Below are 229,806 nucleotides of genomic sequence, written 5' to 3'. Positions count from 1 at the left end.
CACGCCACTCGGCCGCTGTACCGGGAGCCACGGTCGATTGGCCCGCGGGAACGAACGGCGGGGCGCTGTTGGCGGTGCTGGCGTTGGTGCTGCTGATCGTGTTGCGTAGCCGACGCCTTCGCGGGGCGCTTGCCGTGCTGGTCGTGCTCACCGTCGTCGTCCTCGTGCCGGTTCGCCGGGTCGTACCCGGGTGGCCCGAGCAGGGCTGGAGCATGGTTGCCTGCGACGTCGGCCAAGGCGATGGGCTGGTGCTCGCGACCGGGAATCCGAAAGAAGCGGTGGTGGTGGACACCGGACCGGACCCGTCCCGGATGACGGATTGTCTGGCGCGACTGGGAATCAAGAGGGTTCCGCTGCTGGTGCTCTCGCATCTGCACGCCGACCACGTGAGCGGTCTTTCCGGCGTGTTGGCCGACCAGCACGTGATGATGATCGGTACCGGGAAGTTGCGCGAACCAGCTTGGGCCTGGACGGAGCTGCGTCAGACGGCTACCGCAGACGAGGTGCCGGTGGTCGAGCTCGAAGCCGGGCAACGGGTCGCATGGCCGAGCCTTGAGCTGGAAGTGCTGGGGCCGACAGGTGCGCTGGCCCGAACCAGCCAAGCCGACGATGCCAACGACGCGTCCCTCGTACTGAAGGCTTCGACCCCGGCGGGACGGATCCTGCTCACCGGCGACGTGGAACTCTCCGGGCAGTCACAGCTGTTGGCCGGCGGAACCGACCTGAGTGCCGAAGTGATCAAGGTTCCGCACCACGGCTCCCGCTACACGGCTCCCCGCTTCATCGACGCGACGCAGGCCGAACTGGCGCTGATCAGCGTGGGCGACGGCAATTCCTACGGCCATCCGAGCCCGCTCGTGCTCGGCGCGCTCGCCCGTGCGGGTGCGAACGTCGCGCGGACCGACCGGGGTGGCGATCTGGCGGTCCACCCCGGCCCGCACGGTGCGAGAGTGGAGAAGCGAGGTGATCCGATTCGGGCCGACGACTGAACTCCGGCCCGGCGGAGACGGACGCTCTGCGCCCTCGGCGGAATGCCCGGGCCACGTCAGCGCAGGCCCGGGCGAATCCACCGATCAGTACCCGAGGACCTCGTTCACTGCCGCGGTCGTGGGAGCGACGGTGGCCTTCGGGCCGACGTGCTCCTGCACGGCGTCGAGGGTCTTGAGGCCATCACCGGTGATCATCAGCACCGTCTCGGCGTCCGGGTCGAGCTTGCCCTGCTCGATGAGCTTCTTGGTCGTGGCCACGGTGACACCGCCGGCCGTCTCGGCGAAGATGCCCTCGGTGCGGGCGAGCAGCTGGATGCCCTCGATGACTTCCTGGTCGGTGACGTCCTCGATCGCACCGTTCGTGCGGCGCACGACGTCGAGAACGTACGGGCCGTCCGCGGGCGCACCGATGGCCAGCGAGCGGGCGATGGTGTCCGGACGCACCGGCTGGACCACGTCCTGCTCGTCCTTGTAGGCCGAAGCCACCGGCGAGCACCCGCTCGCCTGCGCACCGAACACCCGGTACGGGCTGTCCTCGACGAGGCCGCAGCGGGCGAGTTCCTTGAAGCCCTTGTCGACCTTGGTCAGCTGCGAGCCCGAAGCAATCGGAACCACGACCTGCTCGGGGATCCGCCACCCCAGCTGCTCGGCGACCTCGAAGGCCAGCGTCTTGGAGCCCTCGGAGTAGTACGGGCGAACGTTGACGTTCACGAACGCCCAGTCCTCGTGCTCGGAGGCGAGCTCGGTCGCCAGCCGGTTCACGTCGTCGTAGTTGCCGTCCACCGCCAGGAGCGAACCGTCGTAGACAGCGCTCATCTGAATCTTGGCGCGCTCCAGCGTGGCCGGGACCAGGACGACCGAGTCCCAACCGGCGCGAGCTGCGGCCGCGGCGACGGCATTCGCGAGGTTGCCCGTCGACGGGCAAGCGAGCGTGGTGAAACCGAATTCGCGGGCGGCCGCCAAGGCAACGGCGACCACGCGGTCCTTGAACGAGTGGGTGGGATTGCCGGTGTCGTCCTTGATCCAGATCTGCTTGACGCCGAGCGCCTTGGCGAGTCGATCGGCACGCACCAGCCTCGTACAGCCGGGTTCGGTGTTCTGGTGCTGCTCGACGGTGGTCGGCACGGGCAGCAGCTGCTTGTAGCGCCAGATCGAACGTGGGCCGGCCTCGATGTCCTCGCGGCGGACGCGACCGAAGTCGTATGCGACTTCCAGCGGCGAGAAATCTTCCAGCGAGACGAACTCGGGGGCCAACGGCTGGCGGTGGCCTTCTTCCTTGGACACCAGTTCGGTGGCAGGTCCGAGGTCGTAGGTCCGGGTAGTGGTGGGCTGGGCAGCAGCAGTCATCGCGAGGTCCTTTCCCTCATCTGTCCCGCGCACGGGTCGGAATTGGCACCTTTTTTCGGCGGCCTCGCGGGAAAGAATGGTGCGAATCGCCGATATCGGTTGCCGGGGCTTCTACGGGCCGTTCCCTCTGCCCCTCTGGATGAGCTATTCGGTTGTGGCGGCAACGCTACGGGACGGTGTCGCTTTCTGGCCAGCACGGTGTCCATACTCCGGGACCTAAGAGGGTTGCCCAGGTCACGTGGGAGCATGGGCCCATGAGTGCACCAGGGGTGCTGGCCGGTCCGCTTCATTTGATCCTCGGCGAAGAAGAATTGCTGGTGGATCGGGCAGTTCGCGAAGTGGTGAACGCCGCGCGGGCGGCGGATTCCGAGACCGAGCTGCGCCGAATGAAGGTGAGTGACCTCACCCCTCCGGGGTTGGACGAAATGCTCAGCCCTTCGCTGTTCGCCGAAGGGCGGGTCATCGTCCTGGAGGGGGCTCAGGAAGGCGGCAAAGAGATCGTCGAGGCCGTGCTCACCCACGCGCGCCAACCCGCCGACGGGGTGATTCTCGTTGTCGTCCACAGCGGTGGCGGCCGTGGGAAGAACGCCAAGGAATTGCCGAACGCCTTGCGCAAGATCGATGCGCGTGCGGTCGAATGCAACAAGATCACCAAACCCGCGGAGCGCGAGGCGTTCGTCCGCGAAGAGGTTCGCCGAGCCGGTGGCCGCATCGAGGCCTCCGGCGTCAGCGCGCTCATCGAGTCGGTCGGCCACGACCTTCGGGAGCTGTCCTCGGCGGCTTCGCAGCTCGTTGCCGACACCGGCGGCAAGATCGACGAGACGGCCGTTCGCCAATACCACCGGGGACGCGCGGAGGTCACCGGTTTCGTGGTGGCGGAGAAGGCAGTCACCGGTGATCGCGCAGGTGCCCTCGAAGCGCTGCGTTGGGCTCTGCAACTGGGCGTCCCGCACGTGCTGATCGCCGACGCGCTCGCGGATTCGGTGCGCACCATCGGCAGGGTCGCCGCGGCGGGTGGCAACGACCAGTACCGCCTGGCCAGCGAACTGGGCATGCCGCCGTGGAAAGTGAAGAAGGCGCTCGCGCAGGCCCGCGGGTGGAACGGCGCGGCGGTGGGCGAGGCATTGGCGGCGGTCGCCGAGGTCAACGCCGACGTAAAGGGCGTGGCTGCGGACGCCTCGTACGCGCTGGAGCGGACCGTGCTGCGATTGACCGACCTGCGCGTCGGGCGGAACAACTAGGGAATGCTTCGGAGGCGGGTCTCGCGCGCCGCCCCGGACAGCAGAAGGCCCTCTCCACCACCAGGAGGAGAGGGCCTGCCAACTTGCTGCGAATCAGAGCGCGTTGGTGCGCTTGGACATCGCCGACTTCTTGTTGGCGGCCTGGTTGGCGTGGATGACGCCCTTGCTGGCGGCCTTGTCGAGCGAACGACCCGCGGCACGCTCCAGCTCGACGGCCTTGGTCTTGTCGCCGGAGTCAGCGGCCTCGCGGAACTTGCGGAGGGCGGTCTTGACCGCCGACTTGTAGGCCCGGTTGCGCTGGCGGTTCGCCTCGTTGGTCTTCATCCGCTTCATCTGAGACTTGATGTTGGCCACTGTTGCGCCTCTTCCTCGTCGCTGGTCTGGTGTGCCGCGCATTCGTGGCGCTGCGCGAGCGCAGCCTTCCTCCATTGCGGAATGCCGCACGACACGGCCGTCGATACTATCAATGCGGGCCTGCGACGTTGCTGCCGGGCAACCCCTCCGCGGCGGCTTCCGAAGCTGCGCAAGCCGCCTCCGCAAGCTGCGCAAGCCCCCTCGTCGAGTCGCGAACGCCTCTCGCAAAACCACGTGAGCCCTCGACAAGCCGCGCACACCTCCTCGGCAGGCGGGGTGGACACGGAATCTTCTCGCTCTCGACAGGCGGAGGTGGGCGGGGCCTGCCGGGCCGCGCCGGATAGTCTGCGCGTCCGTGCTCACCGCGTTGAATTGGCCCGGATTCGCCGAAATCTCACTGGCGGGGCTGATGTTCCTGTGTGGTGCCGCGTTCCTCGCGGGGGCGGTCGATGCGATCGTCGGTGGTGGTGGTCTCATCCAGCTGCCCGCGATGCTCCTGATCATGCCCGGGGGTGAGGCGATTCACTCGTTGGCGAGCAACAAGGTCGCGTCCGTGGCGGGGACCGCCGCAGCCGCTCGCACCTACGCCAAGCGAACGCGGATCGACTGGCACAGCGCCCTGCCGATGGCGGTGATCGCGTTTTTCGGCTCGTTGTGCGGAGCGGTGTTCGCCGATGCCCTCCCGTCCGATGTGCTCAACGTGGTGGTACTGGTGGCCCTGGTGGGGGTGGGCATTTATACGTGGCGCACGCCCGCGCTCGGCGCGGCCGATGCGGTGCCGGCGGGGCGGCGCAGGCAACTGCTGCTGATGCTCGCCGGTGGCGCCGTCATCGGCTTCTGGGACGGCATCGCCGGTCCCGGCACAGGGTCGTTCCTGGTTTTCCTGCTGGTCGGGCTGATCGGGTACGCCTTCGTCAGCGCTTCCGCCACCGCGAAGGTCGTCAACGTGGCCACCAACCTCGGTGCTCTCGTGTTCTTCGTCCCAGCGGGCAAGGTGTTGTGGGGACTCGCGCTGGCGATGGCGACGGCAAACATGTCGGGGAGCGTGTTCGGGGCCGCGCTGGCATCCCGGCGTGGCTCGGGCTTCGTCCGCCGGGTCTTTCTCACCGTGCTGTTCGGCCTGGTCGCCAGCCTCGGCTGGAAGCTCGCCCTGGGGGCATGAGGTGATCACGTTTTGCGTGTTCGGCGGTCTTGTTGGAGGCTTGTTCCCGGTCCCCCCACGGCGGGCGGGCAAGTTCGGCGAGGGCGAAGGAATGATCCTGGCGTGAGTGTGGTTGTATTGGTCGGCTGTTCTTTGTGGTCGTGTTCGACACGCTCGCGAAAGATTGTTGCGGGCGCGAAGCTGTTCTCCTCGCAAGCTGGAGAGTTCGCCGTCTGGAATAGGCCCCGGTTGCCGTAAAGTGCGGTACCGGTACCAGCCCCTGTTAGGAGACAGATATGACGCAGGGCACCGTGAAGTGGTTCAACTCCGAAAAGGGCTTCGGCTTCATCGCCCCGGACGGTGGCGGGCCGGACGTCTTCGTGCACTACTCGGAGATCGACGGCACCGGCTTCCGCACCCTGGAAGAGAACCAGGCCGTGAGCTTTGAGATCACCCAGGGCCAGAAGGGCCCGCAGGCCAGCGGCGTTCGCGCGCTCTGAGTCCCGGGTGACACCGTGACACAACGGTGAGTAGACGGGCCCCGCCTCCACGTGAGGCGGGGCCCGTTTTCATGTACCAGGTGTCGAGTCCGTGCCGTTCTGATGCGCGCGTGTTCAGCGGTGCGTGAGAAGACCGCTGGTGCTGCTGGGGAGCAGGAGTGCCATGGGGCCGATTGCCAGGTTCTGCTGACTCGGATCGCCGAGATGTGGTCGGGGCACCGTCGCCCGGTCGTGGCGGTGGCGGTGTTGTCCCCACTGGCCTACGTCCTGGTCCCGTTCGCCATGCGACTCGCGCCGGCGAGCCTCGTGGCTCCCGCGCGAGAGCTGAGCATCGTGCTGGCGGCGTGGTTGGCCTGGGTCCTGCTGAACGAGGCCCAGCCGGTACGGCGGTTGTTGGGCGCGGGTGTGGTTCTGGCCGGCGTCACCTGAGTTCGGGGCGGGTAGAACAGAGGTATGGAGATCCTGAACAGCCGCATGATCCTGCGGCCGCACGACCGTGAACGTTCGCTCCGCTTCTACCGGGACGTGCTGGAGTTGGCCATCTTCCGGGAGTTTCCGGTGGGGACGGTCTTCTTCCTCGGTCAGGGGTTCCTGGAGGTGTCCGGAGAAGGGGAGCACGGGCCGAGCCCCGACCAGGTGTTGTGGCTGCAGGTACGGGGCGTGAAGGCGGAGTTCGCCCGGCTGGTCGAGCGCGGGGTGACGGTGCTGGCCGAACCCGAACGTCAGCCGTGGGGTCTGGACGAGGCGTGGATCGCCGACCCGGACGGCATGCGGATCGTGCTGGTGGAGATCCCGTCCGATCATCCGCTGCGCGCGGACGTCCGACAGCCCTGAGCCGCGGGCCGAGACGGGTCGTCGGAAAGATCAGCCCGAACGTCCGTCCGGCCAGCGCAGCCCGCTCGGCCGGAAGCCGCTCGTCGAATGCACCGGAGTTGGGCACAGAGCACACCGCGTGTCGTGGGACGATATGGGTGAATCCGTGCACCAGCCATGACCGAACGAGCCGACATCCCGCGAGGAACACTGAGTGAGCAGCTTCGCCGACACCACGTTCACACCTCCGGAGCGCATCCGGAACTTCTGCATCATCGCGCACATCGACCACGGCAAGTCGACGCTGGCCGACCGGATGCTGCAGCTCACCGGGGTGCTCGAAGAACGCGCTTACCGGGCGCAGTACCTCGACCGGATGGATATCGAACGCGAACGCGGGATCACGATCAAGGCGCAGAACGTGCGCCTGCCGTGGGTCGTGGACGATACCGAGCACGTCCTGCACATGATCGACACACCTGGCCACGTGGACTTCACCTACGAGGTGAGCCGCTCGTTGGCCGCCTGCGAGGGCGCCATTCTGCTGGTCGACGCCGCGCAGGGCATCGAGGCCCAGACGCTGGCGAACCTGTATCTGGCGATGGAGCACGAACTCGAGATCATTCCCGTGCTCAACAAGATCGACCTGCCGTCGGCCGAGCCCGACAAGTACGCGGCCGAACTCGCGCACATCATCGGCTGCGAGGTCTCCGACGTGCTCCGGGTGTCGGCCAAGACGGGTGACGGGGTCGGGGAGGTCCTCGACGCGGTCGTCAACAACGTGCCCGCTCCGGTGGGCCAGGACGACTCCGCTCCGCGCGCGATGATCTTCGACTCCGTCTACGACACCTACCGCGGTGTGGTGACCTACATCCGGGTCGTCGACGGCCGGATCACGCCCCGCCAGAAGATCAAGATGATGTCCACGGGGGCGACCCACGAGCTGATGGAGGTCGGCATCATCTCGCCGGACCAGAAGCCCTCCGAAGGGCTCGGCGTCGGCGAGGTCGGCTATCTCATCACCGGTGTGAAGGACGTCCGGCAGTCCAAGGTCGGCGACACCGTCACCTCGGACAAGCGCGGCGCGGAAGAGCCCCTTCCCGGGTACCGCGAGCCGCTTCCGATGGTGTATTCGGGACTCTACCCGGTGGACGGTTCGGACTATCCGATCCTGCGGGACGCGTTGGACAAGCTGCTGCTCAACGACGCGGCGCTGACCTACGAGCCCGAGACGTCCGGGGCGCTCGGGTTCGGTTTCCGGTGCGGTTTCCTCGGGCTGCTGCACTTGGAGATCACCCGCGCCCGGTTGGAGCGCGAGTTCGGGCTGAACCTCATCTCCACGGCGCCCAACGTCGTCTACCAGGTCAAGTTGGAGGACGGCAGCGATCTGGAGGTCACCAACCCTTCGGACTGGCCGGAGAACAAGGTCGGCGAGGTGCACGAGCCGATCGCCAAGTGCACGGTCATCGCTCCGTCGGAATTCGTCGGGACGATCATGGAGCTGTGCCAGAGCAGGCGGGGTCAGCTCAACGGGATGGACTACCTCTCCGAGAGCAGGGTCGAGCTGCGCTACACGATGCCGCTCGCCGAGATCGTGTTCGACTTCTTCGATCACCTCAAGTCCCGCACCAAGGGCTACGCCTCGATGGACTATGAGGAAGCGGGCACCCAGGCGTCCAACCTGGCGAAGGTCGACATCCTGCTGCAGGGCGAGGCGGTGGACGCTTTCAGCGCCATCGTGCACCGCGACGCCGCCTACGCCTACGGCACCAAGATGGCCACGAAGCTGCGAGACCTGATCCCCAGGCAGCAGTTCGAGGTGCCGATCCAGGCCGCGATCGGTTCGCGGATCATCGCGCGGGAGACGATCCGCGCCATCCGCAAGGACGTGCTTTCCAAGTGCTACGGCGGTGACATCAGCCGGAAGCGCAAGCTGCTGGAGAAGCAGAAGGAAGGCAAGAAGCGGATGAAGACCATCGGTCGGGTCGAGGTTCCGCAGGAGGCCTTCGTCGCTGCCCTGTCCACCGACGAGGGCGCGGGTACCAAGGAGGAAAAGCCCAAGGGCAAGAAGTAGGAACACCGAGCACGCGCGGCATCGGCTGCGGTGCGGACGGCAACGAGCCGGACGCACCGCAGCCGATTTTTTTGTTTCGGAGAGTGTTCGCGGAGCCACTCCGCGCAGGTCTCCCGTCTCCTGCCGCGGCGAGTGCGAGCACGGCCATAGTCAGCTTCTATGGAAAGTATTCGGAACCGGTCTTCGGGACTGTTGGTGCCCTCGCGAACAGGGCGAAAGTCGTCCGAGTGTGGGCCACGACTCACGCTTGGTGAATGGAAGCCTTGCACTGAAGTAACACCGAACTAGCATTCCTCGCGACTTGAATGCCTCCGTGAGAGCCGCGGCCGTCGACGTGGTCGGCGATGGACAGCGTGGTCTTGATCGCTCTCCGGAGTTCTTTCCATGTGATGCAGGAGGTCGAGCATGAGCGGATCCGGCGTGTCTCGTGAACAGTTGCCGATTCCGGACGCCGTCAGTCAGTCCGGTACGGCCCTGGACGCGCGTGATCAGAGCCCGGCCTTCGAGCCGGTGCGCCCCGTCGACGCCCCGGCAAGTGCTCCCAACGTCGTGGTCGTGTTGCTCGACGACATGGGTTTCGGTGCTCCGAGCGCGTTCGGCGGACCGTGTGAGATGCCGACAGCGGACCGGTTGGCGGACGAGGGACTGCGCTACACGAGGTTCCACGTCACGGCGATCTGCTCGCCGACCCGGCAGTCGCTGCTGACCGGCCGCAACCACCACTCGGTCGGCATGGGCGTGACCACCGAGATGGCCAGCGCAGCCCCCGGCTACAACGGCATCCGTCCGCGCAGCGCAGCCACGATGGGCCAGGTGCTCAGGGACAACGGCTACAACACCGGGGCGTTCGGCAAGTGGCACCAGACGCCCGCCCGCGATGTGAGCGCGGCGGGCCCGTTCGACCGATGGCCCACGGGCGAGGGGTTCGAGAAGTTCTACGGATTCGTCTGCGCGGAGATGAACCACTGGTATCCGGTGCTGTTCGACGGCACGACCCCGGTCGAGCCGTCCGAGCGCCCCGAGGACGGGTACCACCTGTCGGAGGACCTGGTGGACCAGGCGATCGACTGGGTTCGCACGCAGAACACCCTCAAGCCGGAGGCACCGTTCTTCGCCTACCTGCCGTTCGGTGCGACGCACGCGCCTTACCACGTGCCGAAGGAGTACCGGGACAAGTACAAGGGCCGGTTCGACCACGGTTGGGACGAGCAGCGCGAGATCACCTTGCGGCGGCAGAAGGAACTCGGCGTCGTGCCGGAGGATGCCGAGCTCGCACCGTGGGCGGAAGGCGTGCCGCACTGGGACGAGCTGTCCGAGGCCGAACGTGAAGTCGCGGCCGGACTGATGGAGACCTACGCCGGTTTCGCCGAGCACACCGATGTGCAGGTGGGCCGGTTGGTGGACGCCTTGGACGAGCTGGGAGAGCTCGACAACACCATGATCGTCTACATCCTGGGAGACAACGGTGCCTCCGCCGAGGGCGGACTGGGCGGCACGCTCAACGAGCACCGGCAGGCCAGTGGTCTCGAGGACTCCGCCGAGTTCATGGCCGAGCACCTCGACGCGTTGGGTGACGCCACTACGCATGCCCACTACCCCGTGGGCTGGGCGCTGGCGATGAACACGCCGTATCAGTGGACGAAGCAGGTCGCCTCACACCTCGGCGGCACGCGTGACGGCATGATCGTCCACTGGCCGCAGGGCATCGAGGAACGAGGCGGCATCCGCAACCAGTGGCATCACGTCATCGACGTGCTCCCGACGGTTCTGGAAGCCGCTGGGCTTCCGCACCCCTCGTCGTTCCAGGGGGTCTCGCAGCAGCCCATCGAGGGCACCAGCATGCTCTACAGCTTCAACGAGGAGTCGGCCGCCGAGCGTCATCGCCTGCAGTACTTCGAGATGGTCGGCAACCGCGGGATCTACCACGACGGGTGGATGGCGGTGACTCGGCACGGAACCCCGTGGGAAATGGTCCAGGAGGGTGGTCGCCGCTACTTCGACGACGATCGTTGGGAGCTCTACGACACCAATGTGGACTGGACGCAGGCGCACGACATCGCCGACGAACATCCCGGCAAGTTGCGGGAACTTCAGCAGCTGTTCCTCGTTGAAGCGGCCAAGCACCAGGTCTTTCCGCTCGACGACCGGATGACCGAGCGGGAGAACCCCAAGGAGGCCGGACGGCTCGACCTGATGGGTGACCGTTCGAGCATCACCTTCCACGCAGGGGCGAAGCGGCTGACGGAGGAGACGGCGCCCAACGTCAAGAACCGCTCGCACTCGGTGACCGCGCTCGTCGAGGTGCCGGAGAACGGTGCCGATGGCGTGATCGTGGCGCAGGGCGGTCGTTTCGGTGGCTGGTCGCTGTACCTGTCGGACGGACGTCCTTGCTACGCCTACAACTACTTCGGCTTGGAGATCCACAAAACCGCGGGAAGCGAAGCGCTCGACGCCGGGGAGCACGAGATCCGGCTGGAGTTCGACTACGACGGCGGCGGTGTTGGCAAGGGTGGTGATGCCCGGCTGCTCGTCGACGGAACGAAGGCCGGCGCTACCAGGGTCGACGGCACCATCCCGTACTACTTCGCTTTCGACGAGACCTTCGATATCGGAGTGGATCGCGCGTCCCCGGTGACCGACGACTACGCCCCGGTCGACAACGCCTTCACCGGTCACCTGCGGTGGGTCCGCCTCGATCTGGGCGACGATCTGTGCAGCGACGTGGCGGATCCGTCTTCTTCCCAACGATTCAGGATGGCGCATGACTGAGCAGGCCGGATCTTGTTGCGCTCCCTCGTCGGGGCGTGGAACGGAACCCGGGCCCGCAGCGGAGGGTCGTTCGGGCAGCACCGACTCGATGGTGCTGCTCGGCGGAACCGAATTCCTGATGGGCAGCGAAGCTCCGGAGGCTTACCGGGACGACGGTGAGGGGCCGGTGCGCGCGGTCGAGCTCTCCCCGTTCTGGATCAGCCGGACGGTCGTGTCCAATGCGGAGTTCGCCGAGTTCGTCGAGGACACCGGTTATCGAACAGAGTCCGAGCGCTACGGCTGGTCGTTCGTGTTCGGCGGTCTGCTCCCGGACGAGTTTCCGCCCACCCGCGGCGTCGCGAACGCGCCGTGGTGGCGCCAGGTCGAAGGTGCCGACTGGCGGCATCCGGAAGGACCGCAGTCCGGTGTGGATGAAAGGACGCAGCATCCGGTCGTGCACGTTTCGTGGTCGGACGCGCAGGCCTACTGCCGGTGGGCAGGTCTACGGCTGCCGACCGAAGCGGAGTGGGAGTACGCGGCGCGCGGTGGTCTTTCCGGTGCCACCTACCCCTGGGGCGACGAGCTCGAACCGGGTGGCGAACACCGCATGAACGTATGGCAGGGCACGTTCCCGCAACACAACACCCGGGATGACGGCTGGCACGGCACGTGCCCGGTGGAAGAGTTCGAACCCAACGGCTTCGGCCTGCACAACACCACGGGAAACGTGTGGGAGTGGTGCGCGGACTGGTTTCACGCCACGTTCCGGGATTCGCGCACGGATCCGGTGGGACCGCCGGGTGGTGACTACCGGATCGCCCGCGGCGGGTCTTACCTGTGCCACGACTCGTACTGCCGCCGCTACCGGGTCTCCGCACGCCAGGGGCTCGCACCGGACACCGGAACCGGGAATGTGGGATTCCGCTGTGCTCGGGACGCGTGACCACCAGTACGACCGCCTCTCCGAGCGTCCGGGCTCCGGGACTCGGAGCAGTTCCCGCGCGGGAGTCGATTCGGTGGAACGCTCTGCCGCGCGTGGTGTGGAGCGCGGTTCCGCCCGTGTGCGGGAGAGTTGACGCATGGAGCGGCGCGAGTTGGAGTACTTCCTGGCCATCGCCGAACATGGCAGCTTCACGGCTGCCGCCCAAGCCATGCGGGTTGCCCAGCCGTCGCTCTCGCACGCGATCGGTTCGATGGAGAGCAGGCTCGGCGGCAAGCTGTTCCACCGGCTGCCGCAGGGTGTGGTGCTGACCAGCGCCGGGCAGGCGCTGTTGGAACCGGCGAGGCTGGTGATGCGTGACCTGAGCACGGCTGCTGATTCGGTGCGGGAGGTTCTCGGGCTGGCCGGTGGGCGACTCGACATCGTCGCTCAGACCACGCTGGCGGTGGATCCGCTGGCCGAGCTGGTCGGCACTTACTTGCGAGAGCATCCGAAGGTCGGGGTGCGGATCTCCGATCCGGAACTCGGCTCCGACGTCACCGCGGCGGTGCGGGCGGGTGAGTGCGAACTCGGGATGGTCGAATCGGCTGATCTGGTGGTCGGTGATCTGGACGGCATCGTCCTGCGTGCCCGGGAGATCTTCGCCGTGTTGCCGCCGGAAACCCCCACCGACCGGGCCCGGTTGCGGATGGCCGAGTTGGCGGCGCTGGACTGGGTCACCACACCGAAGGGCACCGCGACTCGCGAGGTCATCGAGGACACCGTGGGGCGCCGGGGCCAGGCCGGTGGTCAGGGGCCGGTCAGCACCCATGAAATCGAGCCCACTGTTGCGGTGGAGACGGCGCACCAGGCGATGATCGTGCCGCTGGTGCTTGCCGGCGCGGGGGCCACGCTGCTGCCGAGGTCGATGGCCGAGGACGCGGCCGAACGAGGGGCCGTGGTGCTGGCGCTACGGCCGAAGGTCGTCCGGCGCGGTGTTCTCTTCTGGCGCCCGGGGCCGCTTTCCCCGGCCGCGGCGGAGTTCGTCCGGTTGACCAGATCAGTGTCCGAACAATGGCAGTAACCGGTGTCTCAGTGACAAATGAAAAGACGCGTGATCTGCTAGAATAGATCGAATCTATAGCGCCTATCGATAACCGGTATTCAGAAACATCCGGCGCCGTGCGTGATTTCTGGTTCGGGCGGGATAGTGTCATGTTCCGGTGTTATCGGTAATTTGCGCTATCTGAATTTTGGCCAATGTGGAGATATAACACCTGGTCAAACGCGTTACGGTTGCCGATCTGAGTAGTTCGGCCCGAATGCGGGACCGTGGATGGAGAGGAGGTGGAGCGCGGGGAGAACGGATCGTCCGATCTCGATTCGCGGCGTGGGGCGACGTGTCGAGATCATTTTCTGTGATCCTGTCCGCCGGGTTCTCCCACTCGGTGGGCATCAACAACCGGAGGAATACCAATGGAACTCGACGCCGTCGAGAACGCGCGAATGCGCCCATTCCACAGGAAACTCCTCGTCGCCTGCTGCGGAGGACCGCTGCTCGACGGGTACTTGCTCAGCATCATCGGGGTCGCGCTGGTCGGCATCACCGAGGAGCTGAGCCTGAGCACTACGTCCTCGGCACTGGTCGGTGTCGTCGCGCTGGTGGGCATGTTCCTGGGTGGCCTGCTGATCGGTCCGCTCACCGACCGGGTCGGCCGCCGTGCGATGTACACGATCGATCTCGCGGTACTGATGGTGGCCTCGGTGCTGTGCGTGTTCGTCACCGAGGCGTGGCAGTTGATCGTGTTGCGGTTCGTGATCGGGTTCGCCGTCGGTGCGGACTACCCGATCGCCACCGCATTGCTGGCCGAGTGGTTCCCCCGCAAGCAGCGTGCGCGGGCCATGGGAGGTGTCATCGCCGCTTGGTACGTCGGCGCGATGCTCTCCTACGCCGTGGGGTGGGCGATCACCGAGATCACCGGGCCTCAGGGCTGGCGCTGGATCCTCGGCAGCGCGGCTGTGCTGAGCGCGCTCGTGCTGGCCATGCGTCACGGCACGCCCGAATCACCGCGATGGCTGGTGGATCGAGGCCGTGTGGACGAGGCCGCCGAACTCGTGCGTCGAATCCTCGGAACCACCGTCTCTCGCGAAGATCTGCTCGGCGCCCGCGAGGCCGAAGTGCAGAGCGGCAGCATGCGGGAACTGCTCAGCGGGCTCTACCTGCGGCGGGTCATGTTCATCTCGATCTTCTACACCTGCCAGGTCATTCCCATGTGGGCCATGTACTTGTTCGGACCCAAGATGCTGGCCGCGTTCGGGCTGGATTCGGCGAACCTGAGCAACCTGGGATCCGGGTTGATCAGCGCGCTGTTCCTGCTCGGGTGCCTGCCCGCGATGCGGCTGCTGGACACCGCCGGTCGGCGAAAGACGATCATCTGGTCCTTCGCGCTCATGATCATTCCGCTGGCGGTGCTGGGTTGGTGGCCGACCGCACCGGTCTTCATCGTGATCGGATGCTTCTGCCTGTACGCGTTCTTCGCCGGCGGGCCGGGAATCCTCGAGTGGCTCTATCCGAACGAGCTGTTCCCCACGTCGATTCGGGCATCGGCGATCGGTTTGGCCGTGGCGTTCAGCAGGGTGGGAGCGGCCGTCGGTACTTACCTGGTGCCGTTGTCCCTGGAGCAGTTCGGCACTGCCACGACGATGTACATCGGCGCGGGAATCACCGTGATCGGGTTGTTGGTCTCCGTGGCGTGGGCCGAGGAGACGAAGGGCAAGTCGTTGGCCGACGCCAGCGGGACCGGTGCCCCGCGCGCCACCGAGAAGTCCGGCGTGTCCTGACGCGCGTCGCGCAGGTCGACGTGACGTTCTGACCACTCGTGACGCCAGCCCGTACTCGGCCGAGGTGTTCTTGATCCTGCCGGGGCGGGCTGGCGCCGCGGGTGCCGGACGCCGACGCGAAGGGAGCGGCCAGGGCATTCGCGGCCCACCGTGTTCTCCTGCTCGTTCCAGGCCTCCGTCGGCTCTAGTGAGTCTCGAGGAACGCGTACACGTCAGCCTCGTCGACCCCGGGGAAGGTGTCCGAGGGCAGCGCCGAGAGAACGTGCGAGTGCGCGCGGGCCGACGGCCACACCATGCCCTGCCACCGGTTCGCCAGTTCGGCGGGCGGCCGCTGGCAGCACTCCCCGTTGGGGCAGCGGGACTTGGAGTGGTTGGTCGTGTCCCGCCCGCGGAACCAGCGCGACTCGGTGTACGGGACGCCGAGAGTGATCGCGAAGTCCCGGCCACGGTTGGGATCCACGTGCGCGACACACCAGTGCGTGGCACCGGGCTTGTCCGTGTACTGGTAGAAGGTCGAATACCGGTCGGCGGACGCGAACACCATGCGGCCGGCCCAGTGCCTGCACATCCGTTGGCCCTCGATCGCGCCGGAGGGGTCGGTGGGGAACACGAGCCCGTCGTTCTCGTAAGCCTTGTAGATGATCCCGGTCTCGTCGTTGCGCACGAAGTGGCAGACCAGGTCGAGGTACTGGGTGGCGAGGTTGGTGAACCGGTGGGCGGCCATCTCGTAGGAGACCGAGAACACGTCGCGCAGGTCTTCAACCGCGAGGTCGCGGTCCTTCTTGGCCTGTTGCAGGAAGCTCACCGCCGTGCGCTCCGGGATGAGGACGGCCGCGGCGAAGTAGTTGGCCTCCACGCGCTGGCGCAGGAAGTCCGCGAAGTCGCGCGGCTGCCGGTGTCCGAGGGTGAGGTGCCCGAGGGTTTGCAACAGGATCGTGCGCGGGCTGTGCATGCCGAGCGATTCCCGCCGCAGGAAGATCCGGTGGTGCCGCATGTCGGTGACCGACCGCACCGAGCGCGGTAGGTCGGTGACGAAGCGGAGCCCATAGCCCAGGTGCGCGGCGATCGACTGGATGATCCCTTCCGAGAGCGCACCGCCCGTGTAGCCGACCTTGTCGAGGATCTGGGAGGCGGCCTTCTCGATCTCGGGGAAGTAGTTGTTGTGCTCGCGCATCATGCGGCGCAACTCGGCGTTCGCCTTCCGGGCTTCCTCCGGAGTGGCCACCTGCTTGGTCTCGCGCCGCTTGAGCTCTTCGTAGAGGGCGAGCACGTGTTCGAGGGCTTCGGTGGGCACTCGTTTGCCGACCTTCAGCGGGGCGACGTCGAGGCGTTGGTACATCGGGTCGAGCTGGGCCTGCTCGACGGCGATCTCGAGTTCGGCGCGACGATTCGGCGGTTTTTTCGACAGCAGGTCGTCCACGGAGCTACCGAGCGCGGACGCGAGTGACCTAAGTAACGAAAGCTTGGGTTCCCGGTGCCCGTTCTCCAGCAACGACAGTTGCGAGGGGGCTCGTCCGACGCGTTCTCCCAGCTCAACAAGGGTGAGGCCGGCTGCTCGACGGAGGTGTCGCAACCGTTGACCGAACACCAGGAGATCCTGCTCGGTGGAGAAATTACGGTCCTCTTCGGTGGCGGAAGACGTTAAGTCCGGCATGTCCTTCACCGTAGCAGAAAAAAGCCGAAAATTTGCAGGGGTTACTTCTCGAATTTTCTTGTTTGAGGGCCAAGACTGGGTGCATCAGGCCGCAAGCGATCCACCCGAAAGGTGAAGACCATGAGCCTCCAGCCTGGAGTCCGCGAGCAGGCGGCGAAGGCCGCTGAAGAACTGCAGCGCGAATGGGACACCAACCCGCGCTGGAAGGGCATCGAGCGGACCCACTCCGCAAGCGATGTCGTCCGCCTTCGTGGTTCCGTGCAGGAAGAGCAGACACTCGCCCGCAACGGTGCCGAGAAGCTGTGGGACCTGCTGCACCAGAACGACTACATCAACTCGCTCGGCGCGATGACCGGTAACCAGGCGGTCCAGCAGGTCCGTGCGGGCCTCAAGGCCATCTACCTGTCCGGATGGCAGGTCGCGGCCGACGCCAACCTCGCAGGCGAGACCTACCCGGACCAGAGCCTCTACCCCGCCAACTCGGTCCCGCAGGTCGTCAGCCGCATCAACAACGCCCTCAAGCGCGCCGACCAGATCACCTGGTCCGAGGCCCTGGACCCGGAGGCCGAGGAGACCAGCAGCGAGCCGATCGACTGGATGGCGCCGATCGTCGCCGACGCCGAGGCCGGTTTCGGTGGCGTGCTCAACGCCTACGAGCTGATGAAGGGCATGATCAACGCGGGTGCCGCCGGTGTGCACTGGGAGGACCAGCTTGCTTCGGAGAAGAAGTGCGGTCACCTCGGTGGCAAGGTGCTCATCCCCACCAGCCAGCACGTCAAGACGCTGAACGCCGCGCGGCTCGCCGCCGACGTCGCGAACGTGCCGTCCCTGGTCATCGCCCGTACCGACGCGCAGGCAGCCACGCTGATGACCAGCGACGTGGACGAGCGCGACGAGAAGTTCCTCACCGGTGAGCGCACGCCGGAGGGCTTCTTCAAGGTCTCGAACGGCATCGAGCCCTGCATCAGCCGTGGTCTGGCCTACGCGCCGCACGCCGACCTGATCTGGATGGAGACCTCCAAGCCGGACCTGCAGGCCGCCAAGGAGTTCGCCGAGGCCATCAAGGCGAAGTACCCGGACCAGATGCTGGCCTACAACTGCTCGCCGTCGTTCAACTGGCGGAAGAACCTGGACGACAGCACCATCGCCAAGTTCCAGCGCGAACTCGGCCACATGGGCTACAAGTTCCAGTTCATCACGCTGGCCGGCTTCCACGCGCTGAACTACAGCATGTTCGACCTGGCCAAGGGCTACGCCGCCGACGGCATGACCTCCTACGTCGACCTGCAGGAGCGCGAGTTCGCCGCCGAGGAGCGTGGCTACACCGCGACTCGCCACCAGCGCGAGGCCGGTACCGGTTACTTCGACCTGATCAGCACCGCGGTGAGCCCGGACTCGTCCACCACCGCGCTGGCCGGCTCGACGGAGACCGCACAGTTCTGAGTCGTCTTCCGGCGTGTCTCTCCACATTGAGCGGGCACGTCCGGTAGGCACTCACCAAGACGCACCAGCGGCCCTGTGGCGGGGTGTGATTGATCGCGATGGTGCGAGTGGGGCGGGAATCCTTTCGGATTCCCGCCCCACTTTCGTTCGTACCGCGATGCTCGCCGCGCCGAGGGGTTCGAAGTGCTTTGCCTCAGGCCTGCAGGCCGACGCGTCGAGCGCGGCGCCCACGCTGGAGAGCAGGTTCGCCGGCGTGTTGCCGACGGCTCGGCGATCGGTTGCCGGGAGGTGCGCGGTGCGGGGCCGTTCCGCCTGCGGCAAGATTCGGTGCATTTGCCCGCCCGGTGTGCGGCGCGGCCGTTTCAGCAGCGATAGCGTCCGGGGCGTGATCGAACGACGAGAAATCCCGGTTGTCGCTGCACCAATGGCGGGCGGTGCGTCCACCCCCGAGCTCGTCGCCGCGGTGAGCTCCGCAGGCGGCTTCGGCTTCCTGGCTGCCGGCTACCTCTCCGAGGAAGCGCTGTCCGACCAGATCGCGCGGACGCGCGATCGCACCGATGAGCCGTTCGGGGTGAACCTGTTCGTGCCCGGTGATCGCCGCGGCCCGGACCTCGACCCGTACTGGGCGAGCATGCGAGTCGAAGCCGAGCGCTACGGCGTGGAACCCGGTTCGCCGTACTGGGACGACGACCTCTACCAAGCCAAGATCGAACTCGTGCTCAGTGAGCGGATCCCGGTCGTCTCCTTCACCTTCGGCGCCCCCTCGTCTTCCACGGTGGACCGATTGCACGCGGTCGGGTCCGAGGTCGTGGTCACCGTAACGACCCCGGAGGAAGCCCGCCTGGCGGCGGAAGTCGGCGCGGACGTGCTGTGCGTCCAGGGCGCGGAAGCAGGCGGCCATCGGGCGGTGTTCACCGACGACCCGACGGCTCCCGGTGGTGGGCAGCTCTACGGGCTGCTGGCCGCGCTTCGGCTGGTCCACGCCGAAGTCGACCTCCCACTGATCGCGACGGGCGGCCTGGTGTGCGGCGCGGACATCGCCGCCGTGCTGGCGGCCGGCGCGGTCGCCGCGCAGCTCGGGACGGCCTTCCTCGTCTGCGACGAGGCCGGAACGAAGCAGACCCAGCGGGACGAGATCGTCGCCGGTCGTCGCGAAACCGCGCTGACGCGGGCTTTCAGCGGTCGGCCCGCTCGAGGACTGGTGAACCGGTTCATGACCGACCACAGCGCAACGGCACCTGCCGCTTACCCGCAGCTGCACCACATGACCCAACCCATCCGTGCGGCCGCGGCGAAGGCGGCGGATCCGGAAGCGATGTCGCTCTGGGCCGGGCAGACCTACTCGCAGGCCACGGCGATGCCCGCGGCCGAGCTGGTCCGGCAGCTCGGCGACGGCGCCCGCGCCGCCTTCGAAACCGGCCGTTCCCGGCTGGGCTGACCTCCGCCCTCGGTCGGGTAGGTGGTGCGAGCAAGGGAACTTTTCTTTCACATGTGACAGAGATGTTCCCTTGCTCGCACCGTGATCGAAATCAAGTGCGGCGGCCGTCGGCGGCACCGTAGGTTGTTGTTCGTGGGTCACGTCGAATCAGTCAACATCGCGGTGCCGCGTACCGGGGCATGGACCGGGAGTGTCGGGAAAACCGGAATCGACAAGCGGCCGGTCGCCGGACCGGTCCTCGTCGAACGGGCCGGGGTCCGGGATGACAGCGTGTGCGACACGAAGCACCACGGGTCCTGGTACCAGGCGGTCTACGCGTTCGACACCGAAGACCTGCGCTACTGGTCGCACGAGCTCGCCACCGAACTCGTGGCGGGCAACGCGGGCGAGAACCTGACCCTCGCCGATTGCGACTGCGCCGAAGCGGTCGTCGGGGAGCGGTGGCGCGTGGGTGACGCGGTCCTGCGCGTGACGGGTCCGCGCATCCCGTGCCGGGTGTTCGCCGCGTTCTGGGAAGCCGATGGACTGGTCAAGCGATTCACGGCCCGCGGGCGCCCGGGCGCATACCTCGCGGTGGAGGCCCCGGGTGAGGTTCGCGCGGGCGATTCCCGGGAACTGCTGTCCCGCCCGGAGCACGGGGTGACGGTGGCCGAGGTGATGGCCTTTCGGATGCGGGCGCGCACCGACATCGCTGAGCACGTCGCTACCGGGATGGCGGATCTGCCGGAGGAATGGCGGGCCGAGGTGGAGAAGGTGCTGCGGGTCAACGGTCGGGTAGGCATTCGGTGATGCAGTAGCCGTTGTCCAGCTGGGTGACGTTGGCGACGAACAGGCCCGCCGCCGAGGCGATTTCCCGGGTCCGGGTCAGATCGCGCATCCGGCCGCCGACGTAGACCATCATCCGGAGATCCATCTCGGTGAAGGCGCGTTGGTCGTCGGGGTCGGCGCTGAGTTCGATGATGAGCACGCTGCCGTCATCGCCCGCGGCTTCGGCGCAGCGGCTCAGGATCCGCACCGCGTCCTGGTCGTCCCAGTCACCGAGCACGTCGAGGAGTATGAACGCGTCGCCGCTGATGGGCAGTGGGTCGAAGAGGTTCCCGTTGGCGGTTTCTGCGCGCGGACCGACGCCTCGGGCTTCCAGGTGTTCGGTTGCCTTGCTCGCCGGACCGGGCAGGTCGACCAGGCCCCCGTGCAGTGACGGGTAGGTGCGCAGCAATTCCGCGAGCAGGATTCCCTTGCCGCCGCCGACATCGACCACGCGGGTGAAGCGGTCCCAGTCGTAGGAGTCGACCACGTCCGGAACGACATCCTCCGACTTGGAGTCCATCAGGTCGTCGAAGGATTCGGACAGCTCCGGCCGGCTTTCGAGGTCCTCGGTCAGCGTGCGCCCGTACGCGGCGGGGTAGGCGATGTGCTTGCCGCGCACTTGGCCGAGGAGTTCGACGAAGGCCAGGTCGGACCGACCGATGGCGCCGTCGAGGTCCAGCCATGCGCGCAGTTCGTGCGGGGCCTCGCTCTCGAGCGCGTGCGATGCCTCGTTGGGGCCGAAGGTGTCCGGTTCGGGTTCGGTGAACACGCCCCGGTGGACGAGGAACCGCAGCACCCGGCCGAGCGGGTCGGGGTTGGCGCCGCAGTGCTGCGCCAGTTCGCCGAGCGGGATGGGGCCGTCCTTGACCGCGTCGGCCACGTGCAGGGTGGCCACCGTCCGGATCGCGAACGGCGTAGCGAGGTCGGCCATGGCCCACACGTCTACCGGATCGCCGGACATACCCGCAGCGTAAGGCAGTGGTGCCGAAGTGGCAGTCGGTCGGCGTCGACGGTTCGGGTCAGGGCGTGCGGAGCTCGCGACCGAGCACGAGGATCCGCAGCGGGAGACCGAGCCACTGGAATGGACCAGTCAGGGTGCGGAATCCTCTTCGCCGGTAGAACTCCCGGGCACGCCGGTTTTCGATCGCGTTCGTGCTGAGCACCATCCTGGGATTGTCGATGCGCCGCACGGCTTCGTCGATCAGCCCGGTGCCGACCCCACAGGCCTGCGCCTCGGGATGAACGTGCAGCTCGGCCACTTCGAACGCGTCCTCGAGCCAGTGCTCGTTCTCGGTCGCGGCCAGTGCGGGCCCCACTCGGTGCGGCCACCATTCGCGGCTCGCGGTCGGCCAGCCCACGAGCATCCCCGCGAGCTCGCCCTGCTGGAACGCGCCGAGCGCCAGCAGTCCGTCCAGCTCGGTCACCTCGTCGAGGTACTTCGCGATCAGGATGCCACCGGGCTGGTCGGCCGCGGTCATGGCGGTGCGGGCGAGGGCGCGCGTGTCCTGGAGGCGCTCGCCGAGGTCGAAAGGTGCGATGTCGACGTCCACACGTGGCAGTTGAACACGCCAGGTTCTCGTCGTGGGGTCCACCCGGATTTTCCGTGCGGTCGTGCGGCTCCGTCGCGCGCTGGACGAACGGTCCCGGCTCACCCGGTTCGGTGGTGTTCCTGCGACACCCGAGGCCGGGCGCACCGAAGTGGTGGTTCCTCGATCGCAGCGCAGGATGTCGCTTGGCGTTCGTGCCCGCGACGAGGACCATATGGGTGTGAGGTAGCGCACCCTGTTGCGTGCGCGGCCGAACGAGCAATGATTGGAGGACCAAAGGTTTGATGTCCTAGGTTCTCTCGCGGGAGACGGATCACCGGAAAGGTGCGTTGCGACAATGACCGACGAGCTGGAGCACTTCATCGGTGGCAAGCGCGTGGCGGGAACGTCCGGCACGTTCGGTGACGTGTTCGATCCCAACTCCGGAACGGTCCAGTCGAGGGTGCCGCTGGCATCGGCCGACGAGGTGCGGGCCGCGATCGACAACGCCGCCGAAGCGCAGCCGGGATGGGCCGCGCAGAACCCGCAGAAGCGGGCTCGAGTGCTGATGAAGTTCCTGCAGCTGGTCAACGAAGAGATGGACGACCTGGCGAAGCTGCTCGCCTCCGAGCACGGCAAGACCATCCCGGACGCCAAGGGCGACATCCAGCGCGGCCTCGAGGTGGTCGAATTCGCCGTCGGTGCGCCCCACCTGCTCAAGGGCGAGTACAGCGACAACGTCGGAACCGGGATCGACGTGTACTCGATGCGCCAGCCGCTCGGCGTGGTCGCCGGGATCACGCCGTTCAACTTCCCGGCGATGATTCCGCTGTGGAAGGCCGCGCCCGCCATCGCGTGCGGGAACTCGTTCGTCCTCAAGCCCTCCGAACGCGACCCTTCGGTGCCGCTGCGCCTGGCCGAGTTGTTCATCGAGGCCGGTCTGCCGCCGGGCGTCCTCAACGTCGTCAACGGAGACAAGGTCGCCGTGGACACGGTCCTGACCGACCCGCGTATCGAGGCGGTCGGCTTCGTCGGCTCGTCCGACATCGCCGAGTACATCTATTCCACTGCCGCTGCCCACGGCAAGCGGGCGCAGTGTTTCGGCGGCGCGAAGAATCACATGATCATCCTGCCGGACGCCGACCTGGACAGCGCGGTGGAAGCACTCGTCGGCGCGGGCTACGGCTCCGCGGGCGAGCGCTGCATGGCCATCTCGGTCGCCGTTCCCGTCGGCGAGGCAACCGCCGACGCACTCGTCGAGAAGCTCACCGCCCGGGTCAAGGAACTCAGGATCGGCACCAGCTACGACGAGTCCGCCGACTTCGGACCGCTGATCACCCGGCAAGCCTGGCAGCGGGTCGACGAGTTGGTTGGCGTCGGTGTGGAAGAAGGCGCCGAACTGCTGGTCGACGGCCGGGACTTCCGGATGCGGGGTTACGAGGACGGATTCTTCGCCGGGGCATCGCTGTTCGACCGGGTCACCTCGGACATGCGGATCTACCGCGAAGAGATCTTCGGCCCGGTGCTCTCGGTGGTGCGCGCCGCCGACTACGAAGAGGCACTGCGCCTGCCGAACGAGAACGAGTTCGGTAACGGCGTGGCCATCTTCACGCGGGACGGCGACACCGCGCGAGAGTTCGTCGAACGGGTCAACACCGGCATGGTCGGCGTCAACGTGCCGATCCCGGTCCCGATCGCTTACCACACCTTCGGCGGCTGGAAGCGCTCCGGATACGGCGACCTCAACCAGCACGGCCCCGATTCGATCCGCTTCTACACCAAGACCAAGACGGTCACCTCGCGCTGGCCGTCCGGTCGCAAGGAAGCGGCGAGCTTCACCATCCCGACGATGAACTGAGTCCGGACGGGCGGGGCGGCGGTTTCGCCGCCCCGCCCTGCGGGTGCCGGTTACCGCGTGGAACCGGCCACGACGTCGGGCAGCGGAGGAGTCGACATGTCCGTAGCAGTAGCAGCAGAACCCGGAAACCCGGCAGGATCACCGTTCGCCCTCAGCGAGGACCAGCTGGCGATCCAGGAAACGGCCAGGGAATTCGCCGCCGAGCAGCTGGCGCCCAAGGCGATCGAGTGGGACCAGGAGAAGCACTTCCCGGTCGACGTGCTGCGGCAGGCGGCGCGGATCGGAATCGGCGGGATCTACGTCGGCGAGGACGTCGGAGGCACCGGGCTGACCCGGTTCGACTCCGTGCTGATCTTCGAGGCGCTCGCCACCGGATGCCCTTCGATCGCCGCCTACATCTCCATCCACAACATGGTCGCGGGCATGATCGACCGGTTCGGCAGCGATGAGCAACGTGCTCGCTGGTTGCCCTCGCTGTGCTCGATGGACCAGCTCGGCAGTTACTGCCTCACCGAACCCGGGGCCGGTTCCGACGCGGCGGCGCTGCAGACCAGCGCAGTGCGCGACGGCGACCACTACGTGCTCAACGGGGTCAAGCAGTTCATCTCCGGTGGCGGCAGCTCCGACGTGTACGTCGTGATGGCCCGTACCGGGGAAGCCGGGGCGGGCGGTATCTCGACGTTCGTCGTCGAGGCGGGAACTCCGGGGCTGTCCTTCGGCCCCAACGAGACGAAGATGGGGTGGAACGCGCAGCCCACCCGGCAGGTGATCTTCGACGACCTCCGCATCCCGGCCGACCAGCGGCTCGGTCCCGAGGGCATCGGATTCAAGATCGCCATGGCCGGACTGGACGGCGGCAGGCTGAGTATCGCGGCGTGCTCGCTCGGCGGCGCGCAGACCGCGCTCGACAAGAGCCTGTCCTACGTTACCGAGCGCACCGCCTTCGGCTCACCGCTCGGCCAGTTCCAGGCCCTGCAGTTCAAGCTCGCCGACATGGCCACCGACCTGGAGGCCGCGCGGACGCTGCTTTGGCGCGCCGCCTGCGCGCTGGATTCGAAGGATCCGACGGCCACCCGGCTGTGCGCGATGGGCAAACGGCTGGCCACCGACGTGGGCTTCGCCGTCGCCAACGAGGCACTTCAGATCCACGGTGGTTACGGATACCTTGCCGAGTACGGCCTCGAGAAGATCGTCCGCGACCTGCGGGTGCATCAGATCCTCGAGGGAACCAACGAGATCATGCGATTGATCATTTCCCGTGGACTGCTGGAGTCGGCATCATGACATCGGAAATCCTGCTCGAAGAGCGGGGTGCACTCGGACGAATCACCCTCAACCGCCCCAAGGCGATCAATTCCCTCACCCTCGGCATGGTCCGGGAGATGTCGGCCGCGCTGGAGCAGTGGCGCGCCGACGACCGGATCCAGGTCGTGCTGATCGACGGTGCCGGGGAACGCGGCCTTTGTGCCGGCGGCGACGTCCGGGCCATCTACGACGCGGCCAAGGCCGGTGACGAGACGGTGCCGGAGACGTTCTGGTCCGAGGAGTATCGGCTCAACGCCGTCCTGCCGCACTACCCGAAGCCGATCGTGAGCATCATGGACGGCATCTGCATGGGTGGCGGAGTCGGCATCGCCGCCCACGATTCGCACCGGGTGGTCACCGAGCGTTCCAAGATCGGCATGCCCGAGGTGGGCATCGGCTTCGTGCCCGACGTCGGCGGAACCTTCCTGCTCTCCCGCACCCCGGGCGAACTCGGCACCCACGCGGCGCTCACGGGCGCCCCGATCAGCGGAGCCGATGCGATCGAATGCGGGCTCGCCGACCACTACGTGCCCAGCGACAAGCTCGAAGCGATGGTCGACCGGCTCGCCACCGCCGACGTCGACGCGGTGCTGCGCGAGTTCTCCGAGCGGCCCCCCGCGGCGAACCTGGCCGGTCACCGGGAGTGGATCGATGCCGCGTACTCGGCGAACACCGTCGAGGACATCCTCGAACGACTGCGGGCACGCCCCGAGCAGGAGGCGCGCGACGCCGCCGAGATGATCAGCACCAAGTCGCCGCTGTCCCTGAAGCTGACGCTGTGCTCGTTGCGGTCCCGACCGGAGACGTTGGAGGCGGCGTTGGACCAGGAGTACCGCGTATCGCTCGCGTGCGTGCGGATCGGTGACTTCGTGGAGGGCGTGCGGGCGACGCTGGTCGACAAGGACCGCGACCCCAAGTGGCAGGCCGAACGGCTCGAAGACGTCGAGCCCGAACTGATCGACAAGTTCTTCGCACCATTGGGTGCCGGGGAGCTCGGACTCTCCCGCTGATCTCGGTACGGAATCTCGGTTGCGCGCGGAAGGGAATTGACAATGGCTGTCATCGGATTCATCGGGCTCGGGCACATGGGAGGTCCGATGTCCGCGAACCTGGTCAAGGCCGGCCACACGGTGAACGGGTTCGATCTGCTCCCCGAGGCGCGCGAGGCCGCCGCCGGGCATGGTGTCACCGTGGTCGATTCGGTTACCGAGGCCGCTTCGGGGGCCGACGCGGTGATCACCATGCTGCCGGGCGGGAAGCCGCTGCTCGACTGCTACGAGGACGTCCTCGCCGCGGCGGCACCGGAAACCTTGCTGATCGACTCGTCGACCGTGGACGTGGCTGATGCCCGCAAGGCGCACGAGCTGGCGAGCGAGGCCGGGTTCGGGGCGATCGACGCCCCCGTGTCCGGCGGAACGGCCGGAGCCGAAGCGGGCACGCTGACGTTCATGGTCGGCGGGTCCGAAGAAAACTACCACCGGGCAGAACCGTTCCTCGAGCCCATGGCGCGCAAGACGATCCACTGCGGTGGTGCGGGCAACGGTCAGGTCACCAAGATGTGCAACAACCTGATCCTAGGCGCTTCCATGCTCGCCGTGAGCGAGGCCTTCGTCCTGGGTGAGCGGCTCGGCTTGTCCAACGAGGCGCTCTACGACGTGGCGTCGGTCTCGACCGGTCAGTGCTGGGCGTTGACGACGAACTGCCCGGTGCCCGATCTGGTGGAAACCAGCCGGGCCAACCACGACTACGAGCCGGGATTCGCGGCCGCGCTCATGCTCAAGGACCTCAAGCTGGCCACTTCGGCCGCGGAACAGAGCGGCACCGACACGGCGGTCGGCCGATTGGCGACCGAGCTGTATCAGCGCTTCAACGATGAGGGCGGCGGCGGGTACGACTTCGGCGCCGTCATCAAGTCGGTTCGGGAGCATTCCGGCGAATGACGCCCCCAAAGTCAGGGGCGGAGCGTTGAGCGGGTGCGGCGGGGGCCGGGGCTCGCCGGTCCTCGCCGCACCGCCGGTGGTCGCCGTGTCCTCGCCGAGCGGTCGGTCGGCCGCTCGGACCGTGTCGGTCCGTGACCGGGGCGGCAGCATAGATGTCGCCGGTTTCGCGCGGATCCAGGGGTGACTTACGCGCGGTGGAATCCGGGCGTACGCTAGCGCTCCGTGATTGAGTGGCTGGTCGAGTGGTGGGACGGCGTCGAGCTCTGGCTCGTGCGGCTGCCCTACCCGCTGCTGGTAACGCTGGTACTCGCGGTCCTGGTGCCCCTGTGCTGGGGGCTGGCCTGGATCCTCGACCGCGGTATTGACTGGATCGGCGCGAAACTGACCCGTGTAGGTGACGCGGAACCCCCGGTGAGCAAGCGCGACGCTGTCGACAACCCGGGGAGAACGACGTGACCTCGCGCAAACGGATCAGCATCGCGTTGATCGGCTTGATCGCGCTCGTGGTGATCGGCTGGTTCGTGCGCGACGCGGCGGTGGAGCAACCACCGCACGGTCCTGCTCCCGGTGCGGCCGCATCCGGCCTGCCCACCAGGGAACTGTCGGTCCTGCCGTCCGAGGTGGCGACCACCTGGAGCCGGATTGCCACGGATGGGCCTTTTCCACACCCGTCGAAGGACGGCACGGTGTTCGAAAACCGGGAAGAAATTCTCCCGGAGAACACCACGGGCTATTACCACGAATACACGGTGCCCACTCCGGGCTCAGCGGATCGAGGCGCGCGTCGCCTGGTCACCGGTGGGTCTGCGGAGGTGTACTACACCGAGAATCATTACGACTCGTTCGTAGTTGTCGACGTCAACGGTTGAGTGCGATGTTTGCGACCAAATGGGCTACAAAACTGCGGAAGGAGCCGGCGGTGAGCGAAGCGGACCGGCCGGTACCCGACATCACCGTCCAGCAGGCGGCCGCGGAAGCGCAGCAGCGCGGGGCGATCGTGCATCTCCTCGAAGGAGATGAGCTGACCAGCAAGAGGACCACACTCGACGGGATCGCGGCCGCGCTTTCCTTCCCGGAGTGGGCGGGTCGCAACCTTGATGCGCTCTACGACTGCTTGACCGACCTGTCGTGGCTGGACAAGCGCGAGCACGTGCTCATCTGGTCCGGTCATCAGGGGTTGGCCGAGCACGATCCGAAGGCGTTCCGGGGCATCAACGCGGTCTTGCGGGACGCCGCGCAGAACTCCGCCTGCGGACGTGCGTTCTCCGCGGTGCTCACAACGGACTGAACCCGGTCTTCGCGCTCCTTCTCGGCGCGGAGCCATGCCTCCGGCGAGGGCGTTGCGCGGTTCGTGAACGCGCGGAACCGCGCGTTCACGGTCCGCGCGAAACGGCTTCAGCTCTCCGGCACCCAGCTGGGAGTGCGCTTCTCGGCGAAGGCGCTGATGCCCTCCTGGCCTTCGGGGCCGGCGAAGTGCTCGGCGGACAGCGCCAGCATCGCCTCGAAATCATCGCTCATCTTCGGCGACCGCGGTCGCCGAAGCATCTCCTTGGTGGCGGCCAGCGCGTTGGGGGCGCCGAGCGCCAGCATGCCGGTATATCGGGCGGCTTCATCGTCGAGCTCATCGGCGGGCACCGCGGAATTCAGCAGTCCGACGGCCACAGCGCGCGTCGCGTCGAAGGTTTCGCCGGTGAGGAAGAGTTCGTGCGCCTGGCGCTGGAGCAGGCGCGGCAACACCGTCACCGAGATGACGGCGGGCACGACGCCGATGCGCACCTCGGAGAAGGCGAACGTCGCGGTGTCGGCGGCGACGGCGATGTCGCAGGCGGCGACGATGCCGACCCCGCCCGCGCGGGCGGGCCCGGCGAGCTTGGCGACCACCGGTTTGGGGCTGGTCCAGAGCTGTTCGAGGATCGCGGGGAACTCGTTGACCCCTTGGTCCTGCGACCCCGCCGCACGCGATTCCTTGAGGTCCATGCCCGCGCAGAACACCGTTCCGGTGTGGTCGAGCACGATCACCCGCACCGCGTAGTCCTGAATGGCTGCGGTGATCGCGTCGGCCAATTCCCGGCGGAGCTGGGCGGAGAGGGCGTTGCGGTTGTGCGGTGAATCCAGCGTGATCGTGGCGATGCCGCCGGCCACCGAGCGGTGCACGAGTTCATTGGTCATGGTGCGAAACTAGTGCTCGTCGGTGCGATCGGGCCAGCATCGTCGAGCCCTGTCGTGGACGCGTCCGTGGCAGGAACCGGGGAAGGGCGCGGGCGCACTTACATCGCATTCTCGGGCAATTTCGCAGTTCAGAGGCGTCCAAAGGTGCGCCACGCTGGTTCTGGGTGCTCCACCAGGCCCCGCCAGCCCGTCAGGTGGGCGGGTAGCGGTCGGACCAGTCGGGCGGGGTGGGGCCGAATTCGAGCGCCGCGTCGTGGGTGAGGCGCTCGATCGCCCCACCCAGCTCCAGATCTGCCACCCACCGTTCGGGGATCTTCCCCGCGCCCAGCAGCGCGCCGAGCAGGCTGCCGCAGACGGCGCCCGTTGTCGCGCTGTTGCCCGAATGGTTCACCGCCAGTCGCAGCGCCAGTTCGAAGTCACCATCGGCGGCCAGCGCGGCGTAAACGCCGATACCCAGTGCGTCGTGGGCGGTCCAGCCCGTCCCGAGGGTACTCTCGACGTTGCTCGGTGGTATCGGCCCGGACTCGGCGAGTCGAATCGCCGCCGAAAGCCGCTTACTCACCTCCTCGTGCCCGGTGTGCCCGGTCAGCTCGTCGAGCACCTTCGACGTGGCGGTCCGCAATCCTTCACCGGCAGTCAAGCGGTAGATCAGTCCCGCGAAGGTGCCCGCGCTCAGGTATGCGGCGGGTGAGCCGTGCGTCAGTGCGGCCATCCCCGTACCTGTTCGAAACGCTTCCGCCGGGTCGGTGCTCCACAGCGCGGCAGGCGCCGAGCGCATCACGGCGCTGCTGCCCTTCGAATCGCTGACCGGATTGTCCGGGCTGCCCATCGCCTGTTGCCCCTTGGCGAACGCGATGAGCGTTCGCATCATGGTCCGGCCCGGATTCCGCGTCTGGAACAAGGCGCGCTGCTCGACCAGCCAGCCATCGGGCTCCGGCGTGTCCTGGAGGAACTCCCCGGCCGCACGCGCCCAGCTCAGGTGCTGGGTGTGCAACCAGCGCTGGTAGGCGTGCTGGACATGCCGGTACGGATCGCTCGGCACGCCGTCCTGCCTGCGCGCGACATTGGCCCGGATGGTGCCTTCGAGGGAAAAGAGCAGCAGCTGGGTGTCGCTGCCGAGCCGTCCGGCGGGATGGCCCGCGGGAACGTAGTACCGCACGCCCTGTTCCCCGTGCCGGTCCTGGATCTCGCTCCAGCTGTCGCCGGTGATCGGACCGCCCAGGGCTTCTCCGATCGCGCCACCGAGAACGGCTCCCAGAAAACGATCCCGGGTGGCGGCCAATCGGGGAACGGCGGCGAGCCCGGTCCGGTACCGGGCCGGAGCCGACGATCCGGAATCACCCGGATACCGTTCGAACCAGTCCTCCGTCTCGTCCGGGTAAGGCCCGAACTCCGTGGTCGCGTCCGCGGCGAGCCGCTCGACCGTGGCCCGCATCGGAAGGGTGTCGAGCCACTCGTCCGGAATCACGGACGGGCCGTGCACAGCACCGAGCAGCTGCCCGCACAGCATGGCCGTGGTGCCGGTGTCCCCACCGTGCTCGGCCGCGATCCGCACCGCGCCGGCGAAATCGTCGGAACACGCGATCGCCACCCGAATGGCGATGCCCAGTGCGTCGGCCCCGCTGCGCCCGGCACCCATCGCATCGAGCTGCACGCGCCCCGGCCGCGTGCTCGGCGGTCGATTCGCACCGAGGCGGAGGGCGCGGAGAAGCGCCTCGTGCGGGATCTCCGGCGAATCCCGGCGAGCGAGACACCCGCCGAAGCCCTCGACGAGCGTCGAACCACGCAACAACGACCGCACCGTTCCCCCCACGAGCCCCGCGGGCAGGTGCGCGTGCGGCAGACCGTGGGTCAGCGCGGTGAGCTCGCTTCCGAGGTCGAAAACCACGTCCTCGTCGGCTGACCACAACGCGGCGAGAGCGCCCAGCGGGAGCGTGGTCCCGGCGTCGGACCGGTTGATCGCGCGGTGCGGGGTGCCGTGCGCACGCCCCGACGACATCAGCGCGATCGCGGCGACCATGGAGGAATCGCAGGTCGTCGTGCCCCGTGGAACCTCGGTGAGCAGCCAACCATCCGGGGCGGGAGGATCGCCAGGACCGGCACAGTCCGCCCACGGCACCCCGCGGGTGTGCAGCCAGCGCCGAAACCCGCGCAGCACGGCCTCCACCGGATCTCCGCTACCCGTCGTGCGCATTCCCGTGTGCGCCCGGATCAGGCTCTCCAACGCGAACATCGTCGCGCTGGTGCGTTCACCGCGACCGCTGCCGGATGGCTGCGCCACGGACTCTCCGACCGCGCCACCGAGCAGCATGCCGAGGAACCGGCTCGGCGCTTCGGCGAGGAACCCGTCAGGTCCGGCCAGACCACTCGTCGGCACCGGCGGTGCCGGGTCGTCGCTGAGCTGATGCTGCAGCGCGGCCGCCCACGGCGGTCGAGTGGTCGGTGCTCGACGCCACAGTCGCCACGTTTCGAGCATGCGCCACTCGACGGAATCGAGCCGCGAAGCGGACTTGCCCGCGCGCCTGAACTCACGCCATGTCGCCAGCAGTGCCCGCTCCGCCTCATCGAGCCGGATCACGCGGCTCGGCTCCTCGTCCACTGTGGCCTACTCCAAATAGCGTTTTGCCCAGTCCGGTGCGGGCTGGTCGGCGCGAACGTCGGCGGCGATGCGGCTCTCGTCGGACAGCAAGCGGTCGAATACCTCCCGCAGCTCGAGATCGTGCACCCATTCGGTCGGAATGGCCTGCACACCGCGTGCCGTACCCAGCAGACTCCCGCAGATCGCGGCGGTAGCCGTGCTGTTGCCCGAATGGGTCGCGGCGAGTGCGACCGCGTCGGCGAATTCGTTCGGGTGCGACAACGCGGCGGCCACTCCCAGCGCCAACGCCTCGGGAGCTTCCCAGCCGAGCCCGAGCGCACCCAGGTCACCCGGTGAGACGGGTCCGTGGTCGGCGAGTTCCAGCGCGGCGCGCAGGCACCGCGCCGTCCGCTCACCGCCTTCCAACAGGTCCAGTTCGCCGAGCACGGTGGCCACGCTCTCGGCGAGGGTCTGGCCCAGCTGCAGTGCGCTGGCGATCCCCGCGAGTGCGCCTGCGGGCAGGTAGCCGTCCGGGTGGCCGTGGGTCAGCACGGCGATCTCGGCACCGAGGGAAACGGCCGAGGCGGGGGTGTCGGTGTAGAGACCGACGGCCGCTCCACGCACGGTCGCCGCGGGCGTGCGTGCCGCGTTCGGTGGGTTGGCCGCGGTGGGAACCTCCTGGCGGGAACCCCACTGGGCGAGGGCCGTCAAGGTGGTTTCATCCGGGAGCCGCTGGTGTCGGAGAACAGAGGACTCGCCGAGCTCCCCCAGCGGAGTGGCCGGTTCGAAGCACGGTCCTTGAGTGCACATCCAGTGCTGCAGCGTGTGCTGGACCGCCATCGCCGGATTGGTCGCGGAACCGCTCATCCGAGCCTTGATCGCGGCTCGGATGAGGCCGTCGAGGACGAACACGGCCTGCTGGGACAGCGCGGTTGCCGCGCCGCGCGCGCCGAAGCATTCGGTGTACTCGCGCACGCCATCCGGATTGTTCCGAAGGATCGGCTGCAGTCCGGCGAAAATCCACGGGGCCGCCAACGCATCCCCGACGGCGGTTCCCAGTACACACCCCGCGAACCGCTCGGCGCGGTTGACCCGCGTAGGGCTCTCCGCCACCAGTTGCCCGTTCACTTCCGGGGGTTCACTCTCACGGCTTTCGCCGACGAGCTGGGCGGCACGTTCCTCCCCGAAAGCCTCGACCAGCAGCTTGTGCAAGCCCTGCGAGAGATCCGATGGTGCGTCGTCGTCACCGTCGCGGAACTTGCGCCACGCGGCGAGCAACCGGAGTTCCTCGTCGGAGAGATCGTCGTCGGATTCGCCCGCTTCGCCGACAGCTCCGTTCGATGCCGCCGGTGCCTCGGTCGCGACGCCGGTTTCGGCTGCCGCAGTGGTGGTTTCGGTTGCGGTGGTTGTTTCGGCCACCACGGCGGGCACGGCCGTCGCCGGAGTCCCGCTCGCGGCTGCCTCCGCACCGGATTCGGGGAACTCCCCGGTGGCTTCGGGCCGACTCGACGCCACTGCGGCAGTGTGCGCGTGAACGGCTTCAACGCCGGTCTCGTCGCTTTGCCGGACGCCCTCGTCGGTGCTGTCGCCGTCCGAGGACGACGATTCGACTTCGGTCATTTCGTGAGCAGCCGCCTCCGCCGACATCGAATCGAGCGGGTAGCGCAGCCACCACTCGTCCCCGTCCGGCGGGTTCGGGCCGAACTCCAGGGCGGTGTCGCGGGCGAGAGCCGAGAGGGTCTCGCCGAGCTCGACCCCGTCCCGCCACGCGGGCGGCATCGCGTGCGGAGTGAGGGCAGCGCCCATGATCGTGCCGCAGATCGCGGCGGTGGCGTCGCTGGCGCCCGAGTGGTTGGCCGCCAGGATCACCGCATCGCTGAACGATTTCGGACGGGACAGCGCTGCGCACAGTGCGATGGCGAGTGCTTCCGCGCCGGTCCAGCCCTGCCCGAGGTGCTCGTTGATCCGCTCCGGTTCGGTGTCGTCCTCGGCCGCGAGCTCGATGGCCCGCCGGACCGCGGTGGCGGTTTCCTCGTGACCGTCCCAGTCGGCGAGCACGATCAGCGCGCGTTCCACCGCTTCCGGCAGCGTCCGCCCGCTGACCAGCTGTTGGATGATCACCGCAAGCACGCCGGCGGGCAGGAAGCCGCTCGCCTGCCCGTGGGTGAGCAGCGCCGTTCCGCAGCCCACGCGGAAGACCTCGGACGGGTCATCGGACCACAAACCGACCGGGGCGGCGCGCGTGATGCCACCGCTTCCCTTGGACGCGTTGGGCCGATTGTCCAACGAACCGGCCGGTTTCCCGGCGGCATAGCCGTGCAGCGCCTGAACGCAGGTCGCACCGGGTGCGCGCCGGGCGAACAGTTCCGGTTGCCGGATCAGCCAACCGTCCGGGGGATTCCCCGCGATCGGACCGCCCGCGTCCTTCCACTCGAATCCCTGGGTGTGCAGCCAGCGCTGGTACGCGTGCTGGACCTCGCGGAGCGGATCGGTCTCCGAATACCGCCGTCTCCGCCCGGACGCGCGGATGAGCCCGTCCGTGGTGAACATCATCATCTGCGTGCCGTCGCTGATCGCCCCGGCCGCTCTGCGCCCGTCGACGAGCCCGGTCACCCCGGCCTTGCCGTACTTCTCGCGAATCGTGTCCATCGACGCGTCCTCGATCGGGTAGCCGAGTGCGTCCCCGATGGCGCCGCCGAGAAGGAAGCCCGCGATCCTCGTCGCCCGACCGCTCGTGGGCGGGGAGTCGTTCGTGGCGGTCGTCGTGGTGGCTGAGGTTGCCGGGCGCAGGTCGGATTCCGCTGCACCACTGCGCGCGAAGGCGGAGTCCTGCCCAGCGGCTTCGCGGCCTCCGGCGGCAGTTGCCGCGACGACCTCCGCCGCAGGTGCGGCAGTGCCCGAGTCCGGCTCGGACGTGCGATCGTCCTCGCTGTCGGCGGGGGCGTCGGCAGACGCCTCTTCCTCGGTCCGGGAGAAATCCCCGGCCTCGGCCTGCCCGTCCACCTCGGCCTGCCCGTCCATCTCGGACTGCGCGTCCGTCCCGGATGCCGTCGGTGCTTCGGAAACGGCTTCCGAGCCGCTGTCGGATCCGGTGGTCGGATCCGACTCCGAGTCGTTCGCCGCGTTGCGTTCCTCGTCCGTGCCGTCGTCCGGTGCGGCGGCTGCTTCTGCCGGGGTCGGGTCGGAACCAGCACTTCCGTGGTCGCCGCCCGTCGGGGCCTGCTCCGACGCGCTCGATGGTGCGGATGCCGATGCGGCCGGGGGTTCCCGAGAAGCCTCGGCGGACGTGCCGGATGCGTTGTCGGATCGCTCACCCAGCCGCGGGATCGCCCGTATGACCGTGTCGTTTTCCGGATCGCTCCTGGCCGGCCCTTCGGCGGGAGCGTCCCCGGAGGGCGCCGAGTCGGCACTCACCGGCGGTTCCGCGCCGACCGGAGGGATGGTCGAGGTGAACACGAGATCGACCGACTCGGCGCTCACCGGATAGCGCGCGGCCCACGTGCCATTGGTCGGCGGCGGTGCGCCGAACTCGGCGAGACCGTCCTTGGCCACCGTCTCGACGAGCTCACGCAGCTTCAGGTCGCGCAGCCACACTCCCGGTAGGGAACCGGAGCCGTACTGCGCACCCACGATGTTCCCGCAGAGGGCACCGGTCGAGTCGCTGTCACCGGAGTGGTTCACGGCCATCATCACGGCACTGGCGATTCCCGCGGAACTCAGTGCGGCGCATACAGCGATTGCCAGCGCTTCCGGGCCCTTCCAACCGCTTCCCAGGCTGTCCTTGATCTCCTCCGGACTGGGCTTGCCCTTGTCCGCGAGGTCTTGGGCCACCTGGAGCAGGTGATCGGTCTGCTCGTGCCCGGCGTACTCGACCAGCAGTGCTCGGGCCACGCCGAGCGAATCGGGCAGTGTCTCGCCACGGATCAACTGGTGGACGATCGTGCTGAGCACACCGGCGGGCAGGTAACCGCCGGGATCGGCATAGGTGAGGGCGGCCGTCGCCGCCGCGAGTTCGAAGACGACCCTGGGGTCCTCGGACCACAACGCGACCGGTGCGGCGCGGACAACGCCACCGCAGTCCTGCGAGGAGTTGATCGCCTGCTCGAAGGTGCCCGGCACCCCGGCGGAAGCGAACTCGCGCAATGCCGTGATGCAATCGCTGTTCGGCGAGCGCACGGTGAACAGGTCGCGTTGTTCGACGAGCCAGCCGTCGGGGTAAGGGGAGCGCTCGCCGAACGGGCCCACCGCCCGAGACCAGGCGTAGCCCTGGGTGTGCAGCCAGCGTTGGTAGGCCAGCTGGACCGATGCGAGCGGGCTGTCGGCCTGGTTCGTCCGGCAAGCGATGTGCCCTCGGATGAGGCCTTCCAGCGTGAACAGCGTCATCTGGGTGTCATCGGTGAATTCGCCGGGGCGGTCGCTGCTGCGGTCGTAGTCGGTGACCCCTTGCGCGCCGTAGCGGCTGCGGATCTGGTCCACGGGGTAGAACTCGATCGCCGCACCGAGCGCGTCACCGATCGCACCGGCCAGCATGGAACCGATGAATCGCTTGCCGAGGTCGCTGTCGGCCGGACTGGACGGGCCACCGCCGCCCTCCGTGCCGGTGGTGGCCACGGCATCCTGCGGGACGGGATCACGCCCGGGCTGTGCAGGCGCCGTGGAGTTCGGGCCGGACTGCCCGGCCGACGGCGCGGGACCGGACTGCGGGGTCGGCGCTACGGGAGTGGGACCGGACTGCGGCAACGAGTTGGGGCCGGACTGCGGAACCGGGTTCCCGTTGGTTGGCGGTGTGGGGTGCGGACCGGTCGGAACCTTGGGCGGAATGGACCCGGCGGCTTTGATCAGGTCCTCACCGGGAATGCGGGCCTTGACCGGGCTGGTCGGGTTGATCTGGAGGTCGAGACCGGCCGGGCTCTGCGCCGCGAGCTGCCTGCCGGTCATCCGCTGCCAGCTCGTCCAGTTCGGCGGCAGGTAGGTGTCGGAGGTGAACAGCTGCAGCTGCCGTCGGCCCGACTCGTGTTCCAGCGTGAACAGGCCGGTCCCCTGCGGCTGCGCGAACAGGATGAGTTCGGCGTCCAGCAGGGCGGTCAACAGCATCTGCCCCTGGGCATAACCGGTCGTGGTCAGCTGCAGCGCGCGCTCGACATCGTTGTTCGGCGCGGGCAACCGCAGTGCGACCGGGGAGGGGCGGTAGTTCGGATTGGGTGAGAAGTCGTCGGTGAGTTCACCCTGCTCGTCGACCCGGTATCCACCGATGAAGCCCCACGGCGGGATCTCCGCGTTGGGGTCGGTAAAGATCGGATCCACCACGTACAGCCAGGAATTAGGCTGCTTGGTGGCTTGCTCGCGCATGGTCGGCGTGATGACCGGCCGGCTCGGCTGTGGCGTACTCATCTCCAGCTGTGGCCCCCGACTTCCTTCATTGCAGCCTTGATCCTTCGGTACGCCCCGACGGTTGCGCACCTGTCCGAAATGCGCGGATCCGCCTGTGTGCTCCGAAGATGAAACGTGCGGGGATGGTGAGGGGTTCCCCGTGCACGCGTCGCCCGAACTCTCTCATGGTCTCATGGCCTCAAGTTCGCTGTTCCCCAAATCGAATCAGAATCGGCCGCGCCTCACCGTAGTGGAACGACTTTCCTGTTCAGGAGTCGTACGGTGAGCGGTCGCCGGGGTTCCGGACCTGCCGGCGGGGCGATCGTGCCCGTGAGAAAGATCGCGTTCGACTTGCCGGAAGAACCAGGCCGGAAGAACCAGGCCGGAAGAAAGCTTCCGCTTCGAAAGCGTGTCCGCTCGGCCCTGATCGTCCCCGTGTCGCGTTGTCGGGCCGCGTGGTCGGGAGTTCGAGGGCATTTCCCGGTTGTGTGCGGCGAAAGCACCAACCCGTCGGTCCGTCCGGGCGTCCCGTTGGGTCGAAATGCGGTGGAGTTTACAGGTCGTCGGTACGCGCACATCGGCGTGCTGTCCGTTTCGCGGCGGTACGCCGGATGTCGTGACCGGAACGCGCACATCCGCACCGTGGCGGGAAGGGCGCCCGTCGTCGTTCAACGCGCCTGCGCGTAGTTGCTCCGGTCGATGGCGATGCTGCGAGCTTCGGTGTAGCGCCGGACGACGAGCTCGGCGAGATCGGGGTCGTCGGCCATGGGGGCGGCGAGCACGGGATCGTTCGCGCACTCGCGGGCATGCCGCATGATGCGGTCGGGGAGGAGTCCGGGAGCGAGGAACCACGAGCCGATCGCGAACCTGCGGGCGCCCGCAGCGCGCAGCTCGGCGACCGCCCCGGGAACGTCCGGGTCGGCCGCGGCTGCGAACGCGGCGACCGCTCCGGCCCAGGTGTGCCGACTCGTCCAACGGTGCGCGACGTCGGCGACGAGTCGATTCGCCGGAGCGTGGCTGGAACCTGCACCGGCGAGGACGACGCCGAGATCGGGGTCGTTCGGATCCGCACCGGCTTCGGCGAGGCGGCGCAGCGCCGCTCGCTCCAGCGCCGGGTCGGGGCCGAGCACGTCCGAGACGTGCACCGCGAACGTCGGGTGCCGCCGCTGTACGTCGGCAACCGCGGCCGGCACATCGACCCGCGCGTGGAAGGCCTTGCCGAGTAGCAGCGGCACCACCACGGCCGAGTGGTGGCCGTCCCCGCGCACCGCGTCGAGCACATCGCCCAGACGCGGTGCGGACAGGTCGAGGAATGCCGTGCGGACATCCAGTTCCGGGCGCAGCTCGCGCACCACGTCCATCAGTCCGTGGATGGCGCGAGCCGAGCGCGGATCCCGGCTTCCGTGGGCGACGGCCACCAGCGGTGCGGTCACCACGAACTCACTTCGCCGCCGCGGCCAGCGGAGCCAGGGGCAGACCGATGAGACCGGCGGCCAGCGTGGTGCCGTCGGACGGGTCGATGATCAGCAGCGACCCCGTTCGGCGGCTGTCCGCGTAGTCGTCCACCGGAAGCGGTTCCGAGGTCTTCAGCTGCACCCGACCGATTTCGTTGAGCTGCAACGCATCCGGAGTGTCCACACTGGACAGTTCCTGCTCGTCGAACCGTGCCGAGATCTCGGTGGCGATCGCCTGCACGTTCCGCGTTCCGTGCTTGATCTGCAGCCGGGCTCCCGGCTGCAGCGCCTTCTCGGCAAGCCAGCAGACCGTGACGTCGAGCTCGTCTGTCACACGGGACGGCGAATCGGCCGCGGCGATCAGATCACCGCGTGCGATGTCCAGGTCGTCCTCGAGGCACAGCGTGATCGAGCGCCCGGCGGCCGCACTGATGGCCTCGCCATCCGGAGTGTCCACCTTGGACACCCGAGTGCGCGTGCCGCCCGGGAGCACCACCACCTCGTCTCCCTCCGAGACGACACCGGCGGCGATCTGGCCCGCGTAGCCGCGGTAATCCGGGTACTCGGCGGTGCGGGGGCGGATCACGTACTGCACCGGCAGCCGGAACGGGGCGTCGTGCGGGTCCGGAGCCACCGGCACGTTCTCCAGGTGCTCCAGCAGCGAGGGGCCGGAGTACCACGGGGTGTTCTCGGAACGCTCGACGACGTTGTCACCGAGCAGCGCGGACACCGGAATCGTGGTCACCGCGTCGTCGTCGTAGCCGAGCGCGCGGGCGTGCGTCGCGAACTCCTCGGCGATACCGGTGTAGATGGACGCGTCGAAGTCCACCATGTCGATCTTGTTCACCGCCAGCACCAGCCGGGGAACCCCCAGCAGCGCAAGTACGGCGGCGTGCCGCTTGGTCTGCTCGATCACGCCCTTGCGGGCGTCGACCAGCAGCACCGCCAGCTGCGCCGTCGAAGCACCGGTCACGGTGTTCCGGGTGTACTGGACGTGTCCGGGAGTGTCGGCCAGCACGAACGACCGGCTCGGCGTGGCGAAGTAGCGGTAGGCCACGTCGATCGTGATGCCCTGCTCGCGCTCGGCCCGCAGACCGTCCACCAGCAACGACAGATCCGGGGTCTCCAGACCGCGGTCCGCACTGGCGCGGTGGACGGCGTCGAGCTGATCGGCGAGCACGGACTTCGTGTCGTGCAACAGTCGCCCGACCAGCGTGCTCTTGCCGTCGTCGACACTTCCCGCGGTCGCCAGGCGCAACAGATCGGTGTGCACCGGCAAGGTCACCTCGGTCCCGCTGTCGGGAGCCGTGCGGGTGGTGGTTTCGGTCATTTCCAGGGTCCTCTCAAGCCTTTCGCAACGGGGTTCGCGCGGGCGGTCGGGTCTACGACCGTGGGATCAGAAGTAGCCTTCGCGCTTGCGGTCCTCCATCGCTGCCTCCGACATCCGGTCGTCGGCCCTGGTCGCGCCGCGCTCGGTCAACCGGCTGGCGGCGACCTCGGCGATCACGTCGTCGACCGTGTAAGCCTCGGACTCCACCGCGCCCGTGCAAGAACCGTCACCGACCGTGCGATAGCGGACGGTCTTCTCCTCGACGTCCTCGTCCTCGCGTGGCCCGCCCCAGGGGCCGGAGGTCAACCACATGCCGTCGCGCAGGTACACCTCGCGACGGTGCGAGTAGTAGAGCTGCGGGAGCTCGATCTTCTCGCGCTGGATGTAGCGCCACACATCCAGCTCGGTCCAGTTCGACAACGGGAACACGCGCACGTGCTCGCCGGGCCGGTGCTTGCCGTTGTAGAGGTTCCACAGCTCCGGGCGCTGCCTGCGCGGATCCCACTGCCCGAAAGCGTTGCGCAGGCTGAAGATCCGCTCCTTGGCGCGAGCCCGCTCCTCGTCCCGGCGGCCACCGCCGAAGACCGCGTCGAACTTGTTGTCGGTGATCCCGTCGAGCAGCGGCGTGGTCTGCAGCGGGTTGCGCGTGCCGTCCGGGCGCTCCGACAACCGGCCGTCGTCGATGTAGTCCTGCACCGAGGCCACCACCAGCCGCAAGCCGTGCTGCGCCACCAGCTGGTCCCGGAAGTCGATGACCTCCTCGAAGTTGTGACCGGTATCGACGTGCATCAAGGGGAACGGCACGGGAGCGGGCGCGAACGCCTTCAACGCCAGGTGCACCAGCACCGTGGAGTCCTTGCCCCCGGAGAACAGGATCACCGGGCGATCGAATTCGCCGGCGACCTCGCGAAAGATGTGGATCGCCTCGGACTCCAGCGCGTCCAGGTTGTCCACCTGCGGTGGCGCCTCCTGTGATGCCGTGTCCGCGGCCAGTTCGATCTCGTGATCGGTGGTGGTCATGCTTCCCCTCCGAAGTGCTCCAGGCACTGGTTCGTCCAAGCGTCCGAGGGCTCACGCCCTCCAACCACTTCTATCCGTGCAAGCCGCATTCCGTCTTGGTGCTGCCGGCCCAACGTCCGCTGCGGGGGTCGGCGCCCGGAGCTGGTTTCGCCGTGCACGGCTGGCAACCGATCGACGGGAAACCAGCAGGCACGAGCGGGTTCACCAACACGTTGTGCTCGGCGATGTAGTTGTCCATGTCCTCGTCGGTCCACGCCGCCAACGGGTTGATCTTGACCAGGCCGTTCCGCTCGTCCCACGTCACGATCGGCGTCTCCGCCCTGGTCGGCGCCTCGACCCGGCGAACCCCCGTGACCCACGCCTCGTAGCGGGCGAGCGTGTTGCGCAGCGGCACGACCTTGCGGAGGAAGCAGCAGCGGGTCGGATCCCGGTCGTGGAGCTTCGGTCCCTCCGCTTCGTCCTGCTCGGCGACGGACTGTTCCGCCTGGGCGTTGACGATCCGCACGTCGTAGGTCTGGGCAACGGCGTCGCGGGTTCCGAGCGTCTCCGCGAAGTGGTAGCCCGTCTCCAGGAACAGGATGTCCACCCCGGGCCGTGCCTTGGCCGCGAGGTCGACCAGCGACGCGTCCTGCATGTTCGACGCGACGATCAGGTTGGAACCGAAGGTTTCGGCAGCCCAGCGCAGCGCCTCGTCGGCGCTTGCCTCGGCCAGCCGCGGTGCGGCCTCCTCGACGATGGCACGCAGTTCGTCGTCGCCCCGCCGCACGCCGATGTTCGTGGTGGTCTCGGCAGTCATGTTTCCTCCGCTACAGTCCCAGGCCTACGAGCTTGACGGTGAATACGCGCCGACAGGCTTGGCACTGCCACGCGCCGGCAGGCTCCGGCTCGGGTGTCAGCTCCTCGTCGCCGCAGTAGGGGCAGTAAAAGGGGGCCGCCCGCTCGGAGCCCGATCCCGCCGAACTCATTTCAGGTCGTCCTCCTCGGCACGAGAAACCCACTGGGCGAACCGTTCGCCCCGGGACCGCTGGTCCAGGTACGTGCGGACCAGCCGCTCGACGTAGTCGCCCAGCCCGGCGGAGGTCACCTTGTGCCCGCGCAGTTTACGGCCGAAACCGGCGTCGGCTCCGAGCCCACCACCCAGGTGGACCTGGAAGCCCTCGACCTGGTTGCCGTCCTCGTCGGGGACCAGCTGTCCCTTCAGCCCGATGTCGGCCACCTGGGTCCGGGCGCAGGCGTTGGGGCAACCGTTGAGGTTGATGGTGACCGGGTCCTCGACCTGGCCCTGGATGTCGTCCAGCCGCTTCTCCAGGTCGGAGATCAGGTCGATGGCGCGTTCCTTGGTCTCCACGATCGCGAGCTTGCAGAACTCGATGCCCGTGCAGGCCATGATGTTGCGCCGCCACGGCGAAGGCTCGGCGTGGAGACCGAGCTCACCCAGACCCGAGATCAGCCCGTCGACCTCGCGCTGGGCGACGTCCAGGATCAGCAGGTTCTGCTCGACGGTCGTGCGTACCCGGTTCGACCCGGCCCGCTCGGCGGTCTTGGCCGCCTCGACCAGCGTCGACCCGCTGACCCGCCCGGCGGCGGACTTCACACCGACGTAGAAGTTGCCGTCCTTCTGCGGATGGACACCGAGGTGGTCGCGGTGTCCGTACGGCACCTCGGGAGCGGGACCGTCAGCCAGCTTGCGCCCCAGGTACTCCTCCTCGAGGACCTGCCGGAACTTCTCCGCGCCCCAGTCGGCGACCAGGAACTTCAGCCGGGCCCGGTGACGCAGCCTGCGGTAGCCGTAATCGCGGAAGATGCACGTCACCGCGTGCCAGACCTCGGCGGCCTCGTCGATCGGTACCCACGCGCCGAGCCGGACCGCGAGCTTCGGGTTGGTGGACAAGCCGCCGCCCACCCAAAGGTCGAAACCGGGGCCGTGCTCGGGGTGTTCCACCCCGACCAGCGAGATGTCGTTGGTCTCCGGAACCGTGTCCCAGCGCGGCGAACCGCTGATCGCCGTCTTGAACTTCCTCGGGAGGTTCGACAGCGAGGGATCGCCGATGTAGCGCTCGGTGATCTCCTCGACCGCCGGGGTGGCGTCGATGATCTCGTCCGCCGCGACTCCCGCGACCGGGGACCCCAGCAGGACGCGGGGGCAGTCGCCGCAGGCTTCGGTGGTGTAGAGGCCGACGGCCTCCAGCTTTTCCCAGATCGTGGGCATGTCCTCGACCCGGATCCAGTGCAGCTGCACGTTCTGCCGATCGGTGATGTCGGCGGTGTCCCGCGCGTAGGTCTGCGAGATCTCGCCGATCACGCGCAGCTGCTCGGTGGTCAGTGCGCCGCCGTCGATCCGGATGCGGAGCATGAAGTACGAGTCGTCGAGGTCTTCCGGCTCGATCGTGCCGGTGCGCGCTCCCGGGATTCCGGGTGCCCGCTGGGTGTAGAGCCCCCACCAGCGGAAACGTCCGCGCAGGTCACCGGGGTCGATCGAGTCGAAACCCCGGTGCGCGTAGACGTTCTCGATGCGTTCGCGGACGTTGAGCGGGTTGTCGTCCTTCTTCGAGCGTTCGTTGGGGTTCAGCGGCTCGCGGTACCCGAGAGCCCACTGGCCTTCGCCGCGGGTCTTGCGCTTGCGCGCGGGTGTGCGAGTCGGAGCATCCGTCGAGGGGGACATTCCCGACCTCCGGGAGGGGACGTGGCGCGCGAAGACAACGCCGAGTTCACCCCGCCGTGGTGACGGTGTTCACAGCCGACGTGCCCGGCGCCGACTGGACAGTTCGGAAAAGCGGCGGCGGGATCAACCCGTCCGGAGGCAGAGCGCGCTGGAAACCCGCCGCAGGTCAACGTAGCGGCGAGTCACCAGCAGGAGTTTCGGAGGGGTCGTGCCCATGTGGTCGAGCCTGCCATCCGAGTACGGATGGGCAAAACCGATCCGCATTGTGAGACGCGACGCCCTTCGGTTCGACGGGGTGACGTCGTTCCTTCCGGGAAGGCGTCGGCAACGTCCTCGTCCCCGGCTTGGTCGTGGCCTTCGTGCTGCCTTCGCGGTGGGGCTCGCCACGGCCTCTGACGCGAGCCGCCGTGCCGCTGGGACACTGGAAGCGTGCCAGCTCAACCGCCTTCCGGTGAACCCGCTCCGCTCGACGGCGCACTGCCGACCAGTGCCCTCGCCGGAGTGGGGAACCGCCCGTTCGGCGTCTACATCCACGTACCGTTCTGCGCGACCCGCTGCGGCTACTGCGACTTCAACACCTACACCGCCGACGAGCTGGGCTCCGAGTCCGGGTTCGGGGACTGGCTGGACGGGCTGCGCGCCGAGCTCGATCTGGGCGCGAAGGTGCTGGCGGCGGGCGGTGGACCGGTTCCCCCTGCCGAAACGGTGTTCGTGGGGGGCGGGACGCCGTCGCTGCTCGGGGCGGAACGCCTCGGGGACGTGCTCGCGGCGGTCCGCTCGTCCTTCGGGCTGACCGAGGACGCGGAGATCACGACCGAATCCAACCCGGAATCGACCTCGCCGCGCTTCTTCGACGGCCTCCTCGACGCGGGGTTCAACCGCATTTCGCTGGGCATGCAGTCGGCGGCCGAGCACGTGCTGCGCGTGCTCGACCGGCGGCACACGCCCGGACGCCCCATCGAGGCGGCGAAGGAAGCACGCGCGGCGGGATTCGAGCACGTCAACCTGGACCTGATCTACGGAACACCGGGTGAGCGCGCGGAGGACCTGCGGGTATCGCTGGACGCGGTCCTGGAAGCAGGGGTGGACCACGTCTCGGCCTACTCGCTGATTGTCGAGGACGGGACCGCCATGGCCCGCCAGGTTCGTCGCGGCGACCTGCCGATGCCGGATGAGGACGTCCTCGCCGACCGGTACGAGATGCTCGACGAGGTGCTCGGCCGAGCCGGTCTGCGCTGGTACGAGGTGTCCAACTGGGCCACCGACGAGGGAGCTCGCTGCAGGCACAACCTCGGGTATTGGCAGGGCGGTGACTGGTGGGGTGCGGGCCCGGGCGCGCACAGCCACGTGGGCGGCGTCCGCTGGTGGAACGTCCGTCATCCGGCGCGCTACTCGGCGCTGCTGGCCGAGGGGTCCTCGCCCGCCCAGGCTCGCGAGCTTCTCGATGCCGAGGACCAGCGGATCGAGCAGGTGATGCTCCAGCTGCGGGTCGCGGGCGGCATCTCCGTGGACGTGCTCGACGGCCCCGGGCGAGCGGCGGCCGAGCAGGCAGCCGGCGACGGGCTGCTCCGGGCCGAAGAGCTCCGGAACGGGCGGTGCGTGCTCACCGACCGGGGGCGGCTGCTCGCGGACGGTGTGGTGCAGCGCCTGCTGGGCTAGACGCTCTGGGCCGGGCGACCTTCGGCTGGGTGACCTGGAGCGGGCGTCCTGGACCGGGCGGCTCGGCGTGGGCGACCTTCGTCACACGCGCATGCGTTCGCCGCGGCTCTCGGTTCCCGTGTGAGAACGCCGTAAACTCGGAAGAGGGAGCCGTCGGGCGGCGCCCGGCAGTGCTGCGTAGGAGGTGACAGGGGTGAACGCGGAGGAACGCCGGTTCGACGTTCTGCGTGCGATCGTGGCCGACTACGTATCGTCGAACGAGCCGGTCGGCTCGAAGGCGCTGGTCGATCGGCACCACCTCGGTGTGTCGAGCGCCACCGTGCGCAACGACATGGCGGCCCTCGAAGAGGAGGGGATGATCGTCCAGCCCCACACCAGCGCCGGGCGCGTACCCACCGACAAGGGGTACCGGACGTTCGTGGACCGCATACACGAGATCAAACCGCTGACTTCCGCGGAGCGACGGGCCATCCAGGCGTTCCTGGAGGGCGCGCTCGACCTCGACGACGTGATGCGCCGCAGCGTGCGGCTGCTCGCGCAGCTCACCCAGCAGGTCGCCGTGGTCCAGTATCCGACGCTGACCCGTTCCACCGTTCGGCACGTCGAAGTGGTGCCCATCACCTCGGCCCGGCTGATGCTGGTCCTGATCACCGATACCGGCCGGGTGGATCAGCGTACGGTCGACCTGGGCGATGTCATCACGGATGACGACGTCGCCCGAGTGCGAACGGTGCTGAATTCGGCGATGGCCGAGAAGCAGCTGCCGGTCGCCTCAGCCGCCGTGGCCGAACTGCCCGAACAGGCTCCTCCCGAGCTGCGGGACCCGATGACGCGAGTGTGCAGCGTGCTCATCGAAACGCTGGTCGAGGACCCCGAAGAACGCATGATGCTCGGCGGCACGCCCAACCTCACCAACAACGTCACGGACTTCCCCAACTCCTTGCGCCAGGTGCTCGAAGCTCTGGAAGAGCAGGTCGTGGTGCTGAAACTGTTGGCGGCAGCCCAAGACTCGCGCACCGTCACCGTTCGCATCGGCATGGAGAACGAAGCCGAGGAAATGCAAACGACCTCGGTGGTGTCCACCGGCTACGGCTCGCATGGGATGGTGCTGGGAGGCATGGGCGTCGTCGGGCCCACCCGGATGGATTATCCGGGCACGATGGCGGCGGTACGTGCCGTCGCCGCGTACGTCGGTGAGATCCTGGCCGGTAAGTGAGACGCGCCGGTCAGCGCGACGGATTTGACGCACGTGTACTCGTCGATAGAGCGAAGGAAGATCGCACAAGGTGGCCAGGGACTACTACGGAATCCTCGGGGTGGCCAAAGACGCTACGCCGGAGCAGATCAAACGGGCTTACCGCAAGCTCGCCAGGGAGTTGCACCCCGATGTCAATTCGGCGGACGACGCCCAAGAGCGCTTTGCTGACGTGACGACCGCCTACGAGGTTCTTTCCGACCCGAAGAAGCGCCAGGTCGTCGACTTGGGCGGTGACCCGCTCGGCAACGGCGGCGGTGGTGGCGGCGGCACGGGCGGAGACCCGTTCGCCGGCTTCGGCGGCCTCGGCGACATCATGGACGCGTTCTTCGGCGGTGGCGGTGGTGCCGGCGGCGGTGGCGGCCGCGGACCCCGCAGCCGCGTGCAGCCGGGCTCCGATGCGCTGCTGCGCATGGAACTCACGCTGGAGGACTGCGCCAGCGGTGTCGACCGGGACATCACCGTGGACACCGCTGTGCTCTGCGACTCCTGCGACGGCGGCGGGTCGAGGGCGGGAAGTGCCCCTTCGACCTGCGACACCTGCAGTGGTCGGGGCGAGGTCCAGTCCGTGCAGCGGTCCTTCCTCGGGCAGGTCATGACCTCCCGCCCCTGCCCGGTGTGCCGCGGTTTCGGTGAGGTCATCACCGACCCGTGCCAGCAGTGCAGCGGCGATGGCCGGGTGCGTGCCAGGCGCACGATCACGGTCAAGATCCCCGCCGGTGTCGGCGACGGGATGCGGGTGCGTCTGGCGGGCGAAGGCGAGGTCGGCCCCGGTGGGGGGCCTGCCGGTGACCTGTTCGTCGAGGTCGACGAGCTCCCGCACGAGCGCTTCACCCGCGATGGTGCCGATCTGCACTGCAACGTCGAGGTTCCGATGACCGCTGCCGCGCTCGGCACGGTGATCACGTTGGACACCCTCGACGGCAAGGAGCAGATCACCGTCGAGCCAGGCACTCAGCCGGGCAGCGAACACCAGCTCACCGGGCAGGGCCTGCCGAAGCTCCGGTCCAATGGCCGGGTCAGCGGTCACGGTGATCTGCACGTGCATCTGGACGTCGTCGTGCCCACGAAGCTCGACGACGAGCAGAACGAGCTGCTGCGGCAACTGGCGAGCATCCGTGGTGAGGAACAGCCGGAGGCGACCGTGACGGCCAATGGCCAGCGGCAGGGACTGTTCTCCCGGTTCCGTTCCTTCGGCAACCGCTGACGTGGGCGAATCGTCGCTGCCGGTCTTCGCCGTCGAGGAGCTGCCCACAACGGGTGAGACCGTCCTCGGCGGTACGGAGGGCAAGCACGCCGCGACGGTTCGCCGACTCCGCTCGGGTGAGCAACTCGTCCTCACGGACGGCCAGGGCGGATGGAGCCGGTGCGAGGTCGTCGAGGCCGGGCGCGACGAACTGCGGTTGACCGTCCTCGGTACTCGGCGGATTCCGGAACCGCGGCTGCGCGTCCGGCTCGCCCAGGCGCTGGTGAAGGGCGATCGAGGCGAGTTGGCCGTGGAGCTGGCGACCGAGGCCGGTGTCGATGCGGTGGTGCCGTGGCGAGCGAGTCGGTGCATCGCCAAGTGGGACGACGGGCCTCGCGGAGCGAAGGCGCTCGCGCGGTGGCGCAACACGGCGTTCCAGGCGGCGAAGCAGGCCCGCCGCCCGTGGTTTCCTCCCGTGGAGGAACCGGTGGGGACGGCAGCGCTCGCCGAGCTCGTCGGACGGTCGGACAGCGCCGTGGTGTTGCACGAGTCGGCGCCCGATCAGCTGACCGAAGTCGACCTCCCGGCACAGGGTGAACTCGTCGTCGTGGTCGGCCCGGAGGGCGGGGTCAGCGAGTCGGAGTTGTCGGCGTTGATCGATGCCGGGGCCCGGGCGGTGCGTCTCGGTCCGTCGGTCCTGCGGGCGTCGACTGCCGGTGCGGTGGCGCTGGGAGCACTCGGTGCGTTGACCGATCGTTGGCGCGACCAGTAGTCACACCGCCCGAATGATTCGGTTCCCGCTGCCCGCTGTGACCGCTCGAGGGAGAGAAGATCAAATTCTCCTCCGCAGGCGTGGCGCAAAAGGGTGATGCGACGATACGGTGAGTCATGACGGCGGCAAGTGCGAGCCGTCCGTCTGCTCGGAGTACCGAGTGCTCGCCGGACACCTCCCCCCCCTCGGTCCGGCGAGGGTGGCGTCGTAGCAGGGTGACCCCCAGATCCTGCTACGGCGCCCCGTTTACGTCCGCGGTCTTCACGTCCGCTGCCGGTCCGTTCGATCATCCCGCCGCACAACCGATAATCTGCGGGCATGACCGAAAGCGATGCCGACTCACTGTTCCTGCGGATCATCGCTCGCGAGGTGCCCGCCGACGTGGTGCACGAGACCGAGCGCACGATCGCCATCCGGGACATCAACCCGCAGGCCCCCACGCACGTGCTCGTGGTGCCCAAGACCCGCTACCGCAACGCGGCCGAACTCGCCGCCGCCGACCCGCAGCTGCTGGCCGAGCTGGTCGAGGTCGCCGACGAGATCGCCGTGCGGGAAGGTATCGCCGAATCGGGATACCGCGTGCTGTTCAACACCAACGTCGACGCCGGGCAGACCATCTTCCACGTGCACCTGCACCTGCTCGGTGGCGAACCGCTGGGTGGCCTCACGGGAGGCGCGCTCAAGGGCTGAGCGAGAGCCCCGACCAACTCCGGTGGCGACAGGGCAGTGGCCCGTCTCCGGTGCCGGAGCCGGGCGTGCGCGCCCGAGGTCGTGGACGTTTCCGCGTTGCGGATTGCTCTACCATCGGAACCAGCGGAAGTACCGAGTCGACTCGCGCACAGGCGCAGAAAGCGGGCCCGAATACACGTGGCCGGAATCGCAGCGGGTGGCGCCGCCGCCCAGCCCGGAGAACAGCCGACGCAGACCTCGAACGCGGAGTCGAAGGTCACCATCCCGGCAAGCTCGGTCCTCGCACTGGTCGGTTCACGGGACGAGAACCTCCGCGTGGTCGAAGACCTGCTCAACACAGATGTCCACGTCCGAGGCAACGAGGTGACGCTGTCGGGCGAGCCCGCGGAGGTCGCATTCGGTGAGCGGGTGTTCGCCGAACTGATCGCTTTGGTGTCCAAGGGCAACCAGCTGAGCCCGGACGCCGTCCGTCGAAGTGTGGCAATGCTCTCGGCGGACCACGGCGAATCACCGGCCGACGTGCTGAGCATGGACATCCTGTCCCGCCGGGGGCGGACCATCCGGCCCAAGACCGTGAATCAGAAGCGCTACGTCGATGCCATCGACGAGCACACGGTGGTCTTCGGCATCGGCCCGGCCGGTACCGGCAAGACCTACCTGGCGATGGCCAAGGCGGTTCAGGCGCTCCAGGCCAAGGAGGTCAACCGGATCATTCTGACTCGTCCGGCCGTCGAGGCCGGGGAGCGGTTGGGCTACCTCCCCGGGACGCTCTACGAGAAGATCGATCCCTACCTGCGGCCGCTGTACGACGCGCTGCACGACATGATCGACCCAGAATCGGTCCCCAAGCTCACCCAGGCGGGCACGATCGAGGTCGCTCCGCTGGCTTACATGCGGGGACGTACCCTCAACGACGCGTTCATCGTTCTCGACGAGGCGCAGAACACCACGCCGGAACAGATGAAGATGTTCCTGACCCGGCTCGGGTTCGGCTCCAAGATCGTCGTGACCGGTGACGTCACCCAGATCGACCTGCCGGGTGGTCAGCGCAGCGGGCTGAAGATCGTGCGCGAGATCCTCGAAGGTGTCGACGACGTGCACTTCTCGAATCTGGACAGCCAGGACGTCGTGCGGCACCGGCTGGTCACGGACATCGTCAACGCCTACGACCGCTGGCACGCCAAGGAAGAGGACGGGCGCTCCCAGCAGGCTTCGGGGCACAACGGACAGCAGCGACGAGGACACGGATGAGTATCGAGATCGCCAATGAATCCAGCATCGAGGTGCCGGAGTCCTCGATCGTCTCGGTGGCGCGGTTCGCGCTCGACAAGATGAGCGTCAGCCAGCTGGCGGAACTCTCGATCGTGCTGGTCGAACTCGACGTGATGGCCGATCTGCACGAGCGCTGGATGGATCTTCCGGGGCCGACCGACGTGATGGCCTTCCCGATGGACGAGTACGACTCCGCCCGCCGGCCCGATTCGGCGGGTGCCGGCCCGGAGCTGCTCGGCGACATCGTGCTCTGCCCCGCTTTCGCGAAGGACCAGGCGAGCAAGGCCGGACACGACCTCATCGACGAGCTGTACCTGCTGACCGTGCACGGCTCGCTTCACCTGCTCGGTTACGACCACGCCGAGCCGGAGGAAGAGCGGGAGATGTTCGGTTTGCAGAACCAGATCCTCGCCGACTACCGCGTCGCGAAGGAACAGGCGGAACGGGAATCCGCCCAGCACGCCGCGGATTCGCGGGTGCTGGGTGCCGTCGGATTGGAGTCCGAGGAACCCGCCGACGGCACGAGCTGAGCCCTCGGGCGGACCGCGGTGACGTGGTTCCGCCGGTGGCGGTGTGCCGCCGAGCCGCGAAACGGCCGGACCGAGCGGATGTCCACCGGCGCGGAAGGAATCGGGCAGGGCGTCCCGGAGAACGGGCTATGAGGCGGGGATCGTGTTTTCCAGTTCCATCCTGATGATGGTGTGGTCGGTGTTGCTGGTGTTGGCGGCGGGCGTGTTCGCCGCCGCCGATGCCGCGATCGGCGCGGCCTCCCGCGCACGGGTGGACGAGTTCGTCCGCGAGGGACGTGCTGGGGCGCGCCAGCTGGCTTCGGTTCTGGATGACCGGCCACGGCACGTGAACCTGCTGCTGTTGCTGCGTCTGGCCTGCGAGATGGCGGCGACCGTGCTGGTCACGCTGGTGGCCGTGCGGCTCGTGGAGTCCGACGCCGGTGCGGTGGCACTCGCGTTCCTGATCATGCTGCTCGCGTCCTACGTGCTCGTCGGCGTCGGCCCGCGCACGATCGGCCGCCAGCACCCCTACGGCGTCGGGCTGCGGCTGGCCGCCCCGGTGCGCGGGCTCGCCCGCGTGCTCAACCCGCTGACCAGGCTGTTGATCCTGATCGGGAACATGATCACGCCGGGCGTCGGTTTCCGGGAAGGGCCGTTCTCCTCCGAGGTCGAGTTGCGCGAGCTGGTGGACATGGCCGGGGAGCGCGGCGTGGTCGCCGCGGGCGAACGCGAGATGATCCATTCGGTCTTCGAACTCGGCGACACCATCGCTCGTGAACTCATGGTGCCGCGCACCGAGATGATCTGGATCGAGGCGACCAAGTCCGTGCGCCAGGGGCTGGCATTGTGCCTGCGCTCGGGGTTTTCCCGCGTTCCGGTGATCGGCGAGAGCGTGGACGACATCGTGGGCGTGGTCAACGTGAAGGACCTGGCCGCGGCCGTGGTCGAGGGCGGCAGCCTGCAGCAGGCCGGGCCGGACGTCGCCGAGCTGATGCGCCCCGCGAGTTTCGTCCCGGACATCAAGCGCGTCGACGAGCTGCTCAAGGAGATGCAGCTGTCCCGCGACCACATGGCCATAGCGGTCGACGAGTACGGCGGCACGGCCGGTTTGCTGACGATCGAGGACATCATCGAGGAGATCGTCGGCGAGATCACCGACGAGTCCGACCTGGAGGAACACCGGCCCGTGGAGCGGCTCGAGGACGGCACGGTCCGGGTCAGCTCACGGCTGCCGGTGGAGGACCTGGCTTCGGAGTTCGGCGTCGAACTCGACGACTCGGATGTCGAAACGGTCGGCGGCCTGTTGGCGCAACGACTCGGCCGGGTTCCGCTGCCGGGAGCCGAGGCCGAGATATCCGGCCTGCGGCTGCGCGCGGAAGGTGGGAAGGACCACCGGGGGCGGATTCGCATCAACGCTCTGCTGGTCCGGCGCTCGGAAGCAGAAGACGCACCGCAGCACGGTGCCGAGCAGGAAGGAAACAACACTCGTGGCTGACCAGGTAGAGGCAGCGGCTCCGGAGGAACTCGACTCCGAGGACAGCAAGATCGTGACCTTGGCGCGTTCGGCGCGGGCACGGACCGGTACGGCCGAAGGTGCGGCGGTGCGGGACACCGACGGCCGCACGTACGCCGCCTGCACCGTCGGATTGGCCGCACTGCGGTTGACGGCACTGCAGGCGGCGGTGGCGACCGCCGTCGCCAGCGGTGCCGAGGGGTTGGAAGCCGCCGCCGTGTTGACCGACGGCGCTGAGGTGGACGCCGAATCGATCGCGGCCGTGCGCGAGCTCGGTCCGAACGCGCTGATTCTGCGCGCCGACGGGCGGGGCGAGGTCGTGGGGTTGCTGCGGCCCTGATGCCGGTGCCGGGTGCGGGGCCGCTGTCACGGTCCCGCACCCGGCGGAGACAATGGTGGGGTGACCAGCACTCCTGACGCCCACCGCTCCGGGTTCGCCTGCTTCGTCGGACGCCCGAACGCGGGCAAGTCGACACTGACCAACAGCCTCGTCGGCTCGAAGGTGGCGATCACCTCCAGCAAGCCGCAGACCACGCGGCACGCCATCCGGGGCATCGTGCATCGTCCGGACGCACAGCTGATCATCGTCGACACACCCGGCCTGCACCGCCCGCGAACGCTGCTGGGGCAGCGGCTCAACGACCTCGTGTACGAGACCTGGTCCGAGGTGGACGTGGTCGGTTTCTGCGTTCCCGCCGACGAGAAGATCGGGCCGGGTGACCGGTACATCGCGGAGCAGCTGGCCAAGGTGGCACGGCGCACCCCGGTGGTCGGGATCGTCACCAAGACGGACCGCGCGACCAAGCAGCAGGTCGCCGAGCAACTGGTGGCGTTGCAGGAACTCATGGAGTTCGCCGACCTGGTGCCCGTCTCCGCGGTCGACGATTTCCAGATGGACACGCTTTCGAATCTGCTCGTACCCCACCTCCCAGAAGGCCCCCAGCTCTACCCGGACGGTGATCTGACCGACGAACCGGAGTCGACGCTGATCGCCGAGTTGATCAGGGAGGCCGCGCTGGAAGGCGTGCGCGACGAGCTGCCGCACTCCCTCGCCGTCGGCATCGAGGAGATGAACCTGCGCGAGGAGCGCGAAGACCTGATCGACGTGCACGCCCTGATCTACGTCGAGCGGCAGAGCCAGAAGTCGATCGTCATCGGCAAGGGCGGGGAGCGGTTGCGCGAGGTCGGTTCCCAGGCGCGCAAGCACATCCAGGCGCTGCTGGGCAGCAAAATCTACCTCGATCTGCACGTGAAGGTCGCCAAGGACTGGCAACGCGATCCGAAGCAGTTGCGCCGACTGGGGTTCTGATCACGTTTCGGGCCGGAATGTGAGCAAAGCACGGATGCTCGCAGCCGATCTCGGGTACGTTCCCGTGGCTGGGCGCAGTGCAGCCGAGCCCGACGGCGTATTTCAAGTAGTCAAAGGAACATCCCGTGAGCAGTCCCTACGGCGGTCCTCCGCCCGGCTTCGACCCGAACCAGTCCTACGGCCCACCTTCGGGCCCGCAACCGCAGCAGGGGTACGGCCCGCCCTCCGGGCCGCAGCCGCAGCAGCCCTACGGTCCGCCGTCCGGGCCGATGCAGCAGGCACCCTACGGCGCACCACCCGGACACGGGGGTCCTCCCGGATTTCACCCGGCGGGCCGGTTGGCGGGGTGGGGCACCCGGTTCCTCGGTTATCTCATCGACGCTGCCATCGCAACCGGCCTGCTCTTGGCGGTCGTGGCCCTGATCGTCCTGCTCGTCCTCATCGGCGTCTGGTCGGAAGACGACACGGTGATTGGCGTCATGGGCATCGTGGGGACCTTGCTCTACGTGGTGGGCCTGCTCGGCGTGACCGCGTTCTCGATCTGGAACCTCTGCTACCGGCGCGGCATCACCGGGCAGACCATCGGCCAGAAGAAGGTCAAGATCAAGCTCGTCAGCGAGTTCACGGCCCAGCCCATCGGGTTCGGGAACGCGTTCCTGCGGCAGCTTTGCCACATCCTCGACGGAATGGCCTGCAGCATCGGCTACTTCTGGCCGTTGTGGGACGAGAAGAACCAGACCTTCGCCGACAAGATCATGACCACCGTGGTCATCCACGGTGAGGCGGACGGCCAGGGAGTGCCGCCCACCGGCCCGCCCGCCCAGCCGGGCGCGTACCCGCCACCGGGCACCCCCGGCGGGGAATTCCAGTCGCCGGGCCAGCCACAGCAGTGGTGACCAGGCCAGTCAGATAGGGACGGACGCCCCGGTGTGAACCGGGGCGTCCGATCCGACGATGTGCGGGCGGTGTCCGCAAACGCCTCGAAGGGATCCGGCGGTGCAGGTGCGCGAGTACATCACGTTCCCGGTACGGCGGATGCCCCGGACGACCCGTCTGATCGCCGGAACCGGCGCGTTCGGCGTGGTGATCGGCACGGGATTGCTGCCGGTTCCGTGCCTGTTCTTGCTGCTGACCGGGTTGGACTGCCCGTTCTGCGGCGGAAGCCGGGCATCCGGTGCGCTGCTGCACCTGGATGTGGCGACGGCACTCGACCACAACGCCATCGCGGTGCTGGTCGTGCTCCCGCTGGTGATTGCCGTTCTGGTCGGTATGACGCGGGAGGAACTCGGGTACACGGCCGGCTTCTGGCCCGCCGGAAAGACCGGGACAGTGCTCGGGTACGCCCTGCTCGTCACGCTCGTTTCCTGGGGAGTCGTGCGAAACCTGCCGTTCCCGCCGTTCGAGGTCCTGCGCGCCTGAACCAGCCGCACCGGTACGAGTCGGGCCTGAACTCGGACGCGGCGGCACTCGGCTACCCGTCGCCTCGCGAGCGTGTCCCGGTCCGGTGTCGGTCCCGACCCCCGCGGGACGCTCGGTCTCAGCCCTGGCTGGCACCCATGTAGATCATGAAAGCGATGAATCCGAAGTAGGCCAGTGTGCCCAGGGTGAAGAAGCCGACGAGCACCCAGCCGATGATCACACCGGCCTTGGCCATTCCCTCGCCCTCGAACGCGCCCGGATTCGCGCGGATCTTTCGCAGGGCGCCGTGGCCGAGGAAGGCACCGATCAAGGACGTGACCCCGCAGGTGGTGATGCCTATGATCGACATGATCAGCGACGCGAGCGCCAGCGGCTCGGTTGGCCGCACGGGCGGTATCGGGTAGTGGCCGTACTGCCCGTACCCGGGCGGTGGCATCTGGTTTCCCATCGGTGCGGGCGGTGCGGGCGGTGCGGGCGGTGCGGGCGGTGCGGGCGGTGCGGGCGGTGCGGGCGGTGCGGGCGGTGCGGACAACGGATTCGCCGGGTTCGACGTCTCGCCGTTCCCGGACTGCGGTGTGGTCATCTCGTTCTCCAGTGGGCGGTCGATTCCGGCGCCGATCGGCGGGGTCAGTCGGCGCCGGGCTGCGGGCGATTCGTCACCGCCCGTTCGCGGGAGTGGGAGGTCAGGCGTTCTGCCATTCCGGGCCGAGGGCGCCGCTTCCCGCCAGGATCGCGAACACGATGAATCCGAGGTACAGCGCGACCGCCAGCCAGCCCGCCACGACACCGGTCATGGCCATGCCGTGTCCGGTCGCGTTCGGGTTCTTCTTGAGCTGGCCGAGCGAGACGTGGCCCAGGATCGCGCCGACGAGGCCGAGCAGAGGACCGCACCCGCACGGCGTCAAACCGACCAGCGCGGCGATCATCGCGGCAACGGCGGTGCCGTTCCGCCCCGGCTGGGCGGGATAGCCCGGATACGGCGCGGACCCCGCCGGAGGTGGTCCCTGCGGGTACTGCATGGAGCCGCCCGGATACGGCGGTGCCCCCGGCGGTTGCTGCTGGCCGGAATGGGGCTGTTGCCAACCGTACGGATCGGTCACGGGAGGGCTCCTGGATCGCTCGTGCACGTGTCACGGGTCGGACGTTGAACGGTCGTGGCGGGTTCCCCACGGTCTCGCGCCCTGGCTGGTATCGCCCCCGGATTCGGGAGGATGCGACCATGGACGGGTGAGCCTCTACCGGGATTCCGCGGTCGTTCTGCGGGTGCAGAAGCTGGGTGAGGCAGACCGGATCATCACCTTACTTACTCGTCGGTACGGCAAGGTACGGGCGGTCGCGAAGGGGGTGCGCCGGACTACTTCCCGGTTCGGCGCCCGCCTCGAACCGTTCTGCCACGTGGATGTGCAGCTCTACACCGGGCGAACCCTGGACGTGATCACGCAGGTGCAGACGCTGGACGCGTTCGGCGTGCACATCGTGGACGACTACCAGCGCTACACCACCGGTTGCGCCGTGCTCGAAACCGTCGACCGGCTCGCCGCCGAAGAGGAGGAGCCGGTCCTGCGGCTCCACCTGCTGGCCGTGGGTGCGCTGCGCGCCCTCGCCGGCCGTGAGCGCGACCCGTCGCTGGTGCTCGACGCGTTCCTCCTGCGGGCCATGTCCTACGCGGGGTGGGCGCCTGCCCTGGGCGAGTGCGCCCGCTGCGGGGTCGAAGGCCCGCACACCGCCTTCAGCGTTCCCGGTGGGGGTGCGATGTGCGTCGAGTGCCGACCCGCGGGGTCGGCTCGTCCCGCATCGGTCACGTTCGAGTTGATGCAGGCGCTGCTGCACGGGAACTGGCCGGTGGCCGAGGTCGCGGCAGATACTGCCCGGCGCGAAGCCAGCGGCCTGATCGCCGCCCACCTGCAGTGGCACATGGAGCGACAGCTGCGCTCGCTGCCGTTGGTGGAGCGGAAGGTGCCGGAACTCATCCGCGAGCGGGCCGCCGAGGTGGACGCGGACGGTGCGGCGGTGATCGCCGCTCCTCCTCGGGAGAACGGTTGATCGTTCGCAGTTGGCGTCCGCACGATGCCGAAGCGGTTCATCGGATCTGCGTGGCCACCGGCGACGGCGGAGACCCGGTCGGCACCATCCTGCGCGATCCCGACCTGGTCGCCTACGTATTCGCGGACCCCTACCTGCTGTTGCAACCGGAGATGGCGTTCGTCGCCGAGCACGACGGCGTGGTCATCGGCTACGTGGTCGCAGCCCTCGAAACCCGGGAGTTCTACGCACGCTGGCAGCTGGAGTGGGCACCGCGGTTCACGTCGAGTCATCCGGACGATCCCTGGTCCGACTCCCGCTACGCCGACAGCCAGCTCAGCGCGTTCCTGCACCGGCCACGGCTGATGTTGCCTGGGCAGCTCGACCGCTACCCCTCGCACCTGCACATCAACCTGCTGCCGCCGGCACGCAGGCGCGGAGTGGGACGGGTTCTGCTGCACACGGTCTTCGACGCGCTCGCCCGTGCGGGGTCGCCTGGCGTGCAGCTCGGGGTGCGTTCGAGCAACATCGGGGCACACGCCTTTTACCGTGCGACGGGGATGCATCGGTTGGCCGCCGACGAGCGGGTCGAACTGCGATTCGGCCGACCGTTGAATTCCGCCCCGGGTGACCACTGAACAGGTGAGTGCCGCCCTTCCGGAACAATGGCCCCATCGGGTGGCCCGTGTTGCCGGGTCATCACCTGTCCGAGCAGATGATCGAAGGGGTAGCCACACATGCTGCGACGCCGTGGGCGGGGTAACGACGAACCGAGCGCACGTGCCCCGGAGCCGCACAGCTCGGGTGCCCGGCCGCCGGAGCTACCACCGGAACTCGTGCCCCAGCACATCGCGGTCGTCATGGACGGTAACGGGCGTTGGGCCAACGAGCGTGGACTTCCCCGGGTCGAGGGACACAAGCGCGGTGAACAGGTGGTTCTCGAACTTGCGAGGGGAGCCATCGAGATCGGCGTGAAATGGCTGTCGCTGTATGCCTTCTCGACCGAGAACTGGAAGCGCAGCCCGGAAGAGGTCCGGTTCCTCCTGGGCTTCAACCGGGATGTCATCCGTCGCCGGGTCGATGAGCTCGACGACCTCGGGGTGCGGGTCCGATGGTCCGGCAGGCGCCCGAAGCTGTGGCGCAGCGTGATCAAGGAGTTGCAGTCGGCCGAGGTCCGGACACAACAGAACGAAGTCATGAACCTGACCATGTGCGTCAACTACGGTGGTCGGGCCGAGGTTGGTGATTCCGCGCGTGAGATCGCCAGGCTGGCCGCCGCCGGCAAGATCAACCCGGAGAAGGTGGACGAACGAACCGTGGCCCGGCACCTGTACCGACCGGAGATGCCGGACGTCGACCTGTTCATCCGTCCCTCGGGAGAGAAGCGGACTTCGAACTTCCTGCTTTGGCAGTCCGCCTACGCCGAGATGGTGTTCCAGGACACCCTGTTTCCGGATGTGGACCGTCGCCATCTGTGGCAGGCGTGCGAGCAGTACGCGGGTCGGGATCGACGGTTCGGTGGAGCCGTCGACAAGGCCGGGCAGGACGGGACAACCAGCGAAACCGTCCAGGAGGACATCTGATGACACAGGAGGCAGCCACTACCGCCGAGCTGCTGACAGCGGCGAAAGAGGCTTTGGAGACCTATCACGAAGTAAGCGTCGACGACGACGGAGCGTTGACCCTGCGGCACGCGGACGTGCCGTGCGCGGTTCAGGCGATGCAACTCGCGGAGGGGCTCACCGTGCTGAGCCTGACCTGCGTGGTCGCCTGGGATCTGCCGCAGAGCGATCGGCTGGCGCAGTCGACCGCCGAGCGTGCGGGGCAGGGGCTGTTCGGCACGCTGGGCGTGGTGCGCACCGAGCGCGGCATGGATGTGACGCTGCGCTACGCGTTCCCCGCTCAGGGAATGGATCCCACCCCGCTCGGCACGCTGCTGATGCTCGTGGTGTCCACGGCGTCCCAGCTGCGCGGTGAACTGCTGGCCGAGGTGGAAGGCCCGGCGGCGAGCGAGTGAACGTGATCGGCCGAGTGACCGGGCTATGTGATGCCCGGCCGGTGAACCTGTGCCGGTGAACCTGTGCCGGTGAACCTGTGCCGGTGAATCAGTCGGTGAATCCGGTCGGCGAGGGCCGAGGTTGCGGGGGCGGTTTCCACCGGAATCGATGTTCGGTTCCGGTGGAAATGGTCCTTCGCTTCCCCCTTCGAGCGACGCGCCGGCGTGTTCGCGGGCGGTGCCCGCGCCTGTCGGGTCCACCCCGAAGCTGGTTTTGATCAGGCATTCTCTCCGGAGCGGTCGCCGGTCGGTTGTGCGTCCGCGCGGTTCACCCGCGAGGATGCCAACGATTATCAATTCGGACTGGCACGATGGTCCGGTGACCACGACCGCTCGACCATCGAGTGAACGGCCCGTTCGCCCCCGCCGCAGGATCACCTCGCTCGAAGTCCTCTGCGGGGTGCTGCTCGCGGCAGTGGTTCTGCGGGGTTCGCTCGCCTCGATCCTCGACGTGCCCTCATTGCGAACCGGTGCGACGGTGTTCGTCGCGGTGTGTGTGCAGGCAATGCCGTTCCTCGTGCTCGGCGTGCTGATCAGCGGCCTGATCGCGGCTTTCGTGCCGCCCGCCGTCCTGCGCCGGATGCTTCCCGGACACACCGCCGCTGCCGTTCCGGTCGCCGGTGTGGCGGGGGTGGCGCTGCCGGGGTGTGAATGCGCCTCGGTTCCGGTTGCTCGGCGGTTGATGCAGCAGGGCGTCAAGCCCGCCGTCGCCCTCGCATTTCTGCTGGCCGCTCCGGCGGTGAATCCGATCGTGCTGGTCTCCACCGCGGTCGCCTTCCCGGCCGAACCGCTGATGGTGCTCGCGCGGTTCCTCGGATCACTGTTGACCGCCTGCGCGATGGGCTGGTTGTGGATGCGCGTCGGAAAGGCCGGCTGGATCGCCGAACGAGCGCTGCGGCGGTTCGAAGGTGGTCGCACCACCGGAAGTCGATGGGTGATGTTCGCCGAGAGCGCCCGGCACGATCTCGTGGAGGCCGGTGGATTCCTCGTTCTGGGCGGGCTGACCTCGGCGGTGTTCAACGTCGTCGTTCCCACGGCGTGGATGCACACGCTCGGCGGCCAATTCGTCCTCGCGGTCCTGATCATGGCGGTGCTCGCGGTGGTGCTCGCGCTGTGCAGCGAGGCGGACGCCTTCGTGGCCGCGTCCATGGCCGGGCTGCCGCTGATCCCGAAACTGGTGTTCCTGGTCGTCGGACCGGCGGTGGACGTCAAGCTGATCGCGATGCAGTCCGGAACGTTCGGGCGGGCGTTCGCGGCGCGATTCGCACCCGCCACCTTCGTGGTCGCCAACGCCAGCGCCCTCCTGGTCGGAGCGATCGTCCTCGGAGGTGCCTGATGCGGCGTGAAACTCAGAACGTATTGCTCGTCCTGCTGGGCGGGGCTCTGTTGAAACTGGCGTTGACCGGCGCGTACCTGCGCTACGTGAAGCCGTCTCTGCTGCCTTGGCTGGTGGTGGCGGGAGTCGTGATGGTACTGCTCGCGGCGTTCGCGATAGCCCACGACATCCGCCGTGCCGGACGCGATGCGAACGCGATCGGTGATGCCGCGGGGGAACCGGAATGCGCTGGACACGAGCACGGTTCCCGAAGCCCGTGGATGCTGCTGCTGCCGGTGTTCGCGGTCTTCCTCGTCGCCCCGCCCGCACTGGGTTCCGACTCCGTCCGACGAGCGGGTGACGTGGTAAGCACCCCGGAGCGTTCCGGCAGCGGTGCGATGTTCGAGGAACTGCCGCAGGACGGGATCCCGCTGCTGTCCGTTTCCGAGTTCGTCACCCGCGCGGTGTGGGGCGACGACGGAGTGATCGAGGAGCGACCGGTCCGGCTGCAGGGCTTCGTCGTGCCGCCCGAGACTCCTGGGGCTCCCGTGCGGCTTGCCCGGATGCGGATCAGCTGCTGCGCCGCCGATGCCTCACCTGTCCGAGTGGATCTCGCCGGGCGGGCAGCCGCCCGCATCGCCGAACTGCCCGCCGACACCTGGATCGAAGCGGTCGGCACCCTGCGGGCGGGCACGGCCACCGAAGCCAACGGCCAGGTTCCGACGTTCGAGCTGGTGCGCGCCCGGACCATCCCGGTGCCGTCGAAGCAGTACGAGTACTGAGACGTCCCGGTGAGCCGGGTCGCGAACCCGGCTCGCCACCGCGGTCAGCCGGAAGAGGCGCTTGCGCACTCCGGGCAGGTACCGAGGATTTCCACGGTGTGACTCACGTCCGAGAAGCCGTACTCGCGGGCGATCCGCTCGGCCCAATCCTCCACCGGAGGATCGGCCACCTCGACCGTTCGGCCACAGCGCCTGCACAGCAGGTGGTGGTGATGATGGCTGGAGCAGAGACGGTAGACGGCCTCGCCCGAATCGGTGCGCAGCACGTCGATCTCGCCCGCGTCCGCCAACGTCTGCAAGGTGCGGTAAACGGTTGTCAGGCCGATGCCCTCGCCCTTGCGGCGCAGCTGGTCGTGCAGCTCCTGGGCGGACCTGAACTCGTTGACCTCGCCGAGAAGCTTCGACACGGCGGCTCGTTGCTTGGTTGCCCGAAGCCCCGGAACGGCGGCTGAGGGGCGCTCGCCGGTGGTCACGCTGTTTCTGTCTCCTGTCGGCTTTGCTGGGTCGATTCAACCGACCGCGCTTGCGGACGCGTACCGGAGATCTCCTCCGCGTGCGTCGCGGCATCCACCACGATGTGCGCCAGGTGCTCGTCGACGAGGCGGTAGACGACTTCGCGCCCGTGCCGCTCGCCGTAGACGACCCCGGCGGCCTTCAACACGCGCAGGTGCTGGCTGATCAACGGCTGGGTGACGCCGAGGGTGTCGACGAGCTCGTGCACGCAACGTTCCGCGACCCGCAGTTGCAGGACGATCGCGATCCGGACGGGCGCCGCGAGCGCGCGCAGCAGTTCACCCGCTTCGACGAGAACCTGCTGGTCGCGAAGCGGCGCAGGTTGGACCGGTCCTCGATCGTGCGAGTGGACGTGTTCGTCCGAGGGAGGAAGGTGCCCATTGCTGGCCGCACTCGACCGGGCCGGTTCGGGAGCGGAGTCCGGACTGGCGGCGGGCATGGTTTCCTTTCCGGCGGTCCGGCAGGGCATCGCGCACGAGAATCGGGGCGATGGTCTCCGGGCGTGGAACGTGGAGTCGGTCTCCCGCACCATCCTACGGGTATCGCTACCGATGACCGGAACCTCGATGCCCCGGTACGGTGGCCGGGTGCTCGTCATCTGCCGGTTCGACGTCGCCGATCCCGAGGTTCCGGAGTTCCTGAACCAGGTCGAGCGTGCCCTGGAACTGCTGACCTCCTGCCAGGGGTGCGTCGGTGCCGAGCTGGCCAGGGCGACCGAAGACGTCGCCTCCTACGTCCTGTCGATGCGCTTCGAATCGCTGCGGGCGTACCGCCGCGCCATGTCGGGCATCGAGGTGCGCGAACACATGGTGCCGTTGTTGTCCCGCGCGCGGGTGGACGAGCACGCCGTCCACGAGTGCGTTCTGACCGCTTCCGACGGCCGGTCGGAACGACGTGCGAGCGTGTTGACGGAGGGCTCCGGCCCGATCTCCTGAGGTGCGGGGCGGCGCGTTCACCCGATCATGCGGGGTGGGGGCGTACGAGCCGCGGTCCGCATCGGTACGCTTGAAATCTCGGTATGACCTGCCCGTTCGCCGATCCCGGCCGAACGGTCCGGTTGCATCGTGTGACGGGCCAGTCGCGGAAGGCGACCAGCCGGTCGCAGCCAGCCCAGTCGTATCCCCAGTGATATTCCGGAGTAAACGTGCCCGCCGATCAGATCGACACGATCGTCAATCTCTGCAAGCGCCGTGGTTTCGTCTTCCCGTCCGGGGAGATTTACGGCGGTACCAGGTCGGCGTGGGACTACGGACCGCTCGGTGTGGAACTCAAGGACAACATCAAGCGGCAGTGGTGGAAGTCGATGGTCCAGGGCCGCGACGACATCGTCGGGCTGGACTCCTCGGTGATCCTGCCCAGGCAGGTCTGGCAGGCGTCCGGTCACGTCGGCGCGTTCCACGACCCGCTGGTGGAATGCACCTCGTGCCACCACCGGTTCCGTGGTGACCACCTCGCCGAGGACTACGCCGAGCGCACCGGCAAGGAGGTCGCCGAGGGCGACCTGTCCGACGTGCCCTGCCCGAACTGCGGCAACCGGGGTCAGTTCACCGAGCCCCGCGAGTTCAACATGATGCTCAAGACCTTCCTCGGGCCGGTGGAGAGCGAAGAGGGCATGCACTACCTGCGGCCGGAGACGGCGCAGGGCATTTTCATCAACTTCGCGAACGTGATGACCACCGCGCGCAAAAAGCCGCCGTTCGGCATCGGTCAGATCGGCAAGTCGTTCCGGAACGAGATCACGCCGGGCAACTTCATCTTCCGCACCCGCGAGTTCGAGCAGATGGAGATGGAATTCTTCGTCGAACCCGGTGAGGACGAGGACTGGCACCAGTACTGGATCGACCAGCGCACTCGTTGGTACGAGGACCTCGGCATCTCGTCGGACAACCTGCGGCACTTCGAGCACCCCAAGGACAAGCTGTCGCACTATTCGAAGCGCACGGTCGACGTCGAGTACCGCTTCCGCTTCTCCGGCGGTGAGTGGGGCGAACTGGAGGGCGTCGCCAACCGGACCGACTTCGACCTCAGCACGCACTCGAACCACTCGGGTGTGGACCTGTCCTACTTCGACCAGGCGAGCAACTCGCGCTACCGGCCGTACGTGATCGAACCGGCCGCCGGGGTGGGGCGGCCGATGATGGCGTTCCTGATGGACGCCTACCACGAGGACGAGGCCCCCAACGCCAAGGGCGGTGTGGACAAGCGGACCGTTCTGAAGCTGGACCGCAGGTTGGCGCCGGTCAAGGTCGCGGTGCTGCCGCTCTCGCGTAACTCCGATCTGTCGCCGAAGGCGAAGGACGTCGCAGCGACGTTGCGCAAGAACTGGAACATCGAATTCGACGACGCTGGTGCGATCGGTCGGCGCTACCGCCGCCACGACGAGATCGGAACGCCGTTCTGCGTGACCGTCGACTTCGATTCGCTGAGCGACCACGCGGTGACGGTCCGGGAGCGGGACACCATGGCTCAGGAGCGGGTCGCGATCGACAAGCTCGAGGAGTACCTGGCCCCGCGTCTCCTCGGCTGCTGATTGGTAGCAGTGCGCATGCACATCAGGCCGAAGCCCGTCATCACTTCGTGGTGGCGGGCTTCGTGCTCGAGCACTCCGGTTACAGCTCGTGGGCGGCATGTCTGGGACGATGTTCGGTGTGAGTCGTTCTCGTGCGGTTGATGCTGCGGATTACCGTCCCGGCAGCCTCGTGCGCCGTACCTTCTTCGGCATGTTCCTGGTGGCGTTGCTGGTCGTGGCCGGTACCGGGGTACGGGTGTGGCAGGTGGCGCGGGCCGATGACCGGCGACCGGTCGACATGGTCGTCGTCCTCGGTGCCGCCCAGTACCACGGCACGCCGTCGGACGTACTGCAAGCACGCCTCGAACAGGCGCTCGAGCTCTACGAAACGGGCATGACCGAGCACATCGTCACGGTCGGCGGACGCATGGACGGGGACGAGTTCACCGAGGCGGAAGCGGGCAAGAACTGGTTGATCGAGCACGGCGTCCCCAAGAGCAAGCTGGTGCGGGTCGACGAGGGCGAGGACACCCTGCGGAGCCTGAAGGCCGTCGCGGCCGTGGCGGAGCGGCGGAGCTGGGAGAGCACGCTGATCGTCAGCGATCCGTGGCACTCCCTGCGGGCGCGGACGATGGCCGGCGACTTCGGCTTGGAGGCTTGGACCTCGCCCACGCGATCAGGGCCGATGGTGCGGACGCGGGAGACCCAGTTCCAATACATCTTCCGGGAGACCGGTGCCCTGCTGTACTACCGGTTGACGCACGCGCCCGCCGAGATTTCCGGTGCCGGCCTGGGGTGACCCGGTCGGGCGGGTGGACGTCTCCCGGCGCCGTCGGCCGAGCCGTAGGCTTGGTCCGGTGAATTCCGCAGACCTTGGCCACCAGTTGTCCGGTTATGGTGGGCACGATCTCCACCGGCTGGTGCCCGAAGCACCGAAGGGCGGTTTGCACTCGGCGTCTTCCCCGGCGGAGCGCACGCCGTTCTCCCGGGACCGCGCGCGGGTGCTGCATTCGGCAGCGCTCCGGCGGCTGGCAGGAAAGACCCAGGTCATGGGCCCCGGTGAAGGCGATGTTCCGAGGACGCGGCTGACTCATTCGCTGGAGGTCGCCCAGATCGGCAGGGGCATCGCCGAGGAGCTCGGCGCGAACCCGGATCTGGTCGACACCGCGGGACTGGCGCACGACATCGGCCACCCCCCGTTCGGACACAACGGCGAGTGGGCGCTGAACGAGCTCGCGCAGAGCTGCGGTGGGTTCGAGGGCAATGCGCAAACGCTGCGGATCCTGACTCGCCTGGAGCCGAAACAGGTGGACACGGCGGGGGAGGGGCGTGGTCTCAACCTGACCCGTGCGTGTCTGGACGCGGCGACGAAGTACCCGTGGCCCAAGCGGCCGGGCAACACCAAGTTCGGGGTGTACGCGGGCGACCTCGAGGTCTTCGACTGGCTGCGCGAGGGTGCTGTCGCGGGCAGGCGGTGCCTGGAGGCGCAGGTGATGGATTGGTCCGATGACGTCGCCTACTCGGTGCACGACCTGGAGGACGGGGTGACCTCGCAGCGCATCTCGTTGCGCGCGCTGACCAGGCCGGACGAGCGCGCGGAGATCGTCGGCATGGCCGCGAAGCACTTCTGGCGCACTGGCGGCGACGGTGACGGGTCCGCAGTGGAGTTGTTGGAGGGCGCCGTCGACGGACTGGTGCGGTTGCCCGCCGTGGCCGAGGTGCTGGACTACGACGCCTCGCTGGGGGCACAGGTCGCGCTCAAGCGGCTCACCAGTGAACTCGTCGGCCGGTTCGTGGCGGCCGCCGTGACCGGGACCAGGGCGGAGTTCGGGCCGGGACCGTTGACCCGTTACGGAGCCGATCTGGTGGTTCCGGTGGGGGTGATGGCCGAGGTGGCGGTCCTCAAGGCGGTCGCGGTGCGCTACGTGATGAGCGATCCGGAGCGGCTGCGGGTGCAGGAGCGGCAGCGGGCGTTGTTGGCCGAGTTGGTGCTGGGGTTGGCCGAGCGAGCGCCTGCGGCGTTGGATCCGGCGTTGCGTCCGGCGTGGTCGGCGGCAGCCGGTGACGCGGAGCGGCTGCGGGTCGTGGTCGACCAGGTCGCCTCGCTCACCGATGCACAGGCGGTTACCTGGCATGCCACCTGCGTACCTAGGCATAGCCCAATCGTGTGAGCTACGCCAGATGGGGCAGCGACATAGCGTCATATTGGGCAGAATCCTTACTCAGGGTGTTGGCCGTTCTGACCCCCGACCTGAACGGATGAAACCCCGAGCTTGGCGGTGCGATCCCCGACGTCCCCGCGCCGCAAGGAGAACCCCCGATGGCCAACCGGCATTACATCCAGAAGCTCGTCGTCGGCGGCGAGCCGTACGTGAACACCGACAACCTGGCCGACTGGGTCAACGACCTGCGGTGGGGCGCCCCGGAAGCCCGCAACGCGGCCGAGTACATCGTGCAGGAACTGCGCTTGATGGGGTTGTCGGACATCGAGGAATCCCTGCGCTGACGAGCGCGGCACCGAACGACGCTCCGGTCGGGTCGAGCTCCCGACTCACCCGACCGGAGCGTTGACCACAACCGAACAGAGCACCGCCGCCGGACTCCCGACAGGCGGTCGGACTGGCAGACTCGGCGAAACCGAGCATCGTCGTTGAACGCGATCGTGCGCCACATCCGTCCACCGGCAAGCACCGGCACACCCCCGATCCGGATCGGAGTCCAGCGGCCGTGAACGAACACCTCGATTTCAGCCTGTCCCTGCACCGGCAGCTAGCGCCGGACCCCGACCGGGCCTTCTGCTGGTCGCCGTACTCGGTGGCCAGCGCGCTCGGACTGGCAGCCGCCGCCGCGAGCGGTCGGACGCGGGAGGAAGTGCTCACCGCGCTGCGTTCGACCAGTGGTGACGACGTGGCCGAGGTGCGAAAACTGCTCACCGGTGCGGCCACCCTCGACGAAGGGGGCCCGGCGGCCGAGTCACCCGAGCTGGCGGTGGCCAACACGCTGTGGGCCCACGAAAACCTGCCCATCGAGCAGGACTACCTGCGCGCACTGCAGGACTGGCCGGGCAGCGCGGTCCGCAACGCCCCGTTCCGGACCGACCCAGAAGAGGCCCGGCGGACGATCAACTCCGATGTCGCGGAAACGACCCGCGACCTGATCCCGGAACTGCTCGACCCGGGAACCGTGGACCCGGACACCGTGGCCGCCCTGGTCAACGCGCTCTACCTCAAAACGTCCTGGCGCGAGGCCTTCGACACCCAAGCGACCACCGAGCTGCCGTTCCTCACCCCGACCACGACCCGCGAAGTGCCCACCATGCGGGTCACCCGCCGGATGGGCTACGCCGCGGTCAACGGCTGGCGCGCGGTGAGTCTCCCCGCCGCGGGCGGAGTCGAAGGCGTGGTGCTGCTGCCCGACGCCGACCTGACCGCAGCGGAGGAGTCGCTGGACGCGCAGTCGCTCGGAAAGCTGCTGGACTCGATCGAACAGCAACGCGTGGAACTCCTGCTGCCCAAATTCGAGGTGGCGGGAAACGCCGAACTCCGAAGCGCGCTCGGCGCCCTCGGCGTGCACGCGTTGTTCACCCCCGCGGCGGACTTCTCCGCGCTTACACCCGAACGGCTGCGCATCTCGACGATGGTGCACGAATCGGTGCTGCGCGTGGACGAGAGCGGGCTCGAAGGCGCGGCAGCCACGGCGGCCATGATGCGCCTGACCTCCATCGTCACCGAACCCGACCCGATCCGCGTCCGGGTCGACCGGCCGTTCCTGTTCCTCGTGCGTCACCAGAACACCGGGGCCCTGTACTTCCTCGCGCGCATCGTCGACCCGTCCTGACCACCGCCGCGTTGCCCGCGCGAGCAACGCTGTCACGTTCTGCCGGCCTGTCCCGTCACCGGAGCAGAGGCTCGCGCGCAGGGCGGGGGCCGTGAACGAAGGGGCGAACATGCCGCGGATTCCGGAAGTGCTGGCACACCGGGCCGGCCGGTTCACCAGGCTGCTCTACCGCTTTGCCAAGCGTCGCTACGGTGTCGTTCCGCAACCGCTGAGCGTCACCGCGCACCACCGAAAGCTGCTGGTCGGCATGGGCATTGCCGAAGCAGCGGTGGCAAAGACAGCCACCGTCCTGCCCGCCGACCTGCGCGAGCTGGCCGTGTACCGGACCGCCACCCGGGTCGGGTGCTCGTGGTGCGCGGACTTCGGCGCCATGCTGCAGCGCGACGAGGGACTCGATGTGGAACGGCTGCGGAGGATCGACCACTACGCGACCTCCGACCGGTTCACCGAACTCGACCGATTGGTCATCGAGTACGCCGACGCCATGACCGACCAGCCGATGCGGGTCACCGACGAGCAGGTGGCCGAACTGGACCGGCGACTCGGGCACGACGGCATCGTCGAACTCACCTACATGATCGCGCTGGAGAACGAACGCGCCCGCTTCAACCACGCGCTCGGCATCACCTCACAGGGCTTCGCCTCCGGCGAAGCGTGCCGCGCCCCGACCCCCTGATCGGAGCGGCCCCGATGGGCCGGGCAGGCACCGGATGCTCCACTCCCTAGTCGCGCATCCGGGTGAGCTTGTCCGGGTTGGCGATGTGGAAGAACTCGGCGGGCAGACCGTCGCGGACGCTGAACACCGCGACGGACGGTGCGACCGCGAAACGTGCCGGGGTGCCCTCGGGGGTCCCCGGCACGAACACGCCGGGATCGCCGTTGACGAGCACCGGGCGACTGCCGCGGAAGAGGTCGTCGCCGTACTTGGACAGCAACCCCAGCGCGAACCGCGCCACCTTGTCCCGGCCGGCCACCGGGCGGCGCGCGGTGCGGGCCCTGCCGCCACCGTCGCCGTAGACGGTCACCCGCGGATGCAGGGCACGAGTGATGGCGTCGACGTCACGGGAGGCGAGCGCCGCCAGGAACGCCTCCAGCAGCTCCTGGTGTTCCGGACGTGGCACGCGCGGCGGGGGCACGTCGTCGGCCACCGCCCTCCTCGCGCGGGAAGCGTGCTGGCGGGCGGCCGCCACCGAGCAGTCGAGAATGTCCGCGATCTCGGAGAACGGCACCTCGAATCCATCGTGCAGCACGAACGACAGGCGCTGGTCGGGAGAGAGCTCGTCCAGCACCCGCACGGCGGCCAGCCGCATGTCCTCCCGAGACAGCACGGCATCCAGCGGATCCTGACCGTCCGGCGACGTCACGATCGGCTCCGGCAACCACGTGCCCACGTACTGTTCCCGACGCGCCGCTGCCGACCGCACCCGGTCCAGGCAGATCCGGCCGATGACGGTCGTCAGCCAAGCAGCCGGTTCGCGGATCTCCGAGCGCGCCGACTCGCTCAATCCGCTCAACCGCAGCCACGCTTCCTGCACGGCGTCCTCCGCGTCGGCGAGCCCGCCGGTGAGCCGGTAGGCGACCGCCAGAAGATGATCGCGGTGCGCCTCGAACCCGTAGGTCAGGAGGTCCTCGTCACTGGACACACCTCGATTCTGCCCGACCACGGGATCGGCAGGGCGATTTCGGCGCGGGGCGCCGACGGTGATCGCCGATCGGCTCCTAGACTGGCGGTGTGGCTGGCAGGATCCGGGAAAGCGACATTGCCGAGGTACGCGATCGCATCCGGATCGACGACGTCGTCGGTGAGTACGTTGCGCTGCGCAACGCGGGTGGCGGCGCGCTGAAGGGGCTGTGCCCGTTCCACGACGAGAAGACCCCGTCGTTCAACGTGCGCCCGAGCCACGGCACCTTCCACTGCTTCGGCTGCGGCGAGGGCGGCGACATCATCGCCTTCCTGATGAAGAGCGAGCACCTCGGATTCGTGGAATCCGTCGAGCGGCTCGCCGACCGCGCGGGCATCCAACTCCAGTACGAAGGCGGCGCGGCCCCCAGCAAGCAGGACCGGGGAATGCGCGCCCGCATGGTCGACGCCCACCGCGCGGCCGTGGAGTTCTACACCGAACAATTGCGCTCTCCGGAGGCGCAGAAGGCCCGCGAGTACCTCAGCGAACGTGGTTTCGACGAGGCGGCGGCCACCAAGTTCGGCTGCGGTTTCGCGCCCGGCGGTTGGGACAAGCTCACCAAGCACCTGCTGGCCAAGGGGTTCGAACTCGACGATCTCTACCAGGGCGGCCTGGCGAAGGAAGGCAGGCGCGGACCGATCGACCGGTTCCACCGCAGGCTGCTGTGGCCGTTGAAGGACCTCGCGGGCGACGTGGTCGGTTTCGGTGCGCGCCGGATCTTCGACGACGACCCGATCGAGGCCAAGTACGTCAACACCTCGGCCACCCCGATCTTCAACAAGTCGCAGGTGCTGTTCGGCATCGACCACGCCAAGCGCGAGATCGCCAAGCGGCACCAGGCGGTGGTGGTCGAGGGCTACACGGACGTGATGGCCATGCACCTCGCAGGAGTGCCGACCGCGATCGCCTCGTGCGGGACAGCGTTCGGCGACGAGCACATCGCGGTGCTCCGGCGCCTGATGATGGACGACGACGCCTTTCGCGGTGAGGTCATCTTCACCTTCGACGGTGACGAGGCGGGCAAGAAGGCCGCGTTGAAGGCCTTCGACGGCGAGCAGCAGTTCGCCACCCAGACCTACGTGGCCATCACCCCGGACGGCATGGACCCGTGCGAACTGCGCGAAGCCAACGGCGACGTGGCGGTCCGCGACCTCGTCGCCCGGCGGCGCCCGCTGTTCGAGTTCGCCATCCGCAGCCTGCTCAACGAGTACGACCTGGATTCGGTCGACGGTCGCGTCGACGCCCTCCAGCGAACCGTGCCGCTCGTCGCGCAGATCAAGGACGTCGAACGGCGGGACGGTTACGCGGTGCGACTCGCTGGCTGGGTCGGCTGGAACGACGAGAACCAGGTGGTCCGCCGGGTCCGGGAAGCGGCCAGCGGCGGCGGCCCCGCCAAACCCAAGCGGCGCGCACCCCGCAGCAACCCCGCACAGGAATCGCTCGGCACCGAGGTGGACCTGCCCAAGCGACCACCGCGGCACGACCCGTGCTGGTCCCAGCGGGAGACCTTGAAGGCGGCGCTGCAGGTTCCCGCGCTGGCGGGCCCGCTCTACGACTCGCTGCCGGAGGAGGCCTTCACCGAACCCGCCTATGCCGAGCTGCACCGCGCCATCCTCGCGGCGGGCGGAACGATGACCGGGCTGGCGGGTGCGGCCCTGATCGAAGCGGTGAGCCAGCAGTGCGAGAGCCAAGTGGCACGCAGCCTGCTCACGCAGCTCGCGGTGGAAACCCCGGACACCAAGTCGGAGGAGGACCACCGCTACGTGGCGGGCGTGATCGCGCGGCTGCAGGAGAACCTGGTGGGGCGCCAGATCGCTGACATCAAGTCCCGCGTGCAGCGGTTGTCGCCGCTGGAGAACGCCGACGAGTACCACGCGCTGTTCGGTGATCTCGTGGCTTTGGAGCAGTACCGCAAGGCATTGCTGGATCAGGCCATGGGTGGGTTGGTATGAGGAGTTCCTGGTTACGGCGGTTCGTCGCTCGCTTGAACGGCACGGAGTCGGTCCCGGAGGAGTTCGCCGCGCTGCTCGGCTCGGAAGAACGGGTGTTGGCCTCCGCGCGCACTCGGGACGGCCTGCTCGTGGCCACGCATCTGGGCCTGTGGGTTCCGGACGGCCCCCGGCGCGTCGGTTGGGACCTGATCAGCAAGGCCACCTGGAAGGACGGCGTGCTCACCGTCATCGAGGCCGAACACGATGGCTCGGCCGGTGATGCGGTGCTGCTGCGCGACCTGCCGCCGAGCCGGTTCGGCTTGGACCGCTCGGGTCGGCTGCCCGATGTGGTGCACGAGCGGGTCACGGGCTCGATCCGATCCAGCCACCACCGCGACCTGCCCGGTGGCGGGGCGTGGTTCGTGCAGCGCAAGGTGCCCGGCGAGGACGGGATAGTGCTGCAGGTCCGGGCAGACCCGGGTACGGACGAGACCGCGGTGACCGCCTTCGCCCACGAGATCGCGGACCGGTTGCGCCAGGCCAAGGAATCCAGCAGCTGACCCGCGAGCAGTACGGCTGTACGGTTAAGGGCATGTGGAATCCGGAGACGTACCTCGCGTTCAGCGATCACCGCGTTCGGCCCGCGCACGACCTGCTTGCCCGGGTGGGCGCGAGCAGTGCCCGCAGGGTCGTCGACCTCGGTTGCGGCGCGGGGAACCTCACCTCGCTGCTCACCGGCCGATGGCCGGAAGCCACGGTCGAGGCGACCGATTCGTCACCGGAAATGGTCAAGGCGGCCCGCTCGCGGGGTGTCGATGCCCGACTGGAGGATGTCCGGGACTGGCGGCCCCTGCCGGACACCGACGTGGTGCTGTGCAACGCGGTGCTGCAGTGGATCCCCGAACACCTCGACCTCATCCGCGATTGGCTCCCGCAACTGCCGCACGGGGCCTGGTTCGCGTTCCAGGTGCCGGGCAACTACGCGGCACCGTCGCACGCGCTGGTGCGGGAGCTGGTCGCCGAACCCGAGTGGCAGGATCTGGCAGAGGCGGTGCACGGGCCCGACGTGGTGCCGGATCCACTGGTCTACGCCGATGTCCTCGCGGACCTCGGCGCCACCGCGGACGTGTGGGAGACCACCTACGTTCAGCGCCTGAGCGGGGAGGATCCGGTCCTGGACTGGATCTCCGGTACCGCGTTGCGGCCGCTGCGCTCGGTGCTGGACGAGGATCGGTGGCAGCGGTTCCGCGGGCAGCTCGCTCCCCGGCTCCGGTCCGCTTACCCGCAGCGCAGCGACGGTACGACGTGGTTCCCGTTCCGCCGGATCTTCGTGGTGGCCCACCGCGGGTAGATCGAGGAGGGGGGGTGGGTGTGAGGGGCTGTTGGGCATGGGCTAAAGTAGTATCCATCAGCACGACGGAGCTGGTGAAAACAAAACATTCCTCCGTAGCTCAATGGCAGAGCATTCGGCTGTTAACCGAAAGGTTACTGGTTCGAGTCCAGTCGGAGGAGCCTGTGAAAAGGGGACACCGTTTCGGCGGTGTCCCTTTTTTCGCGTTCGGTGCAAGACTGGGTTGGCATGGTCGAGCGTCCCGTCGCGTGCCGTTTTCGCTCGTTCGGGCGGTCTGATGTCGGCGCGGTCAGGGTCGGGTAACGATCCCCGCCAACGTGACGATCCGATCCTTGTGGTGCGGAATCCACAGGAGGATCCCCGCAGTGTTTACGCAGGTCGACGCGATGAACAGTGCCGATTTGTGGACTGCAGGCTCGCTGGGGCGACCAACGTGACGCGTTCGTGATGCGTTAAGTACAACGTGACCGCCATTGCTCTCCGTCCTCGGAGTGGTGGTGCTTTTGTTTGAACGAGGACAACAGGACGGGGGAAAACAGATGTCCACACCCAGCATCGGCCGGGAACCACACTTCTCGATGCCGGACCTCTCGGCGGTGACCACGCTGCCGAAGCCGATCAAAGCCGTCGTCTACCTGATGATGTTGTCGGTTCTGACGGTCGCGAGCCTCGGGGCGCTGCTCACGACGGTCGTGATCATCGGTCAGCTTTCCGGTGCGTTCGACATCGTCATGTTCTTGTGAACGCGGGCCGAACAGCGTCCCCGACGGGGCCGGCGCACCGCAGCGGTGCACCGGCCCCGTTCGCGTGCGGGGGCTGAGCCCCCGGTTCACCTCGCAGCGACCCGCAGGCGAGCGGATCCTCGGACCCGAGAAACATTCCGCCGCGCGAGTCGCTACGATCACGCTCACAGCGTGCCTCACAAGGGCACCTGCAGGGGCAGTAGCTCAGCAGGTCAGAGCAGCGGACTCATAATCCGTCAGGTCGTCGGTTCAAATCCGACCTGCCCCACCTTCTGACCAGGCAGCTTGCATGGTCCTCGCTGGCGTCAGCCCCACCCACCCACCCAGCCAGCCTGGCTGGGGACCACCAGCCACAGGCTCAACTGCGGCGGCGACCGGCAACTTAACAGGGGAATTCACGACGCCCGAGGGGCATCTCACCGGGCACACGTGAACCCGCTGCCCCAGCCCCATGCCAGAGCAGGTGCCGCACTTGCTTGGCCGGCCGAGTGCGCCATCGCCCACCACACGCGCCCGAACTGTGTGCACTACATCGCTGGCGCCCTTCAGGCGCCCTGTCATCCGGGCCGCGATGGCGCGGTATGCGTCTCTGCGATTCTGGACGAACACGACGGTGGCCGTTGGTAGATTTGCGCTGCCTCTGATCTTGCTGAACAGGACAGGAATTTAGTGCCTTCCGACGACATGTTGCCTCAAGAGGAGTCGCCAACTTCCCCGAACCGAGCGTGGCGCATCGGCTATATCGTGTCGCAGGTCGTGGTCCGACTCCTCGTGCTCGCCGTGTTCCACACGGTCATGGGTGCGACCGGAACTATGGCCACCGACGGCACGCCGACCGACCGGGGAACGGCACTGGCTACTCGGTGCGAGCACGTCGGCCCGATCAGCATGTCAGGACTGGGCTGGTGGTGGACTTGCGACGCGACCATCACCTGGACAAATGGGAGCACCGACGAACACTCGTTTAAGTTCTCGGATCTAACTCCGCACAACTACACGAGCCCGGCCCCCGTCGAACGCCGCGAACTGGACAACCGCGGGAGCAACGTAGTCGTCGACGATCCCGCGCCGTACTCCGCGCTGGGCTGGGCGCTGTTCATGCCGCTACTCGGGCTCGCGCTCGTAGGCTTCCGAATCCCGGGAATCCCACCGCGCAGTCCCGACGGGGAGCGTCGCCGCCGATCGCGTCGGCAGATCTGGCCTCCCGCGGTACTCGCCGCCGGGTGGTGGTTGGTCATCGCGGGTGGGCTGGGCAGCGGCCATCTGAGCGTCCTGACCTGGCTGCCGATGGTAGTGATCATCGCGGGCCACGCATTCCTCGCTGTGGGGGCTGCCCTGGCAGTCAGTCGGCAGCGCAGCGGATACCCAGACCGCGAGCTCCCGGTCGCGGTCAGCGGTCGCCTGTTCCGGGCAAACCTGCTGCTCCTCCTAGGAGGACTCGGGCTGACAGCTGGCGTGCTCAGCGGACAAGCCTTGCTGGGAACCGCCGCGCTCACCGCGCTGCCCATAGTCGCCGTCGCCTTCGGTGCCCGGGGGCGACTGGTCGCCGGACGCATTTGGCAACTCCAAGAAGCCACTTGAGACAGAGAGGTATTCGGTTTGGATGATCAGTCAGATCAGCAGTTCCTGTCCTCGCTCCAGGACCGCGCAGAGGACATGGTGCGGCAGTCGCAGCAAATCCAGGAACAACTCGGATCCCTGACCGAGACCGCCAGCGACGGTGGTGTCTCGGTAACCGTCAGCTCCAACGGTGCCCTCAAGGACCTGCAAATCGACCAGCGCGCGGTGCAGCGCGGGCCGGGCGAGCTCAGCGCGACCATCTTGCGGCTGGCGGGAGAGGCACAAGCGAAAGTGGCACACCAGGTCGTGCAGACCGTGGAACCGTTCGCAGGCGCGTCGGCGATGGAATTTCTTCGAACCCAGCTACCGGCGGAACCGGAAGAGCCTGGCACGAGTTCTACTGGCGACCCGGACATCGACGACGAACCACCTCAGAGTTTTCTGCGCTGACCAACAGGAGCGTTCCACATGTTCAATGTCAGTCCCGAACAGTTGAACTGCGCACTCGCGGTGGCTCACCGGTCTCGCTGACGACATCGCTGCCGCCGGGAAGAAGGGCGACTCCGTGTCGTTCGGCACCGACAGCTTCGGGCTGGTGGGCCAGGTGTTCGCTGGTGAAGCCCGGCAAACCTCACAGCAAGCCGCGGCCGAGATCCAGGAGTTCTCTGAGCTGACTCGTGATCTCGGCAGCCGGGTGAACGAGGCAGCCAAGGACTATCAGGACACTGATAGCAAGAACGCCGACTGCCTGGGGCAGGTGCAGCCATGACCCCTAACTTCGTGGACGTCGACAGCGAAGCCGTCGAATCCGGTGCGCACACAGCCGGTGCGGGGATCGTGGACTCGGCACGAGCGACCCGCGACGCGTTCGCGAACGAGGACTGGGGCGAGTTTGCCGCCAGCGGCGGCGTGCTCGCACTCGACGCGCTGATCACGACGATCGACCCGATCGGTTCGGCGCTGGCCGCCGGCGTCGGATGGCTTATGGAGCACTTCTCTCCGCTGCGAGAAGCCCTCGACTTCGTCGCTGGCGACCCGAACGCGATCAAAGAGGGCGCCGACACCTGGGAGCAGGTCAAGACCGATCTGGAGAAGCTAGCCCAGGAGATCCCAGGACAGGTTCAAACAGACACCGCCGGGTGGGCCGGGCCGGCGTGCAACGCCTACCGGCAACGGTCGGCTGAACTCGCCGAGGGCGTCGAGGCGATGTCGGTCAGTGCAGGGACCGCCTCGGGGGCGATCGCAACCGCGGGCACCATGGTCGCCACCTGCCGCGGCCTGCTCCGCGACATCATCGCCGCGGTCGTCGCCGAGCTCATCAAGGGCGCGTTGGCCGCCCTCGCCGGTTCCGTCGTCAGCTTCGGGGCGACAGTGGCCGGCTACCTCGGCTACGCGGCCGGCCGCGTCGGGATGACGCTCGCCAAGATCGCAACCAAGATCAGCCAGCTACTCGGAAAGCTCGGGAAGGCAGGCACGCACCTGGCCAAGGCCCTCGACGATATGGCCGAAGCGGGCGCAAAGGTCGGCGCGAAGCTCACCACCAGCGGCGGGACGGCATTCCCGACCTCGCCCGCGCTCGCCGGTGGCGCGACCGCCGCCGGCCAGGCCACGGCCAAAGCCTCCGATGCGCTCGGATCCACGGCAGGCGTGGTTGGCCGGGGCAGCGACGCGCTGGGCGGCGCAAGCGTCCGCGGAGCAGACGCTGCGGGCAACGTCGGCAAAGGAGCCGAGCAACTCGGCGGTAGGGGTGTGGAGACGATGGCCAACGCCGACGGGCTCGGGAGGGCCGCTCAACAGGGCACCCAGAAAGCCGTCGACAACGCCACTCTGTGGCGAGAGGGCGGCAGCATCAACAACTCGGCAGCACGCGAAACCGCCGAGACCGCATCCGATGTACGCAAACCGGAGAGCCAGTTCGCTCGCGGCGCGCTCGGTGCCGAGCAGTACCACGAGCAGAACTACGCCGAGGACAGCGGCAAGGAATACTACGACGGATCCCACCACCTGTCCGGAACAATTCCTTCTGCTGAGGAAAACTTCCCGACGTGACTTCCAGCCAGGTGCACTATTCGACAGGGCAGGGGACCAGCAGAACAGCTTCCGGCCAGTCTCGCCGTGCCGATTACCAGAGAAGATGGACAGAACACCCGTAGAGATTCGAGCCCACGACCCCGGGCTATCGCTCGGCGCTCGGTGACACGGCCGCCTACAAGATCACCGCGCACGTTCTGGAGCGCCTCTACACCGATCTCCGGCGCTGCCGGGTCCGGTGCAGCGGGCAGCCGATCATCGAACGGCCCACGAGGGCCGGCGAGCACGATTGCGCCGCTGCTGGCTGCAAGCCGCACCAGTGCAAGCCAATGGTCGCCTCAACCGTCCGGCAGATCCACTTCATCATCAGTGGCACGCTCGACGCTGTGGAACGGTGGGACTGGATCGGCTCAAATCCTGCTCGGGTACGCGCAAGCCGAAGCAGAAGCGACCGGAACCCGCTCCGCGGACGCCGGAGGAGGCAGCGCGGCTGTCGGAAGAGGCGTTCAGCCTCGGCGAGGATTGGAGCCCCCTCGTCTGGCTCGCGGCATGGGTGGCGGCTTCTGACCGGAAAACGGCTGAGGACCTGGGGAGCAGCATGCCGAAACGGAAGTAATTCGCTGTACTGGGTTCATTAGAAAGCGGTTTGAACGAATACATTAGGTGGCTCTCTGAGCCAAGCCGTAGATTCGGCTTCCCAGCCTATCAGCATGCTCGGTAGGCGGTGAACGGTCGTACTTACGCCGGCGGCATAAAGCACCCCTTTGGTTGTGAGGTGGACTGCATCAAAAGCCTCTGCGACACGTTTCCAGTAAACGTTTATTCTGCTATCCGAAGTACGCGCGGGGAACTCGCGAACTAGCTCGATGTAGTCGCCCAGTGAGTCGATCGTGTGCACATTCGCGGCACCTGTATCGAAAATGCAATTCATGAAGCGCTCTCGTGCTTCCTCTGGCGACCTTGGGCTCGACCCAATCCCAGGCGGAAGTTCCGTTCGGCAAGAAGGCGGACGTCCATATGGATCCGTGTGGTTTCGAAGCCATTCCCACCCAGTCTTCGGGTTCCCAAAGGTGAATAGGTCGCAGCGTTGGAGTAGACGAGTAATGTGCCCGTGGGAAAGGAGGACGGCTCGATTTGAACCAACCTGAATTGAGGCGTTTCTCTTACCGTTCGAGAGTGGAAGGCTTCACTGTGTGATTGGAAATTTCGTCCCTGGTTCCGCCATGCAAGAACGATCCGCTTAACACGATCTCTGTGTACAGGTCGACGTCGCTAATAATGCCGACTTCTTCTGGGCTGTCCATGAAGCGGCCACAGAGCGCACCAAGCAAGGGGGAGCGGACGAGAGCATGAGCTCGGCCGTTCGCTCACCCTGCCCGGTGCGGAGCAGGGTGGGCGAGGACTCAGTGCCTGATGTGCCAGCCTCGGCGGAACACAGGTGCGTCACCGGCCAGCACCGAGTGGCACCAGCCCACCAGTGCTCGCGCAACATCGTGGACATCGAGTACCGACGTGTCGATCACGTTCATCGCCCACCTGTCCGCGAGATCATCCCGACCGGCCCACCGCTCCCAACACATGTTGGACCACGCATCGGTGGTGACGGCCTCGGGCACATGCGTGGGATCGGTGGCGTGCCGACGCAGCCAGTCGGCGAACTGGACGTGGCGCGGCAACAACTCCGGCGGATCTCCGCGGGCCTGCAGGCGCTTCGTCTGCGTGGGCTCGTCCGCGTCGAGCAGGCTTACAGCGATATCGATCTCGTCGGCGGACGGCGCCGCCAGCACCTCGCCCGCGGGGACGGGGTCACCGGCGAACAGCAGGTGCCGACCGTCACGATCCAATTCGACGGCCTTCTGGACGGCGACCTCCACCTGTTGGTGGCGCCAGGCGATCGTCGGGACAGCGGGAATCGGGCCGAGTGTGAACAGCTCCGCCGTCTCGACGGTGTCGCTCAGCAGCGGGGCGGCGGCGAGGCGGGCGGTGGTCTTGCCGACGCCTGAAGCACCGGAGACGAGCAGCAGCATGAAATACCTTCTTCGTGTTTCGCGGACGACGAATCACTTCGGCGGCTTCTCACGCCGAAGGTGGTCGGTAGCCGACCGGGCCGCGTAGAACGCGGCGCTGCGGTTGCTACCCGAGACGGAAGAAGAACTCCTGCATCACGCTGAAACGTAAGCACCACCTGTCGCGACGTCCACCGGATTTCGAAGTCTGCGCCGCACGCACGCGCTCACGGTGTGGTTCTGATGATCGGTCAGGTGGCGCGATGCAGGTCCACGACCGGTCGTCACCAGCGCGCAGCTAGGCCGCGAACCGTGCCGCTGCGGCGGAGGAGGCTGATCCCAATGCCGACCACCCACACCATCGCCAGGCCGACGAACGGCAGCAGAAGTTCGAACGAGATCCCTGGCAGCCGCAGGAAAAGTGCGGAGCCACCGAGGAACCAGCCTAGCGTCCCGACGATGCCGATCCAGGTCAGCACGCGTGGGTACTGCTTGGTCCGCAGCATCGCCAGGGCATGGACGGCGAGCGCCAACCCCAGGAGGGTCTGGGACAGGATGGAAGTGCCACCGATGAGCCCCTCGGTGATCCGCGCGTCGGCCGTTGCCGAACCGGCGTCGAGTTCGCCTGCCGCCCATTGCCGCGCCAGGACATCGCTGCTGAAGCTCTCGTGGGCGTAGGTGACGGCGAACAGGGCGACGGCGACGATCAGTACGGGTTGGGCCATTCGGGCAATCGACCTGCTCACCGGGTCCCACAAGGTGCGCCCGATCGACGCGAAGGCCATCGCCCAGCAGAGCATCCCGAGGACACCGGCGAGGGCCGCTGCGGACCACGGCCGTCCGTCGATGTGCTCCAGGACGCCGAGCGGGTTGCCACGCGGAATGTCCGCCCGCTGCTGAAGAACGTTGCTGACGGGCCGAACGCGTGACCAGCCCGGGAGCCGGCATCATGCCCGGCACGAATCTGTGAGGCGACTACGGCTTGTTAGGGTTCATCTCGGCCTGATCGCGCTTGATCAGGGAGTGGTGATGATCTTGCCGACGTGTTCGCTCGTCAGGAACTGCTGTTGTGCTCGGTGAATGTCGGCCAGGGAGTAGCGGCCTGCGATGCGCGGGCGGAGGATGCCGGAGCGCGCCAGTTCGACGAGAGCGGCGAAGTGTTTCGCGGTGTGCATGGACGATCCGATGAGACTGAGATTGTGCAGGTAGAGCCTGCGCAGGTCGAAGTGCACCACCGCACCGGCCATGGCACCGGCGATGACCCAGCGTCCTTCGTCGTGGACCAGCGACATCAGTTGTCGAAGCCAGCTCCCGCCGACGACATCGGCGACGACGTCCAGACCGTCGGGGCTCAGTGAGCTGATCTGCTCGGCGAGATCGTCCGCCTCGCGGAAGACGACGTGGGTCGCGCCGGCATCGAGGACCTGCTCTCCCTTGTTGCTGCTGGTCAGCGCGACCACCTTGGCTCCGCGGGCCGCGGCCAGCTGGACCAGCGCAAGACCGACTCCGCCCGAGGCTCCGGTGACGAGCACCGTTTCTCCGGCCCGAAGTGCGGCCCGCTCGAGCATGCCCATCGCGGTGCCGTAAGCAACCGGCAGGCAAGCCAGCTGTTCGTCCGACAACGGGGACTCGCTGACATCGTGGGCACGGTTGCCGGCCACGGCTACGTACTCGGCGAAGCCACCATCGGCCTCACTGCCCAGCAGGCCAACCGGGGGTGAGTCTTCGTTCTGGTCGAGGTAGATCGCGGGATCGACCAGCACTCGTCGTCCCACTCGTTCCGGAGGTACTCCTGAGCCGACTGCCGCCACCGTTCCTGCGATATCACCGCCCTGGATGCGGGGGAATGTGATCGAACCGCGCCACCCGGCCTTGGCTTCCGGATTCCCCGGCAAACCATAAGCGCCCTCCCGCGTCCAGATGTCGGTGTTGTTCAACGCGCTGGCACGAACACGCACGAGGACTTCACCTACAGCGGGCTCCGGAACGGGCGCGTCCTCTCGATGTTCGAGCACTTCCGGCCCACCGAAGCCGGTCAACACTGCCGCTCGCATCTCCACCTCCAAGGTATACCGACCGGTTTATATCAGCGTGCATTTCCGAAGCTGGCCATGTCAACCCACCGGTAGGTATAGTGCTCGGCGTGGTTGAACGTGAAGGCCGGACACCGGCGGGGCAACGCCTGCTTGCGGCGGCCTCCGAGCTGTTCTATCGGCACGGGATCAACGCCATCGGCGTCGCCGCGGTCGCCGAATCCGCCGGAGTTACGAAGAAGACCCTCTACGACTGCTACGGCTCAAAAGACAGACTGGTAGCGGCCTACCTCGAGAGCCGCCATACGCGCTGGTGGAACTACCTCGAACAGCGCCTCGTCGAAGCCGAACCACTCCGCGTGCTCGCCCTCTACCGGGCTTACCTGCACCATCCGGACGTGGACCGCCTGCGGGGATGCGCGTTCCTCAACGCAGCCGCCGAGCTGCCGCCCGAACATCCCGGGGTCACCGTCATCCGCCGACACAAGACCGAGGTTCGCCGCAAACTCACCGAACTCGTCGCCGAGGACCGTCCCCAGCTGGACGATCATGACGCCGTTGCCGAACAACTGTTCCTGCTCCTGGAAGGCGCAGTCGCCCAAAACGGTATCGACGGCGACACGACGCACCTGCACCGCGCCGAAGCCCTCGCCACCGCACTGCTGACAGCCGAGCGTTAGCTGTATTGCCCTGGGAGGTTGTGAACGGGTGACCCGGTTCGGATGATCTCGGAATGAGAGAGGTTTTCGTGGCACTCGGGCAGCGAACCAAGCATATCGATCACGCTCGAGTCCGAGGCGGATCAGCGGGCGCGAGTACGTCCTCATCACCGCGCACGCTCAAACCGTTGCGTGAACACGATGGGCCGGAGGCGCTCAGCGGTGGGTTGCGCAGGTGATGCACGTCGTCGTGGCGGGCAGCGCTTCCAAGCGTTCCGGAGCGATGGTGTTTCCGCACCGCTCGCACACCCCGTAGGTGCCCTCTTTCAGGCGCGTGGCAGCCCGCTCGAGCGCCTCGAGTTCGCGCCGGGCGTCCGTGAGCAGGCCCTGGACCTGGGCGCGCTCGTACGCGATGGTCGCGCCCTCGGGATCGTGCTCGTCATCGGTGCCCGTCCACGTCGAGACCTCGCGGATGGACGTCAGATGGCGTTGCAGGGATTCGATCCGGGCCAGCGCGCCTGCGCGCTCCTCGGCCAGCAGCTCCCGCGCCGTCCGCGATTCGGACGACCCGTCCTGGGGAGTTTTACCGGTCACAAATGGTGAACGCCGCCACCCCGCTCACCATTCCGGCGCGGGTTCGGCGGCTGGGAAGGCGCACGGCCACGCACCGCTACGGCTTGCGCCCCACAACGGCGGCGATGCAGTGCTCGGCTTGGTTCAGCGGTCGCAGCTTGGGGCCGTCCGGCCACCAGTAATCGCACAACTCCACGTCGGCTGTCGCACCCGGGCTGGGTGCGACGATCTCCAGTCCCGGCAGCAGTGCGCGGATCTCGTCGCGGGTGCGGAAGCGCCCGGATCCCATCGGGCTGTGCAAGAAGAGCTCTTCCATCTTGCGCGCCTGTGCGCTGTGCTCGGGCGTCTGCGGGTCGAAGAAGTGCGCGAGGGTGACGAAGCTGCCCGACGGAAGCGCGTCGACGTACTCCCGCATCAGATCGGCCGCGTTGTCGTCGGTGTAGTGATGCAGGGTTCCCACCTGCAGCAACGCCAACGGCTCATCGAAATCGAGGTGTTGGCGGACGACCTCGTTGCCGAGCACCTCGTCGGGTTTGAAGATGTCGGCCGGCGCGAAATGGGTGTTGTCGTTCTCTTCGAGGATCGCGCGTCCGTGTGCGAGCACCACGGGGTCGTTGTCGACGTAGACCACCTGGGAGTCGGCATCCACGCGCTGCACGATCTGGTGCGTGTTCTCCGCGGTGGGCAACCCCGAACCGCAGTCGAGGAACTGCCTGATCCCGGCCTGATCGGCCAGAAAACGGCATGCCCTGGTGAGGAAGTTGCGGTTCGACCAGGCGAGGTCGTTGACTTCGGGTGCGGCCTGGGCGACCTGCCGCAGTACTTCCCGGTCGACTTCGAAGTTGTCTTTGCCGTTCAGCGCCGCGTCGTAGACCCGGGCGATGCTCGCACGGGTCGTGTCCACCCCTACGGGGATCGAACTCGGCGCCGCGAAAGACGTCTCGGACATGATTGTGCTCCCAACTCGACCCGCTCACCGTTGCGCGCGCCCACGCTAACCCATGATCCAATCGGCCGGATCACTGCAACGATGCAGAAGAGTGTGGACGGACGCACGGGAAACCCTTGCCATGCGGGCAAAAGCGAAATCCCGGACAGATGGCGCGGGGCGATTCGGCGCGGGGTGACCAAAAGTCAAGATCGCGTGACGTTCCGGCTGCCCGGCGCCAACCACCCGTGGTCACCATCCGCAATGGATTGTGCTGCGAATTCCCGAGAAAATCCCGATGTTTGACCTGCTGGCGTTGGTTCGGGACGGCCTGTGATGCGCTAGACCGTGGCGGTTCGGAGAAGAACATCACGAGCCTCGGAGGCGGTGTGTTGGGGCCAGAGCGCGTGCAGGGGGGCGTAGATCGGCGGATGCAGTTCGAGGACGCGGACCTTCCCGTTGGCTTCCGTGCCGGGGAATGCGGTCACGAAAGCGGCGTGGCCGGTGCCGATGACGGCGGTGACCGGTGGGGTGCCCTGGATGGGGTTGCGGTGGATGTCCGGCTCGAACCCCGCCTGGCGGCAATGTCGGACGAGCAGATCGGTGTAGCCGGACCGTCCGGGGTGGCCCCACACCATGATCGGTTCGTCGGCCAACTCGCCCAGCCGGACCGAGTCGCCCTCGGCGAGGTGGTGGTCGGCGGCGACGGCGACGCTGAGTCGGTGGTGGGTGAGCGTCCCGCGTGCCAGGCCGCGTTCCGGCGCCATTCCCCGGCACAGGCCGAGATCGAGGTCGCCCGCGAGCAACTGGTCGGTGAGCTCGCCGGGATAGCGCTGATTGACCTGAGTGGCCAGCTCCGGATGAGTCGTGTGCGCCTGGCGCAGCAAGGCGGTGATCTCGTCCCCGGTCACCGCCGGTGTGTGCCCGATCCGCAAGGTCTCGGTTTCGCCACGGCCGATGCGGCGAGCACGCTGCACGGCGGACCGGGCGACGCCCCGCAGCACGCGTGCGTCGGAGATCAGCGCCTGCCCGGCGGGCAGGACGGTGACAGTGTTGCCGCCGCGGTCCAACAGGTCCACGCCCACCTCACGTTCCAGCGCCCGGATGGAGCCGGACAGGGCTTGCTGGGACAGGTGGAGTCGTTTCGCTGCGCGGGTGAAGGTGCCTTCCTCCGCGACCGCGACGAGATGTTCCAGCTTGTGCAGGTCCACCCCCATCTCATGCCCGCCTTCCGTGCGTTGTCCTCGGGTGCCCAGGAGGTCGGTCGGCGTGGCGCCGGCGAACCGATGTCCGTTGAGGATGTCGGATGTGGCCGTCCGCTCGGCGGGCACCCGCACCCGCTGCCCGAACTCCTCCGCCCCCGATTGTCCGCCGACCACCCACTCGCGCGGTGCGGTGGGCAAAGCTTGCGGTGCGGGCGGGGTTGAACACCGCCGCCCGCACCGCGCCCCCCTCTTCCCCTTACCGGGTGGTGTAGCCGCCGTTGGGGAACAGCGTTTGACCGGTGAACCACCATCCGTCGGTGGCCAGGTGCCGGATGACCGGCACGATGTCCTCGATCTGGGTCAGCTGGCCCTCCATGGCCTGCGACTTGTGGAACTCGACCCGTTCCGGCGTCTCCTGCGGGTAGAAGAACGGGGTGTCCATCGGGCCGGGGGCCACGGTGTTGACCGAGATGCCGCGGTCGGCGAACTCCTTGGCCGCCGCCCGGGTGAAGTGCTCCAACGGAGCCTTCCCGCCGGCGTAGGTCGAGTATCCGTCGGTGAACGCGGCCAGCAAGGACGTGCCCAAGCTGATGATCTTGCCGTGGTCGTTGAGCCGACGGCCCGCTTCCTGGATGAAGAAGTACCCCGCCTTGGAGTTGATCGCGAACATGCGGTCGTACTCCTCCTCGGTGGTCTCCAGGATCGGCTTGCGGAGCACCATTCCGGTGGTGTTCACCGCGATGTCGACTCCGCCGAAGGTATCCACCGCGGTGTCGAACAACCGCCGCACGTCGCTCACCTGCGTCAGGTCACCCTGCACGGCAACCGCCTCCGAACCGGCTGCCTGCACCGCGTTGACGGTCTTGTCCGCGTCGGTCGCCGATGAATCGCCGTGGTAGTGCACCACGATCTTCGCCCCATCCGCGGCGAACGTCGTCGACAGCAACCCCCCCAGGTTCTTCGCGCCGCCACCGATCACCACGACCTGGTTCTGCAATGTCTGCTGCGGCATGGCTCGTTCCCCCTCGTTGTCAGTGCTGGTCAGCGACTCTTCCCCGTCGCGCTACCGACACTAGGGGGTGCCGGGCAATACGGGAAACACGAACTTCTTGTCGCCCGACAAGGGCAGTCGATACCCGCAGGCAGTGGACGCGTGACAGCCAACAGGCACGTCACCTCACGCCGAGGCGATGGCCGTGTTCTGCATGGCGCAGACCCACCAGGCGCCATCCTTCTTGGTCAAGATCCAGGTGCCGATGTTGGACCGCTGGTCCTGCGGGGTGCGCACGGGCTGGCGGAGGAACACCAGGGCGACGGTCTCGGTGGGGAACGCGATGTGGTCGATCTCGTACCAGGTGCGAATGTCATCGGCGTGGTGCGTGAGGCGTTCCCGGTGGTAGCTGTGGATCTCCTCCCAGCTGTAGAACCGCTGTCCGTTCACGGCGGTGAACACCACGTCCGAGGTGAACCGGCTGTCGAACTTGGCGGGGTCGTGCTCGGCGAAGGCTTCTTCCAACTCGGCGAAGAGCCCCTCGATCTCGCGGACGTCCTGTTCGTCGCTGGAGGTTTCCTGGGTGACGGGACGGTCGGTCACAGAAGCTCCTGTGTGAGTAGTGCTCGAAGACTCCGGGACGAGTGGACAGGCCCGGTCGCCGGGCGGATCGACCGTCACCCCGGAGGGAGTTGCGGTTCCGTTCGGTGGTCCCCGGGCGGGCGGGGGTCGCGCTTTCGAAGATCGTCCGCCAGCTGTTCGCGATCGTAGCCGTCCCGGCGGCGACGCAGGTCGAGGAAGCGCACGAAGTACAGGCTCGTGGCGAGCGGCAACGACACGGCACCGGTGAGTGACTGCTTCAGCGCCGTCGCCAGCCAGCTGTCAGCGGTGGCAACGGCGGTCGACACCTGTCCGATCAGCTCGGGGCCATCTGCGCGAGCAGCGCGGTGCCGAGCGTCGGGAACAACCGCACGAGCGCCAACCCGGCGACGCTGCGGATGGCGGGAATCGCGCGGGTTCGCCGGAGTAGGACGGGGAGCACGGCCAGGTAGCCGAAGATCAGAGTCAGAAAGCCGCACACCGCCCCGAGCAGGAGCGTCAGCAGCAGGATCAGTATCAGCAGGATGTCGGACCAGGTCGCCGTCGCGGAAAGCACCGCGGAGTACGGGGCCTCCAGCAGCACCGCTGGGACGGCGATCAGGACTGCCGGGGCCAGAAAGAAGAGCAGACCCAGCACCGCCAGTCTCGGAGTCGAATCCCGCGCGATGCGCAGCGACGCCCGCAGGCCGGTCCGCTGCCGCGTGCACGCGCCAGCCAGCGCGAGGACCGTCAGCGTGATCACCGTCAGCTCAGCGGGCAGGACGATTCCTATCCGCAGCAACCTCGTCCATATCTCCGGCCACACCGCCACGGGCGCAGCGGACAGCAGCTCCCCGGCCTGGTTGGGATCGCGGCAGACACCCACCCGGCAGCTCGCCCACCAGCTGAAAACCTCGAACGGCAGCAGCACGAGAAGTGCCAGGGGAACCGGCCACATGGCCCTCGCCAGCAGACCGGGACCGCCGAGCAGCGGGCCGCGCAGTTCGAAAGCGTCCCGGAGGGAACGAGTCATGCGGCGCGCGTCGTGGCTCTCCGGCATCGGAGGGTGGTCGAGCATCGGACCGAGCTTCCCCGGCGACCGATGTGGTGCGTCCGGATTCGACGGAAAAGCACTCGATCAGCCGATCGACCGAGCCCGCGTATCGAATAAGGGTCGCGGTCCGCTCGGGTGTCAGCGGGTATACCCGATGGGGTGAGACGTCGATTCGCAGCAGCCCGCGACGCGATCCGCGGGGCGCGGCACCTGGCCACGGGTGCCACCGCCGCCGCTGTTACCAACGCGGCGCGTGATCACCAAGGGCGATCGGGAAAGGATGTGACGGCGGTGCGCAAGGTCAAGGACCTCACCGGACCTGGGTTGACGGACTACTTCGGGATCGGTGGCACCGACCTGGGGGCGGCGGCGACCGCTCCGGACGGCCGACTGGTGTTCGTCTTCGGCGACACCTTCGAACGCGCCGGCGTGGGTGGTCCCGGTTGGCGATCCCCGGTCGTGCTCTTCGGAGATCCGGCGACCGCCAAGAACGGTATCGAGTGGACCGGTTCGACCGGACCGCGCGCATACGCCGACCAGGCGTTGCCGTACCACCACGATTCGGTGATCTACGGGCGGCGGGTGAGCACGGTGCTGCCGACCGATGTCATCACCATCGGCGACGAGATGTTCATGCACGTGATGGTGTGCGAAGGACTCGGCCACGTGCACTGGACGGAGCTGCACCGCTCGACCGACAACGGGGAGACCTGGCACCACACCGGCACGACGTGGCCCGGAGACCACCTCGGCGGACTGTTCCAGATGCTGACCTGGGGGTTGGGCGACGACGGTTGGGTCTACGCGTTCTCCACCGGGTTCCAGCGGGATCGCGGCCTCCTCCTGCAGCGCGTCCCCGCCGACCGGGTGACCGACCCCGGTGCGTGGGAAGGCTGGGGTTTCCGGGAGGGGGTGTGGGCCTGGGGCAACCCGCCGACCCTCGTCCTCACCGGCGCCTACGGGGAACTGTGCTTGCGGCCGGTCGACGGCCGGTGGCTGCTGGTCTTCTTCGATGCGGGCAACTACCGCATCGACGTGATGAATCTGGACGTGCCGACGGCGAACCTGTACGAGGCACCGCGTTCGACGGTCCTGCAGGGGTCGTCGTGGGAACGCGAGGGCCACGCCGGCGGGCACGTCGCCCAGCTCTACGGCGGGTACATCGTGCCCGGTTCGACGCTGCGGGACCTGCACCTGGTGGTCAGCCAGTGGCACACGGGCCAGAACTGGCCTTACCGGGCGATGCAGTTCGCGGGCAGCGCCCCGGACTGCCCCTGATCGTGTCCTTGACCATGGCCGTCGTGCGCGAGCGGTGACGCGGCCGGTCGCGCGGTGACGCATCGGGACGGCCGGTGGGTCACCGCGCGGTGTCGCCCACCGGTCGTCCCACGAAAACGACGTCGTGGGCGAGGCCGTCGAGCTCGGCGACTCCGGGCAGTCGTCCCCATTCCCGGAATCCGCAGGATTCGAAGAGCCGGAGACTGGCGGTGTTGCGGGCGAAGATGGTCGCCGCCAGGGTTCGCACGCCCAGGTTCGGAGCGTGCGCGACCGCTTCCCGGAGCAGGTGGTCTCCCTGTCCTCGGCCGCGGTGCTCCGGGTGGAGGTACACGGCGAGGTCGGCGGTCACGTCGTATCCGGCCCGGCCGTTGAGGAACTCGTCGAACGAGAGATATCCGGTCACTTCCTGGGGAGAGCGGGTGTCGTAGCCGACCCAGATGGGTCGGCGACCGGGGCTCGACGCGTCGAACCACGCTTCACGGGAGGCGACGCTGACCGGTTCGAGATCGCAGGTGCTCGTCCGGCCCGGAATCGTGGAGTTGTAAATATCGACGATCGCGGGCAGGTCGGCACGGGTGGCGAGGCGATGGCCGTAGGTCAACGGGAACTCCTGGTCTGGCTTCGACGTGTTTCCGGAGGTGCGGTGCGGGACCGACCGTCGGAAGTGTGTCATCGGGTGCACTCGCGGGTGATCGGCGAACCGGGCGCTCCGCGCGGTGGTCGAGATCCTCTGACCCGCGGTAAGAGGCCCGTCGCCGTGCGAAACCACGCCGGTGATGTCCGGCACGCTCGTCGATGTCCATAGTTGTTGCTGGTGAGGGCGTTGGTTAGTGTGCCTGGATGATGCTGCTGGCCCAGAGGTACGCAGTCGGACCGGAAGGTCGCGTGCCCGATGAAGGGACCGCGCCGCGAATCCGGCGGTCGCGCGAAGTCCCGGTGCGTGCACCTCACGGGCGGGGGTAGCGGTGCCGACCATCCTCTTCCGGCTGCTGGTGCGCTTCTCCGTTCTGTGGAGCTGGTGGACGCCGATCGCCGTGACCATGTCCGTGTTCATCACGAGCTGGCCGCTGATGGCGCTCGTCGAACCCGCGGGCAGCACCCTCGTCCAGCCTGCCAACTACTGGTGGTACTTCGTGGTCACGGCGGCCACCGTCGGTTACGGCGACTTCTATCCGGAATCGTCGTGGGGGCACCTCGTGGGTGCTTATGTCATCGTCGGCGGGATCGTGACGTTGACGACGGTGTTCACGAGAATGGCGTCGGTTCTGGAACAAGTGAAAGGACGACGGATGCGGGGCAGCGGCGATGTCGAACTCGCCCACCACAACGTGGTGCTGGGCTACGAGCCGGAGCGCACCGAACGCATCGTCCGGGAGTTGCTCACCGACAGCGAGCGCGGTGTTGTGCTCACCGCCAGGGAAGACTGCCCCACCCACCCGATGCCCGAGGATTCCGTCGAGTTCGTCCGCGGCGAGCTGACCGATCCGGACGTCCTGCGGCGGGCAGGAGTGCACCGAGCGCGAGCCGTTCTGGTGGATGGCCGGGACGACAACGATGCGCTCGCCATCGCGGTCACCGTGGGGCACGTCGTATCCGGGGCGCACATCGTTGTCACATTGCGGAACATGGAACGGGATGCGCTGCTGAAGTACGTCGACGAGAGCATTCGGTGCGTGCAGTGGCACACGCCGCGCATGATCACCGAGGAGTTGACCTCCCCGGGCATCGCCGAGGTGTACGCGCAGCTGATGACCGCGGGCGGTGCCAACACCTACTCGACGGAGCTGCCGGAATCCATGGGCGCGGTGCGCGTCGAACAGTGCCAGGCCGCGCTCGGCAAGAACTTCGGTGCGACCGTGCTCGCAGCGCGCGGCGCCGAGGACTTGCACGTCAACCCGGACTGGAGCGTGGAGCTGCCCGCCGGGGCCGTTCTGTACTACGTGAGCCCCCGGAGGCTCACGTCGGCGGAGATCGGACAAGCACTGCGCGGCTGATCTTCCGTGCGACACATCCCGTTCTCCTCCGACGTGCCGTTCATCGGAGACCAATACGACTCGCGGGTGCGCGGCAGGACGGTGCTCGTCGCCGAAGCGCAACCCCGTGGCGGTGCCGTTCCGGACGTGGAACTCGACGCCGTGGCCGCGGCAGCGGTCGCGCTCACACCAAGATGAGCGCGGACCGCACCCGCAGGCCTCCGAAGATCCACCGTACCTCGCCTCAGGTGCTCATCCGAACGCGAATCTCCGCCAAATAGTCGCCGTCCTCGGCCTCCATACCGTTGAGGTCGATCTCCTCGGGCACCGAGGTCACCGGAACCTTCTGCAGCAGGTACTTCACGGATTCGGCCACGAGCTGCTGCTCGTCCGGTTCCGGTATGGCCAGGTCATCGAGCAGTTTCTGGGAGGACCGGACCTCGTGGTGGGTGGTTTCGTTCGCCTCGTGGACCTCGGCGGCGAACCGGTGCTCGCCGAGCGCGAGTACCTTCACCTGCTCAGCCATCGCTACCTCCACAGGGCCGACGTTCATCCTGTCCGAGGACCTACCCGAAACTCGTGGCGGAGCAAACCCGCGCACCCGCCGCCGGGCGTGGTCCGCGGGCTCCGTGCCGCTCAGGTGGTGCCGAGGAAACGGATGTGCGGGCGACCGCCGGGGCCGACCGGGGTGATCTCGGTCCGCACACCGTAGACGTCCACCAGCAGATCCTCGGTGAGCACTTCCCCGGGAGTTCCCCCCGCGACCACTCGGCCTTCTCGCAGCACGAAGAGCTGGTCGCAGTGCATCGCGGCCAGGTTGAGGTCGTGCAAGGCGATGATCGCGGTCAACGGCAGGTTCGTCACCAGGTTGAGCAGGTCGAGCTGGTATTGGATGTCCAGATGGTTCGTCGGTTCGTCGAGGAGCAGTTCGCGGGGCTGTTGCGCCAGAGCGCGGGCGATCTGCACGCGTTGGCGCTCTCCGCCGGACAGCGTCCGCCAGGAGCGGTCGGTTTTGCCTTCCAAGTCGGTCCGGGCGAGCGCCGAACGCACAGCGGCCGCGTCCTCTCCCGAGGGCGCGGCCCAGGCTTTGCGGTGCGGAATCCGCCCCAGCCGGACGATGTCGAGCACGTTGAGATCCACCTGGGTGTCCGCCTGCTGCTCGACGACGGCCACCCGCCGGGCGATGGTCTTGCGCGCCAGCTCGTTCAACGGCCGCCCGTCCAGGTAAACCACGCCGGAGCTCGGACCGAGAACCCCGGAAAGCAACCGGAGCAACGTGGTCTTGCCCGAACCGTTCGGCCCGAGCAGACCCACCGTGGAGCCCGGTGCCGGCGTGAGACTCACCCCGTCCAGGATGAGTTGCCCACCGGCGGTCCGGCTGACGCGTTCGGTGTCGAGCCCTTGTCCCGCGGACATCATGGCCTCCGGGTGCGGTAGAGGACCAGCACGAAGGCCGGTACGCCGATCAGCGAGGTGACCACTCCCACCGGCACCTCCTGCGGGTCGAGCACTGTTCGGGCCAGGGTGTCGACCCACACCAGGAAGATCGCACCGGCCACCGCGGTCGCGGGGAGCAGTCGGGTGTGCAGGGCACCGGTCAGCGCCCGCGCCGCGTGCGGGAGCACCAGACCGACGAAACCGACTGCTCCCGACGTGCTCACCAACGTCGCGGTGAGCAGAGCGGTCACCGCCAGCAGCACGATTCGGGTCCTGGTCACCGGCACGCCGAGAGCGGCCGCCGCGTCCTGGCCGAAGGCGAACGCGTCGAGCGTTCGGGCGTGGCCGAAGCACACCAGCACGGCGACCAGCAGCACGGCCGCGCACACCGATACTTCCGGCCACGAAGCGCTGCTGAACGAGCCCAGCATCCAGAACAGCACACCCCGGGTCGTTTCCGCATCGGCGGCGGTGAGCACGATGAACGAGGTGATCGCGGAGAACAGCTGCATGGCGGCGACACCCGAGAGCACCACGCGATCCGTGGTCCCGCCCAGGATGTGGCTGAGCAGCAGTACGAGTCCGAACGAGAGCACCGCACCCAGGAAGGCACCCGTCGAGATCGAGAGCAGCCCACCTCCGGCACCGAGCACCACCACCACGACCGCTCCGGCCGAAGCGCCCGAGGACACTCCGAGCACGAACGGGTCCGCGAGCGGGTTCCGCAGCATCGACTGCATGACCGCACCGCAGACGGCCAGTCCCGCACCGCAGACCGCGGACAGCAGCACCCGCGGAAACCGCAGGTTCCACACGATCCCTTCGCGGATGGGGCTCAGCTCGGATTCGGCCACGCCGACCCGGGACAGGAGCGTCGTCCACACGTCGCCTACGCCGATGCCGGCAGGGCCGATGGTGACGGCGATCGCGATGGACACCGCCAGCACGGCGATGCCCAGCACCGGCAACCAAACCGCGTGCGCGCGAGCCCGGTCCGTGGTGGAGGTCGTTAACGCGGGTGTCTCCGTCCTCAACCCGTCAACCCGAACTCGCGCAATGCGGCCGCGACCTTCTCGACGCCATCGACGGTGCGCATCGTCGGGTTCATCGCCTGTCCGGTGAGGGGGACGTACCGGTCGTTCTCGACCGCGTCCATCTCACGTGCCACCGGATGCGTCTCCAAGAATTCGATCTTGCTTCGGGCCGTCTCGGCGGTTTCCGAATTCCGGGTGAGATCTCCCAGCACGAGAACATCGGGATTGCGTTGAGCGACCGTCTCCCAGTTGATCTGCGGCCACTCCTGCTTGGTGTCGTCGAAGACGTTCTTCGCATCCAGCGTGCGGGTGATCACTCCCGGTGCGCCGCAGCAGCCTGCCATGTACGGCGATTCGGAGTTGGCGAACCAAAAGAGCAGTCTCGCGTGCGAAGCGTCGATGTCGGCGGTGGCTTCGCGCATTCGGTTCTGCAGGTCGGCGACGAGTTGTTCACCCCGTTCCGCCACGTCGAAAATGCGGGCGATTTCCCGGATTTCGGTGTAGACGAGGTCCATTTTCAGGGGTTCGTGCCGGGCGCCGTCGCCGCTGCCGCTGTTGTCCTTCGCACAGTCGGCGGGGGAGAGGTAGGTCGGCACTCCGAGTTCGTCGAACTGCGCGCGGGTCGCCACGCCACCCTTGCTCAGCGTCGAGGCGAACGACGATGCGGCGAAGTCCGGCTCGGCCGCGAGAACGCGCTCGAACGACGGGTAGTTCTCGGCGAGGCGCGGTACCTCGGCGTTCTCCTCAGCCAGCTCCGGTAGTACGGGATCCGTCCAGGTCGCGGTACCCACCATCCGGTCGGAGAGGCCCAAGGCCAGCATGATCTCGGCGCTGCCCTGGTTGAGCGCGACAGCCCGCTGCGGCGGGTGCTCCAGCTGAACCTGTTCACCACAGTTGTCCAGCGAAAGGTGGTCACCGGCGTCGGCATCCGGTTCGGCAGCTGTTCCCCCGGAACAGCCGGACAGCGCGAGTGCTGCGGTGAGAAGCACAGCGGTACAGCAGGCGGAAAAGTTTTTCGCCACGGATTTCCTCCCCGTGCGGGGCTCGGTCGCGAAGCCCGGTCCTACGGTTTCCGCTCAGCCGAAACGCGTTCGACTGAGTGGCCAGCAGGTCTTCGGACTCGGGGTCGTCCGAGTGGGAACTCCTTCCCGGGCAGTTCGCCCAGTGGCCGTGTTCCTGCTCGTCGCCGCTCACCGCTGCGCGTCAGTTCCGGATTCTCACCGGATTCCCAAGCCATTCACGATGGCTATTACTGGCAGCCGGACGCTATCACGGCAATGTGCGGCGAGATGGGGACCATGATGTGACGCACAATGTCGTCGGTGGCGACGTGAGCGACGGGGCCGGGATGTGTGCGGCGCGCGTTTCGCCCAAGCTGCAGCGTTGCACGGCGTCGGATTCTCCTGTGATTCATCGGTATCGGGGCGTTCGAAATCACGAGAAGAGGGGTGCTCCGGGCTTCGACGGCAGCTGGTTCGGGCGGTCGGTGGTTCTCCGCTGCCTTGGCGAGTGGGAGTGGGTGGGAACACACTGCAGGACGTGCAGACCTTTCTCCCGTATCCGGACTTCATCGAGACCGCGCGCGTGCTCGACACCAAGCGACTTGGCAAGCAACGGGTGGAGACGATGCAGGTCCTCCGCGCGCTGACGGTGCCGGGGTACGGCTGGCGTACCCATCCCGCGGTCGTGATGTGGACGGGTTACGCGGAGTTGCTCGCCCGCTACGGCCTCGACGTGTGCGCCGTGTGGTGTTCGGCCGGTTACCGGGACACATGTGCCGCGACGATCGCTGCCGATCTGGAACGGGCGGCCGGTACCACCACCGTGCGAACCCGGGAGGAACTGGCCCTCGTCGGAGAACTGCCGCCGTGGCTCGGTGATCGGCGATTCCATCGCAGCCACCAGTCTGCGCTGTTGCGCAAGGACCCGGGCCACTACCGCAGGTATTTTCCCGGTGTGCGATCGGATCTGCCGTACGTGTGGCCGGTCTCGGACCGCTCGCGCGATGACTGACCACTCCGGTCGTCGGGGCAATCGATTGCGCGGAGATGTCCTGGAACTGGGATTCCGAGAATTCAGGAGTTGCGGGGCTGCTATCCGTCCGGAAGCGGCAACGGTGAGCGCGAGAGCAGTTCCCGGAACTCGTGTACCGGCAGCGGAGCCGCGAACAAGTACCCCTGGTAGGCGTCCACGCCGAGACCGTGCAACAGGCGGTACTGAGTGGCGGTCTCGACTCCTTCCGCAATGCACGTGCGGCCCATCGCGCGGGCGAGTTCCACCACGGCGCGTGCGATGCCCAGGTCGGACGGGTCCGATCCCATCCCGGAAACGAACCGTCGATCGAGCTTGACGATCTGCGTCGGCAGGTCCTTGAGACGGGCCAGCGACGAGTAGCCGGTGCCGAAGTCGTCCATGGCGAACCGGAGCCCGGTCGCGGCGAGTTCGCGCATCGTCCTGCTCGGTCGCTCCGACACGTTCACCAGGATGGTCTCGACCATCTCCAGCACCACTCGCTCGGAAGCGATGCCGCTGTCGGCGATGGCGGACGACACCTCTTCGGAAAAGCTCTGGAGCGTCGGTCGGAGCCCGGAGAGGTTCACGGCTATCCCGACCGGACGGGTGCCGTTCACCGGCCAGCTCGCAGCTTCGCGCAGCGCGGTGCGCAGCACCCACCTGTCCAGTTCGATCTCCAGGCCACCCTGCTCGGCCACGGACAGGATGACGTCGGGAGCGAGCATTCCCCGTTCCGGGTGCGGCCACCGCACCAGGGCTTCGGCGAGCACGATCGACCGCTCCCCGTCGACCACCGGTTGGTAGTGCAGGGTGAGGTGACCGTGCAAGATCGCCTGCCGCAGCTCCTGCTCCAAGGTCAGCTGAGCCGAGATCGAACTGCTCAGCGAACGACGAGCGCGGAGCGCGGAACCGTGGCCTTGCGCTTTGGCAACGAACCTCGCGCGGTCGGCCCTTCGCACGAGCTCCTCACCACTGATCTCCGGGTCGTCGGCCGTCGCGGTCCCGATGGAGGCCGAGACGTTGATCAGGTTGCCGCGTACGGACAGCACCGTGCGGAGGATCTCCAGAACCCGGCTGGTCAGCACTGTCATTCCATCGCACGAGGCCAGGTCCGAGCAGACGATCAGGAACTCGTCGCCGTACAGCCGGGCAGGCGTGCACGCCTGCGGCAGCTCGTTGGTCAGTCGCCGCGCGATCATCACCAACAGTTCGTCCCCGGCTTCGTGGCCGAGGGAGTCGTTGACGCGTTTGAAGTTGTCCAGGTCGCAGAACAGGACGCCGATCTCGAACGGGTTCCGCTCTTCGAGCAGCTGTGTGAGCAACTCGGTGACGCCCTTGCGGTTGAGCAGTTCGGTATCCGCATCGTGGGTGGTCTGGTAGTAAAGGTTGTTGGCGCGAGCCACCTGTTCGGTGACGTCCTCGAGCCCCGCCAGCCAGAAGCGAGTGCCGTCGTCCTGCACGGACGGCGCGCAGCGAACCTCGCACAACAACGGTTCCCCGTCCGAGCGCAGCAGCAGGCGGTGCGCCGGCCCGGGCGGTTCCTCAACGCTCTTGTGCGCGGGGAGCGATCGAGCCGGGAACAGGTCTTCCGCTTTCTCGTCCGGATGCAACAGATCGTTCGATCTCTTCCCGACCAGCTCGTAGAGGCGGTAGTCGAGCAGATCACGCAGCGTGCCGTTCGCGTCGAGCAGCAGCCCGTCATCGTCGAACAGCGCGATGGCCACCGGGGCCATCCGGAACAGGTCGCTGAATCGTCGGGCGGAACGTCGTTGCCGGGCGTGGACCTCGGTGTTGTCCCGGGTTACCTTGACGAACCCGTCCAGTCGGCCGTCGGTGGACCGCTGGGCCGTGATGACCACGTGGGCCCAGAACCGGGTCCCGTCCTTGCGGACCCGCCAGCCGTGGTCGATGCAGAAGCCGTTGGCCGCTGCTTGGGCCAGCTCCCACTGCGGATGACCGGATTCGATCTGATCGCGCGGGTAGAACGTGGTGAAGTGACGCCCGATGATCTCGTCGCTGCGATAGCCCTTCATCCGCCGGGCCCCGGCGTTCCAGCTGGACACGAATCCGTCCGCGTCCAGCCCGAAGATCGCGTAGTCGTGCATGTCCTCAGCCAGGGGGCCGAGGAGCTTTTCGGCTTGGTCCTCCGTGCCGGAGGCTTCCGACATGACGTCGGAAGCCTCTGCTTCATTTCGATCGGTCACGGCTTCTCCGGCGGTGCGCAACGACCTGGGTGTCTTGCTCGACCATCCGATCCTCAACGTACCAGCGTTCACCGGAACCGGCCGGGACCGCGTCCCCGCGGTGGTGATCGCCACCGCCGGTTGGCGGCCCCGGCGCGCCACCGCGGTTCAGCGCACGCCGAGGAGCTCCACCTCGAAGTGCAGCTCGGAGTTCGGCGGGATCACCGGCGGGAAGCCGTGCTCGCCGTACCCCAGGTGTGGGGGGATCACGAGCTCGCGGAAGCCGCCGACCTTCATGCCGACCACGCCGCGATCCCAACCCTCGATGACCTGCCCGGCGCCCAGCTGGAAGGTCAGGCCCCGACCGCGGTCCCTGGACGAGTCGAACTTGGAACCGTCGGCCAGCGTGCCGACGTAGTGCAGCGTGACCGTGTTGCCGGGTTGGGCTTCGTCACCATCGCCGAGCTTGGTGTCCTGCGCCGCCAGATCAGCCATGTTTCGTCCTCCATCGGTTCGCCGGTGTTCCGGCCGAGGACAAAGTCTCCCCGGGCCCGCTCCGCAGCACCCACGGAGGTGGAGACGTCGCTCCGACCGCCCCCGCAGTATCGTGGCCGATGATTTCGAACGGGGAGGCGAATTGAGTTCTGGCCAGCTGGGCGTGTTGCCCAAAGCCGAGTTGCACCTGCACATAGAAGGCGCCATGGAGCCGGAGTTGGTCTTCGCGTGCGCGGAGCGCAACGGAGTCGAGCTTCCGTTCGCCGACGTGGAGGAGCTGCGGCGCCGGTACGTCTTCGACGATCTGCAGTCGTTCCTCGATCTGTACTACTTGGCGATGAACGTGCTCCGGACCGCGCAGGACTTCACGGATCTCGCGGACTCCTACCTGGCGCGAGCCCGAGAACAGGGGGTTCGGCACGCCGAGATCTTCTTCGACCCGCAGGCTCACCTGAGCAGGGGAGTGCCGCTGGAGACCGTTCTCGACGGGTTGGACGCTTCGCTGTCGACCAGCACCGAACGGTTCGGCGTTTCGACCCGGTTGATCGCCTGCTTCCTGCGGGATCAGGGCCCGGAGAAGGCGCTGGAGACCTGGGACGCGCTGGTGCCGCACGTCGATCGACTCACGGGCATCGGGTTGGACTCGGCCGAGGTCGGCTTCCCGCCGGAAGCGTTCGCCGAGGTCTTCGCGCAGGCCAGGGACGCGGGTCTGCACCTGGTGGCCCACGCGGGCGAGGAAGGTCCCCCCGAGTACATCTGGCAGGCGCTGGACGTCCTGGGTGTTGATCGGGTCGACCACGGTATTCGTTCGGTGGAGGATTCCGCTTTGCTGCGGCGGCTGGCGACCGATCGGGTACCGCTGACGGTCTGCCCGCTGTCGAACGTGCGCCTGCGGTGCGTGCCGGACTTGTCCGAGCACTGCCTGCCGCAGTTGGTCGACTCCGGGGTGGTGGTCACGCTCAACTCGGACGATCCGGCCTACTTCGGTGGTTACGTCGAGGACAACTTCCGCGCGGTGCGGCAGGAGCTCGGTTTGGGCGCGGACGTGATGCGGGAGTTCGCGGCGAACTCTTTTCGCGCGTCGTTCCTGCCCGAGCTCGACCGCCAGCGGTTGCTGCGGGAAATCCCGGCAGGCTGAGCCGGACGGGCAACCGTCGGCCTGCTCCGGGCGCGGGCCCCGTCGGGCGGCCCGGCGCCCGACGACCGAGCGGTCGAGCGCGTGAACGCGGGCCACCGACCCCCGAGGGGGTGGGTGGCCCGCGCTCGGTTCAGCAGCAGCGGGAACCCGGTTGGGTGTCGCCCCGGTCGATGTGGCGTCGCCAGAACTCCCGTTCACCCATCGCGGGCTCGTCCGGGTGATGTGCGTTGTGGTGTTCGAGGTACCGCTCGTAAGCGGTCTCGCCGACCACTCCGCGCGCGATCTGCCAAGCCGACCGGGCGGACCGGCACAGCTTGGGCAGGATCGTGCTCGAGATTCCGGCCGTGCTCACGTGTCCGCCCCAGCCGTGACGCGCTCCTTCTCGGTCCGCCGTTCCTCCGGGGTGGGGATCAGTCCGGACGGAGCCCACAGCGTCGATTCGACGTACGGGGCTTCCGTGCTGGGCAGCGGCTCCGGCGCGCGCAGCGCCTTGACCCACACGCGCATCGCGTCCACCAGCACGATGATGATCAGCGTCGCGAACAGGACGGAAAGCACGCCGTCCACAGTGGAGTTGAGAACGACCTTCTCCATCTCCGCGACCGTGCTCGCAGCGCCCTTGCTGGTCTCACCGGCCGCGATGGCCTCCTGGTAGACGGCCCGCTGCGCGAAGAAGCCGATCTGCGGATCAGCGGAGAAGACCTTCTGCCAGCTGGCGGTGAGCGTGACGACCGTGTCGAAGGCGAGCGGCACCAGCGTCACCCACGCGTACTTGGCCCGGCCAGTGCGGATCAGGATCGTGGTGGCCACCGCCAGTGCGATCGCAGCCAGCAGCTGGTTGGCGATGCCGAACAGCGGGAACAACTGGTTGATGCCGCCGAGCGGGTCGTTGACACCGGCCCAGAGGAAGTAGCCCCAGCCACCGACGATCGCCGCGCTGGAGATCCACAGGCCCGGCTTCCAGCTGACGTCGCCGAACTTGGGCCACATGTTGCCGATGGTGTCCTGCAGCATGAAGCGCCCGACCCGGGTCCCTGCGTCCACTGTGGTCAGGATGAACAGCGCCTCGAACATGACCGCGAAGTGGTACCAGAACGCCCGCATCGAGTCGCCGCCGATGACCTGCGAGAACACGTCGGACAACCCCAGCGCGAGGGTGGGCGCGCCACCGCTGCGCCCGACGAGGGTCTCCTCCTCCACGGCGGCTGCCGCCGCCGCCAGCTGCTCGGGAGTGATCTGGAAGCCGATCCCGGCGACCGCCTGCGACGCGGTCTGGACCGAATCGCCCAGCATGGTCTCCGGCATGTTCATCGCGAAGTAGATGCCCGGATCGATGAGGCACGCCGCGGCGAGCGCCATGATCGCCACGAACGATTCGGTGAGCATGCCGCCATAGCCGATGACCCGGACCTGGGATTCCTTCTGGATCAGCTTCGGGGTGGTGCCCGAGGACACCAGCGCGTGGAAACCGGACAGCGCGCCGCAAGCGATCGTGATGAAGACGAACGGGAACAGCGACCCCGAGAACACCGGTCCTTGCCCGTTGATGGCGAACTCGGTGACGGGCGCCATCTTCATGACCGGCAGGGCGATCAGCAACGAGACCGCCAGCATCACGATGACGCCGACCTTCATGAAGGTGCTCAGGTAGTCCCGCGGGGCGAGCAGCATCCACACCGGCAGCACCGAGGCGATGAATCCGTAGACCACCAGCGCCAGCACCAGTTGGTTGCCGGTGAAGGTGAACGTCTCGGCCAACGGGGAGTCGGCGATCCAGCCACCGCCGATGATGCTCAGCAGCAGCAGGGCGATGCCGATCAACGAGACCTCGATGATCCTGCCCGGGCGGAGGTAGCGCAGGTAGATGCCCATGAACAGGGCGATCGGGATGGTCATGGCGATGGAGAAGGCGCCCCACGGGGAGTCCTTGAGCGCACCGACGACCACCATCGCCAGCACCGCCAGCAGAATGATCATGATCGCGAGCACGGCGACGAGTGCGGCGATGCCGCCGACCGGGCCGATCTCCTCGCGTGCCATCTGCCCGAGGCTCCGGCCGTTGCGGCGGGTGGAGAAGAACAGCACCACCATGTCCTGGACCGCACCGGCGAAGATGACGCCGAGGATGATCCAGATCGTGCCGGGGAGGTAGCCCATCTGGGCGGCCAGCACCGGTCCGACGAGCGGTCCGGCGCCCGCGATGGCCGCGAAGTGATGTCCGAACAGGACGCGCCGGTCGGTGGGCTGGAAGTCGGTAGCGTTGTCCAGTCGTTCCGCGGGGGTCGCTCGCGTGTCATCGGCGCCGAGGACCTTGTAGCTGATGAATCGCGCGTAGAAGCGGTAGGCGATCGCATACGAGGCCAATGCCGCGAATACCAGCCAGGCCGCCGAGATCTCCTCGTCCCGGGTCAGTGCGATGACGCCCCACGCGACAGCGCCGACGAGCGCCACGAGCACCCAGACGGCTATTTCCTTTGGACTCGTCTTACGTTTGCCTGACGCCGAACTTTCGGGCGTCGTTGTCGTAGTGCTGGCCACCGTTCCCGGTCTCCGTTCTTGGGTTTCGCCGTATGGGTTTCCAAGTGCACAGCCGCCATGAGGATCTGCCTGTGCCTGGTTGATGTCCAGTCGGCAACGACGAAGTAACCAGGATGTAAGACTTTCCAGGCCGGGCCGGATTCACTGCGTGATCGGGCGATCGTGTCCGAATCCGGTGAGTGACGAGCAGACCGGGAGCCGGGCCCTGCGGACGGAACGCGTCACCGCCCCCCGAACGCAGGACTCCGGCTCCGCGGTGATCGGTCAGCTGTAGTCGGCGGCCAGGGTGGCGAGTCGGTCCAGTCGTTCGAGGGTCTCGTCGCGGGGCTTCGTCGGCAACATGAAGAGGACCCGGTCGACACCGGCCTCGGTGTACTCCTCCAGGTTGGCGGGCTCGTGCCCGGCCGCGTACAGGCTGACCGGAAGTCGCCGCCCAGCTTTCTCGCGCACCTTCTCGATCTTTTCCCCGAGGTTCTCGGTTCCGCCGCGCGGCAACCAGCCGTCGCCGTACTCGGCGACCCGGCCGATCGCCCGTTCGCTCTCACCGCCGACGTAGATCGGGGGATGCGGTTGCTGAACCGGCTTCGGCCAGGAGTGGATCGGGTCGAAGTCGACGTGATCGCCGTGGAACTCGGCCTCGTCCTTGGTCCAGATCTCTCGCATAGCTCGGATCCGCTCATCCATCAGCGCCCCGCGCGTAGTCGGTTCGGTGCCGTGGTTGCGCATCTCCTCCCGGTTCCAGCCGACGCCGATGCCGAGCATGAACCGGCCCGCGGAGATCCGGTCGAGCGTGGCGACCTCCTTGGCCGTGGTGATCGGGTCGCGTTGTGCCATCAAGGCGATACCGGTGGCCACCAGGAGGTTCGACGAGGCACTGGCCGCGGCCGTCAGCGCGAGGAAGGGGTCGAGCGTGCGGTAGTAGATCCGGGGAAGGTTGCCCCCGCCCGGATAGGGCGTTTCGCGGCTGGTGGGGATGTGGGTGTGCTCTGCGATGAACAGCGCATCGAACCCGCGTTCCTCCAGCGCCTTGCCGAGTTCGGCCGGCGCGATGCCCTCGTCGGTGACGAACGTAGAGATGCCGAATTTCATAGTTCTTGGCGCTGTCCTCCCGAAGACGTCGAGGAGGCCGCCTTCCTCCCATCGCGGTGTGCAGCAGGCGTCCGTGTCCAACGTAATGGACGACCGGTTGGTTCGCGCGACTCCGGAACGAAGCCGACCTCCACGTCCCCGGCCGGAGGTCGGCCGCGGTCGTACCGGTTGGTGGCCGGTCTCAGCGGCCTTTCCCGGTGTGCCGGAGCATCGACCGGCGGGGATTCTGCGGCGAACTCGGCGGGGGAGACATCCCCGATGTCGGCGATCTTCTCCCTTGATCGACGGTAGGCTGGGAACTCCTGGGTATTGGTCGCGTGCCGGATGCGGGAAAAGTCGGTGGCGGTTGCCAACCGCGAATGGGGGGCTGGGCGTCGTGCAGGGATGTGACGGTTTCGATCGCATTGCCCGTGACCGCCTGGCCGGGCGACGGGCTGGCGGCCATGGATGAACTGACGACCAAACTGACCGACCTTTACCAGGAGAACTATCGGCAGCTGCTGCGCATCGCCGTTCTGCTGGTCGACGACAGGGCGTCGGCCGAGGACATCGTGCAGGACGCCTACCTGCGGGTCTTCGATTCCCGTTCGAGGCTGCGCGATCCGGACAAGGCGTTGGCGTTCCTGCGTCAAGCGGTGCTCAACCGAGCCCGTTCGATACTCCGCCGTCGCATGGTTGCCAAGCGATACCAGTCCCGCGTGGCCACTCGGGATTCGCAGCCCGACGACACCGGGCGGGGCTTGGACAGGGCGGTGCTCGCCGAGGCGCTGGCGGCCCTTCCGCGACGTCAGCGGGAGGCCGTCGTGCTGCGTTACTACGCAGATTTCAGCGAAGTGCGGACCGCGGAGTTGATGGGTGTGAGCCAGGGTGCGGTGAAGTCCTATTGTTCGCGCGGAGTCGCGCGGCTTTCCGATCTGTTGCGGGAGCGGGTGTGACGGATCGAAACAGCGGGCGGGACGAGGACATCGCGCTCCTGCGCAACCGGCTGAACCAACTGGTCGAGGACGTGGATCCCCCCGGGGACGCACTGCCCCGGTTGCTCTCCGCCACCCGTCGGAGACGGTTGCCGCGCCGCAGGCCGTTGCTCGCGGTCGGTGGCGCGGCGGTCGCGAGTACCGCGGCCTTCCTGCTGGCCCTGCTGGTCTTTCCGGGTGAGCCGAATCGGGGAGCCGAGCCCGTCAGCGTTCTCCCGAACAGCTACGTCGCCGATTCCGGTGGCGGAGTGATCGCGTCGTTCGACGTCGTGACCGGGCAACGGCTCGAAGAGATAGGGCGAGTTTCGGGCGTGGTCACCGGCCCGCTTGCCGCGGACGCGCAGCGGGTTTTCGCGGTGGTCTCGCGCGGAGGGCAACGAGAATTGGTAGAAGTTTCCAGTTCGGACTCGGTGGCCGCGTTGGGGCAAGAAGTTCCGGCCACCGGGTTCGCGGTGGGTGCCGGGCGAGTCGCCTACGCGGACGGAGCCGCGATCGTGATCGCCGGCGGTGGAGCCGAACGGCGCATTCCCGTTCCGGGCGGACAGCGCGTCGTCGACATGGCACTCGATTCGAGCGGGCGGCTCGCGGTGCTGGCCACCGACTCAACCGACTCCACCTCCACTGACTCCACCGGCGAGCCGGGGAGTTCGAAGTCCGGGCGGACCGCCATCCACGTGGTCGAACCGGACGCCGCGTCCGCGAACCGGCAGGCGATCCGGACCGGTGGTGAATGCGGGCCGGTCGCCATCGCGTGGTCTGACGGCGAAATCGCCACCGCGCAACCCGTCGACTGCGATTCCACGCGGGTCCGCATCGCGACCGTCGACCGGGAGAGTGGCGCGCAGGTCGGTGCCGGGGTGCCGTTCGAAACCGGCAGGCTGGAAGCCGACCAGGTGCAGCTGTCGACCGACCGGCTCGGCCGGTTCCTGCTGGCCACCTCCGACACCCGGCAGTGGCTCGTCGACGGTGCCGACGTCGTCGAGGCCCCATCGCCCTGCGATGCCGGGGACGGCTGCGCGGCGGTGCCGGGCAGCTTCTGGGGATGAGTCGGGCGGCTTCTACGCGGCTTTCGCCGCGACACCCGGCCGACCGGGCCGATCGGTCCCGCACGTGTGCCAAGCTCCGTTGCGAAGAACGAGCCGAGGGAGTGGGAAGACACGTCCCGGAGGCGAGAAATCCGGTCGCGCGCACCGAGCCCGACGAAGAGAATGCGCGCGGCGACGACCGTGAACGGTGGGGTGCGGGTGCGGCAACGAGAACTGGCGCGGCTCTGCCGGGTCGCCGTTGACCGGAGCGGTGTGCACTGCGTGTTCACCTTCGCGGTGTCGATCTGGGTCGCGGTGTGGATAGCCGGGCGGTTCACGGGAATCGAGAACGAGCCTTCTCCGCTGACGTTGCTCGTCGAAGTGGGCGGCAAGTTCGGCGTGGACGGACAGCCGTGGGCGGATCAGATCGCCCGGGAGTGGAGCGGGATCGGAGGTCTCACCGCTGCGGCGGGTGGTTTGCTCTGGGCATGTGCGAGTGAGCGCGGCCAGGCACCGGCGGTGTTCGGTTGGGTCGCGGTCATGCTCGCGTCCGAGGACGTGGGCTATCGGCCCGCGGTGCTGACCGCGTTCGCGGTCCTGGTCGGTTTTCCCGTCCTGTTGTGGGTGATTGCCCTGTTCGGTGGGCAATTCGTGGATCGGCGCGCGAAGCTGTTGCCCACGGACGTGGTGCGCGCCGGTGTGACCGCGGCGACGCTGTCGGCGATCGTGCCGGTGTTCGCCTTCGGCGTCTGTCTGACCAGGTTGTTCCGGCCGTACCTCACGCGGGCACCTCGACCGGTCCCGGACTCCGGCTGCGGGCATCCCGGACACGTCCGCTCGCGCGGCTGAGCCGAGGAGCAGGTGATCCGGTCAGGAACGGGAGAATCCGGGTGGTGAGGCCGGGGGACCGGAGTCGTCAAGAGTTCAACCGCATACCCCGTTCGGCCAGGGCACGCAACCGGACGTCATCGGGGGTGGAAGATTCGTCCGCCCACACCGCTTGCACCACCCGGATTCGGTTTCCCCGCTGCCGGACGGTGAACGCGGCGTCGTCGAAGCTCTCGGGAGCTCGTTCCCACTCGTGGCCATCGGCGACGAGGTCGTTGAATCCGCCGGAACCAGCGGTCCCCAGAAGTTCGTGCAGTTCTCCCGAGCTCGACGCGTCGGGCAGCTCGACATCGGTGACGGCGACCGCGGCGGACTTGCCCACGACCTCCGTGCCGAACACCGACCGGTCCAGCGAGCGGCAGGTGTGTTCCCGGAGCCACGCCCGCACATCGCCGAAGGAGTGTCGGGCGCAGTCGGTGCTGTGGTCGGTGCCGCGCGGCACGAACGCGACTCCGTCGATGCGCTGCGCGTTCTCGGCGGCTTCGGAATCATCGCCCCAGCCGCCCGCTAGCAGCAGCGCCGCGACGATTCCGCAGGTCAACAGGATTGCGGCGGGTAGCGCCAGCAGCTTTGCCCTGCGCGGGAACCGACGGGGCGAAGACCGAGGGAACGGTGCGCCGGATGGTGCCGGCGTCGGATCGGTGATCTTGGTGATGAGCATCGTGTCAGCGGCCGCCATGTCGGGGGCGACGGAGTCCGGAAAACCTTCGGCGGTGAGCTCGGCGACACTGACCCCGGCTTGCTCGTCGAGCACCCGCAGCAAGCGTTGGGTCGGTTCGACCGCGCAGGCATGCTCGTAGGTGGCGAGTTCGCGAGCGCCGGCGAGCAGGGAGGTGGTGGACGGGAAGAGAACCCGGACGCCGCGGTGCAGGTCGCTGGTCGGCTGGGTCACCTGCCCGACGTAGGGCCCGACCGCGACGATGGTGGTGACCGGTAGCGGTTCGATGTTCCGGGATTGCAGGCTCCGTGCGAGCGCGGATGCCGATTGCAGCGCCTCGAAAGCGGGGTTCACGGCGCCTTCCGCTCGAACGAGTGGCCAACCGTCGACGGTCCACGGGGTCCGCAGCGGAGCTTCGAGTTTGCTCGCGGGTTCGGGCAGGTCGACGCCGACGATGACGATGATTCCGCGGGGCAGCACCATCACCGCGTCGAGCGGTTGCCGGCTGCCCGGCGGCGTGCAACCGAATACCGTGACACCCCCGAGAACTCCGCTGCCTTCTCCCCAAGCCCGCAGCGCCGCACGAATGTCGGTACCGACCTTGGTCGGCTCCGGGCCGAGCCGTACCAGCCGCATGACGTTCTCCATCCACCGTTCACACTTTCGAGAAGAACGGTAGCCGGAAGTCCGAGCCGGCGTTGCCCCCTCCACCCCTAACCCATTCGGGTGTTATCCCCGTCGGGCCGCTCTGGGGGCGTTGCAACCTTCGCCTGCGCCCACGACCAGTGAGGACAGTCTCGAACTGCGACGACCGTTCGTGATGCCGTTCCTGCACGGGTATCACCGCGTCTCCCTCGAAAGTGGTGCGTGGGCGAACGTTCACCAGCTTCTTGTGGCGCGCACGTGCACATGCAATGCAGAATGACGCGGCAACCAGGTGATCAACCTGGTCAGCGCCGATGCTGCGACACGAGGTCGTAGGGGAAGACGTCCCTCGTCCAACAGCGGAGGTCAGTAGTGAACACCCGTGGCCCAACGACCGGTGTCGTCTACGTCCACTCCTCGCCGTCTGCGGTCTGTCCGCACGTGGAGTGGGCGATCTCCGGCGCGCTCGGAAACAGAACCGAACTCCGCTGGACGGCACAACCAGCAGCCCCCGGTCAGCTGCGCGCCGAATGCAACTGGTCGGCCGACCCAGGAACCGGCGCACGACTGGTCACCGCGCTGCGCGCGTGGCCCATGCTGCGCTTCGAGGTCACCGAAGATGCCAGTCCGGGCGTCGACGGTCAGCGGTTCTGCCACGTGCCGGGCCTCGGCTTATGGCGCGCGTGCACCAGCGCGAACGGCGACATCGTGGTTGGCGAGGACCAGCTGCGGAGCCTGGCAGCCAACAGCAAGGGAGCCGATTCGTTCAGTCACCGGGTAGAACACCTCCTCGGCGCGGCTTGGGACGAGGAGCTGGAGTCCTTTCGCCGTGCCGGTGACGGTGCGCCGGTCAGCTGGCTGCACCGGGTCGGCTGAGACTGCCCGGGTCGGCTGAGACTGCCCGGGTCGGCTAAGACTGGACCGGGGCTCCGCTTCGGCATCTGACGTCAAGCCGATCAGGTCCTGTGGGAGGCTCGTGGTGTGCCCTCGAATCGCTCCACCGGACCTTCGGGCAACCCATGGTTGAAATGGGGTGTACCGCTCGTCGTCCTCGTGCTCATCGCCGCTGTGTTGAGTGGTTTGGCGTGGCGTCTGGTCTACGAGAACGAGCCTGCTGCCCCCACGCCTCCCGGCGTCGCACCGACCCGGACCGAATCCGCGGACACGCCTCCCGGCGGTGTGGGGCTGACCCCGGACGCTCGTGCCCATCCTGATCACGACACCGTTCGCTGGGTGCTCCAGACCCACTTCAACGCGATCAACTTCCGCCGCTACGACACCTGGAAGACCACGGTCGTCGAAGCCAAGCAGCAGGAGATGCCGGAAGAAAAGTGGCGCCGCGAGTACGCCACGACCAAGGACAGCGACTTCCTGGTTCACCGGATCGAATCAGGTGCGGACGACTCGTTGCGAGTGCTGCTGACCTTCACCAGTCGCCAAGCGCCGGAGAACTCCCCGGACAAGCGCTCGCCGTGCCTTCAATGGCGGGTCGTCTACCCGCTGGTGCAGGAAGCGGGCGGGATGCGGTTGGACACCGGCAGCCTCCCCGGAAGCTTCCGGTACACCCGGTGCTGACCGTTTCGTCGCATCCGCCGAACGCGGAAGGCCACCCCGCGAACGCGAGGTGGCCTCCGGAGAATCCGAGCTGTGCGGTGCATCCGGGACATCCGGTCTAGCCGTCCGCCCTGGATGCGCGGGGTGCTGTCACCCCGGCACCCTCACAGCGGGATGTTGCCGTGCCCTCCGCGTCCGGCAGGGGCCGCGGCGAGAGCTTCCGCGATTCGCCTGCGGGTCTGCGAGGGCTCGATGACCTCGTCGACCACGCCGACGGACATCGCCCGGCCGACCCCACCGGCGGTCTGCTCGTGCTCTTCGACCAGCTTGTCCTGCAGGGCTTCCCGCTCCTCCTCCGGCGCCGCGGCCAACGCCTTGCGGTGCAGGACGCCGACGGCGGCCTTGGCGCCCATGACCGCGACCTCGGCCTCTGGCCAGGCGAAGACCGTCGTCGCGCCCAACGAGCGGGCGTTCATGGCGATGTAGGCACCGCCGTAGGACTTGCGGGTGACCAGGGTGACCCTCGGAACGACGGCTTCACCGAACGCGTGCAGCAACTTCGCTCCGCGCCGTACGACACCGCCCCACTCCTGTCCGAGCCCCGGGAGATAGCCGGGAACGTCGACCATGACCAGCAGCGGAACACCGAAGGAATCGCACATCCGCACGAACCGCGCGGCCTTCTCCGCCGACAGCGAGTCGAGACAACCGCCCTTGCGCAGCGGGTTGTTCGCGATCACACCGACGGTGCGGCCGCCGAGCCTGCCCAGGCCGACCACGATGTTCGGGGCCCACTTCGCCTGGATCTCCTCGAACGTACTGCCGCCGGCGTCGCTGTCCAGCATTCCCCGGATCACCGGCTTGACGTCGTAGGCCCGCTCCGGTCGATCGGGCAGCAGCGCGCGGAGATCCGGCTCGTCCTGCACCGAATGCAGGTCGAACAGTCCCGGCTTGGCGAACAACCCGGAGAAGCGCCGCGCCCGAGCGTAGGCGTCCGCCTCGTCCGCGGCGACCACGTGCACGACACCCGACTTCTTGCCGTGCGCCTCGGCGCCGCCCAGGCCTTCCTGGTCGATCTCCTCACCGGTCACGCTGCGGACCACGTCCGGTCCGGTGACGAACACGCGCCCTGCCGGGGCCATGATCACGACGTCGGTCAACGCCGGACCGTAGGCCGCGCCGCCGGCGGCGGGGCCTACGACCACGGAGATCTGCGGTACCCGACCGGAGGCGCGGATCATCGCGGCGAAGACGTTCCCGACCGCGTCCAGGGCTTCGACCCCTTCGGCGAGCCGGGCGCCTCCCGAGTGCCACACACCGATGACCGGGCACCCGTCCCGCACCGCCGTGTCGATGGCCTGCACGATGTGTTGGCACCCTTCGCCGCCCATCGCACCGCCCATCTTGGTGCCGTCGGTGCAGTACGCCACGACCTGCACACCGTCGATGTGTCCGCGGACCGCCAGCGCACCGCTGCTGTCCGGCGTGTGCAGCGGCTCCATCGAGTCGTCGTCGAGCAGTTGAGCGAGACGCAGCTCCGGGTCGCGCGGATCCTGCTTTTCCTGCTCGCGCTCGCCGCGGGTGGCCAGTGCGGTCATCGATTCCTCCGGAATGGTGCGGGTTGCCGACCGGTCATGCCTGGGTGAAGGCGAGTGCCACGTTGTGCCCACCGAATCCGAACGCGTCGTTGATCGCGGCGGTGTGCTCGACATGCCTGGGCTTGTCGGTCACCACGTCGAGCTCGACCTTCGGATCGACGGTGTCCAGATTCCGGGTCGCCGGAATCAGACCGTTGTACAGCGACAGGATCGTCGCGATGCTCTCGACGGCCCCGGCGCCACCGACGAGATGTCCCAGCGCACCCTTCGGTGCCGTGAGTGCGACCTCGTCACCGAGCGCCTTGCGCACCGAGTTGGCCTCGCCCACGTCACCCACCACGGTCGATGTCGCGTGCGCGTTGACGTGCCCGATGTCGGATGCCGACAGTTCGCCGGTGCGCACGGCCTTGTTGATCGCGTTGATCTGGCCGAGGCCGTCCGGATGGCTACCGGTGATGTGGTACGCGTCGGAGGTGATGCCGATCCCGGCGAGGCGACCGTAAACACGGGCTCCACGCGCCTTGGCGTGCTCGGCGCTTTCCAGCACCACCACACCCGCGCCTTCGCCCATGACGAACCCGTCGCGGTCCACGTCGAACGGACGGGAAGCCAGTTCGGGCTCGTCGTTGCGGGTACTCAGCGTGCGGGCCTGGGTGAACCCGGCGATCGTGACCGGGTGGATGCACGATTCGGCACCACCGGCCACCACCACGTCGGCCAGACCGGCCCGGATCATCTCCCAGCCCTTGGCGAGACCTTCCGCCCCGGACGCGCACGCCGAAGCCGGCGAATGCGCCCCGGCACGGGCGCGCAGGTCGAGGCTGACGTGCGCGGCAGGGCCGTTGGGCATCAGCATCGGCACGGTCAGCGGCGAGACCTTGCGCACCCCGCCGTCCTCCAACAGGTCATCCTGCTGCAGGAGCGTGAGCGGACCGCCGATGCCGGTACCGATCGAAACCCCGAGCCGATCCGGATCGACCGAATCCGATTCCTCGTCGTCGGTGGGCAGCTCGTACCCGGCATCGCTCCATGCTTGGCGCGCGGCGATCACGGCGATCTGTTCGCAGCGATCCATGCGGCGCAGCTGGACGCGAGGCAGGACCTCGCTCGGTTCCACCGCTAGCGGGGCACCGATCTTGGCCGGGAGGTCGTAGCGGTCGACCCATTCGGCTTCGAGCCTGCGCGCACCGCTGTGGCCGTTGATCAGTCCATCCCAGGTGGACGCGACGTCACCGCCCAGCGGTGTCGTCGCGCCCAGCCCGGTGATGACGACATCAGTCGTGGTCATGCGTTCTTGACGATGTAGTCCACCGCATCGCCGACGGTCTTGAGGTTGGCCAACTGGTCGTCGGGGATCTTGACCCCGAACTTGTCCTCCGCCTGCACGGCGATCTCGACCATCGACAACGAGTCGATGTCCAGGTCGTCCACGAAGGACTTGTCGATGGTCACGTCGTCCGCGTCGACACCCGCGACCTCCTCGACGATGGTGGCGAGGCCCTTGGCAATCTCCTCGTTCGACACGATGGTTCCTTCCTTTTGCGGTTTCTCATCGCGGGAAGTGCCCGCGATAGCTCGGGAATCGTCCGGTGATCCGCTCACGGGCAGATCACCACCTGGCCGGCGTAGGACAAGCCTGCCCCGAAACCGACCAGCAGCAGCACATCGCCGCTCGAGATCTCGCCCGCCGACCGCATGTGGTCGAGGGCCAGTGGGATGGAGGCGGCGGAGGTGTTGCCGGAATGCACGATGTCACGTGCGAGCACGAGGTCCTCACGGGCGCCCTGCGTGCGCAGCTTCTTGGCGATGGCCTCGACGATGCGGAGGTTGGCCTGGTGTGCGACCAGAGCATCCACGTCGGACAGTTGGAGACCGGCGAGCTCCACCGCTCGCGCGGCGACCGGGGCGATCTGCGTGGTCGCCCACCGGAAGACGGACTGGCCTTCCTGGTAGATGTACTTGTTGTCGCGCAGGTAGATCGTGTCGACGAGGTCACCGGCGCTGCCCAGCGAAGCCGGTCCGATGCCGGGCTCGTCGGCCGGACCGACCACGGTGGCGCCGGCGCCGTCGGCGAAGATGATGCAGTTCGCGCGGTCCTCCCAGTCCAGCCACTCCTGGAACCGTTCGGCACCGATGACCAGGACACGGCGAGCCGATCCGGCGCGCACCATGTCGGAGGCCGTGCCGAGCGCGTAGCAGAACCCGGCGCAGGCGGCGTTGACGTCGAACGCCCCGGATGCGCTGATGCCGATCCGGTCGGCGACCTGCGCGGCGGCGTTCGGGATGGGTGCGGGCATGGTGCAGGTGGCGATGATGACCTGGTCGATGTCGGACGGAGCCAGGCCCGCGTCCGCGATCGCCTTCGAGCCGGCTTCGACCGCCATGTTCACCACGGTCTGGTCGTCCTCGCCGAGACGGCGGCTGACGATCCCGACTCGCTGCTGAATCCACTCGTCGTTGGTGTCGACGGTCTCGGCGATCTCGTGGTTGGTGACCACCCGGTTGCCCTGGGTGCTGCCGAAACCGAGAAGCTTGGTGGCCGCGGGGCCGGTGGCCAGCTTCATCGTGGGTGGGTTGGTCACGCGTCGCTCCCGGAGTCGGCCAGAACGTCGACGGCCTTGTCCAGGTCGTCAGGGGTTTTCAACGCCACCGCATTGGTGCCCTTGAGCTCGCGCCGAACCAGCCCGGAGAGCGTTCCCGCCGGTGGCAGCTCGACGACGGTGCGCACTCCCCGTTCGGCGAGTGCGCTCATGCAGCTGTCCCAGCGAACGGACCGGGTCACCTGGTTGATCAGACGCTGGAGGACATCGTCGGCAGTGCTCGCGACGGCGCCGTCGGCGTTGGACAGCAGCGGCAGTTCGGCGTCCACGGCCGCGATGTCGGCGGCGTGCTTGGCGAGTGCCTCCCGCGCTGGGGCCATGAAGCGGGTGTGGAACGCGCCCGCGACCGGTAGCGGGCGTACCCGGGTGCCCTCGGGGGGCTGCGCGGCGAGTTCTTCGAGTGCGGGCAGGCGTCCGGCTGCCACGAGCTGACCGGCGCCGTTGCGGTTGGCGGGGTCGAGGCCGAGGTGTTCGACGTGCTTGACGACCTGTTCCGGGTCGCCGCCCATCACTGCCGACATGCCGGTGGGTTCGAGAGCGCAGGCCGCGGCCATCTCCCGGCCGCGCACGGCTGCCAGCGAGACCGCGTCGTCGAAGGTCAGCGACCCTGCGATCGCGGCGGCGGCGAGCTCACCCACCGAATGCCCGGCGACGGGCGTGCCTGCCGGGAGGTCGATCCGGTTACGGAGCTGTTCGGCCGCGATCAGCGACAGCGCCACCACCAGCGGTTGGGTGACGGCGGTGTCCTTGATTTCGTCCGCGTCAGCCGTCGTGCCGAGGCGGACCAGGTCGAGGCCGATGCTCTCGGACCATGAGGACAGACGCTGCTCAACGCCGTCTAGTTCGAGCCAGGGTCGGAGCATGCCGGGGGTTTGGGCCCCCTGTCCGGGAGCAAGAAGCGCGATCACGCTTGCAACTCAACACCCCACGGCATGGTCGCAGTGATGCTGACAGAAACGAAGTACGCGGCCCAAAATTGTGGAGTGTCTACAACGCGCCCGTTGCCCTGCGTCGACAGCGGGTGAGTCCCCCCGGTGGTTACCGAGCGGTTCACTGTGCGATCAACACAAGTTGTCCAGGAGCGACGCCGATCGAGTGCACGCATCGGGGAGATGCTCGGGCTTCGAACCATCCGGGTTCCGAATATCTCGAGCACGCTCGGTTCGCTGCGCGGTTCGCTGTCCTATTCGAGCCAAATACGGCCGCTGAGCGATTTCGATGCCGGGACGGTCCGCACGAAACCGCACGGTTCCGCCCCGGCGGGGCGTTACGGCAGGCAGGGCAGCTGGCGGGTCACCACAATCCGCGCGCTTTCGCCAGCCGCCCGACCGCCAGGCCGACTCGCAGCACCATCGCGTCCCGCGCGTTCGAAGGCGTACGCCCGGTCAGTTCGGTGATGCGGCGCAATCGGTAGCGAACGGTGTTCGGATGCACGTACAGCTGCCGCGCGCAGTTCTCCAGCACCCCGCCGACCTCCAAATAGGCGTCGATCGTCTCGAGCAACGCACCGCCCGCATCGACCAGCGGCAGCACGATGCGCTCCACCAGCTGGCGTTCGGACTCGGGATCACCGGCGAGCGCGCGCTCCGGCAAGAGGTCCCCGGCGTGCACCGGGCGGGGAGCCGTCGGCCACGCGACCACGGCGCGCAACCCGGACATCGCATCAGCGGCGGAGCGGTGCGCCTCGGCGAGGCTCGGTGTGGTCGGCCCTACGACGACCGGCCCGTCGGCGAACGCCTCCGTCAGCCGGGTGGCGGTCTGGTGGTGCTCCCGGTCGTCGGGCGGACCACCGAACACCACCACCAGCCGCGTGCCCTGCACCCCGAGCAGGACCGGCCGGCCTGCTCGGGCGGCCCGGCGGCGCACCTCGTAGACGATGGTGCGGGGGTCGTCCGACGGCGCGCTGCCCACCAGCACCGTCGCCTCGGACGAGGGCTCCCATCCCAGCGCGGCCGCGCGCGAGAGCAGGGACTCCTCGGGATCGCCACGCACGATCCCATCCACGACCAGAGCCTCCAGCCGCGCGTCCCAGGCGCCGCGCGATTCGGCCGCCGCGGCGTACGAGTTCGCGGCGGCGAACGCGATCTCCCGCGTGTACCGCAGGATCGCCTCCGTCAGCAGCTTGTGCTCCTGCTCGCCGTCGGCGAGCTCCGGTAGCCGCTGCTCGAACACGTCGATGGCCGCCCGAACCATCTCCAGGGTCTGCCGCAGGCTCACCCAGCGGGACAGGTCTTGCGGGGCGAGTCGGAAGGCTTCGGCGGTCAACCGGATCGCCTCGGTCGGGTCCTGCAACCAGGACACGAAGTTGGCCACCCCGGTCTGCGTCACCAGCAGGATGCTGGCTCGCTGGTCGGCGGGCAGGCGCTGGAACCACGGCAGCTGCTCCTCCATGGCGTTCACGCTCGCCGTAGCAAGCCCGCCCGAGGCGCGTTCGAGGTTGCGCAAAGTGGCAGTGGACAACTGCCCGTGCGCGCGGGGGGTCTGCCCACCCGCACTTTCGGTACCCATGCCAACAGACTCGCACGTGCGCACCGATCTTCCGGAGGGGCGGCACGTGACGACCGCGACACGCTCCGCGCGGTTCCGTACCCACCCGCTCCGAGCCGCCGTGCGGGAGCCGCGCGGGGAGTGCGGCCGCGCACGGTCGCGGGCGGGCGAATCCGCGATTTCACGCGGTTGGGCTGTGGATCAGCGAACGCGATCGCGACACCATGAGGAAGCGTCGGCACCACGTGAAGCGTCGACGGCCCGACGAAGAGGTGATCGGTATGGCGCTGCCCTTGGTTTGGCTCGCGGACGTGCTGCGCGCGGCGGGGCTCGCGGTGGTGGAAACACCTGGCTGGCGTGAACGCACCGCCGATTCCGGACCGCAACCCGAACCGGTCGGCGTGCTCGAGCACCACACGGCCGCCACGGCCTCGTACGAGGACCCCGCGCCCAGCGTGCAACTGTGCATCGACGGTCGTTCCGATCTCGCGGGGCCGCTCTGCCACGCCGTGATCGGCTTCGACGGCGTGGTGCACCTGATCGCCGCCGGGCGGGCCAACCACGCGGGTCGGGCGACGGCTTCCGGGCCGGTTCCCAGTGGGGACGGCAACGTCCTCTATGTCGGCTTCGAGTGGGACTACCAGGGCGTGGCGCAGGGGCCGAGCCCCGAGCAGTACGTCGCGGCCCGGCGAGCGACCGCCGCCGTGCTGGCGCATCTGGGGAGTCCGCACGACGCCGCTCGCGGTCACCGCGAAACCAGCGTCACCGGCAAACAGGATCCGGGACACGTGGACCTCGAACGGTTCCGCGCCGAGCTCGCGAACAGGGATGAGGAGACCGAGATGACACCGGAGCAGGACGCGATTCTGCGGCGGATCGAGAACGAACTCCTCGGCCCGCGCGGTCCGCAAGGCGAGATTCTGGGCTGGGGTACGGAGCTGGGGCCCCGCACGATCGTCGCGATGCTGGTCGACCTGGTCAACGGTCTGCTCGCGGGAGAACAGCAACCTGGGCAGAAGCAGGTGGACGGGCAAGCGGACGGGCAGGATCCTGGTGCCGGGCAGGATCGCGGTGCCGGGCAGCCGGTCGAGCCGGAGCAGATCAAGGCCGCTTTCGCCGCGCTGACCCCCGAGCGAGGAGCTCCGCTGCTCGCGGAACTCGTGCGCATCCAGCAAGAACGGCAGCTGTCACCGGAAGAGCAGGCGAAAGCCGTGTCGCCGAACTGACGGTCGGCCCCTTGGGCCTCGCCGATTTGGCGGTGCCGGTCGCGGCGGCACATGCATGGTGTGGCCTTCGGAGTGGCGGCGCATGCGGTTGCGGTCCCTGGCGGGTTGCTCGCCCGAGACGGCCGGCAGCGAGATGGGCCGGCAGCGAGATAGGCCAGTCGTGAGATGGGCCAGCCACGATGCAGGCCGTTCAGCGGCGGATCAGTTGTACGGTGCCGCGACTCGCCGTTCCGCTCGCGAATCCCGTAATCGCAATAACCGGTTCACCAGAGCGGGGTGTTCGGCGAGCGCGTCCGGATGATCCAGGAGACGGTTGAGCCGCTGGTAGTAGCGCACCGGGGAGAGCCCGAAACGTTCTTGGATGACCCGTTCCTTGTTGCCCGCGTAGCGCCACCACTCGCCTTCGAAGCTGAGGATGGCGTGATCGGTTTCGTTCACCGGTCACCTCCTCGTCGGCTGCTGTTCGAGTCGCAGCCCGATCAAGTTTACCGGCGTGGGCACGCGTGTTCGATAGACCGTTTCGGCGACGATCATCACTGTGGCCGCGATCACATCCGGTGGCCCGGTTGGCCGCGGCGATTCTGGCAGCCACCCAGGAAGTCACCGACCGGCGGGTGACCGCAAGCCCGCGTCGACAACGTGGAGCGCGCGGAGAAGCGCGGACGCTCGGACCTGCTCGTGCCGCAGAACACAGGTATCGCCGCAGCAGGCGGGCGTCGACACGAGTGCGCTCACCCGAACCAGGACGGAGACGGTCGGGGAGGGACCGGTTCGGGGCTCGCGCGGTGTGCACGAGCCCCGAACCCGACATCAGGCGTCGCCGGGGTCGCTCGTCTGCGGACCGGCGGCCCGCACGTCGTCGATCCGGTACTTGCGGGCGGCCTCGGACACCTTCGAAGCGTCGACAGCGCCGGTGCGGGCTAGCGTCGACAGCGTCGCCACCACAGTCGATTCCGCATCGACCAGGAACACCCGGCGGGCCGCCGGACGCGTGTCGGAGAAACCGAACCCGTCGGCACCCAGGCTGAGCATCTCACCGGGCACCCACGGGCGGATCAGATCCGGCACGGCACGCATCCAGTCGCTGACCGCCACCACCGGTCCGTCCGACTCCGACAACACCCGCGTCACGTACGGGACCCGCTGTTCGGCGTCCGGATGCAGCAGGTTGTGGCGGTCGGCCGCCTCGGCCTCCCGGCGGAGCTCGGTCCAGGACGTCGCCGACCACACATCGGCGCGCACGCCCCAGTCATCGGCGAGCAGCTCCTGGGCGCGCAACGCCTCGGGCATGGTCACCCCGGAGGTGAGGATCTTCGTCCGCGGACCCGAATCCCCGGACGCGGGGCGATACCGGTACAAGCCGCGCAGCAGGCCGTCCACGTCGAGGTCTTCCGGCTCGGCGGGCTGCTGGTAGGGCTCGTTGTAGACGGTCAGGTAGTAGAAGACGTTCTCGGCGTCGTCGCCGTACATCCGGCGCAGACCGTCCTTGACGATGTGCGCCACCTCGAACGCCCAGCTCGGGTCGTAGCTGACCGCCGCCGGGTTCGAGGCGGCGAGCAGCATCGAATGGCCGTCCGCGTGCTGCAGTCCCTCGCCGACCAGCGTCGTCCGGCCCGCCGTGGCGCCCAGGGCGAATCCCCGCGCCATCTGGTCGCCGGCGGCCCAGAAGCTGTCGCCGGTGCGCTGGAACCCGAACATCGAGTAGAAGATGTAGATCGGGATCATCGGTTCGCCGTGGGTGGCGTAGCTGGTGCCCGCGGCGGTGAACGTCGCGACCGATCCCGCTTCGTCGATCCCCTCGTGCAGGATCTGCCCCTGCTCGCTCTCTCGGTAGGCCAGCATCAGCTGGTAGTCCACCGGCGTGTAGGACTGCCCGTCGGGGTTGTAGATCTTCTGCGACGGGAACATCGAGTCCATCCCGAACGTGCGGGCCTCGTCCGGGATGATCGGCACGAGACGCGATCCGATCTCCGGGTCCTTGGCCAGGTCCTTGATCAGCCGGACGAACGCCATCGTGGTGGCGACTTCCTGCTTGCCGGATCCGCGCCGGATCACGTCGTAGACCTTGTCGCCGGGCAGGACCAACGCCTTCGACTTCGTGCGCCGCTCGGGCAGCCAGCCGCCCAACCGCGTACGACGCTCCTGCAAGTACTCGATCTCGGGAGCCTCCTGGCCGGGGTGGTAGTACGGGGGCCGATACGGGTCCTCTTCCAACTGCTCGTCCGAGATCGGCACGCGCAGGCTGTCCCGGAACAACTTGAGGTCGTCCAGGGTCATCTTCTTCATCTGGTGGGTGGCGTTGCGGCCTTCGAAGTGCGGTCCGAGCCCGTAGCCCTTGATCGTCTTCGCGAGGATGACGGTCGGCTGCCCGTGGTGCTCGGTCGCGGCCTTGTACGCGGCGTGGACCTTGCGGTAGTCGTGGCCGCCGCGGCGCAGCGCCCACACCTCGTCGTCGGTCAGGTCCTTGACCATGTCCTTGGTGCGCGGGTCGCGGCCGAAGAAGTGCTCCCGGACGTAGGCGCCGTCGTTGGCCTTGTAGGTCTGGAAGTCACCGTCCGGCGTGTTGTTCATCAGGTTCACGAGCGCGCCATCGCGGTCGGCGTGCAGCAGCGAGTCCCACTCGCGGCCCCACACCACCTTGATCACGTTCCAGCCCGCGCCGCGGAAGAACGATTCCAGCTCCTGGACGATCTTGCCGTTGCCGCGGACCGGCCCGTCGAGCTGCTGCAGGTTGCAGTTGATCACGAAGGTGAGGTTGTCCAGGGCTTCGTTGGCCGCCACTTGCAGCAGCCCCCGCGACTCCGGCTCGTTCATCTCGCCGTCGCCCAGAAACGCCCAGACCTGTTGTTGGCTGGTGTCCTTGATGCCGCGATCGTGCAAGTACCGGTTGAACCGCGCCTGGAAGATCGCGTTCATCGGGCCGAGGCCCATCGAGACGGTCGGGAACTCCCAGAAGTCCGGCATCAGGCGCGGGTGCGGGTAGGACGGCAGCCCGCCACCCGGACCCGCGTGGGAGTACTCCTGGCGGAACCCGTCGAGCTGGTCGGTGCTCAACCGGCCCTCGAGGAAGGCTCGCGCGTAGATGCCGGGGGAGGCGTGGCCCTGGATGTAGAGGTGGTCACCGCCGCCGGGATGGTCCTTGCCGCGGAAGAACCAGTTGAACCCCACTTCGTAGAGGCTGGCCGAGGACGCGAACGAGGAGATGTGACCGCCGACGCCGATGCCCGGCCGTTGCGCCCGGTGCACCATCATCGCGGCGTTCCAGCGCATCCACGCCCGGTACCGGCGCTCGGTTTCCTCGTCGCCGGGGAACCACGGTTCGAGTTCGGTGGGGATCGTGTTGACGTAGTCCGTGCTGGTCAGTGATGGCACGCCGACGCCGCCCTCACGTGCCCGTTGCAGCATGCGCAGCATCAGGTACCGCGCGCGCTGCTGGCCGGAGTTGGCGAGCATCGAGTCGAATGACTGCAACCACTCTTCGGTCTCCTCCGGATCGATGTCCGGGAGATGCGAGGCGAGTCCGTCGCGAATGACCCGCACCCGTTGTGTCGGTTTGGGTCCGCCGTCGTTGTTGAGGGGGGACAAAGAGACTCCTCGACTACGTGCTGTAGCGGGCGTCGGGTGAGACGCCCGTCACTGTCCATCATCCCTCATCATTCCCCCGGATGCGCGCATCGTCACCACTACCGGCTGGTATGCCCGTATCTTGTATCCACTAGGAGCGTTTAGAGTCGGACCACCAGCAACGCTTTCGGCGTGTCTTGTCGTCAGCAGTTGCGCCGGTGGCGGTCGGCAGTGTTCGCTATCGGCCAGACCTGAAAACTCGAGTGCGGTGCCTGGATTGGTGCCGCACCGGTCCCTTTGGAGGAGTGAGAACGCCGTGGTCGCCGCGGGAGACGCCGGCAAAGGCGCAGTCGACGTCGCCGAGAGGCTCGACATCGAGCCGGAAATGGTTATTCAGGAGATCGGTTGGGACGAGGACGTCGATGACGGCCTCCGTGCCGCGGTCGAGGAACGCTGTGGAAGTGAGCTCCTCGACGAGGACGCCGATGAAGTGGTTGATGCCGTGCTGCTGTGGTGGCGCGACGACGACGGCGACCTGACGGACACCCTTCTCGATGTCATGACGCCGCTGGACGATGATGGCGTGATCTGGGTCCTGACCCCGAAGACGGGTCGCCCTGGTTACGTCGAACCGAGTGACATCGCCGAAGCAGCATCGACATCCAACCTTGCCCAGACCTCGAACGCCAGCCTCGGGGAGAACTGGATGGGCACCCGGTTGGCTTACCGGAAGGCCAAGTCGAAGCGCTGACAACTCGTCATGGTCCCGGTGGTGGGTCTGTGGATCCACCACCGGGACCACGTGCGCGTGATCCGGTAAGTTCGATGTTGGACCAGAAACCCAGGCTGAACAGAAGGGTGCGAGATGACGCTCGCGGTCGGTGCTGAGGCGCCGGACTTCACATTGCCGGACTACAACAAGGAACAGGTTTCCCTGTCCGACTTCCGGGGCAAGAAGAACGTGCTCCTGGTTTTCTACCCGTTCGCCTTCAGCGGTGTCTGCCAGGGCGAGCTGTGCCAGGTGCGGGACGACCTCGCGGACTTCCAGAACGACGACGTTCAGGTGATCGGCGTTTCGGTCGACACCCCGTTCTCGCTCAAGGCTTGGGCGAACGAACAGGGATACACCTTCCCGCTGGTGTCGGACTTCTGGCCGCACGGTGAGACCGCCAAGGCCTACGGGGTCTTCAACGAGAAGGCGGGCATGGCCAACCGGGGCACTTTCCTGATCGACAGGGAGGGTAAAGTTCGCTTCGCGGAAGCCAACGAGCCCGGCGAGGCTCGCGACCAGGGTGCATGGAAGAAGGCTCTGGCCGAACTCTCCGCATGACACTTGGGTGATCGGCCGCCTCCCGGCGGTGGTCGGTCACCACCGGGGCGCATAGCTCAGCGGAAGAGCACTTGCCTTACAAGCAAGGGGTCGCTGGTTCGAACCCAGCTGCGCCCACCGAAAGAAACGCAGGTCAAAGGGGTGGCGCCGTTCGTGGTGCCACCCCTTTTACCGTGCTGAGTGACTGACTGCGCGACCGTGCCTCGCGGCGCTGCTTCTCTTCGGCATGGGGTCTCCCCGGTTCCGAGGTCAGCCGGTCAGGTCTGCGCTGGCTGAGTTCGGGTCGGTGCCAGGAAGTCGGTGTGCCAAGCACTACGGGTCGGCGCTGATCTGGAATACAGAGGCGAGTTGGAGCCCGCCGCCGGGAGAATCAGGCAGCGAGGACGACCGCGCTGGTGTCCGGCACAGGAGGCCATGTGCGGATGAGTATCCGGGAGTTCGCAGCTCACCTCGGTGTCAGCGAGCGCATGATCTCCAAGTGGGAGGCGGGTAAGGGCGACATTCGGCCGCGGCCGATCAACCAAGCCGCGCTGGATACCTGCCTGAATCGGAGCGACTCAGACACTTGGGCGCGCTTCTCCCACCTCACCAACGGTTCGCTCGTGTCCGGTGCGGCCGGTGAGGGCGCGAGCCTCGAACCGATCGGGAGCAGCGAGGTCCGGCATCCTTCGGACGGCAGCCCGATGGTCAAGGTCGACGGAAGCGTTTTCCAGTCGGGGCCGAGCAATGAGCCGGTGTGGCTTCCGGCGTTCTACATCGATGTTCATCCGGTGAGCAACGCGGAGTACGCCCGGTTCGTGGCGGCGACGGGACATACTCCGCCGCAGCACTGGACCGATGGCCAGTACCCGCAGGAACTTGAATGGTGCTCGACCGAGTCGACTCCGGGCCGACACGAGCTGAAGGGCGGAGCCTGGACGAGTCCGTTCGACCGGGCCACACCATCGTCGTTCAACGACGCGGCGGAGACGATGTGCGATGACGACACCGGATTCCGGTGCGCGGTCGCTGCCGATGCCCTGGAGAAGCTGCTCTGAGTCCAGCGCGCGTCGAGAGGTTCGTGCGTTCCGGGCGTTGAGCGTGTCGACGACGCGCAACCGCTCCAGGGCGCCCGGCACCACTCTCGGAAGGCTTCGAAGCTGGTGAAGCTGGTGACGTTCACAGCTCGATGTGGCTGTGCGTCGGTGATCTCGCCCGCCATCCGTCGCACGTATTCGACGGGGCCCGAGGCACCGTACCTCTCGGAGAGGAGCACTCATGGGCACGATGAGCGACTGGCGCGACGTGAAACTGGCCCGGACCAACACCGAGTTGAGCGCGGCCTCGCAGGCCGCGCTGCAGCGAGTGCGGCAGGCCGCAGGCCAGGCGTCGCGCACGCGCTGAGGTGCTCTGCAAGTGGGGCTGGCCGGGTCCTGGCCAGCCCCACACCTGTCTGGAAAGGGATTCCACGACTCTAGACCTTTGCTGCGAAACTGGCCCACCTGATCAAGACCGTGCACCCCCCGGATCGGGGGTCGTACAGCTACCGCGAGATCGAAGCGGGGATCAAAGACCATCCCGGCGCGATGACCGCGGCCTACGTGCAGCAGCTCGCCAACGGCAAGCAGCCCAACCCGCGCAAGCACTACATCGAAGCCCTGGCGACGTTCTTCGGCGTGCCGCCGAGCTACTTCTTCGATGACGAGGTGACCCGGCAGGTCGACGCCGAGATCAGCGACGTGATCGACTGGCGCGACACCGGAGCCGGCGAGATCGCCCAGCGCATCAACACGCTGAGCCCGGAGCACCGCAACGCGGTGTCCACGATGATCGACAACCTCGCCGACTACGAACACCAGGGCCGCAGCCGCCGCCGGCGCAAGCGCTCGTCCAGGACCAGCGAAGACGCATGAGACGATGATCTTCGGGAGATCCGAACCGGGGGTCGTGCCGCGGTGCCTGCGGTTAGTACCCTTCAGCGTGGCCGAAGAGCTACAGGGGTTGAGCGTGACGGTGGAGTGGACCGAACTCCGCGCACGCTGCGAACCCCGCGTCGAGCACCTGCTGCGGACGATCGGCCTGCCGAATCCGTGGGACATCAACGAGTTCTGCGACCGACTGGAACGCCACCGCGGCCGCGACATCGACCTCGTGCCGGTGCGCTGGACCGTCGTGCGCTGGACCGTCGGCGAGAGCACCGGTGCCTGGCAGCGCCGCGACGATTACGACATCATCGGCTACGCCGAGAACACCAGCTCGGTGCATCAGGACCACATCATTCTGCACGAGATCGGGCACGTGATCTCCGAGCACCGCGGCCGCTGCGTCCTCTCGGTGCAGGAAGCCCAGCAGCGCGCCCCCCACTTGGCGCCGGCCGCGTTCGCCCACCTCCTCGACCGGGTGTCGGTCGAGGCCGAAGAACACGAGGCCGAAACCATCGCGACCATGATCCTTGCGCGCATCGCCCGGCAGAGTCGACGCGGCGCGAACGCAAGCTCGACGCGCGCACCTCGGCAGCGCTGAACCGGGTGACCGCCACCTTCGACGACCTGTAGATCCGACACGAGATACTTCCCGGCAATGGGAAGCATGTTGATGTGGCTCGCCGGTGTGATCGCCGTGTCCTCGGCGGGGCTGCGCCTCTATCGGGCGCGGCGGCGCCTGACCCCCGGAGTGATCTACCTCTGCGCAGCCGTGGCAGCCGTGGGCTGCTCGGCCGCGCTCGCGGCACCGCTGACCGTGGAGCTGCTGATACCGGTGGAGCTCTTCAGCAACTTCACCCGGTGGCTCGCCAACAGCCTGGCGATGGTCGCCGCGTGGTCGGTGCACGCGCTGCTGCTGCACCTGGTGTACGCACCCGAACACGCCCGTCCCTCCGTCCGCCGCCAGGTCGTGATCCTCGCCGCGGCGCTGGCGACGATGACGCTGCTGCTGCTCGGCGCGGGAATCCCATCGGCCCCCGACTTCGTGGCGGCCGCTGGTGACCACTGGCAGATCACGGCCTACGTCACCGTGTTCTGCGGATACGTCGCCTACAACCTGGCGAACTTCGTACGGTTGATGTCCTACTACGCGCGGCTGTCGGCACGCCCCTGGCTGCGGCGCGGACTCGGCATGGCCCGAGTCGGTGCCGCCGTCGGGATCGGCTGGGCCGTGGTGAAGATCCTGGCCGCGATAACCGTGCTCGCTGGCGACCCCGGCGGCTGGGAGATCCTGGCCTCCGCCATTCTCTCCGCAACCTGCGTGTCCCCATGCCGGCATCGGCGTCACGATGCCGGCATGGGGACCGGCGGTCGCCACCCCCGTCCGGTGGGTGCGGCACTACCGCACCCACCAGGCGCTCCGCCCTTTGTGGTCGGCGCTGCACGCCACCTTCCCCGAGGTCAGCCGCACCTAACCGGGTCAACCCACCGCGATCGCCTGGCGCTTGGCCCGCCGCGTCGTCGAGATCGAAGACGGACTCCTGCTGCTCGCGCCATACCGCATACCCCACGAGAGCACCTCACCAGGAACCCGAGATCCAGAAGCCGTCCGGGAAGCCATCGAGATCCGCGACGCGCTGCACGAAGTCGAGCAAGGAACCGCGCCTCCGGTCTCCGAGCCGCCCGCCCCATCACCTCAGCGCGAAGCAGGCGACCTCGACGCCGAGGCCGCCTGGCTGCGGCGCGTCGCCCGTGCGTACCGTCGCGTACCGCCGTCGACGACCGCAGCACTGCCGAGAAGGAGTCCCGTGACCAGCGCTGAATCCGAGCACGCCCAGGGCCGGACCGAGCCGGAAGCTGGCCCGCAACGCACCCTCGGCACCGCCGTGGCCCGGATTCTCACCGAGATCCTCGCCCCGTGGGTGATCGTGCTGCTGCTGCCGCTGGCCGTGGCCTGGCAAGTCACCCACGCACCCGTGCCCACCCTGCTCTGGGGACTGATCGTCGCTCTGACCAGCAGCATCCTGCCGATGGGCATCATCGTGTGGGGCGCCAAGACCGGACGCTGGGACGGACACCACGTCCGCAACCGCGAGGGGCGCCTGGTCCCCTTCCTCGCCCTGATCGCCTTCAGCCTCGGCGGGCTCGCCGCGCTGATCTTCGGCGGCGCCCCGTGGCTGCTGATCGCCCTGGACATCAGCATGATCACCACTCTGATCGTCACTGGCGCGATCACGACCCGGTGGAAGGTCTCGATGCACACCGCCGTCGCCGGTGGCGCCGTCGTCATCCTCGCCGCGACCTACTCCCCCATCCTCTGCCTGCTGGCCGTGCTCGTCGCCGCGATCGGCTGGTCCCGGGTCGCAATCCGCGACCACACCCCGACCCAGGTCATCGGCGGTGCCATCGTCGGCGCGATCGTCGGCGGCGGGCTCTACGTCACCCTGATCTAACACCACGGAAGGCTGCCCGGTCACCGCCCGTTGAACTGTTCCCGGTCGCGTGCTTCGGCATCGAGCTGTCTGGGCTCGACCACCTGCTCGATCGCGGCACACACCTGCTCCAGATCCCACTCGGTCGCGCTGCACCGCGCCGCTTAGCCACCTCGGCCCGGTCGGCATCGTCGAGCAGGAACACCCGCTCCAACTCCGCCTGCGACGGGCACTCGGTGAACCGGCCAAACCCGGCAGCCTGCTCGTCGGTCAGAAACTCCACTGGCAAGTGCTCACGGCTGCCCTGATCGCGGAACGTCGAGCTCGGCCTACTCTTCCAACGTCAGGGCGAGACCAAACTCACGTCCTTCGTGATCGGGGTTGGCTGCGCAACTGCCTGGTTGCCGGGCATGTCGGTCAACGAAGTGGCTGGTGTCGGATGCGGGTGGTCCTGTGACGGACGTGATCGTCCCTTCGGATGCTGACCATGGACCGGACTGGGCTAAGATTTTGTCGGTTAAGCAGTAGCCACAGCATGTGCGCGCCGGTAGGGGCGCCACCTGCTTCGCCTAGAACACAGGCCCTCCTGGTGATCGATGGCGTAGCGGGCTTCTGTACTAGGAGGGAAGGGAAACGCCGTGACGGCTGAGAAAACTCTGGGCCCCACTCAGCAGCTTCCGGTGGATGGCAACGGCAGCGACCAGGCCGCAGCGACCGAGGCGGCGCGGATGGCGGCGGTCGCCCGCTACGAAATTCTGGACTCCCCGCCGGAGGAAGCGTTCGATCGCGTCGCGGCGATGGCGGCGCGGTTGCTGCGGGCCCCGATCGCGACGGTGTCGATAGTGGATACGGACCGGGTCTGGTTCAAGGCCACCCACGGCCTGGACGGAGTGGGCCAGGTCGGCCGAGAACCGGGTCTGGGGGCTTCGGCGATCCTGCAGGACGAGCCGTATGTGGTGACTGATGCGGTCACCGATTCGCGCACCGCCGCGCACCCTCTGGTGACCGGGGGCCTGGGAGCGCGGTTCTACGCCGCCGCGCCGATTACCACGTCCGACGGCCACCGGCTGGGCACGGTCAACGTGCTCGACATTCGGCCCCGCGAGATCAGCGACGAGGAGCTGGCCACGCTGACCGATCTGGCGGCGGTGGTGATGGACGAACTCGAGCTGCGCCTGTCGGCGTTGAGGGCCCTGCGCCAGGAACGGCACTCGCGCACTCAGGTCGAAGGCTTTGCTTCTGCCCTGCAGCGCACTCTGCTACCCCCGTCCCTGCCCTCGGTGCCCGGATTGGAGCTGGCGTGTCACTACCACGCCGCCTCCACCGCGGATGTGACCGGCGACTTCTACGACGTGTTCGCCTTGGGTGATGGCCGGTGGGCGGTGTTTCTCGGCGATGTCACCGGCCACGGGGTTTCCGCCGCCGCGGTGACCTCGCTGATCCGTTACACCCTGCGCACTGCGGCCCTGCATCACCAGGACCCGGCCGCCGTGCTGGAGGAGCTGAACTCGGCGTTGTTGCTGGATCCGCAGGTGCCGCAGCACTGCACGGTCCTGTTCGGCATCCTGGCGCCCGAGTCCACCGGTGGGTTCGATCTCACCCTCGCCGGCGGCGGACATCCCCCGGCGCTGCTCGTCCATGCCGGTACCGGCGTTGTCGAGGAGGTTTGCCCGCCTGGCGGCATGCTCGTGGGGGCGCTTTCGGACGCCGAATTCGCCACCTTCCACCTGAACCTACAGGCGGGTCAGACGCTGCTGCTCTACACCGACGGGATCACCGAGGCCCGCCCTGCGGGCGAGTTCTTCGACGAACAACGGCTGAAGAAGTTTCTGGCGGATCACCCTCACGCCTCGGCGGGTGAGCAGATCAACGAGCTGACCGCCTTGCTCGAACGCTTTGACCCCGCACCCACCGATGACGTGGCGTTGCTGGCCCTGAGCGTGCCCCGGCGGAGCGAGGTTCAGTGAACCACGCCACCGGCTAGCCCGCGACCCTCTGGGTTACCTCGGCGTCGGTGAGCACGGTCCAGGACATGCGTACCGACGTGCCGGAGGTCGTGGTGGTTACCTCGGCGTGTTCAGCCAGGCTTTCGATCAGCACCAGCCCCCGACCTCCCAGGTCTCTGCGTTCGACCGGCGGCTCCTGCCAGCGTCCGTAGTCGGTTACCACGACTTCCGCGCGGGAGGAAATGGGCCGGTAGACCGCGTGCACCTCCAGCACGCCACCTCCGTGGGGGTAGGCGTGGGCGGTGGCGTTGGCCAGCGCCTCGTAGCTGGCCAGGACCACCAGCTCAATCTGCTCGGCGCTCATGTTGACGCACGCGGCCCATCCAGCCACCGCACGCCGCAGAGCGGGAAGCCGTTCAGGATCGGCCGGGACAGCTCGACAGTGCAACTCCGTAGGCGGATCGGTGTTCTCGTCGGCGCCCGGGCTACCACGCGGCGCATTACCGTCGATGTTCATACGTTCGTTCCTACGTCGACTGCTGGGCTTGCTCCTTCGGTTTACCCAGACATTCCCGTCCCGCAATCATGCCGCGACGGTGCACCAACTTCGCGCCTGCCCGGTGCGCTCGCTTTACTGTTCGGTCAGGGCGTCCTCGCGGGAGGAATAGAGAGGGATCTTGCGGTCGAGTGCAGTCAACTGCAGCGGCCGTGCCGTGACACTGGTGGGCGCCACCACCCGCAACGCGGTGTGGTCGCCGGCCTCCTGATAGGCCGCGACCAGCGCCGAGAGTCCAGCCGAGGCGAAAAACTCCACCTCGGTCAAGTCGACCACCAACGTCACCGGCCGCTCCTCCAGCACCGAGGACAGTTCGTGCTGAAACCGGGGTGCTGTCACCATGTCGATCTCTCCCGAGACCGCCAGCACCGCCGCCTGGTCATGCCACTCCCGTGCCACCGTCACCGGCACATCCTGTTCTTCCGACGTTCCGGCAGACCCTGTGGCAGGCGTTCCGTTCGTAGTCATGACGCCGAATATCTCATACCGCCGGTGATGCTCGGGAAGGAAAGTCCCTCAGACGCTGGTGCTGTCCAGATCTTCCTGCACCGCGGATCACTCGCGACGTAGAGACGGACCCCTTGGTGGCTGAGAAACCAATGAGGTCTTGATCAGTTCAACGCTCGAGCACTACGCCTGACCCGGTCGTTGGCCACCGGCCTCGTCAGCACACGAATCTCGCGCTCGGTCGTACTGGCGCGCATGGCCACTAGCGTGCTCCGGGGATCTCGCCGGTTGTGGTGATCTCTTCGGCGAGCTCGCGGAGCTTGATGTTGCGGTGTTGCGAGCTCGTCTTGAGCACCGCGAAGGCTTGGTCTTCGCTGACCTTGTAGCGCTCCATGACGATGCCGAGTGCTTCGCCGATGGCTTGTCGGGTGGCGATCGCTGAGTGCAGTTGCGCGCGGAGGCGGGCCGAGGAGAACGCGACCGCGGCGTGCGAGGCCACGATCCAGCCGATCAGTTCGGAGCGTTCGGTGAACGCGTTGGGCTGGGAGGAGTAGAGGTCCAGTGCGCCGAACTCGTCTTCATCGGTGAAGAGCAGGAAGCCCATCATGCTGCTGATCCCCAGCTCCCGGGCCTTCGGAACATAACGCGGCCACCGGTGCTCCGTGCTCGACATGTCGGCGATGCGGTAGACCTGCTCGCTGTGCTTTGCGGCGTCCAGGCACGGTCCTTCATCCAGCTCGGCCTGGACCCGATCCGACTGGCGAACCAGATCACTGGTCACCGCCAGGGTTTCCACCTGCCGGCGCTGGGTTTCGCCCCGCCTGCCATGGAGGGTCAGGACCCCGGCGTGCTCGCAGCCGTCCACCAGTGTCGTCGCGTGTTCGGTGATGCGGTCCAGGGTGTGCTGGACGGTGTCTTGGGCTAGCAGATCCCGCGACATGTGCGCCAGCGTGACCGCCAACTTGTCCTCGGAACCGTTGCTCACGCTCGTTACCTCCAGTGTGGCGGGCTGGCTTTCACCAGCATTCGTACCCGGCTCAGGGGATCTCGACACTTTGGGCAAGAATGCGTAGGGTCGGAACTAGCTAGTTGAGCAGCAGCTGGCAGGACCGGAGAGGTCAGCCAGAGTAGCGTGCTCCTGCTCATTTCTCGGTAGCCAGGACAGTCGACTGCGATCGCCCGTCCCGGCTCCTTTCCGGCCCGACGCTCTGCTCGCGAGCGCGCGAGCTGGATCGCTTCCCTCCGGCGAACAGGAGCCCTGGCGTGCTGACACACACCCCGGTAACCGAACAGTCTGAACATTCCCCCCGCCCCAGCCGTCCCGCGACTACGAGACCTGCGGAGTACGGGCGGTTGCGCCTGCGCATGGATTGCACCGACCCGCAGTTGGCGGTGCTTGCCGTGATCGGAGAGCTGGACACGGTCACGACCCCGCAGCTGGCCGAGGTGCTGTGGCCGCGGTTGCAGACCAAGCTGACCACGCTGGTGTTCGATCTCAGCGAGGTGACCTTCCTCGGCGTCGACGCCCTGCAACTGCTGGCCAGGGCACACAGCTACGCCACCTACTGCGGCACCACACTGTGCGTGATCAACAGCACTCCCACCGTGGAACGTGCGCTGGCCGCCGCAAGCTTGGATACCACCCTGCCTTGCTTTGCCAGCCTGCTCACGGCCCGCACCGCCTTGGCCACACGTGCCGAGGGCACCCTTCCCATCGGTCACCAGCGCATCGGTCCGTACCCCGAGTGAGCACGGCCCGCTCCACACCAGGGCACCCTCAGCGCAGAAACTCGCGGAACTCCGGCTGAGGGTGTCGCCGGGTGGTGTTCTCGACGCCTCCGGCGATGCAGGAGCGCCTCCGCGTGTGAGATAGCGCCCTTGGCTCTTCCGGTAACCGTCGACACGCACGGAGGACGATGCGGATCTCGGTCGACGTCGGTCGTCGCGAAGGCCTGGTCTCTGCGAGGAGCAGGCCCCCTCCGCCCGTTGCTCCGCGGTTGTCGTCGAGTGTTCACTGATCACTGGTGCCGGGCTTATCCGGGTAAGATCATGTGTGCGGGTGGGCTCGAGGCGGGAGGCAGTGATGCAGCGGGTCGATGGACGCGATGCCGAGGTCTTCCACGCGTCCGACATGTTCTCGGCGGGAAGTCCGGGAGTCCGGTTCGTCGAACTCACCCGTACAGAGGCGCTGAGCGTGGGAACCTATTCGATCCGAAGCGGATGCGCGGACCCTCAAGGTCCGCACCGCGAGGATGAGGTGTACGTCGTGCTCGCCGGAAAGGCGAGGTTCGTGGCCGAAACATGGTCGGTACCGATCACGACCGGTGCCACGATCGTCGTTCCCGCAGGGCTGCGGCACCACTTCGAGGACGTGGAGCAGGATCTGCGCCTGATGGTGCTGTTCGCGCCGCCCGAAAGCGACTCGTGAACGATCCCCCAAGTCCGCGGGCTACGGCTCGAACTCCGTCGCCGCATCGTTGCGTTGACCATCGAGGAAGGACCGTCGGTATTCCGTCGGTGCCACTCCCAGGCTTTTGGTGAAGTGGTGTCGAAGGTTCGCGGCCGAGCCCAGGCCGCACAACTTTCCGATGCGGTCGATCGAATGGCCACTCGATTCCAGCAGCTCCCGAGCTCGGGACAATCGTTGATTGCGTAGCCAGCGGAGTGGGGTCGTCCCGGTCGACTCGTGGAAGCGGCGAATGAGCGTGCGCGGACTCAGCCCAGCGTGCCGCGCGATGTCCGCGATGGTCAGCTGGCTGCCCAAGTTCTCCGTGATCCATTGCAGCACCGGTCCCAGCCCATCGTCGAAGCGGGGAACCGGTGTCTCGATGTATTGCGATTGGCCTCCGGGACGGTGGCTGGGCACGACCATGCGACGAGCCACCTGGTTCGCCACGCTCGCACCGAGGTCCGATCGGACGAGGTGGAGGCAAAGGTCAAGTCCCGCGGTACGGCCCGCACTGGTGAGCAGGTCACCGTCGTCGACGTAGAGGACGGCCGGGTCCACCCGCACGTGGGGATATCGGTTGGCGAGTGCGTCGGCGTGCATCCAGTGGGTAGTGGCTCGTCTCCCGTCCAGCAGGCCCGCCTCGGCGAGCGCGAACGCGCCGGTGCAGAGCGCCACCATCCGGGCACCACCGAGATGTGCTGTCCGCACCGCATCCACCAACTTCGGGTCCGGTGTGGTGACGTGATCGGGCAGCGCGGGCACCACGACCGTGTCCGCCGTGGCCAGGGCCGCCAACCCGTGCTCGGTCTGCACCTGGAAACCGCCCTGGACACGGGTGCGGCCCGGCTTGTCGGCACAGACGCGCAGCGTGTACCAGGGAGAGGCCAAGTCCGGGCGGGCGGTACCGAACACCTCGCACGCGATGGACAGTTCAAACATCGGCATGTCGTCGATTACCGCCAGCGCGACCACTTCGGGCGACATATCGGCAGCCTACGGCAGCATCTTTGCGAATGTTGTCAATCTTGCCACTCGTGTTCGTGGCGGAGCCGAACCAGTCTGAAGCACGTGCACGAATCGAATTCGACTACAAGGATCGGCGCAGGTCGGCTCGCCCGGGGCAGCGCCTTCGCGGTGGTGGCCGGTGTGATCGGCCTGTGCCTGGCCGCAGCGACCGCACCGTCACCGTTGTACAAGCTCTACCAGGCGAGTTGGGGCTTCTCCACGCCGGCTCTGACACTGGTTTACGCCGTTTACTGCTTCGGGGTCCTCGCGGCGTTGCTGGTGTTCGGGAAAATCTCGGACAGCTGGGGGCGGCGACCGGTGATCATCGCCGGGCTGCTCGGCCTGCTCGTCTCCACCGGCATTTTCCTGAGCGCCTCGTCGGTAGCCTGGCTGTTCGTCGCGCGTGGTGTGCAGGGCATCGCCACCGGGATCGCGATCAGCGCGGCGGGAGCGGCTCTGCTGGAGCTGGAACCACGAAGCAAGCCCGGTCGCGGCGGGCTGATGAACGCGGTCGCCAGCTCCCTCGGGGTCGGATGCGGAGGACTGCTCGGCGCCGTGCTGGTGGAATTCGCGCCGAGCCCACTGGTCGTTCCGTTCGTCGTCCTTGCCGCTCTGGTGCTCACGTTGATCGCCATCACCGTCTTCATCCCCGAAACCGTGGCGCGGCGCGGCGAAGCGGGACGGCTGCGGTTCGCCGGCCCACGGGTTCCCCGGGCGATCTGGGCTCCGTTCGCGCTGTCCGGGTTGGGGATCACAACTGCCTGGGCGAACGTCGGCCTCTACCAGTCCCTGGTGCCGACGCTCGCGCCGACGCTGCTTCGGTCCGATACGTACCTGGCCGCCGGAATCTCGATCTTCGCGCTGGGGATGGCTTCCGCTGCCGCACCGCTGCTCGCGCGGACGTTGGCGACGAGTGCGCTCATCGCCGGTGGCATGGTCACGCTGGTGCTCGGTGTTGGTGTGATGGCCCTCTCGTTGATTCTCGCCACACCGGGCTTCTTCATCATGGCCAGCCTGGTGATCGGCGCGGGTGTGGGGCTCAGCATGGTCGGGTCGATCCGGCTGGTGGGTGAGGTCGCTCCGGTCGCCCACCGGGCCGGCGTGATGGCCGCCTTCTACGTGGTGGCCTACATCGCGATCTCAGTACCAGCGGTAATCGTGGGTTTCCTGGTCCGGGTCCTCGGAACCGTACAGACCTTCCAACTCTTCGCGTGTGCCATTCTGTTGCTGTCGTTGACGGCGCTGACCATGAACCTGCGGATGCGACGCTTCTCGCACGTGGGTGTCCGATCCTCGGCGCCGTTGGTCGCCGAGTCGGACTGATCGCCCGATCACGGGTGGGAGCGCGGTCGAGACGAGCGACACCTCGGCCGACATTGCGTTGTGTGGACGCTCCCGGTTCGGCACGTCGGCCTCGGCATTCTCGACCGGTTGCGGCTCCGCCTTTGGCAGAAGCGTCTCGGGCAGAAGCGTCTCGGGGAGAAGCGGCGCTTCGGGTGGAAACCGCGTCACCCGGCGCGAATTGGTCGCCGTTCCAGCACACCACCGCAATTGGGGCATGTGCGGGACAACTCACCGGTGCACCGAGCGCAGAACGTGCACTCGTAGGAGCAGATGTACGCCTCCGCCGAATCTCCCGGCAACTCGGCGGAACACCGCTCGCACAACGCTCTCATGTCCAACATGTCGTCACCTCGACTGAAGGATGCGGCGCGGTCAGGACCTGTTGCACCGCGCCGCATCGTTCCCGGTTCAGCGGACGGCCGGACTCGGCGAACCTCAGGCCTTTTCCAGGGCCACCGCGGCTTCCTCGGGAGCCTCCAGGACGATCGTGTGGTAGCTGCTGATGCGGGACACGATCGCCTCCCGGGGTCCGCTCATCCAACTCTCACTACCGTAGAAGGATTCCTCCTGGGCAGCACGCGTGTCCAGATCGGGGAACGCGCGAACCAGGTATCCCTCTTCGTAACCGTCCTCGGCGACCAACGAGATCCCGTGGTCCAGAACCCGAATTCCGAACCGCCGCAGCATCGGCACGGATTCCTCGCGGAGGAGCTGGGCGAACGTCTGGCCAGCACCAGGTACCAGTCGGTACGTGCGAATTTCTATGATCAAGATGTCTTCTCCATCCCGGTTCTGACGCCTCCTACCCCCACCGGCGAACCGCGGCCGGTCGTCCTGTCCGACTCGCCGGATCGGACTATCGCGAGCCGGCCGAAGACGACCACTCCGACCACGACCGGGAACAGGACCGCCAGACCCAAGCTCGAAGACAGCGACAACAGAGCGCCTGCTCCGACCAAGCCCACCACTCGGGCACCGACCCCCGCATCGACGTTGGTGGCGACTCTGGCTGCGAGCCAGACGAAGATGCACAGCGTCATCGCGGCAGGCCCGTAGAGGAAGTAACCGATCTGCCAGCCGAACAGCTCGACCAGGACCAGCACGGTCACCACCGGTACGATCAGTACGGCCACCAAACCGGGCGACCGACGCGCTCGGGCGGCACCGGTGCGACGAATGTTCGCTGCCAGCGTCGTGGCGGCCACCAGGTTCGTGCGGCAGTAGCTCACCGCGAGCAAGCCCACGAGAATTGCCAGCACCGGGCCGATGACTCCCTGCCCGTCCGTACCTGCCCGAGCCAGCCGCAACCAGATCAGACCCGTACCGAACGCGGCGACGACCAGGAAGACCGGTAGCAGGGCACGGCGGCCGAGGGCTGCCTCTTCCGGCGACCACGATCTCCGGACTTCCCAGCCCACAATGGACACGAAGAACAGCAAGCCGGTCGCCAACATGCCGGACTCGCCCACGGCGGAGCGCATTCCTGTCGGGTCCACCGCTGCGGGCCACCACGACCAGGCCAGTGCGGTCAGCGCGGTGAGCACCAACCTGGCCCGCTTCGTCCGTTCGCTGATCGTGGGCCGCAGCAACGCGAGGAGGCCACTCAGTGCGAGTACCGCGATGCCCAGCCAGCCGGCAGGCCCGCCCACACCGACGGCCGCGGCGAGGACGTAACCGACGAACCCGCAGAGGAAGACCTGTCCCGCGAGGATGCCGCCGACATACCAAGCACCGATCACACCTTGCTCGACCGGATCAGCGGGGAGGATGTCGCGGTTCGACGCCACGGCGCGGTGAGCCAGCGCCGAGCGGGTGGTCACTCCGACGACCAGCCCGAGCGAGCAGGTCAGCAGCCACGAAGCCACGTCGAGCGGCTGGTCCACGAGCACCGGCACGCACAACAACAGCCCCACGCCGACGACTTCCACCAGCAGTCGGGTGAACATTCGAGTCACCGGCTGTGGCTGCTGTACTGGGACAAGGGGGTTCGCAGCTCCGGGCCGACTACCGTGTCGGAGGTCAGACTCGCCGACGGTTCGGGCCAAGTCTCGAGGCCGTCGAGCGACCATCGGACGTTCGCGCCGAAGTGCCGCAGCACCGATTCGGCCCAGGTCGGCATGATGGGATACGCGCTCGCCACCAACCGCAGGAACGCCTCCGTCAGGTCGTGCATCAGCCGCCCGTCGGTGACGCACTCCTGACCGAGTGAGTAGATGCGAAAGACTTCCGAGTAGGTCTCGACAGCGAACGACCGAAGTTCCTGTGCGGCGGACATCAAGGAAAAGCTGCGGACGTCGAAGGCTCCGGCGATCCGGTCCACCCGTTCCTGCGCGATAGCGGTGTACTTGCCCGGGGCCGAGTTCTCGACGTTCGGCACCCGGCCCGCGTAGCTTCGGCGGATCATGCCGATCAGGAGTTCGGCGGTGTCCGCGAAATAGGTGCCGAGTTCCTGTGCCGTCGTATCGAAACGCCGCCGGTAGAAGCTGGTCTCTTCCGTTTCCGGACTGGTGCGCGCCAAGTGGAACCGGACTGCGTCGGCGGCGTGTTCCTCGAAGAACTCGGAACCCCAGATCGCGTGGCCCCTGCTGGTGGAGAACTTCAAGCCTTCCAACTGGTAGAACTCGTTGGCGACGATCTGCTCCGGAAGCACCAACGACTCCTCGGCCATGCAGAGAGCCGGCCAGAAGACCGCGTGCGAGTACAGACAGTCGAAACCGAGGAAGTGCACCACGGCAGTGTCCGTGTCCGCCCAGACCTCCCAGCCCGTCCGTTCGGACCTCAGCGCAGCCTGCAGGGTGTCCAGGCTGAACAGGTATCCGCACAATCCGGCGAACCAGGTGTCGATGACATACCCGTCCCAGCCCGGTAGCGGGACCGGTACTCCGTAGGAACTCTTCCTGGTGAACGCCGCGTCCGATAGAGGCGTGGCGAGCAGTTGCTTGATGAACTCGCGCGGCCGGGCACGCAGGTCGAGGGAATCCAGGTAGTTCTGCAGCGCCTTCCGATACCTTTCCATCGGCAAGACGACTCGGTCCTCTTCGACGACGGAGGGAGTCTCACCGCAGAAATGGCATCGTGGGGCGACCAACCCGTCGCTCTCCTGCGGCCACGCACACGATTCGCAATACATGCCACCGTTGGTCGCACCGCACGCCTGGCACAGCCCGGAAACCTCGGCCTCGTACAAGTTGAGGTCACAGTTCTCGCAGTGAAACACCTGCTGGGTCTTGACTTCGAGAAGGTTGCGGTTCCACAGCCGCAGGAACAGGTCGTGGACTACTCCGACGTGCCGGGGGTCCTGCTTCGGGTGTGCGAAGCGATCGGGGAGCATGTTGCCGCCCGCCAAGGAACGCTCCATGCGCTGAGCGAAGCGGTACGCGGTCCGGTGCGGGTCGGCGTCGAGTTCAGCCGCTTTCCTCGGCACGTAACAGGAATGCTCGTCCGCGTAGCTGACATGGTGCACCTGGTGGCCGGTCTGACGCAGGTAGCGGGACAGCACGTCGGCCCCGAGGAACGGACCGGAGAGGTGACCGAGATGGAGGTCGCCGTTCGGGTTCGGCGGAGCCGCGGTCACCACGTACGTCTTCTTCTCCACGGAAACTCCCAAGGTAGGCATTGCGATTACCGGATCTGGATTCGCCTCTCAGGAGGCGGAAATGTGGATTCCGTGGTCGCCGTGTTTGCTGGCATGCACAGCTGCGCCCGGCAGCACCGAGCGGGTGACGATCGCGTGAGCCGCGATGTGCGCTCCCGTGCCGATCTCGATGGCTCCGAGGACGCTCGCATTGGTGCCCACCACGACGCGGTCGCCGACCACGGGATGTCGGGCGGTTCCCGGACCGCCGTCCTTCCACCACCCCACGGAGCCAAGCGTCACCTGGTGATAGAGCATGACGTCATCACCGATGACGCACGTCTCGCCGATCACCACTGCGGCGCCGTGGTCGACGAAGAATCGACGACCGATGCGGGCTCCCGGATGGACCTCGATTCCGGTCAGAATGCGCGCCGTATTCGACAAGATCCTGGCCAGGACGAAGCGGCCGCTTCGGTATGCACGGTGTGCGATCTTGTGCAGCCAGATCGCGGTGACGCTCGCGTGGAACAGTGCTTCGAGTCTGCTTCGGACAGAGGGATCTTTGGCCAGGACGGTGTCCAGATCCTCTTTCATGCGCGGTAGAATTTTCAACATCGCGGACCTCAGACCGTGCTGTAGGTGTAGTCCGACGTGATCGACTCACGAGTCGCGAACCGGTCCGGCCGGTAGGCCACCGACATCGGACCGGCGGTCCCGGTCGCGATCTCGCTCGCGACCGCCCGTCCTACTCCGGCAGCGAGCTTGAAGCCACCGCCGCTCATCCCGGTCGCCAGGTACACACCGCGTTGTCCTGACCAGCCCACCAACGGCCGCCGGTCCGGCGTGTAGGCCTCGAACCCCACGGCGCTGCGCACGACCGAAGCCTGTGCGGTGCGCGGTACGCGTTCGGCCAGCATGTCCCTGGCAGCCAGCACCGTCCGCTGATCCAGTTCGATCGACCCGGGTTCCGCGCCGTTGGCGATCTCCTGGTCGACGCCGAACAACACGCCCGAACCGCCGTCAGGACGGTAGTAGGTGCCGAGGGTGTCATCGATGACCAGGGGAATCCGCACCGAATCGGGTTCGCCTGTGCAGACGGCGGCGGTGCCGATAGGGCGGGATCGGATCGGCACGTGCACACCTGCGGTGGCTCCGAGGTGGTGGGACCAGATCCCGTTGGCCAGCACCACTACATCGGCCTTCACGTCTTCGCCGGGCATCTCGGCCACGATCGGTCCGTGATCGGGAACCGACAGATGACACACCTTGCTGTGGAGCCGGAACCGGACTCCTCGGGCTGCCGCGCGGTGGGCCAGGCTCGTCGAGATCTCCGCTGGGGCGGCGTAGCCCGCATCCTGCTCGACGGCCACCACATCGGTCGAACCGAGGCGCAGATCGGGATAAGCAGCTCGAACCGAAGCCCGGTCGTGCAGGCCGATCGGGATTCCCGCCTGCTGCGCTCGCATGACGTGGGATTCGAGCACGGAGCGGTTCTTCTCGTCCGTGATGAACGCGAATCCGGTTCGTCGGAACCGTCCTTGTCCGGTGTGCTCGGACGTGAGGTCCCGCATCAACGGAACCGTCTCGGCGGCGAGCCGCAAATCGACGTCGGACATGTGCAGCTCACGGATCAACCCACCGGATTTCGCGGTCGCACCGACCTCGGCGACCGCGTTCTGCTCGCACACTGTGACCTCCACCGAGCGGTGTTCGGCGAGGTAGTAGGCGGCGCTGACACCGATGACGCCAGCGCCGACCACGAGCACTCGAAGATCCGCGGTCATGCGACCGTCTTCTCGTCCGTCGGGAACCAGATCGACAGGTAGACGAGATCGTCCGTCCCGTCGTTGGTCACTTCGTGGTCCACCCCAGGACGGATGTGTACCTCGTTCCCGTAGGACACAGGTGCCTTTTCATCGCCCACCCGAACTGTTCCGGTGCCACCGAAGAAGAAAAAGATCTCCCGCTCGTGGTGTGCGTGCGGCGCGGAAGTGGTGCCTGGTGACACTACGCACCAAGCGCCTTCGAATGGAAACGCCCCGATAGCGTCCGGAGCGCTTAATCTCTGAGCTTTCAGATTGTAATCGGCCTCGAAATTCAGGCCGTTCTGTGGCCAGGAGCGTACGTCCACGGCGATCTCCATAGCTAGTCTTTGTCGGTTCACAGGTCAACGGCGACCAGCGGGAACGAACATTACGGAAGTGGATCACGAGCTGTCTTGCGCAATATGGGGAGAAGGGTCTGAACTCTCGGCTAGGACGTCCGAGTGAACAGGCGACGCTCTTTCTCCGGAGCTTCACGAACGTGAACAGTTGAGTAGCACCGCAAGTGCTTTGGCCGGTTTCTTCGAGGATATCGAGGGGGTGACTACCGCGATAGTGGAGACACGTCGTTGAACCTGGCACCTGTGTGGACTTCTCAGGTACTCCGACGTGCAGTGTGACTCAGATCGCTGACCGGGCCGGTGTCGTTCTCCGGTTGGTAGATTAAACAAGGCAGTGGCGGTGCTCACATTGCACACGTTGATTCCACGCCAACGAATCCCGACCCGAGCAACCGGTACATCGGAATTTAGTGGGGTATTCTTGACTGCGTACGACGTTGAAGTGCTCGCCGTAGGAGCCGGTCCGTCCAATCTCGCCTTGATGGTGGCGTTGGAGGATTCCGATTCCGGATTGGCCGAGCAGACCCTGATGGTCGAACAGCACGCGGACGTCCAGTGGCAACGGGGAATGCTCATTCCTTGGGCGCAGAGCCAGGTCTCGTTCGTCAAGGATCTTGCCACGGCGCGGAGCCCGCGAAGCCGGTTTACTTTCTTGAACTACCTGCACGAGCAAGGCCGGTTGGACGAATTCGTCAATCTTGGGACCTTCCACCCGTATCGGTTGGACATATCCAACTATTTTCGGTGGGCCGCCTCCAACCTGTCCAGGGTGCAAACTCGCTACAATACGCGTTGCGAGAGCATCGATCCGATCTTCGGCGACAACAACACGATCACCGGCTGGTCAGCCCGGCTGGGAGACGGCTCCGAGGTGACGGCCCGCGATGTGGTGTTCGGAATCGGCCGCAACGCCCACGTGCCAGAAGTGTTTCGGGGGCTGCCCGAATCACGTCTGATCCACAGTACGCGTTACCTGGATCGGGTCGGCGAGCTGCGGGACAACGAGTGGCATCGCCCGGTCGTGGTCGGTGGGGCGCAAAGCGCCGCGGAGATGTTCGCGTCCGTGCGGGAGTACGTGCCGGACAGTCACCCCACGATCATCATGCGCTCCATCGGGTTCGACTACTACCAAACCAGCTCGTTCACCAACGAACTGTACTACTCATCCTTTGTGGACGAATTCCACAATGCGCCGCCGCAACAGCGCGAACGGATGAACGCCGAGATGCGCAACACGAACTACGCGGGCCTGGCACCGTACCTGCTGGACGCGTTGTACCGGGACCAGTACCTCCAGCGCCTGGTGGGTGACGAGGGATTCCGCATCATCACCACCACCGACATCACCTCGGCTTCGTTCGACGCGGACGAGGTTGTACTCGAAATCTACGATCGGAAGACCGATCGGCACTCCGAGGTCCGGTGTGACGCGGTTCTGCTCGGTACCGGTTTCGATCCGCAGCCGCCCGAACTGGTGCGCTCGGCGGTGGAGGGCGCCGGTGTGCGGGACACGACGGTCGATCGGAACTACCGGGTGGACCTGGGCGAGTCGAAGCGGGGAGGGGTTTACGTGCAAGGTCTGAACGAAGACACCCACGGAATCTCGGACTCGTTGCTCAGCGTACTCGCGCAGCGGTCGACCGAAATCACCTCGGACATGGTGAAACGGCGTTCGAACGACTGAGATCCGCTCTTTCCCGCGTGGGGCTTCGGTTCATGACCGAAGCCCCACACTCGCGTGGTCACCAGCCGCGTTCGCCGTCCCATTGCTCGCGAATGATGTCCGCCTGGCCGGCGTGCCGACCGGTATCGAGAGTGACATGGCACAAGGCCCACCGCAGGGTGTAGTCACCCGCGGTCTGAGCACCGATGCTGTCCAGCGCGAGGTCGGCGATGACGATGTCGCTCGTCCGGCATGCCTCTCGGTACCGCGTGACGAGCCCACTCAAGGTCTCATCGTCCTCGACCACCCAGTCTCCGTCCGGATTGTCGGGACCGAACGGCATCGGGAGTCGTGCTCCGCCGAGGACTTCTTGAAACCAGTGCTGTTCGACCGTCGTGAGGTGTTTGACGATGCCACCCAATGTCGTGGTGGACTTGGTGGGGTTGTATTCCGCGCCGTCGTCGGCGATACCACGGACTTTGCCGACGACGGTGTCGCGTCCGAATTGCAGCCAGGCCCGAAGCATGTCTTTCTCTTCAAGACCGTGCTTCGGAATCCACCGGTCGGGTTTCTCCATGCAGACAGGTACGTGATGAGCCATCGTGCTCGTTCTTCTCCTGGATGTGGACAACGGTCGTGGCCGGTACTACTCACACGGCGATGGGGTCTTTCTGCCGGGCGAAGCGGCGGAATGCCAGCGACACGGCCGCCAGCACGACCGGAAGCAGCAGAAACCATCCGGAGAAGACCAGTACCACGGTCATGATCAGGCCTGCGGCCACTGAGCCGAACCAGACCGGTGAACCGGTGGACAGTAGCTTCGCACCAGCCGCGAGCCCGGCCACGTACACGGCCATGAAGCACGCTGACGCGGCGAGCATCAGATTACCGAGATCCATTCCCGCCGCGAGAGACGCGACAGCCACGACCACGGTGACGCCGCCCAGCACGGCAAGGCTTCGGCGGGGCGTCTGTCCCGCCTCGCTTCCGCGGGACAGTAGGGAAGGTAGGGCGCCGTCCCGCGCGAGAGCGGCGCCGAGCCGGGCTCCACCGGCCATGTAGGCGTTCATGACGCCGGTGGTCAACAAGAACGCCAGCACGCCGGTCAGCACCGAGGCACCGCTGCCGAGTCCTTCTTCGAGCAGCAGGGTGATCGGTACCGTGGACGAAGCCAGTCGGGGGCCGAGCACGAGCACGCAGGTCAATGCCAGTCCGACGTAGAGCAGGCCGACCACCACGAGCGTGCCGGCGGTGACCTTGGGCAGGTCCCGTTTCGGATCGGCGAAATCGCCGGAGAGGTGGGTGACCGCTTCCCAGCCGGCGAAGGTGAAGAAGAGCACGCTGGCGGCGCTGCCCACCGATGCCCACCCGTGCGGCATGAAGGGCGTGAGGTTTCCCGGATCCGCCTTCGGCAGCGCGGCGACGACGGTCACGACCATCAGCAGTGCCAGCACACTGATCAGCAACAGTTGCACGCCGCCGGAGACGTTCAAGCCGATCGCGTTGGTGGTCAGCCCGATCAGCACGATCAGCGAAGCGACGAGGTAGGCCACGTCGTCTCCGGCTGAGAAGGCGTGGGCGACGTACTGGCCTCCCACGTAGGCGACGGCGGTGGCACCAATGGGCAATGCGAAGTAGAACCACCACCCGACCACCGCGCTCGCGTTGTCGCCGAACGCCTGTTTGACGAAGGTGGCGACACCACCGCCGTCCGGATATCGGCTACCCAGCGCGGTGAAGGTGGCGGCTACCGGGACGCACAGGATCACCAGCGCGAGCCATGCGAGCACCGATGCCGGCCCGGCTACTTGGGCCGCCAAGGCTGGAAGGGCGAGCACACCTGCTCCGAGGATCGCGCCGACGTAGAGCGCCACCCCTTGTGCGAGTCCGATCCGTCGATCGCTCACCGGCCCTGACCTCCTGAGTTGGCATACATTGAGGCTTGTGCGCTACGTGCCGTGCCCGGCACAGTGACGCGCCAAGGCACGCTCAGCCTACGATTCGAAGGCAAATCGTGTCCACGACTTAAGGTGTCAAAGTTGGGAGAGGATATTGCCTACGGAACTGGACTCGACCGACCTGTGCTTACTCGCTGAGCTCCAGCGTGATGGCCGGATGACCCACGCCGAACTCGCCCGGCGGGTGGAGTTGAGCGCTCCGGCAGTGGCCGAACGTCTGCGTCGACTCGAACGGATCGGTGTCATAACCGGCTTCGCCGTGCAGCTCGACCCGGCGAAGCTCGGATTCGGGCTGGTGGCATTCATCCGGCTCGCGGCATTCGGTTCGGGTTATGGGGACGATGGCGTGCAGAATCTCCTGCAGATACCGGAGATCATGGAGACGCACCACGTGGTGGGGGAGGACTGCTGGATATTCAAGGTCGCGGCCCCAGGTGTCGAGCGCCTGGAAGAAATCTTGGCGGAGATGACCAAAACAGGACGGACGACCACTTCCATAGTGCTGTCCTCTCCGGTTACCGGGAACACCTTACCGCTGTCGGAAGAACACGATCACTGAAAGTCGGCGTCGTTGGAGATCGAATGGTGCCGCCAATCATTTTCCCGCTGCGGGAACGGTCCCTGGAACGCTTTCCGGGTGGGGCTAATCGTTGTCTGACGAGAAAATTCTCCGGTTGAGCCAGCCCGTGCGGTATACCATTGCTACGATCTGGGAACGTTCGTCAAAGTTGAGCTTGCCCAGTATGTTCGAAATATGTGTTTTGACGGTAGCTTTCGTGATGTAGGTACAATCGGCGATCTCCTTGGTGGTCCTACCCATTGCCAGCATTTGAGCGATTTCTTGTTCCCGGCTGGTGAGTACGTCAAATATGTCCTGGTCGGTCTGGCGGCACTGTTTTCCCGTCTTGTTGAGTACCTGCACGATGTGGGTGGCTATGACCGGAGCCAGGCTGCATTCTCCGTTGAGCAGCGCCTGGGCCGTGTTGACCAGAACTGCTGGATCGTCGTTCGTCGTGACCAGGCCGCGTACGCCCATTTCCAGCGCCCGCAGCACGTCGTCGAGCCCGCTGGAGAGCACTGCCAGGATGGGAGGCGCGTGCGAATGCCGCATTCGGTCCCGGAGGAGCGCCGGGCCCCGATCTTCGAGCAGGAAGCCGAAGTAGACCACGATGAGGTCGATATTTTCGGCTTCTAGCGCTTGCGACAGTTCGGCCTCGTGCCCGGTCGTGTGGACGTTCACTTCGGGAAGCTGTTGCAGCGTGGAAGCTATGCCCGCCCCGGCGAGCCGATCGTTCGTGTGCACCACAATATTTCGACGTCCGAGATCACTCGTCAATTGCTGCACGCCGTCCCCAACGGTCTTCTTCTCAGTTGCTTTTCCGGGATTTATGATTTGTGACAGTGCTGATTGGTATGTTGTTTGATCGATCGTGCAGGGAAAACAAGCCCCCGTCGTGGTTCGACCGGGCGCGGGCCCACGGGTTGTTCGGGCGGATATCGCAAGTCGAACTCCTGCCCGAAACCGGGCAGGAGGGTTTCGATGTCAATATTGCGAAGAAAGTCGAGGGTCTCGTTCCGAAAAATGTGAACGAGTGCACGCCCCTCCTCCTCGTGGTAAAAGATCGCGCCATTCGTTCACGATAAGGCGCGAGATTGCTCTGTATCCGGTAAAATTCTTCACCTGATTCGGAGTCGATCTTACCCGTGGTCCGCTCGGTGTGAATAGTCCATTCAGACCAACTTGGATCTTGTTCCGAATAACAGTGGGATCGGTGGCGGACATTTCGCGTAGTTGGTGGACCGGCCTTGGTTTCTGCGCGAGAGGCTTTGCGAGGGGCTGAGGGGCTTTGCGAGGGGCGCTGTGGTCGGGATGTCGAACACCGACGAGCGTGCCCGGCGAAGTGTGGGGATCGGCACAGCCTGCCGCGTCGTCCTCGTCAATATCCTGTAGTCCTGGCCAGCACCACCTACGAGCGGGGAGCGAACCTCCGTTGACCGACACAGCCGACCGCCTGCCCAGCTACTTCGAACGGCTCGGCCCGCACAGCTTCAAGCCGACCGCCCATGCCAGTGGCGCGTGGCAGAGCGACGAGCAGCACTTCAGCCCGCTCGGTGGCCTCATTGTCCACGCGATCGAACGGGTGCGCGCGAGCGAGCAGCGTCCCGAACTCCTGATGAGCCGCATCAGTTTCGACATCCTGGGCCGCATCGCCCTCGACGAATTCGAGATCCACGTCGAGACGCTTCGTCCGGGCCGCACCATCGAACTGGTCGAAGCCTCCGTGGTCATCGGGGAGCGGACAGTGGTCCGGGCCCGCGCTTGGCTCCTGGCGGAAGGGGACACCAGCAGCGTCGCCGGCGGAGAACCCGACCCGCTGCAGCCGCCCGAAGCGCTGGACTCTTGGCCGATGAGTTCCCTGTGGCCCGGCGGCTACATCGCGTCGCTGGACGTCCGGCCCATCGGCGAACCGCAGCAGGGTCGGGCCACGGCGTGGCTGGCCACCCCGCTCGAACTCGTGACCGGCGAGCAGGCCAGTCCGCTCGCCTCCTACATCGCACTCGTCGACAGCGCCAACGGCATCGCCGTGCGGCAGGAACCGACCAAGTGGATGTTCCCCAACGTCGACCTGTCGATCCACCTTTACCGCCAGCCGGAAGGGCGGTGGACCGGACTCGACACCAGCGTCGTCTTCGGCGGTCACGGCCAGGGAATCACCAGTACCGTGCTCCACGACACCGCAGGTCCCCTCGGCCACGCGGAACAGATCCTCACCGTCCGTCCCCAGGCGACGTAGCTACTGCGGAGTGCGGAGTCACGGTGCAGGCCGTTTTACAGGGTGCTGGTCATCCTCGGGGTCATGGTGGCGTACTTCGTCATGGCCCTCACCGGCGCTTTCAGCGCCGGAACCACAGCAGAGCAGATCAACACGGCCTATACCGACTTTACGGCCAACACCCCTGCCATCGTCGCCGCCACGGTAGGGATCACCGGTTTGGCCGGGCTGATCATCAGCCGCGGACTGAAGGAAGGCATCGAGCGAGCGACCAAGTTCCTCATGCCATTGTTGCTCGTGATCCTGGTCGGGCTCGCCATTTACTCCTTGCTGCAGCCCGGGGCCGCGGAGGGCGTGGCCTGGTACCTGACCCCGGACTTCTCGCTCATCACCGGAGAAGCGATCTTGGCCGCGCTGGGGCAGGCGTTCTTCGCGATCGGCATCGGCGTGGCCACGGCCTTCATCTTCGGCAGCTACTCCACAGGGAGAAGTCCGAAGTCCCCGGGGACGCGTTGAGCATCGTGGGAGTCAACACCCTGATCGCCGTACTTGCAGGGCTCATCATTTTTCCCGCCATGCACTCCTACGGGTTGACCGAGGCGTCGGGGCCCGACCTGGTTTTCCAGACCATGCCCAACGTTTTCGCGCGTATCCCGGGTGGATTCATCATGGGCCCGGTGTTCTTCTTGCTGGTGCTCATCGCCGGTCTCACTTCCGCCATCGGATACTCGGAAGGCATCGCCGCCTCGTTGCGGGAGCTCACCGGTTGGAGCCGTCGGCGGGTCAGTTGGGTGACCGTCGGCGCCATCCTCGTACTCGCGGTCCCGAGCATGCTCTCCTACGGCGGGAACGGTCCGCTCTCCGGAGTGATCCTCGGAGGCAAGAACCTGTTCACGTGGGCCGACTTCCTTTCCGGCAACGTCCTCATGCCGCTGGGGGCCTTGCTGATCGCTCTGTTCGTGGTCCTGGTTTTCGGCTTCAACCGGTACCGGGCGGAGGCCAACCGCGGCGCCGGAGCCGTGCAGGTCCAGGGCTGGTGGAAGCCGCTGGTCGTGGTAGTCATCCCGCTGGCCGTGGCCGTCATCATGGTTACCGGCCTGCTTCCCCAGTGAGGCCCGTGGTTGCTGCTCAACGCGACCGCGGTGCTGCCGTGGTCGCGTTGACACCCGTACTTGCTTCGGTTCGCTGCCGCGAACCTCCAGCTCGGCCTTCTTCGTCCTCCTCAACTCATCCGAGGCCGGTGCTCTTCGAGGCGAGCGTGGTCAGCTCGTCCCGCAACCAGGCTTCGTAGCCCCGGCCGAGGACCGGGCCGAGGGAGATCCGGGACACGCCGAGCTGGGCCATCCGGTCGAGGTCGACACCGGGCTTAGCCAGCACGTTGATCGGGCCGAGTTTGTCGACCAGCTCGCCGATCACCTTTTCCTCGCTGGCCAGCAAGGGATACACGCAGTCGGCGCCCGCGGCGAGGTATTCGCGGCCGCGCGCCACCGCTTCGTCGACCAGCGTGGTCTGGTCGGTGCCACCAGCGGCCTGCAGGAACACGTCCACCCGCGCGTTGATCACGAGCGGGACATCGATCTCTTCGGCGGCCTCGCGGAGTTTCGCGAGGCGGCGAGCGTGGTCGGCGGTGGAGACGAGCGAGTCGGCGGTGTGATCGCTGTCCTCGATGTTGAACCCGGCGGCTCCCATCTTGACCAGGCGTGCCACGAGATCCGCGGCCGCCAGCCCGTAGCCGGACTCCACATCCACTGTGGCGGGAACGGCCACGGCTCCACAGATGCGCGCGGCTGCCGCCAGCATTTCGTCCGCAGGCGCGCCCTCGTGGTCGTCGAACCCGAGAGAGCGGGCCACCGTCTCACTGGTGGTGGCCACGGCAGAGAAACCTGCCTCCTCGGCGGCTCGTGCGCCGGAGACGTCCCAGATGTTGCCGAGAACGAGCGGAGCACCCTGCTTGTGGAGCTGTCGGAAGGATGTGCACTTGTCCTGAAGCACGGCGTAGAAACCTTTCGCAGATATCGGACCGGCGGGCGGTGCTGGGGATATGGCCACCGCGGGAACACCGCGGTGGCCGACGCCCCGGGTTCAGCTTTTCGCGGGCTGCATGCGGGTGCTGATCGCAACCCGGTTCAGGGTGTTGATCACTGTGATCACCCACAGCAGTTGGCTCAGCTCAGCTTCGTTGAACTCCTTCGCCGCGATGTAATAGACCTCGTCGGGCACTTGGCCGTCGTGGACCAGGGTGACCGCCTCGGTCAGCTCCAGGGCTGCCCGCTCCCGCTCGGTGAAGAACGGGGCTTCCCGCCAGGCACTGAGCGTGTAAAGACGTTGCTCGGTCTCCCCCTTGCCTCGGGCTTCCTTCGTGTGCATGTCCAGGCAGAGGGTGCAACCGTTGATCTGCGAAGCCCTCGTATTGACCAGGTCAATGAGCAAGGGCTCCACCCCGGCGGCCGTGGCCCCATCGACCACGGTGTCCTTGAGCTTGCGCATGGCAGCGTAGTTTTCCGGCGTCACCTTGGTGAGGACGACACGCGACGATCCGATCGTGATTCTCCTAGCGGGTGTTCCTGAAATGGCTGGACAAGCTGGCCGGACAGGACGGCCAGCTTGTCCGGGTTGGTGAGGAGCCCGACCCACTGGACGTGTCCATCGGCGACTACGACGGTGATCGCGGCATCGAGCTTGTCCTCGAACCATGTCGCCGCGCCCGGCTGCCCGTTGAGCTCCACGAGCTGGAAGTCCCGGCACCGGAAGCGGTTTGGGTGGATGCCGGCCAGGAACCGGGCCACCTTCTCGACCCCGAAGATGGGGTTGCGCGCGGCTCTCACCTTGCCGCCGCCATCGTTGTAGAGCATGACGTCGGAGGTGAGCAGTTCCAGCAGGCCTGTAAGGTCGCCGCCTCGGCAGGCGGCCAGGAACCGCTCGGACACGCGCTGTTGGGTGGCCCGGTCGGGGCCGAACCGCGGGCGGCGTGCACGCACGTGTTCGCGGGCCCTGTGGGCGAGTTGGCGCACGCTGGCACTCGATCGTCCCAGCATGGCGGCGATGTCCTCGTGCGGGTAGTCGAAGACCTCCCGCAGCACGAACACCGCCCGCTCGGCCGGCGCCAGCGTCTCCAGCACCACCAGCATCGCTGCCGAGGCCGACTCGGCCAGCACCGCCTGCATCGCTGCCGAGGCGACTCGGCCAGCACCGCCTGCTCGGCCACATCCGGTACCGCCCGCTCGGTGACCAGCGGTTCCGGCAGCCACGGACCCACATACGACTCGCGCCGAGACCGCAGCGTCCGCAACCGGTTCAACGCCAGCCGAGTCGCGATGCGTACCAGGTATGCCCCCGGGTTGGTGACCTTCGAACGGTCACAGGCCGACCAGCGCAGCCACGTCTCCTGAACCGTGTCCTCGGCATCGGCCACGCTGCCCAGCATCCGGTAGGCCGTCACGAAGCACTGATCCCGATGATGTTCGAACCGCATCGCGCGGTCCACTTCCGAGTCAGCCATGTGTCCCTGTTAGCCCTTCCGGTTTGATGCCTGCTACTCATCAGACACGGGGCAGAGTCTCGGGTGTGACAGGCGGCCGACCACAGCATCGACTGGGTCGTCTCGTAAGCGGATCCCTTCCGTACGGAGGTTCAGGGCTCGTCGTCGGGTCGTTGGGATCGCGTAGCCGGCGCAGCTTGCCTGGTGGACTGCTGATGAAGGCGTAGCGACCCTGGACGTCGATGTGGCGAGCCCAGCGGAGAGAGGCGGGCGACGTCCCCGTCGCGAACCGGGTAGCCCTGCTTGCAGAGAGTTTGACGATGGCGTCGAAATGGACTCTGTTCCACAACACGACCATGTTCAGCACTAGTCCGAGCGCGCCGAGCTGGTCTTTCTGGCGATGGCGGTAAGACCCGTACAGCGCGTTTGCCGTGAAAGATCCTCCAAGCCAGTGCGTGAAGGGACTCTTGGGTGTTGAGTCGAGTGTTGATGCGGCGCCGGCAGGTTTCGTCAGCATCAGTGAAGGCCAGCATGTGCGGGGTTGGCGATGCGGCCATACTCGGCCAGGGCCTTGCTCAGGGTCGGTGTGGCGCCGCCGCATCAACTCCGAAGCAAGGATTGCCCCGGTGGACAGCGAACCCGACACGCGCAGCAGATCCGGGCTCGGCCGTCCAGGGCACGCCGTCCTCGACCGCGTAGTCGACCTTGAACGCGCCCGTAGCGGAACCGCCGGTCGTCCCCCCCCGAGCGACGCGTGGACGGAGCCGCGCTCGGGTGCCGAGTAGCACGGTAGCGACCACCAACGTGGCCGGAAAGCCCAGCGGCCCCGCGATGGGGCGCATCGCGGGGCCGCTGCAGTGTCGTCCCGGTGTTGCGGGACGGCGCGATTCTTCGTGGCGCGGTCGGCGGACCCTTACAGGTCGCCGGTCTGCAGGAGGGCGTTGGTCGTCATCAGGGGGGCTGACTCGACGGCGGGTACGGACGCCTCCTGAATCCGCGTGCTGGTGGCGGCAGGGGCGGCGGACGGCGTTCGCTCCAGGTGCAGCGCCGCGACGCCCGCCACGTGCGGGCTGGCCATCGACGTGCCGCTCATGGTCTCGCTGCCGCCGCCGGGGACGGTCGAGGTGATGTCGACCCCGGGCGCGTAGCCCTCGACGGTCGAGCCCCAGTTCGTGAAGGACGCGGACCCGTCGGAGTTGTCCGAGGCCGCGGTGGTGAACACGCCGTCGGCGCTGGCTGGGGAGGTCAGGCTGGCGTTGAGGCTGCTGTTGCCGGCGGCGACCGCGGTGAACACGCCCGATTCGACGAGTCCGGTGGCGGCTTCGTTCAGCGTGGGATCGAGTGTGCCGCCGATGGACATGTTGGCCACCGACGGGCCGTCGTGGTTCTTCGCCACCCACTCCATGCCCGCGACGATGTCGGCGGTGGTGCCCGAGCCTTCGTCGTTGAGAACCTTCACCCCGACAAGGTCGGTGTCCTCGGCGACGCCGAAGGTCTCGCTGCCGATGGTGCCTGCCACGTGCGTACCGTGGCCGTGGCCGTCGACCCCGTTGCCACCCGTGGCGTCGAAGCCGATGGACGCGCGGTCACCGAACTCGGGGTGTGTCGGGTCGATGCCGGTGTCGATGACGTAGGCGGTGACGCCCGCGCCGCTGCCCGCCACGTCATAGACGTTGTCCAGCGGGAGCTCGGGCTGGTCGATGCGGTCGATTCCCCAGGAGGCGGTGCCCGCGCCCCGTGGCTCGTCCAAGCTCGTGCGGAACGTCTGCGAGACGTGCTCGACGTCGAGGTTCTGCCGCACCGAGCGGAGCTGGGTCCCGTTCAGGTCGGCCGCGAATCCGGTGAGGGTGGCGCTGTAGACGTGCTCGGGCCGGATGTTCAGCTCGCGGGCTACCGCGAGCGGGTCGGCTCCGTCGGACAGGCTCACGATGTAGGAGCCGGCCACGCCGCCTTTGGACTGATCGTGGGTGGTCAGTGGCGCGAGTATGGCATCTGTGGGTGCGGCACCGGCAACGGCGGTGGTAGAGAGCATCAGCGCGGCGGCACCGACGCCCGCGCCCATGCCATACGGCAGCTTCATCCCGAATTCCCTCCCGTGGCCCATTCGAGTGTCGTGCGACATCCGAACGTGTTCTTCGGCACTAGATGTAACACATTCGCGTGAAGCAGCACATAGGAACAGTCCTACGGGTGATCAACTTCGCGATGGAAGAAAACACACCGTAACTGCCGGTTGAGGCGGGCAAACGGTTTCGAATTACGGAAACGTGCAGTTCAGTACGTCGTTTCGTCGTGTTCCGGGTCTCGGGTCGGGTTGCGAGTCGTCCTGCGAATTCACCGGGATGACGCATTTCTCCGCTGCTCCGGCTTCTCCGGATTTCGAGACCTTCGCGGATGAATCGGATGATTCGCGCATCCAGGCCCGCGGCAGCCGGTGGCGTCGGCAGACGAAGTGGGCCCGAAGTGGGCCCGAGGTGGGGAGCGGCCGGGATCGGAAAGCGCTGGGCGCCGAAATGCGCGTTGCGCCGAACCATGTGGACGGTGACAGCGAGGGGAACAGTCGATGCTCGCCATGTACTCGGGCAGTGGGGCGCATTAGCGTCCGCTGTGCACCGCAGACGTAACCCGAAAGGCCTACGCCAGTGCACTCACCCTCGATGGACGCGAGTTCCTTCCTCGTGGAGTTCGTCAAAGCACCCACCAGGACAGCGGCGGTGTTGCCGAGCTCGACCGCCCTCGCGGCGAAGATGGTGCCGCCGATCCCCGAACGGGGACACCCGGTCGTCGTCGAACTGGGGGCCGGTTCGGGCGCCCTCACTCGCGCGATTCAGCAACGATTGGGTGGACGGGGACGGCACATCGCACTCGAACTGAACGAGAAGTGGGCGAACATGCTGGCCGAACGCCACCCGGACGTCGAGGTGCTCTGCGCGGACGCGCGTTCGCTGCCCGAGATCCTCGACGAACGCGGCGTCCTCGCCGACGTGATCGTCAGCGGACTGCCGTGGGCGGCATACACACCCGTCGAGGGCGGCTCCGTCATCCGATCGCTGGGCCGCGCGCTGTCCGAGGACGGAATCTTCGCGCAGTTCGGTTACGCCTGGTCGCGCTGGGCACCACCCGCGCGGCGGCAGTTGCGGGACTTCGAAGCGGAATTCGAGGAGACGGCCACGAGCCGGACGATCTGGCGGAACGTGCCGCCCGCCGTGGTGCACACCGCTCGCCGCCCCAGGCGGGTCCGCCCGCACTGAGGCGACGGAACGGTGGGTCAGTCGCCGCGCCGCGAAACTCGCTGCTGGTAGAGGGACTCCATGCGGGCGTCCAGGTCGGCGGCCGTCACGGCCGCCGACTCGAGTTCGTCGAGGAAGGGCGAATCGGCTTGCTGGCCGTGCTTGTAGTACAACTCGTGCTCCAGGGTCGCCCAGAAATCCATCGCGATCGTCCGCAGCTGCAGCTCCGCCGTGACGTGCATCGTCCGGTTCGACAGGACCACGGGCGTCCGCACGATCAGGTGCAGGCTTCGGTAGCCGTTGGGTTTGGGGGCGGCGATGTAGTCCTTGGTCTCCACGACCTCGGTATCGTGCCCGCGCAGCAGGTCGCGCACGAGGTAGACGTCGGAAACCAGCGGGCACACCACGCGCACTCCCGCGAGGTCGGTCAGGTGTTTCCGGGCGGACTCCGTGCTCAACGGATGCGATCGCCGCCGTAGTTTGGCGACGATGGCTTCCGGGCTCTTGACCCGGTGCGTGATGTGTTGGATCGGATCGTGCTCGTTCGTGAAGTCGAATTCCTCGCTCCAGATGCGCAGCCTGGTCACGATCTCCTCGACGGCGAACTTGTAGGGGAGCAGGAAACCGCCGAACTCGCGCAGCTGGTCGAGACCGGACTCCACGGATTCCTCGGAGAGCTCGGATCGCCCGCCGGGAAGGCGCCGACCCCAGCTCTCCCAGGAGTTCCGTCCCCCTGCGCGTTCGGCGGGTGTCATCGGGTCCCCTCGAAAGCGTCGTGGCTGCCCGCCCCAAGCTTAGAAGCCTGCCGGGAGGAACGTTCGCGGTCGCGGTGGTCACGGGCGCGTAGGCGCTGTCCTGCCCGCGGGACCGCGGCCGGACCGGCACCGGGTCAACGCAGTTCGTCGAGTGCTTGCTCGGCGGTGAGGCAGCCCGTGGTCGTGAGATCAAGGTTCGTGATGGATGCGGTGTGCGCCTCCTCCGAGCCGGTGGCGACGCAGTCGCTGATCACGTGCACGTCGAAGCCCAGGTCGGCAGCGTGCCTGGCGGTCTGCTCCACGGTGAGGTTGGTGGCCACTCCGGTGATCAGGACGGTATCGACTCCCTGCCGGTTCAGCCGGTCGGCGAGGTCGTTCCCGGCGAGCCCGGAGAGTTTCTGGTTGTCGACCGCATTTCCGTCATCGGCGAGGTGGGACATCTCAGGGATCAGCTTCGAGCCGAGGGAGTCGGCTCGGAAGTTCTGCTGCGCGTCGGCGACCGCACGCATGAGTTCGGTGTTGCGGGTCAACGAGCCCTCGTCCTCGGGGATGGTGAACCTGGTGAAGTACAGGCTCGCCCCCGCATCACGCGCGGATTCGTGGAAACGCGTGGCACGTTCCACAACGCCGCTGCGGGACACCGGTTCCCCGAGCATCTTGCCGAAGAACCCGTCCGGTTTGATCACGTTGATTTGCCAGTGCAGGCCGAGGACCGCGGTCTGTTGTGGAGTGAGGGTCATGGGGGCTCATTATGTCCGCATGGCCGCCGGAGCGCTGCGGAGTTGGTGCGAACGGGCGACCGCGTGTGGACGACCGCGCCTCCGCGCATCCGGAGGACGGTCGGCAGTCCGCCGGGAGGGACGCGCCGAGCGGTGCACCCAACTCAGCTGTGCTGCCGCCACACCGCCCGGTAGCGCTCGGCGGTGGCCTCGTCCATGCGATTGCGCACCTCCGAGGCGTGCCCCGGCGGATAGCCGTAGCGGGTCAGCCGGGCGTTGGTGCTGTCCACCGAGTTGGTCAGCGCGATACGCACGATCACCAGGACCCCGAGCAGTACCGATCCCAGCGCCACCGGCCACGACCCGCCGAAATAACCGAGGCACAGCAGCATCCCGACGGCCGCTGGAGCCACCTGCACGAGTCCGCGCACCGCCACGCGCAGCACCCAGCTGCCGCAGGTCACATCGTGCAGCACCCACTCCCGGTACTTCGCGGGCAGTGTTCCGCCGTACTGATAGCGCAGCCACAGCACGGGGTTGGGGCGGCGTCCGGACATGGCCGCATCCTATCCGGCTGCCACGACGGCGGTTCGCCTTCGTCTCAGAGCTTGTCGTCGAAGGGTTCGTCCCGGAACCTGGCGGCGAGTTCGCTCCGCGAGCTGATACCCAGCTTCGAGTAGATGCGGGTGAGGTGGAACTGGATGGTCTTGACCGAGATGAACAGCTCCACCGCGGCCTGCTTGTTGCTCTTTCCCGCCGCGACCAGCGCCGCGACGGCGTGTTCCTGGGCGGTCAGCGGTGTCGACTCGCCACCGCCGCGCTTGACGTTCATCCCGCCTGCCTTGAGCTCGCGGTCGCAACGCTCGACGTAGGCGTTCGCCCCCAGCGCGAGGTAGGCGTCACGAGCGTTCTGCAGCACGACGTCGGCCTCGCGTCGTTTGCCCGCCCGGCGAAGCGTCTGGCCGTAGGCGAAGTTGACTCGCGCCCGGTCGTAGGGCAGTGGCAGCCCGGTCAGTTGGTTCAGCGCGCGGTCGAAGGACGCCCTGGCCGCCTCGATGTCTCCGGTGGTCCCCTGGAGGCGGCCGCGGACGTAGCCCAGTCGTGCCTGCACCGACCGATGTCCGCGTTCGGCGGCGAGTTTCTCGTGTGGTGCCAGGAAGGCATCCGCTTCCTCGACGCGGTTGCAGAGTACGAGCGCGTTGCCGTAGACGTCGTGCCACGGCCAGTGGCCCGGCTCGTTCATGCCGCCGCGGGACGGCAGGTGCACCACGGGTTCCAGTGCCCGCAGCACGCTCTCGTAGTCGGCTTGGGCCTCGGCGTACTGCGCTCGCGCCAGGCAGGAGGGGATGAGCATGATCTCGTAGTTGTGGGTGCCTGCCGAAGCCTCCTGCAGGTGCGCATGCGCTTGATCCCAGTTGCCCCGCAGCGCGTGGGTCTGGATGCCCGTCCAGTGCACCAGCGGACGAACCAGGTCGAGTCCCACGCTGTCGAGCTCCGCCACCGCCCGGTTGACGGTGTAGATGGCATCGTCCCAGGCTCCGAGCGCGAATTCGGTGCGTGCGAGCCACGCTTGCGCCCACAACGAGATGCGAGCCGAGCCCATCCGGTACCGGGTCGGCACCGCCCGCTGCAATTCCCCACGGGCGGTGAGCGGATCGTCCAGCGCGAGGTCCAACCAGCCCTTGGCCATGTCGAACCGTTGGGCCTGAGCACCGGCCTCGACCTTGTCCAAAACCTCGCGATAGGCGCGTTTGGCCTGTTCTGGGTAGCCGCTGGCGGCGAGTCCGAGTCCGAGGACCGCCGCGGATTCGACGGCCGACGGTTCGTCCGGTCCGACCAGTTCGATGGCCCTACGCGCCCAGGCGACCAGGTCCGGACCGCGCAGGCGGCTCAACGAGTCCAGCACTCGCCGCTGGCAGATCAACGCCGCCGTGTCCGGGTCCTGCTGTGGTGAGCACTGCTGCCACGCGCGGTTCAGCAGTGTCTCCGCCTCCACGGGGCGACCTTGCATGATCGCGAGGTAGCCGAGGACCGCGTCCCGTCTGGGAGTGGGCGGCAGGCTCTCGATCGCTGGTGAGTAGGTGGCGGCTTGCGGCAGGTCGCCCGCACCGGCGAACCCGTCGACGGCCCGGAGCGCGCGGTGTTCGCGGTCGGCCCTGGCGGGGCTGAGGCGGCTGGCGTACACGAGGGCGTGTCCGGCGGCGGACCACGCGCCGAGGGCGGCTTGGCGGGCGGCGAACCGGTCGAGTTCGTCGGCGAGTTCGGCGTCGGGGAACGGTGTGTTCGCGACCCGGTGGGAAAACCTCGCCCACTCCGATTCGACGATATCGGCCGCGCGGGCGTGCAGCTGGTGCCGCCGCAACGGTGGTAGTTCGCCGTAGACGGCAGCTCGGACGAGCGGGGTGGTGAAGCCGAGCGTTCGGGCATCCGCCGCGGTCAGCAGTCCGCTGCGGCACGCCTCGTCCAGCGCGGTCAGCGGGTCGGGCGCGTCGGCGAGTTGCGCGGCTTCGGCGAACGACGTCGAATCGCCCAGGACGGCTGCTGACTCCACGAACGCCCGAGTCTCGGGCGTGCAGGAGCGCATCGTCTCCCGCACGTCCGCCGAGAACGCCTTGGGTGCGGGGAGCATGGGTTGCCACCCGGACCAGGTCTCGTTCGGCAGCTCGTGCAACAGCTGCTTGATGTGCAGCGGGTTGCCTCGCGTGTGTTCGGCGAGCCTGCGCGCGACCGGGGCGGACAGGTCCACGCCCGTCCACTGGATCGCGAGTCCCCGCACAGCGGCGGGCTTGAGCGGGCCCAGTCGCAGCACGGGGCCGCCACGGTGCCCCAGCACCTCGCGGGCCTCAGCGGATTGACTCTGCTCCTCGGCGGTCAGCAGGTGCAAGAGCTGTTCCCCGGAAGCGTGCTGCAATGCCGACGACAGTGCCTCCAGCGAGGCGACGTCGGCCCAGTGCGCGTCGTCGACGACGATCACCACCGGCTGCTTCTCGTCGGCTTCCGAACAGGTTTCGAGAAGTTTCCGCCCCAGATCGGCGGGCGCCCGCGCGGAGTCGGGCCAGGTTGTCGGCGCGGACCGGCCTGACCGCGCCAACAACTGTTCGAGCACGCCGAAGCGCAGCTCCCGTTCCCACCGGAGACCCGTTGCCCGCAGGCAGCGGATCTCGGAGCGGTGGTCGGCCAGGAATTCGTCCACCAGCGCTGTCTTGCCGATGCCCTCCGGGCCCTCGATCACGAGCCGAGCGGTGGTGCCACCACGCACGCTTGCCAGGACACGTTCCAACTCGGCGAGTTCGGCTCGGCGACCCACGATGCCGCGCAGCCGGGAATGGCTGGTCACACGGCCACCGTAATCGCCGTGTGAACCCTGCTTGAACTCGCGTGATGGGCGAGGCGCTCGTGGGAACACCCTGCGAGGAATCCCAATCCGGTTCTCAACTGCCCGAGTGTTCGATCGCTCGGGACCAGCCGTGTCTTACTCAGTGGCTGCCACCCTGATCGTGTCCGTAAGAGGATCCCTACGCGGGCTCGTGCAGTCGCCTGCTTGCTGCAGTTGGCGACCGTGACGCCAGGACCAGTCGGTACGACCCGCCGGGACGCGCATCGAAGTGCTCGAACCGGCCGGTCATCCGTCGGGTAACCACCCGGCAAGCGCCTCGGAGTCGGTCAGCGCGGCGAATACCCGGTCGGGCGAGGGGCTGATGCCTCGGACGGCGGTGTCAGTCCGACTCATCGCGGGCGCGCCCGTAGCGCTCGTAGATCACGCGCGAGCCGAACGTCCTGGTCTCGACCAGGTCCAGCCGAACGTCTTCGGTGACCGGCGGTAGGAAGGGCGTCCCGCCACCGACGATGACCGGATTGCGGAACATGCGCAGCTCGTCGACGAGGCCGAGCTCGATCGCTGCCGTGGCCAGGCCGGCGCCGCCGATCGAGACGTCCTTGTCGGTCGCGTCGAGCGCCGCAGCGGCCTCTTCGGCCACCGACGCCTCGGCGAGCCGGGCGTTGCCCTGAACGCTGTCGAGCGTGCGGCTGAAGACGACCTTCGGGATAGCGCACCAGACCTCGGCGAACGTGGCCCCGAGCTCGTTGTCGCGCATCGACGGATCCGTTTCCCACGGCAGCATGGTCTCGTAAAGCCTGCGGCCGCACAGATAGCCGCCGAGCTCGCGTGTCTGCGCGATGTGGAAACGAAACTGCTCCTCGTCAGGGACCGTCCACCCGAACGCGCCCTCCCGGTCGGCGATAAAGCCGTCCACCGAGACGCCCATCGAATAGATCAGCATGGCTTCAAGCTCATCGCACCGGAGCGACGGACGATGATCGCGATGAAGTTCACCATTGAGCTTGACATCGGGCTCTCTTCCTTCTGCAGGCTGCTCTGCCACAGCTAGTTGTTCTGTCCTGTGAGGTTGGGAATGCGGTGGGCGGGTGGGCCGCCGATGCTGGTGTGGTGTCGATGATGGTGCACCAGTGCAGGAAGCTTGGCAGGGTTCGAGCGGCCCGACCGCACCGGCGCATCCTGGCCTGATCGGCGATCACCGCGGCATAGCGGGGCATCAGTTCTGCCGTCGCCGCGATACATCGCCGACGCCGAGTGCACTACCCACCGGGAACGTCGATCAAGACGGCAAGGAACGGGCGGCGGCATCAGCCGAGGTCGCCGCCCGCGACCGGCAGCACGGTCCCGGTGATGTAGGACGCTTCGTCGGAGGCGAGGAAGGCGATCGCCGCGGCCTGCTCGTCGGTCGAGCCGTATCGCTTCATCAGCGAGGAGTCCACGGTCTGGTCGACGACCTGCCGGTTCCAGGCCTGTTCCTGCTCGCCCTCGGCCACCGGACCACGCGCCACGCGACGCGCGGGCGCTTCGGTTCCGCCCGGTGCGGTCGCCACCACCCGGATGCCGTGTTGGGCGACCTCCCACGCCAGTGACGCGGTGAGGGCGTTGACCCCACCCTTGGCCGCCGAGTACGGAATCCGGTTGAGGCCTCGCGTGGCCACCGACGAAACGTTGACGATCGTTCCCGCGCCTTGCTCGATCAGGTGGGGGAGCACCGCGCGGCACGTCCACAGCGTCGGGAACAGCGAGCGCTGCACCTCGGCTTCGATCTGTTCGGCGGTGTAGTGCTCGTAGGGCTTGGCCCAGATCGTTCCGCCGACGTTGTTGATCAGCACGTCGAGCCGTCCGTACGCGACCACCGCCTCGTTGATCGCCTGCTCGGCGCCGGTAAACTTCTCCAGGTCGGCGGTGATGCTGTGCGCCCGGCGTCCGGTCGCTCGCAGCTCCTCGCTCACCTCGTGGACGATTTCGGACCGGTCGATCAGGACGACCGTGGCGGCCTCCGAGGCCATCCGCCGGGCCACGGCCAACCCGATTCCCTGTGCCGCCCCGGTCACGGCCACGACCTTGCTCGCATACCGCCCGGTCATGATGCGGCGCTCAGTTCGGGCTGGTCTTCGAGGGCGGCCACCGCGAACTTCTCGAAGTAGAAGTTGGCGGGCGTGATGCCCTCGTTGGTCATGTGCGTGCGCACCGCTTCGACCATGGCGGGCGGACCGCAGAGATAGACGTCCACGTCGCCGTCGTTGAGGTGCCGCGGTTCGAAGTGGTCGGTCACGTAGCCCTTCTTCGCCGCGCTGCTGGCCTCGTCGGTGACGCAGTAGTCGTAGGTGAAGTTCGGGATGACCGAGGCGTAGTGCTCCAGCTTGTCCAGCCCGACGAGGTCCTGGTCGGACGAGACGCCGTAGAGCATGTGGATCGTGTGTTCCAGCTCGGTTCCGCTGAGCTTCTCGAGCATCGACAACAGCGGGGCCAGTCCGGTGCCGCCGGCCAGGAACAGGGCGGGGCGTTTGAGGTCCCGCAGGAAGAACGTGCCCAGCGGGCCGGTGAACTCGAGCTCGTCACCGGGCTGGGCGCGTTCCCGGAGGTAGCTCGACATGGCGCCGCCTTCGGTGATGCGCACGAGGAAGGAGACGGTCTCTTCGCGCGGGCCGCTGCTGAAGGAGTAGGACCGGGCCAGTTCGGTGCCGGGCACTCCGACGTTGACGTACTGGCCGGGTAGGAAACCCAGCTGTTCGCGGTCCTCGACTTCCAGTGTGAACTCGACTGTGCTGTCGGAGTGGTGCTGGATGTCGGAGACCGTCGCCGAATGGGTGGCGGCCTGGGTTTTCGCCATGGCGGAGGTGCTGGGGATCTGCAGGATGAGGTCGCTGCGCGGCATCATCTGGCACGGCAGGGCGTAACCCTGCTCCGCTTCTTCGTCCGAGAGCGCGTCCTCGATGTAGTCGCCGCCGTCGTAATCGCCGGATTCGCACCACGACTTGCACGTCCCGCAGGCTCCGTCACGGCAGTCGAGCGGAATGTTGATCCGCGACTTGTAGGACGCGTCGGCCACGGTCTCGTCGGGCGAGCACGTGATGAGTCGGGTGACTCCATCCTCAAAGGACAGTGCAACTTGATGTGTCATGAGAAAGGCTCGTTTCGGCAGAGAAGAAGCAGAGAAGGGTTAACCGATCAGATGTGGTAGATGTCCACCACGTGATGGACGTAGTCGTTCTTGAGGACGACCGTCTTCTTCTTGATCAGTGGCTGCTCTCCGGAGAAGTCGATCGTGTAGAACGAGGTCCCGAAATACGTGTCGACGTTGTTGTACCGGAAGTACAGCGTGAACCAGTTGAATCGCACGTCGACCTCGTCGCCGCGCTGTTCGACGATCTCGACGTTGGTGATGTTGTGCCCGGTCCGTGGCTCCGGCATGCTGGTGGCCGCCGAGCGATCGGTGCGGATCCGGAACACGCGGTCTTCCAGGCCGCCGCGGTTCGCGTAATAGATCAACGAGATTTCGGAGTGCGGGTCCGTCGTGAGCTCGTCGTCGTCATCCCAGGCGGGCATCCAGAACACGACGTCCGGGTGGTAGCACTCGAGCCACGTTTCGAACTCGCGGTCGTCGAGGTACCTGGCTTCCCGGTAGAGGAACTGCTGGACGGCTTCGAGCGTCACGGTCCCCGGTTCGGCAACTGCAGTCATGGTGATCGTTCTTCCTTAACCGGTCGGCTCGTCAGCGGGCGTCTTCGGATTCGACGGCATGGCGCATCGTGTCCAGCCAGTAGCCGTGCTGGATGGGGTAGAGCCCCTCGTCCTCGGTGCGCACACCGCTGGCGACCGGGTTGATGCCGAGCTTCTTGGCGTCCTCGTCCGGCCCGTCGATCTGGTGGGTGGCACCTCGGCTCATGTCGTTCCACGGGGCCGTGGTCGCCATGTAGGTCTTCTGGCAGGAGCGGAACTCCTCCAGGTCGTCCGGGGTCGCCATACCGGTCGCGTTGAAGAAGTCCTCGTACTGACGGATCCGGTTGGCGCGGGCCTCGGCGCTCTCACCCTTGGGTGCGATGCAATAGATCGTGACCTCGGTCTTGTCCACCGAGATCGGCCGGAAGTGGCGGATCTGCGAGCTGAACTGGTCCATCAGATAGACGTTCGGGTACAGGCACAGGTTCCGGGAGAACCCGATCATCCAATCGGCCTTGTCCTCGCCGAACTGCTTCACGAGTTCGTCCCGCTTCTCGTTGAGCGGCCGGTTGGACTTGTCCAGCCACTCGGTCCACAGCAGCAGGTGCCCGTGCTCGAAGGAGTAGAAGCCGCCCTTCTGCTTCGACCAGCCACCGGCGTCCATGTTCTTGGTCGCGTTGCTGGACTCGCCCGAGGTGCGGCGGGCCGTGGTCGCGGCGTAGTTCCAGTGCGTGGCCGAAACGTGGTAGCCGTCGGCGCCGTTCTCCGCCTGGACCTTCCAGTTGCCGTCGTAGGTGTAGCTGGACACGCCACGCAGCACTTCCAGGCCCTCGGGGGACTGGTCGACGATCATGTCGATGACCTTGGTGGTCTCGCCGAGGTGCTCTTCCAGCGACTTGACGTCGGGGTTGAGGCTGCCGAACAGGAAACCGCGGTATCTCGCGAACCGCGGGACCTTCGTGAGGTCGTGGGAGCCCTCGGTGTTGAACTGCTCCGGGTAGCCGGCGTCACGGGGGTCCTTGACCTTGAGCAGCCTGCCGTCGTTGCTGAACGTCCACCCGTGGAAGGGACAGGTGAGCGTCGTGCGGTTGTCCTTCTTGCGACGGCAGAGCATGGCGCCGCGGTGGCTGCACGCGTTGATGAGGCAGTTCAGCTCGCCCTTCTTGTCGCGCGTGATGACGACGGGCTGCCGACCGATGTGCGTGGTGAAGTAGTCACCGACGTTGGGGATCTGGCTCTCGTGAGCCAGGTAGATCCAGTTTCCCTCGAAAATGTACTTCATTTCGAGTTCAAACAGTTCTTCGTCGGTGAAGATGCTTCGGTTCGTCCGGTAGACGCCGTTTTCTGCATCCTCGATCAACGCGACGTCCAGCGTGGCACGGACGTGGTCTGACGGCGCTGTCATGCGTCCTCCGATCTTGTAGTGGAAGAGTCCGTCCCCGGTGGGGCACCTCCGAGGGCTCACGGGAATGGGAAACACCGTGACATCGAGGTGTCCGCCGTCACGCCAGGAATTTGCCCAGGGTTGACCTAGGCCCTATTTCATATGCGGAACGTCTTGAATATGCGCCAAATGAGTATTGGCGCGAACTGAATGCATGGGTTTACGCTCCAGCTGTGGCATGCCTGGTGTGTCCGGCAGCACAGGCGAGTCCGGTTCCGCTCCCTGTCCGGTGGCCACGCGAGTGAGCCCCGTGACCGGATGCGATCGCCGTTCACCGCCCGCCTTAAGGAGAAGTCGCCGTGGAGCTGAGGCACCTTCGCTACTTCGTCGCCGTGGCCGAAACACGTCATTTCGGCAAGGCGGCGCAGCGCCTGCACATGGCGCAGCCTCCGCTCTCGCAGGCGATCCGCCAGCTCGAGACCGATCTCGGGGTAGAACTATTCGCCCGTACGACCCGGCAGGTCAACCTCACCCGAGCCGGTGAGGTCTTCTACGAAGATGCCGTGCGGGTCCTCGAATCGGTGGAAGGAACCACGCGCAGGGTCAAGCGGGTCGCCGAAGGACGCCACGGTGTCCTGCGCATCGGGCTCACCGGGTTGGCCTCGTACCGGCAGCTGCCCGCGGTCGCGCAGATCGTGCAGCAGGGATTGCCCGAAGTGGCGCTGGAGATCAGGACCGAGATGCTCACTCCCGCGCAGGAGCGGGGTCTCGTCGACGGCGATCTCGATGTCGGGCTGCTCCGCCCGCCCACTCGTGAGAAGAACATCGCCTACCGGCGCATCGCACGTGAACCGCTGGTGCTGGCCTTGCCGGAACACCACCGACTGGCGATGGAGCCGTCGATCGCGGTCGGGGACCTCCGCGAGGAGAACTTCGTGATGTACTCGTCGACCTCCCGGTCGGTGGTCAACGACGCCGTGGTGCGCAGTTGCACGGCAGCGGACTTCTACCCGCACCGCGCGCACGAGGTGGCCGAGACGTCCGTCCTGCTCGCACTGGTGGCGGCCGGGCTCGGGATCGCGCTCGTGCCGGATTCGGTTCGGGCCATCACGTTGGAAGGCGTGCTCTTCAGACCGGTCCACGGCAGCGAGAGCGTCGATCTCGCCCTCGCCTGGCGAGCCGACGACACATCGCCGTTGCTCGCGAACCTCCTCTCGACGCTGGAAGCCAACGACATCTTCGACACCTCCGACTCGACCGAGGAACTTCGTGAAAATCACCAAGGTTGAGGCGATTCCGTTCGCCATCCCCTACAAGAAGCCGCTTCGGTTCGCCAGTGGCGAGGTCCGCACGGCCGACCACGTTCTGGTGCGCGTGCACACCGAAGACGGCGTGGTCGGTGTCGGGGAGGCGCCGCCCAGACCGTTCACCTACGGGGAAACCCGGACGTCGATCGTCGCGGTGGTCGAGCGCGTCTTCGCCCCGGAGGTCGAAGGACTGTCCTTGTTGGATCGGGAGGTGATGCACGCCCGATTGAACCGGACCATCGCCAATCCGGCCGCGAAGTCGGCCATCGACATGGCGGTGTGGGACGCGATCGGCAAGACGCTGCAGCAACCGGTGACCCGGCTGCTCGGCGGATACACCGACCACATGCGGGTCTCGCACATGGTCGGGTTCGCCGAGCCCGCGGCAATGGTCGACGAGGCCGAACGGGTCCGGGACGAGTACGGGATCACGACGTTCAAGGTCAAGGTGGGCCGCAGTCCCATCGACCACGACGTCGAGGCCTGCCGTGCGCTGCGGGCGGGACTCGGCGACGGTGTCGAGCTCTACATCGACGGCAACCGGGGCTGGACGGCTTCGGAATCGGCTCGTGCGCTCCGGGAAATGGATGATCTCGGGCTCACGCTGGCCGAAGAACTGTGCCCGGCCGACGACGTGCTCGGGCGGCGCTGGCTGGTCCGGCAGAGCCCGATTCCGTTCGTGGCCGACGAGAGCGCGACCCATCCTGGTGAGGTGACGCGGGAGCTGCTCGGCGGATCGGCCACCGCCATCAGCATCAAGACGGCCCGTACCGGGTTCACCACTTCCCAGCGCGTGCTCTTCCAGAGCGAGGGCATGGGAGTGGAGGTCGTCATGGGAAACCAGATCGACGGTCAGGTCGGCACCGCGTGCTCGGTCGTCTTCGGCGCGGCTTTCCGACCAACCTCGCAGCGGGCCGGTGAACTGTCGAACTTCCTCGACATGAGCGACGATCTGCTGACCGAGCCGCTGGTCATCCGCGAAGGCAAGCTCCACGTCCGGCAACGACCGGGCATCGGCGTCGAGATCGACCCCGAGAAGCTGCAGCGCTACCGCCAGGACAACTGATCGGGCATCGGCTGCGGCCGAACCTGATTCTTCTTTCTCCCGAAACCTTCACGATGAAGTGAGCAAGACAGGAGTGCAGCATGAACGAGGAACTCGCTGAGCAGACCGCGACAGCCGCGGCCTCCGGTAACTCCGCGACCGAACGCTTCCGCGAGAGGCAGCAGAACACGGCGGCCAACACCAGCCAGGAGCGGGTCAACACGCTCGCCACCGAGCTCATCGAGGCCGTGCACGGGGTCATCCGGCGCCACAAGGTCACTTACGAGGAGTACGACGCGCTCAAGGCGTGGCTGATCCAGGTCGGCCTCGACGGCGAGTGGCCGCTGTTCCTCGACGTGTGGATCGAGCACGTGGTCGAGGACGTGGCCAACGAGAACCGGGAAGGCAGCAAGGGCTCCATCGAAGGGCCGTACTACGTTCCGGACTCGCCTCGGTTCGAAGCCGAGGCGACCCTCCCGATGCGGGAGGACGAACCTGGTACCCCGCTGCTGTTCCAGGGGCAGGTCCGCTCGGTTTCGGGCGAGCCGCTGGCCGGTGCCCAGGTGGAGCTGTGGCAGGCCGACGACTACGGCTTCTACTCGCAGTTCGCACCCGGGCTGCCGGAGTGGAACCTGCGCGGCACGGTGATCGCGGACGAGCAGGGCCACTTCAAGATCCACACTATTCAGCCCGCGCCGTACCAGATCCCGCACGACGGTGCCTGCGGCAAGCTGATCAGCGCGGCCGGGTGGCACGCGTGGCGTCCGGCGCACCTGCACCTGAAGGTGTCCGCCGCCGGGCACCAGCTGAACACCTCGCAGCTCTACTTCCAGGGCGGCGAGTACGTCGAGAACGACATCGCCCAGGCGGTCAAGCCGGAGCTGATCCTGGATCCGAAGCCGAAGGACGACGGGAGCGGCGGCCGCGAGGTCGTCTACGACTTCGTGCTGGACCCGGCCTGAACAACGACCACCCGTTCCGACGTCAGGAGGACGTACCGTGCTGTTCGCGGTGAAGATGGACGTGAACCTACCGCCGGACATGGATCCGGAGGTCAAGGCGGACACGCTCGCGCGTGAGAAGGCCTACTCCCAGGAGTTGCAGAAGTCCGGGGTGTGGCGGCACATCTGGCGATGCGCGGGCCAGTACTCCAACATCAGCATTCTCGACGTGGAGAGCAACGACCGGCTGCACGAGGTCCTCTCGCAGTTGCCGCTCTTCCCGTACATGGACATGGAGGTCACGCCGCTGGCCACCCATCCCTCCGACATCGCGTTGTTGGAGCGTAACGGCTGAGGTTCCGGGTGCGCCGATGCCTGCGGATGTCGGCTCACCGCCTGCTCCCCTCGGTAGCCGGAAAAGTCGACTTGGAAGACCACTCTTGGATCTTGTCCTCGGGAGGTGATTCAAGAGAGGCTGCGAAGTCCGGCCGCCGACGGGAGGACTCTGATGCGTGCGGTGCTGCGAGCACTCGTGGTACTGGCGTCCATGCTGCTCGTGGTGATCGGTGCTGCCGCCGTGCAGCGCACGGACACCGTCGAGGTTCCGAACGTGCCGGACCCGTCGTCGGCGCGGCCCCCACCGCCACCTCCTCCACCACCACCGGCCCCGCCGGTCGGTCCGCCCGTTCTCGCGGTCAAGGTCGACAACGTGCCCGCCGCCCGTCCGCCCACCGGAGTCGGTGCGGCGGACCTCGTCTACGTCGAGCCGGTCGAAGGTGGTGCGAGCCGGTTGATCGCGGTGTTCGCATCGGACGTGCCCCCGGTGGTGGGGCCGGTCCGCAGCGCCCGGGAAACGGACCTCGCGCTGCTTCCGCAATTCGGCCATCCGGCACTGGCGTTCTCCGGCGCCGCGCCGGAACTCCTGCCCGCCATCGGGGACGCACCGTTGCACGACGCCTCGCCCGCGAGCGTGCCGTCCGCGTACTTCCGCGACTCCGCGCGCAGCTCTCCGCACAACCTCTACGTCCGGACCGGTCGGTTGCCACCCGGTGACGGTTGGTCGCCGGCAGCGCCGCTCGTGTTCGGGCCGCCACCTGCGGGAGGAACGCCGACGAGCGGCGAAGAGGTCCGCTACAGTTCCGCGCGGATCGGGTTCGACTGGTCACCGGAAACCGGGCGGTGGCTGGTATCGATGGACGGAAGTCCCTACTCGGCAGCCGGAACCGGTCGGCTCGGTGCCGGGACCGTGGTGATCCAGGAAGTGCCCGTCCGTGATTCGGCGTTGAGCGACAGCCTCGGGAACGTGACGCCGTACGCCGAGACCGTCGGCAGTGGCCGTGCGACCGTGCTGCGGGACGGACGCGCCTTCGAAGCCGTCTGGTCCAGGCCCGACCCCGAAGTCGGAACCACCTACACCACGCCGGAAGGCGACCCGTTGCCGTTCGCGCCCGGTCAGGTCTGGACGGTGCTCGCCCCCGCCTAGTTGTAATTCCCAGCACGGTTGTTGATGCGGGTGATGGGTGGGTGGCCACCACCGGGCACATAAGCGCCCCCAGCCCCGTGTTGTGCTCGCTTCACAGAACCCGGGGGCGTTGTCGTGTTCGGGTGGGGCTTCTAACCAGGGTCGGCTAACGCCGTTCTGGTCAAGGTTTCTAGCTCACGTCTCTACATGGCCGATCAGAGCGCGTTTTCAAGGTTGTCACGAGCGAGGAACGAGTTTCGTATGAGATTCCGCGGTGGTTCCCAATGACGCTCCTCAGCGTTGAGGCCCCATCTCCTGGGGACGGGGCTGAGTAGTAGCGGTACCGGGCTCGAGCAGGGGGGCGGGGAGGCCGGTGCTGATTTTTCGTGTGGGCCCACGGGTCAATGGCTGTCTGACACGCTGGGGGCGCGAGTTGATCAAGCACTCATGACTCGCGGTGTTCGGTGGAGACCTTGTCGGACGTGCACCACACATACTGGGAGGACAAGCACTCATGGGGACACCACGTCCGAAGGCACACGTCTACGCGGTTGCCGCGCAGCACGCGATCGCCGAGGTGGATCCGCGGATCGCTGAGGTGCGTCGGCGGCTCGGCGTGACGCCGGCGGGCTCCGAGGCGCTGGGTGACGGCGATTTCGACTGGGCCCAGGCGAGTCTGGTCGAGTACGAACAGCACACGCAGGCCCAAGAGCAGGACCAGCTCATTGTCGCTCCGCCCGCCACGGCCGAGCACCCGACCGAGCGCACCTACCTGATCTCGCCGACCTCGGCCGGACAGCCTTTCGGCGGGATCGGGTTTATGCGGTTCGAGCGCGACGACGAGACCCGGACCGACCAGTATCGGGTGCAGTTCGTCGATCCGTCCGGTCGGCCTGTGGTCGGCATCTCCATCGACGAAAGCTTGGAGCAGGCCGACCCGATCTATCATCAGCAGCCCGCGGTCACGACCCAGGCAAGCTACTGGGGTTGCATGCAGACCTGCCTGGAGACGCTGTGGCCGACCCTGCCCTGGCCGATCAAGATCGTCGCGTCGGCGGCGTGCGGATCCTGCCTGTTCGGAGGCTTCCCGGCGGGATGCGCCGGCTGCGTCGGTGCCTTGGGTGGTTACGCGGTCAACTGCATGAAGAAGTGTGAGCACCTTGGTTGACCGGCGTCGGGTGCCCGATGTGCTTGGCGTTCTGCGCCTGCTGGTCATCGCCGCGGTTGCCCTGCTGGTGATCTATCCCGGGACGCCGGTGGGTTGGCGCCTGTTCGGGGGCGCGGTCCTGGGCTGGGGGGTGTTGCTGCTGGTCGTCAGCGCGGCGTTCACCTCCCCCAACCGTCTGGCGCAGCTACTGTTGTCGCCGCCACGATTCCGCCGCTCCGAGCGCAGTTCCGACGGCGAGTGACACCACCGGCGGGTGCCCTCCGCGCCGTGGCCCACCTGATTCGAGGTGGGCCACGGCGCGGATCAGCCGCTGATCAGTTGTCCGCCAGCTACGGTGCCCTCACCAGCGAAGTAGGGCCGCCTCGATCCGCGCATAGCACCGGGGAACCAGGGGTTCGAGTAGTAGTGGCGCAGGATCCTGCGCCACTACTAGGCCCTGGACTCCCGAAGCTGGCCTGAGGGGCAAAGTAACCGAGAGCGCTGGACATCCTCCTCGACCTGACCGCCGCCGCGCCCGCGGCCGGCTGATGTGCAAGCCAGGCGTTCTCGCAGCACACGACACCGCCACCCCTTGATGGTCCGGCGTGTTTGCGGGCTGCTCAGGAAGACCGGTTCAGCCGTGACCGGGGCGTGCTCAACATTCCACCGCCGAGACGCCCCGGCCCGGTCCACAACCCGCAGGAAGTGGAGCTTCATTGTCTCTCACCACGTTGCCGCTGATGGTGCAGAACCGCCAGCCGGACGCCGAAACCACCGACCCGCAGGTCACCGCCCGACTCACCGAGTGGTTCGGCCGCGCCCGCAACTACATCGTCGGGTACGCCCCGATCGATGACTCCCACCTCGCCGACCCCGACACCCACCTGTCACACACGCAGCTGCTCTCGCGGGCGATCGGGTTCGTCGGATGCGACACGGACGAGGCTCGAACGAACCGCGCTCCCGACCACGTTCCGGTTGCAGCCCAGACAACCGCCCGCGCACGTGGAGTACGGGGAGATAATCGCCGCCGTCGGAAGTTCGGTGAAGTCCGGTGACACGCGGCTGTAGTAGTGGTTCGACGCCTCAAAGATCCGGGCGTGAAACAGCGTCTCGGCCAGTACTTCCCCGGTTGGTTTCCAGGTAAGCCGACAGTAGTAGGCGTGTACGTCCGGCGGGCCGCCGAACCAGGAGCCGCCGACCAGTCGCCGCGCCAAGACTACACGCATACCGGCCGCCTGTGTCGTGCGTGGGGACCACGGCCGGGACGGGCGTGCGCCACGTCCCGGCCGGTGGCATGACTCGTCCGGTCGTCTCGGGGGTTCGGTGACGGCCGGACGAGGCTCCGCGCACTGATGCGATCTCGGGGGATCGGCCTCCCACACGGGGCCGGATCGCATGCGCAGCCGGACGCGAGGGGTGTTGGCGCGTCGGCGCGGAGCGTTGGTCGCGACGCTCGTCGACGATGTCGATGAGTACGGCTGCCCACACGGTCGCGGTCAGCAGCAGCACGACACCCATGAGCGTCCACAGCGGAGCATTAGGCGAGGCGGGTGTGGTGCTCGATGGCGGCGTGGACGTAGTCGAACCTGCCCGGGGTCCGGAGCGGGAGCGGCGGCGTCCGGGACTGTCACGGCCATGGACCCGCAGGGCGGATCGCCCGCCTGCGCGGTTGAGACCTCCGCCGCACATGGCTGACGCCGCAGGCGAAACACGACCTAGGATCGACGGCATGAGCGAACGCCGTCTGCTGCTGGTGCATGCCCATCCCGACGACGAGGCGACCGGTACCGGCGCCACGATGGCCAGGTACGTCGCGGAGGGCGCCGAGGTGTCCTTGGTGACGTGCACCAGCGGCGAACTGGGCGAGGTGATCGACGAAGACCTCGCACACCTGCGCGGTGACCCGGATGCGCTCGGCGCGCACCGCCGCCTGGAGATAGGTGAGGCGCTGGCCGAACTCGGGGTGTCCCGGCACCACTGGCTCGGCGGGCCGGGACGCTGGCGGGACAGCGGAATGGCGGGTACCGACGGAAACGCGGGCCCGGCCGCGTTCGCCGCTGCCGATCCGGAAGCCGTCACGCGCGAGATGGTCGAACTTCTCCGCGCGGAGCGGCCGCACGTCGTCGTCACCTACGACGAGTTCGGCGGTTACGGTCACCCGGACCACATCGCGGCCAACCGCGCCGTGATGCGTGCGCTGGATCCGGCGGCCGATCCGGATTACGCGCCGGACCTCGGCCCAGCGTGGAACGTTCCGAAGGTGTACTGGCAGACCTTGCCGGAGTCGATACTCCAACGGGCTCGGGAGGCAGGCATCGAAGGATTCGAGCCTGCCACGTTGCCCGATGCGGAGCTGACCGCGGTGCTCGACGGCCGCGCGCATCACCCGGCGAAGCTGGCTGCCCTGCGCCACTACCGCAGTCAGGTGAACGTGGACGACGGCGGGTTCTTCGCGACGTTGGTGGGGCAGCCCGAGTTCTCCATCGAGCATTATGTGCTCGTCCGTGGAAATCGCGGACCAGGGCACGGTCCGTACAACTGGGAACAGGATCTCTTCGCGGGCCTGTCCTGACCCGACTGCCCTGTCCGGGGCGTGCGGCTTCGCGGTGAACCGCACGCCCCGGTCCGGTAGCCGGCTTGTGCCGCGTTGCCGGAAACGCGACTCCACCCGGCCCCGCGCGAGCCGGGTGGTCAGTCGGTCGAGGGCGGACCGGTGCTGCGGTAGGCGGCGACCAGCTGTGTTTCGGCGGTGTCGAAGTAGTGCTCGAGCTGGTCGGCGGCTTCGAGGAGCGAGCCCGCCGTGACGAGGTCGGTGATGGCCCGGTTGCGCTCCAGATAGGACTCGTGGAACTCGCGCGGCCGGGACATCACGTGGAACACCAAGCGGAGCTCGGCCAGTAACTGGCGCATCATCTCGTCCACTCGCGGGCTTCCCGCGAGTGCGCCGACGGCCTGGTGGAAGTGCATGTTGGCGGTACCCACGTCCATCCAGCGCTCCTCGGCCGCGGCCCGCTCACCCTCCCGGACCGCCCGCTCGATCGCTTCGACTCGTTCGGCACCGGCGTTCTGCCCGTGGCGCAGGGCCCCGGTTTCGAGCATGCGCCGCACCCGGTAAAGGTCGATGACGTCGTTTTCCGAAAGCACGCGCACGAACACGCCACGGTGGAACTCGTGCACGAGGAGTCGTTCGTGCACCAGTAGGCGGAAAGCCTCGCGCAGGGTGTTCCTGGAGACCGCCAGCGCGCGACCGGCGCTTTCCTCGGACAGGCGGGTGCCCGGCGGCAGCGCACCTTCGATGACGCGCTGGCGGAGCACGTCGGCGACCCGTTCGGCGGTACTGGTCCGGTCGAGCAAGGAACGGTCGGACGCAAGGGCGTCCACCCACGGATCCGCCGTGGCCATCGATGAGTCCCCCGGTGAAGTCGGTTGGTCGGATGCACAGTGTAGCCAGTCCTGTCAGATTGGGGTATTGCGGGATTGTTCAACAATTCCGTACCTTTGGCTCTCACCATCCGCCGTCTTCGGTGATCGGAGTGCCATGACCAGTACGACGTCCAAGGCCGCTTCGGCCAAGCGCAGCGCCCTGCTCGGAGCCGTCTTCCTAATGGCCACGAGTGCTGTCGGCCCGGGATTCATCACCCAGACCACCCAGTTCACCGTCCAGCTCGGCGCGGCCTTCGCCTTCGCGATCGTCCTGTCGATCCTCGTGGACATCGCAGTGCAGCTCAACGTTTGGCGCGTCATCGGAGTCTCCGGGATGCGGGCCCAGGACCTGGGCAACACCGTCCTCCCCGGCCTCGGCTACGTCATGGCGGCACTGGTCGTCTTCGGTGGCCTGGTCTTCAACATCGGCAACATCGCGGGCACCTCGCTCGGCCTCGACGCCCTGTTGGGCCTCGACGTCAAGATCGGTGGCACCGTCTCCGCACTGATCGCCATCGGCATCTTCCTGAGCAAGCGCGCCGGAGTCGCGATGGACCGCATCGTCGTGGTCCTCGGCGTCCTGATGATCGGACTCACCGTGTTCGTCGCGATCTCCTCGGCACCGCCGGTGGGGGAGGCGATGCGGCAGACCGTGCTGCCGGACGAGGTCGATCTGCTGACCATCACCACCCTGATCGGTGGCACCGTCGGCGGCTACATCACCTACGCGGGTGCCCACCGGCTGGTCGACGCAGGCGTCACCGGCCCCGAGCAGGTCGCCGAGGTGAGTCGCAGCTCCGTGCTTTCGCTGCTGGTCACCGGTGTGATGCGGCTCGTGCTGTTCCTCGCCGTGCTCGGCGTGGTCGCCGGTGGCGCCACACTCGCGGCGGACAACCCGACGGCCGACGCCTTCGGGCACGCCGCAGGGGAACTCGGCACACGCCTGTTCGGCATGATCCTCTGGACCGCCAGCATCACCTCCGTCGTGGGAGCCTCCTACACCTCGGTGTCCTTCCTGGTCACGTTCTCGCCGAAGCTGCAGCGACGGCGGAACTGGCTGGTGGTCGGCTTCGTGGCCGTCTCGATGGCCGCCTTCCTCGCCCTCGACCAGGCGCCGACGACCCTGCTGGTGCTCGCGGGCGCGCTCAACGGGCTGATCCTCCCGGTCGGGTTCGGCGTGCTGATGTGGGTCGCGGCGCGCCGTCGCGACCTCCTCGGGGGGTATCGCTACCCGCGCTGGCTGCTCGCCATCGGACTGGCGACGTGGCTGCTGACCTTCTACCTCGGGATCAGTTCGCTCGGCGGTATGGCAGCGCTGTGGCAGTAGTGTTCTCGAAGCCCGCGACCGCTCGGGCCGTGAACGGTTCCTAGCGGGTGGGGATATGGAGCGACGAGTGATGGCAAATCGACGGCAGGCGGCCGGGTGCTCCCCGGCGGACGCGGGTGAGGAGTGACCGTGCGGATCGATCTCAACTCCGACCTGGCCGAAGGGTTCGGCCGCTGGGAACTGGGCGACGACATGGCTCTCGTCAGCCTGGTGACCAGTGCCAACGTGGCCTGCGGATTCCACGCCGGGGACGCCACCGTGATGCGCAAGGTGTGCGCCGAGGCCGCCCGGCGGCAGGTGTCGGTCGGCGCGCAGGTCAGCTACCGCGACCTGGCCGGGTTCGGGCGCAGGTTCATCGATGTCGAACCCGACGAACTGACCAACGAGGTGCTCTACCAGATCGGAGCGCTCGAAGGGTTCGCGCGAGTGGCGGGCACCGAGGTCACGTACGTGAAGCCGCACGGTGCGCTGTACAACGCGATCGTCTCCCACGAGCGGCAGGCTGCCGCCGTGGTGGAGGCGGTGCGCCGGTACGACCCGAACCTGGCGGTGCTCGGGCTACCCGGATCGAGTTGGCTGGGCCTGGCCGAAGCCGCGGGCCTGCGGGTGTTCCGCGAGGCGTTCGCCGACCGCGCATACACCCCGGAGGGAACTCTCGTGTCCCGCAGGCAACCGGGGGCGGTGCTGCACGATCCCGAAGCCATCGCCGAGCGCTGCGTGCGGCTCGCTCGCGGTGAACCGATCGAAGCCGTCGACGGCAGCCGGATCGAGGTGCCCACCGATTCGATCTGCGTGCACGGGGACAGCCCCGACGCCGTGCGCATCGCCGAAGTGGTGCGGGACAGGTTGGTCGCCGAGGGATTCGAGCTGGGGTCCTTCGCTCCTTCGGCGGGGAGGTGAGTCGGTTCGTGCGCGTGATGCGGTGCGCTGACTCGGGAGTTCTCGTCGAACTCGCGGATCTCGAACAGGTGCAGGCGATGTACGCGGCCATCGCCGACGTGCTGCCGGAAGGCGTGATCGACGTCGTGCCCGCCGCGCGCACCCTCCTGCTCCGGCTGGATCCGGACCGCGCGGACCCCGCCGGAGTGGAGCGGTTCGTGCGCTCCGTGGAACCCGGCGGATGCCAGCAACGGGACGGTGGCCTCGTGCGGGTCCCGGTGGTCTACGACGGAGCCGACCTGGCCGAGGTGGCCGAGCTGACGGGGCTCACCGAACGAGAGGTGATCGGCGAGCACACGGCGCACGAGTGGACGGTGGCGTTCGGCGGTTTCGCGCCGGGATTCGGCTACCTCGCCGGTGGATCCGCCCGGCTGGAGGTTCCCCGGCGCTCGGAATCGCGTACGAAGGTGCCTGCCGGCTCCGTGGGACTGGCGGGCACCTTCAGCGGCATCTACCCGAGGCAGTCGCCTGGTGGGTGGCAACTGATCGGCCGGACCGAGCTGGAGATCTGGCGGGTCGAACGAACGCCACCGGCTCTGCTGCGGCCAGGTGTGCGAGTGCGGTTCGAGGAGGTCGGCTGAGGTGGGTACCGCGATGGATGCCGTCGAGGTCGTGCGGGCGGGACCACTGACGACCGTGCAGGACCTGGGGCGGCCGGGGCTGGCCGGCATCGGCGTCGGCGTGTCCGGGGCAGCCGACAGGGGCGCGTTGCGACTGGCCAACCGCTTGCTCGGCAACGAGGAGGACGCCGCGGCCGTGGAAACCACCCTGGGCGGATTGACCGTGCGCGCACTCCGCGATGTCACCGTCGCGGTCACCGGAGCACCCTGCCCCCTCGCGGTGGACGGCCGGAGGGCCGCGGTGAACTCGGTGATCCGGGTGCCCTCCGGTGCGGAACTGGAACTCGGCGTGCCGGATCGCGGACTGCGCAGCTACCTGGCGTTCCGAGGCGGTCTGTCCGTCGAGTCCGTCCTGGGTTCGTGCTCGACCGACGTGCTCTCGGGGCTGGGGCCGGCGGAACCGCGGCCCGGCAGCGTGCTGGCGGTCGGTCCGCCACCGAACGAGTTCCCCACCGTCGACGTCGCCCCCGTTCCCGCGGTGCACGGTGGTGAACTGACGCTCGGCCTGGTCCCCGGCCCGCGCGCCGACTGGTTCGCCGACACCGCACTGGCCACGCTGCTCGACGAACCGTACGAGGTGACGCCGGAGAGCAACCGGGTCGGCATGCGGCTCGACGGCCCGGAACTGACGCGCGTGCGGGACCAGGAGTTGCCCAGCGAGGGGATGGTGCCGGGCGCTCTGCAGGTACCGCCCTCCGGGCGACCGACGATGTTCCTCGCCGATCATCCGGTGACCGGTGGGTATCCGGTGATCGCCGTCGTGGTGGCCGCGGACGTGGACCGAGCCGCACAGGCGAGGCCGGGTCAGCGGGTCCGCTTCCGGCCCGCGAGGAAAGCGAGGTAGCGATGTCCGCGTCGAGCATGCCACCGCAACACGCGCGGGAGGCGTTCCGCGCGGGACTGCGCGTCCCGACCGCCGGCTACAGCGCGGGCTGGACACAGGCGAACCTCATCGCGCTGCCGCACGCGGACGCCTACGACTTCCTGCTGTTCGCGCAGCGGAATCCGCGCTCGTGCCCGGTGCTGGACGTGACCGAGCCGGGGGAGACCGCGGCATCCCTCTTCGGTGGGGACCTGCGGACCGACCTGCCCGCCTACCGGATCTACCGCGAAGGAGAACTGGTCGACGAGCGCACCGAGGTCACCGACTTGTGGCGCGGCGACCTGGTGTCGTTCCTGATCGGTTGCAGCTTCACCTTCGAGGCCGCGCTGCTGGAGGCGGGTGTGCCGGTGCGGCACGTCGAGGACGGTCGCAACGTGCCGATGTACCGCACCGGCAGACAGTGTCGACCGGCCGGAAAGTTGTCCGGACCGCTGGTCGTCTCGATGCGCCCGGTCCCCGCCGATCAGGTAGCGACGGCCGTCCGCGTCACCTCGCGCTACCCGGCGGTGCACGGTGCTCCGGTGCACGTCGGATCTCCGGAGGACCTCGGGATCGAGGACCTCGACAACCCCGACTTCGGTGACCCGGTGCGGGTCGAACCGGGTGAGATCCCGGTGTTCTGGGCCTGCGGTGTGACTCCGCAGGCAGCGGTGATGCAGTCCCGGCCGGAGTTCGCGATCGGCCATTCGCCGGGGCACATGGCGATCACCGACATCCGCGACAGCGAGTTCCTCGTCCCGTAGGTGCGGGCGTTTTCCGGGTGAGTCGTGCGGGCGAGGTGTGCCCGATTGCGAGATGCCCGGCGTGCTTGGTCGAAACTAGGCTGAGCGCGAATCGAGGGACTGAGGATGAGCTATCGCATCATTGGCGACGGACGAGCTGTTCGGCAGGTCATGCGGCAGGACGACGTCGTCGATCCGGCCGATCGACCGAACAGCGCACGCATGTACGACCACTACCTCGGTGGCCGGCTGAACTTCGCACCCGATCGCAGGGCAGCGGCCGAACTCGACGCGGTGTGGCCGCACATGCCGACGTTCATCCGAGCCAACCGCGCGTTCCTCCGGCGCGCGGTGCGCTTCCTCAGCGAGCAGGGCGTGGACCAGTTCTTGGACCTGGGGTCCGGGATCCCGACCGAGGGAAACGTCCACGAAGTCGCGCACGGCATCAACCCCGAGGCTCGGGTCGCCTACACCGATGTGGACCCGACCACCGTGGAGTACGCCCACGATCTGCTGGCAGGTGCGTCGAACGTCAGCATCAGCACCAGCGACATCCGTCGGCCGTCGAGCGTGCTCACCGCTCCCGGTGTGTCCGGGCTGCTCGACTTCACCCGGCCGCTCGCGGTGTTGGCCGTGGCGATCCTGCCGTGCATCGCCGACGACGAGGAGGTGGGCGCGGTCGTCAACGCGTACCGGGACGCGTGCCCATCCGGCAGCTACATCGTCGTGGCGCACAGCTCACCGTCGACGGTCACGCCCGAGCAGTTCCACCGCGCGCATTCGATCATGCGACGCGAACTGGCTCCCGTCCGCTGGCGCACGCCCGAGCAGATCGCCGGGTTGTTGCACGGCTACTCGTTGGTCGATCCGGGCATGGTGCTGGTCCCCGAATGGCGACCGGGCGCGGAAGGCGGAGCCGGGGCGATCGATCCGACCGCGGCCAACACCTATGGCGCCGTCGGCTACCTCGCTTCGGCGAGCTATTCATTGTGAATAGCCGTGGGGGCACGGGTGGGTTCTGGCCCGGTGTTCTCCTCACCCGCTGGTGGTATTCGCGCCCGGGTGAGTTCGAAATTCGATCGGCTGCATTGGTGTATGCGGATGAAAGAATTGTCGAATGCGTCGGATGGGACCATGTTTTCAATGGCGCCTCGAGTGATTTTTCGGGCTGCCGAAACAAGTATTCGGACGCGGGGAAAATGGCTCTGGGTTGATTTCTCGCGAATGTAATCTGTAGGATCTTTCGCAGAAGGGGAGTAGCCCCCAATTTCGCGGTCGACATGCTGGTTGGCGAATGTACGCAACCCGGTCGCGGAGCCTGTTCTCGCAGGTGGGCAAGACCTTCGGTTTCCGGCGCGGATGCCGGGTCCGAAGGCTCAGCAATGCCTCGGGCGGGACGTCGACCGAGAGGTGCCACACATCGTGTTTACCAGTGTTGCGGTGAGTTCATTCGCCATTTTCGTGGCCGAGCTGGGAGACAAGTCGCAGTTGATGGCGATGACGTTCGCGACACGTTATCGGCCATGGCAGGTCCTGCTCGGCATCACGGTCGCGACCACGGTTATTCACGCGTTCGCGGTGGCGCTCGGATTCGGGATGGGTTCGACGCTGCCGACCGAATGGATCGGACTGGTGGCCGGACTGGCCTTCCTCGGATTCGCGGCGTGGACCCTGCGCGGCGACCGCCTGACCGAGTCGGAGAAGGCGAAGGCGAGTCGCGGCGCCGGATCGGCGGTGCTGGCGGTCACGGCGGCGTTCTTCCTCGCGGAACTCGGCGACAAGACGATGCTCGCGACCGTCACGTTGGCCGCGCAGCACGACTGGCTGGGCACCTGGATCGGCTCGACGGTCGGTATGGTGCTCGCCGACGCGCTGGCCATCGGAATCGGCCTCCTGCTGGGTAGGCACTTGCCGGATCGGGTGATCCGTTACGGAGCGGCCGCATTGTTCGCGGTGTTCGGCGCGTGGCTGACGATGGAGGCGCTGTCCACGCTCGTGTGATTCCCGCCGCAGAAACGCAACCACCGGCAGGCAACCCGTGACCGCCAACGGGAGTTGTCGTTACCGGGACGGCTTGTTCTCGTATGGCTTGGGAGGCTCGCGGTGAGCTGGATGATCTACGGTGCGACCGGATTCACCGGGCGGCTCGTCGCCGAGCTGGCGGTTGCCAGGGGGCAGCGGCCGACCCTCGCCGGCCGGGATGCGGCCAAGGTGGCGGCAGTGGCGAGTCCGCTCGGATTGCCGTACCGCGCGTTCGACCTCGACGACGCCGCGTCGGTCGGTGCCGAGCTGGCCGACATCGACGTGGTGGCGCACTGCGCGGGTCCGTTCTCGGCGACGTCGAAGCCAATGGTGGAGGGATGCCTGCGGGCGGGAACGCACTACCTCGACATCACCGGTGAGGTGGATGTGTTCGAGTCCGTGTTCACCCGGCATGATGCGGCCGTCGAATCCGGCGTCGTACTGTTGCCCGGCTCGGGCTTCGACGTCGTGCCCACCGACTGCTTGGCCGCACTGGTGGCAGCCCGGTTGCCGTCCGCGACCCAGCTCGACCTCGCGTTCCAGGCCAGCGGAGGCATCAGTGGTGGCACCCTGAAAAGCGCGCTGGAAGGAGCGGCGGCCGGTGGGCGCGCCCGCATCGACGGCACGCTGCGGACAGTGCCGATGGGCTGGCGGAGCCGCGAGATCCCGTTCCCCTCCGCGACCCGCCGAGTCGCGTCGCTGCCGTGGGGCGACATCAGCACGGCGTACCGCAGCACCGGGATCGACAACATCACCACGTTCGCGCGGCTGCCCGGTCTCAACGCGATCGGGTCTCGCTCGTCGGCGGTGAGCCGCAAGGTCCTCGGCAATCCGCTCACGCAGCGCCTCGGCAAGAGCGCTATCGGCACGCTGGTGAGCGGTCCGAGCCGGCACCGCCGCGCGAGCAGTTGGGTCGAGGTCTTCGCCGAGGTGACTGATCCGTCCGGCAGGACCGCCTCCGCCGCGTTGATCGGCCCGGACACCTACGACTTCACCGCGGACGCCGTGCTGCGCACCGTCGCGGGGCTGTCGACGGGGGAGGTTTCCGCGGGCGCGCACACCCCCTCGACGGCGTTCGGCGCCGACTTCGTCCGGCGCATGCACGGGATTCGAGTCATCGAGCCGGAGCGCGGCTGACGGCGCGTCACCGGTGCGCGACGCTGCGCTTCGGTCGTCTCCCGGTGGTGAAGCGAGTCAGACGGCTCGTACCCGGACCATGCTCGCCGGATCCGGCGAGCCGTGATGACCGGTCGACGGCAGGCGTGAGCGGAATTCGAGGTAGGGGCCGGGCGTCGTGGGCCGCAGGTCGGCGAACCGCTGTTCCGAGCTGATTACCGGCATGCCGGTCTCCTCGGCCCACGCGCGGGCGTGTTCGCGGGGGTCGTCGCAGTCGACCACGATCGCGGCCAGCGCGCCCGTGTCCTCGTAAGACCTGCGGGGTTCGAGGACGCAGAACTCATTGCCCTCGGGATCGGTGAGCACCACCCACGGGATCTCGTCGTCCTGACCGATGTCGGCGAAGTGGGCGCCCGCGTTGAACAGCCGCTGCACGAGTTCCTGCTGCGCCCGGTGCGACTCGCTGCGCAGGTCGAGGTGCGTGTCGTTCCGGCCGGGGCGGGCCCGGTCCGAGGCCACGAAGTGCAGCGGGACACCGGCCCCGACGGGGTGGACTACATCTTCTCCACTCGCGGAGTCCGCGAGCCAGCCAAGGGCAGCGGCCCACCAGCGCGCGAGCCCGCCGGGATCGCGCGCGGTGAACTCGACCACGAACCGCGTCGGCGGTGCAACATCGCTCACGGGAGAGCAGGCTAGAAGATCTGACCCGCCCCGGCACAGTGGAACGCGGCAACCATCCCGGCGGGAAGCTCCGCGCTCCTGCGGCGATCAGTCCAGACCACGGCGGAGATCGTCCAGCAAGGTGGGCAGCACCATCTCCTCCTCGATCGCCCGGCCCGTGTTGGCCATCAGCTCGGCCAACGTCGGATCCCACGGCGTGTCCAGCCGTTCACCGATCAGCGAGGGCAGGTCGGTGCGATCCGCCGCGGCCCGATCGAGCGACTCCCGATAGTCGGCGGCGCCCATCCGCCACGGTGTCGCACCGTGGTGCGACCACAACGAACCGGCCATCGACACGCCCGGCCAGTCGAAATCACCGTGGAACCGCAGCGCGGCCCCGCCGCTGGTGAGCCTGCGCAGCAGCTCGACCGCCACGGTTGTCGGCGGCCCCTGCAGGCAGATCAACGGATGCTCGATGCCCTCGTGCACCACGGCTTCGAGCACTCGCGGGGTCTCGCACACGGCGACGACCGTCCCCGAGTCGACCGGGTGTTCCGGTGCCGCGCGCAGGTCGAGCTGGGTGAGGTGCGCGGGCAACCCGATCGACGTGCGGTGGTCGAGCGCCCGCGACCAGGAATCGGTTCGGGACATCGGCAACGCCCAGCAGAGCACCGTGGCCGAGACCGCGTCCAGCGTCACCCCGCAGCGCTCCCACAGCGACCGGCGGTCTCGTTCGTTGCCGGGCATGTCCACTCCGTGTGCGAACGCGGCGGCCTGCAGGACGATCCGGCTCAACGCGGTGCCGTTGTCGAGCTGGTGCGCGCCACCACCGAAGCGGATCGCCAGGTCCGCCCGCGAAGCCCACACTTCCGGCGAACCGGCCGGATCGAGCATGAGCGCGGCAAGCACGCCCGCCGCGCGCGACGCGAGCACGTCGAGTTCGTCCTCGGCGATGCGGCCGAACTGGGGCAGCCAGCGCATCCACTCCTCGGCCCACGGTGCGTCGTCGAGCCCCTGCTCCGCCAACGCCGACCGCAGCACCGAGGCCGCGCGCTGCCGGAACTCGTGCACGGCGTCGGAGGCTGTGCCCCGCTCGCGCGGCTGTTGTTCGGCGGTGGCAGGTTCGGGCGACCCGACCGGACGACCGTGCAGGATCTCCAGCACTTCGGTCAGACCGATCCCGAATCGGGTTTCCTCCCGCAACCGGGCGTCCAGTTTGGACACGCTGATCCGGGTGCCCTGCCCCCACATCGGACGGCCGTAGAGGTCACCGACGGCCTCCTGGGTCTGCTCGTCCGGAAGTTCCAACCGGAACGTCGGTGGCGGGTTTGCGGCTTCCAGCGCTTCTCGTGCCCGTTCCCAGAGCCCGCTGAGCAGGTCGGTGCCCAACTCCGCGCGGATCTCGTCGGCTTCAGCCATCGGAGCGCTCCATTTCCCGCCCGTCCCAGGTGGTGTGGGTGCAGGCGATGCCGTGCCCGCTGCGCGGGCGCAGCACGTCGTAGATGTGCATCTTGGGGATCTTCGGGGACACGCCCCACCCGCTCGGCCAAGTGATCATCCAGTCCATGTCCAGGTCGACGAGCAGGCCGAGCATGCGGGCGATCGTCGGATCGTCGAGTCGCTCGAACGCCTCGTCCAGCAACACCAGCCGCAGCGGTCCCTTCCCCTCGGCGGACACGCTGACCGCGTCGTAGAACGCCGCGGCGGCCGCGAACAGGGTCACGTACGAGATCAACCGCGTCTCACCCGACGAAAGCTGCCGCAACCTGCGAACCCGCGGTTTGCCCTCGGGGCCCGTGTCGCGCACCCGGACGGTGAAGGTGAACCACGAGCGGTAGTCGAGGGCCCGGGCCAGGATTTCGGCGTAGCCACCGGTGGTGCTGTCCCGTTCGGATTCGATCAGCTCCGTGAAGACCCGGCGCAGCAGCGCGTCCTCGTCCTCGCTGCGGCCGGCGAACGGGGTCCGCACGAGGTCGATCGCCTGCCGGATGTCCTCGCCCAGCGCGGGCGAGGGCTGCCACTCCAGCTGCACGTGCACGCCCTGACTGGAACGAGCGCCGTCCAGCACCTCGTTCATCCGCGTGCAGAGGTCCTCGGCGATCGCGATCTGGCCGCGCAGCCGTTCGGCGAGGTCGCGGATCAAGTAGTCGGCGAAGATCGACTGGTACTGCTCGTTGAGGTAGCCGCGTTGTTCGGCGAGCCGCTCACCGACCAGCCGTGCGGCGTCGGCCACCGGCTGCGGTCCTTCCTCCCCGGTCACGGTGACCGTCAACAGACCGTTCTGATCACCTGCCGAGATGTCGTAATTGCCGCTCAGTGAATGCTGCAACGCCTGGAGCCGGTTGAGCACGGTGGTCTCCGACGAACCCTTGCGATCGGTGGTCGTCGCGAGCAGGTCGACGGCCTCATCGACGTCGTCCGGCGGAGAACCCGCCGCCGACGTGTCGTCTTCCGGCCGCTTCACCGCGGCGGCCGACCACAGGCCCGGGGTGCGCAGCGCGGTGCGGAACGCGGTTCGCGCGGACTCGGCATCGGATTCGCGCGCGGTCAGCTGGGCCTGCTTGTTCTCCAATCGGGTCTCCAGCCGGGCGCCGGACTCGCGCAGCGAGCTGATCCGCTCCCGTTCCTGCGGGAGTTTCCGGCGCAGCTCGGCACGTTCCCGTTCCAGTGCGGCGACCTTGTCGGCGACTTCCTGGGCTTCACCACCCGCCGCGGCCGTCAGTTCGGCAAGCGCCGACGACTGCTCCTCGTACTCGGCGCAGCGCTGCTCGGCCTGCGACTCGGCTTCCACCCGGTCGGCGACCGCGGCGTCGTGGTGCAACGACGCTTCCCGCAGATCGTCCAACGTCGCCAGGCAACGCGCGTCGATGACCTCCCGCGAGGACTCGATGGCGTCCCTGGCCTCCGAAGCGGCCCGGCGAGCGGCTTCCAACGCTCGGGTGTCGGCGGGCAGTCCCGCTTCGGCCGCTGACCGCGCGAGTTCGGAACGCGTGGCTTGCAGTCGCCGGTCCGCCAGCTCGTGCTGTTCGCGCAGCTCGGCGGCGCGGCGCTCGGCCTCCTGCGCGGACTCCGTCGCGGTCACCAGCTTGGCGTGCGCGGTGACCAGGTCGTCGTCGTTCGGATACGACTCCACGTGCTGTTCCAACCGGCCGGCACGGTCGGTGGCGTCGCGGTGCCGTCGTTCGGCATCGCCGACCTCGGCGCGCAGCTGCGACAACCGGTCTTCGAGCTCCGCGATGCGTCGGCCACTGGCGGCTTCCCGGGCACCGGCGCCGACGTGCTCGGCGGCGTCCTTGTGCCACGAGCCCGACAGCACGCCCGCGCGCCAGCTGCCGTCCGCCGAAACCGCGAGCCCCTCCGCCGAATCCTCGGTGGAAACCGAGGACAGCAACTCGGCGATGCGTTCGGTGGCCACCGGGCAGTCCGGTTCGGGTGCCGGGACCAGCAATTCGGCCAGCGTCGAGCCGGTCGGGCGGTTCCCCGGCGCGGCCAGCAGCTCGCCCAAGCCGACGACCGCACCGTCGGCGCTCACCCACGCGTTGAGGAGTCCGCTGGCCTGCAGGGCAGCTTCGAGTCCGGCGCGTTCCGGGTTTCCGAGCGAAGGCACGAAGTCCACCAGCCGGTGGAACGCGCTCCCGTCACCGGCGTTCCGGGCGGCAATCGCCCACTCCGGGCGGCCGGGAGGGTGCTCGTGGCCCGCGCGGAGTTCGGCCAACTCGGTCTCCTCCGAGCGAGCCCGGGTGCGGTACCGGGCGAGTTCCTGCTCGATCTCGGTGACCGCCCGGCGCGCGTGCTGCAGCTCCGGCCGAGCCCACTGCCGGATTCGTTCGCGAGCCCGTCGCGCGGCCGTACCGTCGGCGATCAGGTCGTCGGCACCCGGGGGTTCGGGCGCGGGTTCCCGAGACGGCGCCTCGCCGCCGAGACCGTCCGGTGTGGACTCCGGCCACCGGGCCGACCAGTCGCGAACGCGCGTGATCCAGGCCTCGGCGGACGCGACGAGGTCCTGTCGAGCCTGGAAGCTGCGCCCGGACGCGTCGGTGGCCGTCAGCTGCGCTTGGCGGGCGAGCCGCAGCGCTTCCTCCACCCGGGCCTGCTGCGAATCGAGTTCGACCGCTTGCTGGTGCAGTGCGAGGGTGAGCGCCCCGCGCTCTTTGGCGCTCTCCCCGGCTTCGCGCGCACGCTCGGTCGCCTCCCGGAACCGTTGTGCCAGCGCATCGGTGTCGATGTGCGGAACCGTCGGTCGTTCGACGGTGATCGGGTCGGTTTCCGTGTCCGGCGCGATGCGGACCTGGGCGGTCGAGGCAGTTGCCTCGGCCGCCGGAACGGGAGGTGGACCGGACACCAGACCGGCATCGAGCCCTGTGGTGGCCAACCGCTGTTCGGCCCGGGTGGTGGCCTGCTCGGCTGCCTCGGTGTCGGCGACCAGCCTGCGGTGGAGGCCCAGCACCGCTTCCGCCGCCCGGTTCTCCTGCCCGCGATGCTTGTTCGCGGTGTCCAACGCGGTCGTCGCCGCCGCCCGTGCGCTGTCGACCAGCCGCTCGCGATCGCGCAGGTTCTGCAACTCGGCGTAGGCGGGATGCGAACGCATCGCCTCGATGCCGGTTTCGAGTTCGCCCTCGCGCTTCTCGAGCCGGGCGACCTCTTCCTCCGCGGCATCGCGCCTACCCTGCTTGGCCTCCACCTGGCCGGTGAGCTCGGACAGTTCGGTCCGCAACGAGCTCAGCCGGTCCTCGGCGGTCCGCATAGAATCGCCCCGGTCCCGCAGCGCGCCGAGCGCGTACCCGGAATAGGTCGACAGGAACGCGTTCAGCGCCTTGTCCGCACCCGCGAGCCGAACGATGTTCTCCCGGATCGATTCCAGGTCGTCGAACGATGTCGCCAGCCGTTCGATCAGACCGGGATCCAGTGGCGGCAGCGCGTCCGACAGGATCTGTTCGAGCTGGCCCTCCAGAACTTTCAGTCCCACGTCGGGATTGCGCAGCGTCCGCTGCAGGTGCAGCAGGTCGCCGTAACGCGCGGAGGGAACGCCGTAGACCTCCGCCGCGATCTTCGCCCGGAACGCCTGTTCGTCGAGGACGCAGTCGGCGCCGAGCAGGTCCCGCAACTGGGCGGGCCCCAACGGCACCCGGTCCGGTCCCACCAGGTGCAGCTGCGTGCCCACCCGGCGTTCGGTGATGAAGCGCCAGGAGTCGCTGATTGCCTGTGAGGTCTTGGACGCCTTCACCCCGACGCCGCAGGTGAGGAACTCGTCCATGCCATCGGGGGTTTCCCGGCGCAGCTCGATCCACGCGTAGCCGATCCGGTTCGGGCCACCGGGGTACTCGTCGAGCATCAACCGCCGAACGCTGACGGTGTCGAACCCCTTCGAACCGACCTGGCGGAGATCACCGTCCAAGCACAACGGAAGCAGGAGCTCCAGGGTGCGGGACTTGCCCGAACCGTTCGTGCCCTGGAAGATCGCGCGGCCACCGGAGAGGTCGAACGTGTGCTCGGCGTACTGCCAGATGTTGACGATCCCGCCGCGGTGCAACCGCCACCGGTTCGGTGGCATCCCGTCCTGCGACCGCACGTCGCTGATCGCGGTGTCCGTGCTCAACGCTGACCGTCCTCTTCCATTTCGTCGAACAGCGACAGCCCCTGCGGTGCTGGGGCGGGGGGTGGTTCGGGTGCCTTGCCGGGTGCCTTGCCGGGCGCCGGGGTGGCGTCGGGCTGCGGCAGCCAACGGTGGGCCGCGGGATTGACGAGCCAGTAGCCGTCCTCCTCGGTGAGCACGGCCAGCCGCCGCAGCAGGGTTACCACCGCGTGCACCAGTTCGTCCGGATCATCGGTCGCTTGGCGCGACCAGGCGGCCGGATAGGACTCCACGAGCTCCGCGCAGACCTCACCGATGTCCTGCCACCTCACCGGATGCCTGCCGTCGCCACCGCGCGGCTCACCGCGTTCGAGCAGTTCCGGCAATGCCAGCAGTGCGATCCGGGCCACCGTTCCCGGACCGGGGAAGACCACGTCGGTCAGGTAGTCCTCCGGATCGCTGACGACAATCCCCTCGGAGCGGATTTCGGTCACCAGCCCGAAGAAGCGCTCCAGCAGCTTGGACTCGCCGCCGTGGTTGCGCAGCAGCCATTCGGATTCCGCCGCGGGGAGATCTTCGTAGAGCACGACCGGGTTCTCGACGAGCCGACGGCGTACCGCGTGCTCGGTGTTGCGCGGGCCCGCCTCAGCGGCCGCCTCGATCAACTCGTCGGGGCCTGCGGCCTCCGCCAGCGGCCCGGCGACGAGTCTGCCGAGCAGGTCCGTGTCGATCGTGATCAGCGCCTCGGCGGAGGAGTCGGTCGCCCACGGAGTGACGGCTCCCTCCGTTTCGGTGATCACGCCCAGCGCAACCAGGTGCCGCAGCGCCGTGGTGAGCGAGCGGCGTTCGGCGGGACTGTCGGCTACCTCGACCCCGGCTTCTACCGCAGCCGCCCGTACATCGGTGACCAGGCGAGACAGCAACACCTGACGTCCGATGCCGGTCAACGCGGCCAGGGTCAGCGCGAAGTACGCGTAGCCGCGCGGCGACAGCGACTGCTCGCCGCGGGTGGCGTCGCGACCGGGTCCCGACTTGTAGAGGCGGGCGTGCCGACGCTCCACGACCAGGCGGTAGCCGAGCATCGAAGCGAACAGCTCCTGCAGCGCCGCCCGTTGGCGGTAGATCATCGGCAGCAGATCGCCGTCGGGAGCGCCGGGGCGGAGCAACGGACGCCGCAGCAGCACCCGCGCGCACCGCACCACGTTCGCGGCGTCGATGTCGGGGAGTTCGTCGAAGGTCGGGGTCGCGCTCACCGGGCCACCTCCCGAGCAGCCGACGGCTCGGCGGTCAGGGCGTCGGGGCGAGTCGCGTTGTCGGACGCATCGTCTGCGGCTACCCCGTTTGTGGCTGCCCCGTTTGCGGCCGCCCTATTACCGGCCGCCCCGTTACCGGCCGCATCGTCCGGTTCGGCCGGGATCACGCCGTCACCCCGCACGTCGAGCACGGTGTCCTCCAGCGTCAACGTTCCGGACGCGCTGGAGATCAGCGTCCGGTGCCCTTCCCGGTGCCGAACCGTGACGCGCAGCCGGTGCACCGGGTCGAGGGACGATCCGGTGTCCGTCTCGCTCTCCCGCTGGGCCATCGCCAGCGTGAGCAGCTCGCACAGCACGCCGAGCGCGTCGGCGGACAGCGTCGTTCCGGCCGGGTCCGGGCCTGCCGCGGCTAGCTCGGCTACCGAGGCGCTGCGGCGTTGATCCTCTTCCCGGGCCTCGGCGAGCAGGGTTTCCTCGGTCATCGGATCGTCGAGGACCCGGGACGCTCGGCCGCGAGCTCCGCGGTCCCCCCGGCTGCGGACGCTGACCGAAACGTCCATCACCGGACCGTCCCGCCATGCGACGTCGTGGTTGTCGCTGTCGTAGTCCGGAGCGGGCAGCAGGTGACGTGCCGAATGCAGTCCGAAAGCCGCCGCGTAGATCTGGTGCGCCTGCTCCGGATCGGATCCGTCGAACCACCGCGCGAGCGTGAGCAGTTCACCGCGGCGTCCGGGAAGCAACCCGCCGCCCGCGGTAGCCCGCTTGACGCTGGCCAGCAGCGACCCGATGGCGCGCGCGGTCGCCTCCCGCAGCGCGGCGACCTGGCTCGGACGTCCGGGGGCGTCGACGAACCAGTCCGTGAGTTCTTGCCAGTGGGCCGCCGAGCGTCCCCGCGCCCGCTCGACGTCGCTGCCCAGCTCCTCCGCGGGACCGAGGACGCGCAGCAGCTCCGAACGGACCTCGGCGAGTCCGGTCAAGGTGTCGGCGATGCCCTGCGTGTACCGCAGCACGTCCTCGACGACCATCTGGATGTACTCGACCAGCAGATTGCGGAAGCCCGAGATCTCGTCCGGGGCCAGATGGTGCCGGGTGACGACCTGACCCAGGTAGGCGTAGAAATCCCGAACGGTGGCGGCGAGCTCGGCGTGCTGCAGGAAGACCGTGGTCACGTGCTCGGCCAGGCGCTCGCCGGCCTGTCGGGCGGCTCTGGTTCCCGGTTCGGCCACCAGCGCTTCCGAGAGCGCACCGCCGATCTCGCCGAGGCCGCGCTCGATCGCGGGCAACAGCTCGCGGGAGACCTCGCGAGCACCCTCGGGAACCCGCAGCAGCTCGTCGACATCCCGTTGCACCCGGACGGCGAGCTTGCTGACCTGGTACCGCACGCTGCCGTGCTGGAACTCGGCGATGCTCGCCGCGATCGTCTCCCGCCGGCCGACCACGAGGTTGCCCCACTTGACGAGCTGCTTGAGCCTGTCGATCACCGTGTCCATACCGGACTCGCCGGGAGAGATGCGGCCTTCCCGCTCGGCGACCGCCAGCGCTGCCGCGACCTCCCCGGCCGACAGGTCGGCCAGCAGCGTCGAGGTGAACAGGCGCATGATCGCGAGATAGGTGGGGTGCTCGGGCGCTTGGAGGTAGACGAACAGGTGTAGCCGCTGTTCGCCGCCGGGGACCTGTTCCGGTGCCTGCGGGGCCGGGGGAGCGTCGGCGTGCACCGCGCCTGCCGCTCCGGCGCGCACCGTGTCAGCTTCGGGATCCGGGACCGTCACGGTCGGCCACGATAACCCCTGCCATCGACACTGCGGGTCACAGCCATGCGGTGCTCGATCAGGTGACAGCAGGCGGTAGCGTTCTCGGCGACCATGGCCGACCGGCGTCCCAGCCGGTGGCCGGTACCGGTGCTTGGGAGGGAACACGAGGTGAGCGCGGGGCGGGCAGTCGGACTCCTGCTAGGAGTGGCTGCGGACGCGGCGATCGGCGATCCCCGGCGAGGACATCCGGTAGCGGGTTTCGGCAAGCTCGCGCACGCGGTCGAACAGGTCGTCCACCGAGACCGGCGGGACGCCGGAATCGTCTACACCGGGTTGCTCGTCGGCTCCACGATCACCTGCGGGGTGGTTGCGCAGCGCCTGTCGGCTCGCAGCCCTGCACTCGAAGCGGCTTCCACGGCAGTGGTCACCTGGGCGGTGCTCGGTGGGGCCTCGCTGGCCGACGAGGGCACCGCGATGGCCCGGGTGCTCGACGGCGGCGACCTCGGCCAGGCCAGGGCACGGCTGGGAAACCTGTGCGGGCGTGACTCGGCGAACCTGGACGGGCAGGGAGTCGCGAGGGCAACGGTGGAGTCGATCGCGGAGAACACCTCGGACGCCGTGGTGGCACCGCTGGTGTGGGGCGCGGTCGCCGGAATCCCTGGCCTCGTCGGCTACCGGGCCGCCAACACGCTGGACGCCATGGTGGGACACCGCTCGCCACGTCACCGGAACTTCGGCTGGGCCTCCGCACGTCTCGACGACCTGCTGAACCTGGCGCCCTCCCGGCTGGCCGCCGTGATCACCGTCGCCTGCGCACCCGTGGTCGGCGGTTCGGCAGGCGGCGCGTGGCGGACCTGGCGAAGCGACGCCTCCGCCCACCCGAGCCCGAACGCGGGGCAGATCGAAGCGGCCTTCGCGGGAGCACTGCGGATCCGGCTCGGAGGCCGCACCATCTACGGTCACACCGTCGAACAGCGCCCGGTGCTGGGGGGCGGACGAACCGCCGACGCGGGCGACGTCACCCGCAGCATCGAACTGTCCCGCGTGATCGGCGCGGTCACCGGAGTGTTGTCGGCCGGAGCGGCGCTGCTGCTCGGCGCGCGGCGCCGGGCGACGCGTTGACCCGGACATAGCGGCGGCTCGGTCGGCGAAGCCAAGCGGTTCGGCGTGATCGGCGTTCTAACCGCTGCCGGTGTTTTCCCGTTCGAGCCGTTCTTCTTCGGCGATGGTTTCGGCGACCGACATCTTGCGGGAACGTTTGCGCTGCCGTGGTCGCGATTGCTGGTCGTGGCGTTGCTGCTGCTCGTGCCGTTGCGGTTGCGGCTGGGTGATCTCGGCGTAGATCAGGTACCCGAGAGCCAGCGGTGCCATGATCCCGAACGCGATCCACTGCAGGGCGTACGAGAAGTACGGCCCGGATTCCAGCTGTGGCAGCGGCAGCGGCTCGAGCACGCCCGGCTGGCCGGCCGTCAAGCTGAAGTACCCCGGCGAGAGTTCGATGCCGGTTCCCTCCGAAACGGTCCGGGAATCGACGGAGTAGGTCCAGCGGTGGCCGTCGCGGTGGAACGTCGGCCGGTCCTTCGAGTCCGTCTCGTTCACCCGGACGCGCGCGGTCAGCGTCACTTCGCCCGTGGGCGGGGGAGCGTAGTCCGGAGCGCGCACCCCGTCGACCGGCCGGAGGTAGCCGCGGTTGATCAGTACGGTAGGACCGTTGTCCGTGCGGAACGGGGTCAGCACCTCGATCGCGGGCTCACCGCGAACGGTGCGCAACCACCCGAGGGTTTCGCCCTCGGGCAGATATCGGCCGGTGGCGCTCACCTCGGACCACTCCGTGGCCTCGTCCGGCGCCCGACCCGCGGGCAGCACCTCGCCCAGCGGCTTGGCCGGGGTTTCGAAGGACTGCCGGATGGCGGAATTGCGCGCTTGAGCCTGATCGTCCCGACTGAACTGCCAGGGTGAGAGCATCGTGAAACACAGCGAGGAGAACACGCCGACCAGCACGATCAGCGCGATCCACCCCGGCCGTAGGAGAAACTTCAAGCGCACAGGTCCACCGTAGGCGGCCCCTCGGGAAACACGCCCCCGGGGCGGACGAATGCGGCTTGGATCACGCGACGAGCGCGGCCCGGGCGGCCGTCAACGCCTGCCGGGCGAAACCACCGCCGAACAGGACCGCGTGCACCAGCAGCGGGAACAGCTGGTGGAGCGGGACGCGTTCCTCCCAGCCCGCGGCAGGCGGACTGACCTCCCGGTAGGCGTCGATGATCCGCTCCAGGTGCGGACAGCCGAACAGCCGCAACATCGCCAGGTCCGTTTCGCGGTGCCCGCCGTGCGCGGCCGGGTCGATCAACCACACCTGGTCGCTCCAGTGCACGTTGCCGCTCCACAGGTCTCCGTGCAGCCGCGCGGGTGGTTCGGCCGGTCCGGCCAGCTCCTCGATCCGATCGCAGACCTGCTCGAAGACGGCGACCTCGTCCGGATCGAACGTGCCCGCGTCGGCGGCACGGCGCAGGTAGGGGCGCACGCGGTGTTCGGCGTAGAACGACGGCCAGTCCGCCGAGGGTTCGTTGTGCATCGGCGCCAGCCCGATCCACGCCTCGGCGGGGCCGCCCGTGGGGGGTGAACCGTGCGCGGGAGCTCCGGCCGCGTGCAACCTCGCGAGGTCCCGCCCGAAGGCCTCGGCGGCCTCGGGCGACGGGCCCGCCTGCGGAACGTGCTGGATGACCAGCCAGCCGTCGAGGTGTCCGTGCACCGCCGGAACTGCGACCGTTCCGGTATCGGCGAGCCAGTTCAGCGAAGCCGCCTCGGCTTCCGCCGCGCCCGGCATGGACGCCGGCGACCGCTTCGCGAAGACGCCGTCGCCATCGTCGAGGATTACGGTGTACGCCTCGGCGGTGTCGCCACCGCCGGCGCGGCGCACCTCGCTGGCCGTGCTACCGGTGAGTTCCCGGACAACGTTGCGGACCTCGTCGGCCACCCTCGTCTCCCTTCGTTCAGCTTCGTTCGCGAACCCACTCCACCAGACCGGGAACCGCTGCCTCGATCATTTCCAGGATGTCGTCGAACCCGCGTTCACCACCGAAGTACGGATCCGGGACCTCGGCACCTTCGTCGGAAGCGGGATCGAACGACCGCAGCAGCCGAACCCTGTCCGGGTCCTCCACCGCGTCGCGCACGACCCGGAGATGCCCGGCGTCCATGGCAACCAGGAGGTCGGCATCGGTGTGTTCGGCATCGAGTTGTGCCGCGACGTGCTCGGTGGGGTAGTCGTGCTCGGCGAGCGTCTTCGCGGTGCGCGGATCGGCGGCTTCACCGACGTGCCACGGGCCGGTGCCCGCACTGCTCACCTCGACCCGGTCGTCGAGGCCGGCGCGGCGGAGGTGCTCGCGGAAGACGAGCGCGGCCATGGGGGATCGGCAAATGTTTCCGGTACAGATGAAGGAGACGTGCACGGGATCCGAGGGTAATTCGTCCGCCCGGGTGCTTGTGGCCCGCACGCCGACGGCGACCGCCGGAAGGATGTTCCGCGCCATCCGCGCTGCGGGCCGGTGGTGGTCCGATAGCTACACTGCCCGGAATGACGAGCGGAAATGATCGGGAACTGCTGCGCCATCACGGGGACGTCGAGGCCGGACCCGGTCTGCTCGATTTCGCGGTCAATGTGCGGCTGGACCGCCCGCCCGCGTGGCTGCGCGACCGGCTCTCGAAGGCAGTGGACCGGCTCGGCAGCTACCCCTCCCAGCAGGACGATCTCGCGGCGCGCACCGCGGTCGCCGATCGGCACGGCCGGTCTTCCGACGAGGTCCTGCCGCTCGCGGGGGCCGCGGAGGGGTTCGCCCTCCTCGCGGCGCTGCGGCCCCGACTCGCCGCCGTCGTACACCCTTCGTTCACCGAACCCGAATTCGCTCTGCGCTCGGCCGGTGTCGAAGTGGCCAGGGTCGACCTCGCCGCCGATGACGGCTACCGCCTGCGTCCGGAAGCGGTACCTGCCGAAGCCGACCTCGTGGTGCTGGGCAATCCCACCAATCCGACCTCGGTCCTGCATCCGGCCGCGGACATCCGACGGCTCATCCGCCCGGGACGCGTGGTCGTGGTCGACGAGGCGTTCCTCGACGCGGTGCCCGGCGAACCGGAGGAACTGGCCTCCGACCGGACGGCCGGACTGCTCGTGCTGCGCAGCCTGACGAAGATGTGGGGCCTTCCGGGGTTGCGTGCCGGATACGCGCTGGGCGCACCGGACCTGCTCGAACGTTTGGCACGCACCCGCCCGCACTGGCCGCTGGGAACGCTGGCGCTGGAGGCGGTGATCGCCTGCTGCGAACCCCAGGCGATCACCGAGTCGGAGCAGGCCGCGGAGACGTTCGTCCGGGATCGCGACGCCATGCTGCGCGAACTCCGGACCGTCGGCGGGGTGCACGTGGCGGAGCCCGCGCGCGGCCCGTTCCTGCTGCTGCGAGTGGACAACGGTGCGAAGGTTCGGCATGCGTTGCGGGAGCGGGGCATCGCGGTGCGGCGGGGGGACACCTTCCCGGGGCTCGGACCCGACCACATCCGGATCGCGGTGCGCCCGCCCGAGCAAGGGGCGGTCCTGGCCGAAGCGCTTCGCGACCTGACGGGACGTGGCGCGTAGACCTGGGTTCGACCGTGGCTAGGTGTGTCGAGGCCGCGCCGAACCCGTACTCGGCGGGGATCGACGTGGTCCTTCGGCGGCACTGTGCAATGGTCGCGTCCTGGCCCGACACGTTCGACCCAGGAGCCCCCTGGGCGCCTTCCACGCGGTGCGGATGCCCGAGGTGTCGGCTTCGGGTTGTGGCGTCCGGGTGGAAGACTGGTCGGAGTACCTGCCCAACCGCCGTCCAGGTCGGTTGCGATTCCCCGGCTCAAGCCGCGGGAAGGACGTTGATTCATGAGGAGTAACGCTCGATGACCGTGCGGATCAAGGACGTGGTGGCGGCCTTGGAGGAAGCGTACCCACCGCACCTGGCCGAAAGCTGGGATGCGATCGGTCTCGCGGTGGGCGATCCGGACAGCGCCGTCCAGCGCATCGTGTTCTGCGTGGACCCGGTCGAGGCAACAGTGGACGAAGCGATCGACTCCGGTGCGCAACTGCTGGTTTCGCACCATCCCCTGTTGTTGCGTGGCGTGCACGGTGTTCCGGCCGACGATCCCAAGGGCCGAATCGTGACCAAGCTGATCCGGGCCGGAATCGGGTTGTACTGCGCGCACACCAACGCCGACAGCGCGGTGCGCGGGGTCTCGGACGCCCTCGCCGAAACCATCGGTGTGACCCCGGTGCGCCCGCTCGCCCCGCACACCCCTGCGGGGGACACCGGACTCGGTCGGATCGGCGAACTCGCGGAGGCCGAACCGTTCGGCGCCTTCGTCGAACGGGTCGCGGGCAAGCTGCCCGCGACCGCGTGGGGCGTGCGCGGAGCAGGGGATCCGGACCGCCTGATCAAGACCGTCGCGGTCTGCGGCGGGTCCGGTGATTCGTACCTTGAGGCGGCCACCGCCGCCGGAGTCGACGCCTATGTGACCGGTGACCTCCGTCATCACCCCGCCAGTGACCACGTTGCCGGGGAGAGCGTTCCGGAGACCAAGGTGCCCGCGCTGGTCGACGTCGCGCATTGGGCCAGCGAATGGCCGTGGTGCAGGCAGGCCGCCGGTGTGGCTGCCGCGGCACTACCGGATACTGTCGAAGTTCTTGTCTCCACCAATCGCACCGACCCGTGGACGACCCACGCGACCGGTACGAACACAGACCCCGGGAGGGCGCTCGCGTGAAAGCCGAACCCGTCGTTCAGCGACGGCTGCTCGATCTAGCGGAAGTCGACGCCGAACTCAACCGCGTCAATCACCGCCGTCGTACGCTGCCCGAACTGGAAGAGATCGGCACCGCCGAGCGCGAGTTGCAGGCTCAGCGGGACTCCCTGGTGGCCGCGCAGACCTCCTTCGGTGATCTCGACCGCGACGTGAAGCGACTCGAAACCGAGATCGAGCAGGTCCGCACCCGCGAGGAACGCGACCGCAAACTGATGGATTCGGGCAGCCTGAGTTCGTCCAAGCAGCTGGAGGACCTCCAGCACGAACTGGCGACGCTGGCGCGGCGGCAGGGCAACCTGGAGGACGAGCTGCTCGAGGTCATGGAGCAGCGGGAGGCGCTGGAAGCCGACGCGACCCGGGCGCGGGAGAGCGTGGCCACCGCCGAGCAGCGGTTGGCGGATGTGCAGTCTCGCAGGGACGAGGCACTGGCCGACCTCGAGAGCACCGAGGCCAAGCGCAAGGCGGAGCGCGAGTCGATCGTGTCGCAGCTCCCCGAGAACCTGCTGGCGCTCTACGACCGGATCCGCGAGCAGCGGGGCGCGGGAGCGGGCACGTTCGAGGGCTCGCGGTGCGGTGCGTGCCGGATCGAGTTCGACCGTTCGAAGCTCGGTGAATTGCGCGAGGCCGCTGCCGACGAGGTCGTCCGGTGTGAGGAGTGCGGTGCCATCCTGGTGCGTCGGGAGTCCAAGCAGTGACGTTGCGGGTGGTCATCGAGGCGGACGGCGGATCGCGGGGTAACCCGGGACCGGCAGGGGCAGGTGCGCTGGTCCGCGAACCGGACGGGCAGGTCCTGGTGGAGTGTTCGGTCGGGTTGGGCAGCACGACCAACAACGTGGCCGAATACGAGGGTCTGATCCTCGGGTTGGAGGCCGCCGCCGAGATCGGCGCCACCGACGTCGAGGTGCGGATGGACTCGAAGCTGGTCGTCGAGCAGATGACCGGCCGGTGGCGGGTCAAGCACGCCAACCTGCAGCCGCTGGCGAGCAAGGCCACCCGGTTGCTGGGCGCGTTCACCGGTGTCCGGTTCTCCTGGATTCCGCGGAAGGAGAACGCGCACGCCGACCGATTGGCCAACGAAGCCATGGATGAGCAGTCCGGCGAGAACACCGTCGTCGCGGCCGATGCCGAATCCGGCCCAACCGGCAGCCCCGCAACCGGCAGCCCCGCAACCGCCAGTCCTACCATCGCTCGCCCTGTCGCCGAATCGCCCGCGACGAGTAAGCAGCCGGGTGCGGACCGGTCCCAGCCGTCCGCGTGGACCGGGGCCGTGGGGTCGCCGACCCGGTTGCTGCTGCTGCGGCACGGGCAGACGGCGATGTCTGTCGATCGCCGTTATTCCGGGCGTGGTGACGTCCCGCTGACTGCGCTGGGGGAACAGCAGGCGCTGGCGGCGGGCAAACGCCTGGCCTCGACGGACGGTGTCGTCACCGAGCACGGGGCGGCGCCGGTGATCTCCTCCCCGCTGGGGCGAGCCAGGCAGACCGCGGAGGCGGTCGCCCAGGCCACCGGCGGCGAGGTGGGTTTCCACGACGGCCTCCTCGAAACCGATTTCGGGGCGTGGGAGGGTCTGACCTTCCTGGAAGCGGCCGAGCGGTACCCGGACCTGCATGGCCAATGGCTCGGTGATCCGACTGTCGAGCCCCCGGCGGGCGAGTCGATGGAGGCCGTTTTCGGGCGCGTGCGCTCGGCGTGCGAGGAACTCGTCCGAACCCATCAAGGACGGACGATCGTGCTGGTCAGCCACGTGACGCCGATCAAATCGCTGCTCCGGTTGGGGCTGGACGTGGGGCCTGCGTTGTTCTATCGCCTGCATCTGGACCTGGCCTCGCTGTCCGTCGTCGAGTTCTACCCGGACGGCAACGCGTCCGTCCGGTTGGTCAACGACGTCTCCTACCTGGCCTGAGCTGCCCGCGTGCGGAACGCGTACCGCTTCGGAGCAGCACAGGTGGGTGGGTCCGCGGTGAAGGGGTGCGGTGGCACGCGGGTCGCGGCGGCGGCGGTAAACTCGCACGTAGCGGATGAGTCGGTCGGGCGATCGCGTCGGGAATGATCCCGTCGAGGAAAGTCCGGACTCCACAGAGCAGGGTGGTTGTTAACGGCAACCCGGGGTGACCCGCGGGAAAGTGCCACAGAAAACAGACCGCTTGGTCGCCTGGCGGCCAGGTAAGGGTGAAAAGGTGGTGTAAGAGACCACCAGCGCCCCGGGTGACCGGGGCGGCTTGGTAAACCCCACCCGGAGCAAGGCCAAGAGGGCACCATAACGGTGCCTGCGCAGGCGTTCGAGGGTTGCTCGCCCGAGGCTTGCGGGTAGGCCGCTTGAGCCTGTCGGCAACGGCAGGCCGAGATGGATGGTCGTCGAGTGGCGTGCCGCGAGGCAGCCACGAACAGGATCCGGCTTACAGACCGACTCGTCCGCGTCCCGCTCCCTGACCAGTGCGAAGCCACCTCGCCGCGCTACGGAGGACACGCGGCACGGTGGGAAGCGATACCTCGTCGACCTCCGCACGGTGGTCGCGGGTTCGTCAATCGGGAACCCATCGAAGGATGTCACCGGGCTGACATTCGAGCACACGGCACACAGCGTCGAGGGTCGTGAAGCGTACCGCCTTCGCACGCCCATTCTTGAGCACGGCGACGTTCGCGGGCGTGATCCCGACCGCCTCCGCGAACTCGGCAACCGACATCTTGCGGCGCGCGAGCATCACGTCAATATCGACGACGATCGCCATCACACGACCTCGTCCAGCTCACGCCGGAGCACCGTCGCGCTACGTAGCAAACCGCGCATGACGACCATCAGCAATGCGAACGCGATCCCGCCGACGGCCACCCCCAGGCCGATCCCGCCGAGCCCGGGCGCGTCGTCGATCTGGCCCGCGTGCAAGCAGATCGCGGTGACGAGGAACGCGGCGACGGGCCCGGCGACGGAGATGACGTCGACCCACCGGAAAGCTCGCTCGTCGAAGATCGCACTGCGCCGCACCATGGAGAGCAGCACCCACAGGGCGATGAGCCCGACCTCGACGCAGGCGATCGCCGCAACGCTGAGCGCCGCGTAGGCCACGGCACGGGATGTCACCTCGACTTCCGGGTGCGTGCCGACGACGCCAATGATCATGATCTGGGCGCCGAGGGTGCCGAGCGTGATCAGGATGAGGAGCACCCGGAGGGCGACTATAACGAGTCGGTCCATGTCTCGACTATCGATAGGAAGCAATCGAAAGTCAATATGCCACGTGCAACATTCGCGCGGAGACGTCCGGTCCGTGTTGAGTCGGGAAGGAGAGGAGGTCGCCGCCTGCCAGGCGAGGGCGTAGCGCCACCGACGACCGGGCGGAGCGTCCCGCATGCCGAAGAGCGCGCTCGGTTGTCGCGGAGTCGACGATTCCGCAGCCGAGCGGATCACTCTCACCGGGCCCGATGTGACGCGGGCAACAATTCTCTGGTTGCCGCCACATCAGATGGGTAGAAATCGGGATCGATCGGCACCGGTGAAATCGTGTCGGGTCGGCCGAGGTGGTGTCTCGAATGGTCCGACAGGATTCGAGCGCGTCGCGGTGGCGGCCGATGCCAGGAACAAGCAGACCCGGAATCCGTCGTTTTACCAGCGAAAACCTCTGCTCTGCGGTTCAGGGACACGTGTCTTCGCGCGGGCTTTCGGTATGTCCGGAATCTTTTGGACGGGGTGTGTATAAGAATGGTGAAAACGGATATTAATCGGGGCTCCTTGGAGATGCCGAGTCGTCCGTTTCCCGGATCGCGACGCCTGGCGCAGGATTTCGGGGGGCATTACGCGGCCAACGGGTTGATCGGTCTGATCTTCGCGGCCACCGGGCCGCTCGCAGTCATCCTGGCGGTCGGTGAGCAAGGCGGGTTGTCGCAGGCCGAGATCGCCTCGTGGATCTTCGGGTCGTTCTTCCTCAACGGTGTTCTCACGGTGCTGGCGTGCTGGACCTACCAGCAGCCGCTCTCGTTCTTCTTCACCATCCCGGGGACGGTGCTGGTCGGGCCGGCGTTGACCCACCTGGAGTGGCCGGAGGTGGTCGGGGCTTTCCTGGTCACCGGGGTGCTGATCCTGGCGCTCGGACTGAGCGGGCGGGTTCGCGGAGCCATGGCCGCCATCCCGATGCCGATCGTGATGGCGATGGTCGCCGGGGTCTTCCTGAGCTTCGGACTGGATCTGGTCAACGCCGTGGTCGGCGACATCGCGATCGCGGGACCGATGGTTGCCCTCTTTCTGGTGCTGAGCTGGCGCGGCTCGCTGGGTCGGTGGATGCCGCCGATCCTCGGCGCGCTACTGATCGGTGGACTGGCCGTGGCGCTTTCCGGGCGCTTCGCTCCGGAGCCGGGGGCGGCCCAGTGGATCGCTGCCCCGATCCTGCAAACTCCGGCGCTCTCGTGGCAGGCGACCGTCGAACTGGTCGTGCCACTGACGATCACGGTGCTGGTCGTGCAGAACGGGCAGGGCGCGGCGGTGCTCCGGTCCGCGGGGCACGAGGCGCCGGTGAACGCGGTCACGGTCGCATGCGGTGCCTGGTCGGTGTTGACGTCCTTCGTCGGTTCTGTCTCGACCTGTCTGACCGGACCGACGAACGCGCTGTTGACGGTGTCGGGAGAGCGGTCCCGGCACTACATCGCGGGGATCTGCTGCGGCCTGCTCGCGATGCTGTTCGGCCTGTTCGCTCCGCTGTTCACCGACCTCATGCTGGCGACGCCGGGAGCCTTCATCGCCGCACTCGGCGGGCTGGCGATGCTGCGCGTGCTGCAGTCGTCGTTCACGACGGCGTTCGGCGGCCGGTACACCCTCGGCGCGGTGGTCACCTTCGTCGTCACCGTCGCCGACGTGCAGATCATGAACATCGGCGCGGCGTTCTGGGGTCTCGTGGTCGGGCTCGGCGTCTCGTGGTTGCTCGAACGTCGTGACTTCGAGGCGGGAAACAGCACTCCCTGAACCCGGGGTGAACGAAGTGGACCGTGGAAAGAATGGCCCTCGTCCGGTCTGCGAGCGTCCCCAGGGTCCGTGGGCGGATCATGGTGGTTTCGGAGGTGATGCCGAATCGGTGAAATCGGGCCTCTACTCGTTTGAGCCGTTCGATGCCGTCGATCTGGCGTTGTCTGCCGAATCTGCCCCGATCTGCCCGGTCTGTCTGCTCTTCGTGTTCGTCCCTGATCCGAGATGGTGGGGGCATGTTCACAATTCTCGCGGAAAAGATGACGGCAACCTGCGGGGCCGGTGTGTCCTCGCGGCCGGGGGGCTTACGTGATCGCGCGTAGACGAGTGCGAGCACGGCGAGCCGGGCGCGCGTGCTCCGGGGCGGATCGGCGTGCATGAGCGGGAGAGGTATCTGCCGATGGCCTGGCTGTTCGCGCGGGTGTCGGGTGTCGAGTCCTACACGTTCCGCTGGGGGCGGGGATCGGGCGTGATGACCGTCCACATCGGAGACAGGAGGGCCAGGCACACCGACGAGCACCTGATCGACACCGTGCGACTTCCGGAAGACTGGCGCAACGACGACGACGTGCGGGCGCAGGCTCGCAAGTGGTTGCGGTTGCACGCTCGGCAAGCCGCATCCCGGTAGTGGTCCTTCGAGGATGTGGCGGGGATTTCGGAACCGGCGTCGGTGCTTCGCTCCGGGCGGGACGGCTCCGGGGCGGCTCCGGTGGGGAGTGTTGGCACTGACCCGATTTTCAATTACCGGACCGGGCTTGATCTGCTGCTTCGGTACCGTCACCTGTCCAAAGTGGTCATTGCTGGTGCTGGTGGTCGCCTTGCCTCGTGTAGCACACTCGCCACATGGACGAGGAAGAAGCGCCGAGGTTCGAGGACGGTCCGAACACGGTGTGCTTCACGTGCGGTGGTTTCCGCAAGTTGAGCGAGCCGAGGGCGTACGCGATTCAAGCCACTGCCGAGTTGACGACCGCCATGAGCATGGGCGAATGGCGGACATGTCACGAATGTCGGGGTTCGGGCAGGTTGGCGGGACTGACGCCACCGATCTGAGGTGGCGCGGATCCTCGCTGGTTGTCACGACCGGGCGGCCCTGGGGGAAACGTGCCGTGACCGAACCGCTACTGTTGTGCACGCGTCGGGATCATGGTCTCCCGCTCGGTCCGGCTGGCGTCACGGACGTCTGCGCCGGTCCGCGCATCGGGGGCGCGGCGTGTGGAATTCCACTGTTCGCCAATTCGTACACGGTGCGTCACGAAGGGGTTCGCAAGCGAGTGAACGATCACGTCGGTTCGGACCGGAAACCTCCTTGTGAACACTCTTGTCGTGCGATTGAGCCGAATGCGGGCAACGCCGATGGCCTACTCGCGGTGTGAGGAAACCCGCCGGGAGTTCGCCACACCGCACTCGTAACCACTACTGCTGGTGACCATGTCATGTTCTACTCGTACCTGCGCGCCGGAACGACCTGGCGAGCTGACGTACCCATCCGACGACACTCCGCGTACTCAGGGGCAATGAGATGACCGCGATGCCGCTGGAAACACTGGCGCAATTCGACGTACTGGCGCAGCAGACGGAACTCGGCACCACGGGAATCCGCGGCTGGATCCTCAACAACCTACTGCCATTGTTGCTGCTCACGGTGGCACTGCTGTTGTTGTGGCTGGGCGGCGGCAAGGGTGACAACGCCGGCGTGATGCGCAGAGTCATCGGTGTTTTCGTCGCGCTGGCCGTCATCGGCTTCGCGGTGACGGGCGCCGGGGTCGACGTGGGGACGTTCATCGCCAGCCTGTTCAGCACCACCAGCGGGTGACGAGCGGCGGCTGATCGACCATGCGCATACGAACCGATGACGAGGTGTACCGGGTCGACGCGGTCTGGCTCGGTCCGCCGAAGGCGACTTTTCCCTGGCGAGCCCGTTACGTGGCTTGGGGCGTCGGACTTGTCGTCTTCCTGCTCGTGCTCGCGTTGGAGCGCCGGATGAACATCGGCTTCAGCTTCTTCTCCACTGCGTGGGCGGTAGTGATCACGGTGGCGGTCACCCGGATCATCTGCTCGCGCATCACACACGAGCGACCGCTCGGGGCCGTGATGGTGATGTGGCTGCGGGAACTGACCGCTCCGAGAGAGCGCACCACCGGCCAGGGCGGAGCCGCCAGTGCGGCCCGAGTCCGGGTCAGCGCGGATCGACCCAGACCGAAGTCCTCCGCCATGTCGAAGAAGTCCGACCGTGCCAGGAAGAACGGCAAGCGGGGGCGGTCGCGACGCCAGGAACGTTCTCGGCGGCAACCCCGTCAACAACAAGGTCGTCAACAACAGGTTCGCCAGCAGCAGGGTCGTCAGCAGCAGGCAGGCCGTAACAGGCAGCCTGCTGCGCGGAACAATCCTTCCCCAAGGCGCGCGCGTAGCAAGGAGGTTCGCGGTGTTCGGTCGCCGGCGAGGCCGTGAGCGCAACTCGCAGCAGGTTCCGGGCCAACCCCATCGCGCCCCGAAGAACGCAAAGCAGAAGCGGTTGTCCGGGGAGCAGTCCCTCCCGTCGTACACACCGTCGATCGCCGCGCGTTCCATCGACGGTCACCTGCTGCGCACCGGCCAGGACGTGTTCGCGTGGTACCGGCTGTCCCCGCAGCGGTGGTCCTTCCGGTCCGATTCGCAGCGGCAGGACCTCATCGCCGCGATCGCCGGACAGTACGCCGAACTGCAGGGCAGGTGGATGCACCTGCGCGTCACCAACCGGCCTTACCCCATTCGGATGTGGGCCGAGGCGCACGTACACAACGCGCGAAACCCGCTGCCGGACGTTTCCGGTGCGCTGAGCTTCGACGATTACATGGTCGGTGAGCAGCAGCAGTTGATGGGCCGGTCCATGGCCGAAAAAGAGGTCTACCTCGGTGTGCAGGTGCAGACCCGCAACGTGATGGACCGTGCGGTGGAACGTGCCGCGCCGCTGCTGCACCGGGTTTTCCCCGAAGCTGTCGATGCGGAACTCGTCGCGCTGGACAGCGAAATCGAGCACCTGGACCAGATCATCGGCTCGGCGGGTCTCGAGGGACGTCCGGTCACCGCCGAGGAGATCTCCTGGCTGATGCACCGGTCGTGCTCGCTGGGACTCCCGGCACCGCGCAACCTGCCCGCAGTGCCGGGAGCCGGATGGGAGCCCGAAGACCTGGCCTCGTTCACCGACGCGGCCGACATGCACCAGGACCCGTACGCCCCGACCACGACGGTCCGGGGGCGGACCGGGTCGAACGCGGGCATCACGCGGCACGTGGCGGTGATGACCGTCGGCCAGACCCACGGTCTGCAGATCCCGGAGATCGACGATCCGTGGATCCAGCACTCCGACCGGTTACCCGCGACGGTGGAGTGGTCGGCGCGGATCTACGTGCGCCGTCCCGAGGACGTCGGTGGTGAGCTGCAGCGCCAGATGAACAAGGTGCGGTCGCAGGTGCGCCACTACACCGACGAACACGGTCTCGAACCGCCGACTTCCCTGTCCAGGCAAGCCGGGCGGGTACTGGAGATCGACGACGAGATGACCTCCGGGTTCACCGCGCTGGCCACTCGCGTGCGCTCGTGGTGGCGGCTCGCGGTGTCCGGCCCCACCGAGAAGGACGCCCTGCGGCTGGCGCAGCAGATCCTCGACCTCTACAAGCCGAAGATCGCCATCGAACACCCCGAGGCGCAGTACTCGATGGCGCGCGAGTTCATCCCCGGCGAACAGCTGGCCTCGGGGGCCTACCTGCGCCGGGGATCGGTGGTCTGGGCGGCTTCCGCAGTACCGCAGGCGACTGCCGAAGTGGGCGACCGACGGGGAATCCTCCTCGGCGAGACCTGCACGGCCACCAGGCGACCGGTCGCTTGGGACCCCTGGATGGCCCAGGAAGTGCGGGACGCCTCCGGACTGACGGCGATGGTGGCCGGCCTCGGCGGGGGGAAAGCGCTCGCCCTGGACACCTCGTTGCCCACGCCGACCGGCTGGACCAATATGGGCGAGGTCAAGGTCGGTGATCAGCTGCTGGGAATGGACGGCAAGCCGACTCGGGTGACCGCGGCGACCGACGTCATGTTCGATCGTCCGTGCTACGACGTGGTGTTCTCCGACGGTTCCGTGATCCGCGCCGACGCGCAGCACCAGTGGCTGACCCGGACCAGGAAGGACCGGAAGGCGCAGAACCGCCTCGACCAACGACTTCGTCGCGCGGCTGCCACGGTGCCGGGCTCCGAGACGCCGCCCGGCAGCTGCGCCTGTGGTTGCGGCCAGGCGACGACAAGGTGGACCTACCGACGCACTTCGGATGCCCGGAGCGACGGCACGTACTACTACTCGCGCTTCGTTCGCGGACACCAGCGTCGCGGTGAAGTGTCGGAGGTGGCCAATCAGATCCCCACGGTTCATACCACCGTCGAGATCGCGGCGACGCTCAGGTCCGGGCAGCAGAACAACCACGCGGTTCCCGTCGCGTCCTCGTTCGACCTGCCGCAAGTCGAGCTGCCGATCGAGCCGTACTTGCTCGGGGCGTGGCTCGGGCACGGAACCTCCTGCCGAGCGGCCATCACGGTCCTCGACCGCGAGGTCATCGACGAGATCGAAGCGACAGGTCAGGAGTGCAGGTATCGCCCGTCGCAGCAGGACTACAGCCTGCCGGGCACGGTGCAGCAGAACCTGAGGAGCATGGGCCTGCTCGGGAACAAGCACATCCCGGACGCCTACCTGCGGGCCTCGGAAGAGCAGCGCCGTGCCTTGCTCGCAGGTCTGCTCGACACCGACGGGTATTGCAAGCCGTCGGGCGGGGTGGAGTTCAGCGCGACGAACGAGCGGCTTGCCCGGGACTTCCGTGAACTGGTGCTGGGACTCGGTTACCAGGCCCGAATGCGCACCAAGCAGGTGAAGGGGCGGTACACGCACGCCTCGACCGCCTACACCGTCTCGTTCACCACCCCGGACAAGGTGTTCCGACTCCTGCGGAAGCTGGTCCGCCTCAATCCGGCCATTCGGGACACCAACCAGTACCGCTACATCACTGACGTCGTGCCGGTGGAATCCGTTCCGGTACGTTGCGTGCAGGTGGACAACGCCGACCACATGTACCTGGCCGGGGAAGCGTGTATCCCGACGCACAACTCCTTCCTCGGTGGTGGCATCGTCTACAAGACGTTGCGAGCCGGGGCGCACTGGACGCTGCTCGACCCGTCCGGACCGCTCGCGGCTCTGTGTGAACTCCCCGAACTGCGCCCCTACGCGCGTCCGATCAACCTGCTCAACGCCCAGCCCGGCATCCTCAACCCGTACCGCGTGGTGGCCGAGCCGCAGCTGGAGCATTTCGTCGACGAGGACGACCCGGAACGTGGCTGGCGCCGGGAACGCGCCCTGGCCGCGGCCACCCGACGACGTCTGGTCCTCGACGTGCTCACCGGGTTGTTGCCCTACGAGGTGGCTCGGATGCCGCAGACACGGATCGTCCTGCTGCGTGCGGTGCGCGCAGTGGGTGGTATGCCCGACGCGCATCCCGGCATGGTCTTCGAGGCGTTGCGGCGAGACGCCAGCGAACACCACGAGCACGCGGTGGTGGTCGCCGACTTCCTCGACGAGATGCGGGAGCGCATGTCGCTGCTGATCCCCGAGGCGGACGCCGACCCGTACTCCGAAACGCGCGACGACCGGCTGACCGTGCTCACCATGGCAGGCTTGACCCTGCCGAAGGACGCGGTCGGACGGGAGCATTGGACCGACGCCGAAGCGCTCGGTGTCGAGATGCTGAACCTGGCGGCCTGGCTCACCCAGCGGACCATCTACGAACGGCCGAAGAACGAACGCAAGGGCGTCTGGATCGACGAGGCGTTCTTCCTCTCCGAGGTGCCGACCGGCCGGGTGTTGATGAACCGGTTCGCTCGTGACTCGCGCAAGTGGAACGTTCGGGTGCTGCTGTCCAGCCAGCTGCCCGCGGACTTCCTGCGGATCCAGGGCTTCGTGTCGTTGTTGGACTCGGTGTTCGTGGGTCGGCTCGACGACGACAGCGCGCAGGCCGATGCGTTGCGGCTGCTGAAGGTTCCGGTCGGTGCGGGCTACGAACAGGTCGTTTCCGCGCTCGGACGCAGGCCGGGTGCTTCTCGCGGCAACACCGAACGGGACCAGGCACCTCGACAGTTCATCTTCGGTGACGGCGCTGGCGGAGTGGAACGGATCCGCATCGACTTCAGCGGACCGCACCTCGAACACATGCGGGATTCCCTCGACACCACACCGGCGGGAACCGGCGACGAAGTGCACCGTCGCAGCCTGCAAGCCGGTGGTGATGCGGCGAACTCCGATACCGCCGCCCCACCCCGTCCGCCCGAGGACGATCATCCGGAGGACCTCGACACCTTCGACGAGTTCGAACTCGAATCCGTCGGAATCGGGCAGGTCGACGAACGAGGCAATGGAACCGACCGTCCGGCCGGGCAACCGGGCGCACGAGGTGGGGAAGACGACCGGTGACTCTGCTGGCCGTACTGATCGTGGGCGGTAGCGCGCTCGTGGCCGCGCGGCGGCGAGCACGGCACCGTACGAGCGGATTGTCCGGGCGCACGGGCAGGAACGGTGCGCTCACCGTGGTCGCGGCCCTGGTCGGGCTCCAGGCGCTGATGGGCGCACCGGCGTTGGGGCAGTCGCTCGAGTGCAAGGAACCGCCGAACCCGGAACGACCCGGTTCGGGCATGGTGGGAGCTCTCGACCCGGCACCGATGGGTTCCGGCCACCCGGGAAGCGCTTACGACGAGGTCGGGTACGCCGGGCTGGTCTGGCACACCTACGACCTCGGCTGTGGGCCGCAAGGCGTGACCAACCCGAACGCGCTCGTCGATACCTGGCTCGGCAACGAGATGTTCAACATCGCCAAGAACATCGTCGGCGCCACGAACGGCCTGCACTACGCGCTGCTCAACGGCGATCTCATGGACCCGTTGGACGACATCATCGTGACCGGGACCGTGGCGTTGTACGACAGCGTGTTCACCCCGTGGTTCGGGGTGGTCGCCCTGGTTCTCGCGGTGATGTTGTTCCGCTACATCTGGCAGGGCGATCTGGCCACCATCGGCAAGCGCGCCATGTGGGCGCTGGCCGGCCTGTGGTTCGCCTCGGCCACCTACTTGACGCCGCTGGTTTACACCCACGCCCTCGACGGTGTGGTCATCACCGGAACTTCCGCGGTCCAGGCTGGATTTCTGCGCGAAGTGGGCATCGACGAGGCGAACGCGTTGCCGACGCTGTTGCACGAGCAGGTCATCTACCGCAACTGGTTGCGCGGCGAATTCGGCACTCCCGACTCGCCGCAGGCCGGAGAACTCGGCAGGGAACTGCTCCGCGCGCAGACGTGGACGAAGGAGGAAGTGGCCGCGGGCGACGATGCGGGCTCGGCGCAGGAGAAGCAGGAGGACTTCGAAGAGGTCGCGGACAAAATGGGCAGTGCCTACGGGTACTTCCAGGGCATCGACGGCAGCCGGGTGGGCGCGGGAATCCTCGCGCTGTTGCAGAGTCTGGCCTACGCCTCGTTCCAGTTGATGGCCAAGGCGGCGATTCTGCTCGCCCAGGTCCTGCTGCGCATCCTGATCCTCGCGGGCCCGCTGATCGGTCTGGTGGCGTTGTTGCAGCACCAGGTGCTGCGCACCGTCGGGCGTGTGGGCGGTGCCGCGATGCTCAACGTGGTCGTCATCGCTGCCATGGCCGGGATGCACACGCTGGTGCTGACCTGGATCTTCGGTGCCGGACGTGGGTTTTCCGTGCTCACCCAGATCCTGCTCGCGGGGCTGGTGACGGTGGTGTTCGTCATGCTCGGCAAGCCGATGCGCCGGATGGGGCAGATGGTCCAACTCTCGGTGGGCAGCAGTGGGGGAGTGCCGCGTGCCACCAGTGGGATCTTCGACCGGTTCCGCGGCCGTGGCGGTGCCACCGAAACCCCGAGCGGAGAGTTCTGGGAACAGGTGCGTTCCTCGGACACCGATGACCAGCACACCGACTCGCAGCGGGGCAAGAACCGAGGACGGCCCGAAGCCGAGTACGCGTCGGTGGCCGCGTCCGCCCGCCGAACGGACCGGGAGCAACCCGCCGAAGCCTCTGCGGGCGCCCTGCCCACCGGCGGGTTCGGTGGTGCCGCGGCCCTTCCGGCCGGGGGCGGTGCGGATTCGCGTCGGCCGGGGGCGACCCAGCGTGCTACGGCACCCGAAACCCGCACCAGTCGAGTCGTGGATACCGCCCCGGTGGCGGATGCCAAATGGGACGCGCCGGACGAAGATCCGGTGTTGGTGCCGTCCCGAACGGTGGACGCCGCCACGACCGCACGGAACGAGGCGCCGACCCCGCGTCGCGGGGGATCGGAGGTGGTGGCAGGCAGGCCGGTCGACGTGGTCTTCCGGCCGTCCCGCGGGTTGGAGGTGGCCGATGGCGGGTGAGTATCCACCGGCGGGCCGCGCATCGACCGGAGCAGGACTCCGGGAGCGCGGAGTGCCGGTGGTGTCGAGCGGGTCGTCGTCGAGGAACTGCAGCCGGGCGAGTTGAGAGGGGACACCGATGCCGATTCGGACGCATCGGGGCCGCGCGGCGGTCTACCGCAGGTTGTGGGGCTGGCCCCTGCGGTCGCCGAAGCATCTGGTCGGAGCGCTGGTCGTGGTCGCGGGGCTGGCTACCGCGGTCGGATTCGTGCTGCCCGAACCACCCCCGGCGCGCGTGTACCGGGACAACCCTTCGGGGACCGAACACGCCAGTGTTCCCGATCCGGGGTCCACTCCGGACCAAATGGGTGCGGACGCGGCACCTCCCACCTTCTCGGTACCGACCACCCCGCCCGCTTCCGCCCCCGCGAGCCCGGAAGGGCTGATCACCGCGGAGAAGTGGGGGAAGAAGTGGGTGCACCATCCGCCCGGGACGTCCCAGCAGCAGTGGCTGGACGAATTGCGGCCGCACACCACCGAGGAATTCCTGCCGGTGATGGAGTCGGTCGATCCGGCCAACGTGCCCGCGACCGAGGTGACCGGGCAGGCCTCGGCACTGGAATCGACCGCGAACTCTATCGACGTTCGATTGCCCACCAACTCGGGCGATCTGGAGATCTTGGTGATCAGCACCCCGCAGGGCTGGCGGGTGGCCGGATACGACTGGGCGGGATGACATGCGCAAAGTTCTGGTGATGGTCGTTGTGCTCGCGGGTTTCACCGGGCTGGTGGGTATCGGCGCGATGACCGCGCTGCTCAGCGGCACGGGCAACAAGCCCGGCTGGTCGGACTGCAGCTCCAGGCTCGGACCGTGGGGGGCCGGGGAGGGCGAGGGGAAGCGGGACGCGTCCACGCTGAACGAGGAATCGCTGCGCATCACCCAGCGGATCATCGAGATCGGCAAGGAGCGGGGCATGCCCCCTCGCGCGTGGCAGATCGCGATCCAGGCGGGAAAGACCGAGTCGAACCTGGCGAACCTTTCCCACGGCCACGCGGATTCGCTCGGAATCTTCCAGATGCGGCCTTCGATGGGGTGGGGCAGCGTCAGTCAGGTGACCGACGTGGACTACCAGATCAACAAGTTCTTCGACGTGCTGGAGGAGGTTCCCGGCTGGGAGGACATGCGGCCGGGCACTGCCGCGCAGCGGGTCGAGCGCTCGGCGTTCCCGCAGCGCTACCACAAGTGGGAGCCGATGGCCGCCCACCTGGTCAGCGTGCGGGGCGAGGTCCAGGGCTTCAGCGGCTGCGAGGACATGTCCGGGACCGGCGCGTCGGCGAGCAACGCGATCTCCTACGCCGACGACCAGATCGGCTCACCGTACGTGTGGGGTGCGACCGGGCCGGACACCTTCGATTGCTCCGGGCTGACCCAGCAGGCGTGGAAGGCCGCGGGGGTGAACATCCCGCGCACTTCGAAGGTGCAATACCAGTTCGGTGGCGAGCGGCTTCCACTCGCCGAGGCGCGGCCCGGTGACCTGGTGTTCTGGGGCAGTGGTCGGGACCCCAAGGCCATCCACCACGTTGCGCTCTACCTGGGCGACAACGAGATCCTGCACGCTCCGCAGAAGGGAGAAACAGTGGAGCGTTCGAAGATGTGGGACGGCGGCGAGCTGATGCCGATGGTGGTCCGACCGGCCGGTTCGGAACAGGACCGGGCCGAGGCCACCTCGGAGGCCCCCGGTCCGGATTCGCCCGCCTCGGACGGGTCCGCGTCCGGCTCGGATCCGCAGCCCGCTGGTTCGGAGCCGCAACCGTCGTCCGGCGCGGCCGGGTAACTTCCGGCGGTGCGGCGACGATGTGATCGATCGGATGATCGATCGCTTGAACGCGGGACGCAGGCGAGGTGACACTGATGCCGTGCGATGCCCGATCGTCAGGACGAACACCCCGATGCGCTTGTTGTCGCGAAACTGAACACGGCGGGTCGAAGTCGGTGGGGGGCGGCGATCGGTTCGACCGCGGTTCTCCGGGTCGAGAAGAAGTCCCCTGCCATGTTCGCCGCCACAGCGTTCCACCGGGAGGATGAGGATGTTCACCCCTGACCCCATTCCGCGGCCGACCGGGCCGCCCACGTCGAGCACCCCGCTGGGGGACTACCTCGACCAGGCGAAACACGGGGTGAACGACGGGTACGCCGTCCTGCCCCGCTCGCTGGTCGAAGCGATGCCGTTGCCGTGGCAGCAGCACATGCGGCACCTGCTCGCGGAGTTCCACCAGGCCTTCGGACACGTGCAGTGGCCCGTTTACCGGGTGGTTCCCTCCCGGTACGAGCGTCTGGTGGATCTCGACGACGACCAACTGGCCGAGGTCGGATGCACCGTCGAAGTCGGGGACACCGGCGATCTCGAGTACCGCATGCGAGACGGCCGCAAAATTGAGAATCCGGAGGCCCAGGAGGTCCTGGTGTCGTGCCTCGACCCGATCCCCGGCAGGCAGGCAGGCTGGAACCAGCCGTCACCGGCCGCGCCACCGCCCCCCGCCTGGTGAACGCGCTGCCCGGTGAGCGCTGACGTTCTGCCTGGTGAACTCGCCTACCGGGCAAGATACGACCTCCAGGTACGTGACACGTGCGTTCAGGCGTGCGAGGCTCGAGGTATGGCCCGCGACGGTTGGTACTTCTGCCTGCAACACCGGCAGGTCGAGCCACGCGCAGGATGCCGCGCGGCCGACCGGCTGGGTCCCTATTCGGACAAGGAGACCGCGGCACAAGCGTTGGAGATCGCGCACGAACGCACCGAGTCTGCCGACGAAGCCGACCGGCGCTGGAACGAGGAGGACTGAGCTCCTGTGGCGCCGGCACGGGTTCCCACGGATGGCACCGGTGCCGTTGCTGCTGCGAAAGCCGGCGCTGTCCCGCGAGCGCGCGGGACAGCGCCGGGCAGCCCGGACTTCTCCACCGTCCGCGCTGAACTCGGCCTGCGGGTCGATTTCCCCACGTCCGCGCTGAGCGAGGTCGAGCAGAGCGTCGCTCAGGCCGAGGTGGACCGATCCCGGGTCGATGCCACCGATCTTCCGCTGGTGACCGTGGACCCGCCGGGAGCGAAGGACCTCGACCAGGCGGTGTCGGTGAGCCGGCGCCGGGACCGGCGCGGTTACCGGATCCACTACGCGATCGCCGATGTCGCCGCATTCGTGCCACCGGACGGCCTTCTCGACGCCGAGGTGCGCAAACGCGGCCAGACCATGTACCTGCCGGACGGCAACGTCCCGCTACACCCGACGCTGCTCTCGGAAGGCGCGGCGAGCCTGCTGCCGGATCAGGTCCGCTTCGCCGCGCTGTGGACGATCGACCTGGACGTCTACGGACTTCCCGAGCGGGCGGATGTCCGCCGCGCGTTGGTGCGCTCGGTGGCATGCCTCGACTACGGAGGTGTGCAACGCGGCCTCCAGCAGGGAGATGCGCACCCGTCGATCGAACTGCTCGCCGAAGTCGGGAGGTTGCGCCGGGAACAGGCGGTGCAGCGCGGCGCCATCGAACTCGGCGTACCCGAGCAGCAGGTGGAGGAGGACGGTGCGGGCGGTTGGCGGGTCGGGTTGCGTCCCCGGCTGGCGGTCGAGGAGTGGAACGCCGAGATCTCGCTGCTGACCGGCATGTGCGCTGCCGACATGATGCTCTCCGCCGGGGTCGGCGTGCTGCGCACCGTGCCGGACCCGGAGCCGGAGACGGTGGCGGGTTTGCGGCGCTCGGCGGGGCGAATCGGAATCGAGTGGCCGGATGATCGGCACCCGGCCGAGGTGTTGGCCGATCTGGACCCGCTCCGGCCCGAGGCACTGGTGGTGCACGTGGCGGCGACCAGGCTCCTTCGGGGAGCGGGCTACACCGCGTTCAACGGCAGCGTTCCGGTCAAGTCCGGGCACGCGGGCATCGGCGCCGCCTACGCGCACGTCACCGCCCCGCTGCGCAGGCTCGTCGATCGTTATTCGGCCGAGGTGTGCCTGGCGGTGAGCGCGGACCGGGAAATACCCGGCTGGGTCCACGAGGTGCTGCCGCAGTTGCCCTCCGCGATGGGCGGCTCCGACCGGGTCGCGAGCCAGGTGGAACGTCTCTGCCTCGCACAGGCCCAGGCGTGGATGCTGGCCGATCAGGTGGGGCGGAGTTTCGACGCGACGGTATTGCGCGCGCCGAACGGTTCCGACGCCGAGGTGTTCGTGACCGACCCGCCGGTGATAGCCCGCTGCGCCGGAACCGGACTGGGAGAAGGCCAGCGCATCCGGGTACGGCTTGTCGAAGCCGACCCGAGCCGACGCGAGGTCGGGTTCGAAGTGTCCTGACCCACACCGGATGAGTGTGGCGCGTCGTGCCTCGTGCATCGATCGTGGTGGGACAGTATCGAATCGAGGAAAGGGGCCCGGCGTGGCTGATGTGCGAGGCCTGACCGTGGGAGTTCTCGGAGGCACCGGGGCACAGGGCAAAGGGCTGGCGATGCGTTGGGCCAATGCGGGCTTGAAGGTGGTCATCGGATCCCGCGGTGTGGAGCGGGCGCAGGAAGCGGCCGCCGAGATCGCCGAGACGTCCGGGGGGAACGTCACCGGCGAGGACAACGTCGGTTGCGCGACCACGGCCGACATCGTGGTCGTGGGAGTGCCGTGGGATGCCCACGAGCCGACGCTGACGTCGTTGCGCGCCGAACTGGCAGGCAAGATCGTCGTGGATTGCGTCAATCCGCTGGGCTTCGACAAGCGGGGCCCGTACGCGCTGCAGGTCCCGGAAGGCAGCGCGGCGCAGCAGGCCGAGCGGTTGTTGCCGGACTCGCGGGTGACGGCGGCCTTTCACCATGTTTCGGCGGTGACGCTGGCCGACCTCGACGTACCGGAAGTGGACCTCGACGTCCTCGTGCTGGGCGATGACCGGGAGGCCACCGACGTCGTGCGGGCGCTGGCCGACACGATCCCGGGTGTGCGGGGCATCTACGGCGGACGGCTGCGCAACGCCCACCAGGTGGAGGCGTTCACCGCGAACATCATCGCGATCAACCGCCGGTACAAGGCCCACGCGGGGCTGCGGATCACCGACGTGTGAGTTCGCCCGTGTGAGTTCGTCGAGGTGCAGGGGCGCCGGTACGGCATCCGGCGTCCCGCACGCGGTGTCCGGAGCCGCGGAGTTCTGCCGCCACGGGGTCGGGGGGCGATCCTGGTGGGGAACGTCGACCGGGCGGGAGTGAGCACCGTGACCGAGCAGCGAAAGGACCGGCGTCTGCCCGCGGAGGCCGACCGCTGGAGCGAGGACGAGCGCGAGCGCGCGGAAAACGTGCTCGGTGGCCACGCGACCGTGGTCAACGTGCGCAGGAACGGGCCGCACAAGCATCTGGTGCCGTGGCTGGAGTCCGAAGGGCTGCTCATTTACGTGGGGCATTCCGGCGGACGGCATTCCTGGCCGGGTTCCGACTTCGCCAGCCCGTTCGTGAAGGAAGCGAAGTCGGATCGGAACGCCATGGTCCGGCACTACGAGCAATGGCTCGACGAGCGGCCCGCACTGCTGGGCAGGCTGGGCGAGCTGACGGGCCACGCGCTCGGGTGCTGGTGCGCGCCGAAGCCCTGCCACGCCGACGTGCTCGCCGCCCGGGCCGGTTAGGCCCTGCTTCGGAAGCGGTGCCGGTCGCATTCGACGCGGGATCCGTCGCCAACGGGGCCCCGCTCCCGACCGGCGATCGAGCGGCGTCACATTTCCGACCGGCGACCACCATCGACGGTCCACGCGGCACCGGTGACGTAGGAGGCCCGTGGTGAGAGCAGGAACGCCGCGACCGAGGCGAGTTCGGACGGGTCGCCGCTCCGGCGCAGCGCGGCGGCCTGCTCCGCATCCACCTGCGACTGCGGGTGGTCCCGCGCGAGCCCGCGCGCACGTTCGGTGTCGAAACGCCCAGGCAGCAGCGCGTTGACCCGCACGCCATGCGGGCCGACCTGGTTCGAGAGGTCCTTGAGGTAACCCTGAACTGCGGGGCGAGCCACGTTGGAGCTGGCGAGTCCGTCGAGCGGTTGGGCGCCGGAGGTCGAGGTCAGCACCACTACCGAACCGCCGTCGCCGAGTTCGCGGGCGACCTCGCGGGTGATCCTGATCGGCGCCACGGCGGCCAGCTCCAGCCCGCGACGCAGCACGTCGTCATCGAGTTGCTCCGGGGTGCCCGCCGGTGGCCCGCCATGGCTGACGAACAGCCCGTCGAGCCGCCCGAACGCCTCCCGAGCGAGTTCGACCAGCCCTCGCGGCGTGTCCGGGTCGGTCAGGTCGGCGGTCAGCCCGCGGGCGCCGTCACCGAGCGCGGACACCGCGGCGGTGACGTTGGCCTCGGACGAGGACGACACCACGACGTTGGCGCCCTCGTCGACGAGGGCGCGGGCCGTGGCGAAACCGAGTCCCTTGCTCGCACCGGTGATCAGATAGCAGCGTCCGCTCAAGCCGAGATCCACGCTTCGACCCTAGGTCGTGGTGCGCGGGCTTTCGCCGCTCCCGCGGCCTATGCTGACGGCATGGCCACCGACCGGGCTGCGCAGTTCAGCGGGGATACCTCCCGGCGCGGTGAGTGGGTCCGACAGCCGAACCGCTTCACCGACCGCATCACCGCAGGCGGCGAGTCGGGTCGGCGGATCGAACCCGGTCGATATCGTCTGGTGGTCAGCCTCGCGTGTCCGTGGGCCCACCGTTCCGTGATCGTTCGGCGTCTGCTGGGGCTTGAAGACGCGATCTCGCTGGCGGTGGTCGATCCGATCAGGGACGAACGTGGCTGGCGCTTCACCCTCGACCCGGGTGGCACTGATCCGGTGACCGGCTTGTCCTTCCTGGCCGAGGCGTACCTGGCAGCCGATCCGGATTTCGACGGGCGCTACACGGTGCCTGCCGTGATCGACGTCGAATCCGGGCAGGTCGTCACCAACGACTTCCCCCAGCTGACCCTCGACTTCTCGACCGAGTGGACCCCGCTCCACCGCAGGGGAGCGCCCGATCTCTACCCGGCGGGACTGCGCGAGGAAATCGACGAGATCAACGAACTCGTCTACACCGACGTCAACAACGGCGTCTACCGCTGCGGGTTCGCGACGTCGCAGGCAGCGTACGACGTGGCGTTCGACCGGCTGTTCGTGCGCCTGGACTGGTTGTCGCGGCGCCTGGAGAACAGCCGCTACCTGGTGGGCGAGGCGATCACCGAAGCCGATGTCCGGCTGTTCACCACCCTGGTTCGCTTCGACGCGGTGTACCACGGTCATTTCAAGTGCAACCGGCACAAGCTGACCGAACTGCCGGTGCTGTGGGCCTACGCCCGGGATCTGTTCCAGACCCCGGGCTTCGGCGACACCGTCGACTTCGACCACATCAAACGCCACTACTACGGCACGCACGCGACGCTGAACCCGAGCGGGATCATCCCGGCCGGACCGGACCTGTCCGGCTGGCACTCACCGCCCGGTCGCGGGCGTTAGGGAGTGCTTCGGAAAGGTCAGTCGAAGCCGTGTTCGGAGGCGGGGAAGGCGCCACCGCGGACTTCGTCGGCGTAGCTGCGGGCAGCGTCGGCCAGAGTTCCTCCGAGATCGGCGTAGCGCTTGACGAAACGGGCCGTGCGTCCGGTGTTCATCCCGGCCATGTCCGTCCAGACCAGCACCTGCGCGTCCGTGTGCGGCCCCGCCCCGATCCCGACGGTGGGAATGTCCAGGTCGGCGGTGACCCGCTTGGCGGTCTCGGTGGGCACCATCTCCAGTACCACCGCGAAAGCTCCCGCCTCCTGCAACGCCAGCGCATCGGCGATCAGCGCGTCAGCCTGGTCGCCACGTCCCTGCACCCGGTACCCGCCGAGCCCATGCTCGCTCTGCGGTGTGAACCCCAGGTGCCCCATGACGGGGATCCCGGCGGAGACGAGAGCTTCGACCTGCGGGGCGTACCTGCGGCCGCCTTCCAGCTTGACGGCGTGCGCCCGGCCTTCCTTCATGAACCGCGCGCCGGTGGCGAATGCCTGCTCGGTCGAAGCCTGGTAGGAGCCGAACGGCAGGTCGGCGACGACCAGGGCGTGTTCGGTCGATCGGGTCACCGCGCGGACCAGCGGGAGCATCTCGTCGACGGTCACCGGCAGCGAGGACTCGTAGCCGTACACGTTGTTGGCCGCGGAGTCGCCCACCAGCAGCACCGGGATTCCCGCTTCGTCGAAGATTCGCGCGGTATACATGTCGTAGGACGTGAGCATCGGCCAGGCTTCACCGCGCTGCTTGAGTTCCTGCAGGTGGTGAATGCGAACCCGGCGTTTGGGCGGTGTGGAGCCGTGCGGTGCGGCCGTTTCACCGCTTGCGTTCTGGGCAGCAGTCATCGTTGACCATCCTTTTCCTCAAGGCCCGTCGAGCGGGTCCCTGGGCGTGTGCGGAAGGTTGCCACCACAAGCGTCCCACCGGGAGCTCATTCGCGGCAGACTCCGGCGACCGACGTCACAGATCCGGTGGGGTCAACGTGCCCTGGGCATTCTCGAATCTCGGGGGCGGTCAGCGCAGGCCGACCACGAAGCCCTCGTCGCGGATTCCGCCGTAGATCGCGGGGCAGAACCGGCGCATCGCGTCATCCAGGATCGGCACGTAGTCGGGAGCGTCGCCGAGCGGGAGACGGTAGCCGTTCCGCACCTTGTGACGCTCCCAGAGATGCTCCATGCCCTGGTGGCGTTGCCGGAACGAGGGATCCGCGGGGAACAGGTCGAGGCGCACGAGCACACTGAGCCGCAGGGTGCGGCTGGCCCAGACCCGGCGTTGCTTGGTGCGTGAGATGGACACTCCGGCCAGCTCCGGCCAGCCCACCGCCCACGGTGCGCCCCGCGGATCGTGCCACGTGATCCCGTTCGCATCGACGATCAGCTTCCGATCCCTGCTGATGGGTTTCCACAGCAATACGGCCAGCAGCCCCATGCCGAGGAGGAACAGACCGATCACCCACGCGAGCACTTGGGCGGTATGGCCACCGGAGACGTTCCCGTTCAGCGCGGCGTAGGTGATCAGGATGCCCATGCCGCCGGCCACGGACCCGCCGGCCACCGCGTGTCTGCCCGCTCTCTTGCCGATGTCGAGCACCATCGGTGCCCCGGCCGTGCTCGGCTGCTGCGGCGAGCGGAAATCTCCGTGTTGCGGCATACCCATGCCTGGGACGTTAGCCTGCTCCACTCCGTCGTCGGGCCGCGATCCGCGATAAATCGACGCCCGTCGTCCACGAACCGGTGCACCGGACGCGCGTCCACTCAGGGCGGACCGGCGCGCATGGCCGAGTAGGCCCGGCGCAGCACCTCGGTGAGGTCGGTGCCGTCGACCGCGATCGGAGGCTTGCCGAGTTCGTCGAGTATCGCCCCCGGCCGGTCGGCCGAGGCGGCAGGGCTCGCGGGGGCGCGAGCGGGCGGGCTCGTCCAGAACGTGTTCAGGCACTGCTCCAACGGCGGTACCTCGCTCACCGGTCGGTCCGGGGGCGGTGCTGTACCGCGCAGCGAACGGAGCCGATCGAGCAGTTCCTGTCGCCCCCTGCCGCGCCACGCCAGGATTTGGAACGGGTCCTCGTCGAACGCCTCGGCCAGCAGATAGCAGGTCGCCGCGAGGTGCTTGCACGGGATTTCCCAGTCCGGACAGGAACAGTCCATGGTCAACTCGGCCGGGGATGCCGGGAACAGCTCCAGGTCCAGCTCGGTGAAGACCTCCTCGATCCCGGCGGGCATCTCCCCGGAGAGCAGCTTGGCCGCGTAGAGCGCGCGACCGGCCAGCGCCTCCTCGATGGCGGCCCACTGCGCCCCGTCGAACGCCTTCGCGGCGATGCGCGCCCGGTAGGGAGTCGCCCGCGACCCCTGGACCTGGGCGGTGACGAGGCTGGTGGACACGGACATGCTCAACACTCGCCCGGAGCGGGCGTAGTGCTTGCCGCGCTGAAGCCGTCCACTCATGTGGAACGACTCCAGGACCTCGATGAACCGCCGCGACCACCAGGTCCGGGCGATCTCCCCGCGCCTGCTGCGGGCTCGGAGGCCGCCTTCACCCTCGGGAGGACCGGCGTCGCTACTCACCGACGGCCTCCGGTGACAGGGCGATGAGCTCGCGCAGGCGGTTGGTGGACAACTCGGTCACCCACTCGTCCCCGGCGCCGACGACGAGCTGCGCCAGCGCCTTCTTCTCCTCGATCATCCGGTCGATCTTCTCCTCGAGCGTGCCGATGCACGTGAGCTTGCGAACCTGCACGTCGTTGCGCTGGCCGATGCGGAACGCCCGGTCGGTGGCCTGGTCCTCGACGGCGGGGTTCCACCACCGGTCCAAGTGCACGACGTGGTTCGCGGCGGTCAGGGTCAGTCCGGTGCCACCTGCCTTCAACGACAGCAGGAGGATCGACGGGCCGTCCGCGGCCTGGAACCGCTCGACGATCCGCTCCCGCGTCGCCCGCGGGGTGCTTCCGTGCAGGAACAGCGCCTCGGTGTCGAGCCGTGCCGCCAGGTGGGGAACCAGCATTCCCCCGAACTCGGCGAACTGGGTGAAGCACAACGCCTTCTCCCCATCGGCCAGCACCTGCTCGAGGATCTCTTCCAGCCTTGCGAGCTTCCCCGACCGCTCCGGCAACGACGATCCGTCACCGAGCAGGTGGGCGGGGTGGTTGCAGACCTGCTTGAGCTTGGACATGGTGGCCAACACCAGTCCGCGCCGTTCCGTGCCCTCGCTGTTCGAGATCCGGGCGAGCATGTCGTCCACGACAGCCCGGTACAACGATGCCTGCTCGGTCGTGAGGTTGCAGAGCTGCTTCATCTCGACCTTGTCCGGCAGGTCATCGATGATGGCCGGGTCGGTCTTGAGTCGCCGCAGCACGAACGGCCCCGTGATCCGGCGCAATCGTTCGGCGGCCTCGGCGTCGCCGTCCCGCTCGACCGGTACGGCGAATCGCGCGCGGAACGTTCCGGTCGAACCGAGCATGCCGGGGTTGAGGAAGTCCATGATCGACCAGAGTTCGGCCAAGCGGTTCTCCACCGGTGTGCCGGTCAACGCGATCCGGTGCCGGGACTTCAACGCGCGCACCGCGCGGGACTGGCGGGAGCGACTGTTCTTGATGTTCTGCGCCTCGTCGAGCACCACGCGATCCCAGGTCACCCCCGCGAGCGCCTCCTGATCGCGGGAGGCCAGTGCATAGGTCGTGATGACCAGGTCGTGATCCGCCACCGCGCGCCGCAGCTGCTCGGCGTCCAACCGGTCCGTGCCGTGGTGCACGTGGACCGCGAGATCGGGCGCGAACCGGGCGGCTTCGCGCTGCCAGTTTCCGACCACGGACATCGGGCACACCAGCAGTGTCGGTGCACGCCGTTCGCCTGCCCGCGCGACCGATTCGAGCGCGAGCAGCTGCACCGTCTTGCCGAGTCCCATGTCGTCGGCGAGGCAGGCGCCGAGGCCGAGGCGGTCGAGGAACACCAGCCACGCCAGTCCACGGCGTTGATACGGACGCAGCGTCGCGGTGAAGGATTTCGGTGGTTCCACCGGCTCCCAGTGCTGATCGACCCGCCCGGAAAGCAGATCGCCGAGCCGCCCCTCGCCGTCGACCCGCGTGACCGGCATCGGGACGTCCGAGTCGTGCGGGTCGAGGCCTGCCCACAGCAGCACGTCACCGGCGCTCATCTGCCCGGAACCCGCGCGAGCCAGGAAGTCGAGCCCGGCCCGCAACCGCTTCTGGTCGACGTGGACCCAGCGGCCGCGCAGCCGCACCAGCGGGACCTTCGCCGCCGCGAGTTCGTCGAGTTCCGCGCGGGAAAGCCGCTCCTCGCCCAGCGCCAGGTCCCATCGGTAGTCGAGCAGCGCGTCGAGTCCGGAGCCGTCCTCCTTGGTGACGACCCCCGAAGCGGCGCCGCCGCCGGCGGTCAACGCGAGCCCCAGCTCGTCCTTCCGCCCCCACCAGGACGGCAGCAGCACGCCGAACCCGGCCCGATCGAGCGTGGCGGCCTCGTTGAGGAACCGGTACGCGCCGTCCGCGTCGAGGCGCAGCTCGACCGGGTGCGTCTCCCACAGGGCGGAATCGAGGCCCGCGTAGAGGTGGCTCGCGCGCCCCAATTCGGCCAGCAGGAGCTCTTCAGGGGCGTCCGCCCACCGGTGCAGCACGCTGTCCTGACCGCGCCACACTTCGGTCGCCGGGACGAGCACGCTCGGATCGTCGACCGCCTGCAGCAGGAACTCCAGCCGCCAATCGTCGCCGTCGTCGCCCTCCTCGACCTGATCCGTCTCGACCTGGTCGGGTGAGCGCAGTCGGAAGCAGAGGCGCAGCGGGGTGTCCCGGGCACCGCCGGTCTGCCACTCGGACAGCTCGTCGGCCAGTTCACGTGCCCGCTCGGTGTCCACCCGGAGCCGCGGATCACCGGTCAAGGCAACCAACCACGCTTCGGGCGAAGTGGCCGCTCCCGCCGGTGCGGGCGCGGCCAACTGCACGGACCGTGCCGAGAGGCGGACCCGCACGAGTCCGTCCACCAGCGCGTCGAGTGTCGTGCGGAGGACCTCGGCGGGGTCGCGACCGTCCCCGCTACCCGGGTCGACGCGCTCCGCGCGGCACACCGGTGGTTGGGCTTCGCGAAGCGCCACATATCGGGCCGAATCGGTCCCGGACAGCTGCGGGCGCCAACGAGCCGCGGGGCCGGACGGTTCGAAGGCGACCAACGGCAGCACTCGGCCCGCGGTGATCAACTCCTCGGCGAACTCGGCGACCTCGGCCAGGTGGCGCAGTGCCGCGCCCCGCCGCATACCCGCCGCACCCTCGGGAAGGTCGGTGTCCGCAGCGAGTCGCAGCGCTCCGGCCGGGTCGGCGCCCGGCTTCCACAACAACGCCGGAACGGTCCACGCCCGTAGCCGGAGTTTGCCGCGAGGTGCGGGGCCCGCCGTGAGCGGATCCCGGACCAGCTCGGGAGATGTGGCGGGCGCCGAGGCGAGGGACGGAAGCAGCAGCGTCAGCGTGCCGATCTCCACATCGGTCGAGGCGATCGGCAGTTGCTCCAGGAGATCTTCTCCGGGCGCTGCGAACGGATGAGTCACCGGGTGGCGCGGGAGCCGGCCGGAAAGGCGGGCCGGACGTGCGGAATCCTCGGCCCACAGCGCCAAGCGCCCACTCGCGGTGCACATCCCGTGCACGACCAACACGTGCGATCACCATTCCGAACCCGCATCGGTGACGGCCCCGTCCGCGACCCCCGCCACTCAGCTTACGGGCGGACCTCCCGCCAGCGGTTGGTCACCGGAAGTCGCCGGTCCCGCCCGAACGCCTTCAGCGAGATCTTGGTGCCCGGCGGGTACTGCCGCCGCTTGTACTCCGCCCGGTCGACCATCTGCAGGACCTGTTGGAGGAGATCGGCGTCGAAACCCTCGGAAATCAGGTCGGCATAGCTCCGGTCGCTCTCGACGTAGCCGTCGAGAACCTCGTCGAGCAGCTCGTACGGCGGCAGCGAGTCCGTGTCGGTCTGGTCGGGCCGCAACTCGGCGGACGGTGCCTTGGTGATCGAGCCCTCCGGGATCGGGGGTACTTCGCCCCGTTTCTCCGCCTCGGCGTTGCGCCAGGTCGCCAGCTTCCACACCAGCGTCTTCGGCACGTCCTTGATCGGGGCGAACCCGCCGACGGCATCGCCGTAGATGGTGGAGTAGCCCACCGCCAGTTCGGTCTTGTTGCCCGGGGCCAGCACGAGGTGCCCGTGCTGGTTGGACAGCGCCATCAACGTGACTCCCCGGCAACGTGCCTGCACGTTCTCCTCGGCGAGCCCGGTCAGTCCGAGTTCCTCGACGAAGGTCTTGACCATGCCGGCGATCGGCCGCACCTCGTAGTGGCAACCGATCCGGCGGGCGAGCTCGGCGGCGTCGGAACGGGAATGCTCCGAGGAGTAGTCGGACGGCATCGAGATGCCGTGGAGGGCGTCGGCTCCCACCGCGTCGGCGCACAGCGCTGCGCACACCGCCGAGTCGATGCCGCCGGAGAATCCGAAGGTCACCGAGCGGAATCCGTTCTTGTGCACGTAATCACGCAACCCGGTCACCAGCGCCGACCACACCTCGGCCGGGTCCGGCAGCGGCTCGGCGGTGGGCGGGGTGGGCAGCGGTTCATACGCGGGCTGCGGGTTCGGCTGCAGCACGGTCCGGGACACGTCGAAGGCGGGCAGCCGCGACAGGCCCGGACTCCACGGCACGGTCGTCGCGTCGTGGTCCCCGGCGTCCAGGTCCACGTCCAGCACCATCAGGTGCTCGGTGAACTTCGGCGCCCGGGCGACGACGGCACCGTCGGCGCCGGTGAAGAAGGAGTCACCATCGAAGACGAGCTCGTCCTGCGCGCCGACCATGTTCACGTAGGCGATCGGTGCGCCCGCTTCGGTGGCCCGCTTGGCCACCAGCGACGTTCGCTGGTCGTCCTTGCTCCGTTCGTAGGGGGAGCTGTTGATGCACACGACGAGGTCGACGCCGACGTGTCCCAGTACCGCGACCGGCCCACCGTTCTGCCAGATGTCCTCGCAGACCACCACGCCGATGTCGAGCCCGTGCAACCGGACGATGGGCAGGTCGTAGCCGGACGCGAAATAGCGGGCTTCGTCGAACACCCCGTAGTTCGGCAGGTGGTGCTTGTCGTAGGTGGCGACGACCTCTCCGCCGTAGAGGAATGATGCCGAGTTGCGGACCCCTTCGTCGTCGCGGTCGAGATGCCCGACCACGACGAGGGCATCGCCCGAGCCGGCCTCGTGGAGGTCTCGGGCGAGGGATTCGACCGCGGTGCGGTTCGCGGCGGCGAACGACTTTCGCAGTGCGAGGTCCTCCACCGGATAGCCTGCGAGCACGGTTTCCGGAAACGCGACTAGGTGGGCTCCCTGCCGCACGGCCTTTCTGGTCCACTCCAGGACCATCGAACTGTTGCCGGACACGTCTCCGACACATGCATTGACCTGGGCGAGTGCGATGCGCAACTGCGACATGGACTCATTTTCGCCCACCCGGCACGTCTCGTGCGGATTCAAGATTGTGAGTCCACTCTCGTCCGATGGCGTGTCACTCGTAGGAAGAACGACCAACCTCGCTCGTGCGTGCTCGGGCCGGTCTCTCGACTGCCCGTGTGAACCCCTTCCGTGTGGGCGTGTCACGATCCAGTCGTGACACGCCTACTGGCAGTGATAAGCGCGCTCGCCGTTCTCAGCGGCGTGGCGGCCTGCGGGCAGTCCGACCCGCGGCCGGAGCCGCACACCGAGCAACGCGGCCCCGCAGGCCCGGTACCCGCCGGTCTCGAGAAGTACTACGGCCAGGAACTGTCGTGGGGCCCGTGCGACGAGTACGCCAGAACCGCCACCGACCGCACCACCTACGCAGCCGACACGATCGAATGTGCGCGGGTGGAGGTCCCGATGGACTACGCCGACCCGGACGGGCGGACCGTTCGGATCGGTCTGCTGCGGAAACCGGCGACCGACCAGGACGACCGCCTCGGATCCCTGCTGGTCAATCCCGGCGGCCCTGGGGCCTCCGGCATGAGTTCGGTCGCGAGCCTGGCCGGCACGGTCGGGCCCACCGACCTCGGTTCCCGGTTCGACCTGGTCGGCATCGACCCGCGCGGCATCGGTGCCAGCGCCCCCACCATTCGCTGCCTGACCCCACAGGAACGCGACGCCGAACGACTCGACGCCGACCCCGGCCGGACCTCGCGGGAAATCGCCCGAACCGAGCGCGAAGAACGTGACTTCGCCGCCAAGTGCGCCGAACGGACGGGCCAGGACATGCTCGCCCACGTCGGTACGCGCGAGGTCGCCCAGGACCTGGACGTGGTCCGGTCCGTGCTCGGCGACCGGCGGCTGAACTACCTCGGCTACTCCTACGGCACCCGCATCGGCTCCGAATACGCCGAGCGGTTCCCCGGCAACGTGCGGGCCATGCTGCTGGACGGAGCGATCGACCCGGCCCAGACCAGTACCGAAGCCCTCGTCGCCCAGGGCGCCGGGTTCCAGCGCGCCTTCGACGACTTCGCCGAGTGGTGCGCGGATCGCGAGCAGTGCGCACTCGGAAACCAACCCGAAGGGGCGGTGTCGGCATACCAGAAGTTGACCCGCCCGCTGCTCGATCAGCCGGTTCCCGCAGGCGAGCGCCACTTGTCCTACTCGGACGCCACGACCGCGACCATCCAGGCGCTCTACGCGCCCAGTCTGTGGGGACGGCTCGAGACCGGGCTGCGCGAACTCGCCCACGGTAGGGGCGAGACGCTGATGGCGCTGGCCGACTCCTACCACGGGCGTTCGGCCACCGGCTCCTACTCGACGGTCAACGCCGCGTTCGAAGCGGTGCGCTGCGTCGACGATCAGCGCGTGATGGACCCGGCCAAGGCGCGCGAAGCGGATCGCCGCTACCGCGAGCAGGCCCCGTTCCTCGACGACGGTCGTGGTCCGAGTCCGGCACGTGACGCCTGCGCGTTCTGGCCGGTCCCGGTGACGGGGGACGCGGAGCTACCCGAGGTGCGGGGACTACCGCCGGTCCTGGTGGTGTCGACGACCGGCGATCCCGCCACGCCCTACGCCGCCGGGAAGGAGCTGGCCAGCGCGATGCGTGGACGCCTGCTGACGTTCGAAGGCACCCAGCACACGGTGTTCCTCCAGGGCAACTCATGCGTGGACCGCGCAGGCATCGACTACCTCGTCGATCTCGAACTGCCGGACGAGGGCACCCGCTGCTCGAACTGATCCGGTGAGCGGCGCGTGCGGCCGCGGAGGAGAGCGAAGCAAGGCCGGCGAACAGATCTCAAAAGGTGCACGGATGGGCGACGGGCGGTCGGAAGCATTTAGGCTTCGGGCATGAACCGCCAGCAGGAGTTCGTGCTCCGCACCTTGGAGGAACGTGACATCCGCTTCGTGCGGCTGTGGTTTACCGATGTCCTCGGCATCCTCAAATCGGTGGCGATCTCGCCCGCCGAGCTGGAGGGCGCCTTCGCCGAGGGGATCGGGTTCGACGGCTCGGCGATCGAAGGATTCACGCGGATCTACGAGTCCGACATGATCGCCAAGCCGGACCCGGCCACCTTCCAGGTGCTGCCGTGGGAAACGGCGGACGGCGAGCACTACTCGGCCCGCATGTTCTGCGACATCGCCATGCCCGACTCGTCCCCGTGCTGGGCGGATCCGCGCCACGTGCTGCGCCGTACGTTGTCTAAGGCGACCGAAGCCGGATTCACCTGCTACGTGCACCCCGAGATCGAGTTCTTCCTGCTCAAGGACCTACCAACCGACGGGAACGAACCGACACCCGCCGACTCCGGTGGCTACTTCGAGCAGGCGAGCCACGACGCGGCTCCGCACTTCCGCCGCAACGCCATCGAGACCCTCGAAGCCATGGGGATCTCGGTCGAGTTCAGCCACCACGAAGGAGCGCCCGGCCAGCAGGAGATCGACCTGCGCTACGCCGATGCGCTCACCATGGCCGACAACGTCATGACCTTCCGCTACGTGGTCAAGGAAGTCGCTCTGACCCAGGGGGTGCGCGCCTCGTTCATGCCGAAGCCGTTCAGCGCCCAGCCCGGCTCGGGGATGCACACGCACTTCAGCCTGTTCGAAGGCGACCGCAATGCCTTCTACCACCCGGAAGACCCGTACGGCCTGTCCGAGACCGGTCGCGCGTTCGTTGCGGGAATCCTCCGGCACGCCCGCGAGATCAGCGCCGTCACCAACCAGTGGGTCAATTCGTACAAGCGGTTGATCATCGGCGGCGAGGCGCCGACAGCGGTGTGCTGGGGTCACGCCAACCGCTCCGCCCTGGTTCGAGTACCGATGTACTCACCGGGCAAGTCCTCGTCGCGCCGGGTCGAAGTCCGCAACCTCGACTCCGCGTGCAACCCGTACCTGGCCTACGCGGTCACCCTCGCCGCCGGGCTCAAGGGCGTGGAGAAGGGTTACGAACTCCCACCCGCCACCGAGGACGACGTGTGGTCGCTGACGGAGAGCGAACGCAAGGCCGCCGGTTATGCGAGCCTGCCGCAGAACCTCAGCGAGGCGCTCAGCGAAATGGAGTCCTCGGAACTGCTGGCGGAAACGCTCGGCGAGCACGTGTTCGACTTCTTCCTTCGGAACAAGCGGGACGAATGGCACGCCTACCGCAGCCACGTCACGCCGTACGAGTTGCGCACCTTGATGCCGATGCTGTGAGGCCCATGTGTCGCGGGGTCGGGGCATGTGGTCGGCGCACGCGGGGAGATAGGTTCGGGGGGTGACTGATCCCCAGGCGCACCCCGACCCTGCCGCCGAGGAGTCCGGTGCTCCGGAAGGCACCGATCCGGCTTCCGGGCCCGCAGCCCCGCCGCACCCCACCTCCGAGGGGCGGACGGGAGCTTTCCCCGAGCCGACGGAACCGTTCGGCGAACCCGAATGGCCGACAGAACCACCCGAGGCGGTGCAGCCCCCGTCGAGCGGGGGGACGCTGCTCGGCTGCACCGTGGTGGGGCGCAGCAGGATCCCGGCCGCCGAGGTGCTGCGCGAATCCTTTCTCCACCACCACCCGGAGGCGCGGTTCGTCCGGCTCGTCGTCGACGAGCCGGAGAACGTCGACCAGACGAGCGGGGACGTCCTCACGCCGGTGGATCTCGGTATCGACCGAGTGGAATTCGCGCGGCTGGCCGTGGCCTGCACCGGTGAGCAACTCCGCGCCCTCCTGCGCCCGCTGCTACTCCGAAAGCTGATCGAAACCGGCGTAACCGCGCTGTACCTCGAACCCTCGGTGCAGATCTTCGGTGCGTTCGACGACCTGCTCCAGGACCTCAACGAGAAGCGGCCGGTGGCCCTCGTGCCACGGGTGCTGCGTCCACTGCTCGCCGACGGCATGCGTCCCGACCCCGGGGACCTGGCCGAAGCGGGCACGTTCGATCCCAGCGCGTTCGCGGTGCGCCCGGGTGCCGAAGAGTTGCTCGCCTCGTGGGAGGAGCAGTTGCGGGCCGATCCCACCGTCGGCACCTCCCTCGACCGAACGTCCGTCCTGGTCGATCACCACGTGATCCGCGATCCCGGCGTGGGCCTGTCGGTCTGGAACGCGGCCCAGCGGGACCTCCTGACTTCCGAATCCGGCCACCGGATCGTGGACGGTGCCGAGCTCAGAAGCGTGCACTTCGACGGGTTCCAGCCGCAGCGACCGTGGTTGCTGTCCACCTACTACGCCGACCGGCCGCGCGTGCTGCTCTCCGAGAACACCGTGCTGGCAGGGCTCTGCGCCGGTTACCGCAACGCCCTGGTCGTCGCCGGATACACGAGAGAAGAACCGGACGCCTTCGACAGTCTGCCGGAGGGCACGGTGCTGCCGGACGCGTTGCGGGCCGAGTACCTGCGCCTGTGGCTGCGGGACGGGGACGTACCGCCGAGCCCGTTCGAACCCGTCTCCTCCGCGGGCAACCCGGTGAATGGCTTCCTGGACTGGGCCTGCTCGCCGGCTGACCCCCGGCAGGCAGCGGCAGGCGGGTCCCGTTGGACCGCTGCGGTGTGGTCCGACGACCCGGTGCTGCGCAGGGACTACCCGGACCCGTTCGGTGCCGATGCCGATGCGTTCTACGAGTGGTGCGTCGGCGTGGGCGTGGCCAGCACCCGCGTGCCCGCACCTGCCGTGCGGGAGCGCGGCGCCGGCGACCCGGCTGCCACCCTCGTCGACCAGCTCGGAGTCGCGGTGGTCGGGTCGGGCCGGATCGCGGACCTCGTGCGTGCCGCCGTTCGGGTGTCCGGGCTGCCCTCGGCCGACAGCGCCTACTACCCGGTGGTCCTGCGCTGCGAAGCCGGAGTGGCGGTGCCCGCGGGCCGACACCTGATCGACGTGCGCGCCGACGGCCACCGGGAGCACTCCGCCGAGGCGAACGAGACGTGGGTGCTCTCCGAAGCCGCCCGTCGCACGGTTCGCCGGGGTGGAAGCGGACCGACCAGGGTCGTTTCGCTGCCGCTTCTCGACCCCGGTTGCGTGGAGCTGCCTGCCCGCAAGGCCGCACGGGCGCGGTTCGGATTCGACGACGAGTTCGTCATCGGAGCTTTCGCCGAACACGCCGATGAGCGGCAGGACAACGTGCTCGGCCTGGTCAACGCCTTCGTAACGGCCTTCGCCGAACGCGATGACGTGCGGCTGCTGATTTCGGTCGCCGATGCCGACGAGTACCCGGAGGCCGCCGAACGGCTGAGGCTGGCAACGGTGATCGACCCCCGCGTCGTCCTGCTCGAGGACGGCACCGACCACGAATCGCTCCTCTCGGTTTCCGACTGCGTCGCTTCGTTGCATCGGGCCGACGGCGGGGACCACTACGCCCTGCGGCTGCTGGAGATCGCCGCCCACGGAGTCCCGGTGATCGCCGCCGACCACGGTGCGGTATCCGAACTGCTGGGCGCCCAGGGCGCGAAGCTGGTCGCCTGCCAGGGCAGCGAACCGGACCTCGACGCGGCTGCGAAGCTGCTCCGCGAGGTCGCCGACGACCCGCGAGACATCGCCGAGTTCGGGGTCACCGCTCGCGAGCACCTGCTGGCCGAGCACAACGTCACGCGGGCGGGGCAGCGCCTGCGTGAGCGGGTGGAACATGCTTACCGGGACTGGCGGACCAAGTGGGCGAAGGACCGGCAGGGGGAGGTGGACGATCCGCTGCATCCGCTCCTCGCGGCACGGCACGCATTGCACCGCACGCCGGAAGTGGGGGCGAACAGCCGGAACTCGATGGCGCCCGCGCTGCGCAAGGCGGTGCTCCGAGCGCTCAGCCACTACGACGACCACATCCGCGATGTGATGCGCTCCCTGGTCGACGGTGTCGAGCAGACGGCCGCCGAGCTGCTGCGGCGCCAGTACGACGCGGATGGTGGCAGCGAACTCGACATCGATTCCCTCCGTGCCGAACTGACCCGGATCGGCCAGCGCCAGGAGAGGCTGGAGGCCCAGCTCGTCGGTACCGACGACGGCATGGTGCGTGCGCGGGCCGACCTGTCCGAACAGCACCGCAGGCTCCGCGAGTTGGAAGCGGACGGCGCGGGTACGGACGGCGCGGCTGCGGACGGCCAGGACTCGCAGGTGCCGGTGCTGGCACAACGGCTGGACAGCCTCACCAGCGCGGTGGAACGAACCCTCGACCGGATCGATGCGCTGGAGAAGTCCCGCGGCGACCAGGAACGGGATCGGGAAATCGAAGCCGGGGTGCGTACCGCCTCCAACGACGCCGCGCACGCGATGCAGCGCACCGATGTGCTCCAGCGAGTCCTGCTGCGTGAGCACGAGCGGAACACCGGCAGCGAAGACGACACATCGGCACCGGTGCTCTGCGATGCGGGCCTGCTCCGGTTGCCCGCTGACGACGGGTTGATGCTGCCGTGGCTTTCCTCCCACGCGACGTGGGACGGCGAGGTCTCAGCGCTGATCGATTCGCTGCTGGAACCCGACGGGGTGTTCGTCGACGTGGGCGCCTACGTCGGTTATCAGACGGTCCGGGTTCTGAGCAGGCTCGGAAACAGCGGGGTCGTGGTCGCCGTGGAGCCATCCGCGCGTGCCATCGAGCTGCTGCACCGCAACGTCGAGATCAACGTCCCCGCGGCATGGGGACGGCAGCTGGTCACGATCGCGGGCGCCGCGTGGGACGCGGAGTGCGAACTCCGGACCGACTCCGGGTCGACGGGCGGGCTCCGCGTGGTTCCGGAAGAGCGAGGTCCCGATGACTCGCGAGCGGTGCGCGGGCTGCGGCTCGACCGGGAACTCGCGAACCACGCCGCGCTGGACGGGCTGAAGCTCTCGGTGATCCACGTGGATGTGATGGGGCGGGCCCACCGGGTACTGGCCGGGCTTACTGATCTCATCCACCGTGACCGTCCTTCGATCGTGTGCTCGTTTACCCCTGAGGCGATCGAGGGAATGGGGGACGACCCGGGGACCGTACTCCGCGAGTTCGGCACGTGGGGTTACGACCTCGTTCCCGTGGGGAGGACCCAAGCTGTCTCCGCTGATCAACTCATGCAGGCGATCCAGTCGGCCGGCACGTCGAGCACGGTCAAGCTGTGGCTGCGTCCGCACGAGGAGGGCGCGTGATCATGCCGGCTCCCTGTCAAGGGGCTGAGCAGGCGATTTGACATTCACGGAGAGTGTGCGTAACTTTTTATTTGCCGCACGGAAGGCTGGCAGTCAGCGGGGAGACCTGCTGGGGCAAGTCCAAGTGGGAGCGCCGGGAGGCCCGGAGCCAACCGGAGCGCAAACCACCTGGGGCCGCGGTTGACACCGCGAAGCAAGCCAGGTAAGATGTTGCGGTCGCCAAGTTTACAGCAAGTGAACGAAGCGCTTTTGACAACTCAAGCAGGCCGATCCAGTCGATCCACTGGGATGAGCGCGAGAGCGACCCCCCGGTAAACGGTGAAATCGAGCCCTGCTAGAGTATAAATACAAGCAAGACGGATTGCAGACTCCCTGCTGCGGCGCCCTGTGGGTGTTGGTGGTGGTGTGGGTGTGTTCT

Annotated in this window: 214 protein-coding genes, 3 tRNA genes, 1 other RNA gene, 3 pseudogenes and 2 riboswitches (1 of these 223 only partly in view); of the genes and pseudogenes, 127 read left to right on the top strand and 94 right to left on the bottom strand. The window is 67.8% G+C overall.

The features are described 5' to 3' along the window. Window positions 1-989, top strand: partial view of a ComEC/Rec2 family competence protein gene (locus ACYVAN_RS21255; protein WP_460962325.1) — the 3' end only. It extends 1,375 nt beyond the left edge of the window; only the last 989 of its 2,364 coding nucleotides appear in the window; its start codon lies off the left edge, out of view; the stop codon is at window positions 987-989. Window positions 990-1,073: 84 nt separating this feature from the next. Here the strand turns inward: ACYVAN_RS21255 and thrC are convergent, their stop codons facing one another. Next, on the bottom strand, window positions 1,074-2,336 hold the full coding sequence (gene thrC, locus ACYVAN_RS21250) for a threonine synthase (RefSeq protein WP_460962323.1): 1,263 nt from the start codon (window positions 2,334-2,336) through the stop codon (window positions 1,074-1,076). 13 nt (window positions 2,337-2,349) lie between these two features. After that, window positions 2,350-2,482: riboswitch (SAM riboswitch) on the bottom strand. A 108-nt stretch (window positions 2,483-2,590) separates the two neighbouring features. Between thrC and holA the strand changes: the two genes are divergently transcribed. Continuing rightward, the gene (gene holA / locus ACYVAN_RS21245; protein WP_460962321.1) at window positions 2,591-3,577 is read left to right on the top strand and encodes a DNA polymerase III subunit delta; all 987 of its coding nucleotides are present in this window, start codon (window positions 2,591-2,593) and stop codon (window positions 3,575-3,577) included. A gap of 93 nt (window positions 3,578-3,670) precedes the next feature. On the opposite strand, the gene rpsT is transcribed toward holA, so the two are convergent. Continuing rightward, window positions 3,671-3,931: a 30S ribosomal protein S20 gene (gene rpsT, locus ACYVAN_RS21240; protein WP_460962319.1), complete on the bottom strand. Its 261-nt coding sequence runs from the start codon at window positions 3,929-3,931 to the stop codon at window positions 3,671-3,673. 355 nt (window positions 3,932-4,286) lie between these two features. On the opposite strand from rpsT, the gene ACYVAN_RS21235 reads away from it, so the two are divergent. The 9 genes from ACYVAN_RS21235 to ACYVAN_RS21195 all read left to right on the top strand — a co-directional run bounded on the left by ACYVAN_RS21235 (window position 4,287) and on the right by ACYVAN_RS21195 (window position 14,967). Further along, the gene (locus tag ACYVAN_RS21235) at window positions 4,287-5,093 is read left to right on the top strand and encodes a sulfite exporter TauE/SafE family protein (protein WP_460962317.1); all 807 of its coding nucleotides are present in this window, start codon (window positions 4,287-4,289) and stop codon (window positions 5,091-5,093) included. Between the two features lie 275 nt (window positions 5,094-5,368). Further along, window positions 5,369-5,572 (top strand): cold-shock protein, encoded by a 204-nt coding sequence (locus tag ACYVAN_RS21230; protein ID WP_460962315.1) that lies wholly within the window; start codon window positions 5,369-5,371, stop codon window positions 5,570-5,572. A 120-nt stretch (window positions 5,573-5,692) separates the two neighbouring features. Further along, entirely contained in the window at window positions 5,693-6,001 is a 309-nt protein-coding gene (locus tag ACYVAN_RS21225; protein ID WP_460962313.1) for an EamA family transporter, read from the top strand. 24 nt (window positions 6,002-6,025) lie between these two features. Next, a complete protein-coding gene (locus tag ACYVAN_RS21220) occupies window positions 6,026-6,406 on the top strand; it encodes a VOC family protein (protein ID WP_460962311.1) in 381 nt (126 codons plus the stop codon). Between the two features lie 193 nt (window positions 6,407-6,599). After that, window positions 6,600-8,459: a translation elongation factor 4 gene (gene lepA, locus ACYVAN_RS21215; protein WP_460962309.1), complete on the top strand. Its 1,860-nt coding sequence runs from the start codon at window positions 6,600-6,602 to the stop codon at window positions 8,457-8,459. Between the two features lie 405 nt (window positions 8,460-8,864). Beyond that, complete coding sequence (locus ACYVAN_RS21210) at window positions 8,865-11,228, top strand: arylsulfatase (RefSeq protein ID WP_460962307.1); 2,364 nt, start codon at window positions 8,865-8,867, stop codon at window positions 11,226-11,228. Next, a complete protein-coding gene (locus ACYVAN_RS21205) occupies window positions 11,221-12,150 on the top strand; it encodes a formylglycine-generating enzyme family protein (protein WP_460962305.1) in 930 nt (309 codons plus the stop codon). Before ACYVAN_RS21210 ends, ACYVAN_RS21205 begins: the two co-directional genes overlap by 8 nt. 136 nt (window positions 12,151-12,286) lie before the next feature. After that, a complete protein-coding gene (locus ACYVAN_RS21200) occupies window positions 12,287-13,210 on the top strand; it encodes a LysR family transcriptional regulator (protein ID WP_460962303.1) in 924 nt (307 codons plus the stop codon). Window positions 13,211-13,602: 392 nt separating this feature from the next. Next, entirely contained in the window at window positions 13,603-14,967 is a 1,365-nt protein-coding gene (locus ACYVAN_RS21195; RefSeq protein ID WP_460962301.1) for an MFS transporter, read from the top strand. Window positions 14,968-15,151: 184 nt separating this feature from the next. Here the strand turns inward: ACYVAN_RS21195 and ACYVAN_RS21190 are convergent, their stop codons facing one another. Then, window positions 15,152-16,621: a helix-turn-helix domain-containing protein gene (locus ACYVAN_RS21190; RefSeq protein ID WP_460962299.1), complete on the bottom strand. Its 1,470-nt coding sequence runs from the start codon at window positions 16,619-16,621 to the stop codon at window positions 15,152-15,154. Between the two features lie 120 nt (window positions 16,622-16,741). Between ACYVAN_RS21190 and aceA the strand changes: the two genes are divergently transcribed. From aceA to ACYVAN_RS21175, 3 genes are all read left to right on the top strand, one after another. After that, window positions 16,742-18,064, top strand: a complete 1,323-nt coding sequence (gene aceA / locus ACYVAN_RS21185) for an isocitrate lyase (protein ID WP_460962297.1) — start codon at window positions 16,742-16,744, stop codon at window positions 18,062-18,064. A gap of 385 nt (window positions 18,065-18,449) precedes the next feature. Then, window positions 18,450-19,502, top strand: a complete 1,053-nt coding sequence (locus ACYVAN_RS21180) for an NAD(P)H-dependent flavin oxidoreductase (RefSeq protein ID WP_460962295.1) — start codon at window positions 18,450-18,452, stop codon at window positions 19,500-19,502. 132 nt (window positions 19,503-19,634) lie between these two features. Beyond that, window positions 19,635-20,291: an MOSC domain-containing protein gene (locus tag ACYVAN_RS21175; RefSeq protein ID WP_460962293.1), complete on the top strand. Its 657-nt coding sequence runs from the start codon at window positions 19,635-19,637 to the stop codon at window positions 20,289-20,291. Here the strand turns inward: ACYVAN_RS21175 and ACYVAN_RS21170 are convergent. Next, window positions 20,266-21,270, bottom strand: coding sequence for a methyltransferase (locus ACYVAN_RS21170; protein WP_460962291.1), 1,005 nt, complete (start codon window positions 21,268-21,270; stop codon window positions 20,266-20,268). The two genes, ACYVAN_RS21175 and ACYVAN_RS21170, sit on opposite strands and share 26 nt — an antisense overlap. 58 nt (window positions 21,271-21,328) lie before the next feature. Then, complete coding sequence (locus ACYVAN_RS21165; RefSeq protein WP_460962289.1) at window positions 21,329-21,859, bottom strand: GNAT family N-acetyltransferase; 531 nt, start codon at window positions 21,857-21,859, stop codon at window positions 21,329-21,331. A 334-nt stretch (window positions 21,860-22,193) separates the two neighbouring features. On the opposite strand from ACYVAN_RS21165, the gene ACYVAN_RS21160 reads away from it, so the two are divergent. The 7 genes from ACYVAN_RS21160 (at window position 22,194) to ACYVAN_RS21130 (ending at window position 28,226) form a co-directional block, all read left to right on the top strand. After that, window positions 22,194-23,693, top strand: a complete 1,500-nt coding sequence (locus ACYVAN_RS21160) for a CoA-acylating methylmalonate-semialdehyde dehydrogenase (RefSeq protein ID WP_460962287.1) — start codon at window positions 22,194-22,196, stop codon at window positions 23,691-23,693. Between the two features lie 96 nt (window positions 23,694-23,789). Further along, window positions 23,790-24,977, top strand: coding sequence for an isobutyryl-CoA dehydrogenase (locus tag ACYVAN_RS21155; protein WP_460962285.1), 1,188 nt, complete (start codon window positions 23,790-23,792; stop codon window positions 24,975-24,977). Then, window positions 24,974-26,008 carry an enoyl-CoA hydratase/isomerase family protein gene (locus ACYVAN_RS21150; RefSeq protein ID WP_460962283.1) on the top strand — a complete coding sequence of 345 codons (1,035 nt, stop codon included), beginning with the start codon at window positions 24,974-24,976 and terminating at the stop codon, window positions 26,006-26,008. The genes ACYVAN_RS21155 and ACYVAN_RS21150 overlap by 4 nt, the downstream gene beginning before the upstream one ends. A gap of 42 nt (window positions 26,009-26,050) precedes the next feature. Continuing rightward, window positions 26,051-26,938, top strand: coding sequence for a 3-hydroxyisobutyrate dehydrogenase (gene mmsB / locus ACYVAN_RS21145; RefSeq protein WP_460962281.1), 888 nt, complete (start codon window positions 26,051-26,053; stop codon window positions 26,936-26,938). A gap of 222 nt (window positions 26,939-27,160) precedes the next feature. Beyond that, window positions 27,161-27,394, top strand: a complete 234-nt coding sequence (locus ACYVAN_RS21140) for a hypothetical protein (RefSeq protein ID WP_460962280.1) — start codon at window positions 27,161-27,163, stop codon at window positions 27,392-27,394. Continuing rightward, window positions 27,391-27,807 (top strand): guanyl-specific ribonuclease, encoded by a 417-nt coding sequence (locus ACYVAN_RS21135; protein ID WP_460962278.1) that lies wholly within the window; start codon window positions 27,391-27,393, stop codon window positions 27,805-27,807. The genes ACYVAN_RS21140 and ACYVAN_RS21135 overlap by 4 nt, the downstream gene beginning before the upstream one ends. A 50-nt stretch (window positions 27,808-27,857) precedes the next feature. Beyond that, on the top strand, window positions 27,858-28,226 hold the full coding sequence (locus tag ACYVAN_RS21130) for a barstar family protein (RefSeq protein WP_460962276.1): 369 nt from the start codon (window positions 27,858-27,860) through the stop codon (window positions 28,224-28,226). Window positions 28,227-28,333: 107 nt separating this feature from the next. Here ACYVAN_RS21130 and ACYVAN_RS21125 read toward each other — a convergent pair whose 3' ends face one another. The 9 genes from ACYVAN_RS21125 to ACYVAN_RS21085 all read right to left on the bottom strand — a co-directional run bounded on the left by ACYVAN_RS21125 (window position 28,334) and on the right by ACYVAN_RS21085 (window position 43,785). Beyond that, window positions 28,334-29,107: an enoyl-CoA hydratase-related protein gene (locus ACYVAN_RS21125; protein WP_460962274.1), complete on the bottom strand. Its 774-nt coding sequence runs from the start codon at window positions 29,105-29,107 to the stop codon at window positions 28,334-28,336. 190 nt (window positions 29,108-29,297) lie between these two features. Next, a complete protein-coding gene (locus ACYVAN_RS21120) occupies window positions 29,298-31,685 on the bottom strand; it encodes an ADP-ribosylglycohydrolase family protein (protein WP_460962272.1) in 2,388 nt (795 codons plus the stop codon). 27 nt (window positions 31,686-31,712) lie between these two features. After that, entirely contained in the window at window positions 31,713-37,076 is a 5,364-nt protein-coding gene (locus ACYVAN_RS21115; protein ID WP_460962270.1) for a type VII secretion system-associated protein, read from the bottom strand. Between the two features lie 647 nt (window positions 37,077-37,723). Then, window positions 37,724-38,488: a sirohydrochlorin chelatase gene (locus tag ACYVAN_RS21110; RefSeq protein WP_460962268.1), complete on the bottom strand. Its 765-nt coding sequence runs from the start codon at window positions 38,486-38,488 to the stop codon at window positions 37,724-37,726. Window positions 38,489-38,495: 7 nt separating this feature from the next. Then, on the bottom strand, window positions 38,496-39,839 hold the full coding sequence (locus ACYVAN_RS21105) for a sulfate adenylyltransferase subunit 1 (RefSeq protein ID WP_460962266.1): 1,344 nt from the start codon (window positions 39,837-39,839) through the stop codon (window positions 38,496-38,498). Window positions 39,840-39,905: 66 nt separating this feature from the next. Then, window positions 39,906-40,859, bottom strand: a complete 954-nt coding sequence (gene cysD / locus ACYVAN_RS21100; protein WP_460962264.1) for a sulfate adenylyltransferase subunit CysD — start codon at window positions 40,857-40,859, stop codon at window positions 39,906-39,908. A gap of 70 nt (window positions 40,860-40,929) precedes the next feature. Next, complete coding sequence (locus tag ACYVAN_RS21095) at window positions 40,930-41,655, bottom strand: phosphoadenylyl-sulfate reductase (RefSeq protein ID WP_460962262.1); 726 nt, start codon at window positions 41,653-41,655, stop codon at window positions 40,930-40,932. 165 nt (window positions 41,656-41,820) lie between these two features. Beyond that, the gene (locus tag ACYVAN_RS21090) at window positions 41,821-43,521 is read right to left on the bottom strand and encodes a nitrite/sulfite reductase (protein WP_460962260.1); all 1,701 of its coding nucleotides are present in this window, start codon (window positions 43,519-43,521) and stop codon (window positions 41,821-41,823) included. 123 nt (window positions 43,522-43,644) lie between these two features. Beyond that, window positions 43,645-43,785 carry a putative leader peptide gene (locus ACYVAN_RS21085; RefSeq protein WP_460962259.1) on the bottom strand — a complete coding sequence of 47 codons (141 nt, stop codon included), beginning with the start codon at window positions 43,783-43,785 and terminating at the stop codon, window positions 43,645-43,647. Between the two features lie 165 nt (window positions 43,786-43,950). Between ACYVAN_RS21085 and hemW the strand changes: the two genes are divergently transcribed. The 12 genes from hemW to ACYVAN_RS21025 all read left to right on the top strand — a co-directional run bounded on the left by hemW (window position 43,951) and on the right by ACYVAN_RS21025 (window position 55,105). Continuing rightward, complete coding sequence (gene hemW, locus ACYVAN_RS21080; protein ID WP_460962257.1) at window positions 43,951-45,180, top strand: radical SAM family heme chaperone HemW; 1,230 nt, start codon at window positions 43,951-43,953, stop codon at window positions 45,178-45,180. A 193-nt stretch (window positions 45,181-45,373) separates the two neighbouring features. After that, window positions 45,374-46,396: a heat-inducible transcriptional repressor HrcA gene (gene hrcA, locus ACYVAN_RS21075; RefSeq protein ID WP_460962255.1), complete on the top strand. Its 1,023-nt coding sequence runs from the start codon at window positions 45,374-45,376 to the stop codon at window positions 46,394-46,396. Window positions 46,397-46,466: 70 nt separating this feature from the next. Then, window positions 46,467-47,642, top strand: coding sequence for a molecular chaperone DnaJ (gene dnaJ / locus ACYVAN_RS21070; RefSeq protein ID WP_460962253.1), 1,176 nt, complete (start codon window positions 46,467-46,469; stop codon window positions 47,640-47,642). A 1-nt stretch (window position 47,643) separates the two neighbouring features. Beyond that, window positions 47,644-48,393, top strand: coding sequence for a 16S rRNA (uracil(1498)-N(3))-methyltransferase (locus ACYVAN_RS21065; RefSeq protein WP_460962251.1), 750 nt, complete (start codon window positions 47,644-47,646; stop codon window positions 48,391-48,393). A gap of 318 nt (window positions 48,394-48,711) precedes the next feature. After that, complete coding sequence (locus tag ACYVAN_RS21060) at window positions 48,712-49,083, top strand: histidine triad nucleotide-binding protein (protein WP_460962249.1); 372 nt, start codon at window positions 48,712-48,714, stop codon at window positions 49,081-49,083. 177 nt (window positions 49,084-49,260) lie between these two features. Further along, window positions 49,261-50,334 (top strand): PhoH family protein, encoded by a 1,074-nt coding sequence (locus ACYVAN_RS21055; RefSeq protein WP_460962247.1) that lies wholly within the window; start codon window positions 49,261-49,263, stop codon window positions 50,332-50,334. Then, the gene (gene ybeY / locus ACYVAN_RS21050; RefSeq protein ID WP_460962245.1) at window positions 50,331-50,885 is read left to right on the top strand and encodes an rRNA maturation RNase YbeY; all 555 of its coding nucleotides are present in this window, start codon (window positions 50,331-50,333) and stop codon (window positions 50,883-50,885) included. Before ACYVAN_RS21055 ends, ybeY begins: the two co-directional genes overlap by 4 nt. A gap of 142 nt (window positions 50,886-51,027) precedes the next feature. Continuing rightward, window positions 51,028-52,359: a hemolysin family protein gene (locus ACYVAN_RS21045; RefSeq protein WP_460962243.1), complete on the top strand. Its 1,332-nt coding sequence runs from the start codon at window positions 51,028-51,030 to the stop codon at window positions 52,357-52,359. Continuing rightward, window positions 52,352-52,717, top strand: coding sequence for a hypothetical protein (locus ACYVAN_RS21040; RefSeq protein WP_460962241.1), 366 nt, complete (start codon window positions 52,352-52,354; stop codon window positions 52,715-52,717). The genes ACYVAN_RS21045 and ACYVAN_RS21040 overlap by 8 nt, the downstream gene beginning before the upstream one ends. Window positions 52,718-52,777: 60 nt before the next feature. Further along, window positions 52,778-53,686: a GTPase Era gene (era, locus tag ACYVAN_RS21035; protein ID WP_460962239.1), complete on the top strand. Its 909-nt coding sequence runs from the start codon at window positions 52,778-52,780 to the stop codon at window positions 53,684-53,686. A 125-nt stretch (window positions 53,687-53,811) separates the two neighbouring features. Next, entirely contained in the window at window positions 53,812-54,582 is a 771-nt protein-coding gene (locus tag ACYVAN_RS21030; protein WP_460962237.1) for an RDD family protein, read from the top strand. Between the two features lie 100 nt (window positions 54,583-54,682). After that, window positions 54,683-55,105, top strand: a complete 423-nt coding sequence (locus ACYVAN_RS21025) for a DUF2752 domain-containing protein (protein WP_460962235.1) — start codon at window positions 54,683-54,685, stop codon at window positions 55,103-55,105. A 118-nt stretch (window positions 55,106-55,223) separates the two neighbouring features. Here ACYVAN_RS21025 and ACYVAN_RS21020 read toward each other — a convergent pair whose 3' ends face one another. Both ACYVAN_RS21020 and ACYVAN_RS21015 read right to left on the bottom strand, forming a co-directional pair. Further along, a complete protein-coding gene (locus ACYVAN_RS21020) occupies window positions 55,224-55,688 on the bottom strand; it encodes a DUF4190 domain-containing protein (protein WP_460962233.1) in 465 nt (154 codons plus the stop codon). 100 nt (window positions 55,689-55,788) lie between these two features. After that, window positions 55,789-56,205, bottom strand: a complete 417-nt coding sequence (locus ACYVAN_RS21015) for a DUF4190 domain-containing protein (protein WP_460962231.1) — start codon at window positions 56,203-56,205, stop codon at window positions 55,789-55,791. A gap of 127 nt (window positions 56,206-56,332) precedes the next feature. Between ACYVAN_RS21015 and recO the strand changes: the two genes are divergently transcribed. From recO to ACYVAN_RS20985, 6 genes are all read left to right on the top strand, one after another. Further along, window positions 56,333-57,148, top strand: a complete 816-nt coding sequence (gene recO, locus ACYVAN_RS21010) for a DNA repair protein RecO (RefSeq protein WP_460962229.1) — start codon at window positions 56,333-56,335, stop codon at window positions 57,146-57,148. After that, complete coding sequence (locus ACYVAN_RS21005) at window positions 57,145-57,765, top strand: GNAT family N-acetyltransferase (protein WP_460962227.1); 621 nt, start codon at window positions 57,145-57,147, stop codon at window positions 57,763-57,765. Before recO ends, ACYVAN_RS21005 begins: the two co-directional genes overlap by 4 nt. Before the next feature lie 99 nt (window positions 57,766-57,864). Continuing rightward, window positions 57,865-58,710 carry an isoprenyl transferase gene (locus tag ACYVAN_RS21000; protein ID WP_460962225.1) on the top strand — a complete coding sequence of 282 codons (846 nt, stop codon included), beginning with the start codon at window positions 57,865-57,867 and terminating at the stop codon, window positions 58,708-58,710. Beyond that, window positions 58,710-59,144: a hypothetical protein gene (locus tag ACYVAN_RS20995; RefSeq protein WP_460962224.1), complete on the top strand. Its 435-nt coding sequence runs from the start codon at window positions 58,710-58,712 to the stop codon at window positions 59,142-59,144. The genes ACYVAN_RS21000 and ACYVAN_RS20995 overlap by 1 nt, the downstream gene beginning before the upstream one ends. A gap of 358 nt (window positions 59,145-59,502) precedes the next feature. Continuing rightward, complete coding sequence (locus ACYVAN_RS20990; RefSeq protein ID WP_460962222.1) at window positions 59,503-60,519, top strand: permease; 1,017 nt, start codon at window positions 59,503-59,505, stop codon at window positions 60,517-60,519. Next, window positions 60,519-61,280, top strand: coding sequence for a TIGR03943 family putative permease subunit (locus ACYVAN_RS20985; RefSeq protein ID WP_460962220.1), 762 nt, complete (start codon window positions 60,519-60,521; stop codon window positions 61,278-61,280). The genes ACYVAN_RS20990 and ACYVAN_RS20985 overlap by 1 nt, the downstream gene beginning before the upstream one ends. Before the next feature lie 44 nt (window positions 61,281-61,324). Here the strand turns inward: ACYVAN_RS20985 and ACYVAN_RS20980 are convergent, their stop codons facing one another. Together ACYVAN_RS20980 and ACYVAN_RS20975 are read right to left on the bottom strand one after the other, a co-directional pair. After that, window positions 61,325-61,753: a Fur family transcriptional regulator gene (locus tag ACYVAN_RS20980; protein WP_460962218.1), complete on the bottom strand. Its 429-nt coding sequence runs from the start codon at window positions 61,751-61,753 to the stop codon at window positions 61,325-61,327. Then, window positions 61,750-62,232 (bottom strand): ArsR/SmtB family transcription factor, encoded by a 483-nt coding sequence (locus tag ACYVAN_RS20975; RefSeq protein WP_460962216.1) that lies wholly within the window; start codon window positions 62,230-62,232, stop codon window positions 61,750-61,752. Before ACYVAN_RS20975 ends, ACYVAN_RS20980 begins: the two co-directional genes overlap by 4 nt. On the opposite strand from ACYVAN_RS20975, the gene ACYVAN_RS20970 reads away from it, so the two are divergent. From ACYVAN_RS20970 to ACYVAN_RS20940, 7 genes are all read left to right on the top strand, one after another. Further along, window positions 62,231-62,728 carry an antibiotic biosynthesis monooxygenase family protein gene (locus ACYVAN_RS20970; protein WP_460962214.1) on the top strand — a complete coding sequence of 166 codons (498 nt, stop codon included), beginning with the start codon at window positions 62,231-62,233 and terminating at the stop codon, window positions 62,726-62,728. The genes ACYVAN_RS20975 and ACYVAN_RS20970 overlap by 2 nt on opposite strands. 209 nt (window positions 62,729-62,937) lie before the next feature. Continuing rightward, window positions 62,938-64,323 carry a glycine--tRNA ligase gene (locus ACYVAN_RS20965; protein WP_460962213.1) on the top strand — a complete coding sequence of 462 codons (1,386 nt, stop codon included), beginning with the start codon at window positions 62,938-62,940 and terminating at the stop codon, window positions 64,321-64,323. A 118-nt stretch (window positions 64,324-64,441) separates the two neighbouring features. Next, window positions 64,442-65,101 (top strand): YdcF family protein, encoded by a 660-nt coding sequence (locus ACYVAN_RS20960; protein ID WP_460962211.1) that lies wholly within the window; start codon window positions 64,442-64,444, stop codon window positions 65,099-65,101. Window positions 65,102-65,159: 58 nt separating this feature from the next. Further along, complete coding sequence (locus tag ACYVAN_RS20955; protein WP_460962209.1) at window positions 65,160-66,473, top strand: deoxyguanosinetriphosphate triphosphohydrolase; 1,314 nt, start codon at window positions 65,160-65,162, stop codon at window positions 66,471-66,473. Window positions 66,474-66,622: 149 nt separating this feature from the next. Then, window positions 66,623-66,808: a hypothetical protein gene (locus ACYVAN_RS20950; RefSeq protein WP_460962207.1), complete on the top strand. Its 186-nt coding sequence runs from the start codon at window positions 66,623-66,625 to the stop codon at window positions 66,806-66,808. Between the two features lie 221 nt (window positions 66,809-67,029). Next, window positions 67,030-68,139: a serpin family protein gene (locus ACYVAN_RS20945; RefSeq protein WP_460962205.1), complete on the top strand. Its 1,110-nt coding sequence runs from the start codon at window positions 67,030-67,032 to the stop codon at window positions 68,137-68,139. Window positions 68,140-68,248: 109 nt separating this feature from the next. Further along, a complete protein-coding gene (locus ACYVAN_RS20940) occupies window positions 68,249-68,815 on the top strand; it encodes a carboxymuconolactone decarboxylase family protein (protein WP_460962203.1) in 567 nt (188 codons plus the stop codon). Window positions 68,816-68,861: 46 nt separating this feature from the next. On the opposite strand, the gene sigJ is transcribed toward ACYVAN_RS20940, so the two are convergent. Continuing rightward, window positions 68,862-69,782 (bottom strand): RNA polymerase sigma factor SigJ, encoded by a 921-nt coding sequence (gene sigJ / locus ACYVAN_RS20935; RefSeq protein ID WP_460962201.1) that lies wholly within the window; start codon window positions 69,780-69,782, stop codon window positions 68,862-68,864. Between the two features lie 89 nt (window positions 69,783-69,871). On the opposite strand from sigJ, the gene dnaG reads away from it, so the two are divergent. The 10 genes and pseudogenes from dnaG to ACYVAN_RS20885 all read left to right on the top strand — a co-directional run bounded on the left by dnaG (window position 69,872) and on the right by ACYVAN_RS20885 (window position 77,455). After that, window positions 69,872-71,773, top strand: a complete 1,902-nt coding sequence (gene dnaG / locus ACYVAN_RS20930; RefSeq protein ID WP_460962199.1) for a DNA primase — start codon at window positions 69,872-69,874, stop codon at window positions 71,771-71,773. Next, window positions 71,770-72,312, top strand: a complete 543-nt coding sequence (locus tag ACYVAN_RS20925; RefSeq protein WP_460962197.1) for a hypothetical protein — start codon at window positions 71,770-71,772, stop codon at window positions 72,310-72,312. Before dnaG ends, ACYVAN_RS20925 begins: the two co-directional genes overlap by 4 nt. A gap of 32 nt (window positions 72,313-72,344) precedes the next feature. Further along, window positions 72,345-73,103, top strand: coding sequence for a trans-aconitate 2-methyltransferase (locus tag ACYVAN_RS20920; RefSeq protein WP_460962195.1), 759 nt, complete (start codon window positions 72,345-72,347; stop codon window positions 73,101-73,103). A gap of 89 nt (window positions 73,104-73,192) precedes the next feature. Beyond that, a tRNA-Asn gene (locus tag ACYVAN_RS20915) sits at window positions 73,193-73,264 on the top strand. Between the two features lie 378 nt (window positions 73,265-73,642). After that, window positions 73,643-73,846 (top strand): hypothetical protein, encoded by a 204-nt coding sequence (locus tag ACYVAN_RS20910; RefSeq protein ID WP_460962193.1) that lies wholly within the window; start codon window positions 73,643-73,645, stop codon window positions 73,844-73,846. 193 nt (window positions 73,847-74,039) lie between these two features. Further along, a tRNA-Ile gene (locus tag ACYVAN_RS20905) sits at window positions 74,040-74,114 on the top strand. Window positions 74,115-74,590: 476 nt separating this feature from the next. Further along, a complete protein-coding gene (locus ACYVAN_RS20900; RefSeq protein WP_460962191.1) occupies window positions 74,591-75,427 on the top strand; it encodes a DUF6346 domain-containing protein in 837 nt (278 codons plus the stop codon). 18 nt (window positions 75,428-75,445) lie between these two features. Then, a complete protein-coding gene (locus ACYVAN_RS20895; RefSeq protein WP_460962189.1) occupies window positions 75,446-75,856 on the top strand; it encodes a YbaB/EbfC family nucleoid-associated protein in 411 nt (136 codons plus the stop codon). A gap of 73 nt (window positions 75,857-75,929) precedes the next feature. Further along, window positions 75,930-76,175: pseudogene (locus tag ACYVAN_RS20890) on the top strand (type VII secretion target); the annotation flags it as partial. Next, window positions 76,172-77,455, top strand: coding sequence for a WXG100 family type VII secretion target (locus tag ACYVAN_RS20885; protein ID WP_460962188.1), 1,284 nt, complete (start codon window positions 76,172-76,174; stop codon window positions 77,453-77,455). The pseudogene ACYVAN_RS20890 and the gene ACYVAN_RS20885, both read left to right, overlap by 4 nt. A gap of 1,385 nt (window positions 77,456-78,840) precedes the next feature. Here ACYVAN_RS20885 and ACYVAN_RS20880 read toward each other — a convergent pair. From ACYVAN_RS20880 to ACYVAN_RS20870, 3 genes are all read right to left on the bottom strand, one after another. Next, the gene (locus tag ACYVAN_RS20880; RefSeq protein WP_460962185.1) at window positions 78,841-79,464 is read right to left on the bottom strand and encodes a hypothetical protein; all 624 of its coding nucleotides are present in this window, start codon (window positions 79,462-79,464) and stop codon (window positions 78,841-78,843) included. A gap of 263 nt (window positions 79,465-79,727) precedes the next feature. Continuing rightward, window positions 79,728-80,291: a hypothetical protein gene (locus tag ACYVAN_RS20875; RefSeq protein ID WP_460962586.1), complete on the bottom strand. Its 564-nt coding sequence runs from the start codon at window positions 80,289-80,291 to the stop codon at window positions 79,728-79,730. Window positions 80,292-80,459: 168 nt separating this feature from the next. After that, on the bottom strand, window positions 80,460-81,497 hold the full coding sequence (locus ACYVAN_RS20870; protein WP_460962183.1) for a zinc-binding dehydrogenase: 1,038 nt from the start codon (window positions 81,495-81,497) through the stop codon (window positions 80,460-80,462). 89 nt (window positions 81,498-81,586) lie between these two features. Between ACYVAN_RS20870 and ACYVAN_RS20865 the strand changes: the two genes are divergently transcribed. After that, window positions 81,587-82,156 (top strand): TetR/AcrR family transcriptional regulator, encoded by a 570-nt coding sequence (locus ACYVAN_RS20865; RefSeq protein ID WP_460962181.1) that lies wholly within the window; start codon window positions 81,587-81,589, stop codon window positions 82,154-82,156. 195 nt (window positions 82,157-82,351) lie between these two features. Here ACYVAN_RS20865 and ACYVAN_RS20860 read toward each other — a convergent pair whose 3' ends face one another. The 7 genes from ACYVAN_RS20860 to ACYVAN_RS20830 all read right to left on the bottom strand — a co-directional run bounded on the left by ACYVAN_RS20860 (window position 82,352) and on the right by ACYVAN_RS20830 (window position 87,489). Continuing rightward, the gene (locus ACYVAN_RS20860; protein ID WP_460962179.1) at window positions 82,352-82,729 is read right to left on the bottom strand and encodes a TraR/DksA family transcriptional regulator; all 378 of its coding nucleotides are present in this window, start codon (window positions 82,727-82,729) and stop codon (window positions 82,352-82,354) included. Between the two features lie 76 nt (window positions 82,730-82,805). Further along, window positions 82,806-83,657, bottom strand: a complete 852-nt coding sequence (locus ACYVAN_RS20855) for an SAM-dependent methyltransferase (protein WP_460962177.1) — start codon at window positions 83,655-83,657, stop codon at window positions 82,806-82,808. A gap of 320 nt (window positions 83,658-83,977) precedes the next feature. After that, window positions 83,978-85,039 carry a LysR family transcriptional regulator gene (locus ACYVAN_RS20850; RefSeq protein WP_460962175.1) on the bottom strand — a complete coding sequence of 354 codons (1,062 nt, stop codon included), beginning with the start codon at window positions 85,037-85,039 and terminating at the stop codon, window positions 83,978-83,980. 58 nt (window positions 85,040-85,097) lie between these two features. Beyond that, a complete protein-coding gene (locus ACYVAN_RS20845) occupies window positions 85,098-85,853 on the bottom strand; it encodes an SDR family oxidoreductase (protein WP_460962173.1) in 756 nt (251 codons plus the stop codon). Between the two features lie 165 nt (window positions 85,854-86,018). Beyond that, on the bottom strand, window positions 86,019-86,435 hold the full coding sequence (locus ACYVAN_RS20840) for an SgcJ/EcaC family oxidoreductase (RefSeq protein ID WP_460962171.1): 417 nt from the start codon (window positions 86,433-86,435) through the stop codon (window positions 86,019-86,021). A gap of 74 nt (window positions 86,436-86,509) precedes the next feature. Further along, window positions 86,510-86,740 carry a hypothetical protein gene (locus ACYVAN_RS20835; protein WP_460962169.1) on the bottom strand — a complete coding sequence of 77 codons (231 nt, stop codon included), beginning with the start codon at window positions 86,738-86,740 and terminating at the stop codon, window positions 86,510-86,512. 8 nt (window positions 86,741-86,748) lie between these two features. Beyond that, complete coding sequence (locus ACYVAN_RS20830; protein WP_460962167.1) at window positions 86,749-87,489, bottom strand: hypothetical protein; 741 nt, start codon at window positions 87,487-87,489, stop codon at window positions 86,749-86,751. 135 nt (window positions 87,490-87,624) lie between these two features. Here ACYVAN_RS20830 and ACYVAN_RS20825 point away from each other — a divergent pair, with 135 nt between their 5' ends. Beyond that, window positions 87,625-88,743, top strand: coding sequence for a DUF4185 domain-containing protein (locus ACYVAN_RS20825; RefSeq protein ID WP_460962165.1), 1,119 nt, complete (start codon window positions 87,625-87,627; stop codon window positions 88,741-88,743). A 79-nt stretch (window positions 88,744-88,822) separates the two neighbouring features. Here the strand turns inward: ACYVAN_RS20825 and ACYVAN_RS20820 are convergent, their stop codons facing one another. Continuing rightward, window positions 88,823-89,416: a GNAT family N-acetyltransferase gene (locus ACYVAN_RS20820; RefSeq protein WP_460962163.1), complete on the bottom strand. Its 594-nt coding sequence runs from the start codon at window positions 89,414-89,416 to the stop codon at window positions 88,823-88,825. Window positions 89,417-89,708: 292 nt separating this feature from the next. Here ACYVAN_RS20820 and ACYVAN_RS20815 point away from each other — a divergent pair, with 292 nt between their 5' ends. Further along, a complete protein-coding gene (locus ACYVAN_RS20815; protein ID WP_460962161.1) occupies window positions 89,709-90,737 on the top strand; it encodes an ion channel in 1,029 nt (342 codons plus the stop codon). 6 nt (window positions 90,738-90,743) lie between these two features. Then, window positions 90,744-90,914, top strand: a complete 171-nt coding sequence (locus tag ACYVAN_RS20810; protein ID WP_460962159.1) for a hypothetical protein — start codon at window positions 90,744-90,746, stop codon at window positions 90,912-90,914. Between the two features lie 46 nt (window positions 90,915-90,960). On the opposite strand, the gene ACYVAN_RS20805 is transcribed toward ACYVAN_RS20810, so the two are convergent. From ACYVAN_RS20805 to ACYVAN_RS20790, 4 genes are all read right to left on the bottom strand, one after another. Beyond that, entirely contained in the window at window positions 90,961-91,242 is a 282-nt protein-coding gene (locus ACYVAN_RS20805) for a hypothetical protein (protein ID WP_460962157.1), read from the bottom strand. Window positions 91,243-91,352: 110 nt separating this feature from the next. After that, window positions 91,353-92,132, bottom strand: coding sequence for an ABC transporter ATP-binding protein (locus ACYVAN_RS20800; protein WP_460962155.1), 780 nt, complete (start codon window positions 92,130-92,132; stop codon window positions 91,353-91,355). Next, window positions 92,132-93,187: a FecCD family ABC transporter permease gene (locus ACYVAN_RS20795; RefSeq protein ID WP_460962153.1), complete on the bottom strand. Its 1,056-nt coding sequence runs from the start codon at window positions 93,185-93,187 to the stop codon at window positions 92,132-92,134. Before ACYVAN_RS20795 ends, ACYVAN_RS20800 begins: the two co-directional genes overlap by 1 nt. Next, window positions 93,184-94,176 (bottom strand): ABC transporter substrate-binding protein, encoded by a 993-nt coding sequence (locus ACYVAN_RS20790; RefSeq protein WP_460962151.1) that lies wholly within the window; start codon window positions 94,174-94,176, stop codon window positions 93,184-93,186. Before ACYVAN_RS20790 ends, ACYVAN_RS20795 begins: the two co-directional genes overlap by 4 nt. A 99-nt stretch (window positions 94,177-94,275) precedes the next feature. Continuing rightward, window positions 94,276-94,459, bottom strand: a riboswitch (cobalamin riboswitch). Window positions 94,460-94,726: 267 nt separating this feature from the next. Here ACYVAN_RS20790 and ACYVAN_RS20785 point away from each other — a divergent pair. Beyond that, window positions 94,727-95,200, top strand: a complete 474-nt coding sequence (locus tag ACYVAN_RS20785) for an MSMEG_6728 family protein (RefSeq protein WP_460962149.1) — start codon at window positions 94,727-94,729, stop codon at window positions 95,198-95,200. 80 nt (window positions 95,201-95,280) lie between these two features. Here ACYVAN_RS20785 and ACYVAN_RS20780 read toward each other — a convergent pair whose 3' ends face one another. Continuing rightward, on the bottom strand, window positions 95,281-97,404 hold the full coding sequence (locus tag ACYVAN_RS20780) for a putative bifunctional diguanylate cyclase/phosphodiesterase (RefSeq protein ID WP_460962147.1): 2,124 nt from the start codon (window positions 97,402-97,404) through the stop codon (window positions 95,281-95,283). Between the two features lie 147 nt (window positions 97,405-97,551). Beyond that, window positions 97,552-97,878, bottom strand: a complete 327-nt coding sequence (locus tag ACYVAN_RS20775; protein ID WP_460962146.1) for an FKBP-type peptidyl-prolyl cis-trans isomerase — start codon at window positions 97,876-97,878, stop codon at window positions 97,552-97,554. 142 nt (window positions 97,879-98,020) lie between these two features. On the opposite strand from ACYVAN_RS20775, the gene ACYVAN_RS20770 reads away from it, so the two are divergent. After that, on the top strand, window positions 98,021-99,016 hold the full coding sequence (locus ACYVAN_RS20770; protein WP_460962144.1) for an adenosine deaminase: 996 nt from the start codon (window positions 98,021-98,023) through the stop codon (window positions 99,014-99,016). Between the two features lie 130 nt (window positions 99,017-99,146). Here ACYVAN_RS20770 and ACYVAN_RS20765 read toward each other — a convergent pair whose 3' ends face one another. The 3 genes from ACYVAN_RS20765 to ACYVAN_RS20755 form a co-directional block, all read right to left on the bottom strand. Further along, the gene (locus ACYVAN_RS20765) at window positions 99,147-99,368 is read right to left on the bottom strand and encodes a YbdD/YjiX family protein (protein WP_460962142.1); all 222 of its coding nucleotides are present in this window, start codon (window positions 99,366-99,368) and stop codon (window positions 99,147-99,149) included. Further along, complete coding sequence (locus ACYVAN_RS20760) at window positions 99,365-101,473, bottom strand: carbon starvation CstA family protein (protein ID WP_460962140.1); 2,109 nt, start codon at window positions 101,471-101,473, stop codon at window positions 99,365-99,367. Before ACYVAN_RS20760 ends, ACYVAN_RS20765 begins: the two co-directional genes overlap by 4 nt. 345 nt (window positions 101,474-101,818) lie before the next feature. Next, complete coding sequence (locus tag ACYVAN_RS20755; protein WP_460962138.1) at window positions 101,819-102,643, bottom strand: LLM class F420-dependent oxidoreductase; 825 nt, start codon at window positions 102,641-102,643, stop codon at window positions 101,819-101,821. Between the two features lie 386 nt (window positions 102,644-103,029). Between ACYVAN_RS20755 and ACYVAN_RS20750 the strand changes: the two genes are divergently transcribed. The 3 genes from ACYVAN_RS20750 to ACYVAN_RS20740 all read left to right on the top strand — a co-directional run bounded on the left by ACYVAN_RS20750 (window position 103,030) and on the right by ACYVAN_RS20740 (window position 105,491). Further along, window positions 103,030-103,578, top strand: a complete 549-nt coding sequence (locus tag ACYVAN_RS20750) for a SigE family RNA polymerase sigma factor (protein ID WP_460962136.1) — start codon at window positions 103,030-103,032, stop codon at window positions 103,576-103,578. Beyond that, window positions 103,575-104,663, top strand: a complete 1,089-nt coding sequence (locus ACYVAN_RS20745) for a hypothetical protein (protein WP_460962134.1) — start codon at window positions 103,575-103,577, stop codon at window positions 104,661-104,663. Before ACYVAN_RS20750 ends, ACYVAN_RS20745 begins: the two co-directional genes overlap by 4 nt. A gap of 162 nt (window positions 104,664-104,825) precedes the next feature. Continuing rightward, window positions 104,826-105,491: a hypothetical protein gene (locus ACYVAN_RS20740; RefSeq protein ID WP_460962132.1), complete on the top strand. Its 666-nt coding sequence runs from the start codon at window positions 104,826-104,828 to the stop codon at window positions 105,489-105,491. A 67-nt stretch (window positions 105,492-105,558) separates the two neighbouring features. On the opposite strand, the gene ACYVAN_RS20735 is transcribed toward ACYVAN_RS20740, so the two are convergent. After that, window positions 105,559-106,824, bottom strand: a complete 1,266-nt coding sequence (locus ACYVAN_RS20735; protein WP_460962131.1) for a hypothetical protein — start codon at window positions 106,822-106,824, stop codon at window positions 105,559-105,561. Between the two features lie 381 nt (window positions 106,825-107,205). Here ACYVAN_RS20735 and ACYVAN_RS20730 point away from each other — a divergent pair, with 381 nt between their 5' ends. Then, window positions 107,206-107,709 carry a DUF3145 domain-containing protein gene (locus ACYVAN_RS20730; RefSeq protein ID WP_460962129.1) on the top strand — a complete coding sequence of 168 codons (504 nt, stop codon included), beginning with the start codon at window positions 107,206-107,208 and terminating at the stop codon, window positions 107,707-107,709. Window positions 107,710-107,814: 105 nt separating this feature from the next. Then, window positions 107,815-108,408, top strand: a complete 594-nt coding sequence (locus tag ACYVAN_RS20725; protein ID WP_460962127.1) for a hypothetical protein — start codon at window positions 107,815-107,817, stop codon at window positions 108,406-108,408. Between the two features lie 143 nt (window positions 108,409-108,551). Here the strand turns inward: ACYVAN_RS20725 and ACYVAN_RS20720 are convergent, their stop codons facing one another. From ACYVAN_RS20720 to ACYVAN_RS20695, 6 genes are all read right to left on the bottom strand, one after another. After that, window positions 108,552-109,985, bottom strand: a complete 1,434-nt coding sequence (locus ACYVAN_RS20720) for an acyl-CoA carboxylase subunit beta (protein WP_460962125.1) — start codon at window positions 109,983-109,985, stop codon at window positions 108,552-108,554. A gap of 34 nt (window positions 109,986-110,019) precedes the next feature. Further along, window positions 110,020-111,273, bottom strand: coding sequence for a beta-ketoacyl-[acyl-carrier-protein] synthase family protein (locus ACYVAN_RS20715; RefSeq protein ID WP_460962123.1), 1,254 nt, complete (start codon window positions 111,271-111,273; stop codon window positions 110,020-110,022). Beyond that, window positions 111,270-111,509: an acyl carrier protein gene (locus ACYVAN_RS20710; RefSeq protein ID WP_460962121.1), complete on the bottom strand. Its 240-nt coding sequence runs from the start codon at window positions 111,507-111,509 to the stop codon at window positions 111,270-111,272. Before ACYVAN_RS20710 ends, ACYVAN_RS20715 begins: the two co-directional genes overlap by 4 nt. Before the next feature lie 74 nt (window positions 111,510-111,583). Further along, a complete protein-coding gene (locus ACYVAN_RS20705; RefSeq protein ID WP_460962119.1) occupies window positions 111,584-112,567 on the bottom strand; it encodes a beta-ketoacyl-ACP synthase III in 984 nt (327 codons plus the stop codon). Then, complete coding sequence (locus ACYVAN_RS20700; protein ID WP_460962117.1) at window positions 112,564-113,493, bottom strand: ACP S-malonyltransferase; 930 nt, start codon at window positions 113,491-113,493, stop codon at window positions 112,564-112,566. The genes ACYVAN_RS20705 and ACYVAN_RS20700 overlap by 4 nt, the downstream gene beginning before the upstream one ends. A 385-nt stretch (window positions 113,494-113,878) precedes the next feature. Then, window positions 113,879-115,093: a PucR family transcriptional regulator gene (locus ACYVAN_RS20695; protein ID WP_460962115.1), complete on the bottom strand. Its 1,215-nt coding sequence runs from the start codon at window positions 115,091-115,093 to the stop codon at window positions 113,879-113,881. A gap of 224 nt (window positions 115,094-115,317) precedes the next feature. Here ACYVAN_RS20695 and ACYVAN_RS20690 point away from each other — a divergent pair, with 224 nt between their 5' ends. Next, complete coding sequence (locus tag ACYVAN_RS20690) at window positions 115,318-116,298, top strand: peptidoglycan recognition protein family protein (protein ID WP_460962114.1); 981 nt, start codon at window positions 115,318-115,320, stop codon at window positions 116,296-116,298. 201 nt (window positions 116,299-116,499) lie between these two features. Here ACYVAN_RS20690 and ACYVAN_RS20685 read toward each other — a convergent pair whose 3' ends face one another. Next, entirely contained in the window at window positions 116,500-116,736 is a 237-nt protein-coding gene (locus ACYVAN_RS20685; protein ID WP_460962112.1) for a DUF3263 domain-containing protein, read from the bottom strand. A gap of 372 nt (window positions 116,737-117,108) precedes the next feature. Then, window positions 117,109-119,883 carry a pyruvate dehydrogenase (acetyl-transferring), homodimeric type gene (gene aceE / locus ACYVAN_RS20680; RefSeq protein WP_460962110.1) on the bottom strand — a complete coding sequence of 925 codons (2,775 nt, stop codon included), beginning with the start codon at window positions 119,881-119,883 and terminating at the stop codon, window positions 117,109-117,111. A gap of 295 nt (window positions 119,884-120,178) precedes the next feature. Between aceE and ACYVAN_RS20675 the strand changes: the two genes are divergently transcribed. The 8 genes and pseudogenes from ACYVAN_RS20675 (at window position 120,179) to ACYVAN_RS20640 (ending at window position 125,546) form a co-directional block, all read left to right on the top strand. After that, window positions 120,179-120,613 (top strand): DUF3052 domain-containing protein, encoded by a 435-nt coding sequence (locus tag ACYVAN_RS20675; RefSeq protein WP_460962108.1) that lies wholly within the window; start codon window positions 120,179-120,181, stop codon window positions 120,611-120,613. A 114-nt stretch (window positions 120,614-120,727) separates the two neighbouring features. Beyond that, window positions 120,728-121,192, top strand: coding sequence for a peroxiredoxin (locus ACYVAN_RS20670; protein WP_460962106.1), 465 nt, complete (start codon window positions 120,728-120,730; stop codon window positions 121,190-121,192). A gap of 45 nt (window positions 121,193-121,237) precedes the next feature. Further along, window positions 121,238-121,309 (top strand) — tRNA-Val (locus ACYVAN_RS20665). A gap of 305 nt (window positions 121,310-121,614) precedes the next feature. Further along, on the top strand, window positions 121,615-122,229 hold the full coding sequence (locus tag ACYVAN_RS20660) for a helix-turn-helix domain-containing protein (RefSeq protein ID WP_460962105.1): 615 nt from the start codon (window positions 121,615-121,617) through the stop codon (window positions 122,227-122,229). Window positions 122,230-122,685: 456 nt separating this feature from the next. Further along, entirely contained in the window at window positions 122,686-123,084 is a 399-nt protein-coding gene (locus ACYVAN_RS20655) for a helix-turn-helix domain-containing protein (RefSeq protein ID WP_460962103.1), read from the top strand. A 67-nt stretch (window positions 123,085-123,151) separates the two neighbouring features. Next, window positions 123,152-123,694, top strand: coding sequence for a hypothetical protein (locus ACYVAN_RS20650; RefSeq protein WP_460962101.1), 543 nt, complete (start codon window positions 123,152-123,154; stop codon window positions 123,692-123,694). A 904-nt stretch (window positions 123,695-124,598) separates the two neighbouring features. Beyond that, window positions 124,599-124,799: pseudogene (locus ACYVAN_RS20645) on the top strand (DUF6545 domain-containing protein); the annotation flags it as partial. A 102-nt stretch (window positions 124,800-124,901) separates the two neighbouring features. Beyond that, window positions 124,902-125,546, top strand: coding sequence for a phosphatase PAP2 family protein (locus ACYVAN_RS20640; protein ID WP_460962584.1), 645 nt, complete (start codon window positions 124,902-124,904; stop codon window positions 125,544-125,546). Here the strand turns inward: ACYVAN_RS20640 and ACYVAN_RS20635 are convergent. Then, window positions 125,533-125,808, bottom strand: a complete 276-nt coding sequence (locus ACYVAN_RS20635) for a DUF4158 domain-containing protein (RefSeq protein ID WP_460962099.1) — start codon at window positions 125,806-125,808, stop codon at window positions 125,533-125,535. The genes ACYVAN_RS20640 and ACYVAN_RS20635 overlap by 14 nt on opposite strands. A 355-nt stretch (window positions 125,809-126,163) precedes the next feature. On the opposite strand from ACYVAN_RS20635, the gene ACYVAN_RS20630 reads away from it, so the two are divergent. Then, window positions 126,164-127,492 (top strand): PP2C family protein-serine/threonine phosphatase, encoded by a 1,329-nt coding sequence (locus tag ACYVAN_RS20630; RefSeq protein ID WP_460962097.1) that lies wholly within the window; start codon window positions 126,164-126,166, stop codon window positions 127,490-127,492. A 13-nt stretch (window positions 127,493-127,505) separates the two neighbouring features. Here the strand turns inward: ACYVAN_RS20630 and ACYVAN_RS20625 are convergent, their stop codons facing one another. From ACYVAN_RS20625 to ACYVAN_RS20615, 3 genes are all read right to left on the bottom strand, one after another. Next, complete coding sequence (locus tag ACYVAN_RS20625; RefSeq protein WP_460962095.1) at window positions 127,506-127,988, bottom strand: ATP-binding protein; 483 nt, start codon at window positions 127,986-127,988, stop codon at window positions 127,506-127,508. 114 nt (window positions 127,989-128,102) lie between these two features. Then, window positions 128,103-128,432 (bottom strand): STAS domain-containing protein, encoded by a 330-nt coding sequence (locus ACYVAN_RS20620; RefSeq protein ID WP_460962093.1) that lies wholly within the window; start codon window positions 128,430-128,432, stop codon window positions 128,103-128,105. Window positions 128,433-128,736: 304 nt separating this feature from the next. Continuing rightward, entirely contained in the window at window positions 128,737-129,459 is a 723-nt protein-coding gene (locus ACYVAN_RS20615) for an ANTAR domain-containing protein (protein WP_460962091.1), read from the bottom strand. A 278-nt stretch (window positions 129,460-129,737) separates the two neighbouring features. Here ACYVAN_RS20615 and ACYVAN_RS20610 point away from each other — a divergent pair, with 278 nt between their 5' ends. Both ACYVAN_RS20610 and ACYVAN_RS20605 read left to right on the top strand, forming a co-directional pair. Further along, on the top strand, window positions 129,738-130,223 hold the full coding sequence (locus ACYVAN_RS20610; RefSeq protein WP_460962089.1) for an STAS domain-containing protein: 486 nt from the start codon (window positions 129,738-129,740) through the stop codon (window positions 130,221-130,223). 334 nt (window positions 130,224-130,557) lie between these two features. Further along, a complete protein-coding gene (locus tag ACYVAN_RS20605) occupies window positions 130,558-130,902 on the top strand; it encodes a cupin domain-containing protein (protein WP_460962087.1) in 345 nt (114 codons plus the stop codon). Between the two features lie 21 nt (window positions 130,903-130,923). Here ACYVAN_RS20605 and ACYVAN_RS20600 read toward each other — a convergent pair whose 3' ends face one another. Continuing rightward, a complete protein-coding gene (locus ACYVAN_RS20600; RefSeq protein WP_460962085.1) occupies window positions 130,924-131,907 on the bottom strand; it encodes a GlxA family transcriptional regulator in 984 nt (327 codons plus the stop codon). A gap of 84 nt (window positions 131,908-131,991) precedes the next feature. Between ACYVAN_RS20600 and ACYVAN_RS20595 the strand changes: the two genes are divergently transcribed. After that, on the top strand, window positions 131,992-133,251 hold the full coding sequence (locus ACYVAN_RS20595; RefSeq protein WP_460962083.1) for an MFS transporter: 1,260 nt from the start codon (window positions 131,992-131,994) through the stop codon (window positions 133,249-133,251). A gap of 185 nt (window positions 133,252-133,436) precedes the next feature. Here the strand turns inward: ACYVAN_RS20595 and ACYVAN_RS20590 are convergent, their stop codons facing one another. The 7 genes from ACYVAN_RS20590 to ACYVAN_RS20560 all read right to left on the bottom strand — a co-directional run bounded on the left by ACYVAN_RS20590 (window position 133,437) and on the right by ACYVAN_RS20560 (window position 138,992). Next, the gene (locus ACYVAN_RS20590; RefSeq protein ID WP_460962582.1) at window positions 133,437-133,604 is read right to left on the bottom strand and encodes a DUF1272 domain-containing protein; all 168 of its coding nucleotides are present in this window, start codon (window positions 133,602-133,604) and stop codon (window positions 133,437-133,439) included. 103 nt (window positions 133,605-133,707) lie between these two features. Next, window positions 133,708-134,043, bottom strand: a complete 336-nt coding sequence (locus ACYVAN_RS20585) for a hypothetical protein (protein WP_460962081.1) — start codon at window positions 134,041-134,043, stop codon at window positions 133,708-133,710. Continuing rightward, a complete protein-coding gene (locus ACYVAN_RS20580; protein ID WP_460962079.1) occupies window positions 134,040-135,227 on the bottom strand; it encodes a hypothetical protein in 1,188 nt (395 codons plus the stop codon). Before ACYVAN_RS20580 ends, ACYVAN_RS20585 begins: the two co-directional genes overlap by 4 nt. Continuing rightward, window positions 135,224-136,867: a class I tRNA ligase family protein gene (locus tag ACYVAN_RS20575; protein ID WP_460962077.1), complete on the bottom strand. Its 1,644-nt coding sequence runs from the start codon at window positions 136,865-136,867 to the stop codon at window positions 135,224-135,226. The genes ACYVAN_RS20580 and ACYVAN_RS20575 overlap by 4 nt, the downstream gene beginning before the upstream one ends. Before the next feature lie 48 nt (window positions 136,868-136,915). Continuing rightward, window positions 136,916-137,443, bottom strand: a complete 528-nt coding sequence (gene epsC, locus ACYVAN_RS20570) for a serine O-acetyltransferase EpsC (protein ID WP_460962075.1) — start codon at window positions 137,441-137,443, stop codon at window positions 136,916-136,918. A gap of 29 nt (window positions 137,444-137,472) precedes the next feature. Further along, entirely contained in the window at window positions 137,473-138,633 is a 1,161-nt protein-coding gene (locus tag ACYVAN_RS20565) for an NAD(P)/FAD-dependent oxidoreductase (protein ID WP_460962073.1), read from the bottom strand. Then, the gene (locus ACYVAN_RS20560; protein ID WP_460962071.1) at window positions 138,630-138,992 is read right to left on the bottom strand and encodes a cupin domain-containing protein; all 363 of its coding nucleotides are present in this window, start codon (window positions 138,990-138,992) and stop codon (window positions 138,630-138,632) included. Before ACYVAN_RS20560 ends, ACYVAN_RS20565 begins: the two co-directional genes overlap by 4 nt. A 442-nt stretch (window positions 138,993-139,434) precedes the next feature. Here ACYVAN_RS20560 and ACYVAN_RS20555 point away from each other — a divergent pair, with 442 nt between their 5' ends. Next, on the top strand, window positions 139,435-140,697 hold the full coding sequence (locus ACYVAN_RS20555; RefSeq protein WP_460962069.1) for a SidA/IucD/PvdA family monooxygenase: 1,263 nt from the start codon (window positions 139,435-139,437) through the stop codon (window positions 140,695-140,697). A gap of 58 nt (window positions 140,698-140,755) precedes the next feature. On the opposite strand, the gene ACYVAN_RS20550 is transcribed toward ACYVAN_RS20555, so the two are convergent. Together ACYVAN_RS20550 and ACYVAN_RS20545 are read right to left on the bottom strand one after the other, a co-directional pair. Beyond that, window positions 140,756-141,202, bottom strand: a complete 447-nt coding sequence (locus ACYVAN_RS20550) for a DinB family protein (protein WP_460962068.1) — start codon at window positions 141,200-141,202, stop codon at window positions 140,756-140,758. 124 nt (window positions 141,203-141,326) lie between these two features. Next, window positions 141,327-142,583, bottom strand: coding sequence for an APC family permease (locus ACYVAN_RS20545; RefSeq protein ID WP_460962066.1), 1,257 nt, complete (start codon window positions 142,581-142,583; stop codon window positions 141,327-141,329). Between the two features lie 145 nt (window positions 142,584-142,728). Here ACYVAN_RS20545 and ACYVAN_RS20540 point away from each other — a divergent pair, with 145 nt between their 5' ends. Continuing rightward, window positions 142,729-143,193 carry an Lrp/AsnC family transcriptional regulator gene (locus ACYVAN_RS20540; protein ID WP_460962064.1) on the top strand — a complete coding sequence of 155 codons (465 nt, stop codon included), beginning with the start codon at window positions 142,729-142,731 and terminating at the stop codon, window positions 143,191-143,193. A gap of 84 nt (window positions 143,194-143,277) precedes the next feature. On the opposite strand, the gene ACYVAN_RS20535 is transcribed toward ACYVAN_RS20540, so the two are convergent. Further along, window positions 143,278-143,979: a helix-turn-helix transcriptional regulator gene (locus ACYVAN_RS20535; protein ID WP_460962062.1), complete on the bottom strand. Its 702-nt coding sequence runs from the start codon at window positions 143,977-143,979 to the stop codon at window positions 143,278-143,280. A gap of 646 nt (window positions 143,980-144,625) precedes the next feature. On the opposite strand from ACYVAN_RS20535, the gene ACYVAN_RS20530 reads away from it, so the two are divergent. From ACYVAN_RS20530 to ACYVAN_RS20520, 3 genes are read left to right on the top strand one after another with little or no spacing between them, the layout of a single operon-like run. Continuing rightward, the gene (locus ACYVAN_RS20530; protein WP_460962060.1) at window positions 144,626-145,429 is read left to right on the top strand and encodes a thioesterase family protein; all 804 of its coding nucleotides are present in this window, start codon (window positions 144,626-144,628) and stop codon (window positions 145,427-145,429) included. Between the two features lie 42 nt (window positions 145,430-145,471). Continuing rightward, window positions 145,472-145,924 (top strand): hypothetical protein, encoded by a 453-nt coding sequence (locus ACYVAN_RS20525; protein WP_460962058.1) that lies wholly within the window; start codon window positions 145,472-145,474, stop codon window positions 145,922-145,924. Window positions 145,925-145,929: 5 nt separating this feature from the next. Further along, the gene (locus ACYVAN_RS20520) at window positions 145,930-146,520 is read left to right on the top strand and encodes an SLC5/6 family protein (protein WP_460962580.1); all 591 of its coding nucleotides are present in this window, start codon (window positions 145,930-145,932) and stop codon (window positions 146,518-146,520) included. 115 nt (window positions 146,521-146,635) lie between these two features. Here ACYVAN_RS20520 and ACYVAN_RS20515 read toward each other — a convergent pair whose 3' ends face one another. From ACYVAN_RS20515 to ACYVAN_RS20495, 5 genes and pseudogenes are all read right to left on the bottom strand, one after another. Beyond that, on the bottom strand, window positions 146,636-147,400 hold the full coding sequence (locus tag ACYVAN_RS20515) for an isocitrate lyase/PEP mutase family protein (RefSeq protein WP_460962057.1): 765 nt from the start codon (window positions 147,398-147,400) through the stop codon (window positions 146,636-146,638). Window positions 147,401-147,490: 90 nt separating this feature from the next. Further along, entirely contained in the window at window positions 147,491-147,919 is a 429-nt protein-coding gene (locus ACYVAN_RS20510) for a carboxymuconolactone decarboxylase family protein (protein ID WP_460962055.1), read from the bottom strand. Beyond that, window positions 147,916-148,572 carry a sigma factor-like helix-turn-helix DNA-binding protein gene (locus tag ACYVAN_RS20505; protein ID WP_460962053.1) on the bottom strand — a complete coding sequence of 219 codons (657 nt, stop codon included), beginning with the start codon at window positions 148,570-148,572 and terminating at the stop codon, window positions 147,916-147,918. Before ACYVAN_RS20505 ends, ACYVAN_RS20510 begins: the two co-directional genes overlap by 4 nt. 122 nt (window positions 148,573-148,694) lie before the next feature. After that, window positions 148,695-148,880 (bottom strand): annotated as a pseudogene (locus tag ACYVAN_RS20500) (sigma factor); the annotation flags it as partial. A 919-nt stretch (window positions 148,881-149,799) separates the two neighbouring features. Then, a complete protein-coding gene (locus tag ACYVAN_RS20495) occupies window positions 149,800-150,966 on the bottom strand; it encodes a S8 family peptidase (protein ID WP_460962051.1) in 1,167 nt (388 codons plus the stop codon). Window positions 150,967-151,543: 577 nt separating this feature from the next. Between ACYVAN_RS20495 and ACYVAN_RS20490 the strand changes: the two genes are divergently transcribed. Next, complete coding sequence (locus ACYVAN_RS20490; RefSeq protein ID WP_460962049.1) at window positions 151,544-152,137, top strand: class I SAM-dependent methyltransferase; 594 nt, start codon at window positions 151,544-151,546, stop codon at window positions 152,135-152,137. Window positions 152,138-152,154: 17 nt separating this feature from the next. Here ACYVAN_RS20490 and ACYVAN_RS20485 read toward each other — a convergent pair whose 3' ends face one another. The 9 genes from ACYVAN_RS20485 to benA form a co-directional block, all read right to left on the bottom strand. After that, window positions 152,155-152,871, bottom strand: coding sequence for a GTP pyrophosphokinase (locus ACYVAN_RS20485; protein ID WP_460962047.1), 717 nt, complete (start codon window positions 152,869-152,871; stop codon window positions 152,155-152,157). A 134-nt stretch (window positions 152,872-153,005) separates the two neighbouring features. Beyond that, entirely contained in the window at window positions 153,006-153,611 is a 606-nt protein-coding gene (locus tag ACYVAN_RS20480) for a cysteine hydrolase family protein (RefSeq protein ID WP_460962045.1), read from the bottom strand. 143 nt (window positions 153,612-153,754) lie between these two features. Further along, entirely contained in the window at window positions 153,755-154,147 is a 393-nt protein-coding gene (locus ACYVAN_RS20475; RefSeq protein WP_460962043.1) for a DUF5313 family protein, read from the bottom strand. 44 nt (window positions 154,148-154,191) lie between these two features. Beyond that, the gene (locus ACYVAN_RS20470; protein ID WP_460962041.1) at window positions 154,192-156,927 is read right to left on the bottom strand and encodes a helix-turn-helix transcriptional regulator; all 2,736 of its coding nucleotides are present in this window, start codon (window positions 156,925-156,927) and stop codon (window positions 154,192-154,194) included. Window positions 156,928-157,306: 379 nt separating this feature from the next. Continuing rightward, window positions 157,307-157,870, bottom strand: coding sequence for a dihydrofolate reductase family protein (locus ACYVAN_RS20465; protein ID WP_460962039.1), 564 nt, complete (start codon window positions 157,868-157,870; stop codon window positions 157,307-157,309). 364 nt (window positions 157,871-158,234) lie between these two features. After that, a complete protein-coding gene (locus ACYVAN_RS20460; protein ID WP_460962037.1) occupies window positions 158,235-159,014 on the bottom strand; it encodes a 1,6-dihydroxycyclohexa-2,4-diene-1-carboxylate dehydrogenase in 780 nt (259 codons plus the stop codon). After that, on the bottom strand, window positions 159,011-160,051 hold the full coding sequence (gene benC / locus ACYVAN_RS20455; protein ID WP_460962035.1) for a benzoate 1,2-dioxygenase electron transfer component BenC: 1,041 nt from the start codon (window positions 160,049-160,051) through the stop codon (window positions 159,011-159,013). Before benC ends, ACYVAN_RS20460 begins: the two co-directional genes overlap by 4 nt. Window positions 160,052-160,098: 47 nt before the next feature. Beyond that, window positions 160,099-160,611: a benzoate 1,2-dioxygenase small subunit gene (benB, locus tag ACYVAN_RS20450; RefSeq protein WP_460962033.1), complete on the bottom strand. Its 513-nt coding sequence runs from the start codon at window positions 160,609-160,611 to the stop codon at window positions 160,099-160,101. A 31-nt stretch (window positions 160,612-160,642) separates the two neighbouring features. Beyond that, window positions 160,643-161,995 (bottom strand): benzoate 1,2-dioxygenase large subunit, encoded by a 1,353-nt coding sequence (gene benA, locus ACYVAN_RS20445; protein ID WP_460962031.1) that lies wholly within the window; start codon window positions 161,993-161,995, stop codon window positions 160,643-160,645. Window positions 161,996-162,333: 338 nt separating this feature from the next. Between benA and ACYVAN_RS20440 the strand changes: the two genes are divergently transcribed. The 9 genes from ACYVAN_RS20440 to mshB all read left to right on the top strand — a co-directional run bounded on the left by ACYVAN_RS20440 (window position 162,334) and on the right by mshB (window position 170,451). Then, window positions 162,334-163,263: a LysR substrate-binding domain-containing protein gene (locus ACYVAN_RS20440; protein WP_460962030.1), complete on the top strand. Its 930-nt coding sequence runs from the start codon at window positions 162,334-162,336 to the stop codon at window positions 163,261-163,263. Beyond that, window positions 163,244-164,347, top strand: a complete 1,104-nt coding sequence (locus tag ACYVAN_RS20435) for a mandelate racemase/muconate lactonizing enzyme family protein (RefSeq protein WP_460962028.1) — start codon at window positions 163,244-163,246, stop codon at window positions 164,345-164,347. The genes ACYVAN_RS20440 and ACYVAN_RS20435 overlap by 20 nt, the downstream gene beginning before the upstream one ends. Window positions 164,348-164,427: 80 nt before the next feature. Beyond that, the gene (gene catA, locus ACYVAN_RS20430; protein ID WP_460962026.1) at window positions 164,428-165,288 is read left to right on the top strand and encodes a catechol 1,2-dioxygenase; all 861 of its coding nucleotides are present in this window, start codon (window positions 164,428-164,430) and stop codon (window positions 165,286-165,288) included. Window positions 165,289-165,325: 37 nt separating this feature from the next. Beyond that, window positions 165,326-165,622: a muconolactone Delta-isomerase gene (gene catC / locus ACYVAN_RS20425; RefSeq protein WP_460962024.1), complete on the top strand. Its 297-nt coding sequence runs from the start codon at window positions 165,326-165,328 to the stop codon at window positions 165,620-165,622. Between the two features lie 153 nt (window positions 165,623-165,775). Continuing rightward, complete coding sequence (locus ACYVAN_RS20420; RefSeq protein ID WP_460962022.1) at window positions 165,776-166,750, top strand: DUF3048 domain-containing protein; 975 nt, start codon at window positions 165,776-165,778, stop codon at window positions 166,748-166,750. A gap of 493 nt (window positions 166,751-167,243) precedes the next feature. After that, on the top strand, window positions 167,244-167,897 hold the full coding sequence (locus ACYVAN_RS20415; RefSeq protein ID WP_460962020.1) for a hypothetical protein: 654 nt from the start codon (window positions 167,244-167,246) through the stop codon (window positions 167,895-167,897). Beyond that, a complete protein-coding gene (locus ACYVAN_RS20410; protein WP_460962018.1) occupies window positions 167,881-168,138 on the top strand; it encodes a hypothetical protein in 258 nt (85 codons plus the stop codon). Before ACYVAN_RS20415 ends, ACYVAN_RS20410 begins: the two co-directional genes overlap by 17 nt. Window positions 168,139-168,592: 454 nt before the next feature. Next, on the top strand, window positions 168,593-168,934 hold the full coding sequence (locus ACYVAN_RS20405) for a hypothetical protein (protein WP_460962016.1): 342 nt from the start codon (window positions 168,593-168,595) through the stop codon (window positions 168,932-168,934). 674 nt (window positions 168,935-169,608) lie between these two features. Beyond that, window positions 169,609-170,451, top strand: coding sequence for an N-acetyl-1-D-myo-inositol-2-amino-2-deoxy-alpha-D-glucopyranoside deacetylase (gene mshB / locus ACYVAN_RS20400; protein ID WP_460962014.1), 843 nt, complete (start codon window positions 169,609-169,611; stop codon window positions 170,449-170,451). 119 nt (window positions 170,452-170,570) lie between these two features. On the opposite strand, the gene ACYVAN_RS20395 is transcribed toward mshB, so the two are convergent. Further along, window positions 170,571-171,281 carry a GntR family transcriptional regulator gene (locus tag ACYVAN_RS20395; RefSeq protein ID WP_460962012.1) on the bottom strand — a complete coding sequence of 237 codons (711 nt, stop codon included), beginning with the start codon at window positions 171,279-171,281 and terminating at the stop codon, window positions 170,571-170,573. 136 nt (window positions 171,282-171,417) lie between these two features. On the opposite strand from ACYVAN_RS20395, the gene ACYVAN_RS20390 reads away from it, so the two are divergent. The 8 genes from ACYVAN_RS20390 to ACYVAN_RS20355 all read left to right on the top strand — a co-directional run bounded on the left by ACYVAN_RS20390 (window position 171,418) and on the right by ACYVAN_RS20355 (window position 178,952). Continuing rightward, a complete protein-coding gene (locus ACYVAN_RS20390; protein WP_460962010.1) occupies window positions 171,418-172,629 on the top strand; it encodes an NRAMP family divalent metal transporter in 1,212 nt (403 codons plus the stop codon). 129 nt (window positions 172,630-172,758) lie between these two features. Next, window positions 172,759-173,529 (top strand): LamB/YcsF family protein, encoded by a 771-nt coding sequence (locus ACYVAN_RS20385; protein WP_460962008.1) that lies wholly within the window; start codon window positions 172,759-172,761, stop codon window positions 173,527-173,529. Window positions 173,530-173,546: 17 nt separating this feature from the next. After that, entirely contained in the window at window positions 173,547-174,149 is a 603-nt protein-coding gene (gene pxpB / locus ACYVAN_RS20380) for a 5-oxoprolinase subunit PxpB (protein ID WP_460962578.1), read from the top strand. A 1-nt stretch (window position 174,150) separates the two neighbouring features. Continuing rightward, on the top strand, window positions 174,151-175,032 hold the full coding sequence (locus ACYVAN_RS20375) for a 5-oxoprolinase subunit C family protein (RefSeq protein ID WP_460962006.1): 882 nt from the start codon (window positions 174,151-174,153) through the stop codon (window positions 175,030-175,032). Window positions 175,033-175,034: 2 nt separating this feature from the next. Then, a complete protein-coding gene (locus tag ACYVAN_RS20370; protein WP_460962004.1) occupies window positions 175,035-175,814 on the top strand; it encodes a putative hydro-lyase in 780 nt (259 codons plus the stop codon). Window positions 175,815-175,919: 105 nt separating this feature from the next. Then, window positions 175,920-176,786, top strand: coding sequence for an SAM-dependent methyltransferase (locus ACYVAN_RS20365; protein ID WP_460962002.1), 867 nt, complete (start codon window positions 175,920-175,922; stop codon window positions 176,784-176,786). A 429-nt stretch (window positions 176,787-177,215) separates the two neighbouring features. Next, window positions 177,216-177,794: a TMEM165/GDT1 family protein gene (locus tag ACYVAN_RS20360; RefSeq protein WP_460962000.1), complete on the top strand. Its 579-nt coding sequence runs from the start codon at window positions 177,216-177,218 to the stop codon at window positions 177,792-177,794. Window positions 177,795-177,905: 111 nt separating this feature from the next. Then, window positions 177,906-178,952 carry a saccharopine dehydrogenase family protein gene (locus ACYVAN_RS20355; RefSeq protein WP_460962576.1) on the top strand — a complete coding sequence of 349 codons (1,047 nt, stop codon included), beginning with the start codon at window positions 177,906-177,908 and terminating at the stop codon, window positions 178,950-178,952. Window positions 178,953-179,009: 57 nt separating this feature from the next. Here ACYVAN_RS20355 and ACYVAN_RS20350 read toward each other — a convergent pair whose 3' ends face one another. The 5 genes from ACYVAN_RS20350 to ACYVAN_RS20330 form a co-directional block, all read right to left on the bottom strand. Further along, window positions 179,010-179,612, bottom strand: coding sequence for a VOC family protein (locus ACYVAN_RS20350; RefSeq protein WP_460961998.1), 603 nt, complete (start codon window positions 179,610-179,612; stop codon window positions 179,010-179,012). 87 nt (window positions 179,613-179,699) lie between these two features. Beyond that, on the bottom strand, window positions 179,700-181,010 hold the full coding sequence (locus ACYVAN_RS20345) for a TIGR02679 family protein (RefSeq protein WP_460961996.1): 1,311 nt from the start codon (window positions 181,008-181,010) through the stop codon (window positions 179,700-179,702). Further along, window positions 181,003-185,187 carry a TIGR02680 family protein gene (locus ACYVAN_RS20340; protein ID WP_460961995.1) on the bottom strand — a complete coding sequence of 1,395 codons (4,185 nt, stop codon included), beginning with the start codon at window positions 185,185-185,187 and terminating at the stop codon, window positions 181,003-181,005. Before ACYVAN_RS20340 ends, ACYVAN_RS20345 begins: the two co-directional genes overlap by 8 nt. Beyond that, the gene (locus ACYVAN_RS20335; RefSeq protein WP_460961993.1) at window positions 185,184-186,416 is read right to left on the bottom strand and encodes a TIGR02678 family protein; all 1,233 of its coding nucleotides are present in this window, start codon (window positions 186,414-186,416) and stop codon (window positions 185,184-185,186) included. Before ACYVAN_RS20335 ends, ACYVAN_RS20340 begins: the two co-directional genes overlap by 4 nt. Then, window positions 186,413-188,185, bottom strand: a complete 1,773-nt coding sequence (locus ACYVAN_RS20330; RefSeq protein ID WP_460961991.1) for a DUF2397 domain-containing protein — start codon at window positions 188,183-188,185, stop codon at window positions 186,413-186,415. The genes ACYVAN_RS20335 and ACYVAN_RS20330 overlap by 4 nt, the downstream gene beginning before the upstream one ends. 150 nt (window positions 188,186-188,335) lie before the next feature. Here ACYVAN_RS20330 and ACYVAN_RS20325 point away from each other — a divergent pair, with 150 nt between their 5' ends. After that, window positions 188,336-189,289 (top strand): cobalamin biosynthesis protein, encoded by a 954-nt coding sequence (locus tag ACYVAN_RS20325; RefSeq protein ID WP_460961989.1) that lies wholly within the window; start codon window positions 188,336-188,338, stop codon window positions 189,287-189,289. Window positions 189,290-189,346: 57 nt separating this feature from the next. Here ACYVAN_RS20325 and ACYVAN_RS20320 read toward each other — a convergent pair whose 3' ends face one another. The 3 genes from ACYVAN_RS20320 to ACYVAN_RS20310 form a co-directional block, all read right to left on the bottom strand. Beyond that, window positions 189,347-190,213 (bottom strand): SURF1 family cytochrome oxidase biogenesis protein, encoded by an 867-nt coding sequence (locus tag ACYVAN_RS20320; RefSeq protein WP_460961987.1) that lies wholly within the window; start codon window positions 190,211-190,213, stop codon window positions 189,347-189,349. A 61-nt stretch (window positions 190,214-190,274) separates the two neighbouring features. After that, complete coding sequence (locus ACYVAN_RS20315; RefSeq protein WP_460961985.1) at window positions 190,275-191,144, bottom strand: fructosamine kinase family protein; 870 nt, start codon at window positions 191,142-191,144, stop codon at window positions 190,275-190,277. Window positions 191,145-191,160: 16 nt separating this feature from the next. After that, window positions 191,161-191,700 carry a low molecular weight protein-tyrosine-phosphatase gene (locus tag ACYVAN_RS20310; protein WP_460961983.1) on the bottom strand — a complete coding sequence of 180 codons (540 nt, stop codon included), beginning with the start codon at window positions 191,698-191,700 and terminating at the stop codon, window positions 191,161-191,163. 44 nt (window positions 191,701-191,744) lie between these two features. Here ACYVAN_RS20310 and cobC point away from each other — a divergent pair, with 44 nt between their 5' ends. From cobC to rnpB, 5 genes are all read left to right on the top strand, one after another. Further along, on the top strand, window positions 191,745-192,797 hold the full coding sequence (gene cobC, locus ACYVAN_RS20305; protein ID WP_460961981.1) for an Rv2231c family pyridoxal phosphate-dependent protein CobC: 1,053 nt from the start codon (window positions 191,745-191,747) through the stop codon (window positions 192,795-192,797). A gap of 293 nt (window positions 192,798-193,090) precedes the next feature. Continuing rightward, window positions 193,091-193,951 (top strand): Nif3-like dinuclear metal center hexameric protein, encoded by an 861-nt coding sequence (locus ACYVAN_RS20300; protein ID WP_460961979.1) that lies wholly within the window; start codon window positions 193,091-193,093, stop codon window positions 193,949-193,951. Further along, window positions 193,948-194,685, top strand: a complete 738-nt coding sequence (locus ACYVAN_RS20295) for a zinc ribbon domain-containing protein (RefSeq protein ID WP_460961977.1) — start codon at window positions 193,948-193,950, stop codon at window positions 194,683-194,685. The genes ACYVAN_RS20300 and ACYVAN_RS20295 overlap by 4 nt, the downstream gene beginning before the upstream one ends. After that, the gene (locus tag ACYVAN_RS20290; RefSeq protein ID WP_460961975.1) at window positions 194,682-195,893 is read left to right on the top strand and encodes a bifunctional RNase H/acid phosphatase; all 1,212 of its coding nucleotides are present in this window, start codon (window positions 194,682-194,684) and stop codon (window positions 195,891-195,893) included. The genes ACYVAN_RS20295 and ACYVAN_RS20290 overlap by 4 nt, the downstream gene beginning before the upstream one ends. A 116-nt stretch (window positions 195,894-196,009) precedes the next feature. Then, window positions 196,010-196,405, top strand: an RNA gene (gene rnpB, locus ACYVAN_RS20285) — RNase P RNA component class A. A gap of 107 nt (window positions 196,406-196,512) precedes the next feature. Here the strand turns inward: rnpB and ACYVAN_RS20280 are convergent. Beyond that, a complete protein-coding gene (locus ACYVAN_RS20280) occupies window positions 196,513-196,719 on the bottom strand; it encodes a helix-turn-helix domain-containing protein (protein ID WP_460961973.1) in 207 nt (68 codons plus the stop codon). Then, the gene (locus ACYVAN_RS20275; protein ID WP_460961971.1) at window positions 196,719-197,183 is read right to left on the bottom strand and encodes a DUF2975 domain-containing protein; all 465 of its coding nucleotides are present in this window, start codon (window positions 197,181-197,183) and stop codon (window positions 196,719-196,721) included. The genes ACYVAN_RS20280 and ACYVAN_RS20275 overlap by 1 nt, the downstream gene beginning before the upstream one ends. A 540-nt stretch (window positions 197,184-197,723) precedes the next feature. Between ACYVAN_RS20275 and ACYVAN_RS20270 the strand changes: the two genes are divergently transcribed. The 14 genes from ACYVAN_RS20270 (at window position 197,724) to ACYVAN_RS20205 (ending at window position 212,982) form a co-directional block, all read left to right on the top strand. After that, on the top strand, window positions 197,724-198,941 hold the full coding sequence (locus ACYVAN_RS20270; RefSeq protein ID WP_460961969.1) for a benzoate/H(+) symporter BenE family transporter: 1,218 nt from the start codon (window positions 197,724-197,726) through the stop codon (window positions 198,939-198,941). A gap of 400 nt (window positions 198,942-199,341) precedes the next feature. Next, window positions 199,342-199,569, top strand: coding sequence for a hypothetical protein (locus ACYVAN_RS20265; RefSeq protein ID WP_460961967.1), 228 nt, complete (start codon window positions 199,342-199,344; stop codon window positions 199,567-199,569). 215 nt (window positions 199,570-199,784) lie between these two features. Next, on the top strand, window positions 199,785-199,991 hold the full coding sequence (locus ACYVAN_RS20260; protein WP_460961965.1) for a hypothetical protein: 207 nt from the start codon (window positions 199,785-199,787) through the stop codon (window positions 199,989-199,991). Between the two features lie 478 nt (window positions 199,992-200,469). After that, a complete protein-coding gene (locus ACYVAN_RS20255) occupies window positions 200,470-200,754 on the top strand; it encodes a hypothetical protein (protein ID WP_460961963.1) in 285 nt (94 codons plus the stop codon). Window positions 200,755-200,774: 20 nt separating this feature from the next. Continuing rightward, on the top strand, window positions 200,775-201,389 hold the full coding sequence (locus ACYVAN_RS20250; RefSeq protein WP_460961962.1) for a hypothetical protein: 615 nt from the start codon (window positions 200,775-200,777) through the stop codon (window positions 201,387-201,389). Next, window positions 201,364-205,422: an ATP-binding protein gene (locus ACYVAN_RS20245; RefSeq protein ID WP_460961960.1), complete on the top strand. Its 4,059-nt coding sequence runs from the start codon at window positions 201,364-201,366 to the stop codon at window positions 205,420-205,422. Before ACYVAN_RS20250 ends, ACYVAN_RS20245 begins: the two co-directional genes overlap by 26 nt. Beyond that, window positions 205,419-207,371: a hypothetical protein gene (locus ACYVAN_RS20240; RefSeq protein ID WP_460961958.1), complete on the top strand. Its 1,953-nt coding sequence runs from the start codon at window positions 205,419-205,421 to the stop codon at window positions 207,369-207,371. The genes ACYVAN_RS20245 and ACYVAN_RS20240 overlap by 4 nt, the downstream gene beginning before the upstream one ends. A gap of 118 nt (window positions 207,372-207,489) precedes the next feature. Beyond that, window positions 207,490-208,086 (top strand): hypothetical protein, encoded by a 597-nt coding sequence (locus tag ACYVAN_RS20235; RefSeq protein WP_460961956.1) that lies wholly within the window; start codon window positions 207,490-207,492, stop codon window positions 208,084-208,086. Window position 208,087: 1 nt separating this feature from the next. Then, window positions 208,088-209,185, top strand: coding sequence for a C40 family peptidase (locus tag ACYVAN_RS20230; protein ID WP_460961954.1), 1,098 nt, complete (start codon window positions 208,088-208,090; stop codon window positions 209,183-209,185). Between the two features lie 253 nt (window positions 209,186-209,438). Beyond that, a complete protein-coding gene (locus tag ACYVAN_RS20225; RefSeq protein ID WP_460961952.1) occupies window positions 209,439-209,897 on the top strand; it encodes a hypothetical protein in 459 nt (152 codons plus the stop codon). 12 nt (window positions 209,898-209,909) lie between these two features. After that, on the top strand, window positions 209,910-210,191 hold the full coding sequence (locus ACYVAN_RS20220) for a hypothetical protein (protein WP_460961950.1): 282 nt from the start codon (window positions 209,910-209,912) through the stop codon (window positions 210,189-210,191). Window positions 210,192-210,197: 6 nt separating this feature from the next. Continuing rightward, window positions 210,198-211,682 carry an RNB domain-containing ribonuclease gene (locus ACYVAN_RS20215; RefSeq protein ID WP_460961948.1) on the top strand — a complete coding sequence of 495 codons (1,485 nt, stop codon included), beginning with the start codon at window positions 210,198-210,200 and terminating at the stop codon, window positions 211,680-211,682. A gap of 82 nt (window positions 211,683-211,764) precedes the next feature. Further along, complete coding sequence (gene npdG, locus ACYVAN_RS20210; RefSeq protein WP_460961946.1) at window positions 211,765-212,430, top strand: NADPH-dependent F420 reductase; 666 nt, start codon at window positions 211,765-211,767, stop codon at window positions 212,428-212,430. A 147-nt stretch (window positions 212,431-212,577) separates the two neighbouring features. Then, window positions 212,578-212,982: a DUF4326 domain-containing protein gene (locus tag ACYVAN_RS20205; RefSeq protein WP_460961944.1), complete on the top strand. Its 405-nt coding sequence runs from the start codon at window positions 212,578-212,580 to the stop codon at window positions 212,980-212,982. A gap of 86 nt (window positions 212,983-213,068) precedes the next feature. On the opposite strand, the gene ACYVAN_RS20200 is transcribed toward ACYVAN_RS20205, so the two are convergent. Beyond that, window positions 213,069-213,815 carry an SDR family oxidoreductase gene (locus ACYVAN_RS20200; RefSeq protein ID WP_460961942.1) on the bottom strand — a complete coding sequence of 249 codons (747 nt, stop codon included), beginning with the start codon at window positions 213,813-213,815 and terminating at the stop codon, window positions 213,069-213,071. A 60-nt stretch (window positions 213,816-213,875) separates the two neighbouring features. On the opposite strand from ACYVAN_RS20200, the gene ACYVAN_RS20195 reads away from it, so the two are divergent. Further along, the gene (locus ACYVAN_RS20195) at window positions 213,876-214,823 is read left to right on the top strand and encodes a glutathione S-transferase family protein (RefSeq protein ID WP_460961940.1); all 948 of its coding nucleotides are present in this window, start codon (window positions 213,876-213,878) and stop codon (window positions 214,821-214,823) included. A 17-nt stretch (window positions 214,824-214,840) separates the two neighbouring features. Here ACYVAN_RS20195 and panB read toward each other — a convergent pair whose 3' ends face one another. From panB to ACYVAN_RS20170, 5 genes are all read right to left on the bottom strand, one after another. Next, window positions 214,841-215,698: a 3-methyl-2-oxobutanoate hydroxymethyltransferase gene (panB, locus tag ACYVAN_RS20190; protein ID WP_460961938.1), complete on the bottom strand. Its 858-nt coding sequence runs from the start codon at window positions 215,696-215,698 to the stop codon at window positions 214,841-214,843. Between the two features lie 169 nt (window positions 215,699-215,867). Next, window positions 215,868-216,509 (bottom strand): hypothetical protein, encoded by a 642-nt coding sequence (locus ACYVAN_RS20185; RefSeq protein ID WP_460961936.1) that lies wholly within the window; start codon window positions 216,507-216,509, stop codon window positions 215,868-215,870. A 98-nt stretch (window positions 216,510-216,607) separates the two neighbouring features. After that, entirely contained in the window at window positions 216,608-217,414 is an 807-nt protein-coding gene (locus ACYVAN_RS20180) for an SWIM zinc finger family protein (RefSeq protein WP_460961934.1), read from the bottom strand. Next, window positions 217,407-220,502, bottom strand: a complete 3,096-nt coding sequence (locus ACYVAN_RS20175; RefSeq protein WP_460961932.1) for a DEAD/DEAH box helicase — start codon at window positions 220,500-220,502, stop codon at window positions 217,407-217,409. The genes ACYVAN_RS20180 and ACYVAN_RS20175 overlap by 8 nt, the downstream gene beginning before the upstream one ends. 62 nt (window positions 220,503-220,564) lie before the next feature. After that, entirely contained in the window at window positions 220,565-222,310 is a 1,746-nt protein-coding gene (locus ACYVAN_RS20170) for an NAD+ synthase (protein ID WP_460961930.1), read from the bottom strand. Window positions 222,311-222,484: 174 nt separating this feature from the next. Here ACYVAN_RS20170 and ACYVAN_RS20165 point away from each other — a divergent pair, with 174 nt between their 5' ends. The 3 genes from ACYVAN_RS20165 to ACYVAN_RS20155 all read left to right on the top strand — a co-directional run bounded on the left by ACYVAN_RS20165 (window position 222,485) and on the right by ACYVAN_RS20155 (window position 229,388). Further along, window positions 222,485-224,056 (top strand): alpha/beta hydrolase, encoded by a 1,572-nt coding sequence (locus ACYVAN_RS20165; protein ID WP_460961928.1) that lies wholly within the window; start codon window positions 222,485-222,487, stop codon window positions 224,054-224,056. Between the two features lie 111 nt (window positions 224,057-224,167). Then, entirely contained in the window at window positions 224,168-225,511 is a 1,344-nt protein-coding gene (gene glnA, locus ACYVAN_RS20160; RefSeq protein ID WP_460961926.1) for a type I glutamate--ammonia ligase, read from the top strand. Between the two features lie 61 nt (window positions 225,512-225,572). Beyond that, window positions 225,573-229,388, top strand: coding sequence for an FkbM family methyltransferase (locus tag ACYVAN_RS20155; protein WP_460961924.1), 3,816 nt, complete (start codon window positions 225,573-225,575; stop codon window positions 229,386-229,388). Window positions 229,389-229,806: the final 418 nt, after the last annotated feature.

Source organism: Parasphingorhabdus pacifica (assembly GCF_054779195.1).
The sequence above is the reverse complement of the archived record's forward strand: the minus strand, read 5'-3'. Positions and strand labels throughout refer to the sequence as shown.

What these genes read in the sequence shown, in the direction of transcription:
- ACYVAN_RS20260 (WP_460961965.1), top strand. Translation starts at nt 199,785, where the DNA reads ATGGACGAGGAAGAAGCGCCGAGGTTCGAGGACGGTCCGAACACGGTG.
- ACYVAN_RS20775 (WP_460962146.1), bottom strand. Translation starts at nt 97,878, where the DNA reads ATGGCTGATCTGGCGGCGCAGGACACCAAGCTCGGCGATGGTGACGAA.
- ACYVAN_RS20225 (WP_460961952.1), top strand. Translation starts at nt 209,439, where the DNA reads ATGTTCACCCCTGACCCCATTCCGCGGCCGACCGGGCCGCCCACGTCG.
- ACYVAN_RS20185 (WP_460961936.1), bottom strand. Translation starts at nt 216,509, where the DNA reads ATGGGTATGCCGCAACACGGAGATTTCCGCTCGCCGCAGCAGCCGAGC.
- ACYVAN_RS20265 (WP_460961967.1), top strand. Translation starts at nt 199,342, where the DNA reads ATGGCCTGGCTGTTCGCGCGGGTGTCGGGTGTCGAGTCCTACACGTTC.
- ACYVAN_RS20715 (WP_460962123.1), bottom strand. Translation starts at nt 111,273, where the DNA reads ATGACCACGACTGATGTCGTCATCACCGGGCTGGGCGCGACGACACCG.
- ACYVAN_RS21155 (WP_460962285.1), top strand. Translation starts at nt 23,790, where the DNA reads ATGTCCGTAGCAGTAGCAGCAGAACCCGGAAACCCGGCAGGATCACCG.
- ACYVAN_RS20970 (WP_460962214.1), top strand. Translation starts at nt 62,231, where the DNA reads ATGGTTTCCTTTCCGGCGGTCCGGCAGGGCATCGCGCACGAGAATCGG.
- ACYVAN_RS21090 (WP_460962260.1), bottom strand. Translation starts at nt 43,521, where the DNA reads ATGTCCCCCTCGACGGATGCTCCGACTCGCACACCCGCGCGCAAGCGC.
- cobC (WP_460961981.1), top strand. Translation starts at nt 191,745, where the DNA reads ATGACGAGCGGAAATGATCGGGAACTGCTGCGCCATCACGGGGACGTC.
- ACYVAN_RS20560 (WP_460962071.1), bottom strand. Translation starts at nt 138,992, where the DNA reads ATGGAGATCGCCGTGGACGTACGCTCCTGGCCACAGAACGGCCTGAAT.
- ACYVAN_RS20275 (WP_460961971.1), bottom strand. Translation starts at nt 197,183, where the DNA reads ATGGACCGACTCGTTATAGTCGCCCTCCGGGTGCTCCTCATCCTGATC.
- ACYVAN_RS21195 (WP_460962301.1), top strand. Translation starts at nt 13,603, where the DNA reads ATGGAACTCGACGCCGTCGAGAACGCGCGAATGCGCCCATTCCACAGG.
- benC (WP_460962035.1), bottom strand. Translation starts at nt 160,051, where the DNA reads ATGACACATCAAGTTGCACTGTCCTTTGAGGATGGAGTCACCCGACTC.
- ACYVAN_RS21125 (WP_460962274.1), bottom strand. Translation starts at nt 29,107, where the DNA reads ATGACCAATGAACTCGTGCACCGCTCGGTGGCCGGCGGCATCGCCACG.
- ACYVAN_RS20475 (WP_460962043.1), bottom strand. Translation starts at nt 154,147, where the DNA reads ATGTCCGGACGCCGCCCCAACCCCGTGCTGTGGCTGCGCTATCAGTAC.
- aceA (WP_460962297.1), top strand. Translation starts at nt 16,742, where the DNA reads ATGAGCCTCCAGCCTGGAGTCCGCGAGCAGGCGGCGAAGGCCGCTGAA.
- ACYVAN_RS21150 (WP_460962283.1), top strand. Translation starts at nt 24,974, where the DNA reads ATGACATCGGAAATCCTGCTCGAAGAGCGGGGTGCACTCGGACGAATC.
- ACYVAN_RS21085 (WP_460962259.1), bottom strand. Translation starts at nt 43,785, where the DNA reads ATGCGGATCGGTTTTGCCCATCCGTACTCGGATGGCAGGCTCGACCAC.
- panB (WP_460961938.1), bottom strand. Translation starts at nt 215,698, where the DNA reads ATGACTGCTGCCCAGAACGCAAGCGGTGAAACGGCCGCACCGCACGGC.
- ACYVAN_RS20195 (WP_460961940.1), top strand. Translation starts at nt 213,876, where the DNA reads ATGGCCACCGACCGGGCTGCGCAGTTCAGCGGGGATACCTCCCGGCGC.
- ACYVAN_RS20505 (WP_460962053.1), bottom strand. Translation starts at nt 148,572, where the DNA reads ATGCAGGCGGTGCTGGCCGAGTCGGCCTCGGCAGCGATGCTGGTGGTG.
- epsC (WP_460962075.1), bottom strand. Translation starts at nt 137,443, where the DNA reads ATGAAAGAGGATCTGGACACCGTCCTGGCCAAAGATCCCTCTGTCCGA.
- ACYVAN_RS20485 (WP_460962047.1), bottom strand. Translation starts at nt 152,871, where the DNA reads ATGACACCCGCCGAACGCGCAGGGGGACGGAACTCCTGGGAGAGCTGG.
- ACYVAN_RS20740 (WP_460962132.1), top strand. Translation starts at nt 104,826, where the DNA reads ATGCGCGCGGCGACGACCGTGAACGGTGGGGTGCGGGTGCGGCAACGA.
- ACYVAN_RS20415 (WP_460962020.1), top strand. Translation starts at nt 167,244, where the DNA reads ATGGGGACACCACGTCCGAAGGCACACGTCTACGCGGTTGCCGCGCAG.
- ACYVAN_RS20830 (WP_460962167.1), bottom strand. Translation starts at nt 87,489, where the DNA reads ATGCTCGACCACCCTCCGATGCCGGAGAGCCACGACGCGCGCCGCATG.
- ACYVAN_RS20420 (WP_460962022.1), top strand. Translation starts at nt 165,776, where the DNA reads ATGCGTGCGGTGCTGCGAGCACTCGTGGTACTGGCGTCCATGCTGCTC.
- cysD (WP_460962264.1), bottom strand. Translation starts at nt 40,859, where the DNA reads ATGACCACCACCGATCACGAGATCGAACTGGCCGCGGACACGGCATCA.
- ACYVAN_RS20625 (WP_460962095.1), bottom strand. Translation starts at nt 127,988, where the DNA reads ATGAACATCGACGGTAATGCGCCGCGTGGTAGCCCGGGCGCCGACGAG.
- ACYVAN_RS20365 (WP_460962002.1), top strand. Translation starts at nt 175,920, where the DNA reads ATGAGCTATCGCATCATTGGCGACGGACGAGCTGTTCGGCAGGTCATG.
- ACYVAN_RS21210 (WP_460962307.1), top strand. Translation starts at nt 8,865, where the DNA reads ATGAGCGGATCCGGCGTGTCTCGTGAACAGTTGCCGATTCCGGACGCC.
- ACYVAN_RS21160 (WP_460962287.1), top strand. Translation starts at nt 22,194, where the DNA reads ATGACCGACGAGCTGGAGCACTTCATCGGTGGCAAGCGCGTGGCGGGA.
- ACYVAN_RS20300 (WP_460961979.1), top strand. Translation starts at nt 193,091, where the DNA reads ATGACCGTGCGGATCAAGGACGTGGTGGCGGCCTTGGAGGAAGCGTAC.
- ACYVAN_RS20395 (WP_460962012.1), bottom strand. Translation starts at nt 171,281, where the DNA reads ATGGCCACGGCGGATCCGTGGGTGGACGCCCTTGCGTCCGACCGTTCC.
- glnA (WP_460961926.1), top strand. Translation starts at nt 224,168, where the DNA reads ATGAACCGCCAGCAGGAGTTCGTGCTCCGCACCTTGGAGGAACGTGAC.
- ybeY (WP_460962245.1), top strand. Translation starts at nt 50,331, where the DNA reads ATGAGTATCGAGATCGCCAATGAATCCAGCATCGAGGTGCCGGAGTCC.
- thrC (WP_460962323.1), bottom strand. Translation starts at nt 2,336, where the DNA reads ATGACTGCTGCTGCCCAGCCCACCACTACCCGGACCTACGACCTCGGA.
- ACYVAN_RS20975 (WP_460962216.1), bottom strand. Translation starts at nt 62,232, where the DNA reads ATGCCCGCCGCCAGTCCGGACTCCGCTCCCGAACCGGCCCGGTCGAGT.
- ACYVAN_RS20255 (WP_460961963.1), top strand. Translation starts at nt 200,470, where the DNA reads ATGCCGCTGGAAACACTGGCGCAATTCGACGTACTGGCGCAGCAGACG.
- ACYVAN_RS21170 (WP_460962291.1), bottom strand. Translation starts at nt 21,270, where the DNA reads ATGTCCGGCGATCCGGTAGACGTGTGGGCCATGGCCGACCTCGCTACG.
- catA (WP_460962026.1), top strand. Translation starts at nt 164,428, where the DNA reads ATGAACGAGGAACTCGCTGAGCAGACCGCGACAGCCGCGGCCTCCGGT.
- ACYVAN_RS20565 (WP_460962073.1), bottom strand. Translation starts at nt 138,633, where the DNA reads ATGACCGCGGATCTTCGAGTGCTCGTGGTCGGCGCTGGCGTCATCGGT.
- ACYVAN_RS20695 (WP_460962115.1), bottom strand. Translation starts at nt 115,093, where the DNA reads ATGGGTACCGAAAGTGCGGGTGGGCAGACCCCCCGCGCGCACGGGCAG.
- ACYVAN_RS20670 (WP_460962106.1), top strand. Translation starts at nt 120,728, where the DNA reads ATGACGCTCGCGGTCGGTGCTGAGGCGCCGGACTTCACATTGCCGGAC.
- ACYVAN_RS20800 (WP_460962155.1), bottom strand. Translation starts at nt 92,132, where the DNA reads ATGTCCGCGGGACAAGGGCTCGACACCGAACGCGTCAGCCGGACCGCC.
- ACYVAN_RS21200 (WP_460962303.1), top strand. Translation starts at nt 12,287, where the DNA reads ATGGAGCGGCGCGAGTTGGAGTACTTCCTGGCCATCGCCGAACATGGC.
- ACYVAN_RS20170 (WP_460961930.1), bottom strand. Translation starts at nt 222,310, where the DNA reads ATGTCGCAGTTGCGCATCGCACTCGCCCAGGTCAATGCATGTGTCGGA.
- benB (WP_460962033.1), bottom strand. Translation starts at nt 160,611, where the DNA reads ATGACTGCAGTTGCCGAACCGGGGACCGTGACGCTCGAAGCCGTCCAG.
- ACYVAN_RS20660 (WP_460962105.1), top strand. Translation starts at nt 121,615, where the DNA reads ATGAGTATCCGGGAGTTCGCAGCTCACCTCGGTGTCAGCGAGCGCATG.
- ACYVAN_RS20460 (WP_460962037.1), bottom strand. Translation starts at nt 159,014, where the DNA reads ATGACCGGGCGGTATGCGAGCAAGGTCGTGGCCGTGACCGGGGCGGCA.
- ACYVAN_RS20465 (WP_460962039.1), bottom strand. Translation starts at nt 157,870, where the DNA reads ATGCTGATCTATTCGATGGGCGTCTCGGTGGACGGCTTTATCGCCGAC.
- ACYVAN_RS20940 (WP_460962203.1), top strand. Translation starts at nt 68,249, where the DNA reads ATGCCGCGGATTCCGGAAGTGCTGGCACACCGGGCCGGCCGGTTCACC.
- ACYVAN_RS20250 (WP_460961962.1), top strand. Translation starts at nt 200,775, where the DNA reads ATGCGCATACGAACCGATGACGAGGTGTACCGGGTCGACGCGGTCTGG.
- ACYVAN_RS20820 (WP_460962163.1), bottom strand. Translation starts at nt 89,416, where the DNA reads ATGACACACTTCCGACGGTCGGTCCCGCACCGCACCTCCGGAAACACG.
- ACYVAN_RS20950 (WP_460962207.1), top strand. Translation starts at nt 66,623, where the DNA reads ATGGCCAACCGGCATTACATCCAGAAGCTCGTCGTCGGCGGCGAGCCG.
- ACYVAN_RS20600 (WP_460962085.1), bottom strand. Translation starts at nt 131,907, where the DNA reads ATGTCGCCCGAAGTGGTCGCGCTGGCGGTAATCGACGACATGCCGATG.
- ACYVAN_RS20755 (WP_460962138.1), bottom strand. Translation starts at nt 102,643, where the DNA reads ATGAAATTCGGCATCTCTACGTTCGTCACCGACGAGGGCATCGCGCCG.
- ACYVAN_RS20925 (WP_460962197.1), top strand. Translation starts at nt 71,770, where the DNA reads ATGAGGAGTTCCTGGTTACGGCGGTTCGTCGCTCGCTTGAACGGCACG.
- ACYVAN_RS20805 (WP_460962157.1), bottom strand. Translation starts at nt 91,242, where the DNA reads ATGGCTGAGCAGGTGAAGGTACTCGCGCTCGGCGAGCACCGGTTCGCC.
- ACYVAN_RS20550 (WP_460962068.1), bottom strand. Translation starts at nt 141,202, where the DNA reads ATGCTTCGGGCCTGGCTGCAATTCGGACGCGACACCGTCGTCGGCAAA.
- ACYVAN_RS21000 (WP_460962225.1), top strand. Translation starts at nt 57,865, where the DNA reads ATGCTGCGACGCCGTGGGCGGGGTAACGACGAACCGAGCGCACGTGCC.
- ACYVAN_RS20735 (WP_460962131.1), bottom strand. Translation starts at nt 106,824, where the DNA reads ATGCGGCTGGTACGGCTCGGCCCGGAGCCGACCAAGGTCGGTACCGAC.
- ACYVAN_RS20885 (WP_460962188.1), top strand. Translation starts at nt 76,172, where the DNA reads ATGACCCCTAACTTCGTGGACGTCGACAGCGAAGCCGTCGAATCCGGT.
- ACYVAN_RS21230 (WP_460962315.1), top strand. Translation starts at nt 5,369, where the DNA reads ATGACGCAGGGCACCGTGAAGTGGTTCAACTCCGAAAAGGGCTTCGGC.
- mmsB (WP_460962281.1), top strand. Translation starts at nt 26,051, where the DNA reads ATGGCTGTCATCGGATTCATCGGGCTCGGGCACATGGGAGGTCCGATG.
- ACYVAN_RS20495 (WP_460962051.1), bottom strand. Translation starts at nt 150,966, where the DNA reads ATGAAGCTGCCGTATGGCATGGGCGCGGGCGTCGGTGCCGCCGCGCTG.
- ACYVAN_RS20270 (WP_460961969.1), top strand. Translation starts at nt 197,724, where the DNA reads ATGCCGAGTCGTCCGTTTCCCGGATCGCGACGCCTGGCGCAGGATTTC.
- ACYVAN_RS20910 (WP_460962193.1), top strand. Translation starts at nt 73,643, where the DNA reads ATGTCCACACCCAGCATCGGCCGGGAACCACACTTCTCGATGCCGGAC.
- ACYVAN_RS20605 (WP_460962087.1), top strand. Translation starts at nt 130,558, where the DNA reads ATGCAGCGGGTCGATGGACGCGATGCCGAGGTCTTCCACGCGTCCGAC.
- ACYVAN_RS20855 (WP_460962177.1), bottom strand. Translation starts at nt 83,657, where the DNA reads ATGTCCGAGACGTCTTTCGCGGCGCCGAGTTCGATCCCCGTAGGGGTG.
- ACYVAN_RS21095 (WP_460962262.1), bottom strand. Translation starts at nt 41,655, where the DNA reads ATGACTGCCGAGACCACCACGAACATCGGCGTGCGGCGGGGCGACGAC.
- pxpB (WP_460962578.1), top strand. Translation starts at nt 173,547, where the DNA reads ATGCGGTGCGCTGACTCGGGAGTTCTCGTCGAACTCGCGGATCTCGAA.
- ACYVAN_RS20480 (WP_460962045.1), bottom strand. Translation starts at nt 153,611, where the DNA reads ATGACCCTCACTCCACAACAGACCGCGGTCCTCGGCCTGCACTGGCAA.
- ACYVAN_RS20280 (WP_460961973.1), bottom strand. Translation starts at nt 196,719, where the DNA reads ATGGCGATCGTCGTCGATATTGACGTGATGCTCGCGCGCCGCAAGATG.
- ACYVAN_RS21060 (WP_460962249.1), top strand. Translation starts at nt 48,712, where the DNA reads ATGACCGAAAGCGATGCCGACTCACTGTTCCTGCGGATCATCGCTCGC.
- ACYVAN_RS20845 (WP_460962173.1), bottom strand. Translation starts at nt 85,853, where the DNA reads ATGCCGCAGCAGACATTGCAGAACCAGGTCGTGGTGATCGGTGGCGGC.
- ACYVAN_RS21205 (WP_460962305.1), top strand. Translation starts at nt 11,221, where the DNA reads ATGACTGAGCAGGCCGGATCTTGTTGCGCTCCCTCGTCGGGGCGTGGA.
- ACYVAN_RS21190 (WP_460962299.1), bottom strand. Translation starts at nt 16,621, where the DNA reads ATGCCGGACTTAACGTCTTCCGCCACCGAAGAGGACCGTAATTTCTCC.
- ACYVAN_RS20720 (WP_460962125.1), bottom strand. Translation starts at nt 109,985, where the DNA reads ATGACCGCACTGGCCACCCGCGGCGAGCGCGAGCAGGAAAAGCAGGAT.
- ACYVAN_RS20985 (WP_460962220.1), top strand. Translation starts at nt 60,519, where the DNA reads ATGCGGCGTGAAACTCAGAACGTATTGCTCGTCCTGCTGGGCGGGGCT.
- ACYVAN_RS20355 (WP_460962576.1), top strand. Translation starts at nt 177,906, where the DNA reads ATGATCTACGGTGCGACCGGATTCACCGGGCGGCTCGTCGCCGAGCTG.
- mshB (WP_460962014.1), top strand. Translation starts at nt 169,609, where the DNA reads ATGAGCGAACGCCGTCTGCTGCTGGTGCATGCCCATCCCGACGACGAG.
- ACYVAN_RS20590 (WP_460962582.1), bottom strand. Translation starts at nt 133,604, where the DNA reads ATGAGAGCGTTGTGCGAGCGGTGTTCCGCCGAGTTGCCGGGAGATTCG.
- ACYVAN_RS20370 (WP_460962004.1), top strand. Translation starts at nt 175,035, where the DNA reads ATGTCCGCGTCGAGCATGCCACCGCAACACGCGCGGGAGGCGTTCCGC.
- ACYVAN_RS21105 (WP_460962266.1), bottom strand. Translation starts at nt 39,839, where the DNA reads ATGACCGAAACCACCACCCGCACGGCTCCCGACAGCGGGACCGAGGTG.
- ACYVAN_RS20230 (WP_460961954.1), top strand. Translation starts at nt 208,088, where the DNA reads ATGCGCAAAGTTCTGGTGATGGTCGTTGTGCTCGCGGGTTTCACCGGG.
- ACYVAN_RS20870 (WP_460962183.1), bottom strand. Translation starts at nt 81,497, where the DNA reads ATGCGAGCGGCAGTGTTGACCGGCTTCGGTGGGCCGGAAGTGCTCGAA.
- ACYVAN_RS21220 (WP_460962311.1), top strand. Translation starts at nt 6,026, where the DNA reads ATGGAGATCCTGAACAGCCGCATGATCCTGCGGCCGCACGACCGTGAA.
- ACYVAN_RS20995 (WP_460962224.1), top strand. Translation starts at nt 58,710, where the DNA reads ATGACACAGGAGGCAGCCACTACCGCCGAGCTGCTGACAGCGGCGAAA.
- ACYVAN_RS20490 (WP_460962049.1), top strand. Translation starts at nt 151,544, where the DNA reads ATGGACGCGAGTTCCTTCCTCGTGGAGTTCGTCAAAGCACCCACCAGG.
- ACYVAN_RS20920 (WP_460962195.1), top strand. Translation starts at nt 72,345, where the DNA reads ATGTGGAATCCGGAGACGTACCTCGCGTTCAGCGATCACCGCGTTCGG.
- ACYVAN_RS21115 (WP_460962270.1), bottom strand. Translation starts at nt 37,076, where the DNA reads ATGAGTACGCCACAGCCGAGCCGGCCGGTCATCACGCCGACCATGCGC.
- ACYVAN_RS20390 (WP_460962010.1), top strand. Translation starts at nt 171,418, where the DNA reads ATGACCAGTACGACGTCCAAGGCCGCTTCGGCCAAGCGCAGCGCCCTG.
- benA (WP_460962031.1), bottom strand. Translation starts at nt 161,995, where the DNA reads ATGACAGCGCCGTCAGACCACGTCCGTGCCACGCTGGACGTCGCGTTG.
- holA (WP_460962321.1), top strand. Translation starts at nt 2,591, where the DNA reads ATGAGTGCACCAGGGGTGCTGGCCGGTCCGCTTCATTTGATCCTCGGC.
- ACYVAN_RS20880 (WP_460962185.1), bottom strand. Translation starts at nt 79,464, where the DNA reads ATGCTGCTGCTCGTCTCCGGTGCTTCAGGCGTCGGCAAGACCACCGCC.
- ACYVAN_RS20310 (WP_460961983.1), bottom strand. Translation starts at nt 191,700, where the DNA reads ATGGCGCGGAACATCCTTCCGGCGGTCGCCGTCGGCGTGCGGGCCACA.
- ACYVAN_RS20235 (WP_460961956.1), top strand. Translation starts at nt 207,490, where the DNA reads ATGCCGATTCGGACGCATCGGGGCCGCGCGGCGGTCTACCGCAGGTTG.
- ACYVAN_RS20345 (WP_460961996.1), bottom strand. Translation starts at nt 181,010, where the DNA reads ATGGCTGAAGCCGACGAGATCCGCGCGGAGTTGGGCACCGACCTGCTC.
- ACYVAN_RS21020 (WP_460962233.1), bottom strand. Translation starts at nt 55,688, where the DNA reads ATGACCACACCGCAGTCCGGGAACGGCGAGACGTCGAACCCGGCGAAT.